This is a genomic window from Shewanella litoralis (genome assembly GCF_009828585.1).
GTDB lineage: Bacteria > Pseudomonadota > Gammaproteobacteria > Enterobacterales > Shewanellaceae > Shewanella > Shewanella litoralis.
Genome location: NZ_WSRZ01000002.1, coordinates 115,343 through 346,028, shown reverse-complemented (window position 1 = coordinate 346,028; position 230,686 = coordinate 115,343). Strand labels below are relative to the sequence as shown.

Here is a 230,686-nt window from a genome sequence, read left to right as displayed (position 1 = left end):
GCGCAATGGTATAAGTTCACCCCAGTGCACAAAAAAGCCGACAACATGTCGGCTTTTTTACAATAACTAAGCTAAATGGTGATTAAGCATTACCCTTCACTTTCATGTTTAACTCTTTGGCAAAATCAAGCATGCGTGTCAGTGGAATAAGCGCCTTAATGCGCAGCTCATCGTCGACAAAGATTTCATGATTGGTTTTATCACTATTGATCAATGACTGTTCAATGGCTTGTAAACCGTTCATGGCCATCCATGGGCAGTGGGCGCAGCTTTTACACGTTGCACCGTTACCGCCGGTAGGCGCTTCAAGCAATGTTTTACCAGGCGCCGCTTGTTGCATTTTGTAAAAAATGCCGCGGTCGGTGGCCACAATAAACTTATCGTTTGCCATGGTTTGCGCCGCTTTGATCAACTGGCTGGTCGAGCCTACGGCATCGGCAAGCTCAACCACACTGGCTGGTGATTCTGGGTGAACCAAAATGGCTGCCGTTGGATGCTGCTTTTTAAGCTCACGTAATGCTTTAGCTTGAAACTCATCATGCACGATACATTCGCCCTGCCACAACAACATGTCTGCGCCAGTTTGCTTATTGATGTATGAACCAAGGTGACGGTCTGGAGCCCAAATGATTTTTTTATCCTGGCTGTCTAGGTGTTCTACAATCTCTAAAGCAATACTTGAGGTTACCACCCAATCTGCACGGGCTTTTACCGCCGCTGAGGTGTTGGCATAAACCACCACTGTATGGTCTGGGTGAGCATCACAAAAGTCATTGAACTCTTCGATAGGACAACCTAAATCTAATGAGCAGGTTGCTTCAAGGGTTGGCATTAAAATGGTTTTTTCTGGACTTAAGATTTTGGCAGTTTCGCCCATAAACTTAACCCCAGCAACAATCAATTTTTTTGCTGGATGATCACGGCCAAAACGCGCCATTTCTAGCGAGTCAGAGACACAGCCGCCCGTCTCTTCTGCTAAAGCTTGAATTTCAGGATCGGTATAATAATGGGCAACTAACACCGCATTTTGATCAATTAATAATTGCTTAATTCGTGCTTTATATTGTGCTTTCTCAACGTCAGACAACACGGCAGGTTTTGGCGGAAACGGATATTCGATCGTTTCAATTTTAGGTGCCGACAGACTCATACAGGTTCCAATCTAATGACAATATTTGAGTATTATACGAAAAAGACCTTAAAAACAAAAGGACGCTTTAGCGTCCTTTTGGTTAAGTTAGTCTTTTTTAGCCTATCGCATAGCGATTAAAGTTTTAACGCATTGCTAAGAGCATTTCTTGCGGTTGCTCTAGGTAATGTTTCCACAGATTACAGAAACGAGCAATGGTTCCACCGTCAATCACACGGTGATCGCCAGACCAGCTCACTTGCATAATTTTACGCGCTTCAACTTCACCTTTGGCATTAAAGCGTGGCAATACCTGTAACTTACCTAATGCGACAATGGCCACTTCAGGTTTATTAATAATTGGCGTCGCGACTGTGCCACCTAATGCGCCAATATTAGAGATTGAAATCGTACCGTCTTTTAAATCTGCTGGTGATACTCGACCACTGCGAGCCGCAGTCGTTAATCGGGTAATATCAGCGGCAATGTCTAAAATCGATTTGCTTTGCACATCTTTAATATTGGGTACCAATAAACCCACTTTTGAATCAACAGCCATACCAATGTTATGTCGTGATTTGTAGGTCAGCTCAGTACAATCTGCATTCACTTGGCTATTGAGAATTGGGAACTCAATCATGGCAAGTGACATGGCCTTCATAAAGAACGGCATCATGGTAAGTTTGACTTCATCGGTTGAGTAACGTTGTTTCATGCTTTCGCGTAGGGCAACTAACTCTGTTAAATCAAATTCTTCACAGTAGGTAAAATGTGGAATAGTCGATACAGACTCAACCATCATCTTCGCCATCACCGCTTTAACGCCTTTGATAGGTTCAACGCGATCTGCGCCAGACTGACTCGTAGTTGCCAATTCTGTGCTGCTGACACAGGTTGATACACTAGAGGTGAGTGTAGATGCTGCAACAATAGGCTGGGCACCAGCTTGTTGATGGCGTTCAATATCTTCTTTATAAACTCGGCCGTGTTTACCACTGCCAGCAACAAGTGCGATGTTGATATCAAGTGAGCGAGCCATACGGCGCACCGCAGGGCTGGCTAACGCCTTACCTTGCACAACAGGCTCACCAGTAATCGGCGCACTTTGGCTTGCAGCATGTTGAACCATTGGCTGTGGCGCAGGAGTCATTGGTACGTCTTCACTTTCTACTTCGATAGCGAATAGAGGCGAATGCACTTTAGCAAGTTGGCCTTTACGGTAATGCAATTTAACAATTTTACCGGCTTTCATCGCGGGTATTTGCACTAACGCTTTGTCGGTCATCACATCAGCAATGGGTTGATCTTCAACTACCACATCACCTTCTTCAACAAGCCAATCAACTAACTCACACTCAACAATGCCTTCACCAATGTCGGGCAGTAAAAAATCTTCAATGTTTGAATGGTTCTCAGTTGCGACACTTGCCACTCCCGCTTCAACCACAGGGGTAACCTCTGCAGTAGGAGACTGAGCGTGTTCAGTATCATCACTATCCATTTCAACGGCATAGAGTGGTTGATGCACAATGGCAATATCGCCTTTGGCATAATACAACTTGGTAATTTTCCCGGCATGTGGTGCAGGAATTTGCACTAGCGCTTTATCGGTCATCACATCGGCAATCGGTTGGTCTTCAGTGACGATGTCACCTTCGCAGACTAACCAATCGACTAATTCACATTCCACCACACCTTCGCCGATGTCGGGTAAAATAAAATCTTTAATCATATCTTACTCCTAAAACGCCACTGTAGCCTTGATGGCTTCGAAGGTTTTCAATTCATCAGGCATGTATTCTTTTTCGTGTATTAATGGATATGGGGTATCTAATCCACACACACGGCTGATTGGCGATTCAAGCGATAAGAAACACTCTTGTTGTATGGTTGCGGCGATTTCACCGGCAAAACCACCGGTTAGCGGCGCTTCATGGTTAATCAATAAACGACCGGTTTTGGTCACAGATTTGGCAACCGTGTCAACATCCCAAGGCGCTAAGGTGCGTAAGTCGATAATTTCGCATGAGATACCTTCTTTTTCAGCACGCTCACAGGCTTTTTCAACAATTTCCATCTGCGCGCCCCAGGCAAGTACAGTAATATCACGACCTTGCTTCACCACTTGAGCTTTACCCAATTCAATTTGGTAGTCGCCCGCTGGCACTTCGCCTACAGATGCACGATATAAGCGTTTAGGCTCAAAGAAAATCACTGGGTTTGGATCGCGTATTGCAGCCAACAACAGGCCTTTGGCTTGTTCTGGATTACGCGGAATAACCACTTTTAAGCCAGGTGTTTGGGTAAAATAGGCTTCTGGTGATTGTGAATGGTAATGACCACCTGCTATGCCGCCACCATAAGGTGTGCGGAACGTTAAGCCGCCGACATCAAATTGATTACCACTGCGATAACGAAATTTTGCTGATTCATTAACGATTTGATCAAAAGCCGGAAAAATATAATCAGCAAACTGAATTTCAGCAACGGCAGTCATACCATACGATGCTAAGCCGTTAGCAAAACCAGCAATACCCTGCTCTGTTAGCGGAGTATTAAAACAACGGTCACGACCGAACTGTTCTTGTAAACCGGACGTTGCACGAAAAACACCACCAAAGTGGCCAACATCTTCACCAAAAATCACCATGCGCTCGTCGGCTTTCATGGCAATTGATAACGCCTCATTGATGGCGTGTAACATATTCATTTGAGCCACGATTAGAGTCTCCCTGCGCTTTTAGGATAGGCCTTTGGATACTTATTAATGTGCTCTTTTAACTCTTTAAGCTGCTTTTTAAGCGCAGGTGTTGGTTTATCAAGCACATCTTCGATGATTTCATCCAGTTTCGGGATAGGCAATTTCTCAGCCACTTTAACGGCAGCTAACACTTCTTCACGATAACGTTCAAATAATGTGGCTTCGTCGGCTTCGCTAGTCCAGCCTTTGTTGATCATCCACAATTTGAAACGCTTAACCGGATCATGTTGTTGCCATTTGGCTTCTTCTTCTTTTGAACGGTAACCCGATGGATCATCTGATGAAGAGTGCGCGCCTAAACGGTAAGTCATGGCTTCAATGAGCACAGGTGCATTATGCTCTAGTGCATGGGCGCGAGCCTGCTGCGTTGCCGCAAGTACCGCCAGCATGTCATTACCGTCTACACGAATAGTATGCATACCGTAACCTACGCCACGACTGGCAATACCGTTACCGGCAAACTGCTCTTCGGTAGGGGTTGAAATGGCATAACCATTGTTACGACAAAAGAATATAACCGGTGCTTTCAATACCGCAGCCATGTTTAAGCCTGCGTGAAAATCACCTTCTGATGCAGCGCCTTCACCAAAGTAACAAATGGCAACATTACGTTTACCTTGTAACTTCATGCCGTAAGCCACGCCTGTAGCTTGCGGGATTTGCGTTGCTAATGGTGAAGAAATAGTCTGGTAATTAAGCTCACGGCTGCCGTAATGGATTGGCATTTGTCGGCCTTTACCTAAATCTTTTTCGTTACTGAACATTTGGTTCATAAATTGTTCAGTACTAAAGCCGCGATAACGCAATGAGGCATGCTCACGGTATTGAGCCAAAATGACGTCGTCTTTATCAAGTGCTGCTGTGCTGCCTACAATAGAGGCTTCTTCACCGGTACAGGTCATATAAAAACTAATACGTCCTTGACGCTGCGCACCCAACATACGCTCGTCTAATACACGTGTAAAAACGCAGGTATCAAAGATTTTTTCGGCTAAAGTCTTGTCGATAACAGGCAATACCGCGTTTTCATACGTGGTGCCGTCGGCTTGCAAAATACGCAAAATGGGGATGTGCAATGACGCTTTGTCTAAGAAGCTGACACGGTGCACTGTTTCATTGGTCAGTGGTGCGTTGCTCATATTATGCTCTTGTTATTGTTGAGCCATGTTCACTATAAACAAGGCTCTATTTATACTATGCGAGTAGACATTACGTTAACGTAAACTACCTATCAATACCTACTCTCGCTGTAAACGCATTTTACTCACGATTAACATGTATATATTGCTTTACGACTACAAGATTGACTCGTTCGGTGCAGGCACTAAACAAAGCACTGTTCGTTGTCCAATCGGTACATTGGCATTCGGAAACACGATGGCTTCTTGCGGATGTTGTACCATAATTTGCTGTCCACCTTCTGTGGCTAATACCTCACCTTGACTAAAAGCACTGAAGTTTTCTGCATCACCAGCAAAGCTAAACGCAAAGTCATCAAAATGCTTATTAATCGAACGTGATACTTTGTACAAATTGACCTTGCTAGGGTCAAACTCAACAGGGGTTAACTGTGGTTCAGTAATCAACTTTTCAAGCATAGTATGAGTTTGAGCAAAGCGACTCATATCATTTTGACCAAATGGCATGACTTTACCTAATTCAACAGTAAAAGCATCTGCTTGAAATTGCTCAGACGAATAGTAACTAAATGTGGTGGTGGGTTCATGGTGAAACAAGATGGTGTTAACGCCGCAGTCTGCCAAAAACATGATTTGTTCACCGCTGAAAGCACGGCCTGGACGATACGGGTAAATGGCAAACTTTTCATGCTTTGAAGCACGAATAGCTGTGTGTAAATCATAATGGATCCGTTGGCGATCACGGTTAGCATTAAAGAAGTCTGCCACGTATTGTTCCAGCGCTTTGGCACGATGACGTTCTGGGTGGGTTAAGCCCTCACCTTTTGAATGAGCGCCGCTAAATAACCGGTTCATGTTCTCGTCTATAAAGCGGGTTTTGTTGAGAATGGCAGCGGGATTACCAATTAAAAACATCACTCGCTGTTTGGCAATAATGCGCTGGTTCAGCAAGTCTTTAATCAATTGATTGCAAATTTCAATCGGCGCGGTTTCATTGCCATGCACAGCGCAAGACAACACAATATCTTTACTGGCAGTGGACGGCGTAAACACAATCACTCCAGTGTCCAATACCTCTACGCGAGTGTGTTCACCGAGCATAAAATCATACGCTGCGGGTATTTGAGTGGGGTTGGCTAAGGTGTAAGCTAAAAAATCGTTATTGTTAGTTAGGTCAGATAACACTATCAACTCCTTGTATCATTATTATATGGCGTCGTTAACCTTAACGTTCGACGTTAACGATTACGGCCTATTGTGGCGGATTCTATCATAGCCAAACGTTATTTTACTGTGGGCATAAGTTAGATTTATTTATTAATGAAAGTTTGCTTGCAAAAACATAAAATATTAAACACAATTACGGCCATCTAGACTTCTATAATTGTTTTAAGGGTATGTCATGGCGTTAGCAACATTTGGTGCAGGTTGTTTTTGGGGTGTTGAGTATTTTTTCCGTGAAATCGACGGTGTAAGCAATGCAACTTGTGGCTACATGGGTGGCAAAGACAGTGCGACGACCTATAAAGAAGTGAAGACAGGTTCAACAGGTCATGCTGAAGTGGTTCAAGTCGAGTTTGATCCGGAAGTCGTCAGTTTCAATGATTTACTTGATGTATTTTGGAAAAATCACAACCCAACCATGCTCAATATGCAAGGTGGCGACATTGGAACGCAATATCGCAGCACGATTTTTTTCCACGATAAAGAGCAAAAAGCCCAAGCTGAAAGCTCAAAGTTGGCATTAGCACGCAGTGGTAAATGGGGGCAGCGTCATATTGTGACTGAAATAGTGCCACTGCAAACATTCCACATAGCAGAAGATTACCACCAGAATTATTTAGAAAAGAATAACTTACCAACCTGTCATTTGATTTATTAATCACGGTGACGTTACACTCCTTGCAAGACATATAACTGTTTCAGGCTGATTAATGAACCTCATTAATCAGCCTGAACAATAATATTTACACAATAGATTAGCGCAATCGATTTCCTATACTTAACTTCCCTTTACCCGCCGTTATAAATTCCATACAATCCCATGCAAATTGCTTAAGGCATGTTATCGGAGAACAAAATCATGAGTGAAGCTCGTCACGTTAACCTACTAATTTTAGGTTCTGGCCCTGCTGGCTATACCGCTGCTGTTTATGCTGCGCGTGCAAATTTAAACCCTGTAATGATCACAGGTATGCAGCAAGGTGGTCAATTAACCACAACGACTGAAGTAGAAAACTGGCCAGGCGATGCGGAAGACTTAACGGGTCCTGCATTAATGGAACGTATGCAAAAGCATGCTGAAAAGTTTGATACTGAAATTATTTTTGATCACATCAATGAAGTCACCTTAACTGAACGCCCTTTCCGTTTAAAAGGCGACAATGGCGAGTTTACCTGTGATGCGTTAATTATTGCGACTGGTGCATCTGCTAAGTATTTAGGTTTGCCATCTGAAGAAGCATTTATGGGTCGTGGTGTTTCTGCCTGTGCAACTTGTGACGGTTTTTTCTATCGTAACCAAAAAGTGGCTGTGATTGGCGGCGGTAACACTGCAGTTGAAGAAGCACTTTACTTAAGTAACATTGCCTCAGAAGTTCACTTAATTCACCGTCGTGACAGTTTCCGTTCAGAAAAAATCCTGATCAACCGTCTAATGGATAAAGTGGCTAACGGCAACATCATTTTACACCTTGACCAAACACTTGAAGAAGTGACAGGTAACGAAATGGGTGTAACGGGTCTTAAAAAGAAGAGCACTAAAGACGGTTCTATTACCGATTTAGAGGTTGCGGGTGTATTTGTGGCCATTGGTCACAGCCCAAATACCGGTATCTTCGCAGGCCAGTTAGAAATGAACCACGGTTACTTAAAAGTAAACAGTGGCCTTCAAGGCAATGCAACGCAAACCAGCATTGAAGGCGTTTATGCTTGTGGCGATGTAATGGACCAACATTATCGTCAAGCCATCACCTCTGCAGGTACAGGTTGTATGGCTGCTTTAGATGCTGAACGTTATTTAGACGCACAAAAGTAATATTTCGCCAACGAGCGAACATAAAAAAGAGCAGATTATCTGCTCTTTTTTATCTTTAAAGTAAAGCTAATCACTCAATCTAACAATAAAATCTACACAGCTTTTTGATAAAACACCGCTTCAGTATCACCTAGTGGATCGCGATGAAGTTGTTTGTATTGAAATTGCATGCCCAATTTTTTCATAATCGCAATTGACGCTAGATTATCTTCAACCGCTATCGCGCTAACGTGTGTGACCTCATCAACCGTACTCATCGCTTGCATAACAGCATTTGCCGCTTCGGTTGAGTAAAAAAATGCATCGGCCTGACTAAAATCCACCCTAGGTATTGACCACTTAGTTGATGTTTATCATTTTCGACACACTCTAACGCTTGGACTTTCCATAAACCCCAACCTTTTTGGGATTTAAATATTGCGCCAATCTTGGGATCATCACCGTATCAATCTGATGTTGAGTGGATTTAATGCCGCCATTTAAAAAATGCATGACGCGTTCGTCTTGGTCGAGTTCAAAAAGTAAGGCACTGTCATCAAGGGTCATTAATGACAGTTGTAATCTGGCGGTGTTGGCTATTTGCATTAGCAGTTCCTGTTATTACTGACACTTTAGTCAACGATTAACCTTAGACTGAAACACTAGTTTACACATTGATACAACAAACAAGAAACAATTCGATTAACATATAAGGTAGAAATAGATTAATTGCAGCCTATTGGGGATAACACTGCAAAAACAAATCATCTAAGGGAAGTATTGTGGCAACTAAAAAACAGATTATTTTACCCATTATCGTATTAGGGATAGGCATTGCCGGCTTAGTTGGGCTTTCTGCATTAAAAAAACCACCTGAAGAAAAGCCTGAGGTCGACACCACCCCGTTAGTGTCTGTCGAAGAGATCATCTATCAACCTATGACGTTTACCGTTGATTCTTATGGCGTAGTCAATGCTAAATACATGACTGAAATCATTGCCCAGGTCAGTGGTGAGATTACCTATTTAGACCCTAACTTTGTCAAAGGCGGCTTTGTTAAAAAAGGTGAAATTTTAGCAAAAGTTGACCCCAGCGATTATGAATCTAGCTTGCTTGACGCCCAGGCCAATATTGCCTCATCGAAAGCCTCATTAGTGCAAGAACGTGCTAATGCTGAAGTGGCTATCCGAGAATGGGCAGACATTACCAACAGAGAACCTACCGATCTTAGTTTACGTAAACCACAATTAGCCCAAGAGTTGGCTAAGTTAAAAAGTGCCGAAGCCAGTTTAAACCGAGCTAAACGCGATTTAGAGCGCACTGTTATTCGCGCCCCTTATGATGCCTTAATCGAGGCCCGTGAAATTGGTTTAGGGTCATTTGTCAGTAAAGGCACGCCTATTGGCAAGGTATTAAATACTGATAAAGCCGAAGTTCGTTTACCTATCGCCGACAAAGAAATGCAGTATTTAGCCGCTAAAGGTGTCAATGCAAAAGTTAACTTATCGGCTCAGTTTGCCGGAAGCAAGCAAGTCTGGTCAGGAAACATTGTCCGAAGCGAAGGTGTAGTCGACAGTAAAAGTCGCATGACTTATTTAGTTGCCGAAATCGACGATCCTTATGGCCTGAATACGGGTAAAAACGAATTACGATACGGCACGTATGTCACAGCACAAATCGAGGGCTTGCAAGCTGGTAACGTTACCGTTGTGCCCCGCCATCTCATTGTCAATGGCGCTGTCGCGATTATGGATGAAGACAAAACCTTACGTTATAAACCTGTCACGACAATCCGCCAAAATGGTGCCAATGTGGTGATCACTGATGGATTAACCTCTGGAATGCAATTGATTACCTCTGCACTTGATTACCCCGTCGATGGTATGAAGGTTGCGCTGCCAGAAGACCGCATTCTGCAAAAAGAACCCGTTGCAGAAAAAGACGATACTGAACTTGCGATGGAAGAAGGTGAACAATAATCATGGCTGATACTCACAAAGGGATCATCGCCTGGTTTGCGCGCAACAGCGTGGCAGCAAACTTGCTCATGATCATCATCTTACTGGGCGGATTATTAACCGCTAGCACAATTAGAAAACAGTTCTTTCCGGAAGTTGAAATCAACTGGATAGAATTTAGCGCCGTTTATCCTGGTACTGCGCCACAAGAAGTAGAAGAAGGCATTACCATTAAGATTGAACAAGCGCTTGAAAGCGTTCAAGGCTTAAAGCGGGTCATCACCTATTCTAACCGCAATATCGCTCAGGGCTATTTTCAGGTCGAAGAGTCTTACGATCCCTTAGTGGTGTTAGACGAAATTAAATCAGAAATTGATTCTATTTCAACCTTTCCTGCTGACATGGAACCACCAAAAGTTGAGCGGATTAAATTTCGCCAAGAAGTGATGTACTTAAGCTTGTATGGCGACATGTCTGAGCGTCAATTAAAAGATTTAGGCGATAAAGTCCATAACGAAATAATGCAACTGCCCAACGTCAATATCTCTGAATATTACGGCGGTTTAGGTTATGAAATTAGTATCGAGGTCAGTAAAGATAAACTGCGCGAGTTTGGATTATCTTTTAATGATGTCGCTCAAGCGGTACAGGGCTATTCGCGCAACATGTCTGCAGGCCAAATTAAAGCAGAAAACGGCTATATTAACCTGCGAGTTCAAAACCAAGCGTATGTCGGTTACGAGTTTGAAGAATTGCCATTATTAACCCTTGATGACGGCACTAAGCTGTCATTAGGCGACATTGCTGTAGTGAATGATGGTTTTGAAGAAGGTATTCAATACTCAAAATTCAATGGTAAAAACTCTGTTACTTTCTTTATCGGCGCGGCTAAAAACCAAAGTATTACTGACGTGGCTGACGTTATTCGCACCTATGTTGATAAAAAGCAAAAAGCGTTACCACATGGAGTAAAGCTTGAGCCTTGGGTCGACATGACATACTACCTTGATGGTCGTTTAGATCTCATGCTAGACAGTATGAAAAGTGGCGCTGTGTTGGTATTCCTAATGCTAGCGTTATTTTTACGCGTGCGTTTAGCCTTTTGGGTCATGATGGGCTTACCGGTATGTTTCTTAGGAACCCTACTGTTTATGCCAATGGCATTTATTGATGTCACCATCAACGTCATCAGTTTGTTCGCCTTTATCCTAGTGCTGGGTATTGTGGTCGATGATGCGATTGTCATGGGAGAAAGTGCTCACAGTGAATCAGAAGAACACGGCCAAAGTGTAGAAAGTGTGATCCGTGGGGTGCAAAAAGTGGCCATGCCTGCCACCTTTGGTGTACTGACAACCATTGCGGCATTTTTACCTATTACCATGGACGATGGCCCCTCTTCAGCCTTTGGCCAGGCCATTGGTTACGTAGTCATTTTATGTTTGCTCTTTTCTCTGGTTGAATCAAAATTGATTTTACCTGCGCATTTAGCTCATATGAAAAAACCTAAGGTAGTCAAGGCTGGCTCAAAGAACCCTCTTGACTGGCTTCGTAATGGCGTGAATTTTATTCAAGGCAAAGTCGATCGTAATTTAAGCAAATATATTGAAAATATTTATCGCCCCTCATTAGAGATAGCGATTAAATATCGTTATGCGGTCATCATGATATTTATCAGTTTAATTATGGTCTGTGCAGGTCTGTATGGTGGCGGGTTAGTGCGTTTTATTGGTCAGCCTAAAATTCCGCACGACTTCCCGCGCATTAAAATTGAAATGAATGTCGACGCCTCAGAAAAAGCCACATTGGCCGCGGCACTGGCCATTGAAGAAACGCTGTATAAAGTCGATAAACAGGTCGAAGAGCAATATGGTCAACGAATGATTTCTGATATGCAGGTTGATCTGCGCAATCAAACCAACGCTGAAGTGATGACCAAACTGGTTGATCCCGAATTGCGTCCAATGGACACCTTCGCGTTAGCGGAATTATGGCGTCAAGCCATGCCGCTTATTCCAGGGGTGAAGTCATTTACTATCCAAGACAGCCTAATGGGTGGTGGCCGTGAAGATGGTGACATTAGCTTTCGGCTAGAAGGTAATGATGAAACCCAATTGGTCGCGGCATCATTAGCCTTAAAGCAAAAGCTTAACGGCTTAAAAGGTGTGAGTGATGTCAACGACAGTCGTCAATCTAGTGCCAAAGAAGTGCAGTTCCAATTAAAACCCTTAGCTAATGTGCTTGGGTTAACCCTGGCTAACATTGCATCGCAAGTAGGTAACAGTTTTTACGGCCTAGAAGCACAGCGTATTATCCGTAATGGTGAAGAAATTAAAGTGATGCTGCGCTACCCTGAAGAGCAGCGTAACTCCATTGCACTCGTACAAGATGTATTAATCAAAACTCCACAAGGTGCTGAGTTACCTTTATCGGAAGTGGCAGACATTAAGGTGGTTCAAGGCGTTAACAGTATTCGCCGTGAAAACGGTAGCCGTACCATTAACGTATGGGCCTCAGTCGATGCCGAACAAGCTGAACCCTTTAAACTGGCAAAAGATATTCGTGACAACTTTATCCCCGAACTGTTGGTAAAGTACCCGCAAGTTCGCAGTGAAGTATCAGGCAATATCCAGGAGCAGCTTGATAGTGCAAACACCCAAATGCGCGACTTTATCTTATCGATGTTGGTGATTTACAGCTTATTGGCCATACCACTACGCTCGTATATTCAACCTGTGATGATCATGTCTGTGATCCCATTTGGAGTCATCGGTTCGGTAATGGGACACATCATTTTGGGGATTGATTTAAGTGCCCTATCGATGTTCGGGATTATTGCCGCCGCAGGGGTTGTGGTAAACGACTCATTAGTAATGGTCGATTATGTTAATAACTCACGCAAAGCGGGTGTGCCGATGCGTTTAGCTGTGCTCAATGCTGGTTGCAAGCGCTTTAGAGCGATTATGTTGACCTCATTAACGACCTTTATTGGGTTGGTGCCTATCATGGCAGAAACCAGCATGCAGGCGCAGATGGTTATCCCGATGGCGGTATCATTAGCATTTGGCGTATTATTTGCCACCATAGTGACTCTGTGTTTAATTCCTTGTTTATATATTGCCATTGAAGACTCTAAAGCGTTGATGGCGCGTATTATCGGAATTTATTCGCCGAGTTCAACTAACGCTTCACTTGAACAATCAAAGCAAAACTAAGTCTTACTGCTTGCCATTCATTAAGGGACCTTACTAGGGTCTGTTGATCTTTCAAGGTTGTTTTTGCAGCGAATTGTTGGCCATTTGTACAAGGCAGAGACTTAGAGGTGTAGTTATTCTACATAAAAAGTCGATAACGCAGTAAAAATGGCCATCAAACGCTGCCCGAAGGGTTCGGCTAAAAACGTTTTACTCTTTGTTGAATGGATTTTGCTTAGATGACTAGGCATCAATCCATTCGCCTCGATTAAAACGTTTTTAACTCGAACAAAATGCAAGCAGCAAAGATCAACAGCCCCTAAAAGGTCCCTTTTTTTTATCTCAACAGATAAACACGCCCTAGCAACTGCATCATTTTATTGAAAATATGCTAATCTGATTGTCATCGGTTATCACCAAAGGACACCAACATGAGCCAACGCAGCATTCACTCGTTATTTAAGCCTACTTCAGTTGCAGTGATTGGTGCATCCAACGGGAATAAACGCGCCGGCAAAGGGGTCATGAAAAACCTATTATCCAGTGGCTTCTCAGGACCAATCATGCCGGTCACCCCTAAGTACACAGCAGTAATGGGTGTATTAGCCTACCCCAACATTGAAGCCTTACCGATAAAACCGGACTTAGCCATTATCTGCACTAGCGCGCAAAAAGTACCCAGTATAGTTGAACGTTTAGCGCAATTTGGTTGTAAAGTCGCCATCATTATGGCTTCGGGTATGGCCTCACAAACAGATGAACACGGCAATAATTTATTAGCACTCACCAAGCAATATGCCAAGCGCTACGGTATGCGCTTACTCGGCCCCAACAGTTTGGGCATGATATTGCCATCAATTGGCTTAAATGCCAGTTTGGCCCATGTTGGCGCCTTACCGGGTAAAATTGCCTTTGTGTCGCAATCGGCGGCAATTTGCACCACGGTGTTAGATTGGGCTAACAATAAAGGCATTGGTTTTTCCTCGTTTATTTCGCTGGGCGATGCCACCGACATCGACTTTGATGAACTACTCGATTATTTGGGCCGTGACAGTAAAACCAGCGCCATTATGCTATATATCGACTCCATTAATGAAAAACGCCATTTCTTATCTGCCGCGCGCGCCGCGTCGCGTAATAAACCCATTTTTGTGATTAAGTCTGGCCGCAGCCATGAAGGCGTAAAAGCCGCTATGCTGCACACAGGCGGCATTGGCGGTAACGATGCCGTCTATGAAGCCGCATTTCGCCGTGCTGGTATGTTAAGAGTCAACGATTTAATTGAACTGTTTGCAGCTGTAGAAAGCCTTGCCCACTCAACCTCATTAAAAGGTGAACGTTTAGTCATTATGAGTAATGGCGGCGGCCCTGCGGTACTTGCAGCCGATGAGCTCATCATTAAAGGCGGTAAGTTAGCCCAATTATCAGATGACACCATAAACGAGCTCAATAAGGTTTTACCTAACACCTGGTCAAGACAAAACCCTATCGACATGATTGGCGATGCTGACCACCAGCGTTATGCCAAAACCTTAGATATTTTAATGAAGAGTAACGATGCTGACACAATTTTAGTGTTGCATTCGCCGTCAATATTGTCTGAAAGCGTCGAGATAGCCACCAGCCTAATCGATACCATTAGCCAACACCCGAATCGTCATAGACTAAATATTTTAACAAATTGGAGCGGAGAGGACTCCGCCTACCTTGGTCGTAAACGTTTTACCAAGGCTGGCATTCCAACCTATCGTACGCCAGAGGGCGCTGTGCGCGCCTTTATGCATATGGTTGAATACCGTCGCAATCAAAAGTTATTACAAGAAGTGCCAGTGTCAATTCCAGACAACATTCCGGCCGACCGCAACATTGCCAAAACCCTGTTACAACAGGCACTCGAACGCGGGCAAACCGTGGTCGAAACACATCAAGCCGTTGATATTTTAAAAGCCTATGGCTTAAACACTATCGATACCTGGTTTGTTAGTGATGTCGATGAAGCCGTCAGTGTGGCTAATAAAGCAGGTTATCCAGTGGCGTTAAAGGTCCAATCGCCTGACTTGCTGTATAAATCTGACGTACATGGTGTTGTGTTAAATTTAACCTCCGATGACGATGTCAGTCACGCGGCGCATTCGATTATCGACAGGGTTCATCAAATTAACCCTAATGCCAAAATAGATGGCTTAATCATTCAAAAAATGGCATTAACAGCAGGGGCACAAGAAATTCGGGTGTCAGTGATTAACGATCCCGTGTTTGGCCCTGCCATTTGTTTAGGTGAAGGCGGCTCTGAATGGGATCCAACACGTGATGCCGCCGTAGCATTACCGCCACTGAATATGGCTTTGGCACGTTATATGGTGATCCAAGCGCTAAAAACCAACAAACTGCGCGACAGGCATTTGCCATTGGGTCTGGACATGAACGCCTTGTGCCAAATGTTAACCCAAATCTCTCACTTAATAATCGATTGCCCAGAAATTGCCGAAATCGATATTAACCCAGTGTTAGCCGCCGGTGAGAAGATCACTTTGTTAGACGTCAACATGCGCCTGCATGATAGCCCGCAAGATAATATTGGCCGCCTAGCCATCATGCCTTATCCAAAAGAATTAGAACAAGTATCCACGCTTAAAAACGGCCTAAAGGTCATGTTAAGACCCATCTTGCCAGAAGATGAACCCAAACATTTAGAGTTTGATAACTCGCTGAGCGACGAAGACAGGTACAAACGTTATTTTGGTGTGCGCTCAAGAATGACCCATGAAGAGATGGCTGTACTCACTCAAATCGACTATGCGCGTGAAATGGCCTTTATTGCTACTACGACGACAGCAGAAGGTGAAGAACTCACTCTAGGCGCTGTGAGAGCTTCTATCGACCCTGATAATACCGAAGCCGAGTTTGCCATGGCGGTTCGCAGCGATTATCAAGGGATTGGCTTGGGCAAGTTATTGTTAGAGAAGCTCATCACTTACTATAAAAACAATAACACCTTGTATTTAACTGGTTTCACTATGTTTGAAAATCGTAATATGGCGAGCCTGGCAAAATCATTAGGCTTTACCGTGTCGTTTGATATGGAAGAGCACTTAATTAAAATGCACATGGATTTAGAAAACCAGGGCAAACAAGCGTTGTAATAAACAATGTGTCGAGCAAATAACTAAAACCTTTATCGCACATTACACAAATTTAACGCAATTACGTCCAGAGGCTTTCGCTTTATAGAGTTGTTCGTCTGCACGAGCTAACAAGGTATCGGCATCATCGCCCGTTTGCAGTGTGGCCACGCCTATCGACACCGTAATATGGCCGAGATTTTGTTTCTTTTCTTTACCAATCGATAACTGCTTGAGCGAAATACGCTCGCGGATTTTCTCGGCAACGTTGACCGCATCATGTAATTTGGCATTGGGTAACATCACTACAAACTCTTCGCCACCATAACGCGCCACTAAGTCATCACCTTTAACGGTGTGTTTCATTGCCAACGCCACATAAGCCAGCACTTTGTCACCTATAAGGTGGCCAAATGTATCGTTAAATAATTTGAAATGGTCAATGTCTATCATCAATAAACTGCACACGGTTTGCGTATCGGTAAACTTGGTCATTTGCTCTGCGGCAAACATCTCATACGCTCGGCGATTATTGAGCGATGTCAGTTCGTCGGTCATCGCCACCTTACTTAAATTATCCATCTCACTTTTAAGGTTAGCAATTTCATCTGACAACGACACCAAGCTACTCGACATATGACGATTACTGGCAATCACTTGCTCTACTTCTGCGGCAATGCTCAACACAATCATATTGAGTTCATCTGCGTCAGGCTTTGTTTGTAATTTAGCGCCAAATTCACTTAAGTTGCTCGAAAAAGATTCTGTTCCTTCACCAAGCTGCTGAATTTTATGCACCAAACTATTAATCAAAATTTGAGTTTCTATTTGAACATTTTCAATAATTTCAGGTGAGCGCTCTTCGATAAAGCGATTGTATAAGCCTAAATTAACCTCTGGCGTAAACTTAACATCATTGGCAATGAGGCCGTCGATAGCACGCTTTAAATTGAGGTTAGATTCGGTAAAATAATCAAACCAAATGGCATAGTTTTCCGGTGTCACAGGAATTGCCAACTCAGACATTTTAGGTAACGCCAAACGCAATATGTGCGAGGTTTGTTCTAGATTTTGATTATTGTGCATCGAAAGCGATACCTTATGATAAAAGCAATGTGTCAAAGGTTATCAGTATGTTATGTCATACTTATGAACTAAACTCAATTAGAGATGTTAATTTAAAGCAAACTTTACTCACAAAATAAATCCTTCAAAATAACCCTTTCGTCAGTCTCTGTCGTTTAACTCGTTATTCATAGTAATTAAGGAAAGACCAACAATGCACACAACCATACGATGTAAGCCGCTACTCATGGCCGCCAGTTTACTTTTAGCTAGCATGCCTTTGATAAGTCAGGCCACACCTAAAACCGATAATGACACACTGAACACAATTACAGTGCAAACCAGCGTGATGAGTGCAGAGAACTATCAGGCGCAAGGAGACACCAAAATGTACCCTGCTCCCCAAGACAACATGGTGCAGCACGTCTTAACCCTGCCTAAGCTTAACAACGAGTCAGAATACTTAATTGAAATCCAGATAGGTCAAAACAAGCTGGTTGATTGTAATCAAATGCGCCTAATGGGCGAGATACACACATTATCGCTAGAAGGCTGGGGATACCCTTACTATCAAGTTGACAGTATTATCGAGGGGCCAAGCACCAGAATGATGTGTACAGAAGCCAAAAAGGCGCAATTCATCAGCCTTAACGACGCCATAACTCAACAGTATGATAGCCGTTTAGCCAAGGTCTTTTACCTGCCTAAAGACGTGCAATTACGTTATCGTATTTGGCGCGCAGCCAGTGAATTTACATTTAGCGGCCAATAACCCCCTTATAGCCTGCAAAATGGCTATATTGGTCGTTATTGTTAAAGAGTATTACTTGAAATGGCTGTCGGGCCCTAAGCTGCCCGCAGCCAATATTGAAGATAAGCCAGTTCTTGTCTAATGATCAAAAATAACAGAGGGCTTGTCTGCGAAATTACCTTGGTTGAGGTCAAACAACTAGTACCGCCTGACTCGCACCACTTGCATTATTTCCATTTCAAAGCCGGCAACCACTTCTTTTGATGGATAATAAATTAAATTGACCTTCTGGCCTTGCAAGCTTTTAAAGCGTTTAGGACGTTTGTACTTGAACGGGACATCGCAATTTTCAATCATCAAGGTTTGCAACACCCAATCACCGGTTTCTCGTTGAGTGTGAGAAATGACAGTCACACCTTCAGTTTGCACTAAATTGGCGTGTTTCTTTAATAATGCTTCAGGAACGGGTTTCATGAATTCACCTTCTTAACAGCATCCAGAATGTCTTGGTATCGATAAGCACTAAAATGGCCAAAGCCGGCTAATTGTTTAACCTTCATACGGCTAAACCTTGGCATCACCATACCGGCTAAAAACTTTGCCTGTGTCGCGATGGTCACTGTGGGTAACGATTTTGCTTGAGCCACTTGGTGCAGAGGCGCTAGCAGCTGTGCAACACTGGCCGTATCTGGTAATGGAGCCAGTGTCTGTTTAGATAATACCGCAATTTCACCTCGACAAACACTGCAATGGCCACATGATTTAGGTGCGGCTTGATCGTCAAAATATTGAGCTAACGCAGCACTTAAGCAAGTGTCGAGCTCAAAAAAATCCACCAGTTTACCAATACGAACAATTTCTTTGTGCTCATTACCGCTAAAGTAATGCGCTAGTTGTTGCGTCAATTGCTGCCTTTGTGTGTCGCTACTCAAGGTATGCTGTTTAACACTGTACACCTGAGTGATCTTTTTGGTTTCCAGAATAATTAAATTGTGCTCGGCTAAATATTCTAGCGCGGCCACAACGCGTTGACGTTCACTCCCATATTGTTGATACAAGCTGTCAAAATCCAGTTGTCCCCAGATTTTTTTAAACTGTGTGTGCTCAAATACCTGGTTTAAAAATGCCTGACGTTCTGCATTAAAACGGTTGAGTATGACTTGCTTGTCTTCAACAAAGCGATATTTAAAATCTGCAAAATAAGCAAAGCTTGGCTTAATCACATCCATCAACTCTAATTGCACAAACAAGGTTTTAAGCGGCAATGTGCGAATATTGCAAGCGGTAGACAAAGATAGCTCTTGTACTTCCCAGCGACCTTGATCTGTCTCACTGGCAATAATGTCCAACAAATTAGCAATGCTTTCAGGCTCTGGCGTGTCGCCATATACAAAGTTTTCGACCGTATTTAAACCATCAAGATTGGCCAAAGTAATACAATACGACACATTACCGTCTCGCCCTGCTCGGCCAATTTCCTGGCTGTAATTCTCAATTGATTTCGGTAAGTCATAATGCATCACAAAGCGAATGTCTGATTTGTCGATGCCCATGCCAAATGCAATGGTGGCCACAATCACTTGTACGCGATTGCCCATAAATTGTTGCTGAATATCTTGTCGAGCATCTTGCTCCATACCCGCATGATAAGCACGCGCGTTGACGCCTTCACTCATTAAGTATTGCGCGACCTCTTCCGCCGTTTGCTGCAAGGTAACATACACAATACCGGCGCCAGTACTTCCACCAGCAGTAAAATGCTTAACATAGTGCGCTAAATGGTTATTTTTATCTTGCTGGCTTACTGCAACAACGGATAAATCAAGGTTGGGTCTATAAAACCCCGTTTGAATAATATGCTGCGGTGCAAGCCCAAAGCGCGAAGCCATATCGTGCTTAACTTGCTCTGTGGCAGTGGCGGTTAATAGTAAGGTTTGTGGAATGGAGAACGCCTCACAAAACTGCGGGATTTTTAAATAATCTGGACGAAAGTTATGTCCCCACTCTGAAATACAATGGGCTTCATCAACCACTAATAGTGAAATCGCTACAGAATGCAAAAATTGCCTAAAGCGCTCATTCTTAAAACGTTCAACCGACACCATTAAAATCCGGGTGCGATTGTCGCGAACATCCCGCATGACTTGTTGGGTTTGTTCATAGGTTAAGCTTGAATCAATACTGGCTGCGGCAATGCCTTTGCTGGCTAAAAATGCCAGCTGATCTTTCATTAACGCCAGTAAAGGTGAAATAACTAAGGTTAGATTGGGCAGCTGTTGTGCACAAAACTGATAACACAAAGACTTACCTGAACCTGTAGGAAAAATAGCTAACGCAGAGTGCCCCGATAAAATGGTTTCTATCGCCGCTTGCTGACCGGGTCTAAATTGATCAAAACCAAATTGTTGTTGCAGTAATTGGTGCAGGTTTGCATCGTTTGACGTTGATGTATCGCCAAGATGAATAGCGTCATTTGTAGACATAAAGAATCCCTATGAGAGATGATGAAACCCAAAACTGCATAGGGTTAACAATTAAAATGGTTCGCATAAATTGAGACGATATGGTTGCAACTACCGCATTTTTAATAACCCGCATCTCAGCTCGTTTACACTTGGTATCATTACGGGTCTTACTTCATGATACAGGTGTTAGTGCATGGTGCTGGTATTACATTGTGTGGCTGCACTTTTATTGCATTCTGATTGCATTCTGGTTGCATTAGCCACTTGATAGCGGTTTGCCGTTATCGCGCCTGTTTACGGGCGATGTATTGGTTAATCAACTGCGTGAGCTTGTCTTCAAAACGCTCTTCTAAGGTATCGAGGTTTTGTTCAAACGATTGCACATATTTAACCGCTTTGTCGCGAGGTAAGACTTTGCCGGCAAGACTATATTGGATCTCAACTAATGATTTATCAAAACGAGGTGAAATAAACCACTGACAAACATCGGCATTGAGGTGAGTTAACGTGCGCTCAGCTAGCTGGCAAAAAGTGTCGATATGATCAACGCCATCAGGCCCTAAACAACCAGGCTCAAGCCGAAATAATATAAGTAACTTTTGCGCGCTGTGTTGCTGAGTACTTTTAAGCAAGTCTTCCATAATATCGTGACATAATCCTTAAACAATTGATGAGACAATTTACCCTATCCAACTTTTATACCAATTCCATTAATTATCTGGTCATTCAGCGGGAGTTCTGTGTCTTCTATGCAAGTAATAGAATTGTAGACATAGTTGTTCTACGTCAAAATGCTATTAAGCAGCATAGAAGGCACAGAAACCCGCCTTGCAGGAGGCACTCAGACTGTCCATTTCTTTGTTGCATTGTCTTAGAAGGGAATAACCATTATTTCAACAATGCGCCTCAAACTGAACAATCTGAGTGACTCTGATTGGTCACATAATTAATGGAAATGGTATTACACTAAATCGCTAACATCATGACCTAAACAAATCGGCTTTTTTAATATGATGCGATTAATCCCTGACGAAAGCAAAGCATCAACGCTCGTAAGCCTGGTTAAGCGTTATTTAGCATCCCGTAAAAAGCAATAATATGCAAATACCATATGGTTTTATTGATCACAAAGCGTTGGAGTTTGGCTCGCGGCGAGTGCATCAGTAAACGCACTAATGTAATGAGCAATCGGCGTTAAGGTTTCTTTTGCACGGCGATTACGACCGAGCAATGATGATTCAACGAATAAATCAAACCAGGCAGACAGCGCCACACCATTTTGTGGCTCTTGCGCCGCAGTTAATGCCAATGATGCTACTTCCGCCGTCCCCAATTGAAAATCATGGCTGCCCTTACGCAATGCATAAGTCGCTAACGTTTCTGGCGCAAATGACAATACCGGCATTTGATGTAAATAAGGACTTTTACGATACATTTTAATCGCTTCACGCCAGCTACCATCTAGCATCACCAATAATGGGGTTTTAACCTTATCGCTTGGTTGTGTTAGCGCTTGCGGCATAATTTGATTCACCACAGGTTGTAGGTTTTCGATGTACTGTTGCGGAAACACTAAGTACGGCTGATAGCGCTCATCGGCTAACAGCGCCAACATTTGTTGGTCGGTATCCGTTCGAGTCCACAAAAAGGCGTGAGTGTCAGGGATCAGATCGGCTATTAAGCGGCCACTGTTCGTGGGCTTTAACACTTCATCGTTGTACATAATCAGCATAAAACTGACCTGGGTGGTCAAATATTGACGATGTTTGCAGGTACAAAATAATTCACCCAACAAACATAATTCACAGCGAATAAGCTTTTTACCCCGAGCACCAAACGGTTTAGTTGACAGCGACTTTCGGTATGCGTGCAGGCGATGAACTGCATGTATAGGTGCTTTAGGGCTTTGGCTAGCAACTTGGGTCATAACAAACTCTGAAGTGAAAAAAATTCATCACCCTAAGGTGATGAATGTAGAATATAGATTATACACTGAGGATTATAGAATACGGCGCAATAAAAAGTCAGCTTTTAAACGACGGATACGATTCATGACCTTTTTCACCGGCTTTGGGTATTTATGTAAGGTATCAATCTGGCTGTAGTGAAACAGTCGCTCCGTGTGCAACAAGATATGTTGTTGTTCAGCAATAAACGATGCTTTCCAACTGCCCGACTCATCGTGCAGTAACAGGCCATTTTCTAAATCTAATGCCCACGCTCTCGGATTAAGGTTAGAGCCTGTGATCAGGTGTTTACGATTGTCAGCACTGATCCCTTTGAGATGAAAACTGTTAATGCCATCTTTCCATAAATGGATATTGAGCTGACCGTTGTCAATCGCCCACTGCTGACGTTTGGCAAATTTGCGTAACGACTGCTCATACATGTAAGGCAGCGCGCCAATAGTAGAAAAGTCTTGCTCTGGCGGAATATAAAAATCATTCGCTGTTTTGTCGCCCACAACAATATCAATCTTTTTACCCGCTCGTAGGTGTTTAGCTAACGCTCGGCTTAATATCGCTGGTGGATTAAAATAAGGCGTGCAAATAAACAATTGTTGTTTAGCGCCTTCAACTAACTTAATCACAGTGTCGTTAAGCAAATTGTTTTTGCGACCTAAGCCTAACAATGGGGTAACACGATTTCCAACTGTGGTGGTTTTGTATTGATAATGTGCTTGAGACAGCCTGTGCTTAAAGCTTTTAATATCTTGCTTTTCTGGGTTGTCTTCGCTTTCTAATGGCTGGCTTAATACACTGACCGCAGAGTCGTTGACGATGTCTTGCTTGATCATATCTCGCATGCTGCGAGCTAACTCTGCGCACTCAATTAGGTGATAACGATCAAAACGGTATTTGTCTTTTTGTTGCAGATAAATGTTGTTGATGCTCGCGCCACTGTAAATCACCGCATCATCAATAATAAAGCCCTTAAGGTGTAACACCCCCATGAACTCGCGCGATTTTACAGGCACACCAATAATGTCAAAAGGATGAGATGCTTCGGCCATCAAATTGCGGTACATGATGTAGTTACCACTGTCACCTTTATGGCCAATTAAGCCACGACGAGCGCGATGGTAATCCACTAATACTTTGATGTCTAAATCGGGTTGACGCGCTTTAGCCGCTAACAATGCCTGTAACACTTCACGCCCTGCTTCATCGTCTTCTACGTATAACGCAGCGATGTAAATTGAAGATGTTGCCGACGCAATTCGCGCTAATAATGCTTGTTTAAAATCTTGGGGGTTAAGTAACCAAGATACCGCATCAGCTTTTAGCGCAATACCACCTAACTTATCCAGCAAGGCATCCTCCTTAAAATGAGTGCTTATCATAATATGATGAGCAAAATAACAAACTTCACAGCCTATCGTTATGATTATGTGGACTGCGTGATATCAATACGGTGTACTTTCGCTAAATTAAACTCGCCAACGACAAACAGTGCACCAAACTGCCACAATGATTGCAGTCTTAATGTTCCAGACAATGCGTTATCGCGTCTGCGAAAATGGGGCTAAGGTTGAGAACCAAAATGCTTAAACGGCAAGTTGGATAAATATATCATCAATTTGGTGCATAATTTAGCTGATAGAAATTACCGACTAACAAGGTGATGAGCAAGATGTTTCTTACTTTAGGGTGGTTTTAGTGGCTTTCTTTGAATAAAAATAATACAAGGCGGCTCATAATTTACCATTTTGCTGACTTACTGCGCAGCCAATGAACGTATATTTATCGCCTATTCCAATTTAATTTATCCAAATTGGTTTCAATTGATGTAACCATATACTCATCTAATGCGCTAAACACATTGCATCTTAAAATGGCTGAATAACAAGGATCCATAACAAAATAAATCCCCCATCATCACCATGGCAGTAAAATTGTCGTATCGGCGAATAACTTGTTACGCTAAAATACTGTTACAGAGAAAAGATTGCTAATAATCGCACGTTGAATAAGTTGTAGGCCAATATGTATTTACCGTTTTTAGCGGCGTTACCCCAAAATCCCCCACAATCTCGTGTGACACGTTTATGGACTGTATTTGCCAGTTTGAGTGTGATGGCGGCTTCTCTTGTTATGTCACCGGTTGCCTTAGCAGAAATATCCATACCGCCAAGCCTTAACGCTGAAGCATTGGAAACCGCCAATGATTCAACGGCTAAGCCCGCCGCACAATACCTTGATAATATGTTGCAGCTCCTAAAACCGGCCTATTCTCAACTCGGCATTAGTGTGTGGGATATGACCACGCAACAAGCAGTATTTACCTACAATCATCAATCGTTAATGCAACCTGCCAGTATTCAAAAATTACTCACGGCTTTAGCGGCAACAAAACAGTTAGGTAAAGGCTTTTATTATCAAACTCAATTAAGTACCTATGCCAACACTCCTATTAATAAACAACAGGTTAATAATGGAGTATATCAAGGTGACATTTACCTTGAGTTTAGTGGTGACCCAACCTTAACGTATCAAGATTTACAACAATTATTGAGCTCACTTAAACCTTTGGGCATTAATAAAATTGCTGGCCAAGTGGTGTTAGTCAGTGAGCAAGACAGCCAATTACAAGCGCCAGGATGGGTATGGGATGACTTAGGCATTTGTTATGCAGCCCCTATATCACCGTTTATTATTGACAAAAATTGTGTTTATGGCCGTTTATCTACCACAGGTTATAACAAAACAGCCAGCATTAGCATGATGGGCAAACGCCCAATTAACATCACAAACGATGCTTATTTTGTTAATCCGGTTGTGGCCAACTCACAATATAAAGCTGCGCCAGCGGGCTCTGTATACACACAAGCCAATAGTCAGCCCGCTTGTCAGCTCACACTCAGTCGATTTGATAATAATCGCTACCACCTCAGTGGTTGTCATGTCGGGGCTAAATCACTGCCGTTAGCGATCGCCATTACTGACCCTGCGCTTTATGCCCAGCACATTGTGGCCAAACAACTTACTGCATTAGGCATACAACACAATGCACCAATGGTACTGAGCCGTTCACAACTTAGCCCCACAGGGGGGCAGCGACAATTAATTGCAAGTCATCACTCGGCGCCGTTAACAGATTTGTTATCAACCATGCTGTTAAAATCGGACAACTTAATTGCCGACAGTCTATTAAAAAAAGTTGGTGAAGTGTATTTTCAGGCACCCAGCGACTTTGCTCGCAGTAGTCAGGCCATGAAAGCCATTTTGTATTCGCTAGGAATTGATTTAGCCGACGCCAACTTAGCCGACGGTTCAGGATTGTCACGTTATAACTTACTCAGTGCAGAGCAAGTGTTAAGTGTTTTAACCACGGTTTACCAGATGCCTGAATATCACTTTTTACTCGACACTTTGCCCGAATCGGGCGTCAGTGGCACCTTGCGTTATAAACGCTACTTTAATAAATCACCGTTAAAAAACCATGTGTTTGCCAAAACCGGCAGCATGTTAGGCGTGGCCAATTTAGCCGGCAGAGTCAAAGCCAGTAATGGCCATGATTATTTGTTTGTTCTCATCGAAAACGGCTTGAGCCCACAAATTAAAAAACAACAAAAAGCGCCTTTTTCGGCAGTATTTTTACAAACTATGTTGGATGTGCCAGTTAACTAATCGCTAAGAAGACTCAGGCGGCTGGCACAATAAAACCTCAATAATTTCAATCTAACACTGACAGACATAAACTGTTGCGCTAACATTGCCGACAGTATGTAAACGTTAGTCGTAAATCGTGTGGAGATAATATGGATAAGCAAGTCAGTTCACGTGGCACCAAAGAAAAAGCCCTTCGTCTTAATTTAGATGAAAAGAAATACGGCACCATCGTTGAAATTGGTGCAGGCCAGGAAGTGGCACGTAACTTTTTTGTGGCAGGTGCAGCAGCCGGAACGATAGCTAAAACCATGTCTGCATACGATATGAAATTCTCTGACGCCATTTATGGTGTGCAAGAAGACGGCCGCTATGTCAGCAAAGCCCGAGTTCTTGCCATGATGGAACAAGAATTCGATTTAGTGGTAGACCGTGTGGGTGGTGTGCGCTCTAAATCTTCACGTTATTTTACTTATGCTGCGACTGTTTCAGCGAAAAGCTTCAACCGCAAAAATGAATGCCACGCCTGGTGTGGTGTGCGCATTCAAATGTACCCTGGCGCAGAACCGTCTAACATTATTGTCCATGTGCGCATGTTTGACGATACTGCCGAAGCTCAACAACAAGCATTAGGCATATTAGGGGTAAACCTGATTTACGCCAGTTACTATTATTTTGAAGACCCAAAAATGATTATCGACTCGTTAACCGATAATATGAAAGCCAATCGAATTGAAATTGATTGCATCGACTTTCAAGGGCCTTACTTTGAAGATGTTGATAATCAAGCCAAAAATATTCACCTGATTCGCAGCTGGAAAACCCGCGCGATTATGTTTAAAGCCGATGGCAGCGTGGCCGTACCGGCTGACATGTTGTACAAAAAGAACGTATTAACCATTCGTGGCTCATTTAAACCTATCACTAAACTCAATGTTGATATGATTGAGCAAGGTTATAAAGCTTTTGCCACACAAGAAGGTGTTACCGATAAAAATACCGTATTAATTGCCGAAATATCCCTAAATGACCTACACGGTAAAGATGCCAATATGTCTGAAAAAGACATTATGGAGCGCGTTAAATTGCTTAATTTATTAGGCTATAACGTGATGATCTCGGATTACACTCGTTACTTCTCGTTACGGGCTTATTTCCGCCAATATACCCAATTGCAAATTGGTATTGTGGTGGGTATCGTCAATATTAAACAAATTTTCGACGAAGAATATTATCGTGGTATGGAAGGCGGTATTCTTGAAGCCTTTGGCAAGTTATTTCCTGATAACACCCGTTTATTTGTGTATCCTGAACGCGATGGCAAAGGTGAAATAAACGATTTAAATACCCTTAGTGTGCCTAACAATCTGCGTTACTTATTCCGCCATGTACTCGATAACGGTTATATCACCAGCATTGAGTCTAGTAACCCAGAATTGTTTAATATTTTTTCCAGAGAAATTTTACAACAAATTTGCCGTGGCCAAGGTGAATGGGTAGATGCCGTGCCCGAAGCAGTGGGTAAAGCCATTATGGAACAAAAATTATTCGGCTACAGAGGCTAAGTCACACTGTAGATTAGTCGCTAATAGTATAAAAAGCGGATATGTCATTGATGATATAGCCGCTTTTTTTATATTGTAAAAACGTCAAATAAAGCACAAACTCAAATATTACACTATGGTTATATCATCGCTTTGGCAGCGTTCGATTTAAAAATTATCACAATTGACCAGGCTGGAGTATCAAGTTACGTCGAATGGACTCAATACACTGTAAACTGATTTACTCCCGTCTTATGATTACAATACGCTTAACCCGAATAAGACGTTGTGCTTACTGTTGATTGCATACAGATCTCCCACCCAGTTAATTGACACAGGAAATGACGATTGCTACAGATTTAAGCTTTGTTAATGCTTGTATTAGGGATCGGATTATTAGTTTACAGCTTACGAGCGGTAACTGACATTTGTCACAAAGACACTAGCCTAGGATGGCGAATACTGCGCTCACTCATTGTCTTTTTTATAATGGGTTATCTCGGCGTATTTTATTATTTATGTGATCGCGATGATATTGCTACGGCTGATATCATTTTCTGCGTGATCATGCTTTTTGGTGGTGGCTTTGTAGTATTGGTGACACGCCTTAGTTTGCTCAGTTTACTTAAAGTCGAAAAACTCGTGATAAGTGAGCGTAATATCGCCTTGCATGACACGCTAACCGGCCTGCCTAATCGAAAATACCTTATTGACTCGTTATCCCACCAGGTCTCAAAAGGTCAACCATTTAGTCTATTACTCATTGATTTAAATCGCTTTAAACAAGTCAATGATGCTCTGGGGCATTATTACGGCGATTTATTATTAATTGAAGTGGGTAAAAGTATGCAAGACCACCTTCCCCGCACTGCGCAACTGTTCAGGTTAGGCGGTGATGAGTTTGCGGTCATTGACACTCAGGTAGATCCCTCATCGATTATCACCACCATAAACACCATTCACTTGGCACTGGAAAATGCGTTTTCCATTGAAACCTACGACTTACTTGTCGGAGCCAGCGTAGGGGTCAGTCATTATCCAAGCCAAGCCTCAGAAATTGGTCAGCTACTGCAGCAAGCTGACATTGCTATGTATTCAAGCAAACGTTTGTCTGCTCCTTTTTGTGTTTATGACCAAAGCCTTAATAGTAATGCAGCTGAAAAGGTCAACATCAGTGCTTTATTAAAACAAGCCATCGAATTACAAGAATTCGAATTGTGGTATCAACCGATTGTGACAATGAACAATCAACAATTTTATGGTGTAGAAGCGTTAATAAGATGGCCTCGGCCAGATGGCAGCTATTTTTGCCCGAGTCTGTTTATTCCAATTGCTGAACAAACCACGCTAATTAACCAGATTTCCACCTGGGTTATGCAGCAAGTGGCTAAGGACATGGTTTATTTTGATTCACTGGGTTTGGCGTTATGCATTCACATCAATTTGTCTGCCATGGATTTACATGACACTCAGCTCGTTAAAAAAGTGTCCTCGTTAATCAAAAACAATCACTCTTCACAAAAAGTAATGTTCGAAATAACTGAAAGCGCGATGATGATAGATGCTGAGCAAGCAAAACAAACCATGAACTATATAGCGCGTTTAGGTGGTAAATTCAGTATTGATGATTTTGGTACCGGCTTTTCATCCCTTGAAATGCTGCGTGATTTACCCATTCAACAAATTAAGATTGACCGCTCATTTATCAAGAATATCCACCATCAAGATGCTGATCTTGCTATTGTAAAATCGGTGATTTATTTAGCTAAACATTTAGCATGTAGCGTGGTTGCAGAGGGAATAGAACATCAAGATACTTCAAACTTAATACACTCGTTAGGATGTGATTTTGCTCAAGGTTACTTTTTTGGCAAACCGATGCCAAAATCTGAACTTGGCCAAATCTTACAACTGCCTCTTTCTTCTATCAGTTAACCCACTCCATTCGCCATATGGCTCAGCATTACAGCACATATTAAGTAAACGTGAAAAAACGGGTATTCACCATTGCTAATGTAAATGCATGTCATTTACAATCTCATCTCTGAATGTTGGCAACTCACCTTGACGCTTCAACACAATAATCTATTCAACCTGAGTTCGGGATAAGAGATGAACTTATGTTTTTTAAAATCAACATGTTACAACCTGTCTCTTTCAAGCTTGTCATTTGTTCAGCTAACAAGGCGAATTAACGCGTCAATAGCTAGCCTATTGTAAGTCGATTCAACGCAGTTAGCAGGGCAAAGGACTGTTTGAAAGGCGTTTATTATCCCGAGTTCAGGTTATTTATCAATGCGTTATTCTTAAAGTGTATGTAAGTCTTAGTCAATCATTGTTGTAGCCAATGTCGACAAATTGATATCATCCATCGCTATTCTGTCTTTTGACCAGTACTGGCGAACCATATAAAAAGTGAGTCTAACTTATGAGTGCTAATCAACCAATCAATGCACTAGACGGGGCTGTCAAAGCGAAACGAATATCGAGCATTGATATGATGCGCGGCGCGGTGATGTTGATAATGCTGCTTGATCATGTTCGTGAACGTTTTTACCTGCACATGCAAGTTAGCGACCCGATGGATTTAAGCACCACTTCATGGGAATTGTTTATTAGCCGATTTGCCGCCCACTTTTGTGCGCCAGTATTTGTGTTTTTAACTGGAGTATCAGCCTGGCTTTACGCCAATCGCAACCCGTTACAGCCCCGCTCAGCGCGGGGGTTTTTAATAAAACGTGGCCTGTTTTTAATCGGACTTGAAATACTGGTGATCAATATTTCATGGATGGGCAACTATCACACCTTATGGCTACAGGTAATATGGGTTATAGGCCTTAGCATGCTCACCTTGGCTGCGTTAATTAACTTACCGCGCCCCATCATGGCGCTATTAGGCTTTGCCATAGTATGTGGTCATAACCTATTAACCCCAATTCAGTTTATGCCCAATGAGTGGGGCTATAGTTTGTGGACAATTTTGCATGATCGCGGCTATTTAATTGCTGATGGCGTGTTAAAAGTGAAAATAAGCTACCCAGCGCTACCTTGGATGGGAGTGATTTTACTGGGTTATGCAGCAGGGCCAATATTTTCAAAATCCTCACTTGCCATTAAGCGTCAACGTCAATTACTTCAATTGGGTATTGGCTGCATAGTGCTATTTATTGTGTTACGAGGCGGCAATATTTATGGCGAAACACTACCCTGGCAAATGGGCAACAATTTAGGTGAGACGTTAATGTCGGTATTTAACTTAACCAAGTACCCTCCTTCGTTAAGCTTTTTATTGATAACCCTCGGGGTCATGTTTTTCGGTTTAGTCGGATTTGAGCGCTTAAACAATCAGTTTGGCCAGGTATTGATGACATTTGGCTCGGTGCCTATGTTTTTCTATATTCTGCATTTATATGTATTACTGCTACTTTATAGCATCAGTAAATACGTGTTTGGTGCCAATCATGGTGAGCTTTTAGGCGTTGATAATATGGCTTGGGTTTGGCTCATAGCCCTAGGTTTAATCGCTATTTTGTATTATCCCGTAAAACGATTTAGTGCCTATAAACAAGCCAGTCAGCAAGCGTGGATTAAATATTTATAATCCCTCAAATATTCCTCGTGTGGTGCTAGAAATAACCGGCACCACATGATTTATCTCTTCCCCCTGTTATCAACATTCATTGACAAACCTTTACCATACATCCATAAATTTAATGACCTAGATCATACTTTTAGAAGAAATAAACATTTAATCTAATTTGTTCATAACTGTACTATTATTAAGCCGTTTTCGTACTTTATTGCGTATTAGTAAAACCGATTAAACAGATAGATAAATGTCGCTTTAATTTGTAATCGTAGTCAGCTAGCCTAGAACAGTAATCCAATGATGCTTAACGTTTAAGCTATTTTAGTGATAAAGGAACATCTCATGGAAAAAGCACAACAATCGCTCGGTAAGTGCCCTGTCAATCATGGCGGTAATACCTCAGTGTCAAATGATGTGATGGAATGGTGGCCAAATGCACTTAACCTCGACATCCTTCATCAGCATGACAGCAAATCTGATCCGATGGATCCTAATTTCGATTATCGCGAAGCCTTTAAATCTTTAGACCTTGCTGCCGTTAAACAAGATCTCACCGCATTAATGACAGACAGCCAGGATTGGTGGCCAGCAGACTGGGGACATTATGGTGGATTGATGATCCGCATGGCTTGGCACTCAGCAGGTACATACCGTATTGCAGATGGTCGTGGCGGTGCTGGTACAGGTAATCAACGTTTTGCCCCTCTCAATAGCTGGCCAGATAACGGTAACCTTGATAAAGCACGTCGTCTTTTGTGGCCAATTAAAAAGAAATATGGCAACAAGCTGTCTTGGGCTGACTTAATTATTTTAGCCGGTACAGTTGCCTATGAATCAATGGGCTTAAAAACCTTTGGTTTTGCCGGTGGACGTGCCGATATTTGGCACCCAGAAAAAGACATTTACTGGGGCTCAGAAAAACAATGGCTCGCGCCAAGCGGCTCAGAAAACAGCCGTTACTCTGGTGAGCGAGACCTTGAAAACCCACTTGCAGCAGTAATGATGGGCTTGATTTACGTTAACCCTGAGGGGGTTGATGGTAACCCTGATCCGCTTAAAACAGCACACGATATTCGCATTACCTTTGCCCGTATGGCAATGAATGACGAAGAAACCGTGGCATTAACAGCTGGTGGACACACAGTAGGTAAGTCGCACGGTAATGGCCGTGCTGAAAACCTAGGCCCAGATCCAGAAGGTGCTGATATAGAAGAGCAAGGTTTAGGTTGGATAAACAAAACCAGCCGTGGAATTGGTCGTGACACAGTCACCAGTGGTATTGAAGGCGCATGGACCACAAACCCAACGCAATGGGATAACGGCTACTTTGAACTATTACTGAACTACGATTGGGAACTCACCAAAAGCCCTGCAGGTGCATGGCAATGGAAGGCTATCGATCTTAAAGAAGAGCACAAGCCTGCAGACGTTGAAGACCCGTCAATAAAAGTTGAACCCATGATGACTGACGCCGATATGGCGATGAAAATGGATCCTGAATACCGTAAGATTTCAGAACGTTTTTATAAAGACCCTGCTTACTTCTCTGACGTATTTGCCCGCGCCTGGTTTAAGTTAACTCACCGAGATCTAGGACCTAAAGCACGTTACTTAGGCCCAGATGTACCAGCAGAAGAGTTAATTTGGCAAGACCCTGTACCACAAGTGGATTACAGCTTAACTGAGCAAGAAGTTAGCGACTTAAAAGCTAAAATCTTAGCGACGGGTTTATCTGTTGCTGAGTTAGTGGCTACCGCTTGGGACAGCGCCCGTACTTTCCGAGGCTCTGATTTCCGTGGTGGTGCAAATGGTGCGCGTATTCGTTTAGCGCCACAAAAAGATTGGCAAGGTAATGAACCAGCAAGATTACAAAAAGTGCTTGCTGCACTCGCGAGCGTTCAAGCTGGTTTGAGTAAACCGGTGAGCATGGCAGACCTTATTGTTCTGGGCGGCACGGCGGCCGTTGAACAAGCAGCAAAAGCTGCGGGTGTTAACATTACTGTGCCATTTGCCGCAGGTCGTGGTGATGCTACGCAAGAGCAAACTGATGTTGAGTCATTTGACGTGTTAGAGCCATTACACGATGCTTATCGCAACTGGCAAAAGAAAGACTATGTCGTACAGCCAGAAGAGATGATGCTAGACCGTACACAACTGATGGGCTTAAGCGCACATGAAATGACCGTATTGGTTGGCGGTATGCGTGTACTAGGCACTAACTACGACAACACTCAACATGGGGTATTTACCGATAATGTTGGCGTGTTATCGAATGACTTCTTTGTTAATTTGACGGACATGTCGTATAGCTGGAAACCTGCCGGCACTAACCTGTACAACATTGTTGAACGTGGTACAAATAAAGTGAAGTGGACAGCAACCCGCGTTGATCTGGTCTTTGGTTCAAACTCTATTTTACGCTCGTACGCTGAAGTTTATGCGCAAGACGATGCTAAAGAGAAGTTTGTAAAAGACTTTGTTAAAGCATGGACTAAAGTGATGAATGCCGATCGATTTGATCTCGCATAACCCTCACTGTTAGACACAAAAAGCACTGATTATTCAGTGCTTTTTTATTTACGCTTTAAAAATTATTGCCGTAATCTTATCCTAACCAAACCTAACTAACTCAGCCTTAACCTTTTAAAGCCGAATCAATCATGGTTTGCGCCTGGGCGATAATATCATCAAGATGTTGCTGGCTAATAAAGCTTTCAGCGTAGATTTTAAATAGCGCTTCAGTACCAGACGGACGTGCTGCAAACCAGCCGTTTTCGGTAGTCACTTTAATCCCGCCAATTGCTGCATTGTTTCCTGGTGCATGGCTTAAAATCGCCGTAATGGCTTCGCCCGCAAGCTCAGTATCAGTAAAGCTTTCTGCATTGAGTAGTTCAAACTTAGCTTTTTTCTTAAGGCTTATTGGGCTGTCGATACGAGTATAAAAACTTTCGCCGAATTGATCGGTTAACTCTTTATAACGCTGCGCTGGGGTTTTACCGGTCACTGCCAAAATTTCAGCCGCCAGTAGCGCCAAAATAAAGCCATCTTTATCGGTACACCAGGTGCTGCCATCGCGTTTTAAAAACGCCGCGCCAGCACTTTCTTCACCGCCAAAGGCAATAGTGCTGTGGGCTAAACCATCCACAAACCATTTAAAGCCCACTGGTACTTCTAAACATGGGCGACCTAGCGCATGACAAACTCTATCGATCATCGCACTCGATACCAGCGTTTTACCCACCGATAATGAAGCCGACCATTGCGGGCGATGAGTCATTAAATAATCAATGGCCACCGCTAAATAATGGTTAGGATTCATTAATCCAAAACCTGGGCACACAATGCCATGGCGGTCATAATCAGGGTCGTTACCTACGCACAAATCATAGCTTTCGCTATGGGCTAACAACCCGGCCATCGCATAAGGTGATGAGCAATCCATGCGGATTTTGCCGTCTTTATCCAGCGGCATAAAACCAAAGGTTGGATCAACTTTGTCATTCACCAAGGTAATATCAAGGCCATATTGCGCTGCGATTTGCTCCCAGTAATAAATGCCCGAGCCACCAAGAGGATCGACGCCTAAACGAATGTTGGCTTTTTTAATCGCCTCCATGTCAATCACTTGTGCAAGTGATTCAACATACGGCGCAATAAAATCAACTTCATCAATCCAGCCAGATTTTACTGCCACGCCATAATTGACCTTTTTAACACCGCTTAATTGTTCGGCAAGATATTGGTTGGCTTTGGCTTCGATGATTTTAGTAATGTCACCTTCTGCTGGGCCGCCATGCGGCGGATTGTACTTAATACCACCATCTTGCGGCGGGTTATGCGACGGGGTAATAATCAATCCATCAACTAATGCTGCAGGCTTAGAAGCATTGGCACGCACAATGGCTTGCGACACCACAGGCGTAGGCGTAAAACCATCGTCTTTTTGGATAAGCATTTTGACTTGATTAGCCGTTAATACTTCAACCACCGACATAAAGGCAGCATAAGATAACGCATGGGTATCAAAACCGACAATCATCGGCCCTGTTATGCCTGCAGATTGACGATAATCCACAACGGCTTGGGCAATGGCCCAAATATGGTTTTGGTTGAAGCTGGCATTAAATGCACTGCCTCGATGGCCAGAGGTGCCAAATGTCACTTTTTGTTGTACATCTTCCACGTTGGGAATAATACGATAATAGTGACTCATCAATTTAGGAATATTCACTAAATCCGTTTGTAAAGCTTGCTGTCCTGCGCGTTGATGAATGGCCACGAGTGGTCTCCTATGAGTAAACGAAAATTGATGAAAAACTTAAAAAATTTAAATATAGCCTGCAATGGTGCGAGCATATTCACTGTCGCAACCTAAATGCTCCAATACCTCGATAAAAATGTTTTGTTTTTTGGCGGTATTATTATTGGTTGTGACCCAAAAACCACTGGCACCGATTTCTTTTGGGTTCGATGATTGGCTCGAATCCAGTAACGCTTGTTTTGAACGGGCAAAATACAGACGGCCTTTACCTTGTATGTCGAGCACTTTATTAAAGTCATTGCCGGTTGCGGCCTTTAAATTACCCAGCAACCACATAAAACGGCCTACAGCGCCTTTTTGTTGTGCTAATAAATGTTCATTAACAATCGATTTAAAGTCAATCGCAGTGACTTTGGCTTCAGTATGGCTAATATCAGGTTGAGCTTGTACGGCCATGACTTTTTCGACAGCGGCTTTGGCCTGATTAAATAACTCACTTCGTTGAGATTCTGCTTTTACAACTTCTGCCTCATCAGCTTCAAGGCTAGGCTCGCTGATTGCCTGCGGTAAATCAACAACCACGGTTTCTAAAGATAAATGCAATAAACGACGTAAAATATCAGAAGCGCTCTCGCCGATACGTTCAGTCTTACTGGCAATAAAGCGATAAAGTTCTTCATCAATTTCAATGTATTTCATCAGAGTCATCCTTATTCTTCTATCTGTCTTAGGCTTAACGTTGTGTTAGATGTCGTTAAACGTGCGATCGCCGATCAAATTATCGCGCAGCGATCAAAAATATGGCTTCAGTGTAAGCCAAGCTTAACCTACTAATAAAGTAGCAAAATCATTTAATGGCACATATTCACAAAAAATTCGTATCTCACGTTTAAATTTACAGCAAAATTGACACGACAAGCTGCAAAACTTGATTTGCATGAGCCATTAACGCAAAATTCGGCCTCATTGATTGTTGTTACGAGTTTATCGCACTATGCATTATGTTTCTCAAGGTCAAGGTGAAGCCGTCCTGCTTATTCATGGACTATTTGGCAACCTTGATAACTTAAAAAATCTCGGCAGTGTACTGGAAAAAAATCATCAGGTTATCCGAGTCGATGTGCCCAATCACGGTCTAAGTGAGCATTGGGACACGATGGACTACCCATCACTTGCCAATGCGATGGTGGAATTACTTGACCAACTCAACATTGCGAGTGCCCACATTGTCGGCCACTCAATGGGTGGAAAAATCGCCATGGCTATGGCTTTATTGTATCCGACTCGGGTAAAAAGCCTGGTGGTTGCCGATATTGCCCCGGTAGCTTATGAGCCGCGCCACCAAACAGTTTTTGCCGCGTTAACCAGTTTAGTCTTTGACGAACATACCAGTCGTAAATCAGCATTGGCTCATCTACTGGACAGTGGCATAGACGAAGGTACCGCGCAATTTTTGCTTAAGAACTTGCAACGCACCGACACAGGCTTTGAATGGAAGATGAATCTTGATGGTCTAATTCATTGTTACCCACGTATTATTGGCTGGGATTTGCCAATCGGTGTTGATGTGCACTTTGACAAGCCAACGCTGTTTATACGCGGCGGCGACTCGAACTATGTTACCGCTGACCACCGTGATGAAATTGTCCGTCAATTTCCTCAGGTCACAGCAAAAACCTTAAATGGCACAGGTCATTGGCTGCATGCTCAAAAGCCTGAGATATTCAATCGCATCGTGGCTGAGTTTATTGAGCAAAACCAAGGGTAAATTTTAATAATTTACTGTTTTGCACATACCCAATTCTGACACGATGTGATATATTCGCGCCCTCTTTTCGCCAGACATGATTAAGCGAAGGTAGAAATATGTTAAATCAGTACATGGATCAAATTGAAGCCGTTGGGTTGAACCTGTTTTTTGCTGCGATATTCTTTTTTATCGGTATGGCAATTCATGATGTGCTTAAACAAGGTGATGTGCCTAAATTTGGTCGATATATTGTTTGGGCAGTGTTATTCCTCGGCTGTGCCGGGTTTATTGCAAAAGGTATTATACAGATGACCTGGGAAGGCTCTGGGATCGGTTAAAAATACAATGGCAAAAGAAACAACAGATAGAACGACTATTGACCTTTTTGCCACTGAAACACGCCGCGGGCGTCCGAGAAGTAACCCACTTTCTCGGGAACAGCAATTAAAGATCAATAAGCGAAACCAAATTCAGCGTGATCGCGCTAACGGTTTAAAGCGAATAGAGTTAAAAGTGTCACAAGATTTATATGATGCCTTGAACCAACAAGCTTTGGACAGTAACATCAGTCGTAGCCAGTTAATCGAATTTATTCTGCAACAGCAACTCGACAACTGAGACGTTTTTCGAACATCGCACAACGCGAACTAGATATTTAAAGGATAGACAATGGCAACTGTAGGTCTTTTTTTCGGTAGCGACACAGGTAACACCGAAGCTGTAGCCAAAATGATCCAGAAAAAACTGGGTAAAAGCATGCTCGATGTTAAAGACATCGCTAAGAGCACCAAAGAGCAAATCGCTGAATACGACTTGCTTATGTTTGGCATTCCAACCTGGTATTACGGCGAAGCACAGTGCGATTGGGATGATTTTTTCCCAGAGCTTGAGCAAATCGACTTTACCGATAAGTTAGTGGCTATTTTTGGTTGTGGTGATCAAGAAGACTACGCAGAATACTTCCTTGACGCCATGGGCATGGTCCGTGACATCGTTGAAGCTCGCGGTGGTATTATCATTGGTCACTGGCCATCTGAAAGCTATGACTTTGAAGCTTCTAAAGGCATGGCAGACGACAAACACTTTGTCGGTTTAGGCATTGATGAAGACCGTCAACCTGAACTCACTGAAGAACGTGTTGATGCATGGGTTAAGCAAATTTATGAAGAAATGTGCTTAGCAGAATTAGCAGACTAATTCTGGCCTCACCCAACAAAAAAGCGGCAATAGCCGCTTTTTTACTATTTGAAATAAACATACATGACCACAGCCAATCTCATGCAAGCACCAAAACACTGGGACATATTTTGCACCGTTGTCGACAACTATGGCGACATAGGTGTCACCTGGCGTCTAGCCAAACAGCTTGCCGCTGAATACCAGATCCCAGTGCATTTATGGGTCGATGATTTACACAGTTTCTCACACATCTTACCGAGCCTTAATCCTGCACTACGCCAGCAAACATTTAATAGCGTGAATATATTTCAATGGAACAACCCTCTAGATATAAACTATGTAGCTGGAGAGGTGGTCATAGAGGCATTTGCCTGTGAATTACCTGAACAGGTAAAATCGGTCATTGATAACTTGCACAAGCAAGCGCAAAGCTCTGCGCCACACTGGTTAAACCTTGAATATTTAAGTGCCGAAGATTGGGTCGATGGGTGTCATGGTTTACCTTCAACACAACCTAGCGGGATAAAAAAGTGGTTTTATTTCCCAGGTTTTAACCGCAAAACTGGCGGCTTAATTTGCGAGAAAAATCTCTTTAATGAGCGCGACCAATGGCAAGCTAACCCCAATAATAAAATGCAACTTTTTGAAGCGCTAGGCTTAAGCGACATTCATGTTGATGACACTGTTATTAGTGTGTTTAGTTATGAAACCCCAGCACTAACGGCATTAATTGCCCAATGGCAAATTTCAGCTAAACCGATACACGCACTCATTCCTAAAGGTCGCAGTTTAACCAGTATTGCGCCCTTTTTGCCTGTCGATGTGGACAATCTGATACCCGGTCAACAATTTAAAATGGGTAATCTTACCCTGCATATATTACCCATGACCGACCAAATAGGATTTGATCGCTTGCTATGGAGCTGTGATTTTAATATTGTGCGCGGTGAAGATTCGTTTTTACGAGCACAATGGGCCGCAAAACCTTTTATTTGGCACATTTACCCGCAAGAAGATGATTATCATCTGGTAAAATTAGAAGCTTTTATGAAGATTTACTGCGATAATCTTGCGGCAGAAATATCGACCGCCTGGTGTGGGGTGAATTTGACCTTCAATCAAGGTAATCAACATGCCGTAGTTAACTACTGGCAACAATTACATTCTGTTATTTTGCCGTTACAGCAACATGCGCTGAATTGGCCAAATAACGCGTTAAATGATGCAGATCTTGCGAGTCGACTAGTTCAATTCGTTAAAAATAGCTAAGATACTGCTCTGTAAATATAAAAAGTCCATATATATAGGAAATAGTACAATGAAAACTGCTCATGAAATCCGTCCTGGCAACGTGATCATGTTAGATGGCAGCCCATGGGTTGTTCAGAAAACTGAAACAACTCGTTCTGGCCGTAATGCTGCAATCGTTAAGTTAAAACTAAAAAACTTATTGCTTGATTCTGGCACTGAACAAACCTTTAAAGGTGAAGACAAGTTAGACGATATCGTTTTAGAACGTCTAGATTGTACTTATTCTTACTTTGCTGATCCTATGTATGTATTTATGGATGAAGAATACAACCAATACGACGTTGAAGCTGACAACCTAGGTGATGCTGCTGCATACATCGTTGATGGTATGGAAGATCAGTGTCAAGTGACTTTCTATAACGAGAAAGCCATTTCTGTTGAATTACCAGTTCACATCGTACGTGAAGTCATCTACACAGAGCCTTCAGCTCGTGGCGATACTTCAGGTAAAGTAATGAAGCCAGCCACCATCACTGGTGGCGGTACTGTTACTGTTGCTGACTTCGTTAAAGTGGGTGACAAGATTGAAATTGACACTCGCACTGGCGAGTTCAAAAAGCGCGTTTAATCGCCAGTTAATTTGAGTTTCAGCAGAAATGGCCATAACTCAAGTAAACTAAAGGAAAGCCAGCATACGTGCTGGCTTTTTTGTATCTAAATACCACAAAAACACTAAAACCCAACACAAATACAGCACAAAACACTAAAGCAAAGGCTTAATTACCCTCAAGAATAGCATGAACGACTGATATTATTATTCAATTTGCTCGTTTGCCCCTTCCACATTATCAATAAATTCGTTATGGTTCGCTCACTTAGCCGTAATTAGTTATTGAGAGTAGTATGCGTCCCATTATCAAATCCAATAAGCTTGACTCTGTTTGCTACGACATTCGTGGACCAGTGCATAAAGAAGCCCGCCGTCTAGAAGACGAAGGTCACCGTATCTTAAAATTAAACATCGGTAACCCGGCCCCATTTGGATTTGAAGCCCCAGAAGAAATTGTACGTGACGTGATTTTAAACCTGCCCAGTGCGCAGGGTTATTGCGAATCGAAAGGTTTATTCTCGGCGCGTAAAGCCATTGTGCAACATTACCAGGCACAAGGCATTTTTGGTGTTGATATAGAAGATATCTATATCGGCAATGGGGTGTCTGAGCTCATTGTGATGGCCATGCAAGGGCTACTGAACACCGACGATGAAGTGCTAATCCCCTCGCCTGACTACCCATTGTGGACTGCTGCAGCAAACCTTGCTGGCGGAAAAGCGGTGCATTATCGCTGTGATGAAGAAGCCGATTGGTTTCCAGACTTAGATGACATTAAAAGTAAGATCAGCAGCCGCACTCGAGCCATCGTGTTAATTAACCCAAATAATCCAACTGGCGCAGTGTATAGCGAAGAGTTGCTGTTACAGGTTATCGAGTTATGCCGTCAGCACGACTTAATCTTATTTGCCGATGAAATTTACGACAAAATTTTATACGACGAAGCCAAACACATTCCTGCTGCGCGGTTATCTGATGACATTTTAACAGTAACCTTTAATGGTTTATCAAAAGCATATCGTGCTGCGGGTTTCCGAGTTGGCTGGATGATGCTATCGGGCAATTTAAAGGCGGCAAAGAGTTACATTGAAGGCCTAGAAATGCTCGCGTCTATGCGTTTGTGTGCCAATGTGCCTAATCAGCACGCAATCCAAACAGCACTTGGCGGTTATCAGTCTATTAATGAGTTGATACTGCCAAACGGGCGCTTAACCATTCAACGCGACGCGGTATATGAGTTACTCAATCAAATCCCTGGGGTAAGCTGTAAAAAACCTAAGGGCGCATTATATGCCTTCCCCAAATTGGACATGAAAAAGTTTAATATTCGTGATGATGAACGCCTAGTGCTCGATTTATTGAAGACCAAGAAAATCCTCTTAGTGCAAGGCACGGCATTTAATTGGCCCGAACCCGATCATTTACGTGTGGTGTTTTTACCGCATAAAGCCGATTTAACCAAAGCGTTAAATGAGTTCGGCAACTTTTTAGATGATTATCGCCAATAAACATTAAGCCTCAAACACTAAGCGACTGAACAGTCGCTTTTTTTTATCTCCATGCTCAGGTAAGCTGACACTGTACAGATTATTGTTGATTGAGCGCAGTAAGGAGTCTCATGAGTCATCTATTTGCCCATTTAGCCCGAATGAAGTTAATTCAACGCTGGCCATTAATGTATAACGTTCGCCGCGAAAACGTTCAGGAGCATTCATTACAAGTGGCCATGGTCGCGCACGCCTTAGTGATTATTAGTAATAAAAAATTCGACACCCAGTTAGATCCTAATCAGGCGGCAACCATTGCAATTTATCACGACGCCAGCGAGATCTTAACCGGCGACTTACCGACTCCGGTTAAGTACTTTAATAAAGAAATTGAAGCTGAATATAAAAAAATTGAAGCCATTGCCGAACAGCGCATGCTTGAAATGGTGCCTGACGAATTTAAAGACGATTATCGCAGTTTGTTTATTAGCGAAGAGGCAGATCCACAATATAAAGCCATTGTTAAAGCGGCTGACACCCTATGCGCCTATTTAAAATGCTTAGAAGAACACAAAGCCGGAAACAGTGAATTTAACAGTGCTCGCAAGCGTTTAGAGCACATGCTTGATGATAACCCTAACCCGGCAGTACGCTATTTTAGAGACTGTTTTATTCCAAGCTTTACCCTTAATTTAGATGAAATTAATCAAATGCTGTAAGGAACCTTATGTCCGATACCACAACACAGCAAGACAACATTTGGCATCAGCGCCTACTCGGTGAAGATAAGCAACGTCGTAATGATCACCGCAGTCCATTTCAGCGCGATCGCGCGCGCATATTACATTCTGCCGCTTTTAGACGCTTACAAGCTAAAACCCAGGTGTTGGGTGTCGGCATGAACGACTTTTATCGCACTCGGTTAACTCACTCGTTAGAAGTGTCGCAAATTGGTACCGGTATTACCGCCCAATTACGCCGTAAATATCCAGAGTTTAAGCCGTTACTTAACTCCATGAGTTTGATTGAATCGATTTGTTTAGCCCACGATATTGGCCATCCGCCTTTTGGCCACGGTGGCGAGGTGGCGCTCAATTATATGATGCGTCATCATGGTGGGTTTGAAGGCAATGGCCAAACCTTCAGAATTTTATCGCGCCTGGAGCCTTACACGCCATCATGGGGCATGAACCTCACGCGGCGCACCTTGCTTGGGATCATGAAATACCCGGCTATGCACTCGCAATTGTTTATCAATCTCAATAAACCCGATATTGCTAATCATAGGCAATTAAAACCCTCTGACTGGCCGCCGGTAAAAGGGTTATTTGACGATGACCAGCCGATTATTGACTGGGTATTATCGGCATTGAGTGACAATGATAGGCAATTGTTTATTAGCAGTGAACAAAGCCAGGTCAACGCTAACTACCCTCACCTTAAAACGCGTTTTAAATCGTTAGACTGCTCGATAATGGAGTTGGCTGACGACATCGCCTATGCCGTGCATGACCTAGAAGATGCCATCGTGATGGGCATTGTCAATCAACGCCAGTGGCAACATGATGTTGTCGAGCAACTGCACAGTATTAATGATCTATGGCTCAAATCCGAAATCGCCAACATTGGTGAAAAGCTGTTTTCCCACGAACATCATTTACGTAAAGACGCCATTGGCACCCTGGTCAATGGTTTTGTCACCGCCATTAGCATCAAGACAAATGACGACTTCGAAGCCGAATTACTCAAATACAATGCAAAATTGCAGGCCGATTTTGCCCTAACACTTCATGTTCTCAAGCAGCTGGTGTTTAAATACGTCATCCGTAAGCCTGAAATTCAAATGCTCGAATACAAAGGCCAGCAAATTATCATGGAGTTGTTTGAAGCTTTCGCATCGGATCCTGAACGTTTATTGCCACTGAACACCCGCGAGCGTTGGTTAGCGGCAAATGCAGAAAACAGTAACCCTATGCGCGTGATTGCCGATTACATTTCAGGGATGACCGATGGATTTGCTGGGCGATTACATCAACAGTTATTTGGTTCTAAAACTGCGGGGATTTTGGAATTGAGTAGCGAGCAATAATCATATTGCCTAGAAAAGAAATGAAAAAAGCGCTTGGTTATTTATAAGTATAAATAACCAAGCACTAGCGGGTTAAATAAAGGGGAACTAACCCAAACGACACACGACACTTCACTTTTACATACAACAACTTTTTACATACAACTGGTTACATACAACTTTTTATATCACCGCCAACATCACCATTTATGCGGGTTGCATAAACGTGTTAATTTGCTCAAGCGTCAACAATGGTGTGGCACCAGCAGATTGCGCCACCATAGCGCCGACAGCACAAGCAAAATCGATGGCATATTGCGGGTTATTGTCACTGCACAATTGATACAATAACGAGCCTAAAAACGAGTCACCGGCGCCCACGGTATCAACCACATTGACCAGGTAGCCAGAGTTATAAAACTTCTGCCCATTAACACTTAATAACGCGCCATGACTGCCTTTCGTTACACACAAATACTCAGTGTGCGTTTGCGCAGCAATGTAATCGACATTTTGCTCTAATGAATTAAACGGCGAGCCCATTGCTTTGGCAATTTCATACAATTCATCATCATTTAACTTAATAAAATCAGCTTGATTCATTAACTTAACAATGCTGTCGATATCGTAATGCGGCGCACGTAAATTTACGTCAAACACGGTGAAATTGGCACGGTTAACTAATTCCGTTAACGTCGCTAATGACACCGGGCTGCGGCCAATTAAGCTGCCAAATACCAATACATCAGCTTGCTTAACCTGGCTAATAATGGTGTCTGTTAATGCCACATTGTCCCAGGCGGTATCAGCCACAATTTCGTATGACGCAGAACCATTTTTGTCTAACGTTACCTGAACTGTACTGGTTCTTTTGTGCGGGTTAATTGCGATACAATCGCGATTAACGCCACGCTCATCGATAAATGCCAGTAATTCATGGCCTAATTGATCATCACCTACGGCACTGATCATTGAGCCCTTAATGCCTAACGCATTGAGTCTGACGCACACATTTAACGGTGCGCCGCCCACTCGTTTTCCGTCTGGGAAACAATCCCACAAGACTTCACCAAAACAGCTGATATTGATGTCAGCCTTGGCTTTATGATTAATTAATACACTGCTCATAACATTAACTCTTTGCTTGTAAACGGGCTTGCATTATCGCTTTAATATCACTGTTTGGAGCATACAGTTCAGCAATGGCTTTACGATACTCTTTGCAAAATGCGGCTTGATTATTTAAATCACCAAATAAATCGGTTAGCTGTAAAAATGCCAGTGGATCGTGTTCAGTTTTACTCGCAAATTGATGCAACTGCGCGGCCATTTGATCGTTAATCTCTAATGCTTCACCCTGTTGATTGACCTGCTTATCACTGTATAAGCACCAGGCTGCGATGACTAAACACGCTAGAGAGGTATCACGGTTTAAGGCAATATTTTCGTTAATCGATGCAATGATAAACTTAGGTAATTTTGCTGAGCTTTCTAAACAAATACGCGCCAAACTGTCTTTAATGTTTGGGTTAGCAAATCGCTCAATCAAGGTGTCTTTGTATTGGGTTAAATCGATACCCTCTAACTGATCAATTAATGGCGTGACTTCATCGTCCATAAACTTACGTAAATAGGTGGCAAATAATGGATCAGAAACAGCCTCATCAATCGTGGCAAAACCATGAATAGAACCCAACAAACCTAAAACCGAATGACCGGCATTGAGTAAACGGATTTTCATTTTCTCAAATGGGGTAACATCCGCAACAAACTGCGCGCCAGCCAAATCAAACGCTGGGCGGCCATCACTAAAGTTGTCTTCAATAACCCATTGAGTAAAGGCTTCGCAGGTGATTGGCCATTCATCATTTATGTGTAGAGTATTGGCCACGTATTCAATATCAGCTTTGGTCGTAACTGGGGTAATACGGTCAACCATTGCATTAGGAAACGCAACGTTAGCTTCTATCCATTGACCCAGCTCAGCATCAATTTTACTGACAAATGCTAATAACATTTTACGGGTCATATCACCGTTATGTTGAACGTTGTCGCAAGACTGAACGGTAAAAGGTTTCATGCCATTAGCTTTACGCTGCATTAACGCAGCCGTGATATAACCAAAGGCGGTGATTGGGTCGTGCAGATTAGCCATATCATGGATAATTTCAGGGTTAGCAAAATCAAACTCACCCGTTGCAGGGTTAAAGTTATAGCCACCTTCAGTAATGGTTAATGATACAATTTTGGTGTCTGCATTAACCAGTTTATCAATAACCTGTTGCTTGTTTTCTGGGGCAAATAAAAAGTCTATCATTGAGCCGATCACCTGATGGTCAATCTGCCCATTTGGGTGGCGCACCGTTAAACTGTACAAGTAATCTTGCTTAACCAGTACATCACGTAAACCGCGGTTGGCTTCTAATAAACCCACTCCACAAATGGCCCACGACTCTGAGCCAGGTGTTTTGAGTAATTCATTAACATACATAGCCTGGTGAGCACGGTGAAATCCGCCCACACCAATATGCACAATACCTGCTGTTAACTTACTGCGATCGTATTTCGGCACGTCGACATCAGCAGATAAAGAGGATAACGATTGTTGGTTTAGCGTGTTCAGTTTAACGTTTGATTGTTGAGTGTGCTGCATACTCATGCCTCGTAAAATATGATAATCGGTTCTGTGTTAGCTCAGTAACACACCAGACTCAAAGCAATCTTTGATCATTAATATGATCATTAGATTAATCATTGCTTTGAGTCACTTATTGGGTTTTATGAATTTAAATTCTTGTGACGTTTTAATGCAAAGTATGAACAACTAAAATAAATCACTGTACAAGCAAAACACACGGTTTCGAATAACGATTTATTCTCGTCATATATTTCCATTGTCGGGCTATAAAACATCACATTTACAGCAAGTGCAGAAATAATCACTAAAGAGATAAAAGCAAAAACATTTAATAACCGGGTAACTTTACTCACATCTTCGATTGTTTCTTTGTCATCTTTAGCCATTGCCTCTTGATATTCGGCAATTTGTTGTTGTTCTTTTTCATCAGCAATAATAGCGTCGGTATAATCTAAATCAGCGCCATATTTTTTAGCCAGTAAGGTATAAACAATAATGGTGAATATCCAGGTCGGGATAAATAAATAATAAAACGAAATAACATCTACACTATTTAATCCAAAGCCAAAGACTAAAGCTAACGCCCAGGTGGCAATGGCAGGAGTACTTTTAGATAAGTTTTGATATTTAGCCCAGTAGCGTGTTAAACCAATTTTAGGGAACAACACATGCTCAGCAAATACAATGCCACCAACAGGCACAACCAATAAGCCAGCATAGGTCAGTAATGGCAACATTTGGGTAAATACAAACGGGAAACAGGCAATCACTACCGTGACCATACCGACAATGGCAGTGGTGCGTTCACGTGATTGATTCACAAAGATAGATTGCGCTGCAAGCCCTGCACGATACAAGTTAGCGTTTGCCGTAGTCCAACCTGCAATGATAATAATCACAAAACCAGAAAACCCTAATGCATGGTACGCCACGTCACCCGGATCGAGCTGAGTAATGGTGGTTTTTAGCAATACCGCAGTACCTGCGCCCATGATGCCAGCTGAAATCCATGCGATATAATGGCCAAAGAACATCCCCACACCAGAAAACAAACCATAACTTTTACGTTTAGCAAATCGAAAAATAGCCATGTCGATTAAACCAAAGTGAGTAATGGAGTTTGCAGCCCAAGCAAAGCCTATCACTTCAAGTAAACCAATGCCCTTTTCGCCTTCAGCATTAAAACCAGTCCAGATTGAGCTGTCGCCAATGGTGATAAAGTCTTGCCAATTCGTTAACGTCGTACTGCCTATTACATGGTTAGACAGCGCTGGAAATAACGTAAACGAGCCCGCGATAAAGATAACAAACAACCAGGGCGCACAGATTTTAGAAAAGTCAGCCACGGTAGAGAAGCCATACATGGCAACCACTACAACAATTGACCCCACGGCTAATACAATCATCACAAACCATAAACTGCTGGGATACCAATTTAACTGGGCGGGAATATCAAACAAGAAGCGTACCGCGGTAGATGACACGGTAATCATCGCGGCAGAAATCACCGAGAAAATAACCACGTTAGCCCAGTTATAGAGCTTGGTCATTGAATCGCCAGCAATTTTATTTAAATAATTGTACAAACTTAAACGTGTTTCGACTGCAATAGGCGCAGTTAATAGCCACCAAGAACACATGGCTAATAGGTTACCAATAAGTAAGCCTAAAAGAATATCAATGGTCGATGCACCTAAAGCAACAAAGGTTGCACCAATAACAAATTCGGTTGCAGCAACATGCTCCCCAGCATATAAACCTGCAAAATGTTTCCAACCGTGCAGCTTATTCTTTGCGACGGGAAGCTGCTCTTCATTCATTTGATGATATGAAGAATCCTGGTGACTTGTTGTCATTATTTTTATATTCCTATTTTTTCAGGTAAATTAATCCCTCACCTAATATCGATGATAAAATTAAGCAATTTACCTTTTGACTATTTATTATTTCTGTTTAGCTGAAATAATAACCCCATTGACGTTCTATTTTTATTAACACTCATTAACGGTATAACTTTTTTTAATAGTAAAACTTGCTAACTAATAATTATTTTAGTGGTTTATATTGAGACAAACCTGCTAACGCTATGTTGAACCAGCGTTCTACTTTTATAATATATTTACGCTAAGTCACTTTCACATCCATAATTCCAGTGACTTAGCCTACTCTGTTTTTATAATTTATTTCACTTTTGCAAGTATTTGTTCGGCGGTGTATTCATTAGTAATTAATGAGTTAATTAACCCACCTTGTAATGCTGCAAATATCGCATTCACTTTACTTTTACCTGCAGCAATACCATAAACGGGTTTACTGGCATTAGGCGTTAGCGGCGCACTCATCACTAATTGATTAATAGGATGTGCTAATAACTGCCCTTGATGATCGTAAACCCAACTGGTGATCTCACCAGCAGCTTTGTCGTTAACTAATTCATTTAATTTATGTTGGTCTATAAAACCATCAAGCATGAGTGGCGACTGCTCGCCCATTTGCCCTATACCAACAAAGGTTGCATCTGCTTGCTCAACTAACGCCAAAATGCTTTTAACTGGTGCAAGCTCGTGCAAAATGTTTTTTTCGGCCACTGAGCTCGCAATGACCGGCAACGGCATAGGGTAATGCTTAGCTTGTACCCTATTGGCCATGCTCACCACAATGTCAAATGCCGAAGCTGAACCGTCTGACATCATATTGCCGAGCAAAGAAACAATTTTATGTTGCGGGCACTGCATTGACGGTAATTCATCAATACACGCCTTAAGTGCCCGACCGGTCCCAAATGCCAGCGTTTTTGGCGTATCTGATTTTAAATAACGCTCTAACACTGCTGCGCTGGTTTGCGCTAAGCCATGCACCGAGCTTATATCACTGGGATCGCTAGGAACAATTTCGCACTCAAGTAAATTAAAGGCTTGTTTTAATTGTTCAGCCAATTCCATGCATTTTGCAATGGGGTGGTCTAACCGCACTTTAATTAAGCCTTCACTCACTGCAAGCGCAACGAGTCGCTGTGCCGACTGCCTTGATACTTCTAATTTTTGCGCTATTTCATCCTGGGTATTCTTAGCCACGTAATAAAGCCACGCAGCTCTAGCTGCATCTTCTAAACGCGCTAATTCTGAATTTGATTTACTGTCCATGATAGTCCTCATTATTCAGTCTTAACGCATTATGCTGGGCATTAACTGGGCGAAATCTTGCCAATCTGTTAATGCCGTAACCTGTGGAAACGTTTTAGCAACCGGATGATTGTGGTAACTAATATGTCCACCACCCACATAATGAATAACAGGCATATTGGCTGCCACTGCGGCTGTTACGCCAAAAAAGCTGTCCTCTATCACTAAGCATTGTTCTGGTGCTACGCCCATACGCCTGGCTGCATGTAAAAATAAATCGGGTGCTGGTTTACCGTTTTCAACTTCGCTGCCGGTAAAAACATTCCCAGCAAACACATCACTTAATCCCACCACCGACAACGCTTTTGTTGTGCGCGGTAAACTGCTGCTTGTGGCAATGCAAAACGGTACAGTTAAGGCGGCGAGTACCTCTTTAATGCCTCGCGTTACGGTTAAATCACGCTCAAATGCCAATAACAACTGTTCTCGGTACTGCAATTCAAAAGCATGTGGCAACGTTATATTCAACAAACTGTTAATTTTGGCCGCGACAGTCGCAAATTGGCAGCCTAAAAAATGTTGCTGCACAAACGCCATATCAATCTGGGCACCCAACACGGCTAATTTGTCGATTAACACATTCGCACTAATGACTTCACTGTCGATCACGACGCCGTCGCAATCAAAAATGACTAACTTTGGCTTTGTATCCATAAACTAGCCTTAATGAATAAAGAAAATTAAGGTCCTATTTTACAATGGCTTTAAGCTAAAAATCCCACTTAACTGCTTATGTTAAGCATTATTCGATGCTTATTGCACTGCGTCATCATCTGTAATCAGGGGATGACCACCCTTACTTGAGCTTTTGCACTCAGCATGAGCATATGCCCTTTCATTGAGCATATTCCCTCTTCTCAATATTGATGTCAATCACATTTCTTGAATTAAATAAGCAAATCGAGCTTTAGCGGTTGCTTATGTACGTTTTGCGATAATAAAATGTTATTTAAATTCAATAGGCTAATATTTATTGCGCCCAATAGTACAAAAATAAAACGATTCGACTTGAGTGAAAATCATTCAATCTGTAATACAGAACAATCAAGATTGAAGCTTAAGATTGTCATTTGACGCCTTGTACATTGCACCAATTAAACGCATTTTGAAGATGCAATGCGCAAGCTCATTTGCACTCAAAGTGAATGGCTGAACTCTGATATTAGAGATTCGAGATTTGAAGGTTGAAGGCTGAAGGTTGAAGATTCAATTAGCACTTGATCATCAATTGCCATTCACTCAATAACATGTAATTGATATGCATATCTACAACACAAAAAAGTGCAAAAATCGTACACGCAAGTTGTAATAAAATTACATTTTTCGCTTTTTTGTGGTCAGTATCACAGCATGTTCACCCTATAAACTGTAATTTTATTTACAAAGAATATTTTACAAAAACGATTTGTTGAATATTTTTAGAGGAAACCATTATGACAGTCACCAATACTCAAGAGCTTGACCTACTGGTAGAACGCGTTGCCAAGGCACAGGCCGAATTTGCTAATTTTAGCCAAGAGCAAGTTGATAAAATTTTTAGGGCAGCGGCTTTCGCGGCTGCAGATGCGCGCATCTCTCTTGCCAAAATGGCGGCGACAGAAACTGGCATGGGTGTGCTTGAAGACAAAGTGATTAAAAACCACTTTGCCTCTGAATACATTTATAACAAGTATAAAGATGAAAAAACCTGTGGCATTTTGTCTGAGGACTTAACCTTTGGCACCATTACTATTGCAGAACCTGTCGGGATTATTTGCGGTATTGTGCCGACAACTAACCCAACCTCTACCGCCATTTTTAAAGCGCTTATTAGCTTAAAAACCCGTAATGGCATTATTTTTTCACCGCACCCAAGAGCGAAAAACTCAACCACAACAGCAGCAAGAATCGTACTCGATGCAGCTGTAGCGGCTGGCGCCCCCAAAGACATTATTGGCTGGATAGATCAACCCAGCGTAGCCTTGTCTAATCAATTAATGACTCATGAAAAAATCAACCTCATTTTAGCCACTGGTGGCCCAGGTATGGTGAAAGCCGCCTACTCTTCTGGCAAACCAGCCATTGGTGTTGGCGCCGGTAACACCCCAATCGTTATTGATGAAACCGCCGACATTAAACGCGCTGTGAGCTCAATCTTAATGTCTAAAACCTTCGACAACGGTGTGGTGTGTGCCTCTGAGCAAGCAGTCATTGTGGTAGAAAGTATCTATAAGCAAGTCAAAGAGCGTTTTGCTCACTACGGCGGCTATATATTATCTAAAGCCGAAACCGCTGCAATGCAGAGCGTCATTCTTAAAAATGGTGGCCTAAACGCCGACATCGTTGGTCAAAGCGCAGTCAATATCGCCCTTATGGCAGGTATTACCGTACCTGGCCACACCAAAGTCTTGATTGGTGAAGTGACAGACATTGATGATGCAGAAGCATTCGCCCACGAGAAGTTATCTCCGTTATTGGGTATGTATAAAGCCAAAGACTTTAATGAAGCCATGGATAAAGCTGAAGCCCTAGTCACCTTAGGCGGCATTGGCCACACCTCTGGTTTATATACCGATCAAGACACCCAGGAAGCACGCGTAAAAGCCTTTGGTTTTAGAATGAAAACCGCGCGTATTTTAATTAACACCCCAGCTTCGCAAGGCGGCATTGGTGACTTATATAACTTCAAATTAGCGCCATCGTTAACTTTAGGTTGTGGTTCATGGGGCGGTAATTCAATTTCTGAAAACGTTGGCCCAAGTCACTTAATCAACAAAAAAATGGTCGCCAAGAGGGCTGAAAACATGTTGTGGCACAAGCTTCCATCATCAATCTATTTCCGCCGTGGCAGTTTACCGATTGCCCTTGAAGAATTAAGCGACAAAAAACGTGCGTTAATCATTACCGACAAGTTCTTGTTCAATAATGGCTATTGCAACGAAACCTTAAAGATTTTGAAAGCACAAGGGTTAGAAACCGAAGTCTTTTACGAAGTCGAAGCCGACCCAACATTAGCCATTGTCCGTCAGGGCGCTAAAGTGGCTAACAGCTTCCAACCGGATGTTATTATTGCATTAGGTGGCGGTTCACCTATGGATGCAGCGAAAATCATTTGGGTGATGTATGAGCACCCAGATGTTGATTTTGCTGACTTAGCCTTACGCTTTATGGATATTCGTAAACGTATTTACAAGTTCCCTAAAATGGGCCGAAAAGCCAAAATGGTTGCCATTCCAACCACATCAGGCACAGGCTCAGAAGTCACACCATTTGCGGTAGTCACCGATGAAGTGACAGGTAAAAAGTACCCGATTGCAGACTATGAACTGACGCCTAGTATGGCCATTGTTGATCCAAACCTTGTGATGGACATGCCTAAGTCATTAACGGCCTTTGGCGGTATTGACGCGGTGACTCACGCATTAGAAGCCTATGTCAGTGTGATGGCAAACGAATACAGTGACGGCCAGGCATTACAAGCACTCGATTTACTGGTGAAATACTTACCAGACGCTTATGAGCTTGGAGCAAAAGCCCCTGTTGCCCGTGAGAAAGTCCATAATGGCGCCACCATTGCTGGTATTGCATTTGCCAACGCGTTCTTGGGTGTCTGTCACTCAATGGCGCACAAATTAGGTGCTGAGTTCCACTTAGCACATGGTTTGGCCAATGCGTTATTAATTTCTAACGTTATTCGTTTTAATGCCACAGACATGCCAACCAAGCAAGCGGCGTTCAGCCAATACGACCGCCCTAAAGCATTGTGTCGTTATGCCGCCATTAGTGAACACCTAAAGTTAGGTGGTAAAACAGATGAGCAAAAAGTTGAAAAGCTCATTGAGAAAATCGAAGAGCTTAAGCAGGTCATTGGCATCCCAGCCTCTATTCAAGAAGCCGGTGTCAACGAGGCAGACTTTATCGCCAAATTGGATGAAATTGCAGAAGATGCATTTGATGACCAATGTACTGGTGCTAACCCTCGCTACCCACTCATTAGCGAGATTAAACAAGTGTTATTAGACAGCTTCTATGGCCGCGCTTATAAAGACTAATGTTTATAGTTAAACGGTAATACACAACGCCTTAAGTGCCCCCGCACTTAAGGCGTTTTTATGTTAATGCCATCGATACTTCGCTGTTAGCATGGATTTGAGTGGTGTCATATAGCGGTACTTGAGTGTGTTGTTGCTGCACTAACAAGGCAATTTCAGTACAACCTAAAATCACCGCTTGCGCGCCTTGAGCAAACAACTTATCGATAATGCTCAAGTAAACTTGCCGAGATTGCGGGTTGATGTTGCCTAAACATAACTCTTGATATATCACATCATGAATTCGCGTTTGGTCATCGGCATTGGGCACTATCACTTCAATGGGATAATTGTCGCTTATCCTGTGTTTGTAAAAGTCTTGCTCCATAGTAAAGCGAGTGCCTAATAAGCCTACCTTAGTGATACCATCGGCCAGAAGTGCATTGGCGGTCGCATCGGCAATATGCAATATCGGTATCGAGATTTGCGCCTGTATCTCATCAGCCACTTTGTGCATGGTATTGGTACAAATAAGCACAAAATCAGCACCACCGGCTTCAACCGCCACAGCGGCATCTGCTAATATCTTGGCCGTATCATCCCATAACCCTTGATGTTGTAACGTTTCGATTTCAGCAAAATCAACACTGTACAAACAAATCTTAGCTGAATGCAATCCACCTAAGGCCGCCTTAACCCCCTGGTTAATCGCCTGATAATAGCTTTGCGTCGACTCCCAGCTCATACCGCCAATCATACCAATGGTTTTCATGCTTATTCCTGTGATGTAAGTTTGATAACGCTTGGACTGATTTTACCAATGCTTCTTTTTATAAACAGTCGCTTACTCAACTAATTTTTGGCCTAACTTAATTTTGGTCTGACTAATTGTGGCCCAACTCATTTTTAAAAAATTATTCATCTAAACCAAACTTTTTCCGAATGCGTTTAGCCCATGATGGCCTTTGTATTTTGTAGCTGTATATACTCTCTGGCACAATGATATTCGGGTTGGCTAATACAAGCGCATCAAAAAAAGCACGTCGATCAAATCCACGATAGTTTGAATACATTAGTTGCCTATGTTCTCCATTTTTGAGCACTATCAAGTTTGAAATAGATTCTTGCCCTGTATGGCTGACTTGCTTCAATTGCGTAATGTCAGAAACCTTGACCTGCCAGCTCACATCACCAAAGGTGGGATCAAAATAGGACAAAGTGGTTGGCGTGACACACACCCTAATTTGTTTATTTTCAAACCAGAACCATAATGCTAATCCAAGCAATATCGCTTCAACAACCCAAATGGCAATATCAACAACCTCAAACAGCTGTGCTAGCGCATAAGTATCGTTCGTTAACGTTGGCAGATATTTGTGCGCTGCTATGTATAAAAGGAATGCCACGCCAGCATTTAACATCAGTAACAATGCTGACGCACGTTGTTTCCTGGTATAAATGAAGTAAGTTGTCATGTTGACCCTTTATGAAAAGCTAGGTTTTACACTGACCCAACTAAATTCTAGTCAATTAAATTGAGGTGCTTCTAGCACCTCAATTTTTGCTTTATCAATGAAGAAATACAAATAAATCACAAGTCAAACTTATTAAGCCAATCCTGATACTTGGTTCGCTCTTCTTGTTGCCATTTCAAGCTCCAGCACCACTCATCTTCTCTAGGTGAGCAGTCAGAACAATGGTCACAGTATTTTTGCTTAAAGCCTAAAACGAACTCGGGACCATTCGGCTCGTCAAATGCTTTTATAAGCAAGTTACCAGTACCCATTACATGCTTGTGCTTTAGACATACAAGTAAGTGCATTCCACCAGCAGAGTGCATCCTCAATTGTTGAGCAACGATACCACCTGGTCGATAGTCAACAAGCATATGCTCGCAATGACCGATAACATCCGTTGGGTCATAGTTCTTTAAGCCTCTAGCTACTATTTGACCAAAAGTACATTCCTTGTTGTCAGGATCCATACCAAGGTTTTTAGCCATGTCTGCAAAGAAGTGTTTCTGCTCATCAATACTTGATTCAATTAGAGGCTTTGATTTTTCTTGACCAGCCATGACATTATCAAGAGCATCCAGCAGTTCTTGAGCATTTGGGCAATGCTCGAGAATTAGCTCTCTTACATCAAATTTAACTATCGCTTTGAGTTCTGACTGCAAGTTCGTAATTAGGTACAGCTGCTCAACTTTTCTCATGTCACCGACAATAGATGAGTACATCAATACCGTATGCAACATCTTTTCAAACCACTCATCTAAGAACGTGATAGCCTCATCAGATCCACGAGCTTTGTGGATTGTTTTAAACATTCCAATGGATAAGGCAAAATCGCACATTAAATCGGCCAAGATATTAAACTGACTGCGGTTAATGAGTCTGTGGCACATGTTGATGATCTTCTGCAACTGAACACAAGTATCATGGTATTGCTTATGTGTTTCTCGATTCATATACAAATACTCAAAGCTGTCTGAGCTGAAGTTTTCGTTTGTATGATGAAGAGAAAACAGTTGTTCAACCTTGAACTTGAACAATGAGCTTCTTGCTTTAGCTATAGCTGTAAGACGATAAACAGGCTCCCTCTGCTCTCGTGCTAGGCAAAGAAGATAATCACATAACTTCAACTGCTCTTCGATTTGCTCATTTTTTAGCTGTTTGTAAGGAGCTACTTTGAAGGCGTAGTCAAAGTATAGTGTTGCTAGAAACCTATCTTTAGTCGGTACAATTTTCGACTGAATGATGTCGCTAGCTTGCTGATATAGGTCATGAAACTGTCGGTCACAAAGTAGTTGTTCTAGCTTGATGTGATACGCCCTAAACAATGCATCACCAACCTGCTCGATACACTTATTCAAGGCTTCGGGTTGTAGTGTTGTACAGTTATTAACAGCGAGCTTTAGATCTCTGAGAGACAGAAAATCCCAACAATTCTGAACTGCCACCAGCAGCTTATCGAATGAGTCAGAGTCATTTCTTTCTAACATATTTTCTACTGGTAAGTGAACGGTTAGAGTGTCTGTTGAAGAGTTGTTGACCTTCTCCAAGATTTCTTGATTGTCTGTCACTGACACCCAGTAAATTTCTTCACTTGATACTTCAACAACCACCAATATCACAGGGATATTGAATTGAAGATAATACTGAATACGAGCACGCGAAACAGAGAATGATAGCTTCTGACCATCTTCAATAAATGAACAGTTTTCTTGACCCTTGAGCTGGATTTTAAAAACACTCTCTTGACCGAGGGCTTTACCATTCGTGTCTTTAAGCTCAATTTCACAGTCAATTCCGTGATCGTCCTGATCTTCCTGACTTCGGATTATCCAACTAAGCGGAGCTTTATAGTTAAAAATTCGTCCAGCTGCTGCGCCAATCTCACCTGCGTTCATTCTGTAACCTCAGTTCTTACATGGTCTTATTTTACACTTAAAATACAGTAATCTATATAAACACTGGATACGATCTTTATCTTTCAGTACACGTTGTAACGCAGGCGACAAATTACCACTTAACTTACAATACTTCTCACCCTTATCGCAAAAATTTACAGGGTCAAGTCTTGCCTCTTGCCTATACATTAATGGGAAAAGTAGCTATTAGTTCAGTCAGCTGTCACATCCCATAGCTCATAATGGGGCAACAATGAGTTACGAATATTGCTTGCAACAGTCCAAATTCAACTTTGAACTTGAGGCCGTTGAAGACTTTTTTACAAAAGAATACGTGAGCTGGCCATGGATGGCGAGCTAGCTTTAGAGGGGAAGGGACGCCCCATCTGAAGCGTTAGCATTTTCGAATAAGGCCGAAGAACACTCAGACGAAGTTAAAAGCTGGATTCAACCACGTCGCGAAATTATCGCTGCTATTGCTTAGTAAAGAATGATAATTTTGATGTGGCGGCTGGGCCAATTCTTTTATAGAAAATAAAGAGGGAACAGCCGTTGGTTTCCTCTTGGTCTGGTGTGGGCGAAGCGCCACGACGTTTAGTGGCCGCAGGCCATGAATACAAAGCGACCAAACAACAAAAACAAACACTTGGATCCCGGCTCAAAAGCATTACCGGGACGACGATTCCCCACTGCGTAAGTTGACAACTTACGACCTTGCTCTGGTGTGGCACGTAAGTGGCCGCAGGCAATATACTAGCGGCTATATGAAAACAAAAAGCCATAAAAAAACCAGCTAATTAGCTGGTTTTTAACGTGATATCATTACAAGATTAATTAAAGTGCGGCCAGCGCGTCTTTACATAACTGCGTAATACGATCCCATTCTTCATTGTCTACTGCATCTGTTGGGGCAATCCAGCTGCCGCCGATACAATCAACGTTTGGCAGAGCCAAGTAGTCTTTGTATGTCGCTGGACTGATGCCACCTGTTGGGCAAAAGCGAATATCAGCTAATGGGCCAGAGAATGACTTAAGTGCATTCACGCCGCCTGAAGCTTCAGCAGGGAAAAATTTGAAGTGAGTGTAACCTAACTCCATTCCCACCATGATTTCAGAAATACTGGCAATACCTGGGATTAAAGGCACAGTGCCCTTTTTAGCCGCTTTTAATAAATCAACCGTGGCACCAGGAGTGATAATAAACTGCGAACCTGCTGCAACCGCTTGATTAAGCTGAGCTTCATTTAAAATAGTACCTGCACCCACAAGGGCTTCAGGCACTTCTTTAGCGATTTTAGCGATGGCTTCAAGTGCACAAGGAGTACGTAATGTCACTTCTAATACACTGATCCCGCCAGCAACCAATGCTTTGGCTAAAGGCACCGCGTGTTCTAGTTTGTTTATCACCATAACCGGAACTACTGGGCTACGTTTAAACACTTCTTGTGGTTGAAGTAACCAGTTATTAGGCTCAATCATGTTACCGACTTCCTTTATTTTTAATATAATTCATCAATCGCGCTAGTGCTGCGAGCGCCTGTTTCTGGGCTGCTTAAGCTGCGACGTAACGCACCAAACAATTCACGGCCCATGCCGTACGCTGAATGGTGTAAGTCCACAATCCCTGCGGTGCGGTTAGCAAGCGTTTTCTCATCAACTAACAGTGTTAATTCACCTGTGGTCGCATCAATACGGATCACATCGCCATCTTGCACTTTAGCAATTAAGCCGCCGTCTAATGCTTCGGGTGTTAAATGAATGGCTGCTGGGACTTTACCTGATGCGCCAGACATACGGCCGTCGGTCACTAATGCCACTCTAAACCCTTTGTCTTGTAAGGTACCTAAGAATGGCGTGAGTTTGTGTAGCTCAGGCATGCCATTAGCTTTAGGGCCCTGGCCTTTTACAACCACAACGCAATCACGGTCTAACGAGCCAGACTTAAATAATTCGTCAATTTCATTTTGATCGTTAATCACAACCGCTGGCGCTTCAATAATACGGTTACCTGCAGGTACTGCAGACACCTTAATCACAGCACGTCCGAGGTTACCTTTAAGCAAGGTTAAACCACCGTTGCTTTGGAAAGGCGTGTCAAGGTGAGTTAATACTTCTTTGTCTAACGATTCAGTCACACCGTCAACCCACTTTAATTCGCCATCAATCATACGCGGCTCTTGGGTGTAACGGCGTAAACCGTAACCGGCTACAGTGTTAACGTCTTCATGAATTAAACCGCCATCAAGCAGTTCTTTAACCAATAACGCCATACCGCCAGCAGCGTGGAAGTGGTTAATATCAGCATGACCATTTGGATAAACACGGGCTAATAATGGCACAGCAGCAGACAGGTCTGAGAAATCATCCCAGTTGACGATAATGCCAGCAGCGCGGGCAATCGCCACGATATGCATGGTCAAGTTAGTTGAACCGCCGGTAGCGAGTAATGCAACGATGCCGTTAACCACAGACTTTTCGTTAACCACTTCACCAATTGGGGTGTATTGCGTGCCCATTGAGGTTAAACGGCACACTTGCTTAGCGGCCATTTTGCTTAACTCGTCACGTAATGGATCGTCTGGATTAACAAACGATGAACCCGGTAACTGTAAGCCCATCACTTCTAACATTAACTGGTTAGAGTTCGCGGTACCATAGAAAGTACAAGTACCCGCACTGTGGTAAGACTTTGACTCTGCTTCAAGTAATGCTGCGCGATCAACCTGCCCCTGGGCAAATTGTTGACGAATACGGGCTTTTTCTTTGTTTGGAATACCCGATTTCATTGGGCCTGCTGGCACAAATAACATCGGTAAGTGACCAAAGCTCAATGCACCAATCAATAAACCTGGAACGATTTTGTCACAAATGCCTAATAGTAACGCACCATCAAACATGTTGTGCGACAAGCCAACTGCCGTCGACATGGCAATCACTTCACGGCTCAGTAAGCTCAGCTCCATACCAGGCTGACCTTGAGTGACACCGTCACACATGGCTGGAACGCCAGCAGCAACCTGGGCCACACTGCCTACATCCATACAGGCTTGTTTTAGCATGTTCGGGTAGGTTTCATAAGGTTGGTGCGCAGATAACATGTCGTTAAATGCAGTCACAATACCAATATTGGCTTTGGTCAATTGGCGCAGTGAGTCTTTCTCTACTGGCTGACAGGCTGCAAAACCATGGGCTAAGTTGCCACAGCTTAATGCGCTACGGTGAACGCCTTGAGCTTTAGCATCGTTTAGGGCAGATAAATAGCTTGAACGCGACTGTTGGCTGCGTGCAATAATTCTATCGGTAACGGCTTGTACTACTGAATGCATGGTAAAACTCCTTACGCGCTATAGAACACATCAACGGGCGTTTTACGCTGCGCTAATACGGCTCTAATGGGCATTTGGGTAACATCATCGTTTTCAAGTGCTTGATGATATACAGTTAATTTTGGCTCTCCGACAAGATGCAGATAAATCTGACGACTATTCAAAATGGCATCTTTAGATAACGTAATTCGAGCATGTGGGGCTGTTGTAGGATTAACAGCAGCACATAAATCTTTAGAGGTCAGTGCATTGTCGAGCTCTGCGCTGCATGGAAACCATGAACAAGTGTGACCGTCTGTCCCCATACCAAGCACAACCACATCAAACGGACGTGGAAAGTTAGCCAATGATTCGCTGGTCATGTCACAACCCGCTTCAGGGGTAGCAAACATATTTTTAAGACCACGAAACTTAGCGCTTGCAGCACGGTTTTGTAATAGATGTTCGCGCACTAATCTTTCGTTTGAATCTTGTTCATCTGCATTAACCCAGCGCTCATCGGCCAAAGTAATGTACACATCACTCCAGTCAACTAACTTTTGGCTTAACAGCTTAAATAGCTTAAGTGGTGTTGAACCACCAGAGACCACTAAACTGGCTTTACCGCGTGTATCGACAGCATTTTGAAGTTGCTGAGCAATTTTGTCGGCTAATTTAGCTTCTAAGTCTGCTGGTGTATCAAACGATTTAAATACGGTTTCTTTAATCATATCTGCTCCCTACTCGTCCCAAGAACGGCCGTCTTTAGTGATTAATGCCACTGACGCCACTGGGCCCCAAGTACCTGCAGGATACGGTTTTGGCTTTTCGCCGCTTTGTTCCCAAGACTGAATGATGCCGTCAACCCACTTCCATGCCTGCTCAACTTCGTCACGACGTACGAACAAGGCTTGATTGCCTAACATGGCTTCGAGTAATAAACGCTCATAGGCATCGGCAATACGCTCATTTTTGAAGGTATCAGTGAAACTTAAGTCCAATTTGGTGGTTTGCAAACGCTGCTTTTGCTCAAGACCAGGCACCTTGTTCATCATTTGGATTTCAACCCCTTCATGAGGCTGCAAACGGATGGTTAACTTGTTAGGTGGCAGGTTGCGATAGCTTGCACGATATAAGTTGTGCGGTGGGTTCTTAAAATACACCACAATTTCGCTGCTCTTGAACGGCATACGCTTGCCGCTGCGTAAATAGAATGGCACACCAGCCCAACGCCAGTTATCAATATCAACACGTAATGCCACAAAGGTTTCGGTGTTTGAATTGGTGTTAGCGTCTTCTTCTTCAAGGTAACCAGGTACAGGCGAGCCTTTTAAAAAGCCGGCACTGTATTGACCACGCACGGTATTTTCGTACACGTTGTCCTGATTAATTGGGCGCAATGACTTAAGCACTTTTACTTTTTCATCACGAATGCTGTCAGCGTCTAGATTAACTGGTGGATCCATTGCCACAAGCGTTAACACTTGTAGTAAATGGTTTTGGATCATGTCGCGCATCTGGCCAGCGCCATCAAAGTAACCCCAACGGCCTTCAATACCCACTTCTTCAGCCACCGTGATTTGGACATGATCGATTGTCCGGTTGTCCCACTTAGATGCAAATAACGAGTTAGCAAAACGCAGTGCAATTAAGTTTTGTACCGTTTCTTTACCTAAGTAATGGTCAATACGGTAAACCTGGTTTTCGTTAAAGAATTCGGCGACTTGATCGTTGATCACGTGCGATGACGCTAAATCGGTTCCGATGGGTTTTTCTAATACAACGCGGGTGTCTGACTTAATTAAGTCTTGCTCATGCAAGCAACGGCAGATGGCACCAAAAATTGAAGGCGGCGTTGCGAAGTAGTTCACCATGACACGCTTACTTGGTTCAAGTAAATCGTGGAAAGCTTTGTAGCCTTCTGGCTCGGTAAAATTAGTGCCGATGTAATGACAACGACTGAGGAAGCGTTCTAGCGTGGTTGGGCAAATTTCATCTTTAACGAAAGTGTTTAATGCTTTTGTTACAAGGGCGATGAATTCTTCGTGGGTGAATGCATCTTTTGCAACACCAATGACCTTGGTTTCTTTATCGAGTAACTCTGCTTTGTCTAGCTGGTATAAAGAAGGTAATAATTTACGCCTAGCTAAATCGCCTTTAGTACCAAAAAGTACGAAGTCACAAGCCTTGGCTCCAATTGATTTGCCCATTGCTGAAAGCTCTCCTGATTATGTGTGTGCGCCATGTTCGAATTCGGTCGATGAATAAAAACACACTTTTGTTGTAATATAACAACAGAATTTGAATATTGCATCTTTAATTTGCAAATATTGCATTGTTGTTAACCTAGTCATCTGTACCTAATATCTGGTATGATTTTCCACCTATAACAAGGCTTAAGAACCATTTAACCGTGATCTGCGTCTTGAAAAATAACCACAGGATCGTGTAAAAGGTAAAAAAATAACTTAAATCACGAAATTCCTGTAAGTTATGGTATAAAACTACATTACCTACTTTTAGCTACTTTTTAGCGGATGCTTGCTTATGAATACCCTAGAAAAGGTTCAAAAAAGCCTTACCCAGTTTAGTAAATCGGAACGCAAGGTTGCCGAAGTCATATTAGCCTCGCCGCAAACAGCTATACATTCTAGTATCGCGACGTTAGCCAAGATGGCCGACGTGAGTGAACCTACCGTTAACCGCTTTTGCCGTCGCCTAGATACTAAAGGCTTCCCTGATTTTAAGTTACATTTGGCACAAAGTCTTGCTAACGGCACACCTTATGTTAGTCGACATGTTGAAGAAGACGACTCTCCAGACTCGTATACAACAAAAATCTTCGAATCTTCAATGGCATCGCTCGATACCGCCCGTCAAAGTCTTGATACAGCGGCCATCAATAAAGCGGTTGATGTACTGACACAAGCCAAGACTATTTCATTTTTTGGCCTAGGTGCGTCCTCTTCTGTGGCGCATGATGCCCAAAACAAGTTCTTTCGTTTTAACGTACCGGTGATTTGTTTCGACGATGTGCTAATGCAGCGCATGAGCTGTATTAACTGTAATGAAGGTGATGTTGTGGTGTTGATTTCGCATACTGGCCGCACCAAATCATTAATCGAAATCGCGCGTATTGCCCGTGAAAACGGCGCTGCAGTGATTGGTATTACCGCCCGTAACTCGCCATTATCATTAGAGTGTACGCTGCCTGTCACCATGGAAGTGCCTGAAGACACCGACATGTATTTACCCATGGCGTCTCGTTTAGCACAGTTAGTAACAATCGATGTGCTGGCTACAGGCTTTACCTTGCGCCGCGGGCCGCGTTTCCGTGACAACTTAAAGCGTGTAAAAGAAGTCTTAAAAGAGTCTCGTGTGAATAAAGATCTTACGATTTAATGGTTTTTGTTATCCGAACTGTTAAATAATTACACAATAATGAGAGTTTTGATCCCGACGTTGTAGTCAAACATCAGCGCGGCAATAACACCAAAGGCCAAACGGATAACTCCGATTGGCCTTTTTTATTGTAAAAATCACTTATCTGTCACATAAATTACACAGTAAAAACCGTCTTTTTGTTTGTAACTTTACTACATTAATTAAGAATGTCTGTTAATATAGTTACATCATTTAAGTACTAAGATAGCTTGTGTACTTTAAATAACCGAATTCTATTTAACACAAAATCTTTCTTATCATTAACGGAGTATCTCATGTTCCGCAGAACAAAAATCGTAACAACACTTGGGCCAGCAACTGACCGCGATGACAATTTACGTAAAATTATCGCAGCCGGTGCTAACGTGGTTAGACTTAACTTTTCACACGGTTCACCAGAAGACCATTTAAAGCGTGCTACTGATGCACGTAACATCGCGAAAGAATTAGGTAAGCATGTTGCCATATTAGGTGACTTACAAGGCCCTAAAATTCGTGTGTCTACATTCAAAGACAACCAAAAAATCAAACTTAACTTGGGCGATAAATTTATCCTTGATGCTGAATTAGGCAAAGGTGAAGGCGACGAGAAACAAGTAGGTATTGATTATAAGCAACTTCCTGATGATGTTGTGATTGGCGATATTTTGATGCTTGATGATGGCCGCGTGCAATTACGCGTTGACAGTGTTGAAGGCCGTAAAGTCTTCACAACTGTGACGGTTGCAGGTCCTTTGTCTAATAACAAAGGCATCAACAAAAAAGGCGGCGGGTTAACTGCTCCTGCATTGACTGAAAAAGACATGGCAGACATTAAAACGGCTGCAATGATCGATGTTGACTACCTAGCGGTGTCTTTCCCACGTACTGGTGCTGATTTAGACCTTGCACGTAAACTTGCTTTAGAAGCAGGTAGTAAAGCGTTAATCGTGGCAAAAGTTGAACGTGCTGAAGCCGTTGAAACTGACGAAGCTATGGATGATGTGATCAGAGCATCTGACGTTGTCATGGTTGCCCGTGGTGATTTGGGTGTTGAAATTGGTGATGCTGCGTTAGTTGCAGTGCAAAAACGTTTAATTCAACGTTCGCGCCAGTTAAACAAAGCCGTTATTACTGCAACGCAGATGATGGAATCGATGATCACTAGCCCAATGCCAACTCGTGCAGAAGTGATGGACGTAGCTAACGCGGTATTAGACGGTACTGACGCTGTTATGCTATCAGCTGAAACTGCCGCAGGTGACTTCCCAGAAGAAACCGTTATGGCAATGGCTAACGTTTGTTTAGGTGCAGAATCACACCCAAGTGTGAAAGTATCAAAACACCGTATGGATCAAAGTTTCTCATCAGTTGAAGAAACCATCGCATTATCGACCATGTATGCCGCTAACCACCTAGCTGGCGTGAAAGCGATTATCTCGTTAACAGAATCTGGTGCGACAGCTAAATTAATGTCACGTATCAGTTCTGGTTTACCGATTTTTGCTTTATCACGTCATCAGAAAACATTAGCTAGCATGGCGCTATACCGTGGGGTTCAGCCAATTGAGTTTGACTCAACGGCATACCCAGCTGACGAATTAGCGAAAGAAGCATTGAACTGCATGGTTAATGCGGGTTACTTATCAAGTGGTGACATGGTATTGATGACCAAGGGCGACGCGATGGAAACCATCGGTGGCACTAACACCTGTAAAGTACTTGTTGTCGCTTAATTAATAAGCCAACATCGGACCATTGAGCGTGTTTTATCTCGCACGCATCAATGCGTCGCTAAAACAAAGCCAACCTCGCGGTTGGCTTTTTTATTGTCCTTAATCAATGGACGTTAGTCTCTGTCGTTAGCTTGCATTGAGCAATAGCTGTCACTAATATCGCCCTCGCCTTATACCAACCCCCAATCTGTCGCACTTATTCACTACAGTGATTGAGATAAACTTATTCATGTCATTTTTAATGCGGCGTTTTACTGAGTCTGCGGATAGCGGCAATAAAAAAGCCCCGACTGAGTCGGGGCTTAATGTTTAGCACGCGATGTTTTCTCGTTTACAGCTTGTCAAAATCATTGACGTTGATTGCTGCTAAGCGAAGTACATCGGCTTCTACAAGCTGTTTGTGTTCAGCTTCTGTAATGATGTCTTTATCAAGGGCAACATCAAATAGCTCAAGCATCGGTAACTTAGACTTTAAGTGACCACTGCGTTGTGCTTTTTTAAGCTTCTTATACAAATCTTTGGCTGCATATTTGGCGAGGAATGCATTTTCCACTTCAGCAATGCCGCTGGTGTCACCGTCGAACTCACCACACAAGAAGGTAATACGATCACGTGCAGGTCCTGGTTTAAGCATGCCTTTACACACCTCAACCGCCACTTTGTCGCTTGGTGCGTTAAAGTGATTACCCAGTGGGAAAATCAACACTCGTAATAGTACTGCCGCAATTTTACTTGGGAAGTTACGTATCGCATCATCCAGTGCTTTAGCCGCTAAGTGTAAACGCTCAGTCATCGCGTAATGCACTGCAGGCAAATCATCTTGTTGACGGCCGTTGTCTTCAAACAATTTCAATGTCGCTGAAGCAAGATACAGTTGGCTTAATACATCGCCCATACGTGCAGAAATCATTTCTTTACGCTTAAGGTCGCCGCCCATGATCAACATTGATAAGTCAGTCATAATCGCAAGTGATGACGAAATACGTGTCATGTCGCGGTAATATTGCTGAGTGGGTCCACTTACTGGCGCACTGGCAAAACGACTGCCGGTTAACGCGCTACCCAATGAGCGTAATGCGTTACCGATGGCATAACCCATGTGACCAAGTAGTAACGAATCGAAACGATCTAATGCCGATGTTTCATCTTCCATACCTGCGGCTTCCATTTCAGCCAACACATATGGATGACAACGGGTTGCACCTTGACCAAAAATCATCAATGAACGGGTTAGAATGTTTGCACCCTCAACCGTAATCGAGATTGGGTTAGCCATAAATGCATGGCCTAAATAGTTTTTAGGGCCTAATTGAATGCCTTTACCAGATTGGATATCCATTGCATCTTCAAGCACATCACGACCCAGTTCAGTCATGTGATACTTAGCAATAGCAGTCACAACTGAAGGCTTCACTTTTAAATCAATACCTTGGGTGGTTAAACGACGTGCCGCTTCAAGTTGATAGGTATTGGCAATAATACGCGCCATAGCTTCTTGTACGCCTTCAAAGTTACCAATTGGCATACCAAATTGTTGACGAACATAACTGTAAGCTGTGGTAGTTTTAGTGGCCACGTGGCCAGATGCTGTTGCAAGTGCTGGTAATGAAATACCACGCCCAGCAGACAAACACTCAACCAGCATACGCCAGCCTTTACCAGCATATTGTGGGCCACCAATAATCCAATCTAACGGGATAAAGACATCTTCGCCGCTCGTGGTACCGTTCATAAATGCCATCATTAATGGATTATGACGACGACCAATTTCTACGCCTTTATGATCGGTTGGGATCAAGGCACAGGTAATGCCTAGGTTTTTAACATCGCCTAATAAACCATCAGGGTCGCGCATTTGGAACGCTAAACCTAATACCGTCGCAACAGGTGCAAGCGTAATATAACGCTTGTTCCAGGTTAAGCTTAAACCTAAGGTTTCTTCGCCTTCAAACTCACGACGACACACAATGCCCACATCAGGGATTGCGCCAGCATCACTGCCCGCTTCTGGGCCTGTTAACGCAAAACATGGAATGTCTTTACCCACAGCAAGAGACGGTAACCAATGATCTTTTTGCTCTTGAGTACCATAATGAGTCAATAACTCACCAGGGCCTAACGAGTTAGGTACCATTACCGTTACCGCGGCACTCACACTTCTTGTGGCAATTTTGGCCACAATAGTTGAGTTGGCATAAGCAGAAAACTCACGGCCGCCGTATTTTTTCGGGATTATTAACGCAAAGAAGCCTTCGTCTTTAAAGTATTGCCACAATTCTGGTGGCAAATCTTTACGGTTATGAACGATATCGAAATCGTCAATCATGGTGAGCGCTGTTTGAACTTGATTGTCGATAAAATCTTGTTCTTCTGCGGTTAATGTTGGCTTACCGTAACTGTGTAAGGTATTCCAGTTAGGTTTACCGCGGAATAATTCACCTTCCCACCATACGTCGCCCGCTTCCATGGCTTCTTTCTCGGTGCTCGACAAGGGTGGCAACACTTTCTTGAAGAACGAAAACACCGGACGCGTAATAAACTGCATGCGGATATTACGTACGCCAAAGAGGACAATGATCGCGATAAGTAGCAATATGACGATACTCATTTTATACCTTCTTAGTTTGTTAACACAGGGACAGCCACACCGGCCGCCATGTAGGGAATCACTTTACGAATAATTGCTTCAGTGTTGTTATGTTCACCATAATCGGCTGCGGCAATCTCATTTAATGCATCGGCTGATGCCATGGTAAACACAATGGTTCCCAGGGTAAAATGCAAGCGCCAAAACATTTCTGCTGGCGGTATATGCGGCGCACTTGCCGCAACCGCTTTAACAAATGTGGCTAAATGCTCACCATAATGGGTAGTAATAAACCAGCGTAAATGCCCCTGGCTTTCAATATAACCACGACCAAGCAACTGCAAAAAAATGATTGTTCCGCCGTTACGCACTTTATTTAATTCAAGTAACGGTTTAATTAAAGCAGAAAAAATCTCGTTTAGTGAAGCGTGCTCAGGCGCATGATGTAATCGATTTATCTCAATGGCTGCGCTTGGCATAAACACATCAAGGTATCGCGCTAAAACGGCACGAATTAATTCTTTTTTAGAACCGAAATGGTAATTGACCGACGCCAAATTGACTTCGGCTTTACTGGTGATCAGTCGTAACGAAGTTTCAGAAAAACCCCTCTCAGCAAACAACTTTTCAGCTGCATCGAGTATTCTTGTTTTTGTATCAGTACGGCTTGCCATTCCATGACCCAATTTAATTTAAACACCCGTTTAAATTAATCATTGAGCGCACAGATGTCAATTGAAATTATTTGCGTTATAGATAAAAACCAATCACAAAATCCTTAACAACTGCACCAGATTATTAACTTATATGCAAAGTTGGCTATTTTTCGGTACACTGACGCCGATAATAAAAACAAGGATGCCAATAGAATGAACTTCCCTTTAAAACAACCGTCTCAAATTGCACTCATTGTGTCACTCGCGTTAGGCCTTAGTGCCTGTAATGACACCCAGGAAACGGCTAGCGCACCTGCTGCAAAAGTACAAAAAATTGACAGCGCTGCAGCGATTGAATTTATTAATCAAGCCGAAGCCGACTTAGCAAGCCTAAATGTTGAAGCCAATCGTGCTGAATGGATTTACTCCAACTTTATTACCGATGATACCGCAGCATTGTCTGCCGCCATGGGTGAAAAAGTCACCTCAACGTCGGTACGTTATGCCACTGAAGCCGCCAAATATGCCAATGTTGAGCTCGATGCGGTGAATGCCAGAAAACTTAATAGCCTGCGCAGTAGCTTAGTGTTACCTGCGCCGTTAGATCCGGCTAAAAATGCTGAACTTGCCAGTATTGCCTCAGAGCTCAATGGCATGTACGGCAAGGGCAAGTATTGCTTTGCTGATGGTCGCTGCTTAACTCAACCAGAATTGTCTAATTTAATGGCCGAGTCAAAAGACCCTGCTGTCTTGCTAGAAGCCTGGCAAGGCTGGCGCGAAATAGCTAAGCCGATGCGCCCATTATTTGAACGCGAAGTTGAACTCGCCAACGAAGGCGCAAAAGATCTTGGCTATGCTGATTTATCTGAATTATGGCGTAGCCAATACGACATGAAGCCGGATGAGTTTTCAGCAGAACTTGACCGTTTATGGACCCAAATCAAACCGCTATATGACTCATTGCACTGTTATGTTCGTGGCGAGTTAAACGAGCAATACGGTGATGACGTTGCACCTAAAACCGGCCCTATTCCAGCACATTTACTGGGTAATATGTGGGCACAACAATGGGGCACTATCTATAACAGTGTCGCACCAGAAGATGCAGACCCAGGTTATAATGTAACGGAGTTATTGGCCAAAAATGGCTATGACGAAATCAAAATGGTTAAGCAAGCTGAAGGCTTCTTTACCTCTTTAGGGTTTGGTGCTTTGCCAGACAGCTTCTGGACACGTTCGATGTTTGTCCAGCCACAAGACCGTGATGTGGTGTGTCATGCATCGGCCTGGGATTTAGACAATCTGGACGACATTCGCATCAAAATGTGTATTCAGAAAAATGCCGAAGACTTTACGGTTATTCACCACGAGTTAGGCCATAATTTTTATCAACGCGCTTATAAAAATCAGCCATTTATCTTTAAAAACTCAGCTAACGATGGCTTCCATGAAGCCATTGGCGATACGATTGCGTTGTCGATTACCCCTAAGTATTTACAACAAATTGGCTTGTTAGACACAGTGCCTGATGCCTCGAAAGACATTGGCTTACTATTAAAACAAGCGTTAGATAAAATTGCATTTATGCCATTTGGTTTAATGATTGATCAATGGCGTTGGCAGGTATTTAACGGCACAATTAAGCCCGAACAGTACAACCAGGCCTGGTGGGATTTACGTGAAAAATACCAGGGCGTTAAAGCCCCTGTTGCACGCACTGAGGCCGACTTTGATCCGGGCGCTAAATATCATGTACCGGGCAACGTACCGTACACGCGTTACTTTTTAGCCCATGTATTGCAGTTCCAATTCCATAAAGCTTTATGTGATATTGCGGGCGATACCGGACCGGTTCATCGTTGCAGTATTTATGGTAACGAAGCCGCTGGTGCTAAATTGAATGAGATGCTTGAAATGGGTGCAAGTCAACCCTGGCCAGAAGCGTTAAATGTTGTCACTGGCACTAAGCGAATGGACGCAAAAGCAGTATTAGATTACTTTGTGCCATTACAAGTGTGGCTTGATGAGCAAAACAACGAGGCTAACCGCCAATGTGGTTGGTAATCATCAGATAAACCTGGATTACCCACTCGGCTCATACTTGAGTGTGGTGCACAGATAAATCAAAAAATGGCGCTGAAAAGCGCCATTTTTTTATCTAAAGCCGCGACCTTTTCGATTCAACTCACTATTTTCAATCTTCTTTTGTTGGGATTTTTTTAGCATCACAAATACCGCTCCTACCCCGCCTTGATTGCGTGTAGCAGAGTGATAAGCCGTCACAGGCTCTATTTGTTGTAGCCAGTGACACACGGCTGATTTCATCAGTGCCGGATAAGGTTTACTTTTATAGCCTTTGCCATGAATGATCAACACATTGCGCTCCCCACGCTCATAGGCACTCAATAGACAATTAATAATGCTGTCGCGCGCCTGATGAAGCCGATATTCATGAAGGTCTAGCACCATTTTTATTGGATATTTACCCAACCTTAATTGTTTAAACACTTCGTCTTGAATACCGTCAATTTTATAACTGACTATTTCATCTGGTTCTAGTGGCTGTATTAACTGTGGATCGGTCGGTAATAACTGTAACAATTCATGTTGTTGTGCTGCAGCTCGCTTTGCAAGTTGAGCATCTGTTACACTTAGTGGATTAAGCCATGTTTGCGCCGCAATGCTTTGGCGCTCGGGTTTTAAGGGGGTAACGTCGGCCATTTCTTGTAAAAATAAATCATCATCATTAAAAGACATGGTTAACCTCCTACATACTTTGTAAAGATTATGCCCTTTGGCAAAATCACGGGATAATTTATAGTTGTGCTTACGGTATAGCGAGATGGGTTTCCTTTCCTGTTAAAAAAGAATATCAAAAAGAGAATATGCATTGAAAAAAATATTGTTACGGTTTAACACATCAATTTTAGCTTACGTGACCTTTGCGATGTGTTTGTGTCTTTCTACGCTTAACGCCGTTGCGGCAGAGCCTATTCCTCATAAAGCCCTCAATGATAATTTTAGTCAATTAGTACAAGCATTTGAGCATTTAGACCTCAACAGCATTGAACAAATTTATACCGAAGATGCGGTTTACGTTTCAGAAACCCAAGACAAAGGCATTATTTTAGGTAAGCAGAACATCCTCAATTTATACACGCGCTTTTTCGACAAAATTAAGCGCAAGCAAGCAACTTTAGAAGTCGACTTCAGGGTATTAGTACGGCACAGCGACAAAAATAGCGCAACCGATATAGGGTATTATTTAGTGCGCTTTCATCCTGGGGCTGATTCTGGCGAACCAGTAAGTGAGTTTGCGGGTAAATTTGTTACTGTGTCAGCAAAAGACAGCAATGGGAAATGGCGCATTAGTGTCGACTCCAATACCCATGCCACTGCAAAGTTTTATTATGATGCTAAACCAGTGCCTAATTTGTATTATGGCCGTCAATTCAGTGAATCTGCGGTTGCACCGAGTAGCACAAAAAAATGACCATCAATATCACGCCAACAGATTTATGCCCTTGTGGTAGTCAAAATAGTTATCAGCAATGTTGTTTACCCTTGCATTTAGCAACCAGTGTAGCCCAGAGCCCACAACAACTGATGCGCTCACGCTATTGCGCTTTTGTTGTGGGTCAGTTTGATTATTTAATCTCGACACATCACCCCGACTTTCGCCACGGCTTAACGGTTGCACAGTTAGCGCAAGGTAATACTCATTGGTTAGGATTACAGGTACTGACCACCAAACAGGTCGGCTGTCATGGTGAAGTGACTTTTAAAGCCTGGTATTTAGATAATAAACACATTGATGCCATCTACGAAAAATCATCGTTTGTGTTAGTTGAGGGGCAATGGCTTTACACCGAAGGGACACAAATGAGTACGCGCGCGCCTGAACGCAATGAGCCGTGCATTTGCCACAGTGGCCGCAAATTTAAGCACTGTTGCGCCAAGCTAACGCATTAATTTACACGGGTACCCAAGTGCTGTGTTTATCGATAAATTGCGCAAAATCATTCACCCTAATGGCTGGGCTGTATAAATACCCTTGAGCATGGTGACAGGCGCTTAGGGATAAAAACTCCTCTTGCTCTTTTGTTTCGACCCCTTCTGCCGTTAATGAAATATTCAAGGCTTTCGCCATAGCAATTATCGCACTGACAATTTCACGGCTTTCTCGGCTCGATGAAATATCCATGATAAATGAACGATCAATTTTGAGCTTAGATATTGGGAACTGTTTCAAATATTTCATGGAACTGTAACCCGTACCAAAATCATCAATGGCCAGGCCTACGCCTAATTCTGCTAGTTCATGGCATAAATTAATCGCATAACGAACATCGCCCATTAGCTCGGTTTCAGTGATTTCTAAAATCAGGGTTTTGGGTTTGATGCGATAACGTGTGACTAATCGCCACACTTGTTCATACAAATTACCACTAAAAAACTGTCTCGCGGCAACATTGACGTGCATGGCGATATCGACGTTTTTATGTTGCCATAAGTTAAGCTGTTTACAGGCGGTTTCTAATACCCACTCACCGATAGGATTTATCATTCCGCTTTGCTCGGCAATATCGATGAACGCGCCTGGGTACAGCACGCCTTTTTTAGGGTGATGCCAGCGAATCAACGCTTCTGCGCCAATATATTGATTGGTTTGTAAATCCATTAATGGCTGATAATAAAGCTCAAACTCTCGGCCTTTAATTGCTTGCTGTAAATCCCGTTCGATTTCGGCATTGCTAGTAAATGCATCTAGCAGATCAGCGTTAAAAAACTGATAGTGCATCTCTGACTTACCCTTAGCGTATTGTAAGGTAATATCAGCACAAGATAATGGTGAAAACATGCCTGCGACGGACTTAATATCAACTACTGCTATGGCAGGTTTTGGGTTGACTTTTTCACGCGAAATAACGGCTGGAGCCGCGATACTTAAATAAAGGCGCTTAACCATTTGCTCGCGTTCAACAAGCTGATCGTCAGTATTTGAGCTAAGTGCAGGCAATAAAATGGCGTATTCGTCGCTGCCGACTCTGGCGACATCAATGGCATTCGCTGATAAGGAAAAGTGCTTTAAACGCCGAGCAATCTCAATCAGTAATGCATCACCTTGTTCATGCCCATGAGTATCGTTAAAACGCTTAAAGCCCATTAAATCGATAAGAATAAGTATGCCGTCGGTTGCATGCTCAAGTTGTGGGGTAAAGAAGCTTCGATTGTGTAACCCTGTCAAACTACAGTGCCAGGCAAGGCGTTCTAATTCCGCTTTATGCAAATATTCACTGGAATTGTCATAGCTTGAAACTAGCGCATAATGTTTACCTAACTCGGTAACAAAAGGCGTAATGTGATAATTAAGCCAATACTCGCTACCGTCAACACGATTGAGTTTGACATTTCCTTTAACAATCTCTTTATCATGCAGTTTTTTTACAATGACATCTAAGAGTTGATGGTTATTACGGAAAATATCAAGATTTAATGCACTCTGGTGTTCAATAGTTTCTCTTGCAAGGCCGGTCATTTTTTCATGAGCGCCGTTAACATATTCAACAATTTTACTGTCGGTATTGACCAACATCACCACATGTTCAGATTGCTCTGTTGCATTGCGCAGTAAATATATTTTTTCGTTACTGTCGTAGGTGTATCGCGTCGCTAACGTCAGTGCCAGTTGATCGGCACATTGCACCGCAAATTGAAGGTCGGCTTTTAACCATTTATGAGCATGACAATGCTCAATGGATAATACACCTTCAATGTGGCCATTAATGCGAATGGCAATATCAAGACTGGTGTGAATATTGTGATGGTCATAATACTGAGCAAACTGCTGGATAAGCTTTTGCTGATGTGAGTCACTAGACAATATATAACGATGTAAACGAAGCTCGGTAAAAAAGTCTGGGGAAATGGTTGAGGTTTGGCGTAAAGCTGAATTGTGGGTTAAGGCATCAACAATGTTGCTGGCCACTAAATTGTGGGCACACACATAAAAATCATCGGCGTTGGTTGCTCTATGTTCTTGGTTGTCGTCATTGATTGCGCTTAACAACCACACAGACACAAAAGAGGCGTCAAACTGCTCTCTTAAGAGTTGACAAACCAACTCAGAGGTTCCTGAAAAATCACCTTGCTGTTTAGCACTGGAATTTACAATTAATTCCAATAAGTGCTGTTGTTCATTTCGATTCATTGACATCCCGAAACATGGCTACATAACTCAAATCTGCTGGTGAATATCATTTAAAAATGATTTTATTATTACGCTGTAAAGCCTATGCAGTGAAACACTGCGCTGTACCACGCCAGTCATCAATATGAGTAAAACTTGGGAGCGATATCCGCTTAATAAAGTACACATGAGCAGTATACAAGTACTTGCTACTATACCTTTTTGTTAGATGGGCAAGATTACACTTTTTGCCCTGTTACAGCAATCCTTTCATCTGTGCTTATTGCGATAAACGTGACACGTTAATAAAAGTGCTAAGTTATTGATTTAATGTTCGACAACGTAAACTAAACATGCCACGACTTGTTAACTTATTTGTAATTTATGGCTTCTCTATAGTGAGTTTTCGAGTTGAAAAATCATTTTTTCAACACTAAAAGCAAAATTCATTGTCAATTGGCATTGATTGCCCTGCTGGCTCATTTCAGTTCTGGTCTCAGGAAAACGCTGTAAAGCGATTTGTTCGAGCGCATTGGCTTTGGTTGATGCATCTGCTCCACTGAAACTTAACTGCAATAACGTGTCATCAGCCTCTACTACAGCACCAATATCGACGAAACTGCCACAATCGGCACAACTGTCATTCACATTACTGGATTGTTGCTGTTTAATTTGCTTTATCATGTCATGACCTCTTAAACACTGGGATAGTGTTCAACATACTACCGTAAACATCTGTGCCTTTTATTTGCCAAGCTCACAAATAGCAAATTAGTGAGTGATATTTGCGTGTTTGCGGTACATATTTTAACGGCCACGTTAAGCATATTGTAATGCCATGGTTTGACTTATTTTACGCTGGGTTGCGAGCTGATCAACAAAATGCATATCTTCAATAAGATCTCGCTGCTGGTAAGCATTAATTGCTTTTTGTTTTGTGACAGCATCACAGTTGCTAAGCACTTCGACCATGGCATCGGGCTGCGGTCCACGAATAACAATGGCTTCTGGCGTTAATGCTTGTTGTAATTGAAATTGACGAGCGCCTTGCTGCTGAAACAGCGGTGCGTTATCGGTGACATGTATATCGCTAGAAACATCGGCAACTAGAGGTTGTGCTGCAGGCAGTGAAAATTGTTTGCGCAACTTTTGATCGACATTGAGATCCTTATCAAACTGAAATTGCGCCATATCACGAGCATCAGCCGACAACATAGCCAATAGTAAACCAAATTCTCCACGACGATTATGCTCAACCGCCCCGTTTAATCGGCTGCCTATTTGTAACTCATTGACTAATGTTGACTCAATTTGCATATAAAAACATCACTACTCTTGTGCATTGATATTTTATCGACCAAATAAATCAAAACTTTAGAATTTTTTTCAATTTTAGGCTTTACATACAAAGGGTTTGTGAATACTATGGCGGCCGCAATTGAGGAGGGGTTCCCGAGTGGCCAAAGGGATCAGACTGTAAATCTGACGGCTCAGCCTTCGAAGGTTCGAATCCTTCTCCCTCCACCATTTGCGATGTTGTTTGATGTACCGTTTTAGTGGTTTCTATTACTAAAGCAAAAAGCGTTAAAGTGTAAAAAGAAAGTAGTTATAAAGAAATCGTGTGGAGGGGTTCCCGAGTGGCCAAAGGGATCAGACTGTAAATCTGACGGCTCAGCCTTCGAAGGTTCGAATCCTTCTCCCTCCACCATCTTTTCTTTGTTATCTTCTTTCGCAGTGGAGGGGTTCCCGAGTGGCCAAAGGGATCAGACTGTAAATCTGACGGCTCAGCCTTCGAAGGTTCGAATCCTTCTCCCTCCACCATTTTACATCCTGCCTTTATTTGCTCTTATTCTCATTGATTTCAGTTTCTGCTGTTCGGCTTCTAATTAACACCATTTTCAATATCGTGTTTACTTAACTGCCATTCCCTATCTTGATCGATTTACTTGCCTTACCTTTTCCAATACTCCCTATTTAGCAAAAAGCCTACTTTTCACTTTTTATTTTAGTTATTATCTGTTCCCTTTTGGAATAAAGAGCTTGCCGTATGCCAACTACTTGGGTCAATCAGGCCATCGCTAAAATAGAAGCAGACTATCAACGTTCTGCCGATACGCATTTAATTAAGCTAGATTTGCCACAACTAGAGGGTGTAGACATCTATTTAAAAGATGAAAGCACTCACCCAACCGGCAGTTTAAAGCATCGTTTAGCCCGCTCATTGTTTTTATATGCACTGTGTAATGGGTGGATTAAACAGGGCACGCCGATTATTGAGTCATCATCTGGCAGTACGGCAGTCTCTGAAGCGTATTTTGCCCGTTTATTAGGCCTACCTTTTATTGCGGTAATGCCAAAAACCACGGCGAAAAAGAAGATCCAACAAATTGAGTTTTATGGTGGTCAGTGCCACTTTGTTGATAATGGTAGCCAAATGTATGCCGAGTCAGAACGTTTAGCACAAGAGTTAAATGGTCATTATCTGGACCAATTTACTTATGCTGAACGCGCCACTGACTGGCGTGGTAATAACAACATTGCCGATTCTATTTTTAATCAAATGGAAAAAGAGCCACATCCAATCCCTAGCTGGATTGTGATGAGCCCGGGTACTGGCGGCACCAGCGCCACCATTGGCCGTTATATTCGTTACCAACAGCAAGCGACTCAATTGTGTGTTGTCGACCCTGAAAACTCGGTGTTTTTTGATTACTTTATACATGGCGATGCCAGTATTGTCAGCGATAAAAACAGTAAAATTGAAGGCATTGGCAGACCAAGAGTTGAACCTTCATTTATTGCAGGCGTTGTCGACAGTATGCTGCAAATACCCGATGCTGCTTCTGTTGCCACTATTTTATGGCTAGAACAACTGATTGGCCGTAAAACTGGCGCGTCGACAGGAACTAACCTATATGGCGCACTATTATTAGCCACTCAAATGCGTCAGGCTGGTCAAACGGGGTCTATTGTGACCTTGATTTGTGATGCAGGAGAGCGTTACTTAGACACCTATTACAACCCACAATGGATTGACACCAACATAGGCTGCTTTGAGCATTATCGACAAAAGCTGCAAGATTTTGATGGCAGCGGGCTGTTACTTTAAAACTCGTAACCCCGTTTAAGGTTAAATACAACAATGCCGCAGATTATCTACGGCATTGCTTTATCAAATCATTATACAAACTTAATCAATATTCAAATATTTGTGGGTCTGAATAGACAAACGCCAATTACGAGCAATACACACTTTCATCGCTAATGCTGTGGCGCGTTCTTTTTGACTAATGGGCTGTAAACAGATGGTTTTACCGCTTAGATCGATGCCATTAAGCAGTGCATCTAATTCATCTACATGTTTTTCAGTGGCCACAGGGTGTTTAATTTCGTTGGCGCGCACTAAGGCTTGCTCAAGGACTTTATAACCACCTTTCATATTCACTTTAGGCGACACAGTCACCCAAACCGAGTCATGACATTTAACCTCAAAAGTACCACTGGTTTCTATTTGAACTTGATACCCCGCAGCAATAAAATCACTGGTCATTTCAGTTAAATCGTATAAACAAGGTTCGCCACCGGTTAGCACGATATGCTTTGCCGTAAAACCTTTGTCTTTAAAAGCTTGAATTAAGCTGGTACCGGTATGATCAGCCCAACGGCCAATAGTGCCATCCACTTGAATGACTTGTTCTGCAGTGACTTTATTTTCAGGTAATACATCCCAGGTTTGTTTAGTATCACACCAGGCGCATCCAACCGGACACCCTTGTAAACGAACAAAAAGTGCTGGTACGCCAGTAAAGCAGCCCTCACCTTGTATTGTTTCAAATACTTCGTTAACTGGATATTTCATGATTTACCTTACTTTCAACGCCCAGCAATACCACCAGACAAATAACAGGGCGGCATTTATAGAGGATTTTAACGCCAGCTGCAAGTATTTACCCCGCTTGCTTTGCACTTATGCTGACGTTAGGTAAAATATCATTTTAGTTTTCTGAATCGTTCTGACAAAAGGTCATTGCGATTTATCAGCGCGTTAAGAGTAAATTCATGTCAAATACAACACCTCACACCACCAAGGCGCTCGTTGTTTTTAGTGGCGGCCAGGATTCGACCACATGCTTAATTCAAGCTTTGTCGCAATATGATGAAGTTCATGGCATTACCTTTGATTATGGTCAACGTCATCGCCAGGAAATCGATGTGGCAAAAGCGTTAGCGGTTGAGTTGAAATTGGCCAGTCATAAGGTTATGGATACCACATTACTAAACGAGCTGGCGATATCTGCATTAACTCGCGATGCAATCCCAGTGTCGCATGAATTAATGAACAATGGTTTACCTAACACCTTTGTGCCAGGCCGCAACATTTTGTTTTTAACTTTAGCCGGTATTTATGCTTACCAGTTAGGCTGTAATGCCATTATTACTGGCGTGTGTGAGACTGATTTTTCGGGCTACCCAGATTGTCGTAATGAGTTTATTCAGTCGATGCAACAGTCTCTGGCTCTGGGAATGGATAAACCGCTTAAGATTATTACGCCGTTAATGTGGCTCAATAAAGCTGAAACCTGGGCGTTGGCAGATAAATATCAACAATTAGCCTTAGTGCAACAACAAACCTTAACTTGTTATAACGGTATTGTTGGTACAGGATGTGGCGACTGCCCTGCATGCCTATTACGCCAACGCGGTCTTGATGATTACTTACAAAACCAAGATTCAGTGATGGCTTCGCTAAATAGTAAGATGGCATAACACCTCTTATTGAAGGCATATCTATCGACGTGTTGTAAATCAATTACTGCTTTGAAGGGATGATCAACATCCCTTTGTCGCATCTATACCCAATCAACTTGAAGATCCGTGTTTCAGAGCTTCACCGTGTTTTCAATACTAGGCGCGTTAATGCGGTAATGTAGGTACCTTATAAATTAGCGCAACAACGTAGTGGGAACACGGTGAAACTCCCAAAGGGCAAGTTTTACACGCGTTTATGCTGTGTTATTGATTTTGGAAAGGGAATACCATTACCCGCAATCAATGCCTTGCATAAACGCGTGTAAATTCTTGCTGAAATAGAGTGTTTTCAGGTTGTTTGGGTATATGACTATAATTCATTATCGATGATCCGATGCTTACAATCGTCTTTCAGATAATATGTAGAGGTAATTTTGGCCAAACAATCACATTCAGTTGGACCTTATCATTTTTTAGTGGTGATCAGTGTCATCTGCATCCTGCTGTTTGCGGCTGATGTCCCGACCCCCGCTTTTTTTCCAATAGACCACTATTTCAGTTATCGCTATGACGATATTGCGCAAGGTCAAGTATGGCGTTTGTTTAGTGGTAATTTGCTGCATACCAACCTGTGGCATTTATTAATGAATTTGGCTGGTTTTTGGGTGATTGTGTTCTTACATGAAGTGCACTACAAACGACATCCAGAAAAGCTCGTGTTGCTCTTTGTGTGCTTGTGTTTACTTGAAGGTGTAGGGTTATATCTGTTTTACCCCAGCTTAAAAGCCTATGTTGGCCTAAGCGGGATGCTTCATGGCCTATTTGCGTTTGGCGCCATGATGGATATTCGCAAAGGTTACTACTCAGGATATTTGTTGCTGGTCGGGGTTATCGCCAAAGTGGCATACGAGCAATACTTTGGCGCAACAGAAAGCGTGACTGAGTTGATTGGCGCAAGAGTGGCGACCGAGTCCCATCTTATTGGTCTTATTTGTGGTTTACTGTGCGCATTATGCTGGTCTTTTGTCGCAAACCGCTTTAAATATAATAAATTGTCTTAAGGGCTATAGATTTCAGCGTTATCTTTTTCAAGTATTTGACGCTACGGGCTAATTAACACTCACCGCGATAAATAACGATGTTTGGCATCATCGTTATTTAACCTAATCTCAGGTTATTTAGCTTGCTTATCACTTGCCTCACCCATTGTTGATTCTTCTGTGGGTTCAGCTTGCTGGGCACGCTCAACTAACTTGTTGTATTCGGCTTCAGTAATTAAATAGCTTTTTAGAGGTGGCAGCGGTTTTTCGACCTTTTGCTCAAGTGGAATGTCGGCTAAACCACTAATGTCAGCCCTGCCGAAAATCAGTGCTAGCGCAATCACCAACCCATGCACCATTAATACAATAACCCAACTGTTGTTACCCGTTAATCGCGCCAATATTGTTTGCATACGATTACCGTGCGGTTCAGTGTCGTCATCATCTAATAATGGCTGATTATTGTCGCTTTTACTTGCTATGGCACCTGTTAACTGCAGTTGAATCCCATCGGCGACATGCTGTTGGTGCTGTTGCAGTTGCTTGTCATCTTTAACGTCATTTTCAGGGGGAATAAAAGGGGTGACATCGAGATTAAAGTCAATGTGTTCTTGGTCTGCATCTTGTTTAGGCATTGCAGTATTCATAGTGTTACCTTTAGCGCATGGCATCTCAGTATGGTCAATGTCGCGACTACCGGGCTCTATAATTGGGCGCTGATGCGAGGAAAAGTGTATGTCAGACATCGTGACTGATTGGCCAAGAAATATTAAATAAGTATAACGTGATTAGCGACTTTCAGCGCACTATATTTATCGTGTAAGACGGCTTTTTTGATAAATAATGTTTAACCTGACTATTTTAATTGATTGAATAAAATCATAAAAAAATAAGCCCTAACACTTAAGCTTACACGTGTACTCTTAAATATAGCTATTTAAGATCTAGGCTGCTAGACTAGCTTTGCTGAAAATCCATCCAGGTTTACAAACAGGCTATTATGAACTCTTTAACTGATACTTTATCAACAAATCAATCTGCAACATCCGTATCTATTTCTGACTACTGCCACAAGGAAGAACGGGCGAATGCCATATCGCATGGGTTTGGCGTAGTGGCAGGTGTTGTGGGTTTAGTACTGATGCTATTGAAAGCCCCTGCTGAATTAACATTTGCACAAATCAGCGGTGTGGTAGTGTACGGTTTGAGTATCATTGTGCTGTTTTTAGCTTCAACCTTATATCACTCCAGCCAAAGTGTTGTGTGGCGTAAACGCTTTAAAATGGCAGATCATTGCGCCATTTATACGTTAATCGCCGGCACTTATACCCCTATGATGCTAATAAGCCTTCAAAGCGCGCAAGCAACAACAGTGCTCATTGCCATTTGGACACTTGCCCTGGGCGGCATCATTTTTAAAACCTTATTTATTGGGCGCTTTAAAGTCTTTAGTGTACTGCTATATTTAATTATGGGCTGGCTATGTGTCACTGTTATGGGCGATTTAAAAACTCAAATGAGTGACCTAGGCATCAGTTTATTACTCGCTGGCGGTCTGTTTTATAGCCTTGGGGTCATCTTTTATGTTGGCAAACGTATTCCGTTTAATCATGCCATTTGGCATATGTTTGTCTTAGGCGGCGCGTTCAGCCACTTTTTGTGTATCTACCTCACTGTGCTATAAATTGATTAACCTACTGCAGTAACCCATTAAGTTACATTACTATTATTTAAAAATTTGCGGTTGTACATTCACCGCAGTTTTTCTATCATCTATTGCTAATACACACCGTAGTACAACCCAATGGAAGCCCATGTCAAAACTGACGCCTATGGAGCGAATATGGTTTATTGTTAATCTTATCCCTCACGGCTCTGTGTTACCTTATGGAATAGTCGCGGATTTAGCGGGACTTCCTGGTCGAGCTCGATATGTATCAAGAGCACTAAAACTCGCACCTGAACACTTATTGCTGCCCTGGCATCGTGTCATTAACAGCCAAGGTAAAATTTCATTTGCAAAAGACACTGAGCCATTTCGTACACAACAAGAACTACTGAGATTAGAAGGCATCACAGTGAACGCGGGCAAGATTTCGTTGTCTCAATATCAATGGAAACCCGATATTGCTACGCTAGTGATGACACTGCCTTTTTAATTTGACGCTATTAACTTTATTGACTGGTGAGGTACTGATACATTGATCAACAAATTAACTCGCTTAATCACGATGATGTTCTGTCTTAGCCCTGTGGTGTATGGTCATGCTGCTGAACAGCAAACACAACTCGTCACTGATGCAGAGTCGACAGCACAACTAAGCACCGAAGAAGCCTTAGCCATTGCCGAAAAAAGTGAACAACTCAATCCAGCCACTCAGGTGAGCGTGGACCTACAAGCGGCAATTTTAGCCCCCTTAACAGCCCATACCGCAAAATATACGGTCTATTATGGCAGCATCGAGTTGGGGGAAGCCAACTATCGGCTCCCTGCCACAGACAGCGGCTATTATGTTTATGAGTTTGACAGTGACGTCAGCTTATTAATGTTATCCGATGAGCGTCACCTTAAAAGCGAGTTCACGCTTGAAAATGGTAAACTGGTCCCTTTTCGCTATACCCATGAACGCACAGGTACCGGCAGTGATTACACTGAACAAACGGCATTTGCTAAAGCCCAGGCGTTTATTCACACCATTTATAAGCAAGAAGCATTAAAGCTGCCCTATGAAGAGAACATATTCGACCCATTGATGGTGCAACTGCAATTTAGAATGGACTTAGCCGCAAATACCAGACCATTAGATTATAAAATGGTTAAAGAAAAAGAAGTGGATGATTATCAATTTAGAGTATTAGGTAAAGAAACCCTCACACTTAACAGCGGCACCTATGACACAGTTAAAGTCGAAGTGATTCGCGAAGCGAAGAAAGCGAAAAAGCGCCAAACCTATTTTTGGATGGCGCCCGATTTAGCTTATTTACCAGTAAGATTGAGCCATTTTTCAAAAGGCAGTAAGCAACTAGACATTCAACTTGCCAGCTACCATTTCGAAAAGCCGTTGCCACCCATGACACCGATAGTGATTGATGGCCCGTTAACAGATGGCTCTGCAGTATTAGAGACACAGGCAAGCGAGAGTGACAGTCAAGCTGAGATCAGTGAATCTGAACTCGATGAAATCAAACAGCTAGCTGAGGACTAACTCACCTTTGCGAAACAGCTTCCATTGCCCTGGGGCTAAGACAACCCAATTTTCATTGTTGGTTAACGGCCGAGTTGCGATCACAGTAACCACGTCATTTGGCGTGGTTTCTTGACTAAAATCAATCACCACATCGGTATCAATGAGGGTGGCCTTACCAAACGGAGCACGGCGGGTGATATGGCACAAATTATTGGTGCAATAGGCCATTAAATCGATACCGTTACTGAGCAGCATATTAAACACACCTAGCGCACGTATTTCATCAGCGAGCGTGGCAATATAGTCAAACACCAGCTGCATATCCTGAGGTTCTTGCTCACCAAAGTGCTTAACGACCGATTCTAAAATCCAACAAAATGCCAATTCACTGTCAGTGTCACCCACAGGTTGAAAGCGTGTTACACCAGCAAATTTTTTCTCATACCCCGTTAATTGGCCATTATGAGCATAGGTCCAATAACGGCCCCATAACTCTCGGGTAAACGGGTGTGTGTTAACTAAAGATACACAACCTCGATTAGCCTGACGAATATGGCTCACCACAATTTCGCTTTTAATCGGGTAAGACTTAATTAACTCGGCAATATGAGATTTGCTGCTCGGGCAAGCATCTTTAAATGTACGATTACCTTTGCCTTCATAAAAGGTTATTCCCCAGCCATCAACATGCGGTCCTGTCACCCCGCCTCGTTCGGCTAAGCCTGTAAAACTGAACACAATATCTGTTGGCACATTGGCACTCATCGCCAGTAATTCGCACATTCACTTGCCTTTATGGTTGTAAAACTGAGCCATTTTGACCGATTTTAATAAGTCGAACGTATTGTATCTACTATGCTTATTGAGTGGAACATTTCAAACACACAAATTTTTAAACAATTGTTTGAAAAACACTTGTATTCAAGGCTACATCAGGTTAACTTTTATGTGACACAGGTCTGACCACAAGATTTCCTGTGAATGAGATCAATAATAAATAAGCTATTTCTTGTCTACATAAATAGCTTTAAGGAGAAGTACAGTGACCACCCTACTTTGGATCATCGCGATGATCTTTGTGCTCGGCGCTATGGCATACCTTCGTGTATCGCTATTATCGACCACAATTGCTGCGGCAGTTGTGTTAGTCGTTGGCAGCACAATGGACATTATTGGTGTAATTGCCTGGATAGTATTCCTGGTTATCGCACTACCACTAAATATCAAATCGTTTAGACAGAATTTTATCAGTCGTCCACTGTTAAAAGTTTATCGCGGCATTATGCCAGAGATGTCTTCTACCGAAAAAGAAGCTATCGAAGCGGGTACCACCTGGTGGGAAGCTGACTTGTTTGCCGGTAATCCTAACTGGAGCAAACTTCATAATTACCCTAAAGCGCGCTTAACCGCAGACGAACAGGCTTTCTTAGACGGCCCTGTTGAAGAAGTGTGTAAAATGCTCAATCAACACCAGGTGTCACATGTGTTGGGTGACTTGCCACAAGACGTATGGCAATACCTTAAAGACAATGGCTTCTTTGCCATGATCATTAAGAAAAAATACGGCGGCTTAGAATACTCAGCTTATGCGCAGTCTTGTGTATTACAGAAATTGGCTGGCGTGAGCAGTGAACTGGCTTCAACAGTCGGTGTACCTAACTCATTAGGCCCTGGTGAGCTATTACAGCACTATGGTACTAAAGAACAGCAAGATCACTATTTACCCCGTTTAGCTAAAGGCTTAGAAGTGCCATGTTTTGCACTAACCAGCCCAGAAGCAGGCAGTGACGCTGGCTCTATTCCAGATTTTGGAGTGGTATGTAAAGGTGAATTCCAGGGCGAAGAAGTGCTTGGTATGAAGCTAACGTGGAACAAGCGTTACATTACTCTCGCACCTGTAGCAACAGTATTAGGCCTTGCGTTTAAACTGCGCGATCCAGAGCATCTACTAGGCGATAAAGAAGAATTAGGCATCACTTGTGCCCTTATTCCTACCGATATCCCAGGTGTTGAAACTGGTCGTCGTCATTTCCCACTGAACTGTATGTTCCAAAATGGACCAACACGCGGTAACGAAGTGTTTGTACCATTAAGCTTCATCATTGGTGGACCAGAAATGGCCGGCCAGGGTTGGAGAATGTTGGTTGAATGTTTATCTGTTGGCCGTGGTATTACCCTGCCGTCAAACTCTGCCGGTGGCGTTAAAACTGCTGCAGTAGCAACAGGTGCCTATGCGCGTATTCGTCGTCAATTTAAATTACCTATCGGTAAGTTAGAAGGCATCGAAGAGCCAATGGCACGTATTGGCGGTAACGCTTATTTAATGGATGCTGTAGCAACATTAACCACGACAGCTATCGATTTAGGTGAAAAACCATCGGTAATTTCTGCCATCGTTAAATACCACTTAACTGACAGAATGCAAAAGTGCGTCATTGATGCAATGGACATTCACGGCGGTAAAGGCGTGTGTCTTGGCCCAAATAACTATTTAGGCCGTGGCTATCAAGCGGCGCCTATTGCCATTACGGTTGAAGGCGCAAACATTCTAACTCGTTCAATGATTATTTATGGACAAGGTGCCATCCGCTGTCATCCATATGTATTGGCCGAAATGGAATCTGCATTTGATACTGATGCTAGCCGTGGTTTAGATAACTTCGACTCAGCTATCTTTGGTCATATTGGTTTTGCAACGTCTAACTTTATTCGTAGCTTCTGGATGGGCTTAACCTCATCTTATTTCTCGAATAGCCCTTATTCAGATAAAACCAAGCGCTACTATCAGCAGATGAACCGTTTCAGTGCTAACTTAGCGTTATTGTCTGACTTAGCCATGGCAACGTTAGGTGGCAACCTTAAACGCAAAGAGCGTATTTCTGCACGTTTAGGTGATTTATTAAGCCAGTTGTATCTGACTTCTGCCACGCTAAAACGTTATGAAGACGATGGTCGTTTAACCGAAGATTTACCTTTAGTACAATGGGCTGTAGAAGATTCGTTATACAAGTTACAAGATTCATTAGACGACTTGCTTAACAACTTCCCAATGGGTCTAGGTATTGCACTACGTGCGGTAATCTTCCCATTCGGTCGCCCTATTAAGCGCCCAAGCGATGTATTGGATCACAAAGTGGCTAAGATCATGCAAACGCCATGTGCGAGCCGAGATCGTTTAGGTAAAGGCCAATTCTGGACCCCATCAGAGTTCAACGCCGTGGGTATTCAAGAACAAACCTTTAAAGATATTCTTGCTGCAGAACCACTGTATGACAAAGTCTGTAAGGCTGCGGGTAAACGTCTACCATTTATGTGGTTAGATAAAGTTGCTGCAGAAGGTAAAGCGCTAGGTGTGTTAAGCGACAGCGAAATCGCTTTACTAGAACGTGCTGAAATTGGTCGTCTTAAATCAATTAACGTTGATGATTTTGACACTGAAGAATTACGTGCTCAACTTGCCCCAAAAGCTAAGCAAGAAAAAGCAGCTTAATCACTAAGCTGATGTTAAAAAAGGTAAAGCATGCGCTTTGCCTTTTTTTATCGCTAAAAAATGTGAATGACATAAATCGTAAAGGATAATGATGAAAAATCTCACTGGATTACAACAAATGCAAGCCATATTAAATGGCGACATCCCTGCCCCTTCAATTAGCGAAGTGATTCCGATGAAGCCCATCGAGGTCAATGAAGGCAACGTGATGTTTGAAGCCTTTGCAAATGAACGCCATCTTAATCCCATGGGCGGTGTACACGGCGGCTTTGCGGCAACAGTATTAGACACAGTCACCGCGTGCGCCGTGCATTCGGCATTGCCAGCAGGCGTGAGTTACTCAACCATTGATTTAAACATTAAAATGGTGCGTCCAGTACCGAAAAATCAACGTTTAATTGCCAAGGGTAACTTAATGAATTTGTCTAAATCATTAGGTATTTCAGAAGGTACCTTAACCACCGAAGATGGTAAGTTACTCGCTACTGCTACCGCGACATGTTTGATTATTCGCCCTTAATTATGTGTTAACACATTTCAGGATGAGACAATACAAACAAAAAAGCCAGTCATTGACATGACTGGCTTTTTAGCGCTTGTGAGCCGCTATTAGTCTTCTTTTAATTCGATTTCTAACTGCTTAGCCACCGCTTCAGGCGAACTGCTGTTACGCGCAAATAAGCTGTAAGCTACAGGTATCACGATTAAGGTAAAGAAGGTTGCCAGTAAAATACCTGATAACACCACAACCCCAATCACGAAGCGCGTTTCGGCGCCAGCACCAGAAGCTATAACCAGTGGTATCGCACCGGCAGCCGTGGTAATCCCGGTCATTAAAATCGGACGTAAACGCTGAGTAGAAGCTTGTAAAACGGCTTGCTGGAATTCAACACCACGGTCGCGCAGTTGGTTAGAAAACTCAACAATTAAAATACCATTCTTTGCCGCTAAACCAACCAACATGATGATGCCAATTTGGCTATAAATATTGATACTTTGGCCTGTAACCCATAAACCAACTAATGCACCGAGTGTCGCCAATGGCACGGTAAGCATAATCACCATTGGGTGAATATAGCTTTCAAACTGCGCCGCTAGCACTAAAAATACAATGCCAAGGGCCAGTAAAAACACAAAGTTCATTGAGCTACCCGATTCCTGGTAATCCAATGATGGGCCTTTATAACTAATTACCGCTTCTGCAGGCAAATACGTTGCCGCAAGAGTGTTCATGTAATCTAATGCTTCGCCTAAGCTGTAATCAGCGCCAAGGTTAGCTTCTAGCGTGATTGAACGCATGCGGTTGTAACGATTGAGCGAACTTGCATCAGCAAACTCTTCAATCGACACTAAGTTAGATAATGGAATTAACTCTTGAGTGCGGTCAGAGCGCACATAAATGTTTTCCATGTCTGTCGCCGTGCTTTGATTCTCACGATTACCTTCCACGATCACATCGTACTCTTCACCATCACGCATAAAAGTGGTCACCAAACGCGAGCCTAGCATTGACTCTAACGTGCGGCCAATATGCGATACTGACACCCCTAGGTCGGCAGCTCGTTCGCGGTCAATCAGTACGCGTAACTGCGGCTTCGTTTCTTGGTAATCATGATCTAAACCGACGATATTATGATTATCTTTGGCTTTTTCCAGCATGATGTCGCGCCATTCGGCCAACTCCTCATAGCTAGGACCACCAATCACAAATTGCACAGGTTTACCTACGCCGCGGCCAAACGCCTGGCGCATTATCGGGAAGGCTCTAATGCCGGCTAAATCAGCTAGGCGCTCACGAATTTCAACAATGATTTCATTCGCACTGCGCCGTTCTGCCCAGTCTTCAAGTACGATAATTGCCATGCCGTTTGAGAAGTCTGATGCGGTACCAAAGCCACGCGGCGCACGAATAAGCAAACGTTTAATATCGCCACTTTCCACCATAGGCATTAAACGCCCTTCCACTTCATCCATATATTTCTCAATATATTCGAAGCTGGCACCTTGTGGGCCGTTGACCATTAAGAACATGGCACCACGGTCTTCTTGTGGAGCAAACTCTTGTGGCACTTTATTGAGTAAATAACCACTCAAACCAAAGGCAATTAACACCACAAGCGACACCATCACGGGACGTTTCATGCCAGTATTGAGTGTGATTAAGTACCAGTCAGATAATTTATCCATCATCTTGTCGACTTGCTTTACTAGCCATGGATCTTGATCGGCGGGTTTAAGCAATTTAGAACACATCATTGGTGTCAGTGTTAATGCAACAATACTTGAAAATATCACCGCGGCACTCATGGTCACCGCAAACTCTTTAAATAGCTTACCTAAATCGCCCTCTAGGAAGGTAATAGGCATAAATACCGCTACCAACACTAAAGTGGTTGCAACCACAGCAAAGGCAACTTCTCGTGCACCTAAGAAAGCGGCTTTTAAGGGTGAGTCACCCTCTTCAATGCGTCGGTGAATGTTTTCTAACATCACAATCGCGTCATCAACCACCATACCAATGGCTAAAATCATTGCCAGTAAGGTCAATAGGTTAATGGTGTAACCAAGTGCATAAAGCACAATAAATGTAGCCAATAACGACACGGGAACCGTAATGGCAGGAATTAACATCGCCCGCACTGAGCCTAAAAACAGATAAATCACCACAATGACTAATATCATGGCAATAAATAATGTTTGATAAACCTCATCAATAGACGCTTCAATAAACACGGAGCTATCATATGAGCGCTTAATCTCCATGCCTGCGGGTAACGTTGGGTTTAATTTGTCTACAAGCGCATTGGCAGCTCGTGCAACTTCTAAGGTGTTGGCCGTTGACTGTTTGCTAACCCCTAGACCAATCATCGACTCTTTATTACCTCTAAAGATAATTCGCTCTTCTTCTGAGCCAATTTCTACCTTAGCGACATCACCGAGTTTAACTAAGTAGCCATCATCGCCTTGGGTAATTACCAGATTAGAAAAGTCTTCAGCGGTTTTGAATACACGATCTAAACGTACTGTAAAATGACGTTCTTTCGATTCAATAGAACCTGCAGGTAGCTCAACGTTTTCCGAACGCAGCGCATCTTCAACATCAGACACTGTAAGGTTGCGTGAAGCTAGAGCTTGACGGTCAATCCATATGCGTAAGGCATAAACCTTACCACCGCCTAACCGCAGCGTTGATACACCGTCGATGACAGAAAAACGGTCAACGAGATAACGGTTGGCATAATCTGTAAGCTGAAGTGTGTCCATTTGATCAGACACAAGATTTAGCCACATGATCACTTCATCACTGCCATTGGCTTTGAAAATTGATGGCGAATCGGCCTCTTCTGGTAATTGCTCTAGTAAGCCAGAAATTCGGTCGCGCACGTCATTGGTTGCCGCTTCAATATCACGGTTAATATCAAACTCAATGGTTACACTCGAGCGGCCATCACTGCTTGATGAACTGATATGACGAATACCCTCTACGCCACTGATTTGGTCTTCAACCAACTGGGTAATCCGACTCTCGACCACTGAGGCACTAGCACCACGGTAGCTGGTTTCGACAGAAACAATCGGTGGATCAATATTGGGGTATTCGCGCAGCGGTAACTTATCAAACGACACTAACCCTAATACAATCAGCAAAATACTGATAACAGAGGCAAAAACCGGTCTTTTAACCGATAAGTCAGTTAATATCATGCCGACTTCTCCGTACCTTCGACTTGAGCAAACTTGAAGTTTTCAGCTTGTTGCACTTTGACTTCATCACCCGGACGTACTTTTAAAATACCGCGGATAATCACTTGCTTGCCCACTTCTAGGCCATTAGTGATTTCAACCCAACCACGGGTACGAATGCCCAGAGTCACTTTCACTTGCTCTACTTTGTTGTCAGCATTCACAACATAAACAAAATGATTATTTTGAATTGGAATAATCGCCGCTTCTGGTAATAACAAGGCCTCACGGCTTTGTTTAATTAGCTTCACTTTCATCAGCATGCCTGGCAATAAGCTGAAATCGCTATTTGGCATGACAGCGCGAACGATAACGGCACGTGTATCTGGGTTAACACGACTATCAATTGAAGTCACGACACCTTTAAATACGCGATCAGGATACGCAACCGCGCTCGCCTCAACCAACTTGCCTGGTTTTAACTCTTGTATAAATCGCTCTGGTACTGAAAAGTCTAATTTAATTTTACTGACATCATCTAAGGTACTTATTTGCTCACCTGGGGTCACTAAGCTGCCCACGCTCACCTGGCGCAGACCTAAGCGGCCTGAAAAAGGCGCTTTAATAATGCGGTCATGCAAAGCGGCGTTGGCTTGCTCAACTTCTGCACGAGTGGTATCAATTAAGCTTTGCAACCTGTCACGTTCCAATTCAGCAATAGTTTTGCTGGTAACAAGTGCTCTAATTCGGTCTAACTCACGTAAGTTTTCTGCCAGTTTGACTTCTGCAACCGCCACTTTAGCTTTTTGCTCGTCATTACGAAGCATCACTAACACAGCGCCTTTTTCAACAAGCTCACCATCATCAAAATTAATTTGATTGACGATTTCGGCCACTTTCGAGGTCACGATAATCGATTCATACGCTTTACCTGTGCCGAGTGCTTCCACTTCGTCACGAATAGGCATCACTTCCACTTTAGCAACCACCACATTGGGTATTGCACGGGCACGTTGTATTTGTGCTTTCTCAGGCAGGAAAGAAAAGTAACCGAACAGCGCGATTGACACTATGGCGATCAGTAATATTATTTTTTTCATTTTTTGTCCGTAACCATCCAGGGTAATGAATAATTATTTAGCTGATTGTTTAATTATGTGATTGTACTCAGCAACGCGCCTGCTTCAAGGCGTTTTACTTTCGCTTACACATTACGACATCAGGTAACAAATGGTTCAACTGGTTAACTTATGCAGAAACTATTAACTTTATCGCTATTTTATTGCATAAAATCCGTGTTTTAGCTGCATAAATTAATCGTTTTGATGGATAGTCACCCTCACTGTGTTTATAAATGCACCACTATAGACACAACTTGTGACAATTCGCTTTAAAAAAAAAGACGCTCAAATTGAGCGTCTCTTCTAAAGCGATAACGTAATAAGTGAATATTAACGCACTTTACGGTCTTCTTGCATCAGATCAGACAGGATTTGATACACTTCAGTAATCGATTCATTGTCTAATGCATTATCTTCTACATCGTGCAGTAAGATTTTGGTTTGATCTGGATTATCGGTTTCTTTAAGCAATAAACGGTAATTGCCCTTTTTCAGAGACAACTTTTCATCGCCCCATAATGAACTCCAGAAACCACTGCTTTCTTCTAGATTAATGTAGAATAAGCCTTTGCTGGTATCCATATCGACAACATCAAAGCCCATTTCAGGCAGCACTAAACGTAAACGATCCCACACAGACTGGTAAGTAGACTCTGCTAACCAGTAGGCTGCGTCAGACTCAGCACCTGTCACTAAGTTAACTTTGATACCTAGACTTTGTTGAATACGCGCGGCGCGAATAGCTCTGTCACGCTCAACACTCATATAGCCAATGGCGTTGTTAAGCATGTCGGTGGTATAACGACGCTTGTCGTCACCACTCAATAAGATTTTTTGATCTTCGCCGTTATAAAACTCTTCGTGTTCTAGCAAGTTAATCGCTACGCTACCAGAACGACCATGAGGTTTAACGTCGATGTTGTAGCTGTAACGCTGACGCAGCGTATACACTTTATCGCTGCCCCACCAACTAGATTCAATCACTTCCTGGTGTTCAATCCAATCAGTTTCAATCAAACCCGCGGCGTAATCTTCAGCACGAATGGCCATGTTATTCTTAGCTAAGTAACCTTTAACAACATCAAAGATTTCTTGTTTTAGATCTGAGGTACTTTCAATTGAATCAATGACAACACGAATATTGTCGCTGCTTTCTTCAATATGAGTCCCTTCTGCCATTGGCAATACTTGAAGAGGTGCACGAATATCGAGCTTTTTACCGATTAACGCTTTGTCTGACTTGGTACCAACAGCAGGAATATCATATTCTTTACTGTAAGTCGGGGTGTCTAGCCCTTCAGGAATAGTCAATAACGGTGAAGTTTCAGCATTAATAAAGTCGTCATTGCCATTGGCTTGACGACGATCTAATGGCGTACTGCAAGCTGAAACAGCTGCAACAAGAAGTAGCGGAGTAACTTTCTTTAACATGAATTTATTATACCTTTATCTGGGCTTGTTTCATTGTTTCTATTAACAGACCATGAAACTGCTCAGAAAGTTCAGTTAAAGGCAAACGAATATGTCCATGAGAGATTAATCCCATCTTGTGAACAGCCCATTTCACAGGGATTGGGTTAGCTTCACAAAATAAAGAACTGTATAAGCCCATTAGTGGCTCATCGATCGTTTTAGCTAATTGTGCATCTTTTGCTAATGCGGCATCACACATGGCTTTAAATGCACGTGGAACCACATTGTTTGCTACCGAAATTACACCATTACCGCCGAGTAATAAAAACTCGCGCGCGGTGGCATCATCGCCACTGTAAAGAATAAAGTCGTTACCACACAGTTCACGCAAACGTGCTACACGACTCACATCACCAGTGGCTTCTTTAACACCAATAATGTTACTCACGCCAACTAATTCAGCCACGGTTTCTGGCTTCATATCCACAGCAGTTCTGCCAGGAACGTTATACAAAATTTGTGGGATGTCTGTGCTAGCTGCAACTGCCTTGTAGTGTGCAATAAGTCCTTTTGGCGTTGGCTTATTGTAATACGGTGTCACCCCAAGCATGGCAACTACGCCAGTATCTTGCAGTGATTTAGTCAGTTCAACCGCTTCTGCTGTCGCGTTGGCGCCGTTGCCACCTATAACAGGAATACGACCTGAGGCAAACTTAACGGTTTGAGCCACAACAGCAGCATGCTCTTTCATTGGCAATGTCGCCGACTCACCGGTCGTACCGACAGCAACAATGGCATCTGTGCCCTGTTCAATATGAAACTCGACAAGCCTTTCAAGACTTGCATAATCTATTGTGCCATCACTATTCATTGGTGTGATTAAGGCTACGATGCTTCCGTTTATCATCTATCTTCCCCAAGGTTTCAGGATTCGCTATGTTACTGATGCCAACCACTAATGACAAGCACTACGGCAAGCATTATCTGAAATAAGTCATTTCTGTTCTCTATAACGGTATAATACCATTGCGCATTAATAAGTGAGCACTCAGAATGCATCCAGCGTTTTTTGATTAAGGCGTCGCTATGTAGTCATGGTTGTTCCCTTTCAAATAGCGAAAATGCAAAGCAAAAGCCGCTGGGGCATTCCTTTCAGGCGAGTTTTAAAAGGGCTTACACTGCGTTGCATGACTTCGAAAGAGAATAACTATTCATTCAGTCATTCGCCTTGTTTAAGCCCTTTTACATTCTCGCTGAGAGATCTCTTACTAACGCGCAATGGTATAAGCTAGCATTTTTCGACCTTAGCCACTAAAAAATAATCACATTAATGTGACCGATATGGGTTAGTATCTTGAGGTGTTTTGCAGATAAATGTTAGCATTAGCACCCGCACAAAAACGCACTGCATCGGCTTGCGTTTTCGCTCAAAGATATCGACAGTGAGGAAAATCCATGACCAACTACCTGGTCGTTACGGCAATGGGCGCAGATCGCCCTGGTTTAGTCAGTCGTTTAGCGCGTTTAGCAAGTGAATGCGATTGCGATATTGTCGACAGTCGAATGGCATTATTTGGTAATGAATTTACCTTAATTATGATGATATCGGGCTCGTGGACCGCCATTACCAAAATTGAAAGCTTATTACCGAGTTTAAGTGTCGAACTTGAATTAATGACGGTAATGAAGCGCACATCAAAACATACACCTAAAAACTTTATCTCGCGCATTGAAGTGTTATTTAACGGTGAAGATCAGCGTGGCACCATGAAAAGCATTACTCAGTTTCTGGCCGATAGAGGCTTAGATTTAGCCGCGGTACGCTCGCACGCTGACGATAATGACAATCTTAAAACCCAATCCATTTTATTGGCGATTAACATTCCCGATAAAGTCGACTTATTAAAGCTTGAGCAAGGTATTCACGAATTGGCAGAGTCGATGTCACTTGAATGTACTATCAAGCGTATGCAAGGCATTGCGGCTCCTTAATCATAGGTTTACGTTTAGGTTATCCCCTAGCAAGTTGAACCTTGCCCTAACAGGCTTCGTATTGTCTGCAACTCATCTGATAAGGATAAATCATGAACACATTAACCGTAGGTGACACTGCACCTAGTTTCAGTTTACAAAACCAGGCTGGCGAAACCGTTTCGTTACAGCAGGCACTCACTCATGGCCCAGTACTGGTATACTTTTACCCTAAAGCCTCTACCCCTGGCTGTACAGTACAAGCCCAAGGATTGCGTGATAGTAAAGCCCAACTCGATGGCCTAAACGTCACCGTGTTCGGTATCAGTCCAGATCCAGTGGCAAAGCTAGCCAAATTTGCTGACAAACAAGCACTCAACTTCACCTTACTTAGCGATGAAGACCATGCTGTTGCTGATGGCTTTGGTGTCTGGGGCCCAAAACAGTTTATGGGCAAGCACTATGATGGCATACATCGCCTAAGCTTTATCGTAGGCACTGATGGCAAAGTTAGCCATGTGCTCAATAAATTCAAAACCAAAGACCATCACGAAGTGGTACTGGCAACATTAGCTGAATAGTTATCACGTCTGTAGTCAATATCCACAACTGACAATAACTCTTCCCGCAAAATAAAAAGGCTTAGCAATGACTGCTAAGCCTTTTTTGTTACCTGCTAACGGTTAAACCGTTTTAGGGTCGTCCTGTTGTTCAGACTTATCTTCCTCAGTAGATGACTCTACCTGAGTAGATTCATCTGCGTTTTCAGCGGCAGCTTGTGCAGCGGCTTTTTTCTCAGCAGCTATCAACTTAGCTTTTTCTGCCGCTTCTTTTTTCGCTATAGCAGCCTCTTCCTCTGCAAGTAAACGCGCTTTTTCTTGCTCCTCAAACTGTGCCAGCTCTTCTTCTTTACGACGCGCTTTATCTATAGCACGTTGTTCAGCTTCTTCGGCTTCACGAATTGCTCGTGCTTCTGCCGCCGCTTTTGCTTCGGCTTCAGCCAGCGCTTTTGCTTGGCGGTCAGCTTCTTCATCTAATGCGCGCTGAATTACCGCTTGATCTTGTGCTTCTTGCGGTAGCAAGCTTATCAACTCAATCCCAACCGGATATTCAAAGGGACCTGCACCAGAAAGCACTTTCACTTTACCTTCTTTAGTTAAATAAACTAAAGGCATCGCCGTTTCACCGTAACGTTTTTTGAAATGCTCATAAGTAAAGTTTTCAGTAATGTTAGTGACTTTTAACACCGCGCCCTTGGCCATTAAGCTGGCAATTTTGGCATACGAGATGTTTTCACCAAACAAACACAAACGCTTTAAATACGACTCAGACAACTGGTGACGGGCACTGCCGCTGTCGGCGTTGTTTAAACCATACACCTTTTCAACCCCAAGTAAGTCCTGGAAATAGAAGGTCACTAATGGGTTTAACTGGCGATAAGGTGACATCACTAGCACGCGACCGACACCGCTTAAGTCCATGTAGGTTTCAGCGTGCTCAGAGGCTGGGTTACCAAAGTACACCGGAATGTTTTCCATACGAGCCTGGCGAATACTGTCCCAGTTATTGTCGGCCAACACCACTTTGATGTTTTTAGACATTAAGACTTTTGCCAGTTCACGTGAAAATTTAGATGCACCAAAAATTAATAACCCCTGGTTTGAGCCTTCTTTCACGCCCAAATATTTTGCCCAACGCCCGGCGGTTAAACTCTGAATAACAACGGTACCAATAATGATTAAAAACACCAATGGGACGATAGAGCTCGCGCCCTCAAGGCCAACCGCTTCAAGCTTTATGGCAAATAATGATGAAATCGCTGCCGCAACAATACCGCGTGGTGCAACCCAACTTAAAAACCACTTATCTTTTGACGATAAATTAGTCCCAAGCCCCGATATCCAAATGCTTAATGGTCTTGCCACAAACATCACCACTAATAAAACAGCAATACCGCCAAAACCAAGATCGAGCATGGCGCCAGAATCTAAACGCGCCGCCAGTAAAATAAACAATGCCGAGATCAGCAGTACGGTGAGGGTTTCTTTAAATTCTAAAATGTCGGCAATATCTACGCCGCGCATGTTAGCCAGTAAAATACCCATCACAGTTACGGTCAATAAACCTGACTCATGCTGTACTAAGTTAGAACCAACAAACACCCCTAGCATAATGGTTAATACTGCGGTATTGAGTAAGTAATGTGGGAATAAGTTTTTACGAATAGCCAAACCCGTTAAATACCCTGCAATAGCACCTAAACCAAAACCAATGACTAAGGTTAAGCCAAGGGCATGCAATACATGGGTCGTCGGATCGTTCGATACCGCAATATACTCAAACACCAGAACCGCCATTAGGGCGCCAATGGGGTCAATCACAATACCTTCCCAACGCAAAATGCTGGCAAGGTTAGATTTGGGTTGAACAGTACGTAGCATTGGCACAATTACGGTCGGGCCAGTGACCACCACTAGGGCGCCAAATAATGCGGCAATACTCCACTCAAAGCCCATTAAAAAGTGCGCAGCAGGGACAATCACGAGCCAGGTAACTAATGCACCAATACTGACCAGGTTGGTGACCATCCGGCCGTGATCTTTAATTTCTTTAAAGTTTAGGGTCAATGCGCCTTCAAAAAGAATGACCGCAACACCTAATGAAATAATTGGGAAGAGTAAGTCGCCAAAAATCTCGTCAGGATTTAAAATGCCTAGGCCTGGACCTAACAATAAACCGCAAAGTAGTAGCGGTAAAATAGCAGGTAAACGTAACTTCCAACCTACCCATTGACACAAAAGCGACAACACACCGATTAATGCCAGCATGCCTGTGATGTGTTCAACCATATTTGATTCCTTCTTTAATAACACTGCAATAAGTAGCAACACTTGCAATGTGCTTCACGATAATACGTGAACTGATATATGCTTCTGGTTTATTAGTTTTATAACCTAAACCGAAAAAGGTTAGTACGATGTTAATCAGTAATCGCGATCTCATTCCTTATGACTAACCGTAATGAAGCGCTAACTCAACTGAATAATATGTCGGTTATTTGGCGCAAATTCAGCATATAACATACTAATTTTACTACATGATCAAGCATTTTTTGATCGCTATCACATTTTGTATTAATCGCAAAATAGCTTACTAAGCTTATAATTTAATTGTTAAAAACTCATGTCATTTTATCATATCACCTTTATCTTACCGGCGATTAAACTGGCAAAAAAAAACCTTGTGATACCAAGGTTTTATTTTTTCATGCTAAATGATCAATTGAGGTTATTGCGGCACGCGCACCTGACCTTCCATCAATACCCTAGCACTGCGACTCATAATGGCTTTTTTCACCTGCCATTGGCCGTCAACCAGTTGCGCTTCAGCGCCCACACGTAATGTGCCCGACGGATGGCCAAAGCGCACAGCACTGCGCTCACCACCGCCTGCAGCTAAATTTACTAAGGTACCAGGAATAGCGGCCGCGGTACCAATAGCCACGGCTGCGGTGCCCATCATCGCATGATGTAATTTGCCCATCGACAATGCACGTACCACTAAGTCGATGTCTGCTGTAGTTACTGCTTTACCACTTGATGATACATACTCAGTAGCGGGGGCGACAAAAGCCACTTTTGGCGTATGTTGACGCGCGGCGGCTTCATCAATGTGCTTAATGAGTCCCATTTTAACCGCACCATAGGCACGAATGGTTTCAAACATGGTTAACGCTTTATCATCATTATTAATGTCATCTTGCAGCTCTGTGCCAACATAATTGATGTCTGCTGCATTAATAAAAATGGTCGGAATGCCTGCATTAATCATGGTGGCGTTAAAGCTACCTACACCGGGCACCTCAAGCACATCAACCACATTCCCCGTTGGGAACATTGCGCCTTCGCCGTCTGCAGGGTCTAAAAATTCCACTTGTACTTCAGCAGCGGGAAAGGTCACGCCATCCAGTTCAAAGTCGCCGGTTTCTTGCACTTCACCGTCAGTGATCGGCACATGGGCAATAATGGTTTTTTGGATATTGGCTTGCCAAATTCGTACCACTGCGGTGCCATTGTGCGGCACACGGTTTGGGTCAATTAAGCCGTTGCTGATGGCGAACGATCCCACTGCGGCGGTTAAATTACCGCAGTTACCGCTCCAATCAACAAAGGGTTTATCAATGGCAACCTGGCCAAACAGATAATCAACATCGTGATCGGCTTGAGTGCTTTTTGATAAAATTACGGTTTTGCTGGTACTCGAGGTTGCCCCGCCCATACCATCGGTGTGCTTGGCATAAGGGTCTGGGCTACCAATCACGCGCAATAACAAGGCATCACGCTCTGGGCCAGCAACCTGAGCGGCTGGAGGTAAATCAGTTAAACTGAAAAATACCCCTTTACTGGTGCCACCGCGCATATAAGTGGCGGGTATTCTAATTTGTGGTAAATGAGCCATGACAACATCCTACAATCAAATGAGAAAATCGGCAGCCTGATCACACACTGCCGATATAACGAAATGCTACGTTAACTAGCTAGCCGTTTCGTTGGCTAAAAAGTCTTGAGCAAAGCGTTGCAGTACGCCGCCCGCCTCATAGATAGAACACTCTTCAGCGGTATCTAAACGGCACTTAACCGGAATAGTCACTTGCTCACCATCAAGACGTGTCATCACAACAGACATCATGGCACCTGGCTTGGGCGTACCAACCACATCATAGGTTTCTGTGCCGTTAATCTCATAGGTATGACGGTTTTCACCTTTGATAAATTCAAGCGGTAACACGCCCATGCCCACTAAGTTTGTGCGGTGAATACGCTCAAAGCCTTCGGCGACAATCACTTCAACACCGGCAAGGCGTACGCCTTTTGCAGCCCAGTCGCGTGATGAACCCTGGCCGTAATCAGCACCCGCAATAATAATCAGTGGCTGTTTACGCTCCATGTAGGTTTCAATGGCTTCCCACATGCGGGTAACCTGGCCTTCTGGCTCAATACGGGCTAACGAGCCCTGACGTACATTGCCATCTTCCTGCACCATTTCGTTATACAGCTTAGGGTTAGCGAATGTCGCACGCTGCGCCGTTAAGTGGTCACCGCGGTGAGTGGCATACGAGTTAAAGTCTTCTTCTGGCAAGCCCATTTTATGCAAATAGGCACCTGCGGCGCTGTCGAGCATAATCGCGTTCGATGGCGATAAATGGTCGGTGGTAATGTTGTCGCCTAATACCGCTAACGGACGCATGCCTTTCATGGTGCGCTCGCCAGCTAATGCGCCCTCCCAATAAGGTGGGCGACGAATATAAGTGCTCTGTGGACGCCAGTCGTATTGCGGATTCACGTGGCTGCCATACTCGACTTTAATGTCGAACATCGGCTCGTACACTTTGCGGAACTGCTCTGGCTTAACGCTGGTTTTAATGACGGCATCGATTTCTTCATCGGTCGGCCAAATATCTTTTAAGGTAACTGCATTGCCGTCTTTATCGATACCCAGGATATCTTTTTCAATATCAAAACGAATGGTACCGGCAATGGCATAGGCAATGACTAATGGCGGTGAAGCTAAGAATGCTTGTTTCGCATACGGATGAATACGGCCGTCAAAGTTACGGTTACCCGACAATACTGCGGTGGCATATAAATCACGGTCTATCACTTCTTGTTGAATCACAGGATCCAGCGCGCCGCTCATGCCGTTACAGGTGGTACAGGCAAAACCAACAATACCAAAACCTAAGTTTTCAAGCTCGGGTAGCAATCCTGCTTCTTCTAAATACAATTGCACTGCTTTTGAGCCAGGCGCAAGAGATGATTTAACCCAGGGCTTACGCAATAAACCGCGGGCATTGGCATTACGGGCTAACAAACCGGCGGCAATCATGTTGCGCGGGTTACTGGTGTTGGTACAACTGGTGATAGCAGCAATAATCACCGCACCGTCTGGCATTTTACCTGGCTCGTTTTCAACCACGCCACTGATACCGCGAGCAGCAAGCTCTGATGTTGGTACGCGGTTGTGCGGATTTGATGGTCCGGCAATGTTACGCCCAACGGTAGAGAGGTCGAAATGCAACACACGCTCATAGTCAACTTCCGTTAAGGTATCAGCCCATAACCCTGCTTGCTTGGCATAGGTTTCAACCAATTTAACTTGTTCGTCGTCACGACCGGTCAGCGTTAAGTAATCGATAGTTTGTTGATCGATATAAAACATCGCGGCTGTGGCGCCGTATTCTGGCGTCATGTTGGTAATGGTTGCACGATCACCCAGGGTTAAATGCGGAGTCCCCTCACCAAAAAACTCTAAATATGACGACACGACTTTTTGCGCGCGCAAGTATTCTGTTAACGCGAGTACAATGTCGGTCGCGGTAATGCCCGGTTGCGGTTTGCCGGTAATTTCAACCCCTACAATGTCTGGCAAACGCATATACGATGCGCGGCCAAGCATAACGCTTTCGGCTTCTAACCCACCGACACCAATGGCGATAACACCTAATGCATCAACATGCGGAGTGTGGCTGTCGGTGCCGACTAAAGTGTCTGGAAATGCCACACCATCAAGGGCATGAACCACTGGCGACATTTTCTCTAGGTTAATTTGATGCATAATGCCGTTACCCGGCTGGATAACATCAACATTTTTAAACGCGGTTTTAGTCCAGTTAATAAAATGGAAACGGTCATCATTACGGCGGTCTTCAATGGCGCGGTTTTTCTCAAACGCGTCTTTTTCAAAACCGGCATGCTCAACAGCCAGTGAGTGATCGACAATTAATTGCGTTGGCACAACTGGGTTCACTTTTGACGGGTCACCGCCTTTTTCAGCAATGGCATCACGTAGGCCAGCTAAGTCAACCAACGCGGTTTGACCTAAAATATCGTGACACACCACACGAGCGGGAAACCACGGAAAATCTAAATCGCGCTTGCGCTCAATTAACTGCTTTAGCGAGTCAACGAGCATATCAGGTGAACAACGACGCACTAAGTTCTCGGCAAACACACGTGAACAATAAGGCAGTTTGGCATAAGCGCCAGGCTCAATGGCGTTAACCGCTTCTTGAGTATCAAAATAATCGAGCTTGGTGCCGGGTAAAGATTTACGGTATTGAGTATTCATAACTATATCCACAGTTAATGCAAATTGGGTGATCGACTATCAAAATCGAAAAAGCCGAGCCCAGAGGCTCGGCCAGTGGATTAACGTTGGCTAATTGGCACAACTTTACGTGGCTCACTACCGACATAATCAGCACTTGGGCGGATAATGCGGTTATTTGAGCGCTGCTCCATCACATGTGCAGCCCAACCGGTTAAGCGTGAACACACAAAGATTGGGGTGAACAGTTTTGTTGGAATGCCCATAAAGTGATAAGCCGAGGCATGGAAAAAGTCCGCGTTACAAAATAGCTTTTTGGTGTCCCACATAAACTCTTCACAGGCGACAGAGATGTCATATAAAGAAGTATCGCCGTTTTCGTGAGCCAGCTTTTCAGACCAGGCTTTAATAATCACATTACGTGGATCAGACACGCTGTAAATTGCATGGCCAAAGCCCATGATTTTTTCTTTACGCTCAAGCATTAACGCCATTTGCACTTTGGCATCGGCAGGTGAGCTGAACTTTTGGATCATATCCATGGCAGCTTCGTTAGCGCCGCCATGTAATGGACCGCGTAATGAACCAATGGCGCCAGTGACACATGAATACATATCAGACAAGGTTGATGCACACACACGAGCGGTAAAGGTTGAGGCGTTAAACTCATGCTCTGCATAAAGAATTAACGACACATCCATCACCTTACGGTGTTGTGCTGACGGGGTTTCGCCGCGTAGCAGTTTAAGAAAATGTCCACCCAGAGATTCTTCATCTGTGGTGCAATCAATTTCTACACCGTCATGGCTATAGCGATACCAGTAACACATAATGGCTGGAAAGGCGGCAAGCAAACGATTGGCAGCTTTGTGTTGCTGAGTAAAATCAACTTCTGGCTCAAGGTTACCTAAAAACGAGCAACCAGTACGCATCACATCCATTGGGTGAGCGTCAGCTGGGATCAGTTTTAGTACCGCTTTTAACGCATCGGGTAAGTCGCGCTGCGCGGTAAGTTCGGCTTTATATTCGCTTAATTGTGCTTGAGTCGGTAATTCGCCATTAAATAATAAGTAGGCGACTTCTTCAAAGGTGGCATTATCGGCTAAATCTGACACATCGTAACCACAATAAGTCAGGCCAGAACCTGATTTACCTACGGTACATAATTTTGTTTCGCCAGCACTTTGACCACGTAATCCTGCACCTGATAATTTCTTGTCTACCATGATATATCTTCCTTCTTATGCTTGCTGTGTGCCCCCATCAAGGACACACATATGTAGGGTTTTGAGTCTTGTTGTTTATCTTTATTTATACGCTTATTTGTTTTTGCCTTCGGCAAATAAGCTGTCTAATTTTTGCTCATAGTCGTGGTAACCCAGGTAATCATAAAGCTCCATGCGTGTTTGCATGCTGTCGACTACTGCTTTTTGATCGCCATCGGTTAATATGGCGCTGTAGACCATTTCTGCCGCTTTGTTCATGGCTCTAAATGCGCTTAATGGGTATAACACCATTGCTGCGCCCCACTCGCCTAACTGCTGTTTATTCCATAATTCGGTTTGACCAAACTCGGTAATGTTAGCCAAAATAGGCACATCTAATGCCTCAGCAAAAGCGCGATAGTGCTCTTCTGTTTTAATGGCTTCAGCAAAAATACCGTCTGCACCGGCTGCTACATAGGCTTTAGCTCGCTCAATGGCGGCTTCTAGGCCCTCTTGAGCAAAGGCGTCGGTACGCGCCATAATGAAAAAGTCTGGGTCGGTACGCGCATCTACCGCCGCTTTAATGCGGTCGACCATTTCTTCTACTGGCACTATTTCTTTATTAGGACGGTGACCACAACGCTTTTGAGCCACTTGATCTTCCATGTGCACTGCGGCTGCACCGGCTTTTTCCATATCGCGCACGGTTTTAGCAATGTTAAACGCCCCGCCCCAACCCGTATCAATATCGACCAATAAAGGTAAGTCACAGGCAGAGGTAATACGTTGTACATCCACCAGCACATCATTAAGTGATGTCATGCCTAAATCTGGTAAACCGTAAGATGCATTGGCCACACCGCCGCCTGACAAGTAAATGGCTTGATGACCAATTTGTTTAGCCATCATTGCTGAGTAGGCATTAATGGTGCCCACAATTTGCAATGGTTTGTTATTGACTAAGGCTTGACGAAATTTTTTCCCTGCGCTCATGCTATTCCCCTTTATACAATGTCGTGAGTGACGTTTTACGCCACATGTCAGCGATTACGATAATTTATGTTCGATACTGTTTTTAGAATATAAAATGTGGCGGCGCATCAACATTTCAGCTAATTCGGCGTCACGATTTAAAATGGCCTGAACAATGTGTTTGTGTTCATCATAAGCGGTGGTCACACGCGGCCCCGCCATGCCAAGTTGTACGCGATACATGCGCACTAAATGATAAATGCCATCAAACAACATTGAAATTAGGTGCTTGTTTTTGCTGCCTAAAATAATCCGATAATGAAAGTCCACATCACCGGCTTCTTGATAATATGACTCGCCGCCTTTAACCTCATCAAAATGAGATTGTAATAACGCGCCTAAGTCAGCTATTTCTTGATCTGTCATATTGGTTGCTGCTAACCGCGCGGCCATGCCTTCTAGCGATTCGCGCACTTGATACAGTTCAATTAACCCTTGCGGCGACAACGCCACCACCCGAGCGCCTACATTGGCTTTACGCTCAACAATGTGGCACGACTCTAAGCGATTAATGGCCTCACGGATCACCGCACGACTGACGGCAAACTTTGTCGACAATTCAGTCTCGCTTAACTTTGAACCGGCTTCAATACGACCTTCGACGATGTCGTCACGTAGTGCTATAAAGGTCTTATCTGCAGCGGTTATCGGTTGGTTCATAGTGATACCTTGAACATATAAATAGAATAATTAACACTAAGTTGTCGACAATATAGCAAGTTTAGAACATAAAACAACCATAAAAGCCTACTTATTGTCGACAAAGTGCATTTAATGATGAGATTGACGCTTAATAGGCGTTTAGCTCGCATCTCAGATTAACAATGCATGCTAAGATGACCGCCAATATCGTGCCGAACAAGATCAACCTAGCTAACGACAAGGAATGCGCATGACCCAGCCATCAGGCCCACAATTAGAGCTGATTCATTTATTCATTCATGTGGTTAATGCCGGTGGGTTTTCGCCTGCCGCAACAGCATTGCAATTACCTGTCGCAACGGTGAGTCGAAAAATCAGCAAATTAGAACGTAATCTGAATACTCAGCTGATCATGCGCAGCACACGCAAATTACGCTTAACAGAAGAAGGCGGCGCGCTGTTTGACCGTTACCATCAACTCGTTGCGCAATTTGACCAGTTATCTGCAACCCATATTAATGAGCAACAGTCGACTTTAAGGATCTGTACGCCAATCTCAATTACGTCGATGATTTTGATTGATGCGATAAATGATTTTTCTAAGTTACATCCACATATACAGCTGCATGTGACGCAAAATAACAGCACTATTGATTTGATTGATGAAGGTGTTGATGTTGCCATTGTCGGTGGTGCTCAACCCGACTCCTCCTGGGTGTCTACATCGCTAGGTGTGCTGGATTATGGCTTATACGCCTCTGCCAACTTTGCCGAACAGTTGACCGAGTTACGTCATCCACAGCAATTAATTCAGTTCCCTTTGATTAAAGTATGGCCACTGTTTAATTGGAGCCTTACACATAAAAATGGTCAAGAATTTTACTATGACGGCCCAGCGAAGCTGACCTTAGGCGATATCCATGCCGCGGTTAAAGCCACGGTTGCAGATGGTGGGATTTTGTATGGGCCCGCGTTGTTTGTTAAGCCGCAGCTTGAGCAAGGCGAACTGGTTAGAGTATTACCAGACTGGGCTGGAGAGCATCGCAGGATCAGTATTTTATATCATCAACGCCGCCAACAACCGTTAAAAGTAAAACTGTTTATTGAGTTTATTCAGCAGCGATGTGTCAGTATTTTTGATCTATTTTAACGCCCTGGCACAAACAGACATATGAGTGCAAAAGTGGTGCAAAGCACTTATCGTGAGTGGCTGATGTTAGTCACCCAACATCAGTCTGCCTTGCACCGATTTATTGACTCGGATAACACTAATACAAATACACCTGCAGGCTGCATGCGCCATGTGCGCCCACGACCAGTGCTTGTTCAATATCAGCCGTTTTAGATGGGCCAGCCACAAACACGCCGAGCGCCCCTTGCGCCAAAGACACCTGGTTAACCGCTTGATGCATATTGGCCACCAGAGCCTTTTCAGGCAGGGCTAAAATCAAATTCTCGCAAATAAAAGGGGTCACCCGGTGCTGCGTTTGGCTCACCCAAATTGCGCCGTTTTCAGCAACACCTAACTCCCCCGCTAAAATGGCATAATCAATATCAGCCAGTTCATGAGCAGTATTTGGCACTTGTCGATTACCGTTAACCCCCTCAACTAACGACAACACTTGTAATTTTTGTGCGATTAACTCGTCTACTTTGGCTTGTAATGCCGCCAAACCACCGTGTTGGTGTAACTCACCTGCTACCGTAGCCAGGCTTGCTGCAAAGGTTTCAACTAATGGCTGAGGTGTCACTTCCACCTCAATGTTGGGCATTGGATGAGCGGTTAATGCTGATTGTGATAACGCTGATAAAATACTGTTTTTACTCGACATATTAACGGCTCCGATTTTTAGCATACCAAGTGGCAAAGCTTGACTCTGGTGCAACAGGCAATTCACGATATTTACCCCAGGCACCACTGAATGGTTTAAGCAAGCTACCGGGTAACACACGCAAAGCCAGTCTTGCCGCAGACATTGATGTATTCATCATGGTGTCACTGGCCATAAAACGGCCCACCAAAGGCATGTAGCCACTTTTGCCATACGGTAAGGTTTTACTTTCGGCTTTAAGACGACGGTGATGGGCAATAATCTTATCTAACGGCACTTTGGTTGGGCACACATAAGTGCAACTGCCACATAAGGTGCAAGCCCACGGGATTGAATGGGTTGAATCCTCTTTTGCCCCCACCGCAATACCAATAGGCCCTGGGATGGTGTAGTTATAACTGTAACCACCAGAGCGGCGATAAACCGGACATGTATTTAAACAACCACCGCAGCGAATACATTTTAATGATTCGGCTAATATCTTATCCTTCATCATTTCTGTGCGACCATTATCAACAATAATCACGTGCATCTCGCCGTCTTGTTGCGGGCCACGGTAAAATGATGAATAGGTGGTAATCGGTTGCCCTGTCGCATTACGCGCTAAGGTACGCAACAATACTCCTGCGGCATCCATATTCGGCACCACTTTGTCGATACCCATTGAATGCAGTTGCAATTTAGGCAAGTTGGCACCCATATCGGCATTACCTTCGTTAGTGCACACCACAACCGCGCCTTGGTCTGCAATGGCCATATTCACGCCTGTCATCGCCGCATCGGCCGTTAAAAACTTCTCTCTTAAATGGGCTCGTGCAGCCCGGGTTAAATACAATGGGTCTGACTCACCCTTTTTAGTGCCCAATTGTTGATGAAACAACTCGCCCACTTCTTGTTTCTTCATGTGAATGGCAGGCACCACAATGTGCGATGGCGGCATCTTAGCTAACTGGATAATCCGTTCACCCAAATCGGTATCCACCACTTCAATACCGTGTTGTTCTAAAAACGGGTTCATGTGGCATTCTTCGGTGAGCATCGACTTGGATTTAACTAAACGCTTAACCTTATGTGTTGCTAAAATATCCAATACAATTTGGTTATGCTCTTGGCCATCTTTGGCCCAATGCACCACAATGCCATTGGCTTGGCATTGTTGTTCAAACTGCTGCAGGTAATCACTAAGGTGAGTTAAGGTATGCAGCTTAAGTTCTGAGCCGAGTTGTCTTAATTGCTCCCATTCAGGAATACTCGCCGCTGCACGGTCACGCTTTTCACGCAATAGCCATAAGGCTTTTGAGTGCCAATCGACGCGGGTTTCATCACGGCAAAATATATCCGCTTTATGTGCATGCACCTTTGAGCCAGATGCAGAATATAATTCAGTCATAGTGTCTCCTACAGGGCATCGTTAATGATTTGAGCAATATGGCGGGTTTCAATAGGCAGTAATTGGCGGCGGATCATGCCGTCTAAATGCAGTAAACATGAGGGATCAAAACCCACCGCATATTGGGCCCCGGTTGCGGCGTGAGCCTGAGCTTTATCTTTACCCATTTTGGCCGACACGGCGCCCTCATCAACTGCAAATGTTCCGCCAAAGCCGCAACATTCATCAATACGTGCCGGATAAACAATCTCGAGCCCTGCAATCTTGCCTAATACAGCCTCGACTTTATTAAATCGTTGTTTACCCATTTCTTCTGTTGGCGTGGCTAAGTTGAGCATACGGATGCCGTGACAGCTCATTTGCAGACTGATTTTTTTGGTTATTGGTCGTGCAAAATGGTCAATTGGCGCAACATCATGTAAAAACTCGGTTAACTCATAGAGTTTATTAATCACCTCTTGAGCCTCTTTACTGCTGTCAAACTCATGAAAGTTTTCTTTGGCTGCCACAAGGCAACTCGCAGCAGGACACACAATGGCGTCACACTCGACACCTTTAAAGGCATTAAGCAATTTAAGCGTGGTTTTTTTGGCTTCATCAAAACAACCTGAATTGGTCATTGGCTGGCCACAACAGGTTTGCCCTTGCGGAAAAATGACCTGGTGCCCCAGTTTTTCTAACAAGTTCAAAGTGGCTATCGCAACATCAGGCATCATCTGATTGACTAAGCACGGAATAAATAGAGCTATTTTCATAAGGTAGTATGTTCCCCAAACGCGTTATTACTCATTAACGAGGCAAATAGTTTTCACTCAAGTTAATGGCTAACGACTTATCATCGAGCCAACAATGTATGCTTATACCCTTATAAAATGTAGTGCTTATTTAGCAAATATCGCGACAGACTTTTTCATTTTTATGGTGAATAGATCGACAACAATGACATTTTTGGTACAATTTTCGACCTTTTTTAGACGACACCTGCGACACAATGTCGCAGATAGTGCTTTTATGATTGTGACTTTCTCATCGTTTTTGCAAAATCAACTTAAGGGTAACGTCAGTGACTTCCCCCCTTTTAACAATGTTGCTAAATGGACTTATTCACACTGATGTTGATCTTGTTTGGTACAACGCTTAGCTATTGTTTGCTTGTATTTATGGCTGAATTTAATCTTGATTAAAAATGACTTGATTGAAATTACATTAAGCTTAATTAAATATAATCAACTGTCTACACAATGCTTGGTGACTATACTCAGCGTCTATCTGTTATGGGAATGGGGATAAACGCTGATTATAGGTATCGCTTTTAATCTGCATAAGATTATCGGGCCTCTATAGATTTAGAGGCTTTTTTTTAGCTCTTTATTACTTAAGCTTAATTCCTAAGCCTAATGAAACTACTGCCCCGATAAGAGTGGTGATCACCACCGACAATAACGAACCAATCAATACATACTCTGTCATGCTGCGGTTGGCAGATTGATTTAACTCACCAAATCTGAATATCGACTTAGCGGCTAACACAAAACCCACTGCGGCATAACTGCCCACCAGCGTAAACGTCAGTATTAATAATCGTTCCAGGTAACCAATCAACTCGCCACCCGCAACCAAACCGCTGACATTTGTCGCCCCAGCGTTAACAGGGCTAGCTGTTGTTACTTTAGCAACCGCTGTAACCGGATCAACTGCAGCATCGTTAGCTTCCATGGTGTCGACATTTACTGAAGTATTTGCATTTACACCAGTATCTTCCGCTGAGTTAACGATGGGATATTTGCTCAATACAGCACCTATCACAATTGAGGTTGGCTTAAGGATAAGCAAGTAAGCAAACATCACTAACACCCCATCTGAAAAATGTTCATGCGTTAACACAGCCTCAATCGATGCACCATTTGCCACATGAAACGCAATCGCTACCAGTACCAACACATGCAAAGCCTGATCAATCACAAAGTAAGCTAATTTATCGCCTTTTGGGGTTATTACCTTCCATAAATCGATAACAAAATGCGTCACGGCAACAATCACAACTAAGCAAACCGTTGAACGCCAATCTATGCCCAGGGCTAATGCAGGCAGTATTAAGCCAATGCCATGTAAAAGTGAGTGATAGTAAAGCTCAGGTGAACGGTAAGTGTGTGCTTTTTTAGCCTCAACCCAGCGGTCGGGTTGAAGATAAAAGTCACAAATGATGTGAATAAATAAAAATGAAATGAGCACGCCGAAAAAATCAAACATACTTGAGCCCCGCAACTTTCTCCATAAACCGATGGTTTAGCTCGTAAATCAATGGCCAACCTGACGCTTTAAGTGACTTACTGGCAGTGGCCGTCGCCACATCAAGCTGTTCTGCTAATTCACTAATCGATAATCCTTGATTGGTGCGAAGCATGGGTAACATGACTTCGCATTGGCGCGCGGTTAACTCGCTCAGTTGTTTATCAAGGTATTTAAACAGTAAATCAAAGTACTCAGTGAGCGTGATCCTATCGGAGCTAAACAATAACTGGTCATTTTTAAGGCTACTGAGCCCTCGGCCAGAAAGCACAAATGCAGGCCCCATCGACTCAGACACCGACTCACGTAAATCGGCATTGGCGGCAATGGCAAAACTAATCCGGCTATCAAAGGCTTTACCCAGCGCTTTAATGCCAATGCGGTAGATAATGGTGTATCGCAAGGCATTTTCAATATCATGCACCACAGACTGAAACTCATCTCCGCGCTCAATACTGTGCGCATTGGCGCTATGCCCTTCGCTGATCCATGTCTGTATTATTTTAATGCGTTCAAGTAGTTGCTCAAATTGGGCTGATGTAAGCTTGGTTGAGTCAACAACATCGCCAACAATCACCGCTATCGGTTTATAAGTAGACTCCACACAAGGCTCCTTTGTTTGCAGACTGATACCAATTTAGCCACTTTCGGCTAATAATGCAAATTTAGCCAATTTTGGCTAATAGCGATTAAGTGCACAAGCCTTACCGATAGATTTAGCCGTTAATGGCTAAATATTAATATTTAGCCATTTTAAGCTAATAATTGTCAATTGTAGTTTTATTATGCTCAGAGCATTAGGTTTTAAGATTTGGGTCTTAGGTTATTTACATTGCCCACGAATCAATATAATACTGCTACATTCTTCGATAGTGAGAAAACTCGATGCTACGAATTGTAATGATTATCACGGTATTACTCACTGGTTGTAGTGCCCAACAGTCAATAGAACACATACCGGCTGAACAGTTCGTTTCAGCGCAAGAGCGTATTCTTAAGCAACTTTATTTGGGTAAATCGAAGCAAGATGTACTGAAACTGATAACTTACCCACGCATTCATACATTCGATGTTATAGAAGGTGCGAGTATTTACTCTTATATTGAAGCAATAAATGTCGACACCAACGTCAACATCGGCCTTTACTTTAAAGACGATACATTACAATCAGTCATGTTAGATGACGATGTTAGTGACTTATTATCCTGCCGAACACTGTTTAAAACCAATGGAAAACACTGGCTAAGTGCGGGGATAACGCCCTACCATGATTGGATAAAATCAAAAGACCAATTAATTACGGGGCTTAATTTTCGCATTAATCATCCAAAAAAAACCACAGAAAAAACGCCTGCACATACAGCGATAGCCAATACCTTAACGCTCATTATGTATTCACCAGCACTGCTCGTCGCTGCACCTTTCATGATCCATGATGAAGTGACAGGAAAGACTGAAGATGAACAGAAAACCATTACGACTCGCTACGAGCTAGCAAGCACCATTCAACTCGGCGAAACAGAAGAACATATACTCGGTCAGTTAGGTCAGCCAGAGCAAACTCATTATGTAATAGATGCCAACGTATTAACCTACAACGGCCCGTCTTATTCTTATGGCATTAAAGATGGAATCGTTGTTTGGATAGAACATTTTTCAATGTTTGAACTCTATACTAGGCAGTTTGACTATGGTGATGTCCTTTATGGAAAAACAGATTGTGGCAGTTTAGATGCATTTTAGAAGGCAACGCATTAAACCTTCCAATGCTCATCTATCAATAAACCAATTAATAAACCAATCAAGTGTGTTATCTATACATAGCAGTTAGCTCAACCTTATGATGAGCAGCTCAAGTGCGACAAACCACCGATAGCAAAATATTCAGATGCCTTAAGGCGATAAAACGTGTCCTCTACTTCTTGAGATTGCTCGGCGTAAGGATCGGTCATCACAGCCTGAAGTTCACGCAGCAAGGTATAATCACCCTGGCTTGCTTGTTGGTAAGCTGGCACCAATAACCATTCACGCAAGCTGTACTTAGGGTTAACCAGTTTCATCTGTTTAGCGATATCTTCACGGCTACGAGTCAATACGCTAATGTCATCGCTATTAGCCTCACTGGTTAGCAGCGAATGCCACTGTGCTAACCATGCCGACCAGCGTTGCTCTAACCCTTGCGCCCCTTGCGCCCCTTGCGATATATCTTGGTAAAAGCTTTTTGTCAGTGGCTCAATATCATCAGGCAACGATGAAAGTTCACGGAAAAACATTGTGTAATCAACAGAGGTTTGCTGCATCAGGGTGCTAAGCTCAGTAAATAGCGCCGCGTTAAAGCGGTTAAGCCCCAATTTAGCCGCCCACATCTGCTCCATTTTTGTTTGCATCTCGGTAGAAAAATCATTAACCAATTGCTGAAGCCCATCTATACCATCAGCTTCATTTGCCAGTAATGGGCTTAATGCGGTACAAAACATCAAGTAGTTACGCCCAGCGGCTGCGTCTTGATTTAAAAAGGCAAAGTGCTTGCCGCCGCCGGTCCATGGTTGATATTGTGGGTTAAACACATCGCAAAAACCAAATGGGCCGTAATCCAGGGTAAAACCACCGGCGGCGCAGTTATCGCTATTAAAGTTACCTTGGCAATAACCCACACGCACCCAGTTAGCCACCAATGACGTTAAACGGCTACGGAACTCACTTGCGAGCTTGAGCACTTTATCGCGCAAGGAGAGGTTAGGGTCGATAACATCGGCGTATTCACGGTCAATTAAGTGCAGCACCAACTGTTCAAGCTCTGCCATTGCTTGCGGATGTTCATGTTTGCGGGCGCGGCGACCAAAAAGCTCAAGCTGCCCTACCCGAATAAATGACGGCGCTACACGGGTCGAAATCGCCACGGCTTCGGTGATCATTCGGTCGGGGTCTTGCTCACGCGAACCTTCGGAGTACCACGGGCGTTGCACTGTTTCGGTTTTCGATACATATAAACTCAGCGAGCGAGACGTAGGCACACCCAGCGCATGCATGTGCTCTTGGGCTAAAAACTCACGCACACTTGAGCGCAATACCGCGCGGCCATCTGCACCGCGGCAATATGGCGTACGTCCGCCCCCTTTAAGTTGCATCTCCCAACGCTTGCCATTGATAACGGCTTCAAGCACAGACACCGCCCGGCCGTCACCATACCCGTTACCCGTTTGAAATGGACATTGTTGAATGTACTCGGTGCCATAAATCGATAACGCATAGCCACATGCCCAACCGACCTTGCTCATTGGCTCAGGGACATTAGACAGATCACCAGAGAACAAACTCATAAAATCAGCAGACTGCGCCATGCTGTCAGCAAAACCTAATTCATCAAAAAAAGTACTGCTGTGGGCGACATATTCAGGGGCTTCAATCGGTGTGGGATTAACGGGAACATAGTGGCCCGAAAATACTTGCCTAGGCCTATGATCAGCACCATGAGATGTGGCATCAGGGTCACATTTAAGTGTATTCATCAACGAGTAATTGGCCCATTTAGCAAGGTCTTTCACTGTCTCGACAGTGGCGTTTTTTTGCGGGGACAGTTGATTAGTCATAGGGATACCTGGTTAATTGAGTAGAAGGTTTGTTCACAACTTGATGGCTCATCGTATCGACGATGAGTCGATTTGTTCAAGTTCTGCAATGGAACTTTTCAGCATATATATCGAAGGCCTGCGCTGTGATATTTAAAAGAGCCAGAAAGAAATGGATGAAACTAAACCTATGGTAACGACAGCTTGTACTAATGAAAAGCAGACTTTGCTTCATCTGCAAAATTGAGATCATGTCATATGATGATCCATCATATCTGCTATGGCCTGCGGCCACTAACGTCGTGGCGCTTCACCCACACCAGAGCAAAAGGGTAAAGCGCATTCTTGTTCATAAATCAGCCTTTGCAAACCCTCAGCGTTCCGGCAACATTTTCTGATGAGCGAAAAAATTGCGACGGAAATGTAATCCATCTTCTGACCACGTTTGTAGTCTGCTTCGGCCACCTCTTTATGGTAAAGAATGAAAATGCTAACGCTTCAGATAGGAGTCTGATGTGAATGGATTCACGAATGTCGTGGTGGCATGGTCAATGATGTTCCCGACATCATAATGACATTCCCCATATCCATATGGGTCAGATGCCAAAGAACGACCCTTCCCCTCTAAAACTAGCTGGCTCTGATAGGCAGGATGCCTGAATGCCTTGAAGCACATGGTCAATGATGTTCCCTACATCATTGTGACATTTCCCATATCCATATGGGTCAGATGTGCGTGAAAGGCCATGGTTAGCTCACGTATTCTTTTGTAAAGAGTCTTCAACGGCCTCAATTTCGGAGTTGAATTTAGGCATTTTTAAAGAAATGAAAATTCATTTTCAAAAACAAGAAAAACCAATAAGCGATTGTTTATTAATCACTTTTATCTTATTCAACTAAGTTCTACTCGGGCCAAAAGACCTGTTGCAACCCGCTCGTCGTCCCGGCAATGCTTTTTAGCCGGGATCCAGGTGTTAGCTTTTGTTGTTTGGTCGTTTTGTATTCATGGCCTGCGGCCACTAACGTCGTGGCGCTTCGCGCTTCGCCCAGCGTCTAACGGCACATCTTAACTGACTTAAAAATATCGGATAAGTATCCTGTGTGAACCATAATCCCCACCTTTATGTTGTGTGTAATGTAAACAAAAACAGTTGTAATGGTTTTTAGTATTTTTTTAAGTTAAATCGGCTAAAAAGCAAACCAAAGTAGTACGATAAATAATTTGTTTACTTTTTAACACATTGAAATAAATGAATTTTTATTTATTGTTGAATCTTTGGTCCACTTTAAATGCGAAACCTCGTTTTTATTTGCCAGAGGAGTAAAGTAAAACTGCTTTACAACAATAAGTTAGCAAATGTAGGATGTTATTAATCAATAACTTGAACGGCCGACTTTAAATTTATTTGGCCGTTCAATAAGCTGTTAGGTCTACAGGAGAGTTTCGGTGAAATTTCATTATTTAGTACTTCTTTTAATTATTCTTGTTAGTGGATGTTCATCAGTTCCAAGTGTAAAACTCAAAAAAGAAAATTTCGATCAGTTACAAACTATAAAGCTTGAAGCCAGTCCAAACGATAACTCTATGCTCACAGCTATAAGTACAGTTGAAGTACAATGGACAGGTGTCAGTTATTATTATTCTGGAACTGCTAGTGACGGTCTAGGCGTAAGAGAGATTGCGCTAAAATTTATGGACGAACACGATATAAGCCTAAATGAGATTGTGCAGAATCAATTCATTGAAAAGGTAAAAACTGACAATCTAAATATTAATTTTGATAGCAATTCTCAAAATAAATTAGTTATTACACTTAATGTTGTCGTTTTAGGAATGGTTCATGGTTTTTCTGACGAGTTTAATTCTCGCTTTAATATTGCTGCACAACTATTCGATAGCTCAGGTAAAATTATGTGGTCTTATAATGCAATTCCAATTTCTCCTATTGCCCCAGGATACTCTATAAAACTAAAGGATTTATTTTCATCTAAGGAATCAATGGTTAAATTTTTAAATGCAGCTTCAGAGCCTATTGTTCAAAAGTTGTATGATGATTTTAAGAAGGATCTAGTGTAGACCTAATCGGGTAGCCGGAGGTATCTAGCCTCCAGCCCCCACACCACCCTGCATGCGGCTCCGCACAAGGCGGTTCATTTACTCTCTTTAAAGAAATGACCTAACTCACTTTTTGGTTAGCTATTTATTACAATAATGAACTGCGATCCATCCATCTCTTAGTGAATATAATCCTATTTTCTTAACTATTTACTCGATATTTTTCTGTGTCCCTGGTCATCACTGAAAACAAGAGTCGAGCTACGCCAAGGGCCTTAACTTGTGATACCCAAAACACTTCGTGAGGTAGGCCCTCCCACAAGCAACAGCTGCTTAAAAATGAGTGGCATATTTTTTTGTTGTTAATTTAATCGTCGACCCGGCAATGGTTTTTAGTTTTTTAAGTTAAATCGGCTAATAAGTAAACTAAAGTAGTACGATGAATAATTTGTTTATTTTGTAATCAACTGAAATAAATGGATTTTTATTTCTTGTAGAATCTTGGGGCCACTTTTAACGCGCAACCTCGCTCTTATTTGCCAGAGGAGTTAAATAAAACTGCTTTACAACAATAAGTTAGCAAATGTAGGATGTTATTAATCAATAACTTGAACGGCCGACTTTAAATTTACTTTGCCATTCAATGAGCTGTTATACACCTAAGGAAAGTTTGGCATGAAGCTAACCATTATTTCACTAATCACTTTGTTTTTGCTCGGCTGTGCTGCGGCAGGAGTTCCTTATACAAGTGATCCAATGACGAAATTAAATTACGCGTATCAACTCATGGGAACTCAAGGCAGAGGTTTAGCGGCAGAAAAACTTGGGCTAGAGGCACTCGCTGATCTGGAGAAGTCGAAAAATATTTATGGAATAGCGGAAGCTCATACGTTTCTGGGTTTATTTTATAAAAATAGAAGTTACCGTGAGCACAAAGAGTTTTATATCAAACATAATGAGTACGACCCTACAGCATCAAAATCAGTTAAACATTTTGAGTTGGCTGCTAAAGCCTTTGAAGAAGATGGTGATTATTGGGGGGTATCCAAGGCTTTATTTTCAATGGGTAATGCTTATGGAACTGATAATGATTATGTGAATGGCTGTATAAACTTTAAAGAATCACTTGCTGTTTATAAAAGCGATAAAAATGTATTCAAAGGGCGAACGCATCCACACAATCCTGCATTTAAATCATTCGACGCAATGATTGAGTCATTTATTTCAAAGTATTGTGAAAGCGGCATATAATCGGGTAGACGGAGGTATCTAGCCTCCAGCCCTACACCACCCTGCATGCGACTCCGCACACGACTGAATGCATCCAGGAGGTAGAGCAGCGCAGGAGCATGTTGCCGAGGGCGGTTCATTTACTCACATTAAAGAAATGGCCTAACTCACTTTTTGGTTAGCTATTTATTACAATAATGAACTGCGACCCATCCATCTCTTAGTGAATATAACCCTGCTTTCTTAACTATTTATTCGAGCTTGGCATTACTCAATATCTTTTCTGTGTCCTTGGTCATCACTTAAAACAAGAGTCGAGCTACGCCAAGGGCCTATACTTGTGATAACCAAAACACTTCGTGGGGTAAGCCCTCCCACAAGCAACAGCTGCTTAAAAACGGGTGGCATGTTTTTTGTTGTTTGTTTGTAATGCATTGAAATATAGTTGTTTTTATTTCCTCTTGAATATTGAGATCACTTTTAACGCGCATCCTCGCTTTTATTTGCCAAAGGAGTTAAATAAAACTGCTTTACAACAATAAGTTAGCAAATGTAGGATGTTATTAATCCATAATTTGAATGGCCGACTTTAATTTTACTTAGCCATTCAAAAAGCTGTTAGGTTTCTAGGGAGAGTGCGTGGGTAAATTGAAAGCTTACAAGTCCAGAGGCAAATACCAAGGCGAGCCTATATTTCCGCACAAACAAAAAGACGGAACTTATGTGGCTAGCCCATCGCGATTTGAAGTTGACTATATTTATGTAGATACGGAAGAAGAGCTTGAAGCTTTAGTACGATCTGGCCTAGGGGCAAGAATGTCCAGTCCTGATATCAAACAGCCAGCATCTCTTATTTCAGCCAATAACATCGAATTCACTGAATCTAGCTCGCCTCCAGTCGCAGCAAAAACTGTGCTTCCAAAATTGAGCGAGGAAGTGGATCTAGATTTTGACTCAACCACAAAATCAAGAAAGGAGCAAGCATTCCTTCGAGCGCACATTTCAGGCGGGCAACTGCAAGCAACGTGTGTACTTTGTGAAAACGAGTACCCCTTAGAGTTTCTGGTCGCTGCGCACATTAAGAAAAGAACGGAGTGTTCAAAATCAGAGAAACTCGATTTTGATAATATCGCTGCCTTAATGTGTAAGGCTGGTTGTGATGATATGTTCGAAAAAGGTTATGTTTTTGTCTCTGGCGGTGTAGTCAAGAAAAACGAAAAACGTTCCACTACTCCCGCATTGGATGTGCTCATCAGAAAAATCGAAGGTAATATTGTAGCAAATTGGCTAGGTAGTTCAGCATATTACGAGCACCATGAATCGAAATTTAACAAGTAGCTGCACTGGACTCGCTGTCGCTCGTGCGGTGAACTAGGCATTATGTATACAGAGGACGTAATGAGTAAATTTCCAATATTGGTTTTAGCAACCACAATTTTATCTGGCTGTGCGATGTTCCCGCAAACTGAAGTTGAGCTAATTACAAACGGTAATCCAAGTGAGCCTATGTGCTTTTCTGAAAGCAAAGAAGTCGCAGAGAACCGTATTAAAGGTTATCTTGCTCAGTGTTTTAAACCTGATTTTGTATTTACTTCTGGTACTACTGGTTATGGTCTAAACCATAGGGTTAAAGAATCCAAAACTGAGCAATCAACTACTTATAATGTTTACTCACCATCTGGCAGTGCCGCAGGGTATTTTCTAAATGTAAAAATAGATCAAGGTGCTGCTAACTGTAATACAACCGTTAATGTTGTTAGTCTCAATATGTTTTGGGAAAAAGAATTCGATAAAATTAAAGAGGCTGTGGCTGGCGGTACACCCAGCTGTTCAATGTAAGTTTACATAATCGGGTAGACGGAGGTATCTAGCCTCCAGCCCCCACACCACCCTGCATGCGGCTCCGCACAAGGCGGCTCCGCACAAGGCGGTTCATTTACTCTCTTTAAAGAAATGACCTAACTCACTTTTTGGTTAGCTATTTATTACAATAATGAACTGCGATCCATCCATCTCTTAGTGAATATAATCCTGCTTTCTTAACTATTTATTCGAGATTTATTCGAGATTTATTCGAGATTTATTCGAGCTTAGCATTACTCAATATTTGTTCTGCGTACCTAGCCATCACTTAAAACCAGAGTCGAGCTACGCCAAGGGCCTATACTCGTGATACCCAAAACACTTCGTGAGTGAGGTCGGCCCTCCCACAAGCAACAGCTGCTTAAAAATGGGTGGCATGTTTTTTTGTTGTTTGCTTTGTAATTCATTGAAATATATAAATTTTTATTTATTGTAGAATCTTGGGGCCACTTTTAATGTCAACCTCGCTTTTATTTGCCAGATGAGTAAAATAAAACTGCTTTACAACAATAAGTTAGCAAATGTAGGATGTTATTAATCCATAATTTGAATGGCCGACTTTAATTTTATTGCCCTTGAATAAGCTGTTAGCACTCATTCAATCACTAGCTTTGCTCAATTTCTATGATAAGTAACACAAGAGGGAATAATATGTCTGGTACAGAAAAAAAAGTTGCTATAGTAACTCCTGCTCATAAGAAGATAATTGTGCTCACAAAAATTGTAAAAGTTGTTAGCCCAATGGTTAATAGATTTTGGCTAATTCTATTTTCGATACTAATTTTTCTAGTCTCATACTTTTCAGCTTCTTTTGTCGTTGGTAGTGCCTTAGTTACAAAAGCAGGGGTGATTATTACTGTTTTTGGCTTATTACTTACTTTGAAGCATAATTTTCTGTCTAAAAATTCGGATGCAATTTTAGCGTTACAAGAAACTGAGGGCGCGAGCTTAAAGATGGTGTGGGAAGGCTATGCTGAATGTGATCATAATGTCCAAGAAACTGCTGAACGTTTATCAGATGAAGTATATGGGTTTGGCTTAATTATTTTGGGGTCATTAATTGGTGCTTATGGTGATTTATTGCCTTTTTATAAACTTATACCTATAGCAGTCTGCCCATAAATGCTAATCGGGTAGCCGGAGGTATCTAGCCTCCAGCCCCCACACCACCCTGCATGCGGCTCTGCACACGACAGAATGGCCAATGATGCTCCAGGCATCAACATGGCATTCCCTCCGTCCCTAGTCATCACTGAAAACAAGAGTCGAGGTACGCCAATGTCCTTTACTTGTGATACCCAAAACACTTCGCGGGGCAGCCCCTGCTAACTGCTCTCTAGTCTAAGCCTCATATGATATTCTTGTTCATCAGCTCGCATTCTTTATCATAAGGAGGCTAGCGGCCTCCTCCAGAGCAAACCTCGCGATTAAGCCCTTGCCATTCGCTAGTAGTTAACGTTTAATAACAGTATGTTATTCTCTAATTGATAAGAGTAACGGTGACCTTCCTACAGAGGAGTTTCACCTCATTAGTTCATGCCCATGCTGGGCGTACACAAGGACTAAAAACAGCGGGCTGTTCGCTTCGCTCCTTTTTAGCCTGTTATTTGGGCGTTGAGGCTGTAGAATTACTCTTTGTTAAGAAAAATACAGCCTATTTTATGAGTTCCAAATGCATTCCCTAGTGTCTTAAAAGCGCCTAGGATTGATTTCAGGAGCTCGTTTTTTAATTGAATTTGGCTGTTAGAGTTATTCTACAGTCTCGTTAACTTACTTTTATATTTGCAGGGAGTTTAATTTAATGGAATTTAACAACGTTAGAAAGGGGATTTCAAATGCCAAGTTTAATGAGGAAAACTCAAAGATCCTCTTTGGCGAAGTAGCTTTAATTTCACTATTTATTGGATTAGGCACTCAATCTTGGTGGTGGGGCGGAGGTGTTTTTATTTCTTTTTTAGTCGCTTTACAAATAAAGCCTATAGCTATTTTTTTAATGGTGGTATTAAGCTTAGCTTGGGGAGGGATTGGCTATGGTATTGGCACCCTATTTGAATCAACAGGCGCTATGGTTGTTCTAGCTGGACTTGGTTTTTTTATTGGTTTAGGTGTACATCTTTCTGGCTTAGAATGGTCACAAGATATTTCACAGTAAGCTAATCGGGTAGCCGAAGGTATCTAGCCTCCAGCCCCCACACATCACCCTGCATGCGGCTCCGCACACGACTAAATGACCAATGATGTTCCAGGCATCAACATATGGCATTCCCTCCGGGTAGAGCAACGCTGGAGCATGTTGCCGAGGGCGGTTCATTTACTCTCTTTATAGAAGTTACCTAACTCACTTTTGGGTTAGCTATTTATTACAATAATGAACTGCGATCCATCCATCTCTTAGTGAATATCCCCCTGCTTTCTTAACTGTTTATTCGAGCTTGTTTATTCGAGCTTGGCATTACTCAATATTATTTCTGTGTCCCTAATAATCACTGAAAAAAAATCGAACTACGCCAGAGCCTTAACTTGTGATACCCAAAACACTTTGTGGAGTATCACAAGCGCTACGACGTTAGTGCCCTCAGGCCATAAAGAACAAAATACCTGGATCCCGGCTCAAAACCATTGCCGGGACGACAAGAAAGTAGCTAACAAGCTTCTATACAAAAATGAGTTAGATGTCTCAGCTTGAAGTGCCCAAATTCAACTCTGAACTTGAGGCCGTTGAAGACTTTTTACAAAAGAATACGTGAGCTGGCCATGGCTTTTCACGCACATCCATGTGCTTCAAGGCATTCAGGCATCCTGCCTATCAGAGCCAGCTAGCTTTAGAGGGGAAGGGACGCCCCATCTGAAGCGTTAGCATTTTCATTCTTTACCATAAAGAGGTGGCCGAAGCAGGCTACAAACGCGGCCCAAAGCTGGATTAAATTTCCGTCGCAACGTTTTCGCTCATCAGAAAATGTTGCCGGAACGCTGAGGGTTTGCAAAGGCTGATTTATGAACAAGAATGCGCTTTACCCTTTTGTTCTGGTGTGGGCGAAGCGCCACGACGTTAGTGGCCGCAGGCCATAAAGAACAAACACCCGGATCCCGGCTCAAAACCATTGCCGGGAGGACGAAAAAGTCGCTAACAACCAATGTTAACTTCAGGCGACTGCCTATGCTAATCACACTGTTTACTGATGATGAATTGCGCTCACGTTGCAGGTGAAATAAACCCGTTTTTGTTCATGTTCCAAACCACGTATAAATAACTCAACGCTTAGCAAGCAAGCTTATTTAGAGTTGATATTAAGCTGTTAATTAAGCCGTCAGTTTGAAAAAGCACTGCAATCTACAGGCTAGATGAGCAGAGTCTTAACGAGTCAAGCAACGGCTCGGGTTGGAATTTGACAAATGGGAACCACAACATCATGAATAAACAATTTACCTTTACCGTTAATAGCATTTGTCTTGATGAAAACTATCATCCCTCAGACACAACGCGGATCACCACCAACTTTGCCAATTTAGCCCGTGGAAGCTATCGTCAGGCCAACTTACGCAACGCGTTAAAAATGATAGACAATAGTTTTAATGCCTTAGCGCATTGGGATAACCCTAGAGGCGATCGTTATACAGTCGAACTTGAAATCATTTCGGTCAATATCGATATAGCAGCCAGTGGCCAAGCCTTCCCTTCGATTGAAATCTTGAAAACCACCATTGTGGATAGCAAAACCAACAAACGTATTGACGGTATTGTTGGTAATAATTTTTCATCTTATTTACGCGATTACGACTTTAGCGTCTTACTGCCAGAACATAATAAAGACCAAGCGCAATTTAGTATTCCAACTGACTTTGGCGAACTGCATGGCAAGCTATTTAAGTCTTTTGTGAATTCAGATGTTTACAAACAGCACTTTGCTAAGCCACCGGTTATCTGCCTCAGTGTTTCCGATAACAAGACCTACAAGCGCACAGAGAATCAGCATCCGGTATTAGGGGTTGAATACCTGCCCAATGAGTCGTCGTTAACTGAGCAATATTTCCAAAAAATGGGCTTACAGGTGCGCTACTTTATGCCGCCCAATACTGTGGCGCCGCTCGCGTTTTATTTTGTGGGCGATTTACTCAATGACTACAGCCACTTTGAGCTGATAAGCACCATTAGCACAATGGGCACCTTTCAAAAAATCTACCGCCCTGAGATTTATAATGCCAATGCCGTGGCAGGCAAATGCTATCAACCGAACTTAAATAACCTCGATCATTCACTCACTCAGATTGTTTACGATCGCGCCGAACGTAGCCAACTGGCTAGTGAGCAAGGCAAATTTGCAGCGGAGCACTTTATTAAACCCTACCAAGCAGTGCTTGAACAATGGTCTGCTCATTATGCTTAATTGCTACGTTAACCGTTAACCCCAATTGATGGCATTACTACTATGAAAACATCGCTTAAAAACACACTATTACCGACTTCAACGGCTGGCAGTTTGCCTAAACCTTTATGGCTGGCCGAACCTGAAACACTGTGGTCACCCTGGAAATTACAAGGTGACGAGTTAGTTGTTGGCAAACAAGATGCGCTGCGTTTGTCATTACACGACCAACAGCAAGCAGGCATAAATATTGTTAGTGATGGCGAGCAAACACGGCAACACTTTGTCACCACCTTTATTGAACACCTCAACGGCGTTGATTTTAAGCAACGTAAAACGGTTAAAATTCGTGATCGCTATGATGCCAGCGTCCCTACCGTTGTGGGGCCTGTGAGTCGGCAAAAGTCAGTCTTTGTTGAAGACGCCAAGTTTTTACGCCAACAAACCACACAATCGATTAAATGGGCGCTACCTGGCCCTATGACCATGATAGATACGCTATTTGATGACCATTATAAAAGTCGCGAAAAACTCGCCTGGGAATTTGCCATCATACTCAATCAAGAAGCCAGAGAGTTAGAGGCGGCGGGAGTGGATATTATCCAATTTGATGAGCCAGCATTTAACGTGTTTTTTGATGAGGTGAATGATTGGGGCATCGCATGTTTAGAAAGAGCCATAGAAGGCCTTAAATGCGAAACAGCGGTACATATATGTTATGGCTATGGCATTAAAGCTAATACCGACTGGAAAAAATCCTTAGGGTCAGAGTGGCGTCAATATGAACAAGCGTTTCCTAAGCTGCAACAATCAAATATCGATATCATCTCACTCGAATGCCACAACTCTCATGTACCAATAGAACTGCTTGAACTCATCCGCGGTAAAAAAGTCATGGTTGGCGCGATTGATGTGGCAAGCAATACCATAGAAACACCAGAGGAAGTGGCAGACACGTTACGCAAAGCCCTGCAGTTTGTTGATGCCGACAAGCTCTACCCTTGCACCAACTGCGGCATGGCGCCGTTATCGCATCAAGTAGCCAGAGACAAACTTAAAGCCTTAACTGCCGGTGCTGAAATTGTCAGAAACGAGCTTTTGGCCTTGAAGAATAAGCTTCAAGGTTGATTATAAACAGTTTACATAGTTGGATAGATAGGTCATTTACGGCCAATGTTGATTAAAACGTAGACCTATCTATACCCACCCAACAAAAAATTAAACACTATCGATTATCTGCCGTGGGCTTTTTCAATAACTTGCGCTGCAAAGTACGGCGATGCATACCAAGTTGGCGGGCGGTTTCTGATACGTTGCCATTATTATTGGCAAGCACTTGTTGAATGTGCTCCCACTCTAAGCGTTTGGGGTTGAGGGGCTGTTCAGTAATGGCTTCAAATTCATCGGGTTCTGCACTAAAAGTGGTGCTGGATGAATGCAGCGCATTGAGCAGGGTTTGAGTGTCGACAGGTTTGGCAAGGTAGTTATCTGCGCCTAAACGTATCGCTTCTACAGCCGTGGCAATGCTGGCAAAGCCGGTAAGCAGTACCATATACACATGCGGTAATTGTTGCCTTAATGGTTTGATTAACGACAACCCATTACTTTGTGCCAACTTCATGTCGAGTACAATGTGCGTTGGCGTAAATTGCCTGGCCATTAGTAAGCTGTCGCTGGCATTATCACAGGTTTTACATTCAAAACCATGGCGTGCTAAACGCCGAGATAAAATCGCGGCTAACGCGGTATCATCTTCAATTATGAGTAATTTATTCATCTACGTCTCAATGTACCTTAACGATAACCGTTAAACCTCTGTGTGATCCGCTTTGGCTGCTAATGGTAAAGTCACGATGGCTTCAGTGCCACCCTCTGGATGCGCTTTAAGGTATAACTTACCACCTAAGCGCTCAAAACTGGTGTGGCTTAATAATACCGCAATCCCTAAGCCTTTAGGGCTGCTAACCATATTACTGCCTAATGTGGATAATAAATGTGTTGCAATACCCACGCCATAGTCGCGAATAATAATGCTGATCTCTTGAGGCATTATCTGAGTAGATGGTGAACGAGATGACGATTGCGATACGCTGATACTAATGTCGACCTTGGCACCTTGTTGATTGTCTTCACTAGCTTGAGCGCCATTTTGAATGATTGCCAATAACGCTGGCAGTAAACTCATGTCGGTATGCAAAATGGTGGTTTCTGCTTCAGGGGAAATATGCAGGCTTAATTGTGTTTCGGGCATTAATAAACTGACCTGCTCTGACAACAAGGCCACCAGCTTAGCAACCGATTGTTGCAACAATTTTTGCTCACGAATGGACTCAGTCGCTAAGCGTAAGTCGCTTAAGGTCACTTCACAGCGGTTGAGTGCTTGCTGCATATCAGCCAGTAATTCAGTTTGCTCGGCATCATGGGCTGTGTCTGATATTTCATCCACTAATAAGCGTAACGTTGCCAATGGCGTGGCGAGTTGGTGCGCCATTTGCGCTGATGCGGTACCTAACGCAAGGATCTTTTCTTGCCTTAATTGCGCTTCACGTAAATAGCGTAACTCAACATTTTTTTGCCGAATACGTTTAGCAATAAAGCCCACGGTAATGGTTAACACTAACGCTGAAATAACAAAATTGAACCACATGCCTAAATAATGTGAACCCATGTCCATGCTCATATTCATGCTGTGATTCATATTGGGATTGGCAGGCATGTCCATAGCCATTTGGCTCATATCATGGCCCGCATGCATATCCGCTGCAGTGTTAGCGGTATCATCAACGCTATGCTCAGGAATATTGATAATCATCAAACTATAAACCACAGTCGACAACGCCGTTAACGACCAGGGCGCCCAACGAGGTAAGGTAATTGCTGAAATGGCTATCGGCAACAGTAATAATGAAACAAACGCATTGGTGGCACCGCCGGTGAAATACAACCAGGTGGCCCAAAATAAGGTATCCAGCAGTAAGGTTAAAAACAATAAACCGTGATTATCGATACTCAGGCGATGAAATCGATAACTAAACCCCACATAACACGCTTCTATAATCAATACATAACTTAAGGTTGTTGGCGGTGTGGTTAAGCCAAATAAATCAGCCGCAAACACAATAAGGCCTATTTTTAGGCCCCAGTTAACCAATCGTAACAGTGCTAATTGTTGTTGATTTGCACTAAAAGGCAGATTCAGATTTGCCATATTTATCATCCTAACTTATTCACGCAACCCTATAATCTCACAGCAAACAATAATCAACCTAACGACACTTATCAATTGCGTAAATATCAGCCGAAAAAACCAATCGATATTGTCGCCGCCCCACAAGCCTACCGTGAAATGAACCGCTAGGTGACTTTTTATCGATTTGGAAAGAGAACGACCATTACCCGCAATCAATGCCTTGCCTAAACGCGTGTAAATTCTTGCTGAAATCGAGCATCTTCAGGTTGATTGGCTATATATGTTGTTACGCCGCTTCAAATCCAAAGACTTTAGTGTTATTAATGTATTTTAATTGCATAATAATTCTATCGAACTGTTTAGCTTAATTCTATTTCAGTCTATTTATTAAGCGGTTACCGATTAAAAAATACTTATTCACTTTTAAGATAATGGACTGACGATATAAACGTCAGGCTGCTTAATACGGCTAATGAAAAGCTCAAAAAATGAGATAAACCAAGGGATTTGTTCAATGATTAATGAAATTGTGTCATTCGCTAATAATGTTTTATGGGGCGAATACCAAGTACTGATCTACATATTAGTATTTGCAGGTGTATGGTTTTCATTGAGGTTACGCTTTATTCAACTGCGCCACTTTGCTTACATGTTTAAAGTGATGAAAGGCAGTACCCAGGGCGATAAATCAGGGATCAGTTCTTATCAAGCTTTGTGTACCGGGTTATCAGCGCGGGTGGGTACCGGTAACTTAGCTGGCGTCGCCATGGCGATATCCCTTGGCGGCAGTGGCGCCGTGTTTTGGATGTGGATGATTGCACTGCTCGGTATGGCCACTGGGTTTGCCGAAAGTATTTTAGGCCAGCTGTATAAAGTCAGAGACGATCATAAAGAATACCGCGGCGGACCAGCCTACTACATTCGCGCGGGGCTAAATAAATCCTGGCTGGCCGTGTTGTTCGCCCTGTGTTTATTTTTAGGTTACGGCATTAGTTTTAGCGCCATGCAAGCTAACACCATCACCGATGCCCTTAATCACACCTTCGAGATCTCCAGCGTGTATTCAGGTGCTGTTATCACCTTTATTGCCGGTATTATTGTGATGGGCGGCCTGCGCAGTATCGCCCGCTTTGCTGAATTAATTGTGCCGTTTATGGGCCTTGCCTTTATTTTGGCAGCCGTGGCGGTAACCTTAATCAATATTCAGCAAGTGCCTGCAGTATTAATGGATATCTTTAACTCGGCCTTTGGTTTAACCGAAGCCGGCGCTGGCGCATTAGGCGCGGCAATTAAAAACGGTATTCAGCGTGGTTTATATTCAAACGAAGCCGGTGCCGGTAGTGTACCGCATGCAGCGGCAGGGGCAACGCCTGTGCCTAACCATCCGGTTGCGCAGGGTTACGTACAAATGCTTGGGGTGTTTATCGACACTATGGTGTTGTGTAGCTGTACCGCGATTGTGATTTTACTGGCGCAAGGTAATATCGGCAGTGAAATGGAGGGCATTCGTATTACTCAAAATGCCATGACTCATCACATGGGCATGAGCGGCGATATGTTTGTGGCCATTATTATCACCCTATTCTCTTTTACCTCGGTGGTGGCCAATTACGCTTATGCCGAGAGTAATTTACACCTGTTTAAGCTGGATAATATTTATGGCCGTACCGGTTACACCTTGTTGTATTTAGGCATGGTGTATTGGGGCGCAAATGCCAGCTTAAAAGAAGTGTGGAACATGGCCGACATGGCACTGGGCTTAATGACGGTGGTGAATATCAGTGCATTGATGCTGTTAACCCCAACCATTGTTAATTTAACCCGCGACTATCAAGTTAAGCTTAAGGCCACCAATAAACCTGAATTCAAACTGGCTGATGTGAAAATTCAAGGTAAAACTGAAGACGGTGTATGGTCGTAATCCTATATAGCTAACTCTCCCTTGTTAATAACGCACAGTAGAGCAAAAGCACTACTTTGCGTTTTTTTAGCGTTATGTAGAGTCAAATAGACATGGGCTATAACCATTCGTGATTAAAAATTAATGCAATAAACTGGCCTTACCTCCTTGGTATATCGTAAAATGACGGTAACTAAAGAGGGGCACATGGCTAATATTTCAAAATTTGATCGCGAAGACGTACTAGAAAAAGCAAAAAATCTATTTTGGCAAAAAGGTTTTTTGGCCACCTCTACGCGTGAAATTCAAACTACCATGGACATGCGACCTGGTAGTATTTATGCCGCATTCGGTAGCAAAGCCGATTTGTTTCAGCAAACGTTAATTCATTATGCTCAAACATCAACAGATGTACTTAATGAGCAATTAGCCCAGCATGACCACGCCTGGGATGGATTAAAGCAGTATCTTCGCGGTTTAATCGTGCCTTGTTGTAAACAGGTACCCAGTGAATTATGCATGGTGATGCGCACGCTTGCAGAGCTTGATGAATCGCATCAAGAAACGCTAGATATCGCAAAAAACCTACTCACTCAGGTTGAAAACCGTTTTGCCAGTATTGTTGAACAAGCTCAACAACAAGGTGATTTGCCCGCACAGTTTGATAAAAATAAAATTGCTAAAAAAATCCAGGTACACATAATTGGCTTACGTTCGTATTTAAAAGCCACAGGCGATACCGACACGGTTAACCAACAGCTTGAAGAGTTTTTTACTCAACTAGAAACACAATAAAAAAAGCGCCTCAGGCGCTTTTTTTGTCTAAATCCGCAGCAGATTTACGCTAATGCATCAACAAAGCTGACGCTAAATTGACCAATGTCTTTATATTCGATACTAACTTCTGTCGCCATCGGCACTTTGACCACTCCGCAATAGGAACCGGTAATAATCGCCTGCCCTGCACTGAGTTTTATGCCCTTTTGTGCTAAGTAGTTAATCATCCAATACACAGGTAATTGCGGCAGTTCACACGGATGCTTACCGTTAAAAGACTGCTGTTGATTATTTGCAGTTACCACAACATCAACATGGCTTGCTTGATAAGCGACCGACTTAGGTATTTGTGGGCCAATATACACACCCTGGTTACTTAAACCGTCAGCCAATTTTTGCAAATAGCTTGGTTGACTGTCGCGGCTAAAACGATTTTGAATTAATTCTAATGCCATATGTGTCGCGCTAATAGCACTGTCAATCTCATCATCAGTGTAGTGTTGATAAGGCTCAATATCTTTGCCTAATATAAAGGCTATTTCTGGCTCAATAAGTGCTAAAGCCGTCTCATCTTTTATTGTTGGGATAATGCCACACTGCTGGCCATGTTCAGCCGCGTGTAAAATCGGCGCCACAATAAGTTGATCGTTTGCTTGCGGAACAAGGCATTTCCAACCGGCAATATGACCATTTAATGCAGCCATTTTTTGTTGCACTATGATGGCCTGATCAATATTTTGTGCAGTAAAAGCGTCAAAATCGGCGTTAGGATTGACGTGATTTCGTTGCGCAAATAAGTGTTTAGCGAGTTCAGTAAGGTGTGTGTTGTCGGTCACGGCTGCATCATCATAAAAATAAAAAACATACATTAACGGGTTTGATTGGCTTTTTCTAGCAGCAAATAAAAACCGTTGGCGGTAAGCCAACGGTTCCAAAATCATTTTAATATTATTAATCTGAATTGAGGTTAAGTTACTTACGGGTCGCGCGTAACATCCATGCGGTTTTTTCATGTATACGCATACGGTCAGACACTAACGCTGACGTTGACTCATCATCAGCTGCCTGGGCTAACTTAAGCACTGCGCGTGATGTTTTAACCACTTGCTCATGGCCTTTAGTCAGTAAATCAACCATATCTGCTGAAGACGGTACACCTTCAACCTCTTTAATTGAACTTAAACGAGCAAATTCTTTATAAGTCCCAGGTGCGGCAACATCAAGGGTACGAATGCGTTCTGCGATATCATCGACGGCGACAGCAAGCTCTGTGTAATGCTCTTCAAACATTAAATGTAACTCACGGAAATGAATTCCGGTGACATTCCAATGGAAGTTATGAGTCTGCAAGTAAAGTGTATATGAATCAGCTAATAAGCTCTTTAAACCCTCAGCAATTTTAAGGCGGTCATCTTTGTTGATACCAATATCGATGTCTGTCATGTTAACTCCTTATGTTGATGAATGAATCACTATAACAATACAACGTCTATTACTTTGGTAATATTGATCTTGCTCTGCTTTGACGCAATATTGTTGAAATCTGAGTTTATTTATACTCTATGCAATTGATATTAGATCATTTTAAATCATAAAAACTATTAGATTTACAATTTTTAATCTGTTTAACCTCAGCACAACATTTCAGACCAATACGTAAAATCATCGCTATGACACTCTAGGAAACAATACCCGAAACATATACAGCACTATCGCAAGATTAATGAGCAATACAATGACACTGAGTAAACTAAAGTGATGAACCATTTCGTACAGCTCAAAAGGAAGGTAAATGGCCCCACTGACTAATGCAAACCATTGGGTCCAGCGCAAGTTATGCCACAAACCGTAGGCTTCGATAAACCGCACTAAAGTATAAGCTGCAGCCCCTAACGCCATTAATGTTAAGCTCGTTTGTGAGATAGAACCGATAGCGGCAATAAAAATACTGGGGTAATGACTGGCAGGATTTAAATGTAAATGGGTCACCAGATCAATGGCGAGTAACGATAGATTTTGCCCCGCATAGGCATGTAAGCCAATGGCGACGAGCAATGCTAATAAACCTTTACTGGCCTCAAGTACTGCGACCGCTCTTACACCGCTATCTGTATGTGCCATGGGATATCTTGTTAATCAAACAATTTCTGCGATGTTATCAAACATGACGACCAATAAGCACGTCAAATCACATGCTTATTGGCTAATCTCTAATACTTAATCTTTAACCCAAACAAGAGGCCTAACACGCTTCAAGGGAACGAGTATCGCACTATACGCTTAACCACTTGGCTATATTGACGTAAAAAAGGCCCGGTGTGATACGCAATACCGTGACGAGAAAGTATCGCCTGCACTTGGGGCGCAACTTGCTGGTAACGTGACGACGGTAAATCGGGAAACAAATGATGTTCAATTTGAAAGCTTAAGTGACCCGTTAAAATATGAAACAGCTTACCACCTTTAATGTTTGACGAACCTAACGCCTGACGATAATACCATTGGCCTTGCGTTTCATTTTCACACTCAGCCTGGCTAAAGGTGTGAACATCTGAAGTGAAATGGCCGCAAAAAATAATGGTAGAGGTCCACAGGTTACGCAGTAAGTTAGCAATTAAATTTCCCACCAACACCCACAAAAACAGTGGCCCAGCAAGCAATGGAAATACCACATAGTCTTTCACTAGTTGCTTACCGCCTTTGCTAAAGAAACGACGTTTGAGCTCATTCGCATCAACGTTAGATGCCCTACCTTGCTTCTTTTTACCCATAAACACGCGCTCAGCGGCAAGCTCGTGATATGACACCCCCCATTGAAATAACACACTTAAATAAATGTAAGTGATAAATTGCCACAGATTTTTAAGTCGCCACGAAAAGTCATTCGACAAGCGCAGTAAGCCATAACCAAAATCACGATCTTTACCAATCACATTAGTATAAGTGTGATGTTCATAATTATGGATACGTTGCCAACTTTTACCGTCGCAGGCAATATCCCAGTCAAACTGTCGCGAGTTAATATGAGGATCGTTCATCCAATCATATTGACCGTGTAACACGTTATGGCCAATTTCCATGTTATCGAGAATTTTAGCGCTGGCTAAACTCAATACACCAATAATCCACCATACAGGATGCAGAAAACCCAGCATTAACAATACACGACCGCCCCACTCTAACGACCGTTGCCATACAATAACCTTGCGGATATAAGCAGCGTCGCTTGCGCCAACTTGAGCGAGTGTTTGACGCTTTAACTCATCAAGCTCAGTGGCTAACTGCTCAAAATTAATATTTTTATTCATCGAACTACAGCTCCAGCTCAAGCGGCGTTACCGCCTGAGAAATACATAATTGAATTAATTGCTCGCCCGGCTGCGATAATTCGCCCGTACGCAGATTTCTGACTACGCCCGATTTTTTAACACACTGGCATTGATGACATACACCGATGCGGCAGCCAAAGTTGGCGCTAATGCCTTGTTGCTCTAAGCCACTGAGCAAGTTGTCTTTTGCTGCTAACACAAGCTGAGATGTTTGCCCACGTTGGCTTAAATGGACGTGTTGCTCACCAGCTGCGGTTTGCGCAAACGTTGGCGCCTGGAAAAACTCTGCCTGGCGCTGCGCTTTGGGGTGTTTCATTACATCTAATTGCTGATCAACATCATCCTTAAACTGGCTTGGACCGCATATCAACACCTGGCTTTGCACGTTGCAGGTACTCAGTGCGTCAGTTAAGTTGTGACCATTTTTACGAATAAGTAATTGCACTTGAAACTGGCTTAATTGCTGCTGCAATGCCATGAGTTCATCGACATACAAATGCTCACCGGCCTTGGCAAAGTAAACCAATTGAATGGGATGTTGTGGTTGGTGTGGCAGTAACGCCAGTTGGTTGAGCATTGCCATAAAGGGCGTAATGCCACTGCCTGCCGCCACAAACCACAATGGTGTTGACGGTTGAGTAAGGACACTCTCACTTAATATAAACTCACCTTGTGGTGCGCTTAAATTGACATATCCACCCGTGGCAATGTTCGCCAACAATTTTGCCGTGAAAGCTCCTTCAACATGAGTCTTAATGGTTAATCGAATCACATGCTTTTTAGGATATTGGCTACAGGATTGCTCAGGCGCTGACGATATTGAAAAAGGTCGAGTCATTAAACGGCCATTAATTTCTACCGTCAGTAACACATGTTGGCCTGCAATGGCTTGCGGCCAGGCTTTTTCTGGAGACAAGTCTAACTGCAAAACATCGGCACCAAGCAACTCATGCCCCAACACTTTTGCCCTAAACCAATGGGTGCGCCAAGCAGGTTTAATGCGTTGCATAATAGGCTCAAAATAACTGCCTATCGAATCTGTGTGAAATAAGGTTTTTGCAGTGATATTGTTCAGTCGAGATAATACATTCATTTTAGCGTACAGATGTTAGCTTAATTTCAGCGCACGATTGTACGCCGAATATCATTGACAGTGCAAGTCATGGTGATAAACAAATGCACCAACTTAGTCATTGATTACGTATGAGTTGATGAGCAAAATTAATCACTACACAAAAAAATCATATATAATCAGCATTTTAATTTTAATACAAAACAAAATTTGCTATTACTTTGCAAAAAAAGCTGCTGAATGATGGGGTTACCATCCATTATACAGTATGTGTAAATCACCAGAACAATCGAGCAAAAGATGTTCACGCGTAAGCTTAATAAAATGTTATCGATTAAATAAACGCCTATAACTTGGAAACTTAGCTTGGATGGTATCGTTAAAGATGTTACTCGATGTGCTGTTATGAGTGTTGTTAAAAGCTCAGTTGATCTATGTCATGTGTTGACAGATAAGCGTGTTCTTTGATGTGAGCTGATGCAACTGAAACGGCTAATAACACATCGACAAGTGTCTATACTCACGATGTAAAGTTCGTCGTTGGGGTGTTATATATACCCAAACAACCTGAAGATGCTCGATTTCAGCAAGAATTTACACGCGTTTAGGCAAGGCATTGATTGCGGGTAATGGTCGTTCCCTTTCCAAAATCAATAACGCAGCATAAACGCGTGTAAAACTTGCCCTTTGGGAGTTTCACCGTGTTCCCACTACGTTGTTGCGCTAATTTATAAGGTACCTACATTACCGCATTAACGCGCCTAGTATTGAAAACACGGTGAAGCTCTGAAACACGGATCTTCAAGTTGATTGGGTATAGATTAACTGATAGCTTTGAGTGTATAGCTTTGAGCTTAATGTGATGAAATTGACGTTAACATAACTGAGTTTATTGTGGCTCCACTATCGGAGTAGTCAACAACTCAACTTGCTGTTTCTCATCTGTCGTTAATGCGCCGTAATCCCTTGGATACGGCCAGCCATAACCCCAACGAAATTGTGTCGGTAAGTAAGGCGAACCACCCACTCGAACGCCAGCTAACATCAATAACGCAATCTGCGGTTGGCCAACATTGGCGACGCAAACACGTAACGCTTTATCTGATGCTAGGCGGTCATCAAAAGTGCCACCTTTCCAATATTCAAAGTCGTGTTTTTGACAGCATGCCAACCATAATTCACTTTGCTCGAAGGTCCCATTAGGGAACGAGCTGCAACCATCACTGGTAAAGGGCACCAATGTATCTGCACAGACTGGATGAGCAAATAGAGATATGCAGGCAAATACCAAACCTGCCCGAAACTGATGGCAATATCGACTGGCTAATCCTAGCGACATGACGGCGCAATAATGACCAGTAATGATGCCACAGTCATCGTAACAGTGATAGAACCGAACCTGTCATAAACACTCAATCAAAGCGTGACTGTCGACAAAATCTTAGCAATAATCAAACACCTTAACGATTTGGCGCTGTCAGTTTACGACGGAAAGACATTTTACCAAACCAGCGCTGGTAAGGTTGATAAATATCGTAGGCCCAATTGAACACACCAGTATAAACAAAGAAAAACAATAAAACGCCACCTTCCAGCATCAAGGTATCGATAAGGTTTAAACTTAAATACCAGGATACTAATGGCAGGGTTACCACTAACAAGCCGCCTTCAAAACACATTGCATGGACAATACGAGTGGATAAATTACGCTTCACTCTGTCACTGCCTAATAATTTATCGAACCAAATGTTGTAGATGTAGTTCCACATCACAGCAAGAAGTGACAAACCAATACTGACCACCAACATATCTGTAGTGCTTTTATCCATTAATACTGCACTCACAGGGACTATGATGGCAGCAGCCAATACCTCAAAAGACACGGCGTGGAATATTCTCTCTTTTGTTTGCATACTGAATTCAATTATTGGTGACGTTTGATCTATTCTCATCCAATATAAGGATACTTAATAGTTAGATACTATCTGGAAAAACGATATGTATAGCATTGATCAACTTGAAGCGTTTGTTGCAACGGCTAAAATGGGTTCTTTTTCATCAGCGGCGCGTTCACTCAATAAAGCGCAATCTGTGGTGAGCCAACATGTCATCAACCTTGAAATAGACTGCAATGCTGCGTTATTTGACCGCAGCGGCCGTTACCCGCAACTTACCCAGGCGGGACATACGTTGTTATCACATGCGCAAGTGTTATTAGCGCAGCATCAACGCTTACGTTCTTGCGCTCAACATCTCGATAAACCGTTTATTTCTGAGCTCACCATTGGTTTAGATGAAGGTATACCCTTTCAAAAACTCTCCAGTATGGTTAATCAACTAGAGAGCGACTTCCCCAATACAAGACTGGAATTTTTTACAGCATCGAGCATCGATATTGTCGATCTGATTGACACAGATAGAGCGGTCACCGGGATTATTTTTAGTGAGTTGTCACTGCCTTCTCACATTGATTATGAATCCATTGGCGCAATTAAATTTGATACCTATGTTGCAAGCTCTCACCCGCTAGCTCAACAACAAATCAATAATCTGGCCTACCTTAAGCTGCATAGGCAATTGCTGATGCGATCACGCAATAACAAATCCAGTAATTTCCAGCTCGCCATAAGCCCAGACATTTGGTATGCCGATAACTATTATGTGCTGCTGGAACTGACATTGCAGGGTAATGGCTGGTGTTTATTGCCCAATCATATCGCCAATGAATATGTTAATAATGGCCAATTGGTATTATTGCCCAGCGAGTTTAACGATATGGGCTGGCATGCCAATGTTGATGTCATTCAGCATCATCGCTATAGCCTTGAGCCAATGTTTAAGCAGTTTAGGCATTCGTTAAGGCAATTACTGACGCCATAAACAAAGTGCATAAAACAACACAGGCCGCGATAAGCGGCCAGTGTTTTATAAAATGTAGTACACAACTCATTGGCGATTAAAAACCAAATTTACCGTTACTGTTTTTCCAGTCAGTTTTAGCAGGAATGGTTTCAATGGTGTCCCAATGTTCCACAATCATGTTATTTTTAACACGGAACAAGTCATAAAATGCCACATGTTGCTGCATGAATGTGCCTTCGCTAATCGACAACACAAAGTTACCTTCGCCAAGCACTTTATGATTGGTTTTTACCACCATTGGCATGTCCATTTTAGCGAGCTCACCTAAAGCTTTGCCTAGGCCACTTAAGCCGTCGCCAATATTCGGGTTATGCTGAATATAATCGGTATCTTCGCTACCAATAAATTGACCTATTTTGGCCATATCACCTTTGATCAAAATGGTGTTTACAAAATCGGCCACTAAGGTTTTATTTTGCTCGGTTTTGTCTAAATCCGTCACTGTAGTTGCACCGTCAAACTGGCTGTGACCACTTGGGTTTGCAGCGGCGATGGTTTGCAGGTTATCCCAATGTTCCACAATTTTACCGTCTTCAAAGCGGAAAATATCAAAGCCCGCTTTAGGACCAAAGAAGTTATATTCGGTGTGCGTAACCACATAGTTACCGTCTTGGAATGCACGCTTAACCTGCGCTTTTGCGCTGCCTTTAGGTAACTGCTGCATTACCGCACCAAAACCGGCTAAACCGTCGGCAACGGCTAAGTTATGTTGAATGTATTTGCTAGGGTTGATATAGCCAATAGGCGCTGGGTTGCCAGTTTCAATGCTGCTGACTAACTCAACAACTTGTTGCTTATAGCTCATTTCAGCTTGTGATTTTTCGGTTGCGGCAACGCTGTTGCCAGACACTAAAGCTCCACCCAATAGTGCACTCGTAACAAGTGCACTGACGATTGATTTACGCGCTGCTGAAATGCTGTTAACTGCGATGATTTTGTTAGTAATGGTATTCATGGGTAAGTCCTCTGGTTTCAATGAGGACAGTTTATAAGGCTTAGCCGTTTGTCAGTAGAGTGTAAATGAGCCTTAAAATGGTCAAAGTCGAACCTTTTAAGACAAATGGTGTTTTATAAATTGGCTTGGAGTCAGTTCGGTATGATTTTTAAAGTATTTAACAAAGTTACTGCTGTCTTCAAAGCCAAAATCATTGGCTAATTGTTGAGTCGTGGTTTTGCTCACCACAAGGCGACGCTTTATTTCAACAATGGTGTAGGCATCTATCATCTGTTTGGCGGTTAAGCCTGTTGCCAGTTTGCAGATTTGATTGAGGGTTTTATAGGTTGTATGGATTTTGCCTGCATACCAATTAGCATCGCGCACTTGTTGTACATGCTGCTGCATTAAACTGAAAAAACGTGCTAGCTTGCTGCTCTGCTCAACTGATAAATTGTCGTGGCTTAATGCTGGACGTAAACGGTGCAATAACAAGGCTAACGCTGAAAATAAATACATGACAATAAGCGGTTCTGAGGCCGGCGTGTTTATTTCAGTTTGAATTTGATCAATTAAAATATGACTGCGCGCATGATGAGTGCTGTCTAGCTGCAATATTGGGTTATGTTGCTGATTTAAATGTGTAGGCGTGTAATTAGGTAAGCGCATATTAGCATGCACATTATCTAAAAAAGCCTGGGTAAACAGTATTACCTTACCTTGAGGTTGCCCCGAAAAGTCAAAGCTATGCACTTGTTCGCGCTGCACAAAAATCAATGACCCTGGCCCAAAGCGATAATGGTTAAAATCGACCATATGTTCGCCCTCACCTAGTTCAATATAAATCAGTATAAAAAATGACACGCGATGTGGTGCTTGAGGATCATGCTCTATCATAGAGCGAGTATACAAATTTGACAGTTCAATGATCTCAAGTTCTGCCTGATTAGTTTTATCGTGATTAAAACCAATATTAGGAATGGTCATACAACAACGCCTCCTTGGCAAACGATCCCTGTTGTACAACATCAACAAATAACCCAAGCTGATTAGTCAAAGACATAATAAATTCCTAAAAAATAAAAGCTGTTAACCTCGGTTTTACACTTGGTCCCAGGATGGCGGCGTTGAGTAATATTGGCTAACAAACTCAATAAAACAGGCCACTTTAGGCGCTAAATATTGCCGATTTGCATACACCATATACAAACCGACAGGCTTAGGTTCATAACCTTGTAAAATACGCACTAACTTACCCTCGGCGAGAGCCTTACCCGCAATAAACGTAGGTTGAATGACAATACCGCCGCCTAATATTGCCGTATTGACCAGCAACTCACCATTATTGGCAATTAAGTTATCATTAAAATCAATAGTATGACGCATGTTATCAAACCCAGAAAACAGCATTGCATCATCAGAATATACATACTTCAAATAGTGATGATGCTGTAACTCAGCCGGCGTTTTAGGTAAGCCGCGTGCAGCAAGATAATCTGGTGAAGCCATAATCGCGATATTGATTGGTGCCACTTTTTTACAAATGTATGACGAGTCAGCCAGTTGTCCAATACGCATCGCCACATCCACCCCCTCATCAACAATATCAACTTTGATGTCTGTTAAGGTGATTTTCAATTTGATTTGCGGATAACGCTGTTGAAAATCCATCAATAGATGAGGTAAATGCAAGGTACCAAACGACATAGGCGCACTAATGGTTAAGGTTCCCGAGACAACTTGAGCATGCTCGGTTAAACGACTCTCCATTTCATCAATATCAGCAATCACTTGCAAGCAGCGTTGATAATAGTCACTGCCCGCTTGAGTCAAGCTTAAGCGGCGCGTGGTGCGATGCAATAATCGGGTTTGTAAGCTTTTCTCTAAAGCCGAAATGTATTTACTTACCAATTGTGGCGAAACGGCTAATTTATCGGCCGCTTTAGTAAATGCCCCTTGTTGCACTACGGTCAGAAAGGCCCGCATGGTGTCGAGTTTATCCATTGATTAACAACATACTGTTGATTGTTTATCTCTTTTTAGCATATTTATCTTTATATAGGTTAACAATATAGTGATTAGCACAGGTGTAAAGTCGCCCTTTCGACACAACCAACATGAGACTCATGATATGACACAGCAAAAACCACTTTTTATATCGCACGGCTCGCCAATGATGGCAGTAGAAAAAAGCCAAACGTCACGGTTTTTACAACAATTAGGCCAAGCGATTCCGACACCGAGTGCCATTGTGGTTTTTTCTGCCCATTTTGATGTTAAACACGATGTGATCATTACTGCTGGGCAGCAGCCTGAGACTATTCACGATTTTTATCATTTTCCAGATGAGCTTTACCAAATCCGTTACCCTGCACCCGGGGCACCAAAACTTGCCCAACGTATTGCCACACTGTTTGCCGACGCCAATATCAATGCCAAGTTAGACAAGCAACAAGGCTGGGATCATGGTGTGTGGATCCCACTCAGGTTAATGTACCCACAGGCCAATATTCCCATCGTACAGATTTCAATTAACACGAGACTTGGGGCTGCACAAAACTATCGATATGGGCAATTATTAGCCTCACTAAAGCATGACAATATTCTTATTATAGGTTCGGGCGGGATAAGCCATAATTTAGCCGAGGTATTTAAGCGCACTAAAACCGTTGATGGGGTCGACATGATGAACCAGTTTAGGCATTGGGTTGAAGACAAGCTGGTAAATAATGATATTGAGTCTTTACTGAACTACCAACAACTTGCTCCGCATGCCAAGTTTAACCACCCAACTCAGGAGCATTTTTTACCGTTAATGTCGGTGCTTGGTGCAAGTCATGGTGCACAGGCTCAAAAAATACACCAAGACGTTGAGTATGGATTGTTAGCACTTGATGCTTATTCCTTCAATTAAAGCCAAGAGGTTTGCACCAGGGTCGATTGAAGGTGACAGCGATCTATGACTGCTGTTTCATCATCATTTAATGACTTGAACTGACGGTATATATTGACTAGATCGTGCAAAAATAATACAAAAAAATATTCATCTCTCAAAGCTGTTGGACCTTAAATAAAATTCAGCATAAACTGCAATTTATGAACGGTAATAGATCATTGATTAACAACACGAAAGAAATAGACATAACGATTACAGCAAAGCTTGAATTCGGTAACGTTATTGCACTTATATTGCCGACATAAATAAGCTATCTTGTAACACGACGTACACATTAAGTGCGCTGTGGTTGACAACAATAATGTGGTAAATAGCCCCAAGGAATCGATTTATGCTGATTGAACATGACATTACTGACGTACGAGTTGGAATGTATGTGGTCGAGATCACCGAGCCTAAAGACACGTTTTCGCTGACTAAACCGGGCGTGCTTAAAAGTGAACGTGTTATTGAGGCATTAAAACGTAAATCCGTGACTAAGCTACTCATTGATACCAGTAAAGCCGAAAACATTGTTGAACAAAGTGCGCCACAAACCAAAGCACCGCTGCAACCACCTCGTCAAGTAGCCCCCGCACGACCAATAACCAAACCGAATTTCTTTAATCAAGAAATTGTTAGGGCGCGCCAGGTATTTAACGAATCAAAAGATATTCAAAAAAAGCTGTTTCATAATGCCCAGCATGGTTTGCCATTAGACATGGATCCGGTGCAAAAAATTACCACTGAGTCTACCGACCTTATTTTTAATAATCCTAATGCCCTGTCTTGCGTGATTAACATCCGTAATAAAGACGAATATTTATTGGAGCATTCGGTTTCGGTATCGGTATTGATGACCATGTTTGCGGTGTATAAAAAAATCGACAAAGACATTGTGAATCAATTAGCGGTTGGCGCATTTTTGCATGATGTCGGCAAAATTATGATCCCCGACCGGATTTTGAACAAACCCGACAGATTAACCGATGAAGAGTTTCATATTATGAAAACTCACGCCAGTTATTCGATTGAGATCATGAAGAACACACCAGGCATCAGCCCGTTAAGTTTAGAGGTTGCCAGCTTACACCATGAAAAACTCAACGGTGAAGGCTACCCTTTTGGTGTACCTGCTGAAAAAATTACCTTATATGGCCGCATGATCAGCATTTGCGATATTTTCGATGCCTTGACATCAAACCGCTGTTATAAAGAAGGTTATGCTCAAGTTAAAGCCTTCAGCATATTGCGGGCACTGGCAGATAAGAATGAACTCGACAAAGATTTAGTCGATCAATTTATTCGCTGTATGGGAGTTTACCCTGTCGGCTCTGTGGTGCAGTTAGAATCCAACAGATTGGCCATTGTGCAAGGCCATAATCCAAAAGATCCTATCCGCCCACTAGTGAAACCGTTTTATCATTTAAAGCCGGATCACTTTGAAGTAGGCCATAAGATCGATCTGGCCACCGTCACCGACGATTTAATTGTCAAATGCGTTCGGGCTGACGATTACAATCTCAATATGGAACAAATAATCGAGTTTCTGGCCCACGAGGGTTAAGTTTTTATTGGATATAAAGAATCAATGACTGACCTTTTTTAGGCCAAATAAATAGCGCATCAGGTTAAAGGGTTTTATGACCCAATAACACAGCGCTGTACAAATAATAAAGGCGCTAACAAGTAAACTGAGCGATTTAACCATTATTCCCGCCTGCCACTGCACGATATAAAACGCCAACATCACAATGACGGTTTGATGCAAAATATAAAATGGGTAAATGAGTTCATTGGTTTGCATTAACCACCTTGGGGTTTTAGGAATGTACGCACTGGCAAACCCTACCATGGTTAATAACCCCGACCACGACACCATGGTGCACACCCACCACCAACTTTGCCACCGAGTTGTTAATGACAAATACGGGCTTAAATCTGGCGAATAATAATATCCATAAAAGAGTAACGTGCTAATGAGTAGACTGATTAAATAGGTGCGACGATGCAAAGCCAATGTTTGCCAAATCTGCCGACTGTGTATAAAGCTCATGCCTGCTAAAAAGAAAAACAGATAAAACAAACTCAATGACAGGTTTTCAATATGATGGCTGTCATCAGGCATTAAGTATTTTGCCAACCCTCTCACTATGACCAACACCAGCCCTAACGATAATACTCCAAATGGCGACTGACTCAGACGTTCAAGCCATTTAAGCCACACTGTCCCCATTGCGCCATCTAAAAAGCGTTTAAACGGTATAGCCAGTAACATAAATATCAGCAGAAACTCGATAAACCATAAGTGATTGTTATCAAACGACCACATAAGTTGGCCATAAGCCGATAACAATGACTCATAATCGGCGATATTTTCGACATAGTTTTGCGGCGGTACAATTAATATCATCCCCACCAGTAATGGTATAAATAACCGATGGAATTTACTTAGCATGAACGACTTTGCAGATTTCTTTTGCAGTAACAACAAACTACCCGCGCCTGCAATAAAAAATAACGTTTGCAGCCTAAGCTGTTCAAAGTAAACCATAATATCGTCAAGCACTTTGCTCGAGTCATTATTCATAACATGCCAGCCATCACCATTGAATGGCATAAAGACATGATGCAAAAAAACAGCAAAAATTAATATCACCCGTAACCAATCAAGCTCAGAATAACGTCTACTTTGGGGTAAAACCTTGTACATAATCAATGCCTTACTCTGGCTTATTCATGTAATTATTGCCGTGATAGTATGCCGATAACCATCGGCAATAAGGCTATTTTAGGGCATAAGTAGCATACAGCAACATAACCCCAGTTTTTATTAGGCCATACTTTTTGCAATGCTTGGTTGATTAGCGATGACAAGCGCCACAAAGGCATCGACCGTGGCACTGTGATTAGTTGACTTGACATGCAACTGCGTCGCAATGGATTTGTGCGCATCAGTAAGCGTTAAAAAGTGGCAGCCTTGACTGTATAATTTACTAATACAATATGGCGCAATGGCGACGCCTAAGCCCGCTGCCACCTCGGTTAATAAGGTTTGCATATGCCGAGGCTGACTCACGATATTGGCTGAAAACCCTGCTTGTTTACACATCATGATAGTGTCATCAAACAAGCCGACGGCTTCATCTCGATGGAATACAATTAATTTTTGTTGCTGTAACTGGCTCAATGCGATTTGAGTGTATTGTGCTAAAGGGTGGTGTGCTCCCACAACGGCCACAAGCTTGTCGATATAGATATCTTTACTGCTAAATTCATCTTGAATACCTGTGGGTAATGGCCGAGAAAAACCCACATCAATACTATTTTGCTTAAATGCTTCTATTTGTTCTGTCGCGGTCATCTCAAATAAGCTGACATGCACATCTGGGTATAACTGCGAGTAACGGCGAATTAGGTCGGCCATAAAACTTAAGCAGGCAGAACTTAAATAGGCAATTTTTAACTCGCCCACCTGCCCTTGCTCTGCTCGCTTTACCTGGCTTTTTGCTTTTTCTGCCAAAGCTATAATCTGTTTGGCATCATGCAGTAATTGCTCACCTGCTGTCGTGATCATCACTTCACGCGAGTTACGAATAAACAACAATACTCCAAGTTCATCTTCCAGCATCGCAATATGCCGACTAATGGCAGGTTGCACAGTATTTAGCTCGCGCGCCGCGCCAGAAAAACTTTGATGTACTGCCACGCTGATAAAGCTATTAAGCAATTTAATATCCACACCACACCCCTATGCGTTTTTGCTATAGATTCCATCAAATAATAACATTTTTGTTATGGCTTGTTTGTGTTTATTCTACAACCAATAAGATTACAGGCTGTAAAACAGCGTTAACCGATAGGAAAACACGATGCAAAGCTTACAAAAGCAAACAGAAGCAAAAGTCGCAGAAGGAAGACAAAAAAATCCTGCCTTTATGCAAAAGGTTGACGAGATAATTGCCCAGTCAAAATCGTTTCAACAAGGTAACGACGCCTTAACACTTGGGCAAAACGCACCTACGTTTTCACTTCCCAATGCAAATGGCCAAGCCGTTTCACTGGCCAATTTATTGCAAAAAGGCCCGGTTGTAGTGACATTTTATCGAGGCAGTTGGTGCCCTTATTGCAATTTACAACTGCGCGCATTGCAAGCACGCTTAAGTGATATTAACGCCCTAGGTGCACAGCTTGTTGCTATTAGCCCTCAAATCCCAGACGGGTCAATGACCCAAGATGAAATCAGCAATATGGATTTTGAGGTGTTGTCAGATCAAGACGCAAAAATCGCGGCGCAATTTGGCGTAGCGTGGCAAGTCCCGGCGTTTCTGAGTGAGCATATGCGCGTGGATCGTAACCTCGATTTAGACGCGATTAACAATGGCAACGGCGCAATATTACCTATCCCGGCAACATTTGTAGTTGACCGTGCGGGCAAGGTTGCTTGGCGTTTTGTTGATGTAGATTATCGCACCCGCTCAGAGCCAGACGACATTATCGACACACTAAAAGCATTAACTTAACGCCCAGTCTTAATCAAACGACCTGGCACAAGACATTCATTCGCAAGGTCGTTTCTATCTAACCATTGATTGAATGGACCATTGATTGAATGGACCATTGTTCGACTATTTCACAGGTAATACCCATGACTCATTTATCTAAATTGGGCAGTTATACGCTGCTGTGTATCGCTAGCCTCACCATTATGGTTGGCGCCCTTGTTGCGCCCGGGTTAATCAGTATATCCAATGCCTTGGGCATTAATGAATATGCGGTATGGTTGGTGACATTTCCGGCATTAGGCGCGGTAATATTTGCCCCACTCGCAGGTAAATCAATTGATAAATTTGGCGCTTATCGCTCACTTATCTTCGGTTTGATACTGTATGGCGCCTTAGGATTTGCCGTATATTGGCTACAAGGCCCCTGGTTTGTCTTGTCTAACCGTATTTTATTAGGCGGCATTACGGCCGTGGTGATGGCAAGCAGTACGGTATTGATTTCGCAGTGGTATGTGGGTAATGAACGCTTGAGCATGATTGCCAAACAAGGCATGGCGATTGAACTTGGCGGAGTATTATTTTTATTTTTGGGCGGCAAACTGGCCAGCTTACATTGGGCCTATCCGTTAAGTTTATATTTGGTTGCTTGGTTATGTTTACTGATGCTGTTGCTGTTTGTGCCACGTAAATCGCCCTCTCTCAGCGATGAAACACAAGGTAATGCCCCGCAGGCTCAACAAGGCTTGTCACTCAAGCAAGTGTATCTATTTGCCACATTGGCAATGGTGGTGTTTTTTACCGCCATTGTTCAATTGCCAAATAGCATGGCACAGCAAGGGTTTAACGAGGCAGTTGTAGGCAATGTATTAGCGTTTATCTCATTGGTTGCCGTTGTTGCAGCGCATTTTATGCCAAAAGTGGTCAAATACATGAGCACAACGTATTTACTCGCGGTTGCATTTGCAGCCTATGCCCTTGGCCATATTGTTTTTGCTAACGCCGATGGCCTGCCATTGTTAATGGTTGGTTCAGTGTTTGCTGGAGTAGGCTTTGGTTTTAGTATTCCTTTACTTAACCATATGACAGTAGAGAAAAGTGCAGCCAACGTCAGAGGTAAAAATTTATCGTATTTTACCATGGCAGTGTTTGGCGGGCAGTTTATTACCTCTTTTGTTGAGTTTATTCCTGGTGGAGTCGCGGCGAGTTTTTATAGCAGCATGATATTAGCCTGCCTAGTCACGCTGGCATTAGTTATCATGCAATACAGCAACAATAAACGCATTAATCAGTTCACAACGGGCAATACATAAACAATGTGCGGCGGCCGTTGTGCTTGTAATCATCTTAAATTAGCGCTTTGACTCGTGCCAGTTGCGACTGAAACAACACGCTATCTTGATGCGACACGATATCGCTTTGGGTTATCCCTAAAGCGACTAATCGACAGGCTTCATCGGCTTCAAAGTGATAACCCAACGAATGGCGATTATCGGCATATGAGTCAACTAAATCATCGAGATGATATAAATGACACTCTGATGCTCTAAATGCATCTGGAATAACGATGTAGCCTTTATCGCCAATCAAATAGGCATTATTACTTAATCGACATTGAAATGAACTTGCGAGACTTACCGCAACCTGTTCACATTTAGCGATAATAATCACATCATCTTCAACACCCGTTTCACATAGCTGGGCTTGCACATATAAATCATCGATATCGGCGGCTAAAAAGTAGTCAGCAATAGCTAACGGGTAAATGCCCATATCAAGTAAACAGCCACCAGCCAATTGTGGATTATATTCACGGCCATTTGGGCTGAAGGGAATGGGATAACCAAAGTCGACTTTGACATGCTTAAGTTGGCCGATTTTACCGTCATCGAGCCACTGTTTGGCCTGCTTCATTGCCGGTAAAAAATAGGTCCATAAGGCTTCCATTAACAGTAACCCCTTTTGTTGTGCCAATTGGCACAACTGTTGGCACTCTTCAACTGACACTGTCATTGGTTTTTCGCACAATACATGCTTACCCGCCATTAAGGCATCATAAGCTTGTTGAAAGTGAAAGTTATGTGGGGTGGCGATATACACAATATCAACATTAGGATCGTCAAATAACGCTTGATAACCCTGGTATGATTTATCGGCCCTATATTGTTTCGCAAACGTATCGGCATCCGCTTGCTGACGAGCGGCAACGGCATATAAATGGCTTTGTGGTGAGAAAGCCAGATCCTGACAAAATAACGCAGCTATTCGCCCTGTACTCACAATGCCCCAGTTTATTTTTTTCATGAACACTCCATTTCAATGTCGGTTAATCCGCGTTACGTTAATGTCGAAATAAGCTTCATATTAGCATGTCGCAAAATAGATAATATGCCAAGCTCACACCTTAAACACATGATTCACTTTGACGCGCACCTGCACTGTTTTGGTGAGAGTGTAGCTAAGAGCAAACGCAATATCGCCCAATTTTAGTCAGCTAACGCCGTAAAATGCCTACTGACATCTTGGCACAGTTCTGGCTTTAGTCTGGATGCTTTTAATGGTTTTCGGTTGGAATACTCTGTTGACAAGGGCTTGAATACTCAAGTCAAAAACCATTTATATCTGTCAATTAAATGGAGTATTTATGTCTAAAAACACCGCCTCTGCGGCGCTTGTGAGTGCTGCACTTTTATCATCAACGGCTATGGCTGATACCACCGTCATTCGCTCAAGCTTTCTTCATTTCCTACAAGACCCTAGTCAAGTAAACAATATTTTTGATGCTTATCAATACCTTGAAGATGGCTTATTAGTGATTGAAAATGGTCACATTAAAACATTAACAGCGTTTGACGCTCAAACAGCGCAGCAATACTCATCGATTATCGACAAACGAGGTAAATTAATTATTCCGGGGTTTATCGACACTCACACCCATTACGCTCAAACTCAAATGATTGCCGCATACGGCGAACAATTATTAACCTGGCTGAATAGCTATACCTTTCCTACTGAAGAGCAATTTAGTGACATTGACCATGCGCGTAAAATTTCGCAGTTTTTTATTCATCAATTACTCAAAAATGGCACCACTTCGGCATTAGTGTTTGGCACGGTTCATCCGCAATCTGTCGATGCGTTATTTGAAACGGCATTAGCAAAAAACATGCGCCTTATTGCCGGTAAAGTCATGATGGATCGCAATGCTCCAGCGGAGTTACTCGACACGCCAGAGTCAAGCTACCAGGACTCAAAGAACCTCATTGAAAAATGGCACAATAAAGGCCGTTTGCAATACGCCATCACCCCGCGTTTTGCACCTACATCTACGCCTGCACAATTACAACTCGCAGGTAAGTTAAAAGCCCAATACCCAGATGTGTATGTGCATACTCATTTATCTGAAAACAAAGACGAAATAGCCTGGGTAAAATCATTATTTCCTGAACGAGAAGGCTACTTTGATGTATATGATCATTATGGCTTAACCGGTAAAAAATCCATTTTTGCCCATGCGATTCATTTAACCGACAAAGAATGGGACAGCTTTCAACAAACTGATTCAGTGATTGCTTTTTGCCCGACCTCTAACTTGTTTTTAGGCAGTGGCTTATTTGATTTAACCACCGCAGACAGTAAAAAGGTACGTGTTGGTTTAGGTACCGATGTGGGTGCCGGCACCAGTTTTTCACCGCTGCAAACCTTAAACGAAGCTTACAAAGTCATGCAGTTACAAGGTCAAAAACTGTCGCCATTTAAAGGTTTGTACATGGCCACCTTAGGCGGAGCTACATCACTAAGCATCGACGACAAAGTGGGTAACTTTATCCCCGGTAAAGAAGCCGATTTTGTGGTGTTAGACTGGGCCGCTACCGATTTACAACAGCTGCGTTTTAGCTACTCAAATGGCATTGAAGACAAACTGTTTGCGCTTATCATGCTGGGTGATGACCGTAACATCTTTGAAACTTTTGTTGCAGGTAAGTCGGTGTATCAACGCGATACGCTTAACCTTAGATAAAGCTAATATGCATAAATGACAACAGCTTACCCTGTTGTCATTATATGCGTTAGCGCACAAAAATTAACCACACTTATGTTATGGTTACTATCAGATGTTAATTTTAGGGGTGCTAATATGCAAACTCTCACCAAAGAATACATCACCTCACTGTTACCTGAGCGCCCTGATAATTGCCATAAAGCAACCTTTGGCCATGTACTGAATATTGCAGGCTCAATGCATTATCGCGGCGCAGCGTATTTATCGAGTTTATCTGCACTAAGAGCTGGCGCAGGTTATGTGACACTGGCCAGCAGTCCTGGTGTTTGTCAGAGCGTAAGCGCATTAACGCCCAACATAGTCATGCGGCCATTACCGACTCGGCCCGTTATTTACGCCGAATTTTGTCCGCAAATGACTGATTCTGTGTCTATCGAATTACAATCAATCGACACTGAATCTATTGATGAAAAAGCCGTAGCACAGTTAGATGATTTATTAGAGAAAGCCGCGGTTATTACGGTGGGCAGTGGTCTCGCTATTAGCCAAAGTAAAGATGAGTTTAACGCCTCTACAGCACCGTTAAGCGCCATGGCGATTGCTGAGGGCAATCATGGTTTTTTCTTTGCCTTGCTCAGCGAACTGCAAACTCGCAGCCAAAGCATGGTATTTGACGCTGATGCACTCAATTTTATCAGCCATTTCTTACATCACTCACAGCGCAGCTCGCAAACACCGTTACGTTTACCTGAAAACAGTATTATTACCCCGCATCCTAAAGAGCTGGCACGCTTACTGAATATTGACGTAGCAGTAATTCAGGCCGATCGTACTCATTACGCCACATTAGCTGCAAAACAGTTACACGCTATAGTGGTATTAAAAGGTCATAATAGCGTGATAAGCAACGGTGAATATGCCTTTATTAACCCTACAGGTAATAGTGCTCTGGCCAAAGCTGGCACGGGTGATGTGTTAACCGGAATGATTGGCGGGTTTTGCGCTCAAGGCCTTAGCCCATTAAATGCAGCTTGTCTTGGAGTATATTTGCACGGACTAACTGGTGATTTAGCCGCACAAGAATTAAGTGAATATTCAGTGCTTGCAAGTGACTTACTTGAGTATATCCCGCAAGCCATTAAGCAACTGTTACGATAATGCCTAAGTGTTCGGCTTGAGATATCAATCAAGCCGGCTTAAAGCACATCAATATTGACCTGGATACGTGCTGAGCATCAAGAAGATGGTAAAGCGTTTGGTTATGGCAATGCGTTTTCGTTCAGAGCGCAATACAGCTTTTAGTCCACCGTAAGTCACTCAAATTTAGTCAAAAAGACACATCAACAATAATGTGCCTTTCGTGATTGATACCTAATCAACTTAGCAACTTAGCAACTTAGCAACTTAGCAACTTAGGGCAGCTTATTAAGCAAGGTTTCTAGGCATTGTTCTTTAATGCCATAAAACGCTTTAATGTCAGCAATTTGTTGTAAAATAGCGCTATTATCACGTGGTTGCTTACGTTTTTGCGCTAAAATCATTTTGTTTTTGCTGGTGTGCTCAAGTGAAATAAACTCAAATACCTGGGTGTCGTAACCGTGTGCTTCTAATAATAATGCGCGTAAGCCATCGGTGACCATTTCGGCTTCTTGACCTAAATGAATACCATGTTGCAATAATGGTGCAAGCAGCTGTGGGCTTTGCATTTGTGGGCGAATTTGTTTGTGACAACATGGCGAACACATAATAATTTCAGCCCCGGTGCGGATCCCCATATGCAGCGCATAATCAGTCGCAATATCACACGCATGCAAGGCAATCATGATGTTAATGCCTTGAGCTTTAAAGTGCTGTACATCGCCTTGTTCAAACTTAATCCCAGTTAACGCTAGCTTTGCCGCAGTTTGATTGCATAAATCAACTAACCCCTGGCGTAACTCGACTCCAGTTACCTGGGTGTTCACCTGCAACTTATCAATAAAATAGTCATGCACGGCAAAGGTTAAATAGGCCTTACCCGAACCAAAATCAGCAATATGCACTTCATTTTTATCGGCTAAGCCGGTGTTATCAATGGCACGTGATAATACTTCAATAAATTTATTAATTTGTTTCCACTTACGCGACATTGACGGAATAATCTCGCCTTTGGCATCGGTAATACCTAGCTCGCGTAAGTAAGGACGGTCTTGTTCAACAAAGCGATTTTTGGCCCGATTGTGTGACAATGTGTCATCGGTGCTAATTTGCTTGTCGTTGGTTTTTGGCGCATTTTTATTGCGGTATTTATTGATTAGCACTTTGCCTTTTTTACTGATGCTCAACTGCACTTCCCACTCATGAGTGATTAAATGTGCACTTTGAAAGTCCCCCCCTAACCATTGTAGGAAAAGGCTGCTAGCATCTGTTTGCTCAACATTTTTGGTAATGTGATTGGTGCAATATTCATATAAACAAGATGCAAGACGTTGGCCCTTTAGCTCTACGCTACGTACAGCAATACGATTAAGCTCTTTATCGTCGCCACGGTATTTGGAAAACACTAAACGTTGTAATGTGTTGTCTGTTAACGCGTTAGCGCATTCTTGTACAAAGCCATTTAGCTCGAGGGAAGTTACGTTTGACATTAAAATCTCGTTTACATTAAAAATTTAAAGCGGCATGCCACAAATGCTCCTAGAGCATTACTTGCGGCTTATTCTGATGGCCTATTCTACACCATATCGCGGAGACAACGCCCCTATTGATAACAATTGTCTGTGCAAAAACAGGATTAAACCTCATTGCTAATATCAAACAACATGGTTCTGCAAGCTTACACTGTATGTGAAATAGCCGATTTAGCTTGAAATGAGCATTCATTTAAAGGTGTTATACCCAAACAACCTGAAGATGCTCGATTTCAGCAAGAATTTACACGCGTTTAGGCAAGGCATTGATTGCGGGTAATGGTGTTCCCTTTCCAAAATCAGCTAAATTAACATAAGCCGCAGCATAAACACGTGTAAAACTTGCCCTTTGGGAGTTTCACCGTGTTCCCCTGATTATTAAATCAAGAGCGTTGTTGCGTTAATTTATAAGGTACCTACATTACCGCATTAACGCGCCTAGTATTGAAAACACGGTGAAGCTCTGAAACACGTATCTTCAAGTTGATTGGGTATAAATGAAGCTCTTGAATATGAAGAGCAATGAGAAATGTATCAGTGCCAAACTCGCGGGATGACAGAGTTTGTGACAAATATTGAGCCATTGCAGCCATACAATGCCCCGTATTTATTCGTCACACTCTCAGCCAAGAAGATTGACTTATATGAACAAGGCTAACCACTGATTAATTGCGCCGTGATGAACATCCCTAGGCCAAATACAGTATGACCTACTGTACTTTTAAATCTGACCACTGCAGGTTTTGGGGTGTTGGCTCCTGCAATACCCGCGCCCATACCCGGCATCATAATAAAGAACGGCGCAGCAAGCCCAATCCAGGACACTAATAATGGTGCTAACAATGTGGGCGTGTTTAACCACTGCGACCCAAAACACACCATCAATATCAAACCGTAAGCAATACCGATAACATAGTGAACCAACCAACCCAGGGCGAGCTCGCCCGGTATACTGTCAGCTTTAGCCAATGCCGGTTGTATAAATTGCCCCTTTTTCATGTGTCCTACCCAGCGGCCCACCAACCTCCAGTTTGTTGCGGGTACATCAAAAATCGTTTTACTGGCGCGGTATGTCGCTAAACGGACTTAACTAACTTTGTGATTGAGATTGTGTTTGAGAAGGCGATTTTAAAAAATATGACTCAGCTAATGCGTTATGAATTGCCGCTAACTTTATTTGTATTTCATCAACGTAATTATGCAAAAAGCCATTTTTAAGATCTCTAACGTTCTTTTCCTTCAAGTCATGTCTTGCATTATCAATAATCGCAATAATAGAGACCGAATTTACCAATGGATCTATCAGTGATTTCATTTCATTGAGGCAAAATAAGATTGAACGCGGAAACACTTCGTTGCGCATCACAAATTCAATTACATCAGCACGTTGCACTCTTACTCCCATTTCTTGACGATACATTTGATACGCACTTAAAGAACGCAATAAACTGATCCATTGAATATTTTCATAAGGTTTTGCTTCTTCATTAGTAATCAGTGTTTCTGAGCGAATATCTAAAATACGTGATGACATATCCGCTCGTTCAATCATTGAGCCGAATCGAATGAAAATGTAGCCATTATCATGATTAATCGTCGCGTTTAACGTACCAAAAATAAGGTGTGCTGACTCAATGACCTTTTTTAAATAAGCAAAGCGACCGCGCTTACTCAGGCCTTCGCTTTGATTATTTTTAACATAATAATATAACGAATTAATCTCTTCCCAGACATCCCTTGGTATGACATCTCTGATGGTTCGAGCGCTTTCTCGCGCTGATATAATAGAGTTTAAGATTGAAGAAGGATTATCTTTGCCAACTAATAAGTATTTAAGGGCTTTTGACTCTGAAAAATCGGCATTGTTTTCTAAATAAGCTTGTCGTGCACCAATAATATCAATTAAAGGCCCCCAGCCAGTACAAACACCTTTTGGCAAATCCAGCAACAGCATATTGTTTACATTAATCACCCGCGCGACATTTTCAGCACGTTCAATATAACGAGACACCCAATATAAGGTTTCACCTACTCTTGATAGCATATTATTCCGCCTCTTCGTCAACAATCCATGTGTCTTTACTGCCGCCACCTTGAGATGAGTTAACCACTAACGATCCTTTATTCATGGCGACACGAGTTAACCCACCAGTAGTGACTTGAACATCTTTACCTGATGATAAAATAAAGGGTCGTAAATCAACATGGCGTCCATCGGGTTCTGGGCCGTCGAAAGTTGGAACAGTAGATAAACTTAACGTCGGTTGGGCAACCCAATTACGTGGGTCGGCTTTAATTTGTTCAATACAAAGTTGTTGTTCTTTTTTGGTGGATTTAGGCCCAATTAATAAACCATATCCACCTGACTCATTTGCTGGCTTCACGACTAATTTATCAATATTTTTGATAACATAATCGCATTCTTTTTCATCAAGGCACTTGTAGGTTGGCACGTTCTCGAGCTTAGGCTCTTCATTGAGGTAATATTTAATAATTTCTGGCACATAGGCGTATACCACCTTATCGTCTGCCACTCCTGCACCAGGCGCATTCACCAAAGCGACATTCCCTTTAGACCATGCGCGCATTAATCCCGGTACGCCTAATTGAGAATCAGGTAAAAACACTTCAGGGTCTAAAAATAGGTCATCAATACGACGATAAATCACATCCACACGTTGCAAACCAGTAATGGTTCTCATATAGACGCAATCATCTTTTTCAACCACCAAATCCCGACCTTCTACTAATTCGCAGCCCATTTCTTGAGCAAGATAACAATGTTCAAAATAGGCAGAATTAAACACCCCTGGGGTTAATACAACCACTTCGGGTTTGTCCTGTGGACGAGGCGACATGGCGGCTAACATATCAAACAATTGCGAGGGGTAATCATCGATAGGCAAAATAGACATTTGCTCAAATAACTCAGGAAAAACCCGCTTCATAACTGAGCGGTTTTCAAGCATATATGAGACACCAGAAGGAACGCGTAAGTTATCTTCTAATACATACACAGTGCCCTTACCGTCACGAACTAAATCTGAACCACAAATATGCGCCCAAATTTTATTTGGCGGAGTAATCCCGACACACTGTTGTCGAAAATTAACCGACTTTTCGAGTAAGTCCCTTGGAAATACACCGTCTTTAATGATCTTTTGATCATGATATAAATCATTAATAAACAGATTTAACGCTTCAACACGTTGCTTTAAACCCAGCTCGATTTTTTGCCATTCATTTTTGCCAATCGTACGAGGGATAATATCAAAAGGCCAGGCCCTATCAATCATGCTACCTTCATTATAAACCGTGAAGGTAATGCCCATTTCTTTAATGGCTAAATCGGCTACTGATCTCGCTTTTTTTAATTCATCTGCTGAGAGATTTTCAAAAAAATGAGCTAATTTTTGTCCGTGTAATCTGACGTTTCCTTGTCCGTCAACTAATTCATCAAAAAAACCTTTGGTGTTGTACGTTTTCCAATCAATTCTCATACACTTCCGCCTATAAACCAATAAGTCATATCGAATATTGAAATGATTAGATTCATGCAAATTAATCTAATCTGATCATATCCACTGCGACACCAAGTAGCTGATTACCACCACCAAATACCACTCCTTTAAGAGGGGTGACATCAGAAAAATCACGGCCGAACGCTAAAGTAATATGTTGTTCTTTAGGTAATACATTGTTTGTTGGGTCAAAATCAACCCAACCAAAATGAGGAACAAACACCGCAAACCAGGCATGGGTGGCATCCGCGCCTTCTAATTTTTCTTCACCTTCTGGAGGTAATGTTTCGATATAGCCACTTACATACCTTCCTGCTAACCCCATACTACGCAAACACGCTAACGCAAAGTGGGCAAAATCCTGACAAACGCCCTTTTTTTGTGCAAATACAACACTTAAAGGTGTGCTTATGGTTGTAAAACCAGGATCATATAAAAACTCATGAAAAATTCGTGCCATTAAATCTTTACATGCAGAAATTAAACTGACACCTGGCTTAAATGACACTAATGCATAGGCTTTAACCATTTCATCGATTGGCGTATGTTGAGAGGGCATCGTAAATTCGGATGCTTTTAATAGTTGATGTGTTGTCGGTTTATTTAATAAGTCACGAGCCTTAGTCCAAGTCATATCCACTTTATTTAAATTTTCATTGGCACTGACTAATAACTCGACTTCACTCACCATGGTGACAGTGAGCATTTTATGTTGCTGAGTGATTTCAAACACGGTAACGGTGTTATCAAAATAATCGATAAATTGCTGTAAGTAACTCGTCGGTGGGGTAATTTCAATCTGGCTGCTATGGCATATTTGGCCACGATTTGTTTTAGGTGTTAATCGGGCATGATTCTGACATAAACTAACAAAATCAGCATATTGATATGTTGTTGAGTGTTTAATTTTATATTTCACGACTGAATTTGCTCAATATTAGACCAGTTTAATTTACTGGCCGTTTGGGTATGAGAAAAATATTGAACTAGCAATACATCGCAAAATGTATTCAAATTGGTTCGAATATTATGACTAAACTCAAGTAACTGTTTACGTTGGCCATCGACACTGTGTTGTAAATAATCTTTCTCGGTTAAATAACACGTGGTTTTAGAAAGTAAAATGGCTTTTTCGTGTGCCGATATCACCCCAGGGCGCCGTTTAATTGGCAGGTTTTGGCAAAGTAAATCGATTTGTTCTAACTGAAATAATAATGAACGTGGGTACTCTGCATCTAACATCATTAATTCAATGCCAGTTCCAATGCTTTGGTACATGCGATAGCGGCGTTTGTGAGTGACTAAACTCACCTGGCAACTCAATACCGCTTCTAATACTCCGAGTTCTTCTGTCTCGACAGCTTCTTCAGACAATAACGATGCACTAAGTGAGGTTATTTGAATACTGCGTTCAACTCTGCGGCCAATTTCTAACATAAACCAACCATTACTATTAGGCATACAGTCGGTAATCGAACCGTTAAACGCCATAATAGAGCCGATAATTTGGTCCAGACTACTTTGTATCCCTCGTGCGGATATGTTAACAGCCACCCGCTTAAGCCTCTGAATTTGCTCGTTAATATCTTCTATAATCCGACGACTATCATTAGATAATAACTCCTGTATTTGCAACGTGGCATTAAACAAATACGTTAGGGTATTAATAATACTCCCAGCGCATTGTTCATCGGCAAGGAGTTGAAATGCCATTTGCTTGGCCTGCTCAGTGTCACACTCATCTAAAACGTCTATCGGTTCAATATAAGGATATACAATATGCTGAGATTTAATGGCACTTAACAATCGCATCACAATATTTCGGCGCATGGTACTTGGGTAAATCGCTAACTCAGTGTATCTGTCTATAAAAATACGCAATATACGAACGGTGTTTTCACTGCGCTCTAAATACCGGCCTAACCAAAACAAATGTTCAGCAGTGCGACTCGACACAACACCTTCTAGCAGAGTCACATCCATTCTTTTTCTGATTGGAACGGGCATATTTTGAACATCTGCCACAAGATTGTCTGCAGTATTAATCCAGGTGTCTTTGAGCCAACCCGATACACTCGGATCTTTATCGTTTTCGTTAGAAAAACATAAAGCAGAAGGCAATACTTCCACGCCATTTTCAGTGGTCAATGCATAGCACCTAAATACCACAGGCTTAGAAACGAGTTTGCCGTCGCTCCAAAAAGGTGCACTGCTAAATATGGGCTTTTCTTGAAAAAAATAGTCGCCAGGGTGCTTAGAGATGACGGCACGAATTTTATCTGCTTCACTCTTTCCATCGAGTTTAAATTGCTTATCGCTGTAGCTGACTAATTCAAGCAAACTCCAATCAAGTGTTTTGGCTTGTTCAAGGTCATAATGACTCGGCTCGCCAATCAGCAATGGTTCGTTTAAAAGATGAAGTGACAACTCATCGAGGCGGCATTGAATCGCAGGTGATGACAATACGCCGCTGCCAAATGGGTTAAGCACTTTAACTGTACCTTCTCGTACAGCTTGAAGTAGCCCAGGGATGCCATGAAGTGAATATTCTGTTTGTTCTAACGAATCAATACTGCGATCGGGTATCCACCTAAGAATCACGTTTATTTTGCCTAAACCTGGCAACGACTTTAGGCAAACTTCACCATGTCGTACGGTTAAGTCAGCACTTTGTACTAAGGTATAGCCAAAGTAAGTTGATAGAAAAGCATGTTCATTATAGTTAGGATCATCAACACCTTGAGTGAGGATCACAATCCTTGGGTCATCCATGTAGCGAGTATATTCGTTAATAGTGTCGGTAAATCGTTCCAAAAAGCCTTTAATTTGTTGCACATTACATTCGGCAAATTCTTCAGCCATCACACGCCGCGCGATAATACGGCTTTCAAGCAATAACCCTAAACCTAAAGGACACTGACAATGATCAACAAGGACCTTAAATTCGCCCGAAGGCGCCCGGTAAATATCCAGCGCGGTAAAAAACAGGTTTAACTCATTTTGAGGCAGGTTAAAGCCTTCTCGCAGGTAGTTATTATCTTGAAATAATTGCTGGGCAGGAATATGTCCATCGAGCAGTAATGTTTGCTCGCCATAAATATCATGCTGGATCTTATTAAGTAATACAGTCCTTTGTTTTATGCCAGCTTCCAATAAAGCCCAATCAGTTTTAGAAAACATAAAGGGTAAAGGATCAAAATGCCATTTTTGATTTCGGGCGAGTTGAATATTGCCATTTTGGAATAATTGGCTGATTTCGATAGCGCGCTCGCTGACATCTTCTGAGGTTAAACTTGATAATCGATTAAACAAGGCATCCCAATGATCTGGACTCTTACCGCTGTGATTAGCGAGTTCGTCATGAGCATGTGATGTATTTAGGTACTTAAAAAGCCAAGTCGGCAATTCAGCCATAGTGCTATACTTAATATACAAATTGAACGCGCTCCGTTTTAACATCAATAATCACACTCATCTAAGTACACAGTGATAAATGCATAAGGTCATGAGGGGCTGTTGCGTCGGTGAATTGCTGCCCAAAAGTAAGGCAATAACCATCTTACATAGAGTCACAAATGCAGGGTCAAAAACCAATGTTATTTGGCCCTGCAACTATGACAAATCGACCGCCCCTGTATCATTCCACTTTAAGATTATTTACGGTGGAATGATACAAATATCGCTATGATTACTTAAACTTAGGTTGTCGGCGTAAATCCAGGGTATTAGGGTAATCAGGATTGATACTTTCGGCCTCTGGTACAACAAATTCACTGACCTTTTCAGCGGCTACAAACCTATGGGTCACAGCCGATGGCAACCAACTTGGCAGATCAGATGGTAATATCGACGGTGTATGCCCATGTTCCCAAAACCTTGCCACTCTGCGCCCTTCTGCTTCAAAGGCGTTAACAGGCAATGTTTCAGGGTTTCGTCCTCCAGCATGGCTAACATGATAAACAAAACCGCCTAACGACCGACCTTCCCAGGTATCTATGAGATCAAACACCAGCGGAGCATGTACGCCAATGGTTGGATGTAATGCTGATGGTGGCTGCCAGGCTCGATATCGAATGCCGGCAAATTGTTCATCTCTAGCATTTCCTTTAACCGGTTTGAGTGGCACATGACGGCCATTACAGGTCACCACATAACGATCACCCATACTGCCTTTGACTTTTAACTGCACTCTTTCTAACGATGAATCAACATACCTTGCCGTGCCAGAAGCACTCGCCTCTTCACCGAGCACGTGCCAGGGTTCAATTGCGGTTCTTAATTCTAGCGTCACGTTATCAAGCTCACGCGTACCACAAACAGGAAATCTAAATTCAAAGAACGGATTTAACCAGTTAAATTGGAACTGAAAACCATCTTGTTGTAATTCTCGACAAACTTGCGCTAAATCGTTTTCGACATATTGCGGTAATAAGTATTTGTCGTGTAATTCTGTTCCCCAGCGGATCAATGGTTTGTGATAAGGTTTTTTCCAAAACCAGGCCAACAAGGTGCGCAGCAAAAGCATTTGCACTAGGCTCATTTGCTCATGAGGCGGCATTTCAAAGCCTCTAAACTCTACGATGCCTAAACGACCAGTAGATGAGTCTGGTGAATATAACTTATCGATACAAAATTCGGCTCTGTGTGTATTCCCGGTTAAATCAACGAGCAAATGGCGTAATAAGCGGTCAACTAGCCAAGGTTGGGGCACCTCACCTTCTGGCATATGTGAAAATGCAATCTCAAGTTCGTACAACACTTCATCACGCGCCTCATCAACACGAGGCGCCTGGCTGGTTGGTCCAATGAATAAGCCCGAAAACAAGTACGACAAGCCAGGATGATGCTGCCAGTAGGTAATAAAGCTGCGTAAAATATCTGGGCGACGCAAAAATGGACTTTGGTCAGGGGTTTCGCCGCCTAACGTCACATGATTTCCGCCGCCGGTACCTGTATGACGGCCATCGGCCATAAACTTATCTGTGCCTAAACGACATGCTTTAGCTAACCCATATAGCGTGGTGGTTCTTTCAACTAGTTGCGGCCAAGAATTCGAAGGGTGAATATTCACTTCAATCACACCAGGGTCAGGGGTTACAGCGTACTTTTCGATGCGACTGTCTTTAGGCGGGCTATAACCTTCAATTACCACCGGAATGCTAAGTGCTTTTGCTGTCACTTCAATGGCATTTAACAAGCCCATATAGTGTTCAAAATGACTAGTTGGTGGCATAAAGATATATAAACGCCCCTCTCGTACCTCGAAGGCCAGCGCGGTTTTAATCATCTCTTTGCCAATAAAGCCTTTTTTAACTTTTTTTGCCTTTGTAAACGAATCAGGAATATCATAAGGATCGCGGTCAATAATATTACCTGACCACTCAAGACTGTCTAACGGTAAGCGATAACCTAATGGCGACTCGCCGGGTAATAAAAAACAATGGCCACGTTTAAATTCCCAGGTGCAAGATTGCCAGCAATGACGGCTATCATTCCAATGCAGTGGCACCACATAACCTACCGGCTTTTCAATGCCGCGCTCCATTTTTTCGAGTAAGCCTTTACGGCTCATGGCATGCAGCAACTCTGGTTGCTTGGGGCCTATTTCAACTGGCAATGAGGCTTCTTGCCATAAATGGTAGAGAATGTCTTCGTACACTGTGGTTAAGGCTTTATTATCAATGCCGATCTGTTCGCAAAATGTCTCTGCAAACTTTTTTGTGTCGGTATGATCTAATTTATAATCTTTGTTTGGGTCGGCAAGTAAACTCGTATCATGCCATAACGCCACACCGTCTTTGCGCCAATAGCAAGCATACTGCCAACGCGGTAAAGGCTCGCCGGGATACCACTTGCCTTGACCATAATGGGTAAAGCCCCCCTGGGTAAACACTTTATTCATTTCGACAAATAGATTTTGAGCTAATGCCCTCTTTTCTTTTCCGTCGGCTTCAGTATTCCATTGCGGATGTTCCATATCATCAATAGAAATAAACGTCGGCTCACCGCCCATGGTCAAATGTATGCCGTGCTCGTCAAAGGCCTTATCAACTTGTAAACCGAGGCGATTAATTGAAGTCCATTGTGTTTCAGAATAAGGTTTGGTTACCCGCGGGTCTTCATGTACTCGAGTCACTTTATTATAAAAACTAAATTCAGATTCACAGTCATCTATCCCGCCCGTCACCGGTGCAGCGGCGCTAGGTTCAGGGGTACATGCTAGCGGAATGTGACCTTCTCCGGCAAACAATCCTGAAGTAGGGTCAAGTCCAATCCAGCCTGCTCCTGGGATATACACTTCAGTCCAGGCATGTAAATCGGTGAAGTCTTGCTCGGGACCACTTGGGCCATCTAATGATTTTTGATCCGAGGTTAATTGCACTAAATAGCCAGAAACGAAGCGCGAGGCTAACCCTAAATGACGAAACAGTTGCACTAATAACCAGGCTGAATCACGACATGATCCTGATTGTTTAGTAATGGTATCGTTAGGCGTTTGCACACCGGGTTCCAGGCGAATGCCATAATCCACTAAATCATATATAGCCCGGTTAACGGCAACCAAAAAATCAACACTTCGCAGCGGCTTTTTAGGTTGTAATGAATCGATGAGTTCTTGGAACTTTTTGCTGGGTTTGCGTTTTTTTAAATAGAGGCTAAGTTCGGCTTTTGTGACCGCATCATAAACAAATGGAAATTCTTCGGCGTAGTCTTCTAAGAAAAAATCGAAAGGGTTAATCACCGTCATTTCAGCAACTAAATCAACGGTAAAACTAAACTCTTTAGTGGGTTGATTAAACACTACCCTTGCCTGATAGTTACCAAAAGGATCTTGCTGCCAATTAATGTAATGATCTTCAGGAATGATTTTTAAAGAGTAACTTTTAATCTTAGTACGGCTATGCGGTGCTGGGCGTAAGCGGAATATATGCGGCCCCATATTCACTAACCGATCGTACTTGTACTGAGTATGGTGCGCTATACCAACTGTAATTGTCATCAATAAATCCCTCTTTAATAATGTGCAACCATATAAAAACCCTAAAACACGTCGTATTCTATTGTTGTTCTAGCAATATTTATTCCAATTAAATAATGACAATTACGTTGTTTAATCGTGTAAATAGGTCTTTAGGGCGGGTATTAGCTTTACAAAAATGTTAAAAATAAATGCACAGTTCTAACATAGTGCAGCAAGCGCACCAAATAAGTACTATTTCCTGTAAATCAAACAGTAACCGAACATTACGTTTAAAGAAAGCCTATATGAAAACCGCTCACATAAAGAGATGAAATTTACGAAGTTGAGCATGTTATCACTATAGCGTTAACTCAATTTATATTGTACGGATAAAAAAACACTGTAACGCTTGCGGTAATCCAGTTAACAATAAAGGCAAATTAAGCCTCAAACTTGTTCAATATTAAAAGCTGTTCTACTGCAAAATATTCAATAGACGATAGTTCCCCATGTTGCGTCGTTTACTCGTATAATATCGACATAATGATAAAGCGCTATCCATCGCATATTTACAGGTCTATTTATGTCAGCCGAAGTACTCGAAATCCAGAGCTTTATTGCTCAACACGCTCCCTTTGATAAGCTTCCAGAACAGGTCTTGATTGACGTTGCCAAAAGTGTTGAGATTTCTTATTACCGTACCGACAGTATGATTGTTAACTTTAATGACAGGATCACCGAACTTTATATGATCCGCAGTGGTGTCGTAGAGTTATATCGCCGTAAAGGTGAGCTCTATAATCGTCTTGATCAAGGGCAATTATTTGGCCAAATGGGTTTACTGACCAATAATAAAGTGCGTTTTCCGGCCAAAGCAGTAAAAGATACCCTCGTATATTGTATTCCAGAATCGGTGTTCAATGACTTATGCGAAAATTATGACGATTTTGCAGATTTCGTTGAGGCTGAGGATACCACTCGGCTAAAACAAGCAGTAAAGGGTAAAACCGTTGAAGCTAATGCGCTCACGACCTCTAAAGTGAAAACCTTACTGACGAGAGAACCTGTTATTCTCCCTTGTAACAGCACGATACAAGCCGTAGCCCACATTATGGCTGAACAAAATATTTCTGCGGTATTAATTAATGACCCCAATATAGATGATCAACAAGATAGCAGTTTTGTCGGTATTATTACTGAACATGATCTTTGCGCTAAAGTGATTGCAGTGGGTGTCAATGTTGATAGCCCTATTTCACAAGTCATGTCGACCGATTTAATTTCACTGGATCATAACGCATATATATTTGAAGCGATGCTACTGATGCTTCGTAATAATATTGACCATCTGCCGATCCTTAAAAATAAAATCCCCATAGGCTTAATTGAAGTTGCCGATATTATTCGTTACGAGTCGCAAAATAGTTTGTTATTTGTCAGTAGTATCTTCCAACAGAAAAGTTGCGAGGACTTAATATCGTTATCTTCGCAGTTAAAAAGTTGTTTTGTGCGCATGGTTAATGAAGATGCTAACTCGCATATGGTCGGGCGGGCAATGTCTGAAATCGGCCGTAACTTTAAGCAGCGTTTACTAGAACTTGCTGAAGAGAAATTTGGCCCACCACCAGTTCCTTACTGCTTTTTAGCGCTGGGTTCAATGGCTCGTGATGAGCAACTGATGGTAACCGATCAAGACAATGCCATTATTTTAGATAATAGCTATAAAGCCGCGGTGCATGGTGAATATTTTGCAAAGTTAGCAGATTTTGTGTGTGATGGTTTAGCGGCTTGTGGTTACAGTTATTGTACTGGCGATATTATGGCCAGTAATCCTGAACACCGTAAAACTCGCTCAGAGTGGGAAGCATGTTTTGCTGACTGGATAGAAAACCCAAACCCAAAAGCTTTATTAAACAGCTCTATATTTTTCGATCTTACCGGGGTTTATGGTCAGGTTAAATGGGCAGAACAATTAAATACATTTATCTTGAGTAAAACCAAGGATAACAACCGTTTTTTAGCTTGCCTGGCGCACAACGCTCTTAACCGCACCCCGCCGCTGGTTTTTTTTAAAGATTTTGTGATGGAAAAAGATGGACGTCATAATAATTCCATTAATTTAAAACGTCGTGGTACTGCGCCATTGGCAGACTTAATCCGAGTACATGCACTAGCCATCGGCTCATTATCGCAAAATTCATTTGAACGCCTGGCAGATATTATCGACGCGGGCATTTTACCCAACTCAAAGGGTGAAGACTTACAGCATGCGATGGAACTTATCTCGTTGGTACGCCTGCGCCACCAATCATCAGATATTGAATCTGGGGTAGAACCTGATAACAATATTGAACCAGAAAGTATGTCTGATTTTGAACGTCGTAATCTTAAAGATGCTTTTTTAGTGTTAAGCAATGCGCAGAACTTTTTGAAATTTCGCTACAGTTCCAACAAAATTTAAAGGCTGAGTCATGACAAATTTCAGTAAACAGGAGATGGTAAACTGGCAAGCCTTTCTCGAATTAAAAATGCAAAAAAGTAAAGATAGACGCTTGTTTGATTTTTACCACGCTGGAACGTACCAAAATGAAACCCCATTAAGTGAAATTGATTTTGTGGCGCTTGACTTTGAAACGACAGGCTTGGACTCAGAGCAAAATAGCATCATTAGCATTGGTTTAGTGCCATTTAATTTGCAACGTATATTCTGCCGTAAAGCAAAACAGTGGTATCTCAACCCACAAGATAAACTCCAAGAAAACTCTATTATTATTCACGGTATCACCCATTCAGATTTACAAGGTGCACCCGATCTTTTGTTGATTTTAGAGCAGCTTTTAAATGAATTAGCAGGAAAAGTTGTCGTGGTACATTATCGGCATATTGAACGCGATTTTCTCGATCACACATTACGCATGTTGATTAACGAAGGCATTGTTTTTCCGGTAATCGATACCATGCAAATTGAAGCCAATTTGCATCGGGCGAAATCTCAGGGGTTATTTAATTTCTTTAAGCGAAAGCGTCCGCATTCCATTCGGCTTGCTAATAGTCGTGAACGTTATCACTTGCCTGCTTATGCTCCTCATGACGCATTAACTGATGCGATAGCCACTGCTGAATTATTGCAGGCTCAAATTAAATATCATTTTAGCCCCGATACAGAGATTAAAAATTTATGGGTATAACTGAACCGCTATATGAATAAAAAAGCCGATGAATGAATCATCGGCATCGGTTGCAATACTCTACTGTAACCTGTGGCTGGGTTGAGAAATGAACTTATACTATTTAAAATCAACATGTTACCCCTTCTCTCTTTCAAGCTTGTCATTTGTTCTGCTAACAAGGCGAATTGACGCGTCAATAGCTAGCCTATTGTAAGTCGATTCAACGCAGTTAGCAGGGAAAAGGATTGTTTGAAAGGCGTTTATTACCCCGAGCTCAGGTTACCGTAGCCATACGCATCATCTATATTTTAAAGCGACTTAGCTGTTGTTTAAGCCTATGCACTTCATGTTCTAGTTGATCTCTTTCATCGAGTAATTGCAAAATTAAACCAATTCCACTCCAGTCGAGCGCCAAATCACGTTGAATGCGCGTGGCTTTTTTAACTTGATGTAAATTTTCAACACTAAATTGCCATTGCTCTATTACCTCGCCTTGCAGCGGAATCGCAATACTATGCTCTACAAGCTCAAGTAATAATGCCGAGCTAATGTCGCTGCATTCACACAGTTCATCACTACTTAACCAACAATCTTGTTCGCTTATATTAATCTGCAGCATCGTTATTTACTCCAACTGGCACGAGGGTCGAATGTATTTTTTTCTGCTAATTCAGTCCACAAAGGTTTGCTTGCCTCATCCGCTACTGCCGGCACCACGATTTTAAGCAACGCAAATAAATCACCCTGCTCTTTTTTACTCAACAACCCTTTACCTTTTATGCGCAACCGCTGCCCTGATTGACTATTGGCTGGAATACTCAATTGAATATGCCCGGTTAAGGTCGGCAGTTTAACTTTGGTACCTAACACGGCTTCCCAGGGTGACACTGGCACGACTATAGTCAAATTTCGTCCATCAACGTCGAATAAAGGATGAGGCGCATAACGAATTTTTAAATATAAATCGCCATTATCTGCTTTGGTTTGCCCTGGTCCGCCCTGGCCTTTTAGGCGAATGCGCTCGCCATTACTCACACCGGCTGGAATGTTCACTTTTAAGGATTTAGGGTGTTCAACAACCTGACCATGGGCATCGCGTTGTTGTAGGGTAAACGAGACAGGCTTAAGGGTATCGGTCAATGTTTCTTCAAGAAACATCGGAAACTCCATTTCGATATCCTGGCCTTTATCGTGTTGAGATTGACGACCATGATGTTGTTGGTTAGGGTCAAAGCCTGAATGACGAGAATCAAAACCTGAATGGCGAGCCCCAAAAATTGAATTAAAGAAATCAGCAAATTCTTGATCGCTTTGAGGGTCGCTTTGCTGTTGTCCCCAATGTTGACCAGCACTGGCGCCAGCTTGACCTGCGTAGTTGTGTTGTGACCTATTGAGATGATGATGACGTACTTCATCATATTCAGCACGCTTTTTAGCATTACTCAATATTGCATAAGCTTCACCAATTTCTTTAAATTTTTCCTCGGCATCATCATGTTTACTGACATCGGGATGATATTTTACCGCCAGCTTTTTATATGCGGCTTTTACCGCTTTAACATCCGCTTGCGGTTCAATGCCCAATACCGTGTAATAGTCTTTAAAATTCATGTTATCCCCTAACAAAAACAGGTTTGCAACGGAGGGTCAGACTGCTTAAATCTTAATTCTTAATTCTTAATTCTTAATTCTTAATTCTTAATTCTTAATTCTTAATTCTTAATTCTTATGAGTTTAGGCCCACAGAGAAGCAACACGCTTGATCTTGATCAACTGTATTACTGTACGTCTCGATTAATTAATCACCATTAATTAATCACAATCACTCATTAAGAATTACCATGAATCAATAAGGCATAATCGCTTACTGAGATAACATCTTGAATATAATTAACCATTGCCGCTATCGATGCTTATGGTGCCTCACCAGGCGTTGGCACATCATGCTTATTCACTTTTTGCTCCGCTGTGATCTCTTTGGCCCACTCATGCTCAGACACTCCTGCGTCAATACCTTGTTGTTGGGTACTTTGCACCGGAGTAAAAGACAACCTAGTCAATAAAGGAAAATGATCCGAACCAATCGAAGGTAAACGTTGAATGTGCCGCAAGGTAAAATGTTGGCTGTGAAATAAGTGATCTAATGGCCAGCGCATAAATAAGTAATCGGTATGAAAAGTGTTAAATGCTCCACGGCCAACACGCGGATCAAGCAATCCACTCATTTTACGAAAAAGTCGAGTGGTGGCAGACCAGGCGACATCATTAAGATCGCCGGTAACAATCACGGGCAGATCGCTGTCTGCGACACTTCGAGCCACAATGATTAATTCAGCATCTCGCTCTGCCGACTCAACATTTTCGGTTGGGCTTGGCGGGGCGGGATGAAGAAAATGCATCCGAATATAGTCTGTAGTGCGTAAGGTTAATGTGGCGTGTATTGATGGTACATCCTTCTCAACCAAATAACATATTTGTTGCTCGCCTAGAGGCAATCGTGAATAAACGTGCATGCCGTAGAGGTTATCAAGCGGACATTTAATGCTGTAAGGCATGTCGGTTTCTAATACCTTGAGCTTGTCTTGCCACCATTGGTCTGATTCAAGTGTGACTAGTACATCTGGCTTATGCTCGTTTACCAATTTAATCAGTGCGTTGGCATTACGATTGGGCGTGAGTACATTAGCAGTGATAATACTAAGTTGCTTATCGGCATCACATTCAGTGGACGTTTTAACCTCTTTGGGAAATAAAAAGGTATAAGGGAATATCCAGCTGAGCTGCCATATTAAGCATAACGTGGTGGCCACAACCAATAGCTGCGTACTTAGCAGGTGAATGTCGAGAAAAACAATATTCGCGATTAATAGTATTGTGGCGAATATCGACAATTGGAATCGGGGAAAATCCATACTCCTGACAAGCCAATGCGGATGCCGTGAAAGAGGCAATAAAGTCGCCAGTAACATTAACACAGTAAAAAATGTCAGTATCGTAAACATAGAAAACCTAGTTTTGTATGGTGAATCTTAATATCACTCTCACTGCCACATTATTTAACATTCAAGACTAAAAAAAGGGCTTATCAATAATCTATCTTGATAAGCCCTTCATCGTCGTTAAGCGGATTGATTACTGCTTAACTGCGGCGTTTTACCTCAGTAAACATACCGAGCACTAAGCTAATACATGCGAGTATTAAAATAATAGCAAACGGAAGTGCTGCGATAATAGTCACCGACTGAAGTGCTTTAATAGAGTCAGTACCGCCAATCCACAACATCACCATAGCGATTAACGCAGAGATAACGGCCCACACTATCTTTTGCTTCATCGGTAATTCTAATTTACCGCCTGCTGTCATGCTATCAACCACAATGGAGCCTGAATCTAAGGTCGTCACAAAGAACACAATAATCAGTATAACCGCAATAATGGACAAAATATCACTCATTGGATACGCATCAAGCATGTAGAACAAACTCAATGAAACGTCGGTAATACCTTGCTCTGTCCCTAGCTGGCCAACTTTATCAATGATTTGTTGAATCGCGATACCGCCAAAAAACGACATCCAAGCAGTCGTCACTAAAGTAGGGATAATCAACACACATGCCAAAAACTCGCGTACGGTGCGGCCACGCGAAATTCGCGCGACAAACATACCAAAGAAAGGCGCATACGCTATCCACCAGGCCCAGTAGAATACCGTCCAACCGTGTAACCAGGTGGTATCTTCACGGCCAGAATTCTGGCTCAGTGGAATGATGTTTTTAACATAACCGACAACGCCTGTTACCAATGAATCAAGCACCGTTGTGAAATTAAGAATGCTGATAAAGCCAAGGAATATAAAGGCAATAATCATGTTGATGTTACTCAACAGTTTAACGCCGCCATCCATGCCTCGTACCACTGAGAAAATAGCAAGCCCCATAATGAGCAGAATAATCGTCAGTTGCAGAAAAATACTATTGTCAAAACCAAACACATGGCTTATTCCGCTGGCCGCTTGAGAACCACCTAAACCCAATGACGTTGCAAGACCAAACAAAATAACCAATACCGCCATAATGTCGATGACATCACCGGTTTTCCCCCAGACTCTATCACCGAGTATGGGATAGAAAACCGAGCGCATAGACAGAGGTAAGCCCTTGTTATAAACAAAATACGCCAATGAGAGTGCGGTCATGCCGTAGATAGCCCAGGCATGAAAACCCCAGTGAAATAACGAGGCGCCGAGCGCTAATTCACGACCTTCAGGTGTAAATGGTGCCACGCCGAGCGGGGTGCCAAACCAATCGGTGTAAAACGCTGTTGGCTCTGCCACGCCCCAGAAAATAAGGCCAATACCCATACCTGCGGCAAATAGCATGGATATCCAAGATATTGTCGAGTAATCAGTGGTGGCGCTATCACCGCCCAAGCGAATTTTGCCTAATGGGGAAAAGGCTATCACAAGTGCAAAAATGAGCATAATGTTCGCAGTCCACATGAACACGAAGTCAAAGTGAGATAGCGCGGCAGCCTTGACTGAATCAATGGCCGCTTTGGCATCTGCGGGAGGGAAAACCAGCAGGGCTACAATAAATAAAATGGATAAACCGACAGAAACGGTGAATACGGTGTTGTGGACATCCATGCCCCACTTTAAAATATTATCTTGACCAACTTGATAATCAGTTGAGTCGATACTGTATTTTTTTGATTTAAATTTCATAATTAAAAGGTTTACCTATTCGCAATCACGAATATGAAGACCAACTCCATTTTTGAGTGGTACTAATTAAACTGTAATAAAATACAAGGGGATTTGTACTTCATCATTTGCGCAGCGGTTTGATTTACATAAAAGGAGACGTTCTTAAAGTGTAAATATTTAGCTGACAAAATACGGGTAAAGTATACGTTATTAACAGCCTAACTTATATAAAAATAGGGACATTGTCCCTGTAATAAATTCAGAATCAATTTTTATTAACCTGTCCGTCTAATTCTGCCACAACAATTGAGATTAGGTTTTATGCAATACCATTCCGCGTTAATAAGGGATGACTCAGCGAAAGTGTAAAAAGGCTTAAACAAGGCGCATGGCTGAATGGTCAAGCGCAAAATGTGAGTCATTCAGAAAAAATAATGACCATCGTCTGCGATGTGACTATCACTCCCTTGAAATGAACACTGCCTAAGCCGATTTGCTTTTCGGTTTGAGTAAACCAATGCCAACAGCGGCCATTGCCACTGCAATAATAGCATTGAGGTAATTGAAAAATACATAAGGTGCGTAATCAAGCACGTCCACCCCTAACGTCGCGGTATAAAAGGCACCGGCCGTGGTCCACGGAATAAGGGCTGTGGTCATCGTGGTCCCTTCTTCCACTGAGCGCGAAAGAATGGCAGGCTCTAAATTTTGTTGTTCATATTTAGGCTTAAACAATTGGCAACTTAGAATAATCGAAATATAGGCTTCACCCATAGCAATGTTACCTAAAAAGCCCGACATAATCGTCGTTGCAATAAGGGTAGCGGTGCGTTGCACTCTTTTTATGATGCCTGCTAATAGCGCAGTGAGAAATCCCGCCCCGTGCAAAATACCGCCTAGCGCGATAGCCATTAACGCCAGCAATAAAGTCCAGCTCATGCTGCTAATTCCACCACGACCAAGCAAGGCATCCACATTGGCGATACCCGTTGATTCGGGGGTATTTTCCCACAGCGCATTAAGCACGGAAATAGCACTCTCTCCTTGATAAACAATGGCGATGAGCACGGCAAGTATAATGCTGCATGACATTGTCACTTCTGCTGGCACTTTTCTAATGCTCAATACAGCAAGTAAAATCAGGGGTAATAATGTAATCAGTGGCGTAAGGTTATATGTACTAGTGAGTGCCGTTTGAATTAAGGTCACTTCTGTTAAATCTAAATTTTGCTCTCCATAACCAAATCCAATCACTAAAAATATGATAAAAGTAAGGATAAAAGCAGGCGTTGTAGTGAACAGCATGGCGTAAATATGTCGATAAATATCAGTGCCAGCACTCATCGCGGCGAGGTTTGTAGTATCTGAAATCGGTGACATTTTATCACCGAACGTTGCACCGCAAACAATCATACCGGCAACTAACGGCAGCGGAATATTCATCGCTGAGCCGATGCCAATAAAAACCACGCCTAACGTGCCAACGGTACCCCAGGAGGTTCCGGTTGCGACCGACATCAAGGCGCACAGTAATAAACCAACAGCCAAAAACACACTCGGACTCAACCAGCTAAGGCCATAATAAATCAACGTCGCGATGGTGCCACTGTGCATAAAACTGGCAATCACCATGCCGATCAATATAAAGATATAGATGGCAGGCATCGCTTTGCTTAGCGCGTTAGTCATTAACTCACGTATGTGTATATAACCATAGCCAAGACTAAAAGCGTTAAGCCCTACCCATAAAAGACACAAAAACATCAGTATATGCAGGCTGATCCCTAGACCAAAAAGCCCTCCTGCAATGGTGATGATAATCACACTAAAACAGATAAGAGACTGCAAAAAGCTAGGGCTACGGGGTAAATTAGGAGTAATGACAGACATTCGCACACATTATGGTAACAATTGAGATGAAACTGAGTATATCAGTACAAATAATTGGGTAAACTATTAACCCGCAGGTTATCAAAATTTATACTGCTCATCTTTTATAAGCGTTGGTTTAGCGACCTGTAAGCACTTATAAATAAGCCCTTGTAAATAAGCCCTCTATATCATTTCGAGGGTATGCCCATAAAAACATCCAGATTGGTATCAATTACGTATTCAATATGACCATATACGTTTATAACCCATAATCTTATCGTAAAAATTATCCATTCGTTATCGAACCACAAGCAATTGTTCACAGATTAATATCAGGAGTCTATGCTTCAGAATCAATTGTTATAGGTCTATTGTTACTGAATCGATTGCTGCTGAGTCTGTATTTGTAGAGTCAAATGCTGATACGAATTATTTTTACCATGTGAGCGAGGCTTACCATGAATATCCCCCCTTCCCAGAAACTTCGCGTAACCTGGGCACTAAAAACAAGTTTTATTGCTGATGCTTTAGCCATGCCAGTGCATTGGTATTATCAACCAATGGAAATAGAGCGAGCTTTTACTGGTGGTATTCAACGTTTTGAAGCTGCACCTGAATTTCACCCGTCATCGATTATGTCTCTGCACTCAAAACAAAAAGGGGGACGACAATCGGCTAAGGGGGGGTTAGATCAGGCACCGCAAGTGGTAGGCGATATTATTTTAAAAGGTAAAGCACAGCTTTGGGACACACCGAACGTGCATTATCATCAAGGCATGCAGGCAGGTGAAAACACTCTCAATGCCCATTGCGCTCGAGTCTTAATGCGCACCCTCGCGAGCTCGTCACAACCCTATGACCGACAGGCATTTGTTAATGCCTACATTGACTTTATGACGAAGTCCCCCGCCGCTCATCCTGATACTTATGCAGAATCTTACCATCGAGGATTTTTTGCTAATTTGGCGCAAGGTCGCGAGCCTGAAAACTGTGCCATGATAACGCACGACACCGCATCTATTGGTGCATTAGTAACCATAGCGCCTTTGGTTTTTTCAGAACGGCTTAAGGGCATAAGCGAAGCTGATATAAAGATTGCCTGCCGAGCGCATTTAGCCTTAACCCATCCAGATGAATCCTTAATGCGGGTGTGTGATAGCTATGTGCAACTGTTGTGTGCTCTGATGGAAGGACCTGATGAAGTCAGCACTAAAGCACTTTTACTTGAAGCAAGCATAGGCTTAACGAGTACTCATTTAGCCGGTCTGTTAAAACGTAATGTGCCCGACAGTCAGGTTATCGGCCAGGTGTTTTCAAGGGCGTGTTATATTTCAGATTCCTGGCCTATCGTCTTGTATCTGGCTTATAAATACCAAGGTGATCCTTGGCAAGCACTGCGAGTGAATACCAATTTAGGCGGTGACAATGTACATCGCGGCATCGTGCTGGGAACCTTGCTTGGACTGCAAAGCGATACTGTGGCCACCAGCTGGTTTGAACAACTGGTAGACCACAAAGAGATTGCTGTAGAAATTGAGGCGCTTATCAGCGTGGCAAACGCTGCCAAATCGTAAGTTCTGACAAGGTATGCTGAAACTTATGCTGAGTTTCACGGATCACAAACGGGACTTTTTGCGGTTCACCCACTAACGTAAAGTGGCTTGATAGGTGTTCTTTCAAGCCATCTAATGTGCTGTAGTTTTCGCCATCTTTTTTGAAACCCCCTATCCACTCTTCCTTAGGTGTATGTTCTTCTAACCACGTATAAGGCGATGCAATAATAAGCAAGCCGCCATCATTGATTCGCTGCGCGATATCCGCTAAAAAACGGCTCGGCTGGTAAAGCCTATCAATCAAATTAGCGGCGAGAACTAAATCATAAGCCGTAAACTGAGGTTTAAGGTTACAGGCATCACCTTGATGAAATGCAACACGGTTTGCATATGCGTCCAACCCAAGTTCTTGCAGGGTACGAGTATGATAACTCACCAACTCACCTTCCTCTGCCCGGGCGTAACGCACTGCGCCTTGTTGCGCCATTTTAGCCGCCAGGTTAGTAAAGTTTGCTGAAAAATCAACACCGTCTACCTCATCAAACTGACGCGCTAACTCAAAACTAGCTCGACCACACGCACAGCCTAAATCAAGGGCTTTAGCGGTGGGTTTACCCTTCATTGCTTCAAGAGCAATATCGGCTAAAGCTTTAGGAAAGTTCTCTACGCCATACCAGGTGTCACCAAAGTGAAACTCTGCATATTCTGACAATAACTGATCACTTTCGTAGTAAGCCTTAGGCGACTTCGCCTCAACACTCGAGGCAATATAGCGAAATCCAGCGTGCTGAAAGAAGTGACGCCTAAACGCATAACGTGCACTAAGGCGTGTTTCGTTACCACTTGAAATCCATGAACCGCCTTTGATCAAATTGTGTTTACCATCAAACGTCGGCGTGGTGAAATCATCATAAAGTGGGTGTACTTTAAAATCATCAAAAGGATATATCGGCGTTTCGGTCCATTGCCACACGTTACCAACCACATCAAACCAATCGCCGTGTTGATGGCGCGTTACCGGGCAACATGATGCAAAATGGTCAAGATGCAAGTTAGCATCGGCCTTGCTATCACCTAATTCTTCAACGCCGGCTTGTGAACACAGACGATGCCATTCATCTTCAGTTGGCATGCGGATCTGTTGTCCTGTCGCTACGGTTTTCCATTCGCAAAACGCTTTTGCTTCATGATAGTTAACTTCAGCAGGCCAATCCCAAGCCATATCAATTTCTTCGGTCATCAGGCGTAAACGCCAGCCATTGTGCCAACGCCAAAAAGTCGGGTGTTGCGCCTCAGTAAACTTCCGCCAAGCAAGGCCATCATCACTCCAAAAACTATTTTGCTCATAACCCCCGGCCTCAACAAACTCGAGGAACTCTAGGTTACTGACTAAATATTGGCTGGCTTTAAATTCGGCGACCTCAGCCTGATGTTGGCCATACTCGTTGTCCCAGCCATAAACGTCACTGTCAAAGGATTTGCCGAGATTAACCGAGCCAGCAGCCACGCTTATCAGTGTGTTTTTGGGTGCCTGGCCAGTCTCTTTGCAAGCAGGCCATTGAGATAATGACTGAACTTTAGCCAGTTCATGTTGGCGAATGAGTACCGACGATGTTTCAAGATGAATACGCTCGTGCTCAATTCCCATCACGATAGGCCACCAGGTATTTTCCCAATCAATGGGTAGCACTAGGTCTAAGCTATCAATTAATCTTAATACTGTGGTGCGCACTTTGGCGCGGTATTCTTTTACGGCAGCAACACTGGGCCAGTCATAACTGTCGTCCGACAAATCATCCCAACTCATTTCATCAACACCCACCGCAAAAATTGATTCCATGTAAGGATTAATCCGTTCAGGTATCAGTTTTGCCAATATCAGTTTGTTAATGAAAAACGTTGCCGTATGCCCAAGATAGAAAATAAGCGGGTGGCGCAAAGGGATAGGTTTTTGATAAAAGCCGCTATCGTCGCGCAAACAATCAAACAATTGTGAATAGGTGTCAAAGGTGTTGGTAAAGTAAAGCGCGATTTCCTGACGCTTATCTTCCACGGTGCTGCTGGTAAGTGAAGGAGTTCGACGTAATGCTACAGAATCAACAAATGTTGCAGAGCATTTAGCTATTTCTTGAGCGTTTTGTATTGGTATTGTCATCGTGAAACACGTTCCTTTAATGCTTATTCTATAGTCATACGATTGAACACTGGATAAAGCCTCAACTTTTTACTTTATATTGAATTTTTTGCCCAGAAACTCAGATTTAATGGCTGATTAAACGGCTAAACCTTGGAGCTTTTCAATCGCTTCGACTAAATAATCTCGTGAGCAACCAAAATTCAAGCGAAAGCAGTCTTTATCACCAAAGTCTCTGCCTGCTGATGGGCCAACACCTTTGGCCTCGCACCAGGCTTGTGTATCGTCGACTTGCAAACCGCTGGCATTAACCCACAGTAAAAAGGTCGCTGCGGGTGAAATAGCAGTTAACCCTTCAATTTTATTGATTTCAGCCACCAAATAATCGCGGTTTTCAATTAAATACGCCACTTGTTGCTGATGCCAGTCATCACAATGTCTAAAGGCTGCATTTGTGGCGGTAAGACCAGTAACGGTTACCGAGGGCAATCTGCCACGGGCGGCATGGTTAAAAGCGTCTCTTAATTGTTGGTTTGGAATAATCGCGAAAGAGGTACCTAATCCAGCAATATTAAAGGTTTTACTCGCAGCCATTAATGTGACTGAATGCTCAGCTAACTCAGGGTGGGCACTGGCGGGTAAATGCGGCACGTCATCTAAAATGAGATCGCAATGTATTTCATCCGAGCACACCATGACGCCATGTTTTCTGCATATTGTTGCAATGGTATCTAACTCGTCCTGGTTTAAAACTGAGCCAAGCGGATTCATTGGATTACACATAATAAATAAGCTGGCTTTAGGATCTGCGGCCGCCGCTTCTAAAGCATTAAAATCGAGGGTCCAGCGCCCTTCTACTTCTATTGAGCCGATGCACGTTCGATTAAGATTATTGATTGCCGGTGCCGCCAATATCGGAGGATAATTGGGTGTTTGCACAATAATCGTATCACCTGCTTGGCAATATGCTGCAATAGCCACATTAAATGCGGGCACCACGCCTGGAGTCCAAACTAGCCAACTAGGCTCAATCTTCCAGTTATAGCGACGTTGACACCATTCAACTACGGCCTCACTGGCATCGGTATCGTGTGCCGGTAACGTATAACCAAAGAGGCCGTCATCAATACGTTTGTGTAAAGCAGATAAAATAGGCTCTGCACAGCGAAACTCAGTATCCGCAATCCACATAGGCAATATATCTGTGCCTTTGTATTTTTCCCATTTATGGGCTTTGGACGATGTGCGATCGGGTTTATCACTGAAATTCATTGCGGGTCCTTCGATTATTAATGTAGCCGTTTGCATAAAACAGCCAATGTAGTTTGTTACTGGCTTTAGATTAAAACACAAGTCAGCATAACCCAAGAACTTGTCTGGAATATTACCGGCGTTGTTTGTCTGAAGAAGACGATAAAAGAGCATTATTGGTGGGCATATCTTTGTGTAAATAACAAAATCGGTATAAGGAACAAAATGAAAAACCTGGCAATGTAGCCTATTGAAAGCTTGCTGGTCACACAGAAAACCATCGATTCGACATCCTCTATTACCGAGATAACTTACAACGTTAACAGCGCTGCAGGCGTTACAGTTGTTAAAAATCCGCCTAAAGGTTTTCACACCAAAACAGACTAAAGATTAACTCACAAACCCTATTTACAAATCCAAGGAGGAGACGCCTGCCATAAATTAATCCACTCTGGGATAGCGCTTGCTGGCATTGGCCTTGCGATACCAAAACCTTGTGCTAAATGACATCCCATCTTGAGTAATTGCCGACCATGCTCCTGGGTTTCAACCCCTTCTGCTATCACCGAACGACCAAATGCCTTAGATAATTCAATGACACCTTTAACAATGGCCTGATCATCCATATCATCTAACATGTCGATGACAAAGGATTGATCGATTTTAATAACATCGGTCGAGAGCTTCCTTAAATAACTTAAAGATGAAAACCCCGTACCAAAATCATCTAGCGAAAAACGTATCCCTAACTGTTTACATTGGCTAATAACCTCAGCGATGTGCTGAGTATCTTTAATAATACTGGATTCTAGAATTTCAAATTCAAGCTGGCCCGCTTGAAAACTATTGTTGAGAAATAACACTTCATTTAATTGATTAATAAAATCTTCATGCTGAAGTTGTAATGGACTGACATTCACACTGATGGGTATGGCTATACCAAGGCGTCGCCATTCACTATGCTGCTTGATGGCCTGGTCAATGACCCATTTACCAAGCTCTATCCCTAATGGTTCTTCTTCAATGTAAGGCAAAAAACGAAATGGCGATAACAGGCCTTCTGTCGGGTGTTGCCAACGGATAAGGGCCTCTAAACCTATAATTTCATTAGTTTCCATATTAATTTTTGGTTGATAAAATAACAAAAATTCATTGTTACTAAATCCGTTGCTTATATGTTCTAACTCTCGATACTGGAGTTTTAGCGCGACATCATTTTCAAAATCAAATTCATGAATGCAATTCTTTCCAAGCTCTTTAGCCCTATACATGGCTTGATCAGCATGACGAATAAGTATGTCTGAGTAACTATTGTCCTGCGGGAAAAATGTCACACCAATGCTCACAGTGACAAAAAGACGCTTATTTTCAATAATAAATTCCTCTGCGATAGAAGAAAGTATTCGCTGTAAAATCTCTCTTGCTTGATGATGACTGTCTAAATCATCCAGAATCAAAACAAACTCATCGCCACCAAATCGGGCAAGTGTATCCCCATCACGTATTACCGTTTTAAATCTGTTTGCAACAAGGCAAAGAAACTCATCGCCTATATCGTGACCGTAAACATCATTGACCTCTTTAAAACCATCCAAGTCTAAGAAGGCTATCGCTATTTGATTGTTGTTACGCTGCGCTTTGATAAGCGCTTGCTGCATTCGGTCCGCTAACAAATTCCTGTTTGGCAAGTGTGTGAGAGGGTCATAATTTGCGGCAAACTTTAACTTATCGTTTAATTCTTTTAATACCTGATTACTTTTTTCAAGTTTGCGTTGATCATTTATTGCATCAGTAATATCTTGAAATATACCACTTAACTTTTCAGCGACGCCCTCGACATACGTGACATGACAGGTCGTTCTAACGTCAATTTTTCTTCCTTTAATCGTATAAGTTTCAAGCTCTAAGTCATACTCTTCACCATGTTGAATAGCAGCATCAAGCGCTGCTAAGAATATTTCTTTTGAGTCGGGTAATAAATAACTAGCGCCAAGATCAACGGTGGGATTAAATTCTTGCGGGGTTGTTTCATAAATGCGGTACGTTTCATCTGTCCAAATCAAATTATTGTCATGCAAGTTGAGTTGCCAGCCACCTAGTTTGCCTATCTCTTGAGACTCTCTCAATAACTCGGTGGTGGTAGCCAGCAGCTCCTCTTGTCTCTTTCGGAAAGTAATTTCTTGGTGCATACCAATCATTCGTGTCGGTTTGCCTTCTGCATCCCATGTAATCGCTTTTCCTGTAGACAATACCCACACATAATGACCGTTTTTGTGTTTTAAACGAACTTCTAATTCACAAAGTTCACTTTGGCCTTGGCAGTGGTAATCATAATTTTTAATCGCCTTGGGCAAATCATCTGGGTGTAATACATCTAGCCAGGTTTGGTAATTAACAGGCATTAACTCCGATAAGCTATACCCTATCATCTCAGCCCAACGTTCATTACAAACAAGACCATCATTTTCAACATGCCAATCCCAGACGCCAACTTTAGTCGCATCGATAACTAACTCATTAACCTCTTGGCTTATCGTATTCTTGTGCATGGCCTTTATACTGTTTGGGATAAAAATGATGGATTTAATCCGCTTATGTAAATAAGCACTATTTGTTTTAAATTAGTCACAAAAGTCTATTTATTGCTGCATTTTGCTTCAACTCTAAACCGTCTTAACGAACGTCAATTCTTTAATACAAGGTAGGCTTGATTGAGCATCAAAGCAAATAGCTTAGTTAATGAACAAATTACAAATATATGAATAAAATAACCAACAGGATGAGATTAGCGATTAAATTTCATTAGGCGATCCCTGACACAACAAGAGTACAGGCAACCAAATGAGAGTGCGTTTTTTGCTCACAATGCATGATTGCAATGATGAACTACATCCAATTAATCAAGAAGCTATAAGTTACTGAACTAGCGCAGTTGTAACAATATACTAAAGGTATTCGAAAAACGATCACGTTCTAGCCATGGGCAAGGATAGCTTGTAGTGAGTAACCTGAGCTCGGGTTAAGTCGCAATCTGGGGTTAAAACCTCAATCTTTCGCCAAAATAAAAAGGCCTTAGGCTCTCGACTGAAAAGTTAAAAAATTCATTTAAATTCAACTTTTTGTATATACTTTTGCATTCTAAGTCTGCAATCGCTAACTGAGATTGACCTTATTCCTGAAGTTAAAAAAATCAATAATTATGAATTGATTTCATTAGGTGTGCAGAGAAATATCTTGACTCACCGGAGGGGTACATACGGCCATGTTAAGTTACTTTATTTAATGCGATACTTTCCTACAACCTCGGTTAATATGACCTTCAGTTTTTCAAATTGGGCAACTCCCATGTCAGTCATTTTAAAATCTCCTACTTCAGAATAAGTTAACTTTGATTGCTGTTCATTTTCCCTGAACATAACTTCAACATATTGCCCTATTAATCCATTACTAACACGCTTCATATCAATGTAATAACTGCCCACCATCCAACATTTATTCGCACTTTCGTCTTCTTGTTCATAATTATCACTAACAAAGCCCAATGCTTTAAGATTAGCGCATAGGGCCATGTATTGTTGTTCAACATTTAACCTGTCAGTATTGAAGCTAATTTCAACATCGGCCGTTGGCAGACATCCACTTAATGCCATTAAGATAGTTGAAAGCATCAAAATCCTTAACATCCACTTATCCTCAAATCACTATAAGATATGGCGATATAAAACAAAAACGGAGCCATTTTTTAACAAATAACATAACTCGTTTTCATGGCTTTGGCGAGGGTTACGATCGATGTGAACAACTCATCAATTTTTATCGATATGGCTAAAATATTAGTTTTAAATTAGTAGTTTACTAACTATTTTCGAAGTTAGGAGCAGCAGAAAAGCTTGATAATCATTAAGTATAAGAAGAATTGTAATTTGATTTGGGATGATGACTTAAGCGCACAGCCAGCGCTGACAATTTGCCGCGCCTTATCGTCGTTTTCGCTCTAAATGCTCACAATACTCTGTTAACGCAGGTAATGCACCGACAGCACCTTTGAATAATGCGCCAAACTCTGTAGTGATTTTAAGCCAATTTTCTGCGGGGATGTTGAGTCTATTCAGTATATCCTGGCTGTTTAAGCTAATGACACCACGTTTATCAACTCGAATAATCCGACCGGTATTTTCAACCAATATTATGTAGTCTTTCACGCTGAACATGAGCCCGTTAGGCATATTGAGCCTTTAATTTCCCACAAACGGTAATAGCTCTGGAGGTTGCTCGCCTTTCATTGCTGAATTGATATGGCGCTGAATACTGGTGTAATCTGAGGTTTCAGGGGTTGCAGCCATTTGGGCGCTGACAGTGTATATACCCAATCAACCTGAAGATACGTGTTTCAGAGCTTCACCTTCCAACCTTTTTACCTATTTTCTCCATCACGAATCTAAACCAGTAGATTAATCATTTGGTCTAACTGTCATTTTCAGCCCCTTAATAAGATTTCTCCCCTGTTTATAGATTATGGATTTCTTCTGCGCAGACAGCACGATACTTTAATTTCACAGCAAGCGGTTCGTAGCGTTGTTAAAAATTATAAATAGCTTAAGAGGAAACACCATGACTACTCATCAACACGTTGCTTTAGCAAAACAATTTAAAACTCAAAAACTAATTAACACCATTCTAGCCATTAGTCTCTTATCGTTAGGAAGTTATGTTTTTCTTGAACAATTAGACAACAGCCCTAGTAATATGATTTTTGAAGAAATTTCTGTTGAACGTATTAATATTATAGAGAAAAATGGACTAAACCGAATGGTGTTATCTAATGCTGACAAAGCACCTGGGGTTGATAAGTTTGGTAAAGAAGTGTTTCGCTCTAATGAGCCTAGACCAGGTATGATTTTTTATAATGATGAGGGCACAGAAAATGGCGGTTTTATTTTCCGGGGAAAAAAAGATAATGGTGAGGTTAATCATGGACTACACATGTCTTTTGACCGCTATAACCAAGACCAGACTATGATGATGCAGCATATTGAGCAAAAAGATTTTATGATCACCGGTTTAACCGTTATGGACAGACCCGATACCGATATGGATTTTGAACTGACTAAGGCATTCCTTAAAGCTCAGTCAGAAGGAGATGCTAATAAGTTAGCTATTCTTGAGCAACAGTATATGGAAGACAATAAAGGTGCGGTGCGTCGTGCTTTTTACGGTACGCTAAATGGCAGCTCGCAATTACGATTAAATGATGCACAGGGTAATAAGCGAATTCAACTGGTAGTAACAGAATCGGGTGAAGCAAAACTAGAGTTTTTAGACGACAAAGGGCAAGTGATTATGCGGTTGCCAGAAAACAAGTAAACGCCAGTGAATTTTAATAGAGTCAACATCATGAATAAACTTATTAATATTATTATTATCAGCCTTTTTTCGATATTTATGGTGTTGTACTCTGCACTTTTACAGGCCAAACCCGGTGAAGCAATTCAATGGCATTTTGATGCTCCAGTGTGGATGGCTATTCAATGTTTTATTGCTCAGTGGCTCACTTTACGTTGGTTTAGCTTCTATCAAAATAGCAAACACACACTAGGTAATACACAATGTTATATACGGGTATTTGTATTCAGTAATGTCAGTTTTACCTTTGCTGTTGCGGGGTTAATTGTCGGGCTTGAGTTTGCGATAGGTATTCAAACAATTAATGTGGCTCATATTATATCGCTTTTAAGTATGCAGTTTATTTTGCATACCATAGTCGGTGGTTTTACCTTAGCATTTAAAATATTTGAAGATATAAAGCAACAACATAGTGCGCTAGAACAAAGTGAAAAAGCGTTACTGCAAAGCCAGGTCAAAACCTTGCAGCAGCATATTGACCCACATTTTTTATTCAATAACCTCAATGTATTGTCTGCATTAATACAACAAGATCCCGATGAAGCGGATGAATACCTAAATACCTTTAGCGATATTTACCGTTATATTTTACAACATAAAGATCACTCTTTAGTCCCGCTTGAGGATGAACTGATTTTTGCAAAAAATTACATGTTATTAATATCGACAAGGTTTGAAGGCGCTTATGTGCTTGAGATTATGAACAAGACTGGGGGGGATTTATGCAGTTATATTTTACCCTGTGCTTTGCAACTCGCGATTGAAAATGTGATTAAGCATAATCAAGGCGATAAGCTTGTCCCTACCAAGATTGAAATAACAATTGATACAGATAAAATCAGTATTGGTAATCAGATAAATAAGAAAAATTTTAAACCTGAGTCTACTCAATTAGGTCTACAAAACTTGCGCACACGTTGCGTGGCTATTTTTAACCAGCCTTTAGAGGTTGAGCATACTGAACAATATTTCAGGCTCACTTTACCTTTATCTGTTCAAAAGGAGCTTGCATGAGAGTGTTAGTGATTGAGGATGAGCCGTTGGCTGCCCAAAAACTGATTGGTTTTATTCATCGTTATAATCCCAATGCTGAAATTGTTGCACAAATTGACAAAGTAGCCGATGTCATTCGTTTTTTTGATAATGAGCCACAGCTAGACCTTATTTTCTCAGACATCGAATTATTAGATGGCCAAGTATTTAACGCCCTAAATGCCCTTGATTTACCCTGCCCTGTTATATACACCACTTCTTATGATCAACATTGGGGAGACGCTTTTCAAAATCAGGGGATTGAATATCTACTAAAGCCTTTTTCATACAAACGCTTTTCTGGAGCTATGTTGAGCTATGAACAGTTAAAACTCAATTTAGCTAAAGTGCAGGTAAACCTGTCCAGTGCTGAACAGCCTAGCTATAAAAGCCGCTTTTTATTGCGTAAATCACAAGTGGTAGAAATACTTAAAACTGATGACGTAGTGTGTTTGCGCGCAGCGGCAGGGGTTATTTCTGCTTACGATAAAGCTGGGCAGCATCATATGTTAACCGGTAACTCGATTACTGAACTTGAACAACAACTCGACCCTAAGCAGTTTTTTAGACTCAACCGCAGTGAGTTAGTTAATTTGAATTATATTCAAAAATTTGAGAATTACGGCAAAGATACCGTAGCAGTTACCACGACAGTGTTAAAAGAGCCGCTGATCACGAGCAAAACACGCACTGCACAATTTAAAAAATGGCTAGATGGTTGAGCAGTACAGCACGAAATTGTAATAGAATTTTTAGTCCCCAAAACTCAGTGGGGGTTGCTGGTGCAGTAATTCATTAAGTGGCACCACTTAAAGAACTGGAATACGGCAGCTAAGTACTCTTTATTGCTTTTGTAGCTTCGGACTTGAGTCAGTAAAGCATCGCGATAGGTCATCGCATCAGCACTGGTGATGTCATGCACACATTTATCATCAGTTTTAAGCTTGGTTTTAAGAGTGGATTTTGATGATACGGTATCAATAAAATGCCGTGTTAGCTGCGCAAACTGCTTGATAGACAGAGGCCTAATGGCTGATTTTTGTTTTGAGATAATAAATGCGCTTAATGCTTCGTTTAACCCAATAAAAGGCTTTTCTTGCGCCAAAGCGGTAGTTTCACGATGTTGAGACAATTTAGTCTCTCTAATGGGGATAGCATGAGGTTTTTGCGTGATGTTGAATGTAATATCAGGATCAGCTGCATCAAACTGAGCTCTAAGATTGTTAATGACCTCATCAACGTAGCGAATAAAGTCATTAATACGGGTTTGATGGTCAATAGACTTGATGATTTTTTTGAGTGCTCCGGCAACATCAATGTTACGGATGACTGCTTCTGCTCTGTCACGAGTCAGTAAGGAGACTTTTACGTCAAAGGGAAAGCCCTTGTCGCGTAAATATTTGGCTAAACAGATACGTGTAAAGTATACGTTGTTGGGTGCTTTGCTCATGTAAAAGTCAGATACATTGTCTGAGTCAATCCTTATGGAGAGCCCCTCTAACGCCAAAAACAAAAAAAGCCGTTGATAATCAACGGCTTTTCTCGTATTTAATGTGGCGGAGGGATAGGGATTTGAACCCTAGAACGGGATAAACCGTTGCCGGTTTTCAAGACCGGTGCATTCGACCACTCTGCCATCCCTCCGAGCGGCCGAATAATATGACAATGGAGGTTTGGTGTAAAGGGTAAATTGAAAATAATCAGTTAAGTGACGATAAAACACTCAGAAGATGAATAAATAGCGTGTGAATGCTGATTTATCGGCACTGTAAGGTCGATTTAGTGACCCACATGGCTGTCATTTTGGGGGTATTGGTAAATAGCCTGCATTCTTTAAACAGGTTATTTGGTCTTTTGCTAAGCAAATTATGTGATTAAACAGCTGATAACCGCGACTTTGCTTGATTTGATTGGGGTTAATGTTTACCTTTACAGCAAGTAATGTTGCCGATGCCAAGGATAGCGAGATGCTTTCAGAACAAGCATTCGAAATGATAGATATAGTTGCCCGAGTGGGCAGTTTTACCGCCGCTGCGAATAAATTAAATAAAGTCCCCTCGGCGGTGAGTTATGCGATTAAACAAATTGAAGATGACCTTGGCGTCATCTTGTTTGAACGTCATCATCGTAGCGTGAGTCTGACGCCTGCGGGTGAGCATTTTGTGGCTCAGTCACGTGAGATCATGACTAAATTGAATAACATTAAGCGTGATACTCAAAAAGTGGCTAACGGTTGGCGCCCTTCGCTGTCGATTGCGATTGATAATATGGTGCGCGCCGACAAGATAAGCGGGTTGATTGCCGATTTTTATCGCCACTTTACCGACATTGAATTAATCATCCGCCTTGAAGTGTATAACGGTGTGTGGGAAGCGTTATCGACAGGTAAGAGTGATGTTGCCATTGGCGCAACCTCGAGTATTCCTGTTGGTGGGGTATTTAAGTCTCGCGATATGGGGATGATTCAGTGGTCGTTTTTGGTCGGTAAAAATCACCCATTGGCTAAAGCTGAACATGCATTAACTGACGAGGAGTTATTACAATATCCGTCAATTTGTTTACAAGATACCGCGCATAATATCGCGCACAGACCTAATTGGTTATTGAATAACCAGCGACGTATTGTGGTGCCAGATTGGATCCGCGCATTAAACTGTTTTCGTGAAGGCTTAGGTGTAGGTTATATGCCTAACCATCTAGCAGATATATTCATCAAAGCCGGTGCGTTGATAGAAAAACAATTAGACAAACCCAAACAAGATACCGCCTGCTGTTTGGCCTGGAACAATGCCAATATGACCCCTGCAATGCAGTGGGTTCTCGATTATTTAGGCGATACACCTAAGCTTAAAAAAGAATGGCTAAGCTAAACGGAAGCTATTGAAGATTATAAGGTTATATTACCCTAAGCTTTATGGTAACGTAGCGACATGAATCGATGTCATAAATTAATTTATATTTAATGTACATTGCTTACGCTAATAACAAAGATTTACTGTCAACGTGAAAACAATAGGTTTTCGCGTTGAACAAATCATTGAGTTAATCTCTGGAGACGATAATGAGTCAACAATCAGTTTTATCCCCTAGTCTATCGACTACTGAAGTCAATAAACTGTTAAAAAACACCTATATGCTGTTATCAATGACATTGGCTTTTGCTGCGGTAGCCGCAGGTTTAAGCATGATGATTGAAATTGGTCGCTGGCCATCACTGGGCTTATCATTAGGTAGCCTAGTGTTATTGTTTGTCACATTGAAAAAAGCTGATACTGCTGCTGGCATTTTTTGGGTGTTCGCCTTTACCGGTATGCAAGGTGCTTCATTAGGCTATATTCTTAACCATTATGCTGGTATGGCAAATGGCCCAGGCCTTATTATGCAAGCACTTGGCTTAACATCCGTTATCTTTGTTGCGTTATCAGCTTATGCACTGACCACTAAAAAAGACTTCTCGTTTATGGGCGGGTTCTTATTTGCGGGTATGCTCGTGATGATTGGCGCACTAGTGATTAACTTATTTGTGCAAAGTTCGATTATGTTTATGGCAATGAACGCGGGTATTGCATTACTGATGACCGGTTTTATTTTATACGACACTAGCCGTATCGTGAATGGCGGCGAAACCAACTACATCCGTGCAACCGTTTCATTATTTTTAGATTTCTTAAACTTATTTATGAGTCTTTTACATTTAATGGGTATGGGCAACGACGATTAATCGCCGATAGAGTTCAGCGTTAAATTACGATAAAATGGCCCTACTTTAGGGTCATTTTTTTTATCATGAGCAAATTCATTATCCAAGTAAACGGCAGTGTTTATGGCTCCAGCGCCAGTTTTCGGGCGTTAGCCTTTTGCCAAAGTGTACTGGCCAATGGCCATGACATCATCACGGTCTTTTTCTACCAAGATGGCGTGACTAACAGCAATGCCCTTACCTGCCCAGCCTCAGACGAAATAGACATGCATGCTAAGTGGCAAACCTTTGCACAGCAACATAATGTGCCGCTCACTAATTGCGTGTCTGCTGCGCTTCGTCGCGGGGTGCTATCACAGCAAGAAGCGGAAGAAAACGGTAAAAGCCATTGGAATAGTAGTGATCATTTTTCCATGGGCGGCTTAGGCGAATTAGTGGTTGGCATAGAAAAAGCCGACCGTTTAGTCAGCTTTTAAAATCGATAGGATTAATCATGAAATCTGTGGCCATTGTATTTCGCCATGCTCCTTTTGGGTCCACCAGTGGCCGTGAAGGTTTAGATGTGGCGATGCTCAGTGCCAGCTTTGAGCAGCAAGTGAGTCTTATTTTTACTGACGAAGCGGTATTACATCTTCTGGGCGGCCAAACCCCAGAGCAAGCAGGCGCAAAGGATTACTTATCAGCTCTAAAAGCACTGCCGTTATACGACATAGATACCGTTTTAGTGTGCAGCGAATCAATGCAAAAAATAGGGCTTAACGCCAGCGAATTGAGTATTGATGCCGAGGTTGCTAGTGCCGATATGATAACCCAAACACTGCAAGCGGTTGATGAGGTATTAGTATTTTGATTTTACATCATATTCAAACTTCAGTATCAACCGATAATGCGCTAAGTACGTGTTTACGTTATTTGCACCCAAACGACAGCATATTATTGGCGGGCGATGCCGTTAACTGCTTATTGCAAACTCAGTGGCAACAGCGCCTCGCCCAGGTTAATTTATTTGTGCTGCAAGATGATATTCAAGCGCGGGGGTTACAGCAGCGGATTGATATAATTGCAGAACATATGTCAGCCGAACTTTTTCATATTATCGATTATTCAAATTTTGTTGAGCAATCACTAAAACATAACAAGGTCATCACTTGGTAAACTCTTTTGAATTTAAGGGTCAACAGATTGAAGTTGATCATCAAGGTTACTTGAAAAATGTCGCCGATTGGCAAGAGGCAATGGCGCCAGTTATTGCAGCGACTGAAAACATTGAACTAACAGAGCAACACTGGGAAGTGATTCGGTTTGTGCGCAATTTTTACCTAGAATACAAAACCAGCCCAGCGATCAGAGTGTTAGTTAAAGCCATTGGCCAAAGCTTAGGTGCAGATAAAGGTAATTCTAAATACCTTTATACCCTATTCCCAATTGGCCCTGCCAAGCAAGCCACTAAAATTGCCGGATTACCAAAACCGGCTAAATGCTTGTAGATATACACCAAACAAAAAGCCCAGTTAAGCATGCTTAACTGGGCTTTTTACTGTCGCTGTTATTACTGCGGTAAAATGTTATCTAATACGATAATCGCCACTTGGCCAAGCAACACGAATACCAACAAGATAAAAAACATTCCAATTGAAGACGACACAAATTTACTGTTGTTACGCTGACCAGTAGCCACCGCTTATTATCCTTTGCAAGTATCAACAACAAGGTGGCTTTGTCTTACTCATTGAGCAAGACAAACCACTAATTATATTAACCAATAACGCTTAAACCGCCCATGTACGGACGTAAGACTTCCGGCACGGTAATGGTGCCGTCTTGGTTTTGATAGTTTTCAAGAACGGCAACAAGTGTACGACCTACAGCCAAACCAGAACCGTTTAGAGTGTGTAAAAGCGCAGGCTTATTGTCGACTTTGCTGCGGTATCTGGCTTGCATTCTACGCGCCTGGAAATCTTTCATGTTTGAACATGATGAAATTTCACGGTAAGTATTTTGCGCAGGAAGCCACACTTCAATATCAAATGTTTTGCTTGCACCAAAGCCCATATCACCGGTACACAACACCATAGTACGGTGCGGTAAACCCAATAATTGCAATACTTTTTCAGCATGAGCGGTAATTTCGTCTAATGCTGCCATTGAGTGATCTGGGTGTGCAATTTGCACTAGCTCAACTTTATCAAACTGGTGCTGACGAATTAATCCACGAGTGTCACGACCGTATGAGCCCGCTTCGCTTCTGAAACATGACGTTAATGCGGTCATCTTCATTGGCAATTCGCTTTCGTCCACTATCATGTCACGCACGTAGTTGGTTAATGGCACTTCAGCGGTAGGAATAAGTGATAACCCCTGGCCTTCTTCTGTGGCCGGTTTGGTGTGGAATAAGTCTTCACCAAATTTAGGTAATTGGCCTGTACCCATTAAGCTGTCTTCGTTAACGAGTAACGGCACGTATGCTTCGGTGTAGCCGTGCTCAGTGGTGTGTAGGTCTAGCATAAACTGACCTAATGCACGGTTTAAACGGGCTATTTGGCCACGCATAATAATAAAGCGCGAACCGGTGATTTTAACGGCGCTTTTAAAGTCTAATCCGCCAAGTGCTTCACCTAAATCTAAGTGATCCTTAACTTCAAAGTCGAATACTTTTGGGGTGCCCCACTGACGCACTTCAACGTTTTCGCTTTCGTCTTTACCTACTGGCACTGACTCGTCTGGCAAGTTCGGTACGCTCATAGCGATTAGGTTGATTTGTTGTAATAGCTCAGCAAGCTCAGCCTTTTTCGCATCTAACTGCGACCCTAAATCACCCACTTGCGCCATAATGGAACTCGTGTCTTCGCCGCGTGCTTTAGCTTGACCAATCGACTTAGAAATCGCGTTACGCGATGCTTGTAAGTCTTCAGTTTCAACTTGAAGCGATTTACGCTTTTCTTCAAGTTTAGTCAATTGTTCGACATCAAGAGTAAAACCACGGGTGGCTAAACGCTCGGCGGTGACTTCGAGTTCGTTACGCAAAAATTTTGGATCTAGCATGTTGTCAGTTCTTTTTAGTTAAACGCGAGAAAATACAAGTTGTTGACCTATATACACCATCAATAAACACAAGGTGACATTCAACAACACATTTAAAATAGCCTTATGCCAAAGGCCGTCCTGCATTAGCAATAAGGTTTCATTTGAGAAAGTCGAAAACGTGGTAAGCGCGCCTAATAAACCCACACCCACCAGGGCTTTAATTTCAGGGCTAACATGACTCAGTTGCCCGAGCGCATAAACAACGCCCATTAAAAACGATCCGACTATATTGACCAACAGTGTACCAAAAGGAAAACTGCTTCCAAATAGCTGGATCATAAATATTGACAGAAGATAGCGCAAAACAGCACCAATTGACCCGCCAAGCGCCACAAGCAACACATTAGTCATAGCGTTTGACCTCACTTTGTCGGTCAAGCTCGTTGAGCTGAGCGAGTTTATCTTGAATGCGCTTCTCAAACCCACGGTTAGTCGGCTGATAAAATTGGCTGTGCTTGAGTGATTCGGGAAAGTAATTTTCGCCAGGGGCAAATGCACCTGGTTCGTTATGGGCATAGCGGTATTCTTTACCAAAGCCGATTTCTTTCATCAGTTTGGTTGGCGCATTACGCAAATGATTAGGTACGGGCTCATGGCCTGTTTGTTTAGCTAACTCTCGTGCGGCGCCAAATGCACTGTAAACGGCATTACTTTTAGGCGCACTGGCTAAATAAAGCACAGCTTGTGCGATAGCGCGCTCACCTTCTGCAGGGCCAATGCGGTGATAGCAATCCCAGGCATTGAGCGCTACGGTCATGGCAACAGGGTCTGCGTTGCCGATGTCTTCTGAGGCAATGGCCAATAAACGTCTGGCAACATAGAGTGCATCGCCGCCGCCTTCTAAAATCCGGCAAAACCAGTAAAGTGCAGCATCGGGGGCGGAGCCTCTAACGGATTTATGTACCGCAGAGATTAAATCGTAAAATTGATCGCCATTTTTGTCGTAACCAGCCGCTTGATGGCCTGCCACTTGAGTGAGCATCTCTGTTGTAAACTCACCTCCATCGCTAACTAAATCACTCATAAGCTCAAGCAAGTTGAGGGCTTTGCGGGCATCGCCTTCACTGATGTCAGCAAGTTGCTTAGCAACATCTGTCGGTAGCCTTAATTGGCGTTTGCCATAACCACGCTCAACATCCGTTAAAGCTTGATTAACAATTAAGCCTATTTCATCTGGCGTTAAGCGGTTTATCAGGTAAACCCGCGCCCGTGACAATAGCGCGTTATTGATTTCAAATGAGGGGTTTTCGGTTGTCGCACCAATAAAGATAACCGTGCCGTCTTCAATAAACGGTAAAAAAGCATCTTGCTGGCTTTTATTAAAGCGATGCACTTCATCGACAAATAATAGAGTGCGTTGACCGCGACTTTGGGCAATGGCTTTGGCCTGCTCAATAGCGGCGCGAATGTCTTTCACACCAGAAGTTACCGCTGAGATGCGCTCGACATGGGCGTTAGCATAATGCGCAATCAGTTCTGCTAAGGTGGTTTTACCGGTACCAGGTGGACCCCACAATAACATTGAGTGAGCCCGATTTGCCTCTAGTGCTCTACGCAGCGGCTGACCTTCACCCAACAAGTGAGCCTGGCCGATATATTCGCTTATCTCCCTTGGCCGCATACGCGCAGCCAAAGGACGAAAATCGGGTGCAAAATCAAACCCTAAATTAGCCATGAAACGACTTAGTTAACTTGCTTTAAACGCTGATCATTAATATCAACGTTGTCTGGTATAGCAAACTTAAACAAACTGTTTTCGGCTGGCAATACTGCGCGCTGGGCAGACAATTGGAATTGACTTAAATTGCCTTGCTCGTCCGTTAAGTTAAATTGAGTGAGTTTGTTGTCGTTAAAGCACACGCTCACGGCAACGACACTGCTGTTTAACTTTTTAGGTTGGATATCAAAACAATTTGATTTCGCTTTGTTTTGACGCTTTATTACTGTGTATTTGTTCCATGTCTCATCATCGCGATGCACTAATAATGCCATTGGCGAAGCGTCTACGGCTTGTGATACATCCATTACGGTCACTTCTTCGGCAAAGGGGTTAAACACCCACAAATTGGTGCCGTCGGCCACAATCAATGACTCGTCTGGCTCGGTTAAGTGCCAGTAAAATTGATTAGGATAAGCCAGTGCAAATACGCCGTTGCCACTTTGAATAGGCTTATTATTAATGTCGGTCACTTGCTGAGAAAAGGTCGCATGCATGTTGTCTATTGTCGCCAACTTGGTGCGTAATTCTGTGGCATCATCAGCCTGCGCAACGGCCGATAGCATGCTCGTCGCGACAAATAGGCCTAATACTGTAATACGTTTATTCATCATTAATCCTATTGGCTTCTTGGTGGTGGCGGTGCCAACACCTCGCGGTTACCATTGTGGCCTTGCGAACTCACAATACCCTGGCCTTCCATCATTTCAATGATGCGAGCGGCACGGTTGTAACCAATCTTAAATTTACGTTGCACGCTTGAAATAGAGCCTCGGCGCGTTTCGGTTACAAACGCCACGGCATCATCATAAAGCGCATCATATTCTTCTTCAGTATCTGAAGTTTCGCCCGGCAGCAATACTTGCTCACCTTCTGACACCCCATTTAAAATTTCATCAATATATTGTGGCTGACCACGTTCACACCAATCGGCTACTACTTTGTGGACTTCATGGTCGTCAATAAATGCGCCGTGGACCCGGTTAGGAACACTCGTGCCGGGCGGTAAATACAGCATGTCACCCATGCCTAATAAGGTTTCAGCGCCTTGTTGATCTAAAATAGTGCGCGAGTCGATACGTGACGACACCTGGAACGCAATACGGGTTGGGATGTTGGCTTTAATCAAACCGGTGATCACATCAACCGATGGGCGCTGTGTCGCTAATATTAAGTGAATGCCTGCCGCACGCGCTTTTTGAGCAATACGGGCAATAAGCTCTTCGACTTTTTTACCCACAATCATAATCATGTCGGCAAATTCATCGACAATCACCACAATTGACGGCAGCTTTTCTAATGGCGGCGCTTCATCTAGCATGCTCTCAGATGATTTCCATAATGGATCGGGTATGTATTCACCTTTGGCGGCCGCTTCTTTAATTTTGTAGTTGTAACCTTTTAAGTTACGTACGCCTAATGCCGACATTAATTTGTAACGACGTTCCATTTCGCCGACACACCATCGCAGTGCATTTGCGGCTTCTTTCATGTCGGTAACCACTTCGCACAATAAGTGTGGGATCCCTTCATACACCGACAGTTCAAGCATTTTAGGGTCAATCATAATAAAGCGCACATCATCAGGGCCAGACTTATACAACAAGCTGGTGATCATCGCGTTAACCCCAACAGACTTACCTGAGCCTGTCGTACCAGCTACTAATAAATGCGGCATTTTACCTAAATCAACCACAACGGGCTCACCGGCGATGTCTTGGCCAAGTACCATCGATAAGGTTGATTTACTGTCGTTGAACGCTGCGCTGTCTAACACATCGCGCATAAATACGGTCTCACGGAACTTGTTTGGTATCTCGATACCGACATACGCTTTACCCGGAATAACCTCTACAACCCGCACGTTTTCAGCTAATAAAGAACGCGCTAAGTCTTTAGCAAGGTTAGAGATTTTTGAGGCTTTTACCCCGGGTGCTAACTCAAGTTCAAAACGAGTAATCACAGGGCCTGGGTAGACACCAACCACATTGGCGATAATATTAAAATCAGCCAGTTTGGTTTCAACCAGCCTTGCAACCTGATCTAATTCTTCTTCGCTAATCGGGTTTTTCTTACGATCGGGTATATCAAGCAAAGTAATGCTCGGTAACGGATCCATTTTGCGTTTTTCTTGTGGCGCTTGACCATCAATCACCACTAAACCATCAACAATTTTGGCTTCTTTTTTGGGTTGCTTTTGAGCCACCAATGCACCGGTTGAATGCGGCTTTTCAAAGGCGCCGTCAAATGGGTCTGGTGTGACGTCATCGTCAAGATCACGGTCAATATCGCTGTCATCATGCGCACTAAAGCTGACTTCATCGTCATCATCTTTAGTGGCAACCCAGGGTGCAAATGTTGGCTCATCGTCTTCAAGTTTAATCGATGGCTCTTGGCGATCATCGATATCTAATTCGTCATCATCGTGCTCGCGAGGTTCAAATACATCGACCTCTTTAGGTTTACGGCTAAAGAAACTGCGCTTTTTCTTGGCTATTGGCTCAACATCAGCGTTATCATTATGGGTGTCGTGATTAATGACAGGCGCATCTGACCTGGGTTTAGCAAATTTACTGCTCGCCTCGTCTTTAGTGACGGTGTCTTGTTCTTCCATTTCATCACGGCGTTGCTTGAATTTATCAACCAATGACATAAAGCCTTTGGTGTCTTCAGTTTCGCGTTCACGCTTAAATAAAATGGGTAGCGTCCATACTCTTTTGGCACACCAAATAGCCCCAAAGCCAGTCAACTCAATAATCGTTAACCAACTTACGCCAGTGGCTAAGGTAAAACCGGCGCAAATAAAACACATTAATAAGAGTGTGGTACCTAAAGTACTAAAATAAGGCAGCATCGCCTGCCCTATTACATCGCCCGCTACACCACCGGCAGAAAACACAAACATGTTGTCGGCATTCATGCTCACAAGTGCGGCTAGCGCCAACAACATCAGCATAAAACCTATAATGCGTAAGCCGACTGAAAAATAGTCAATTTCAAATACCCGATGAGCACGATTAAAGATGAACCACCCGGTTGTGGCAATAATGACTGGGATTAAAAAGGCAATAAAGCCAAAAAAATAAAACAGCACATCTGCTGTCCAGGCACCTACAGCGCCAGTCCAATTATGAATTTCACCTTGAAAATGCGACTGACTCCAGCCCGGATCATTCGGGTTAAAACTGGATAGCGCCAATAGAATGTAGGTTGCAACCATGCAACAAAGAATTAAACCACCTTCAAGCAAGCGTTGTAAGCCGCTAAGTGTTTTTAGACTATTTTCCTGAGTCAAACGAAAACATCCATAAAAGAGTGAAAAATAAGGGTTAAGATAACAGAATATCACTGTATTTGCAGTGATTATGCACCTTGATTTCGTCAAGCTCAATGGATTGTTATAGGGAATTAATCCAACCAATCAAAAGTGCGATTGAGATGCATAGAATTGAATGATTTATCAACCAAAACAATCAATGATGAACCTATACCCAATCAACTTGAAGATACGTGTTTCAGAGCATCACCGTGTTTTCAATACTAGGCGCGTTAATGCGGTAATGTAGGTACCTTATAAATTAACGCAACAACGCTCTTGATTTAATAATCAGGGAAACACGGTGAAACTCCCAAAGGGCAAGTTTTACACGTGTTTATGCTGTGTTATTGATTTTGGAAAGGGAATAACCATTACCCGCAATCAATGCCTTGCCTAAACGCGTGTAAATTCTTGCTGAAATCGAACATCTTCAGGTTGTTTGGGTATATACGTTGCAGCGCTACGGCCCATCACGATTGAATAAATTGCAGGCTAACAGGTAAAACCACTTACTGATAAAGATAAGGTTATCCTAGATTGTATAAAGCGACTTTATTGGTTTGCTTTACTTCTTCCATCACTACATAAGTACGAGTGTCTGACACAGACGGTAATTTCAGTAAGGTTTCACCTAATAATCGACGATATGCAGACATATCTGATACTCGAGTCTTTAATAAGTAGTCGAAATCACCAGAGACCAAATGACACTCTTGAATATCATCTAGGAGCTGAACGGCGCGATTAAAGCGGTCAAATATGTCTGGCGTGTCTCTGTTTAAGGTTATCTCAACAAACACTAACAGTGATGCCCCTAAAAAATGTGGATTAACCAATGCGGTGTAACCATTGATAAACCCCTGTTTTTCTAGTCGTTTAACTCTTTCTAGGCAAGGTGTAGGGCTTAAGCCAACTCTTTTAGACAACTCTACATTAGAGATGCGTCCGTCAATTTGGAGTTCATGGAGGATGTTGCGATCGATGCGGTCTAAATCTTTAACAGAATAGTTTTTATTACTTGCCATATATTTAACCTTGTTTTGTCCTTAAAACAATATATAAACCTTTTTAAGGGGAATCTTCAGCAGCATAATCTGCTTGACCAGCACTATACTAGAGTTCCCTGAAATAAGCACGTTCAGGTCACAATTAATAACAACTATACCCACTTAAAGTGGGTTTTATGCAAATTGAGGCTCAAAAATGATTATTGGTGTACCAACAGAAATCAAAAACCACGAATACCGTGTTGGCATGGTTCCATCAAGCGTGCGCGAATTGACCATTAAAGGTCATGACGTATTTGTTCAATCAGATGCGGGTGTGGGTATCGGTTTTACTGATCAAGATTATATTGATGCTGGTGCTTCAATTTTAGCAACTGCTGCAGAAGTCTTTGCTAAAGCTGAAATGATTGTAAAAGTGAAAGAGCCGTTAGCAGTTGAACGTGCGATGTTACGTAACGATCAGATTTTATTTACTTATTTACACCTTGCGCCAGATTTAGCGCAAACCAATGATCTTATCGCCAGCGGTGCGGTATGTATCGCTTACGAAACCGTCACAGATGACCGTGGTGGTTTACCGCTACTTGCACCTATGTCAGAAGTGGCTGGCCGTATGTCGATTCAGGCGGGTGCGCGTGCACTTGAAAAATCGCTAGGTGGCCGCGGTATGTTATTAGGTGGCGTACCAGGTGTTGAGCCAGCTAAAGTGGTGATCATCGGTGGCGGCATGGTAGGAACAAACGCAGCGCAAATGGCTGTTGGCATGGGTGCAGACGTGGTTGTACTTGACCGTAGCATTGATGCATTACGTCGTTTAAACGTGCAATTTGGTTCTGCTGTTAAAGCTATTTACTCAACGGCCGATGCCATTGAGCGTCATGTGCTTGAAGCGGATCTTGTGATTGGTGGCGTATTAGTACCCGGTGCTGCTGCACCAAAGCTTATCACTAAAGACATGGTTAAGCGTATGAAGCCAGGCAGTGCAATTGTTGATGTTGCAATCGATCAAGGTGGTTGTGTTGAAACCTCACACGCTACCACTCACCAGGATCCAACTTACATCGTTGATGACGTAGTTCATTACTGTGTTGCTAACATGCCTGGTGCTGTTGCACGTACCTCTACTTTTGCATTAAACAATGCCACGCTTCCTTACATCATCAAGTTAGCTAACCAGGGTTACAAACAAGCTTTATTAAATGACAAACATTTATTAAATGGCTTAAACGTTATCCATGGCAAACTCGTCTGTAAAGAAGTAGCTGAAGCATTAAGTCTTGAGTTTACTGAGCCAAAGAGCATGCTTAACTAATAACCTTTTTGAGGTTAACTCAATTTGGGTTAACTTGGTTTATCTGAAGCAGGTTCAATAAAAATGCCGCATATGATTATGCGGCATTTTTTATTTAGTACTGTCAAACATAAACTTACACTTGAATTCACTGCCAAAATAACCTTGAAACCTCAGCAGACGCTAACATAATAGCGGTTACTTGGTTTGGGCCTGTTTGGCTAATAACTCAAAGAATGCGTGTTCTGGCATCGGTTTGTAGAAAAAATACCCCTGCACGGCTTCAATATTTTGTTGTTTAATAAAATCTAGCTCAGTTTGAGTTTCAACGCCTTCAGCGACAATCGATAAATCTAAAGCACGGCTCATACTGACAATGGCTTCAATGAGTGCTTCATGTCGAGTACCCATTGATATTTTTTGGATGAATGACTTATCAATTTTCACCTGATCAACGGGGAAATTCGCCAGGTATGATAACGATGAATAGCCAGTACCAAAATCATCAACCGATATTTGCATACCACGATGCCTTAATTCGATAAGAAGTTGGTTAATGGTATCAAGCTGCTTCATCATCAGCGACTCGGTGATTTCTAAGGTAATCAATGAGTACGGAAACCCCTGAGCACCGAACTCGGCTTCTTTGGCATCAAAGTACGCTAAAAATCGTTGCTGCAATTCGCTAGTCCAAAACTCGATAGTCGACACATTAATCGATAGTGGGATCGCTAAACCACGTTTTTGTAAGGTAGTAATAGTATCAATAGCCTGGTTTCTTACCCACTCGCCTATTTGCACGATAAAACCAGACTCTTCAGCTATTGGAATAAACTCATCAGGCGAGACAAAACTGCCATCGTATTGCCAACGTAATAACACCTCAGCCTTAACAATTAAACCGGTATTTGGGTTTACTATTGGTTGGTAATAAAGTGCAAATTGTTGCTCATTAATGGCCGTTTTTAGCCGCAGGTGAAGTTCGGCATTACGTTCTGCATCTTTTTGAATTTGCTGGTTAAAAAATTTAAAACAATTACGTCCATGTGACTTAGCGTTATACATCGCTTGCGTGGCACAATTTAAAATTTGCTCAACTTTGTCGGCATCGTCTGGGTATCTCGCTAGGCCCGTGCTGATCGTCAATTTAAGGTGTTGCCCGCCCACTGAAAAGGGATTGTCTAATACCGCCGATACATCATGAACCATACTGATGAGCGAATCTGTCGACATTTCGCCTGGGAATACTAAGGCAAACTCATCAGCGGCAATCCGAGACAGCAACACATTTTCAGGGATAACACTCGACAAACGTTTAGCCATCAAGGTCAGTACTAAGTCACCTTTATCATGGCCTAATGTATCGTTAATTTGTTTAAAATGGTCAATGTCTATCAACATCAAGCTAAACTGTTTTTCGTTTTTTTTATGTAAATCATCAGGTTCAATGATGCTTTGTAAGCTGTCGAACAAATATTTACGATTTGCTAAACCGGTTAATTGATCATAATTTGTTTGGAAATGAATGGTTTGCTCGGCATTTTTTCTGGCTGAAATATCATTAATTAACCAGGCAAAACAATTTTGCTGAGTAAACGAGTCACGTATCACCGCTACGGTTAACGATATATCAATAATGTCGTTATCGGTTCTTAAGCCTTTTAACTCTCCCTGCCAGGCATGGCCTCTCGATAAATGATCGAATAAATCGGCAATTTGCTCGGCGGGTGAATGGCTTAAAAATCGCTGTACATCAAATAATTTGAGATTGGCGTAATAAGTTGAGGTTAACGATTTAAAAATCGGGTTCGCCGACAGTACTGAATTGTCTTCAGAGGTGATCACCAGGGCGATGGGTAGGCTGTTAAAAATTTTACTGCTCAAGCGTTGAACATGCATACCACGGCTGCGCTCAATGGCCAGGCTTGCTAGACGAGCCGCTTCTTGAATTAAAATTAAATCCTGATCAGTAGGTGATTTTATGGTGTCGTAATACATGGCAAATGTGCCGAGCACTTTGCCATCACTGTCTTTAATCGGCTCCGACCAACAGGCTTTTAAGCCACAATCGATAGGGATTTCTTTGTATTGTTGCCAATTAGGATGTGTATCAATATCTTCAACAATCACTCGCTGACTTAAAAAAGCTGCAGCACCACATGAGCCAACTTGAGGACCAATTTCAACGCCATTAATCGCCTGGTTATAAGCATCGGGTAAATTAGGGGCAGCGCCCGATATTAAGCGTTTACCGTCATCGCTGATTAATAATACTGATGCGCGAGTGCCTATCTTTTGCGCTTCAATAAGCAACACTAATGCGTTCAGCATTTCGCCGAGTGGCAGACCTTGCAACACCATATTCAAGATAGTGCTATAGCGTTCTAATCTTGACTCATGATAACCCTCTTGTTGAGGTTGTTGGGCGGTATTGTCGGTATTCGGTCCTATATCCATATGGCTCCGTAATGGTATGAGTTAACTCATATTACAGCTCAATAATATGTTAATAAGATTATGCATTTATAGAACGTTTATCAATGTAAAATTCAGCTTTTATTCGATAAAGTGCTATGAAATCTATTCTTTATTGTACAAATAAAAAAACGGTGCCTAAAAAAGCACCGTTAAGTAATTGTTAACTATCAGTTACAGCAAACACTAATTAATTAAGTTGATACAACCTTGCTCAAATATTATTCTGCAATGCGTTCCATCTTAGCAAGATAGAAGCCGTCAAAACCGCGCTCAGACACTAAAATATTTTCATCACCTAATAAAGTAAACTGCGGGTTTTGTGCTAAAAACGCATCCACTTGCTGACGGTTTTCTTCTGGCATAATTGAACACGTTGCGTAAATGAGCATTCCGCCCACTTTGACCATGCGGCTGTAGCTTTGCAAAATATGCTTTTGCAGTTCAATTAGCACTGGCAAACGCTCTGGCGTATCACGCCATTTTGAATCTGGGTTACGCTTTAGTACACCTAAGCCTGAACATGGCACATCTAACAAAACGCGATCGGCTGTAAGCTTTAAACGTTTGATGGTTTTAGAGCTGGCAATAATGCGGGTTTCAACATTATGCGCGCCGGCACGTTTGGCACGGGTTTTAAGATTGTCGAGTTTCCATTGCTCAACATCCATCGCTAATAAGCGGCCTTTACCTTGCATTTGGGCAGCAATATGCAGCGTTTTACCACCCGCACCAGCGCAGGCATCCACCACACGCATGCCAGGTTTTGCACCGACTGCATCGGCCACTAATTGCGAGCCGGCATCTTGTTGCTCAAACCAGCCATCTTTAAAAGCATCGGTACGAAACAGTGCAGAATCTGAGGTCACTTCAACGGCAGAGGTAACATCGGGCAATGTAACGGCTGTTACGCCCTCTTTTTGTAAGCGAGCAATTAGTTTTTCACGGTCGCACTTAAGCTCGTTAACACGTAAGTAACGCTTAGGTTGTTCAGCTAATGCGGCGCGCTCGGCAGGCCATTTGTCGCCTAATTGAGTTTGCCCGAGCTCGTTTAGCCATTCTGGGCATCCATCCCACAACACAGGATCGGCTTTGGCTTTTTCAAGGTTGGCATCAAATGATGCTTGTTCGATTTGCAACGAGTACTGCATTTTAGGCAAATCAAGGCCATGAAATACATGCCAGCCATTTAGCAGTTTTGAACCCTGACGGTCAAACTCATCTGGGGTGATATCCACTAAAAAACAATACAGATTAAGTCGACGTAAAATATCGCCAGTAACTTGGGTGATCCGCGCTTGCTCTGATGGATTAAGCGATAAACCAGAAAAGTGCTCTGAATAAGCTCGGTCTAATGGTTTTCCTCGGGTTAACACCATCGTCAGTACGTTTAATACTAATTCAGATGAACTGCCAGACAGCGGGTAAGTTAACATGGGCTCTCTCATAAAATAACAATCAGTGTAAAAACGTGCCGATCATAGGGATTTAGGCCACTGATAGCAAGAAAAAGCGACCCGAAGGTCGCTTAGTGTGTATGGCAATGAAAGTGATATCACCATTTACATTTTTGACCCTTTCGCGCCATAGAACAAAATAAAGCCATAACACACAACCGGTAAAATAAAGGCTAATTGCAAACCCATAGCATCAGCCATTACACCTTGTAATAGTGGTACTATCGCACCACCGACAATGGCTAAACATAAAATACCGCTGCCCTGTGATGTATGAGGACCTAAGCCACGTAATGCCAGACTAAAAATCGTTGGGAACATAATAGAGTTAAATAATCCCACGGCTAAAATTGACCACATCGCTACTGCGCCGCTGCTAGTCATTGCCACTAATATTAATCCCGCTGCCACTAACGCATTAAACGCTAATAAGGTGCCCGCCGGGATTTTTTGCATTACTGCAGAACCAATGAAGCGACCTACCATTGCTCCGCCCCAGTAATAGGTAATGTATTTTGCCGCATCAGCTTCTTTCAATCCGGCGATATGTTCTTCACCTAAGAAGTTAACTAAAAAGCTACCAATTGACACTTCTGCGCCAACATAAACAAAGATACCTACCGCGCCCAACACCAAGTGAGTGCTTTGCCATGCACTGGTTTTTCCGTTATGGGTAACAACGCCATTATTGTCTGACACTTCATTGTGTTCAGCAATGGTCGGTAAATTTAGTTTAGAAAAGATCAATGCTAGCAAACCCAGCATACCTGCCAAAATTAGGTATGGCAGTTTAACGACTTCAGCTTCGGCTTGTGCATGGCTTAGGCCTTCAACTGCGCCACTTGCCACAGATAAAATCAAAACAGCACCAAAATAAGGAGCGACCGTAGTACCTAGCGCATTAAATGCCTGAGTTAGGTTTAAGCGACTCGATGCAGTTTCAACGCTACCTAAGGCATTGACATAAGGGTTAGCGGCAACTTGTAATATAGTAATACCCGATGCCAATACAAATAGCGCGCCTAAAAATAGACCATATGTGGCCAGCGCGGCGGCAGGATAAAACAATAAACAGCCTACACAGGCGATTAATAATCCGCATACTATGCCTTTTTGATATCCCATCTTTTTGACTAACTTACCGGCCGGCAATGACACTAAAAAGTAAGCACCAAAAAAGCAGAATTGGATCAGCATGGCTTCGGTATAGTTAAGCGAGAACACCGCTTTTAAATGCGGAATTAAAATGTCGTTTAAGCAGGTGATAAACCCCCACATAAAAAACAACGATGTTAATGACACCAGAGCAAAACGGTAATTACCATTACCTCCGTCTGTTGTGGTGTGTTGTGTACTTTGCATTGTTGAAGCCATAATTGGTCTCTTCTTGTTAGTTATGTAGATTGCGTTATGTTGATTTTAATTTAGGTATTTTGGATATCTGCTGTGATATCACTGTGATGACATACCAAGGAAAATTCAATTCGATATACCGCGTTTAGATCAAAAAAGCCGAAGTACTCTGAGTATTTCGGCTTAATTAAATTAGTCTATAAAGGCATAAAAGCTGCTAAAGCTTGGCAACACAATGGTGTTTGCTTGCTGCTTATCTTGATGCCCTGTGGCTAGCCCATGTCCATCAAGCACACTGTTAACCTTAATGTCAGCTAACTCAAACTGTGATTGCTGAATCGATAAGTTAAATAATACCAACATCCGCTGCGAACCCAATGTTCTAACAAACGCCAACACATTTGGGTGTGCATCGACAAATTGGATATCACCGTCAATTAACACATTCTGTTGTTTACGCCATGCTAAAAAGTGACGATAACTGTTTAAAATAGAGTCGCTATCGACTTCTTGTACATCCACTGCACTATCGATGTGCTCTGCTGAGATGGGTAACCAGGGTTGTGTATGGCTAAAGCCGGCATTGTCGGCAGACTTAACCCAGGGCATTGGCGTACGACAACCATCACGACCTTTAAACATTGGCCAAAAGGTAATGCCAAACGGGTCTTGTAACTGGTTAAATTCGATTGGCGCCTCGGTTAACCCTAACTCTTCGCCTTGATAGCTGCAGACACTACCGCGTAACGAAAACAACATGGCATTGAGCATTTTAACCATGGTCGGGTTAGCTTGCTCTTTACCCCAACGCGTGGCAACACGTTGAACATCGTGGTTGCCAATTGCCCAACATGGCCAACCGTCACCAATACTGGCTTCTAATTCTTCTACTGTTTGGCGAATATAGGCCGCACTAAAATCATCGGTTAATAACTCAAAACTGTAGGCCATATGTAAACGATCATCGCCCTGAGTGTATTCGGCCATAGTAGCGAGTGAATCTTCTGACGAGACTTCACCTAATGTCACCGCGCCAGGATAGCGGTTAATCAATGCACGTAACTCTTCAATAAAGCCCACCGTTTGCGGACGGGTATTATTGTAATAATGATATTGGTACGCATAAGGATTGTCTTCGCTGAACCCGCGGCCTTGGCGTTGGTCTTTCGGTTTAGCAGGGTTGTCGCGTAATTGCTCATCATGATAACAAAACGTGATTGCATCAAGACGGAAACCATCGACACCCTTTTTAAGCCAAAACTCGACGTTGTTTAACACCGCCTGACGCACCTGTGGGCAATGGAAATTTAAATCTGGTTGGCTTTTAAGGAAGTTATGTAAGTAATACTGCTGACGACGAGGCTCCCATTCCCATGCACAACCACCAAAAATAGCTAACCAGTTGTTTGGCGCGCTACCATCATCTTTAGGATCCGCCCACACGTACCAATCAGCTTTATCGTTATCACGACTTTGGCGACTTTGCTCAAACCACGCATGTTGATCAGAGGTATGACTTAATACCTGGTCAATAACCACTTTAATATTGCGTAGATGTGCCTGTTCAATAAGTTGATCAAAATCAGCCATGGTGCCAAATAACGGGTCAATTTCAAGATAGTCACTGATGTCGTAACCAAAATCTTTCATTGGTGATTTAAAGAAAGGAGAAATCCATATCGCATCAACATTGAGGCTAGCAATATAATCAAGCTTGGCAATAATGCCCTGCAAGTCACCGACGCCATCGCCATTCGAATCCATCAAACTGCGAGGATAGACTTGATAAATCACTCCTCCGCGCCACCAGGTTACCTGACCCATTGTTTCCCCTTAAAGTAAGTTAACCCGTCCCAAGACCCGAAAGTTAACTTTATGTTGCGAACGAGTAACGGTCCGCTGTTGTTTTATTGTTATCCCTGAGGATACGTGAATAAGGAAATCAGGTTCAATACACCTGCATACGTATGCAAAGAAATAAATAGCTTAATTACGTCACACATAACGATTTATATTATTTATAAACAGCAACTTAGACATTATTTAAATGCTAACCACAATGGCTTTTAAATATACAATTGCCGCTCTAAACCTCTGCAGAGAGCTTTGAATACGTATGCATAATATTGTCGGCAAAAGTGTACTGGGAGTAGTATCGTCACTGTTGTGCAACAATTTGGTCATAACTCCAGCACTTATGCAGTCACTTATAATAATTATTTATCATAGATATTTATCATAGTTATTAAGCATGCTGGGGCATAAACACAATAAAGACTGTAACCAAAATTCAAAAGAACACTAACACTCGACCTAAATCCAGCTGTTAAGTGTTCACTAAAGGGGAAAGATGAATGTTGCTATTTAAACCGAGCCTACTTACGTTAGCATTAGCTGCCGCGGGTGCCAGTATCAGCGCTTACGCTGCAGATGATGTACAAACAACAGAAACCGCTGAAGAAAATATTGAAGTGATCCAGGTCACTGGTATTCGTCGCAGTTTACAAGAATCACAATCATTAAAAATGTCTTCATCTTCAATCGTTGAAGCCATTTCTGCAGAAGACATTGGTAAATTACCAGACGTCAGTATCGCGGAATCTCTAGCACGTTTACCCGGCATTGCCGCACAGCGTCTTGATGGCCGTGCAAACGTTATTTCTATTCGTGGCTTAGGCCCAGACTTTACTACCGCCACCTTAAACGGTCGCGAACAAGCGTCAGTCAACGACAACCGTGGCGTTGAATTTGACCAATACCCTTCTGAATTACTTAACCGTGTTGTGGTGTATAAAACCCCTGATGCCTCGGTCATGGCACAAGCCATCGGCGGCACAGTAGACATGCAAACCATTAGCCCATTAACCCATGGCGAGCAAACCTTTGCCATGTCATTACGTGGCGAAATGAACGATTTAGGTTCATTAAACAGTGGTTCAGAAGACACTGGCTACCGCGGCAGCATTTCATACATTGACCAGTTTGCTGACGACACTATCGGTATTGCATTAGGCTATGCTCGTATGATGTCGCCAAACCAAGAAGAGCGCTGGCAGGCTTGGGGTTACCCAGAAAATGCTGAAGGCGATAGCGTATTAGGTGGAGCAAAACCATTTGTTCGTTCAAGCGAATTAGAGCGCGATGGTGTGTTAGCGGTATTTGAATATGCACCTAACGAGCAATTTACCTCTGTGGTTGATATTTACTACACCAAATTTACCGATGACCAACGTTTACGTGGTATTGAAATCCCAGCAGCTTGGGGTAGCAACGGTGGTGTTTCTGCATTAACGACAGAAAATGGTTTAGTGACTCAAGGCACCATTAATGGCGCTGAAGTTGTGGTACGTAACGATGTCAACAAACGTGATGCTGACTCGTTATCAATTGGCTGGAACAACAAATACACCATCAATGATAACTGGCGCGTTGAAGCTGACATTGCAATGTCAAAAGCCGATCGTACCGACATTGGTATGGAAAGTTACAGCGGCACAGGTCGTGGTACTGGTGTTGGCGCGGTTGATGACTTAGGTTTTGCCTATAATGGCGATGGCGGTTATGACTTTACTCACAACTTAGATTACGCCGATCCAAATGTGATTAAATTAGGCGACCCACTCGGCTGGGGCAGCCCATTAGGGCCTAACACCCAAGACGGTTTTATCAATAAACCAGAAATTGAAGATGAGCTAAACTCGTTCCGTTTAAGTGCTGAGTACATCTTTGATGAAGGCGCTGTTCGTAGCGTTGAATTTGGTGTTAATCGCACAAATCGCGACAAGAGTAAGCTTGATAAAGGCTATTACTTAACACTTGCCGGCTACGATGGGTCAGATAACTACCTAGAAACCGTGCCAGATCAATTCTTACTATCACCAACTTCACTCGACTTTTTCGGTATGGGTGATGTACTTAGCTACGACTCATTAGCATTTTATAATGCCGGCGGTTACACCGAAACTGACGTAGCAGATGTCGATTTATCTCGTGCAACTAACTCTTGGGCCATTTCAGAAGAAGTCTCTACCGTGTTTGTTAAAGCAAACCTTGAATCTGAATTAATGGGTTTCCCACTAACGGGTAACGTCGGTTTACAAGCGGTACATACTGACCAAAGTTCAGACGGCACGGTTGCAACCGTAGAAGATGGTAACGTGGTATTAACGCCTCGCACCGCGGGTGACTCTTACGTTGAATGGTTACCGAGCATGAATTTAGGCTTTGAAGTTGCCGACGGTCAAATGGTTCGCTTTGCTGCAGCACGTACCCTAACCCGTGCGCGTATGGACAAAATGAATGCTAACGTTAACTTTAGCTACAATGAAAATCCAAACGACGGTGTTAACTGGTCAGGTGGTGCAGGTAATCCTGAATTACGTCCTTGGTTAGCGCGTCAATATGACATTAGCTACGAAAACTACTTTAGCGATCAAGGTTACTTCTCGTTAGCTGTTTTCTATAAAGACCTAGAAAACTACGTCTATGACCAACAATCAGCCTTTGATTTTAGTACTATTTTACCTCAAGGTCCTGACGACAACCCAATCGGGCTTGTGTCTCAACCACAAAATGGTCAAGGCGGTTATGTACAAGGTATTGAAGCCTCTTTATCGCTAGATTTTGGCTTGTTTGCTGATCAACTTGAAGGTTTTGGTACCATCTTAAGTGGTTCTTATAACGACAGTGAAGTGAAAGAAACCTCAGATAGCGCGGCGACAACATTACCAGGCTTATCAGAAAAAACCTTTAACGCAACGGTTTATTATGAGAACGCCGGCTTTGAAGCACGTATTAGTTCTCGCTACCGTAGTGATTTCCTAGGTGAAGTGACCGCAATCAGCTTAACGCGCGTTAACGTTAACGTGAAAGCTGAAACCGTAGTCGATGCGCAAATTGGTTATGACTTTACCGAAAGCGGCATCGATGCACTATACGGTCTATCGGTTCAGTTCCAGGTCAACAACCTAACCAATGAGCCCTTTACCTCGTACACAGGTGAAGATGCACGCCACGTTCGTGATTATCAAAACTATGGCCGTAACTTTATGTTAGGTGCTAACTACAAGTTCTAAACGGCTTGTAATATAAAACCTCCCTCAAAAGCCTCTGTACCTTTTACAGGGGCTTTTTTAATTTATTGCACTCATCACACAATAAACAAAGGCGATAACAATGAAACAAACAACAATAAAAAACATTGTCATTGTGGGCGGCGGCACCTCAGGGTGGATGACAGCGGCCATGCTAGCGAGGTTGTTCAACACCCAACTCCATATTACTCTCATCGAGTCTGACGCCATTGGCACTATTGGTGTGGGCGAAGCGACAATCCCACCGCTACAAATTTTTAATAGTGTGCTGGGCATTAAAGAAAGCGACTTTATTAACGCAACCCAAGCCACTTATAAATTGGGCATCGAATTTGAAAACTGGTATCAGCAAGGTGATGCTTACATGCACGCCTTTGGCAATGTAGGCCGCGACCTAGGTTTTACATCATTCCACCATTATTGGCTTTGCGCCCAGGCAGCTCACAACGCTGACTCAAACTCGCAATACAATCCGGCAGACTTTTGGCGTTATTCCATTAATTACCAGGCCGCTAAACACAATAAATTTCAGCCTATTGCCACTATTCCCAATGCACAAATGTCGGGCATTACTCATGCCTACCATTTTGATGCCAGCTTATATGCCACCATGCTGCAACAATATTGCTCGCAACGCAGTGTTAAGCGCCTTGAAGGTAAAATAGATAACACCATACTTGATAGCAGCGGCAATATTGCCAGTGTGATCTTGCAAAGCGGCCAAACCATCGCCGGTGATTTATTTATCGACTGCTCGGGCTTTTCTGCCCTATTAATAGAGCAAGCGCTCGGTGTCGATTATGAAAACTGGCAACATTGGCTACCTTGTGACAGTGCCTACGCCGTGCCGTGTGAAAGTACCCATCCACTGCTGCCCTACACTAAAGCCACCGCACATGATGCAGGTTGGCAATGGCGGATCCCGCTGCAACATCGCACCGGCAATGGCATTGTTTATAGCAGCCAATACATGAGTGATGCACAAGCAAAACAACTATTACTCGCCAACCTTGATGGCACACCATTAGCTGAGCCCCGTAAAATCAATTTCACCACGGGCAGACGGGTAACGCAGTGGCATAAAAACTGTATCGCGATTGGTTTATCGAGCGGATTTTTAGAGCCGCTAGAATCCACCAGCTTACATTTAGTGCAATCGGCGATAATTCGTCTAACTAAATTGTTTCCGCATCACGGCATTCAATCTCAACAAGTGGATGAGTTTAATCGTCAATCACAAACTGAGTTTGAACAAATTCGCGACTTTATTATTTTGCACTACCACCTCAACGCCAAACAAACAGAGCCAGATAACCGCGGTTTATGGCAGCATTGCCGCGACATGAGTATTCCCGACAGCCTGCAGCAAAAAATCGATTTATTTAGCCAAACAGCCTGCGTATTTAGGCATCAAGACGAACTGTTTACCGAAGCCGCCTGGATCCAGGTGATGCTCGGCCAGGGCATTAAACCGGCAGACTTTCACCCGCTCGCGGCAGCGGTTGAGCCAGCAGCATTACAAGATTATTTAGGCAACATAAGCAAAGTGATTAACACCACAGTTGCCAACATGCCTGAACATAGCGCGTTTATTAAGGCGCTTTAACCTGTTTACGTTAACCAATAAGACTCATTAACGTTATAAATAACAAGATAAAAACCACATAGGACACAATATGACTTTATCAACTAGCCATATACACACACCAAAGCCAGCAAAAAACCGTTTGTTTGCCGGCTCAGCTTTTTTAGGATTGGCGATGTGTTGCTGTGCATTGTCTGTTAATGCACAGATTAACGTTGAGCCCCTTTCATGGTGGGCAGGGATGCACAATCCACAACTGCAATTATTGGTTGCTGGCGACAATATTCGTGGCCACCAGGTTAAACTGCTCAACGCCCAGGGTGTAAAGCTGGTCAACGTTGAGCAAACCGCAAGCCCCAATCATTTGTTTATCAATTTAGATTTACAAGATGCCAAAGCACAACAACTAAAAATTGGCCTTTATGATAATGATCAGCTAGTCGAACAATTTGATTATGCCATTCAAGCACGGGAGCCTGGAGCGCGCGAACGCCAGGGGTTTAGCAATAAAGATGTGATTTACTTAATCACCCCAGACCGCTTTGTTAACGGCAATCCAGATAACGATAATCACCCAAGCATGCTCGAAAAGAGCGATCGTAGCTTTGATGGTGGTCGTCACGGTGGCGACATTTTGGGGATCCGCAAAGCGCTGCCCTACCTGCACGATTTAGGTGTGACTCAGCTATGGATTAACCCGCTGCTTGAAAACAACCAAGATAAGTATTCTTATCACGGTTATTCAACCACCCATTTTTATCAAATAGACCCACGTTTTGGAACCAACGAAGAGTACCAGGCACTAGTGCAAGAGGCGCGTAGCTTTGGCATTGGGGTGATTAAAGATGTCATTGTGAATCACATGGGCTCAGGTCATCAATGGATGGCCGATTTTCCGAGCGAAACCTGGGTTAACGGCCAACAAGCCTGGCAGCAAAATCCGCAAGACATTCTCTACACCAGCCACCGCCGCACCACAGTACAAGACCCATACGCTGTGACCAGTGACACCGCTGATTTTGACCAAGGCTGGTTTACCGACACCATGCCCGACATGAACCAAACTGATCCACACATGGCAACTTACTTAATTCAAAACAGCATTTGGTGGGTTGAATATGCAGGCTTGAGTGGTATACGCGAAGACACCTACTCTTATGCAGACAAAGCATTTTTAACCCATTGGTCTAAAGCCATTATGGACGAATACCCAAACTTTAATATTGTTGGCGAAGAGTGGACAAGCAACCCGATTACCGTGAGTTATTGGCAGGCAGGTAAACAAAATAACGATGGTTACACCTCATACACCCCAAGTATGATGGACTTTCCACTGTACGACACTTTGATTGCCAGTTTAACCGAGCCAGAAGGCTGGGACACTGGCTTAATTAATTTGTACCAACGCTTAGCCGACGATGTGGTGTATGCCAAGCCGACAGACTTAGTGTTATTTGAGGGCAATCACGACACCAACCGTTTATACAGCTTAATGAAAAACGATTTAGGCTTGTTTAATATCGCAATGGCCTACGTGCTCACCAGTAACCGCATTCCACAGATTTTTTATGGCACTGAAGTGCTAATGCAAAGCCCAAGTGAAGGCAGAAACGATGGCGCGGTGCGCGGTGATTTCCCGGGAGGGTGGCCACAAGATAAGGTCAACGCTTTTACCGGTGAAGGCTTAGATATCCAGCAACAAGCGACATTGTCGTTTATGCGTAGCCTGCTCAATTACCGTAAAAATTCTGCGGCAATACAACACGGCAATTTACGTCATTTTGTGCCTAAAGATGGCGTATACGTGCAAAGCCGCCATGCAGATAATGAAACCTTGTTGATTATTTACAATAAAAATGAGCAAAGCGTAGCGCTCGACTTACAACGCTTTAGCAGCGTATTTAATGGTAATACTCAAGGCGTTGATATTATCAATCAACAATCTTATCAATTAGATACCCCGCTTAAGCTTGAGCAAAAAGGCGTGACTATTTTGTCGCTCAAACGATAAGCTTATACCATTCCGCGTTAGTAAATGATCTCTCAGCGAGAATTTAAAAGGGTTTAAACAAGGCGTATGACTGAATGAATAGTTGTTCTCTTTCGAAGTCATGCAACGCAGTGTAAGCCCTTTTAAAACTCGCCAGAAAGGAATGCCCCAGCGGCTTTTGCTTTGCGTTCTCGCTATTTGAAAGGGAATAACCATTACTACATAGCGACGCCTTAATCAAAAACCGCTGGATGCATTCTGAGTGGTCACTTATTAATGCGGAATGGTATTACACATTGCTAAGGCTAGGCTGAACCACTGTGGATTAGCCTAGCCGTGATAAACACACACACTTATGCACCACAGCAAGTGGATACCAAGATAAAAGAGTCTCTATGTTATTACCTTCAGTATCAATTAACGTTAGCATGCGTCCCCTCACCTACATAGCCGTGATAGGCTTAAGCTTAAGCATCAGCGGCTGTAAGCCCACCAATACCGACATTCAAAAGACTGAAAATGTGAGAGGATCGGCATTATCAATGACACAAGTTAAGTCATCGCCAACAACCGGTAAACCCGTGGTGTACCAGGTCTTCACTCGCTTATACGGCAATACTAATACCACCAATAAACCTTGGGGCACCATTGCCGACAATGGTGTGGGTAAATTTGGCGACTTTACCGATACCGCTTTACAAGACATCAAATCACTCGGCACCACTCACGTGTGGTATACCGGTGTGCCGCATCATGCCGTCATTAACGATTACACCAGTATTGGGATCAGTAATGACGACCCCGATGTCGTTAAAGGCCGTGCAGGCTCACCTTATGCAGTAAAAGATTATTACAACGTCAACCCAGATTTAGCGGCCAATCCAGCTAATCGCCTGGCTGAATTTGAAGCCTTAATCGAGCGTACTCACGCCAATGGCATGCAAGTGATTATCGACATAGTGCCCAATCATATTGCCCGTAACTATCACTCTCTGTCAGCCCCAAAAGGCGAACTAGACTTTGGTGCCAATGACGATACCTCACAGGTTTATAGCAAACATAACAACTTTTATTATGTGATCGGTGAAGACTTTGCTGTGCCCGATGCTCCTCATGGTTACGCCCCGTTAGGCGGCGAAACTCATCCTCTGAGTGACGGCAAATTTGCTGAATCTCCAGCAAAATGGACTGGTAATGGCTCACGTTTAGCCAAACCTGACGCCAACGACTGGTATGAAACCGTTAAAATAAATTATGGTGTTAAGCCCGATGGCAGCCACGACTTCCCGGTACTACCTGCTGACTATGCAAGTAAAACGGCCGCGGAGCATTTGGCTTTTTGGCAAGTACAGGCCGCAGATGATATTCCAGATTCATGGCGTAAGTTTGAGCGCATTGCCCAATACTGGTTAGCCAAAGGGGTTGATGGATTTCGATATGACATGGCCGAAATGGTGCCGGTTGAATTTTGGAGCTACCTCAACAGCCACATTAAGCATACAAACCCTAATGCGTTTATTCTGGCAGAGGTATATAACCCTGATTTATATCGTGATTATATTCATTTAGGTAAAATGGATTACCTGTACGACAAAGTGGATTTATACGACAGCTTAAAAGCCGTTATTCAAGGTAAAGCCAGCACAGCGGTTATCGCCACTGTACAAGCAAAAGTGAGCGACATTGAACAGCATATGCTGCACTTTTTAGAAAACCATGACGAGCAACGTATTAACACCGCCGATTTTGCTAGTAATGCATTTAATGCTCTGCCGGCAATGGTAGTGTCGACCACATTAAGCCGCTCACCCACACTGTTGTATTTTGGCCAGGATGTCGGCGAGCAAGGCGCTGAAATGGCCGGTTTTGGCCAGCCTACTCGTACCAGTATTTTTGATTATGTTGGCGTGCCTGCACACCAACGCTGGATGAACAACGGCAAGTTTGATGGCGGGCAATCCACTGAAGATGAAAAGGCATTGCGCGCTTATTATCAAACCTTGCTAAACCTAAGTCATAGTGCGCCAGCGTTAACCGGCGAATACCTTGCATTAGACCCCTTACAGCGTCAGCTTAATACCGAGGGCTATGATGATCAGGTGTTTGCCTTTAGCCGGTATAATGCTGAGCAGCAATTGATCATTGCCAGTAACTTTAGCCAAACCGAGCCTAAAACATTTACGCTTACACTACCCAAAACACTCATTGAGCAATGGCAACTTGTTGAAAATGTAACGCTGATGGATTTACTCACTCAGCAGCCATATGAGCACGCTTTGATATTGAATAACCACGACAGCGCCAGTGTGCAAATACAATTACAACCATTGCAATCAGTGGTACTTGAGTTAACTCAAAAAAACTAAACTCAGAATGAGTTGGTTAAAACAAAATGAGTTGGTTATTCCATTGCGCGTTAGTAAATGCTCTCTCAGCGAGAATTTAAAAGGGCTTAAACAAGGCGAATGACTGAATGAATAGTTATTCTCTTTCGAAGTCATGCAACGCAGTGTAAGCCCTTTTAAAACTCGCCTGAAAGGAATGCCCAGCGGCTTTTTCTTTGCGTTCTCGCTATTTGAAAGGGAACAACCATGACTACATAGCGACGCCTTAATCAAAAACCGCTGGATGTATTCTGAGTGGTCACTTATTAATGCGCAATGGTATTAATACAAAAGCGCCGCAGATAAGCCATCTGCGGCGCTTTGTTAATATCTAGCTGTATCAATCGATTAGTTCAATCTTTGTTTCGCAGCGGTATCGCATCGCCATTGACGGACTCTCAACCGTAAAACCAGCAAAAACTTGATATGAACTAGTGATTACAAATCTTATCTGCAGCAGTAGTGATCCCGCTGTCACTATCAATAAACTTGCCTTTATTTTCTAAAAACGTAATCAACATATCCGCATCCATCTCAGTAGCAGAACAAGTGTGATAACGCGTATCGACGCCGAATGTTATGTGCATCATATTTTTAAGTTGCTGTTTAGTGAGTGCTGCGCCATGTTCTAGCATCATTTGCATCACTTGATGCCCATGGATTGATTCAGACATTGTAACTCCGATTAAGATGTAAATTATTTATACTTTATATCTTATTATTGTCAGAGAAACCCTGATCTCGCACACAAATTCATTAACATGTTGCTCATTTAGGGTAAACATCAAAGTAATTTAAATCAGTGATTCACCTTAAATCGAGCTCAAATAGAGATAACGCAATTGCGCAATCTAGCAGGGTAAATCTACCTTACTCGTAAAGTTACTCTCTGTTTAATTTTGATTTTGTATCAAAAAATCAGTTACAGAGATTAATCGCATTACAGCAGACACTAAAACTGTGATAATAAGCAATAAACTTTGCCATTAATCAGTTTGTACATACAAATTAGACTGTTGCTTATTGATTAGCGGTGAAGAGAATCGATGTTAGCTTAATATTTTCCAATAGGATTTACGATGCGCGCTTTTGTAGTTCGAGCCAGAGCGGCTCCAGTTGATAGCCAGCAGTTTTTGGCGGGTATAGGTCAATCTGCTCACACTGAAATTTTAGCCCACACTTTAATGAATACCCTCTTTGTTGCTCAATCACATCGTGATGATGTCGTGGTGTATTTAGTATTAGAAAGCACAAGCGATTTTTCACGCACAATATGCTTTCGTTCAAGTGAGTTAGGTCATATCGGTGGCTTTCATGAGCAAAACCTCACCAATAAAATAGCCAAGGCATTAACGGTATCCAAAGGTATGGATAAAGAACAGTTACGTGACGTAGAAGCAGGCATTACCGTTCGCACTGTGAGCTTTGAAAAATTAGTGCAAGAATTAGCCGAAGATTATCAGCTGTATATGTTAGAGAAAAAAGGCACCCCGGTTCGCGATGTTGAGTTTGCCTCAAAACCATGCTTTTTATTAACCGACCATATCCCTATGCCTAAGAAGAGTTTTAACAGCCTTAAACGTCTTGGTACTCAACACATTAACTTAGGCCCTAAAATGCTGTTTGCATCGCAATGCGTGGTGTTAATTCACAATGAATTAGACATGAGATTGTAACACTGGGCAGCGTTAAGCAGACTTTATTGATTTGAGTGCACAATTCTTACTGTAGAATTCAGACTACAAAATACATACTGCACTCAAGTCTTTAGACATTAACTATTAACGCCATTTTTCATCCACGTTATATCCAGATCATTTCTTTTCTCGCTCTGAATACGTATGCAGATCTTTGCGGTAAAATCTAAAAGCGTCATATATTACTTGTTGATAACAATATAATAATAAACAACAAGGATACCGTATGACGCCCTCATACCCACAGACTGCGGCTTTGTCTCGTAGCGCTGAGACTCAATCTCGATTTAATAAATCCATCATTAGTGTAACCTGCGCTTTAGTACTATCTGGCTTAGCATTTTCTAGCATCGTAAATGCTAAAACTGTGCATGTGACCTCGCCAGACACCCACATCAATATCAGCTTAACTGACGATAATGGCCGTCCCGAATATCAAATAGCCTTTAACGGTAAACCCGTCATTAACCCGAGTAAACTTGGCCTGGTATTTCAGCAACTAGGTGAGTTTGGCAGTGAATTTACCATTAAAAATGTCAGCCGCAGCAGTGTTGACCAAACCTGGCAGCAACCCTGGGGGGAGCGTGAAAATGTGCGCGATCATTACAATCGCATCAAAGCCACCTTGTCTAACGGTCAACTCGATTTTGATATTGAATTTAAAGCCTTTAACGACGGCATTGGCTTTCGTTATCTTGTGCCAAAACAAGCGGGCCTAGCGAACACACCCAAACTGGATATTACCGACGAGCTCACCGAGTTTGTTATTCCTAATCCACAGCTTACAACAGCCTGGTGGATCCCCGGACGTGGCTGGAACCGCTACGAGTATTTATACCGCACCACCACGCTGGATAAAATCGACCGCGCCCATACTCCAATGACGTTTAGAACAAATGATGGTGTGCACATGAGCATCCATGAAGCGGCCCTAACCGATTATGCTGCCATGGTGTTAAATCAAGGCCGTGACGGTACATTACGCGCAGATTTAACCCCATGGTCAGACGGTATTCGGGTGAAAACCCAACCAGGATTCACCACACCGTGGCGCACCATTCAAATTGCCAATAATGCCACAGGTTTACTCAATTCGGACTTAATTTTAAACCTCAATGAGCCTAACAAACTGGGCGATGTCTCCTGGGTTCAACCGGGCAAATACGTCGGTATTTGGTGGGGCATGCACCTAAACGAAAACACCTGGGGTAGCGGTCCAAAACATGGCGCCACCACCAGCGAAACCAAACGCTATATGGACTTTGCAGCGCAATATGGCTTTGATGGTGTATTAGTTGAAGGTTGGAATGACGGTTGGGATGGCAGTTGGTTCCATAATGGCGATGTGTTTAGTTTTACTAAAGCCTACCCTGACTTTGATATCGATGCGATTAGCCAATACGGTAACAGTAAAAATGTTCGCTTAATTGGTCATCATGAAACCTCAGGCTCTGTGACAAACTACCGCAATCAAATGAGCGATGCCTATGATTTATATAAAAAACATGGCGTCACTCAAGTTAAAACCGGTTATGTAGCCGATGGTGGCGACATTAAGCGCATTGACGAAAACGGCATAGTAAGACACGAATGGCACGACGGTCAGTTTATGGTTAATGAGTATTTGCACAGCGTCACTGAAGCGGCAAAACGCGGCATTAGCATTAATACTCACGAGCCAATTAAAGACACAGGCTTGCGCCGCACCTACCCTAACTGGATTGCCCGCGAAGGCGCGAGAGGCCAGGAGTTTAATGCCTGGGGTAGCCCACCTAATAACCCTGAACACACAGCGATATTGCCATACACCCGAATGCTGGCAGGACCTATGGACTTTACCCCTGGTATTTTCAACTTAGCCCCACAAGGATTAGATGCCGAAAACCGCGTACAAACCACGCTAACCAAACAACTGGCGCTGTACGTTGTGTTATACAGCCCCATCCAAATGGCGGCAGATTTACCGCGTAATTACGTGCAACGACTCGATGCATTTCAATTTATTCAAGATGTGCCAACAGATTGGAGCGAGAGTATAGCCCTTGCCGGTGACATTGGTGATTACGTGGCGTTTGCGCGCAAACAACGCGGCGCAGAAGATTGGTATCTAGGAGCTTTAACTGACGAAAACCCGCGTAAACTCACGGTTAAACTCGACTTTTTAACGGCTGGTCAACGTTACGAAGCCCAAATATACCGTGATGGTCATAACGCAGATTGGCTGACAAATCCGTATGATTACGTCATTGAAACCAAGATTGTGAGTGCCACAGACACTCTTGCCCTGTCACTCGCGTCAAGTGGCGGCAGCGCAATTCGTTTTAAAGCACTGTAATATGTTGCGTAAGTGTTTGTGTTAGGTTGCTCAAATGGCATGAATACGTATGTAGCAAGTTGAACCAACAACAGGCTCAAGGCTACTATAAAACCTGCTATTTCGTTCTCAGATTGCAGGATGAGATGGACTAGGTCGTTTCTGGTAAGCCACTTGTTGAGGCCACCAGCTTTAAAGTACCTTAATTGCCTTTATTGATGGTTTATTAGGAAAATAAGCCATCGATAGAGCTTAGGTCTTGGCGAATACTTGTCTTAAGGAGATGCGTATTCGCCATTTTTTTATGTATACCATTATCTCAAGTTTGTATCTGGCAAACCTGAGAGTCACGTAGCATCATTAAAAGTAATAATAAAAAATCAGCATAGCGACTGATAAAAAGGGATATAACATGTCTGCGGAAAATCATCATAAAGTGACTCAACAGCCACAGCTCAGCTTTTGGCAAATCTTTAATATGTGCTTTGGTTTTTTGGGGATTCAATTTGGTTTTGCCCTACAAAATGCCAACGTCAGTCGTATTTTTCAAACCTTAGGTGCTGCCATCGACGACATTCCTATTTTATGGATTGCCGCGCCGCTTACAGGCTTAATTGTGCAGCCCATTATTGGTTACATGAGTGATAACACCTGGAATGCCCTTGGACGTCGTCGTCCTTACTTTTTAATTGGCGCAGTGTTAACCACATTGTCACTGTTTATTATGCCTCACTCACCTACCCTGTGGATTGCAGCGGGGATGTTGTGGATTATGGACGCATCAATCAATATCGCTATGGAGCCATTTCGCGCTTTTGTTGGCGACAATTTACCTAAAAGTCAGCGTACCCAAGGGTACGCAATGCAAAGCTTTTTTATTGGCATTGGCGCCGTTGTCGCCTCAGCAATGCCTTATATGTTGACCAATGTATTTGACGTAGCCAATACCGCAGCAGCAGGTGAAATTGCAGATTCAGTGCGTTATTCATTCTACTTTGGTGGCGCGGTATTATTTGTCGCGGTGGGCTGGACGATTATTTCAAGCAAAGAGTATTCACCTGAAGAATTAGCCTCGTTTGAGCAACATGCCAATCATGTCGACGCCGCAGAAAATACCAACAGCCGTACCAGTAAACAATATCAAACAGGTGGCATCATTTGGATGCTCATTGGCGCCCTCTTTACTGCGGCAATAATAACCCAAGACCTTGATAAACAGCTTTATATTCTCAGTATTGGTATTTTTGCTTTTGGGCCTCTGCAACTGTTTTGTGCCCGTAAACTTACTCAAGCAAACAATACAAGCGTGCAACGCGAAAACTTTGGCATGCTGTTTAACGTGGTCGATGATTTGTTTCATATGCCCAAAGCCATGCAGCAATTAGCCGTGGTGCAGTTTTTTGCCTGGTTTGCCCTCTTTGCCATGTGGATTTATACCACTGCGGCCGTGACCTCACACCATTACGCTACCAGCGACGTGCTTAGCCAGGCGTATAACGACGGCGCCGATTGGGTCGGGATGTTATTTGCTTCATACAATGGTTTTGCCGCAATTGCTGCCATCATTATTCCCTTTTTAGCCAAAGCGGTCGGCATTAAATTCACTCACACCATTAATATGTTTTTAGGCGGCATGGGGCTAATAAGCTTTATGTTTATTGAAGACCCAAATCAATTATGGATCCCCATGATAGGTGTTGGTTTTGCCTGGGCCTCTATTTTATCAGTGCCTTACGCCATGTTGTCGTCTGCGTTACCGGCTAAAAAAATGGGGGTGTATTTAGGGATTTTTAACTTTTTCATTGTTATCCCTCAGTTACTTGCAGCCAGTATTTTAGGCTTGCTGTTAAAAGTCTTTTTTGATGGCCAGCCAATTTACGCCCTGGTATTGGGCGGTGTATTTATGATGGTGTCGGGCATTGCCGTACTGTTTGTCAAACAAGATAACTAAATCAATTAATCGTTTATTAAAAACAATAACAGTGATCTGTCATAGTCACAGACAATATTTTGGGGAAGTTTATGTTAAAGCCACACTCACATCGTAGTGCAATTTCGAGTGCCATAACGGCAAGCTTATTCGGCCTGGTATTAACGGGTTGCTCACCTGCTGACACATCATCAAAGGTTGAAGTATTACCAACAACAGCACCTTTAAGTGTTGTCGCGCCTGGCGCACCGGGCGCTGAGCCAACGTGGGCGTTTTCTGGCAAAACCGGCATAGGTACATCATACGAGCCTTATATCAATGGTCAGTATCAAGACCAGGCCACTAATCCTGTCAGCAAAGTATGGTTTTCTGTTGCCCAGGGCATACTCACCGAAACCATGTTTGGGCTTATTCATAATGCCCAATTAAAAGAGCTGCAATTTATCATCAGCGGCAATGGCTTTGTTGATACTGAAAAAGATAACACCATTAGCACCATTGAATACCTCGACACTGACGAACAAGGCCGACCATTGTCGCTGGCGTATAAGATTATTAATAAAGACGTGGAAGGCAAATACCAAATCGAAAAGCATATTTTTACCGACCCAGATAGAAATAGCTTAATGATGAACGTAACCTTTACCGCCTTTGAAGCCGGAATTACCCCGCACCTTTATGTTAATCCGCACATCGATAACAGCGGTGCAAATGATATTGCCTTCGTTGATGGTCAAGCACTGGTAGCGCACACCAGTGACGCGAGTTCAACCGTTATGACCATTAAAACCGACGTTGATTTTGTCCACGCAAGTGCAGGATTTGTGGGCACATCAGACGGGATGATTGATTTACAAGACGATGGAAAACTCAATAACCGCTACCAAACCACCAGCGATAATAACCAAGGCGGCAACGTTGCACTTACCGCGCAATACCCAACATTAACCAAAGCAAACGACACTTTACGCTTTAATCTTGCCATCGGCTTTGCCCAAGACAAAACCAGCAGCTTAGCCACAGCACAGGCCACATTAGATGCCGGTTACGATGCCGTTAAGCAGGCTTACTTAGGCGATGACAGCCACACAGGTTGGAAAGACTATATTGCCTCTTTAGCGCCGTTAAATGCCATGAGCGCGAATACCACAGATAACGGCAAACTGCTGTATGCCAGTGCACTCGTGCTCAAAGCGCAAGAGGATAAAACCCACGCTGGCGCGCTAATCGCATCCTTATCAAACCCCTGGGGCGACACTGTATCGGCAAAAGTAGGCAGCACGGGTTATAAAGCCGTATGGCCGCGCGATTTTTACCAATGCGCCATGGCATTTTTGGCCATGGGCGATACTCAAACGCCTAAAGTGGCGTTTGAGTATTTAAAGAAAGTTCAGGTTAATCAACAAACCTCTGGCTTTGCCGGCACACCAGGTTGGTTTTTACAGAAAACCCACGTTGATGGTGAAATTGAGTGGGTTGGGGTACAACTCGACCAAACTGCCATGCCAATTATGCTCGGTTGGAAACTGTGGCAAGCTGGCGTGTTAACAGACGCAGAGATCACCACCTGGTATCAAGATATGCTTAAACCTGCCGCTGACTTTTTGGTAAGCGGTGGCAAAGTAAAACTGGATTGGAATGAGCTCGACATCACCCCGCCAAACACCCAACAAGAGCGCTGGGAAGAACAAGCAGGCTATTCGCCTTCGACCACTGCGGCCATCATAGCCGGTTTAGTCGCCGCGAGCGATTTGGCTAAATTGGCAAAAGATCCACAAGCCACTGTGTATCATGAGCTTGCGGCTAAACTGCAAAGCCAACTTGAAACAACCATGGTCACCACTAACGGCTTGCTTAATCCGGCAGACGTCGCACAAGACAACACCGCACCTTATTACGTGCGCATTAGCCCTAATGGCACCCCCAATACCGCTGATAAGCTTTTAGATAACAACGGTAAGCCAGGTTTAGATCAACGGCTGATTTTAGACGGCGGCTTTTTAGAGTTAGTGCGCTATGGTGTGGTTGATGCAAAGGACCCTGTCATTAAAAACAGCGTGATGCTTATTGATAATCAACAGCTTGAAGATAACTTACGAGTTAAGTATGAGTTTACCGCTAAAGATGGCAGTAAAGTACCGGGTTATCGCCGTTACGGTAACGACGGCTACGGCGAGGATACTGCCACCGGCCTAAGCTATGCCGAAAAAGGCAATACAGAAAATCAACGCGGCCGTGTATGGCCCTTCTTTACCGGCGAGCGCGGCCATTATGAGTTAGCACTTGCTAAATCTGAAGGAAGCTTAACCACTGACAGTAAAAAAGCTTTGATTAGCACCTACGTGCAAGGCATGGAAACCTTTGCAAACCAAGGGTTAATGTTACCAGAGCAAGCGTGGGACGGTGTCGGTAACCCAACACGTTATGATTATAAAATGGGTGACGGGACCAACTCAGCAACGCCTTTGGCCTGGACTCATGCAGAATACGTTAAATTGGTGCGTTCAATGACCGATGAGCAAGTATGGGACTTTTACCCTGTGGTGAAACAACTGGCTCAATAATGTTTTGAGACAATGAATAATAGGTAAACGCTTATTTTAAAATGATTAGTATGCGTCTCCCTACTAAAAAGCTGTTGCTAAATGCAATGGCTTTTTTTTAACCAAATCAAAATATAATATTGATAATTAAACACTATTTTGTAAAAATGATTCAGATTAATAAAAATTAACGTTAAGGACTAACGAATGGATTGGTATTTAAAGGTTTTAAAACAATATTTTGATTTTAAAGGTCGCGCGCGTCGTAAAGAATATTGGATGTTTGTATTAATTAACACCATTTTCAGTGTGTTACTGACATTAGTTGATATGGGTACTGGCCTGTACAGTGACACCTCCGGCGCAGGTTTATTGAGCTCGCTTTATTCATTAGCTGTATTAATTCCAAGTATTGCGGTCAGTGTGCGCCGCTTACACGATACTGATCATTCGGGGTGGTGGTTATTTTTATTGCTTATCCCGCTGATCGGCGCGCTGATTATTTTGGTTGTGTTGTGTTTTAACAGTAAAGATGACAACGAATATGGCCCAAACCCAAAAGCCCAGCCAAGCTTTACCGATAACGACAATTTAGCGCTTTAATTAATGCGTTAAAATAAAAAGAGCAAGGTCGATAACCCTGCTCTTTTTTTATATCATTCGCTTACGGCGTTAATTTATATCATGATTTACCGAGCGCTTTAATGCAGTTACGTTAGCTTTTTGATGGTATTAATTTCATCACGCCATTCATTAATAACACAGCTAAACCACCCGCAACCACACCAAATAGTGCATTAAGTACACTTGGAGTTAACAGCCCTAAAACCCCGCCCACAACATTAATTTGCTCAACAATCACGGCAGCATGCTCTATCCATTCAAACACCACATGAATACCGTGAGTTAAAATGCCGCCGCCCACCATAAACATGGCGATGGTGCCGACAACGGTGAGTATTTTCATTAAATAGGGCGCAGCAGACACCAGCATTAAACCAATATTGTGGCCTAAGCCTTCGGCTTTACGTTTGGCAAGGTATAAACCTAAATCGTCAATTTTGACAATGCCAGCGACTAAACCATACACGCCAACGGTCATGATAATAGCAATAACCGATAAGGTTAAAAATTGGCCCATTAAATCCATGTGAGCAGCAACACCTAAGCTGATGGCAATAATTTCAGCTGACAACACAAAATCGGTGCGAATAGCGCCTTTGATTTTGTCTTTTTCAAATGCGGCCAAATCATCAATGTCAGCTTTACCTTTAGCGACAATGGTTTCATCGTCAACTGGTGCGGCCTTTTTATGCGTCATCGAGTGATAAACTTTCTCAAAGCCTTCATAACATAAAAACAAGCCACCAAACATCAACAGCGGCGTAATGGCCCAGGGAATAAAAGCACTGATTAATAAGGCAAGCGGCACCAAAATCAATTTATTACGAAACGAACCTTTGGCAACCGCATATACCACAGGTAATTCACGTTCAGACGCTACGCCAGACACTTGCTGGGCATTTAAGGCTAAATCATCGCCCAGCACGCCTGCTGTTTTGCGCGCCGCCACTTTACTCATTGCTGCTACGTCATCCAAAATCGTCGCAATGTCATCTAACAAGGTTAATAAACTGGCGCCTGCCATAATTGCTTGTGTCCTTTATCAATCAAAAATAGAGTGTGTGATGTTGTATTAATTATTGTGTTTTTTAGCCATTATCAATCGTCAACGACGGCTCGCTTATTCGTCTACCTTAGCACCGCATGAGCTGCGAACCACTAAACTGGTTTTAATTAATCGTTGGCTCACTTCTTGGCCGCGGATTAATTTCAGCACGCTTTCAACTAAAATCTCACCGGCAAACTGTGTATCTTGTTTTACTGTGGTGAGCGCAGGGTTGGCAAAACTCGCTACTGGAATATCGTCATACCCCACTACAGCAACCTGCTCTGGCACTAACACACCACGCTTTTTTAACGCACGTATTGCACCAATAGCAATGAGATCGCTTGCGGTAAAAATGGCTTCAAACTGGGCGCCACTGTCAAGCAAGGCAATGGCAGCCTCATACCCTGATGCCTCGGTATTAATCGCATGATATTGTAATTGCTTGTCGGCTTGAACCCCTGCCGCACTTAGCGCATCAACATGGCCTAAGTATCGGTCACGAAATTCAGGGCTGTGTCCTGAGGCATCACCCAAAAAAGCGATATGGCGGTGACCAAGACTTAATAAATGTTCAGTGGCAATCACCCCGCCCTGATGATTATCACAACCAATCGATAATACGGCTTTATTGTTGTGCTCTGCCCCCCAAATGACAAAGTGGGTGTTTTTTTCAATCAAGGTTTCCAGCTTATGGGCATAGTCCATGTAATCGCCATAACCGAGTAAAATGATGCCATCGGCTTTGTTGCTGTCTTCATAATCGGCGTGCCAGTCTGACGACAATTGTTGAAACGACACCAATAAATCATAGCCTTGGCGCGCTGTTGCGCGGGTAATTGACCCAAGCATGGATAAAAAGAACGGATTGATCATAGAGTCGTCGTTTGTGGGGTCTTCACAAATCAACAAGGCTAAGGTTAGGCTATTTTGAGTGCGTAAATTACTGGCGTTTTTATCGACTTTATAATTCAACTCTTTGGCAATGGCTTGAATACGTTGGCGAGTTTCTAGGTTCACCAACGGGCTATTTCTTAACGCTCTAGACACTGTCGATTGCGACACGCCGGCCTTATATGCGATATCAATAGAGGTCGCTTTTGAGGTCATTGTTATCCATCACCTTTTGTTATTGTTATTATTGTCGTTGCCTTACATTGACTATAAACCAAGCTCACTGAGTAAATCATCCGCATCGTCAACCACAAGCCCTTTTACATTGGGATCGTTTAGCATGTCTTTCGATTTTGCAGGCTTTGTGGTCAATGTCTTACGGTGTGCTTCAATTAGCGAGTCAGGGTCAAACTCTTCGTCCATTTCAAAATCGGCCGAACGAATAAATTCGGTTTGGTCCATGGCAAACTCAAGGTAGAAAATATGGTTATTTTCAGTTTTAAATGACACGCGTCTTGCGACGGCATTATCAAGATTAGTATCTACCGATATCGTTAATTCTTTATTAATGGTTAGCATTTTAGGCTGGCTTTGACTGATCGATGTTTGTAATTCTTTTGAGATTTTACCGATAAAATCGCCCAAAATTTGGTTCATCAACTCGCCCATCACATTGCTCACATCATCTGATGTGTGTGAAAACGCCAACTCAGACTCAGGCATCCCCATGTGGATCATATAACGACGATAAATTTCAATGGCGGCATCGGCCGAAAAGTTGATAACAACTAGACCAGAAAACCCGCCATCAAATATCGAAAAACAACCCAGATCAGGCTTTAAGCGAGTACGAGAAATACTTTGCACCATACCGGCATGGCTAACTCTGCTGGCGCTAGTGCTCGACAACACATGAGAAACTGAATGGCACAGCTTTAAAAGAATGTCGTCGTTATTAACAGTGTGAGAAGAATTCATGGCTTTAATACCTTTTTCGTTATTTAGACTAATCTTGCGGGTAAAACGTAAAAAAATCAAAATTAAAACAATTGATTAGCATGTTTAATAATCAAACACATCATAAATGTGATTAACCGCATGATATACAGGTGTTTTTAAAAGGTTCTTTACTCACGCTACACAATTGTAAATAAGCGTTGTTTGCTCACAAAAATACACATTAACAGTTAAATTTTAGCGTATTACCATTATAATTCGAACACTCTATATGGATATGTACTTTAGGAATATAAATGATTGAATTATTGAGACGTTTAACCATTTTGAAACGGCTTTTCATTATGCTCATACTGGCGGCGATTGGCACTGTTGTGTTTGGCACTTTTTCCGTTAAAGAACAATACAATCATTTAGTTGAACAAAAACAAAAGCAACTGACAGCGCAAGTGTCATTGCTCAGCAGTAGTCTTGACGCAATACAACAGCATCAATCGCTCTCTGATACGGAGTTATTAACGGTCATTGCCGAGATTAAGTTAAATGATCATGTAGGCTTATGGGTTGTTGATGAGCAGCAAAAGGTGCTAATTGACAGTGTCACCCCAGCGACGGTAGGTCAGCCGGTCAGTGCATTAGCTCACGGCGCCAGTAGCAGTATGCTGACTCAACTGCTAAATGATGCCAAGCAAAGCATAACTCAAACGCAATTGACGATTAACGCTGCAGACAATAGTGCTCAAACAGTGTTAGCAACAGCCCTTTATTTCCCGAGTCATCGTTGGACACTCATCACCCAGGCCAGTTTACAGGATGTAAATCAAAGTATGACCGGCATCATTATTGATTATTTAATTATCATGATGATTATTTCGGTACCGATTTTTGCCTTCTTTTTATTATTGAATCACTCGATCACCCAACCCTTAAAAGCGGCAATTCACGCAATGGAGCAAATAGCTAAAGGTGAAGGCGATCTCACTCAACGCTTATCGACACAGGGCAATGATGAAGTGGCCCAAATGGCCCATGAATTTAATCAGTTTGTGATAAAAATAGCTGACATGGTCGCCCATTTACAGCCTCTGGGGGTTAACTTGCAAGATGAGGCGCTTCATCTGTTAGGTACGGTTACCGAATCCAACCAGAGTGCGGCTCAGGTGAACAATGAAACCCAAAGTGTCGCCACTGCGATTAATCAAATGTTGTCCACTAGCCAAGAAATGGCACGTAATACTCAAGATGCCGCACAAGGTGCAAATAATGTTAAACATCAGGCTTTGCAAAATCAGCAATTAATGCGTCAAACCGTTGAACATACAGACAGCTTAGTGAGCGAGCTAAAACAGTCTGAAAAAGTCACCTTAAGTTTAAGCCAGTCATCTGCTGAAATTGGCAGTATTTTAGATGTCATTGGCAGTATTGCCGACCAAACGAATCTGTTGGCATTAAACGCGGCAATTGAAGCCGCACGAGCCGGTGAACATGGGCGTGGGTTTGCCGTAGTTGCCGATGAAGTGCGCGCATTAGCTAACCGCACTCAATCATCCACCAATGAAATCAATAAAATTGTCAATCAAATCCAACAAGGCATTCAATCGGTTATTGACAGTAATACCCATACCCAACAACAGTCAGCGCAATTACAAACTAAAGCGATTCAATCGAGTGACGCCATCGCTGAGATTTTAACGCTTATCGACAATATCAGTAATATGACAGCACAACTTGCCAGTGCAACGGAAGAGCAAGCGTTGGTGACTGAAGATATTAACCGTAATGTCACCACTATTTCAGAATTGACTGAATTGTCACTGAGCGCCAATGAAACCCATGCACACGCAGCGCAGTCCCTTCAACGTGTTAGTAAAGACATGAGCCATACCTTAGGCCAATTTAAGATCTAATCCTGTAAATCGTTATGCCAGATATTGACCTTGCTGGCATAACGATTAATCATCCCAACTGCCCAGCAACAGACTTTGCGCCGAGCATCACTTTTAGCCCTGCACACTTTAGGGTATATTAAGCGCTTCAGATTGAATACCTTGGTTTTTCTGGCTTATTCTACACACGACTCACAAAAAAGTGATTATGTAAGCATTTGAAAGATAGCGTTAAATGAGTATTTAGTTGTCATTCATTAATGAGTATTTTCTCTATGTATCAAAAAACGGTTACGATTGTCGCACCTCATGGCATTCACACGCGCCCTGCAGCATTACTCGTAAAAGAAGCGAAAACGTTTGCCTGTGATGTAATAGTAGAGTGCAATGGCAAGCAGGCCAGTGCAAAAAGTTTATTTAAATTGCAGACACTCGGTTTATATCAAGGTGTGTCTGTAACGGTATTTGCCACTGGAGAACAAGCGCAGGCGGCAGTCGATAAAATAGCTTCCTTGCTGGAAGTACTCAGTTAACAGGAAAGTTTATGTCATTCAATGGAATTGTGGTTTCTGCTGGCATTGCATTTGGTAAGGCATTAACCATGACCTCACAGATGCCGCCATTGGACTTTAAACTTCTTAATGCAGAACAAATAAGCCAACAACAACTGCAATTAACCCATGCCATTGACCTGCTCATCCACCATTTACAACATTGCCAACGTCATTTATGCCAAGAATGTGACAATTTTCAGCTTATCGATGCTGATATCATGCTGCTCGAAGATGAAGAGTTACAACAACAATTACAACAACATATTGTGCAGTTTAAAGTGTGCGCGTCGGTAGCAATCGATAGAATATTCAATCAACAAGCCGCTGAATTAGCTGAGTTAGATGACCCATACCTGGCTAACCGCAGCAACGATATTCTGTGCTTAGCCAAACGGTTAACAAGTGCACTACATGGCCATTTACAGTGGGACTTATCAACTCTCACCGAAGACACCATTTTATTAGCAGACGATTTAACCCCTGCAGAATTTGCCATTTTGCCACTTAAACACATTACCGGCATCGTACTAGAAGCGGGCGGATTAACTAGTCACACTGCTATTTTAGCTCGCGCCGCGGGTATTCCAGCGCTGCTCAATTATCAGTTTTCTCAACGTCCTGTAAAAATTAAAGATGGTGAACAGCTGGTATTAGATGGCATGTCTGGCGAGCTGCATATTGCGCCTAGTATTGCGGTATTTGAACAATTACAGCAAAAACAACAGCAAGAACAACTTCGTCGCCAGGCACTGACTGCATATAAAGATAAACCCAGCGCCACCCTAGATGGCCACGCAATTACCTTGCTCGCAAACGTCGGTAATTTAAGTGAAATATCCCATGTGACTGATGTCGGCGCTCAAGGAATTGGGTTATTTAGAACCGAGTTTTTGTTGATGAACGCCAAGGCATTACCGGATGAACAACAGCAGTACAAACTGTATTGTGATGCCTTACACAGCTTGCAAGGACAAGTCTTGTCTATTCGCACTTTTGATATTGGTGCAGACAAAGAGATCCCCTATTTACAACAATCCCCCGAAGATAACCCAGCACTGGGCATTCGTGGGATCCGTTATAGCCTGACACATCCAGACACCTTTATTACCCAAGTTAAAGCAGTACTTCGCGCCGCCAATCACGGTCAAATCAGATTAATGTTCCCAATGGTGAGTCAAATTGAAGAACTTGAAGGCGCCTTAGCATTAATTGAACGCGCTAAAGCACAATTAATTGAACAAGAAAAAGGCTTTGGTGAACTGAGTTTAGGCATTGTGGTTGAAACGCCTGCCGCAGTGTTGAACCTGTCCAGTATGTTACCCTTACTTGATTTTGTTAGTATTGGCACTAACGATTTAACCCAATACACTCTGGCCGCAGATCGGACTAATCCACATTTAGCCAAGCAGTATCCGGCGTTATCACCGGCAGTCATTCAGTTAATTTCAATGACCATCACGTTATGTAAACACGCCAAGGTTAAGGTGTCTTTATGTGGTGAACTTGGCAGCGATCCACAAGTCTTACCCCTATTAGTTGGACTAGGGTTAGATGAAATCAGTATTAACCCAACAAACTTACTCGAAGTGAAAGCCGTGCTGGTCAAAGGCCGTTATCACGATTTTGTTAAACATGC

The 230,686-nt window shown here is 42.7% G+C and carries 179 protein-coding genes, 4 tRNA genes and 1 pseudogene (1 of these 184 only partly in view); 83 read left to right on the top strand and 101 right to left on the bottom strand.

Translation table 11 applies throughout. The annotated features are described in order from the left end of the window. Window positions 1-82 precede the first annotated feature (82 nt). The 5 genes from nadA to astE all read right to left on the bottom strand — a co-directional run bounded on the left by nadA (window position 83) and on the right by astE (window position 6,214). A complete protein-coding gene (gene nadA / locus GQA99_RS03510; protein WP_160052472.1) occupies window positions 83-1,150 on the bottom strand; it encodes a quinolinate synthase NadA in 1,068 nt (355 codons plus the stop codon). Window positions 1,151-1,274: 124 nt separating this feature from the next. Beyond that, window positions 1,275-2,861: a dihydrolipoyllysine-residue acetyltransferase gene (locus GQA99_RS03505; RefSeq protein WP_160052471.1), complete on the bottom strand. Its 1,587-nt coding sequence runs from the start codon at window positions 2,859-2,861 to the stop codon at window positions 1,275-1,277. Window positions 2,862-2,870: 9 nt separating this feature from the next. Further along, entirely contained in the window at window positions 2,871-3,848 is a 978-nt protein-coding gene (locus tag GQA99_RS03500; RefSeq protein WP_160052470.1) for an alpha-ketoacid dehydrogenase subunit beta, read from the bottom strand. 2 nt (window positions 3,849-3,850) lie between these two features. Continuing rightward, complete coding sequence (locus GQA99_RS03495) at window positions 3,851-5,029, bottom strand: thiamine pyrophosphate-dependent dehydrogenase E1 component subunit alpha (RefSeq protein WP_160052469.1); 1,179 nt, start codon at window positions 5,027-5,029, stop codon at window positions 3,851-3,853. Between the two features lie 156 nt (window positions 5,030-5,185). Next, complete coding sequence (astE, locus tag GQA99_RS03490) at window positions 5,186-6,214, bottom strand: succinylglutamate desuccinylase (RefSeq protein WP_160052468.1); 1,029 nt, start codon at window positions 6,212-6,214, stop codon at window positions 5,186-5,188. 217 nt (window positions 6,215-6,431) lie between these two features. Between astE and msrA the strand changes: the two genes are divergently transcribed. Together msrA and trxB are read left to right on the top strand one after the other, a co-directional pair. Further along, complete coding sequence (msrA, locus tag GQA99_RS03485) at window positions 6,432-6,911, top strand: peptide-methionine (S)-S-oxide reductase MsrA (protein WP_160052467.1); 480 nt, start codon at window positions 6,432-6,434, stop codon at window positions 6,909-6,911. Between the two features lie 201 nt (window positions 6,912-7,112). Next, a complete protein-coding gene (gene trxB / locus GQA99_RS03480) occupies window positions 7,113-8,066 on the top strand; it encodes a thioredoxin-disulfide reductase (protein ID WP_160052466.1) in 954 nt (317 codons plus the stop codon). 92 nt (window positions 8,067-8,158) lie between these two features. On the opposite strand, the gene GQA99_RS20925 is transcribed toward trxB, so the two are convergent. Beyond that, window positions 8,159-8,389, bottom strand: coding sequence for a GNAT family N-acetyltransferase (locus GQA99_RS20925; RefSeq protein WP_308426333.1), 231 nt, complete (start codon window positions 8,387-8,389; stop codon window positions 8,159-8,161). Window positions 8,390-8,435: 46 nt separating this feature from the next. Continuing rightward, window positions 8,436-8,651, bottom strand: coding sequence for a GNAT family protein (locus GQA99_RS20920; RefSeq protein WP_308426332.1), 216 nt, complete (start codon window positions 8,649-8,651; stop codon window positions 8,436-8,438). A 176-nt stretch (window positions 8,652-8,827) separates the two neighbouring features. On the opposite strand from GQA99_RS20920, the gene GQA99_RS03470 reads away from it, so the two are divergent. The 3 genes from GQA99_RS03470 (at window position 8,828) to GQA99_RS03460 (ending at window position 16,337) form a co-directional block, all read left to right on the top strand. Further along, window positions 8,828-10,024 carry an efflux RND transporter periplasmic adaptor subunit gene (locus tag GQA99_RS03470; RefSeq protein WP_160052465.1) on the top strand — a complete coding sequence of 399 codons (1,197 nt, stop codon included), beginning with the start codon at window positions 8,828-8,830 and terminating at the stop codon, window positions 10,022-10,024. Between the two features lie 2 nt (window positions 10,025-10,026). Beyond that, on the top strand, window positions 10,027-13,215 hold the full coding sequence (locus GQA99_RS03465) for an efflux RND transporter permease subunit (protein WP_160052464.1): 3,189 nt from the start codon (window positions 10,027-10,029) through the stop codon (window positions 13,213-13,215). 410 nt (window positions 13,216-13,625) lie between these two features. Beyond that, window positions 13,626-16,337 carry a bifunctional acetate--CoA ligase family protein/GNAT family N-acetyltransferase gene (locus GQA99_RS03460; RefSeq protein ID WP_160052463.1) on the top strand — a complete coding sequence of 904 codons (2,712 nt, stop codon included), beginning with the start codon at window positions 13,626-13,628 and terminating at the stop codon, window positions 16,335-16,337. A 42-nt stretch (window positions 16,338-16,379) separates the two neighbouring features. Here the strand turns inward: GQA99_RS03460 and GQA99_RS03455 are convergent, their stop codons facing one another. Further along, a complete protein-coding gene (locus GQA99_RS03455) occupies window positions 16,380-17,402 on the bottom strand; it encodes a GGDEF domain-containing protein (RefSeq protein WP_160052462.1) in 1,023 nt (340 codons plus the stop codon). A 193-nt stretch (window positions 17,403-17,595) separates the two neighbouring features. On the opposite strand from GQA99_RS03455, the gene eco reads away from it, so the two are divergent. Continuing rightward, window positions 17,596-18,153, top strand: a complete 558-nt coding sequence (gene eco / locus GQA99_RS03450) for a serine protease inhibitor ecotin (RefSeq protein ID WP_160052461.1) — start codon at window positions 17,596-17,598, stop codon at window positions 18,151-18,153. A 177-nt stretch (window positions 18,154-18,330) separates the two neighbouring features. On the opposite strand, the gene GQA99_RS03445 is transcribed toward eco, so the two are convergent. The 5 genes from GQA99_RS03445 to pssA all read right to left on the bottom strand — a co-directional run bounded on the left by GQA99_RS03445 (window position 18,331) and on the right by pssA (window position 23,940). Further along, window positions 18,331-18,606, bottom strand: coding sequence for a hypothetical protein (locus GQA99_RS03445; protein WP_160052460.1), 276 nt, complete (start codon window positions 18,604-18,606; stop codon window positions 18,331-18,333). Then, window positions 18,603-20,615, bottom strand: a complete 2,013-nt coding sequence (locus tag GQA99_RS03440; RefSeq protein ID WP_160052459.1) for a RecQ family ATP-dependent DNA helicase — start codon at window positions 20,613-20,615, stop codon at window positions 18,603-18,605. Before GQA99_RS03440 ends, GQA99_RS03445 begins: the two co-directional genes overlap by 4 nt. Before the next feature lie 263 nt (window positions 20,616-20,878). Further along, the gene (locus GQA99_RS03435; RefSeq protein ID WP_160052458.1) at window positions 20,879-21,238 is read right to left on the bottom strand and encodes a hypothetical protein; all 360 of its coding nucleotides are present in this window, start codon (window positions 21,236-21,238) and stop codon (window positions 20,879-20,881) included. Between the two features lie 476 nt (window positions 21,239-21,714). Further along, on the bottom strand, window positions 21,715-22,524 hold the full coding sequence (locus GQA99_RS03430) for a tRNA-uridine aminocarboxypropyltransferase (RefSeq protein ID WP_160052457.1): 810 nt from the start codon (window positions 22,522-22,524) through the stop codon (window positions 21,715-21,717). Window positions 22,525-22,596: 72 nt separating this feature from the next. Next, on the bottom strand, window positions 22,597-23,940 hold the full coding sequence (gene pssA / locus GQA99_RS03425) for a CDP-diacylglycerol--serine O-phosphatidyltransferase (protein WP_268244216.1): 1,344 nt from the start codon (window positions 23,938-23,940) through the stop codon (window positions 22,597-22,599). Between the two features lie 643 nt (window positions 23,941-24,583). Between pssA and dacB the strand changes: the two genes are divergently transcribed. From dacB to katG, 5 genes are all read left to right on the top strand, one after another. Further along, the gene (gene dacB / locus GQA99_RS03420) at window positions 24,584-26,227 is read left to right on the top strand and encodes a D-alanyl-D-alanine carboxypeptidase/D-alanyl-D-alanine endopeptidase (protein ID WP_160052455.1); all 1,644 of its coding nucleotides are present in this window, start codon (window positions 24,584-24,586) and stop codon (window positions 26,225-26,227) included. Window positions 26,228-26,358: 131 nt separating this feature from the next. Further along, a complete protein-coding gene (locus GQA99_RS03415; RefSeq protein ID WP_160052454.1) occupies window positions 26,359-27,771 on the top strand; it encodes a TonB-dependent receptor in 1,413 nt (470 codons plus the stop codon). Between the two features lie 351 nt (window positions 27,772-28,122). Beyond that, window positions 28,123-29,685, top strand: coding sequence for a putative bifunctional diguanylate cyclase/phosphodiesterase (locus tag GQA99_RS03410; RefSeq protein ID WP_160052453.1), 1,563 nt, complete (start codon window positions 28,123-28,125; stop codon window positions 29,683-29,685). Window positions 29,686-30,178: 493 nt separating this feature from the next. Continuing rightward, window positions 30,179-31,351, top strand: coding sequence for an acetyltransferase domain-containing protein (locus GQA99_RS03405; RefSeq protein WP_160052452.1), 1,173 nt, complete (start codon window positions 30,179-30,181; stop codon window positions 31,349-31,351). Window positions 31,352-31,681: 330 nt separating this feature from the next. Beyond that, complete coding sequence (gene katG / locus GQA99_RS03400) at window positions 31,682-33,868, top strand: catalase/peroxidase HPI (RefSeq protein WP_160052451.1); 2,187 nt, start codon at window positions 31,682-31,684, stop codon at window positions 33,866-33,868. A gap of 106 nt (window positions 33,869-33,974) precedes the next feature. On the opposite strand, the gene pgm is transcribed toward katG, so the two are convergent. Both pgm and seqA read right to left on the bottom strand, forming a co-directional pair. Next, window positions 33,975-35,618: a phosphoglucomutase (alpha-D-glucose-1,6-bisphosphate-dependent) gene (gene pgm / locus GQA99_RS03395; RefSeq protein WP_160052450.1), complete on the bottom strand. Its 1,644-nt coding sequence runs from the start codon at window positions 35,616-35,618 to the stop codon at window positions 33,975-33,977. Between the two features lie 48 nt (window positions 35,619-35,666). Then, entirely contained in the window at window positions 35,667-36,299 is a 633-nt protein-coding gene (gene seqA / locus GQA99_RS03390) for a replication initiation negative regulator SeqA (RefSeq protein ID WP_160052449.1), read from the bottom strand. Window positions 36,300-36,594: 295 nt separating this feature from the next. Here seqA and GQA99_RS03385 point away from each other — a divergent pair, with 295 nt between their 5' ends. The 9 genes from GQA99_RS03385 to GQA99_RS03345 all read left to right on the top strand — a co-directional run bounded on the left by GQA99_RS03385 (window position 36,595) and on the right by GQA99_RS03345 (window position 43,966). Beyond that, window positions 36,595-37,368: an alpha/beta fold hydrolase gene (locus GQA99_RS03385; protein ID WP_160052448.1), complete on the top strand. Its 774-nt coding sequence runs from the start codon at window positions 36,595-36,597 to the stop codon at window positions 37,366-37,368. Window positions 37,369-37,466: 98 nt separating this feature from the next. Further along, a complete protein-coding gene (locus tag GQA99_RS03380; protein WP_160052447.1) occupies window positions 37,467-37,688 on the top strand; it encodes a DUF2788 domain-containing protein in 222 nt (73 codons plus the stop codon). Between the two features lie 7 nt (window positions 37,689-37,695). Continuing rightward, a complete protein-coding gene (gene ybfE / locus GQA99_RS03375; protein ID WP_160052446.1) occupies window positions 37,696-37,968 on the top strand; it encodes a LexA regulated protein in 273 nt (90 codons plus the stop codon). 51 nt (window positions 37,969-38,019) lie between these two features. Beyond that, window positions 38,020-38,547 carry a flavodoxin FldA gene (gene fldA, locus GQA99_RS03370; protein ID WP_160052445.1) on the top strand — a complete coding sequence of 176 codons (528 nt, stop codon included), beginning with the start codon at window positions 38,020-38,022 and terminating at the stop codon, window positions 38,545-38,547. A gap of 63 nt (window positions 38,548-38,610) precedes the next feature. Beyond that, complete coding sequence (gene earP, locus GQA99_RS03365; RefSeq protein ID WP_160052444.1) at window positions 38,611-39,798, top strand: elongation factor P maturation arginine rhamnosyltransferase EarP; 1,188 nt, start codon at window positions 38,611-38,613, stop codon at window positions 39,796-39,798. A 49-nt stretch (window positions 39,799-39,847) separates the two neighbouring features. Next, window positions 39,848-40,408: an elongation factor P gene (gene efp / locus GQA99_RS03360; RefSeq protein WP_160052443.1), complete on the top strand. Its 561-nt coding sequence runs from the start codon at window positions 39,848-39,850 to the stop codon at window positions 40,406-40,408. 275 nt (window positions 40,409-40,683) lie between these two features. Next, window positions 40,684-41,898, top strand: coding sequence for a pyridoxal phosphate-dependent aminotransferase (locus GQA99_RS03355; protein WP_160052442.1), 1,215 nt, complete (start codon window positions 40,684-40,686; stop codon window positions 41,896-41,898). A 110-nt stretch (window positions 41,899-42,008) separates the two neighbouring features. Further along, a complete protein-coding gene (yfbR, locus tag GQA99_RS03350; protein ID WP_160052441.1) occupies window positions 42,009-42,596 on the top strand; it encodes a 5'-deoxynucleotidase in 588 nt (195 codons plus the stop codon). An 8-nt stretch (window positions 42,597-42,604) separates the two neighbouring features. Beyond that, window positions 42,605-43,966, top strand: a complete 1,362-nt coding sequence (locus GQA99_RS03345) for an anti-phage deoxyguanosine triphosphatase (RefSeq protein WP_160052440.1) — start codon at window positions 42,605-42,607, stop codon at window positions 43,964-43,966. Window positions 43,967-44,152: 186 nt separating this feature from the next. Here GQA99_RS03345 and GQA99_RS03340 read toward each other — a convergent pair whose 3' ends face one another. From GQA99_RS03340 to GQA99_RS03320, 5 genes are all read right to left on the bottom strand, one after another. After that, window positions 44,153-45,073: a carbohydrate kinase family protein gene (locus GQA99_RS03340; protein WP_160052439.1), complete on the bottom strand. Its 921-nt coding sequence runs from the start codon at window positions 45,071-45,073 to the stop codon at window positions 44,153-44,155. A 4-nt stretch (window positions 45,074-45,077) separates the two neighbouring features. Then, complete coding sequence (locus GQA99_RS03335; RefSeq protein WP_373291406.1) at window positions 45,078-46,604, bottom strand: mannitol dehydrogenase family protein; 1,527 nt, start codon at window positions 46,602-46,604, stop codon at window positions 45,078-45,080. Window positions 46,605-46,723: 119 nt separating this feature from the next. Continuing rightward, complete coding sequence (locus GQA99_RS03330; protein WP_160052437.1) at window positions 46,724-48,439, bottom strand: purine-cytosine permease family protein; 1,716 nt, start codon at window positions 48,437-48,439, stop codon at window positions 46,724-46,726. 324 nt (window positions 48,440-48,763) lie between these two features. Then, a complete protein-coding gene (locus GQA99_RS03325; protein WP_160052436.1) occupies window positions 48,764-49,726 on the bottom strand; it encodes a sugar-binding transcriptional regulator in 963 nt (320 codons plus the stop codon). Window positions 49,727-49,747: 21 nt separating this feature from the next. Continuing rightward, on the bottom strand, window positions 49,748-50,419 hold the full coding sequence (locus GQA99_RS03320) for an HAD family hydrolase (protein WP_160052435.1): 672 nt from the start codon (window positions 50,417-50,419) through the stop codon (window positions 49,748-49,750). A gap of 779 nt (window positions 50,420-51,198) precedes the next feature. On the opposite strand from GQA99_RS03320, the gene adhE reads away from it, so the two are divergent. Next, entirely contained in the window at window positions 51,199-53,796 is a 2,598-nt protein-coding gene (adhE, locus tag GQA99_RS03315; RefSeq protein WP_160052434.1) for a bifunctional acetaldehyde-CoA/alcohol dehydrogenase, read from the top strand. Between the two features lie 58 nt (window positions 53,797-53,854). Here adhE and GQA99_RS03310 read toward each other — a convergent pair whose 3' ends face one another. From GQA99_RS03310 to zwf, 7 genes are all read right to left on the bottom strand, one after another. Further along, window positions 53,855-54,547 (bottom strand): aspartate/glutamate racemase family protein, encoded by a 693-nt coding sequence (locus tag GQA99_RS03310; protein WP_160052433.1) that lies wholly within the window; start codon window positions 54,545-54,547, stop codon window positions 53,855-53,857. Between the two features lie 142 nt (window positions 54,548-54,689). Continuing rightward, the gene (locus GQA99_RS03305) at window positions 54,690-55,196 is read right to left on the bottom strand and encodes a hypothetical protein (RefSeq protein WP_160052432.1); all 507 of its coding nucleotides are present in this window, start codon (window positions 55,194-55,196) and stop codon (window positions 54,690-54,692) included. Between the two features lie 170 nt (window positions 55,197-55,366). Next, window positions 55,367-57,184, bottom strand: a complete 1,818-nt coding sequence (locus GQA99_RS03300) for a DUF4365 domain-containing protein (RefSeq protein WP_160052431.1) — start codon at window positions 57,182-57,184, stop codon at window positions 55,367-55,369. A gap of 834 nt (window positions 57,185-58,018) precedes the next feature. Then, window positions 58,019-58,663, bottom strand: a complete 645-nt coding sequence (locus GQA99_RS03295) for a bifunctional 4-hydroxy-2-oxoglutarate aldolase/2-dehydro-3-deoxy-phosphogluconate aldolase (protein ID WP_160052430.1) — start codon at window positions 58,661-58,663, stop codon at window positions 58,019-58,021. 20 nt (window positions 58,664-58,683) lie between these two features. Next, window positions 58,684-60,510, bottom strand: coding sequence for a phosphogluconate dehydratase (edd, locus tag GQA99_RS03290; protein ID WP_160052429.1), 1,827 nt, complete (start codon window positions 60,508-60,510; stop codon window positions 58,684-58,686). An 11-nt stretch (window positions 60,511-60,521) separates the two neighbouring features. Further along, complete coding sequence (gene pgl / locus GQA99_RS03285; RefSeq protein ID WP_160052428.1) at window positions 60,522-61,220, bottom strand: 6-phosphogluconolactonase; 699 nt, start codon at window positions 61,218-61,220, stop codon at window positions 60,522-60,524. A 9-nt stretch (window positions 61,221-61,229) separates the two neighbouring features. Further along, window positions 61,230-62,699, bottom strand: a complete 1,470-nt coding sequence (zwf, locus tag GQA99_RS03280; RefSeq protein ID WP_160052427.1) for a glucose-6-phosphate dehydrogenase — start codon at window positions 62,697-62,699, stop codon at window positions 61,230-61,232. A 337-nt stretch (window positions 62,700-63,036) separates the two neighbouring features. On the opposite strand from zwf, the gene GQA99_RS03275 reads away from it, so the two are divergent. Both GQA99_RS03275 and pyk read left to right on the top strand, forming a co-directional pair. Then, window positions 63,037-63,891: a MurR/RpiR family transcriptional regulator gene (locus tag GQA99_RS03275; protein ID WP_160052426.1), complete on the top strand. Its 855-nt coding sequence runs from the start codon at window positions 63,037-63,039 to the stop codon at window positions 63,889-63,891. A 317-nt stretch (window positions 63,892-64,208) separates the two neighbouring features. Continuing rightward, on the top strand, window positions 64,209-65,648 hold the full coding sequence (gene pyk / locus GQA99_RS03270; protein ID WP_160052425.1) for a pyruvate kinase: 1,440 nt from the start codon (window positions 64,209-64,211) through the stop codon (window positions 65,646-65,648). 331 nt (window positions 65,649-65,979) lie between these two features. On the opposite strand, the gene GQA99_RS03265 is transcribed toward pyk, so the two are convergent. Continuing rightward, a complete protein-coding gene (locus tag GQA99_RS03265) occupies window positions 65,980-68,256 on the bottom strand; it encodes an acyl-CoA dehydrogenase (RefSeq protein ID WP_160052424.1) in 2,277 nt (758 codons plus the stop codon). A gap of 11 nt (window positions 68,257-68,267) precedes the next feature. Then, window positions 68,268-68,909: a TetR family transcriptional repressor PsrA gene (gene psrA, locus GQA99_RS03260; RefSeq protein ID WP_160052423.1), complete on the bottom strand. Its 642-nt coding sequence runs from the start codon at window positions 68,907-68,909 to the stop codon at window positions 68,268-68,270. A gap of 195 nt (window positions 68,910-69,104) precedes the next feature. Here psrA and GQA99_RS03255 point away from each other — a divergent pair, with 195 nt between their 5' ends. Continuing rightward, on the top strand, window positions 69,105-70,955 hold the full coding sequence (locus tag GQA99_RS03255; protein WP_160052422.1) for a M2 family metallopeptidase: 1,851 nt from the start codon (window positions 69,105-69,107) through the stop codon (window positions 70,953-70,955). 90 nt (window positions 70,956-71,045) lie between these two features. Here the strand turns inward: GQA99_RS03255 and smrA are convergent, their stop codons facing one another. Beyond that, window positions 71,046-71,648, bottom strand: a complete 603-nt coding sequence (gene smrA / locus GQA99_RS03250) for a DNA endonuclease SmrA (protein WP_160052421.1) — start codon at window positions 71,646-71,648, stop codon at window positions 71,046-71,048. 133 nt (window positions 71,649-71,781) lie between these two features. Here smrA and GQA99_RS03245 point away from each other — a divergent pair, with 133 nt between their 5' ends. After that, window positions 71,782-72,384, top strand: coding sequence for a YybH family protein (locus GQA99_RS03245; protein WP_229785823.1), 603 nt, complete (start codon window positions 71,782-71,784; stop codon window positions 72,382-72,384). Continuing rightward, window positions 72,381-72,863: a YchJ family protein gene (locus GQA99_RS03240; protein ID WP_160052420.1), complete on the top strand. Its 483-nt coding sequence runs from the start codon at window positions 72,381-72,383 to the stop codon at window positions 72,861-72,863. The genes GQA99_RS03245 and GQA99_RS03240 overlap by 4 nt, the downstream gene beginning before the upstream one ends. 1 nt (window position 72,864) lies before the next feature. On the opposite strand, the gene GQA99_RS03235 is transcribed toward GQA99_RS03240, so the two are convergent. The 3 genes from GQA99_RS03235 to GQA99_RS03225 form a co-directional block, all read right to left on the bottom strand. Further along, complete coding sequence (locus tag GQA99_RS03235; RefSeq protein WP_160052419.1) at window positions 72,865-75,102, bottom strand: sensor domain-containing phosphodiesterase; 2,238 nt, start codon at window positions 75,100-75,102, stop codon at window positions 72,865-72,867. A 372-nt stretch (window positions 75,103-75,474) separates the two neighbouring features. Then, a complete protein-coding gene (locus GQA99_RS03230; RefSeq protein ID WP_160052418.1) occupies window positions 75,475-75,765 on the bottom strand; it encodes a DUF406 family protein in 291 nt (96 codons plus the stop codon). 135 nt (window positions 75,766-75,900) lie between these two features. Next, entirely contained in the window at window positions 75,901-76,398 is a 498-nt protein-coding gene (locus tag GQA99_RS03225; RefSeq protein WP_160052417.1) for a VC2046/SO_2500 family protein, read from the bottom strand. Window positions 76,399-76,523: 125 nt separating this feature from the next. Between GQA99_RS03225 and GQA99_RS03220 the strand changes: the two genes are divergently transcribed. The 4 genes from GQA99_RS03220 (at window position 76,524) to GQA99_RS03205 (ending at window position 78,190) form a co-directional block, all read left to right on the top strand. After that, window positions 76,524-76,608, top strand: a tRNA-Tyr gene (locus tag GQA99_RS03220). 96 nt (window positions 76,609-76,704) lie between these two features. Continuing rightward, window positions 76,705-76,789 (top strand) — tRNA-Tyr (locus GQA99_RS03215). A 28-nt stretch (window positions 76,790-76,817) separates the two neighbouring features. After that, window positions 76,818-76,902, top strand: a tRNA-Tyr gene (locus GQA99_RS03210). A gap of 226 nt (window positions 76,903-77,128) precedes the next feature. Then, on the top strand, window positions 77,129-78,190 hold the full coding sequence (locus GQA99_RS03205) for a PLP-dependent cysteine synthase family protein (protein WP_160052416.1): 1,062 nt from the start codon (window positions 77,129-77,131) through the stop codon (window positions 78,188-78,190). A gap of 81 nt (window positions 78,191-78,271) precedes the next feature. Here GQA99_RS03205 and queE read toward each other — a convergent pair whose 3' ends face one another. Continuing rightward, window positions 78,272-78,940 carry a 7-carboxy-7-deazaguanine synthase QueE gene (queE, locus tag GQA99_RS03200; RefSeq protein ID WP_160052415.1) on the bottom strand — a complete coding sequence of 223 codons (669 nt, stop codon included), beginning with the start codon at window positions 78,938-78,940 and terminating at the stop codon, window positions 78,272-78,274. 200 nt (window positions 78,941-79,140) lie between these two features. Here queE and queC point away from each other — a divergent pair, with 200 nt between their 5' ends. Next, the gene (queC, locus tag GQA99_RS03195; RefSeq protein ID WP_160052414.1) at window positions 79,141-79,848 is read left to right on the top strand and encodes a 7-cyano-7-deazaguanine synthase QueC; all 708 of its coding nucleotides are present in this window, start codon (window positions 79,141-79,143) and stop codon (window positions 79,846-79,848) included. Window positions 79,849-80,264: 416 nt separating this feature from the next. Continuing rightward, a complete protein-coding gene (rrtA, locus tag GQA99_RS03190; RefSeq protein WP_373291405.1) occupies window positions 80,265-80,891 on the top strand; it encodes a rhombosortase in 627 nt (208 codons plus the stop codon). A 113-nt stretch (window positions 80,892-81,004) separates the two neighbouring features. Here the strand turns inward: rrtA and GQA99_RS03185 are convergent, their stop codons facing one another. Then, a complete protein-coding gene (locus GQA99_RS03185; protein WP_160052413.1) occupies window positions 81,005-81,517 on the bottom strand; it encodes a hypothetical protein in 513 nt (170 codons plus the stop codon). Window positions 81,518-81,870: 353 nt separating this feature from the next. Between GQA99_RS03185 and trhA the strand changes: the two genes are divergently transcribed. The 3 genes from trhA (at window position 81,871) to GQA99_RS03170 (ending at window position 84,076) form a co-directional block, all read left to right on the top strand. Next, window positions 81,871-82,554 (top strand): PAQR family membrane homeostasis protein TrhA, encoded by a 684-nt coding sequence (trhA, locus tag GQA99_RS03180; protein ID WP_160052412.1) that lies wholly within the window; start codon window positions 81,871-81,873, stop codon window positions 82,552-82,554. Window positions 82,555-82,684: 130 nt separating this feature from the next. Beyond that, on the top strand, window positions 82,685-83,029 hold the full coding sequence (locus GQA99_RS03175) for an MGMT family protein (RefSeq protein WP_160052411.1): 345 nt from the start codon (window positions 82,685-82,687) through the stop codon (window positions 83,027-83,029). 42 nt (window positions 83,030-83,071) lie between these two features. Further along, window positions 83,072-84,076, top strand: coding sequence for a DUF3108 domain-containing protein (locus tag GQA99_RS03170; RefSeq protein ID WP_229785822.1), 1,005 nt, complete (start codon window positions 83,072-83,074; stop codon window positions 84,074-84,076). Here the strand turns inward: GQA99_RS03170 and GQA99_RS03165 are convergent. Further along, window positions 84,062-84,841, bottom strand: a complete 780-nt coding sequence (locus GQA99_RS03165; RefSeq protein WP_160052410.1) for a class II glutamine amidotransferase — start codon at window positions 84,839-84,841, stop codon at window positions 84,062-84,064. The genes GQA99_RS03170 and GQA99_RS03165 overlap by 15 nt on opposite strands. A 259-nt stretch (window positions 84,842-85,100) precedes the next feature. Between GQA99_RS03165 and fadE the strand changes: the two genes are divergently transcribed. Beyond that, window positions 85,101-87,548: an acyl-CoA dehydrogenase FadE gene (gene fadE / locus GQA99_RS03160; RefSeq protein ID WP_160052409.1), complete on the top strand. Its 2,448-nt coding sequence runs from the start codon at window positions 85,101-85,103 to the stop codon at window positions 87,546-87,548. Window positions 87,549-87,633: 85 nt separating this feature from the next. Beyond that, complete coding sequence (locus tag GQA99_RS03155) at window positions 87,634-88,068, top strand: PaaI family thioesterase (RefSeq protein WP_206194564.1); 435 nt, start codon at window positions 87,634-87,636, stop codon at window positions 88,066-88,068. An 89-nt stretch (window positions 88,069-88,157) separates the two neighbouring features. Here GQA99_RS03155 and GQA99_RS03150 read toward each other — a convergent pair whose 3' ends face one another. The 4 genes from GQA99_RS03150 to dapA all read right to left on the bottom strand — a co-directional run bounded on the left by GQA99_RS03150 (window position 88,158) and on the right by dapA (window position 94,673). Next, window positions 88,158-91,253, bottom strand: a complete 3,096-nt coding sequence (locus GQA99_RS03150) for an efflux RND transporter permease subunit (protein WP_160052408.1) — start codon at window positions 91,251-91,253, stop codon at window positions 88,158-88,160. After that, window positions 91,250-92,332 (bottom strand): efflux RND transporter periplasmic adaptor subunit, encoded by a 1,083-nt coding sequence (locus GQA99_RS03145; protein WP_160052407.1) that lies wholly within the window; start codon window positions 92,330-92,332, stop codon window positions 91,250-91,252. Before GQA99_RS03145 ends, GQA99_RS03150 begins: the two co-directional genes overlap by 4 nt. Before the next feature lie 351 nt (window positions 92,333-92,683). Beyond that, complete coding sequence (gene bamC, locus GQA99_RS03140) at window positions 92,684-93,784, bottom strand: NlpB/DapX family lipoprotein (protein ID WP_160052406.1); 1,101 nt, start codon at window positions 93,782-93,784, stop codon at window positions 92,684-92,686. Window positions 93,785-93,791: 7 nt separating this feature from the next. Continuing rightward, window positions 93,792-94,673, bottom strand: a complete 882-nt coding sequence (gene dapA / locus GQA99_RS03135) for a 4-hydroxy-tetrahydrodipicolinate synthase (protein WP_160052405.1) — start codon at window positions 94,671-94,673, stop codon at window positions 93,792-93,794. Window positions 94,674-95,221: 548 nt separating this feature from the next. On the opposite strand from dapA, the gene GQA99_RS03130 reads away from it, so the two are divergent. After that, window positions 95,222-95,758 (top strand): glycine cleavage system transcriptional repressor, encoded by a 537-nt coding sequence (locus tag GQA99_RS03130; RefSeq protein ID WP_160052404.1) that lies wholly within the window; start codon window positions 95,222-95,224, stop codon window positions 95,756-95,758. Between the two features lie 92 nt (window positions 95,759-95,850). Next, a complete protein-coding gene (gene bcp, locus GQA99_RS03125) occupies window positions 95,851-96,318 on the top strand; it encodes a thioredoxin-dependent thiol peroxidase (protein WP_160052403.1) in 468 nt (155 codons plus the stop codon). Window positions 96,319-96,420: 102 nt separating this feature from the next. On the opposite strand, the gene GQA99_RS03120 is transcribed toward bcp, so the two are convergent. From GQA99_RS03120 to GQA99_RS03095, 6 genes are all read right to left on the bottom strand, one after another. Then, entirely contained in the window at window positions 96,421-98,586 is a 2,166-nt protein-coding gene (locus tag GQA99_RS03120) for a cation:proton antiporter (RefSeq protein WP_160052402.1), read from the bottom strand. 439 nt (window positions 98,587-99,025) lie between these two features. Then, the gene (prpF, locus tag GQA99_RS03115) at window positions 99,026-100,195 is read right to left on the bottom strand and encodes a 2-methylaconitate cis-trans isomerase PrpF (RefSeq protein ID WP_160052401.1); all 1,170 of its coding nucleotides are present in this window, start codon (window positions 100,193-100,195) and stop codon (window positions 99,026-99,028) included. Between the two features lie 75 nt (window positions 100,196-100,270). Further along, a complete protein-coding gene (gene acnD, locus GQA99_RS03110) occupies window positions 100,271-102,865 on the bottom strand; it encodes a Fe/S-dependent 2-methylisocitrate dehydratase AcnD (RefSeq protein WP_160052400.1) in 2,595 nt (864 codons plus the stop codon). 80 nt (window positions 102,866-102,945) lie between these two features. Continuing rightward, window positions 102,946-104,070: a bifunctional 2-methylcitrate synthase/citrate synthase gene (gene prpC, locus GQA99_RS03105; protein ID WP_160052399.1), complete on the bottom strand. Its 1,125-nt coding sequence runs from the start codon at window positions 104,068-104,070 to the stop codon at window positions 102,946-102,948. 93 nt (window positions 104,071-104,163) lie between these two features. After that, on the bottom strand, window positions 104,164-105,042 hold the full coding sequence (gene prpB / locus GQA99_RS03100) for a methylisocitrate lyase (protein ID WP_160052398.1): 879 nt from the start codon (window positions 105,040-105,042) through the stop codon (window positions 104,164-104,166). 54 nt (window positions 105,043-105,096) lie between these two features. After that, entirely contained in the window at window positions 105,097-105,741 is a 645-nt protein-coding gene (locus GQA99_RS03095; RefSeq protein WP_160052397.1) for a GntR family transcriptional regulator, read from the bottom strand. A gap of 232 nt (window positions 105,742-105,973) precedes the next feature. Here GQA99_RS03095 and GQA99_RS03090 point away from each other — a divergent pair, with 232 nt between their 5' ends. After that, a complete protein-coding gene (locus GQA99_RS03090) occupies window positions 105,974-106,873 on the top strand; it encodes a LysR family transcriptional regulator (RefSeq protein WP_160052396.1) in 900 nt (299 codons plus the stop codon). A 118-nt stretch (window positions 106,874-106,991) separates the two neighbouring features. Here GQA99_RS03090 and GQA99_RS03085 read toward each other — a convergent pair whose 3' ends face one another. The 5 genes from GQA99_RS03085 to GQA99_RS03065 form a co-directional block, all read right to left on the bottom strand. Then, window positions 106,992-107,555 (bottom strand): LutC/YkgG family protein, encoded by a 564-nt coding sequence (locus tag GQA99_RS03085; protein ID WP_160052395.1) that lies wholly within the window; start codon window positions 107,553-107,555, stop codon window positions 106,992-106,994. Between the two features lies 1 nt (window position 107,556). Then, complete coding sequence (locus GQA99_RS03080; RefSeq protein WP_160052394.1) at window positions 107,557-108,945, bottom strand: lactate utilization protein B; 1,389 nt, start codon at window positions 108,943-108,945, stop codon at window positions 107,557-107,559. A gap of 8 nt (window positions 108,946-108,953) precedes the next feature. Continuing rightward, window positions 108,954-109,700 carry a (Fe-S)-binding protein gene (locus tag GQA99_RS03075; RefSeq protein ID WP_160052393.1) on the bottom strand — a complete coding sequence of 249 codons (747 nt, stop codon included), beginning with the start codon at window positions 109,698-109,700 and terminating at the stop codon, window positions 108,954-108,956. A gap of 616 nt (window positions 109,701-110,316) precedes the next feature. Beyond that, the gene (locus GQA99_RS03070) at window positions 110,317-111,195 is read right to left on the bottom strand and encodes a DUF3307 domain-containing protein (RefSeq protein ID WP_160052392.1); all 879 of its coding nucleotides are present in this window, start codon (window positions 111,193-111,195) and stop codon (window positions 110,317-110,319) included. Continuing rightward, window positions 111,188-111,838 carry a hypothetical protein gene (locus GQA99_RS03065; protein WP_160052391.1) on the bottom strand — a complete coding sequence of 217 codons (651 nt, stop codon included), beginning with the start codon at window positions 111,836-111,838 and terminating at the stop codon, window positions 111,188-111,190. Before GQA99_RS03065 ends, GQA99_RS03070 begins: the two co-directional genes overlap by 8 nt. 281 nt (window positions 111,839-112,119) lie before the next feature. Between GQA99_RS03065 and GQA99_RS03060 the strand changes: the two genes are divergently transcribed. Continuing rightward, window positions 112,120-112,977: a hypothetical protein gene (locus GQA99_RS03060; protein ID WP_160052390.1), complete on the top strand. Its 858-nt coding sequence runs from the start codon at window positions 112,120-112,122 to the stop codon at window positions 112,975-112,977. 95 nt (window positions 112,978-113,072) lie between these two features. Here GQA99_RS03060 and GQA99_RS03055 read toward each other — a convergent pair whose 3' ends face one another. Then, on the bottom strand, window positions 113,073-114,824 hold the full coding sequence (locus GQA99_RS03055; protein ID WP_160052389.1) for a protein adenylyltransferase SelO: 1,752 nt from the start codon (window positions 114,822-114,824) through the stop codon (window positions 113,073-113,075). 1,426 nt (window positions 114,825-116,250) lie between these two features. Here GQA99_RS03055 and GQA99_RS03050 point away from each other — a divergent pair. The 8 genes from GQA99_RS03050 to GQA99_RS03015 all read left to right on the top strand — a co-directional run bounded on the left by GQA99_RS03050 (window position 116,251) and on the right by GQA99_RS03015 (window position 125,444). Then, complete coding sequence (locus GQA99_RS03050; protein ID WP_160052388.1) at window positions 116,251-116,880, top strand: hypothetical protein; 630 nt, start codon at window positions 116,251-116,253, stop codon at window positions 116,878-116,880. Between the two features lie 654 nt (window positions 116,881-117,534). Continuing rightward, window positions 117,535-118,110: a hypothetical protein gene (locus tag GQA99_RS03045; RefSeq protein ID WP_160052387.1), complete on the top strand. Its 576-nt coding sequence runs from the start codon at window positions 117,535-117,537 to the stop codon at window positions 118,108-118,110. Window positions 118,111-118,728: 618 nt separating this feature from the next. Next, complete coding sequence (locus tag GQA99_RS03040) at window positions 118,729-119,427, top strand: hypothetical protein (RefSeq protein WP_160052386.1); 699 nt, start codon at window positions 118,729-118,731, stop codon at window positions 119,425-119,427. Window positions 119,428-119,487: 60 nt separating this feature from the next. Next, a complete protein-coding gene (locus tag GQA99_RS03035; protein WP_160052385.1) occupies window positions 119,488-119,928 on the top strand; it encodes a hypothetical protein in 441 nt (146 codons plus the stop codon). Between the two features lie 675 nt (window positions 119,929-120,603). After that, window positions 120,604-121,074 (top strand): hypothetical protein, encoded by a 471-nt coding sequence (locus GQA99_RS03030; protein WP_160052384.1) that lies wholly within the window; start codon window positions 120,604-120,606, stop codon window positions 121,072-121,074. A gap of 679 nt (window positions 121,075-121,753) precedes the next feature. Beyond that, entirely contained in the window at window positions 121,754-122,104 is a 351-nt protein-coding gene (locus GQA99_RS03025; protein ID WP_160052383.1) for a hypothetical protein, read from the top strand. Between the two features lie 1,258 nt (window positions 122,105-123,362). Continuing rightward, a complete protein-coding gene (locus GQA99_RS03020) occupies window positions 123,363-124,337 on the top strand; it encodes a DUF1852 domain-containing protein (protein WP_160052382.1) in 975 nt (324 codons plus the stop codon). Window positions 124,338-124,379: 42 nt separating this feature from the next. After that, window positions 124,380-125,444: a methionine synthase gene (locus GQA99_RS03015; protein WP_160052381.1), complete on the top strand. Its 1,065-nt coding sequence runs from the start codon at window positions 124,380-124,382 to the stop codon at window positions 125,442-125,444. A gap of 97 nt (window positions 125,445-125,541) precedes the next feature. On the opposite strand, the gene GQA99_RS03010 is transcribed toward GQA99_RS03015, so the two are convergent. Both GQA99_RS03010 and GQA99_RS03005 read right to left on the bottom strand, forming a co-directional pair. Next, window positions 125,542-126,093 (bottom strand): response regulator transcription factor, encoded by a 552-nt coding sequence (locus GQA99_RS03010; protein WP_160052380.1) that lies wholly within the window; start codon window positions 126,091-126,093, stop codon window positions 125,542-125,544. Window positions 126,094-126,123: 30 nt separating this feature from the next. After that, window positions 126,124-127,524: a sensor histidine kinase gene (locus tag GQA99_RS03005; protein ID WP_160052379.1), complete on the bottom strand. Its 1,401-nt coding sequence runs from the start codon at window positions 127,522-127,524 to the stop codon at window positions 126,124-126,126. A 496-nt stretch (window positions 127,525-128,020) separates the two neighbouring features. Between GQA99_RS03005 and GQA99_RS03000 the strand changes: the two genes are divergently transcribed. Both GQA99_RS03000 and GQA99_RS02995 read left to right on the top strand, forming a co-directional pair. After that, on the top strand, window positions 128,021-129,427 hold the full coding sequence (locus GQA99_RS03000) for an alanine/glycine:cation symporter family protein (RefSeq protein ID WP_160052378.1): 1,407 nt from the start codon (window positions 128,021-128,023) through the stop codon (window positions 129,425-129,427). A 186-nt stretch (window positions 129,428-129,613) separates the two neighbouring features. Next, window positions 129,614-130,201, top strand: coding sequence for a TetR/AcrR family transcriptional regulator (locus tag GQA99_RS02995; protein WP_160052377.1), 588 nt, complete (start codon window positions 129,614-129,616; stop codon window positions 130,199-130,201). 44 nt (window positions 130,202-130,245) lie between these two features. On the opposite strand, the gene GQA99_RS02990 is transcribed toward GQA99_RS02995, so the two are convergent. From GQA99_RS02990 to GQA99_RS02960, 7 genes are all read right to left on the bottom strand, one after another. After that, entirely contained in the window at window positions 130,246-131,124 is an 879-nt protein-coding gene (locus GQA99_RS02990) for a fumarylacetoacetate hydrolase family protein (protein WP_160052376.1), read from the bottom strand. A 31-nt stretch (window positions 131,125-131,155) separates the two neighbouring features. Continuing rightward, the gene (locus tag GQA99_RS02985; RefSeq protein ID WP_160052375.1) at window positions 131,156-131,626 is read right to left on the bottom strand and encodes a Dps family protein; all 471 of its coding nucleotides are present in this window, start codon (window positions 131,624-131,626) and stop codon (window positions 131,156-131,158) included. A 225-nt stretch (window positions 131,627-131,851) separates the two neighbouring features. After that, window positions 131,852-132,304, bottom strand: coding sequence for a DUF2127 domain-containing protein (locus GQA99_RS02980; protein WP_160052374.1), 453 nt, complete (start codon window positions 132,302-132,304; stop codon window positions 131,852-131,854). 131 nt (window positions 132,305-132,435) lie between these two features. Beyond that, window positions 132,436-133,491 (bottom strand): fatty acid desaturase family protein, encoded by a 1,056-nt coding sequence (locus tag GQA99_RS02975; RefSeq protein ID WP_160052373.1) that lies wholly within the window; start codon window positions 133,489-133,491, stop codon window positions 132,436-132,438. A 4-nt stretch (window positions 133,492-133,495) separates the two neighbouring features. After that, a complete protein-coding gene (locus GQA99_RS02970; RefSeq protein ID WP_160052372.1) occupies window positions 133,496-134,521 on the bottom strand; it encodes a flavin reductase family protein in 1,026 nt (341 codons plus the stop codon). 952 nt (window positions 134,522-135,473) lie between these two features. After that, complete coding sequence (locus GQA99_RS02965) at window positions 135,474-135,923, bottom strand: hypothetical protein (RefSeq protein WP_160052371.1); 450 nt, start codon at window positions 135,921-135,923, stop codon at window positions 135,474-135,476. A 121-nt stretch (window positions 135,924-136,044) separates the two neighbouring features. Further along, on the bottom strand, window positions 136,045-136,497 hold the full coding sequence (locus GQA99_RS02960; RefSeq protein WP_160052370.1) for a PACE efflux transporter: 453 nt from the start codon (window positions 136,495-136,497) through the stop codon (window positions 136,045-136,047). Between the two features lie 85 nt (window positions 136,498-136,582). On the opposite strand from GQA99_RS02960, the gene GQA99_RS02955 reads away from it, so the two are divergent. Further along, window positions 136,583-137,464 carry a LysR family transcriptional regulator gene (locus tag GQA99_RS02955; protein ID WP_160052369.1) on the top strand — a complete coding sequence of 294 codons (882 nt, stop codon included), beginning with the start codon at window positions 136,583-136,585 and terminating at the stop codon, window positions 137,462-137,464. 76 nt (window positions 137,465-137,540) lie between these two features. On the opposite strand, the gene GQA99_RS02950 is transcribed toward GQA99_RS02955, so the two are convergent. From GQA99_RS02950 to GQA99_RS02940, 3 genes are all read right to left on the bottom strand, one after another. Then, window positions 137,541-138,461: a nuclear transport factor 2 family protein gene (locus GQA99_RS02950; protein WP_160052368.1), complete on the bottom strand. Its 921-nt coding sequence runs from the start codon at window positions 138,459-138,461 to the stop codon at window positions 137,541-137,543. A 96-nt stretch (window positions 138,462-138,557) separates the two neighbouring features. Beyond that, window positions 138,558-139,427 (bottom strand): AraC family transcriptional regulator, encoded by an 870-nt coding sequence (locus GQA99_RS02945; RefSeq protein ID WP_160052367.1) that lies wholly within the window; start codon window positions 139,425-139,427, stop codon window positions 138,558-138,560. 114 nt (window positions 139,428-139,541) lie between these two features. Continuing rightward, window positions 139,542-140,444 carry a LysR family transcriptional regulator gene (locus GQA99_RS02940; protein WP_160052366.1) on the bottom strand — a complete coding sequence of 301 codons (903 nt, stop codon included), beginning with the start codon at window positions 140,442-140,444 and terminating at the stop codon, window positions 139,542-139,544. Window positions 140,445-140,571: 127 nt separating this feature from the next. On the opposite strand from GQA99_RS02940, the gene GQA99_RS02935 reads away from it, so the two are divergent. Then, on the top strand, window positions 140,572-141,354 hold the full coding sequence (locus GQA99_RS02935; RefSeq protein WP_160052365.1) for a DODA-type extradiol aromatic ring-opening family dioxygenase: 783 nt from the start codon (window positions 140,572-140,574) through the stop codon (window positions 141,352-141,354). Window positions 141,355-141,727: 373 nt separating this feature from the next. Continuing rightward, entirely contained in the window at window positions 141,728-142,942 is a 1,215-nt protein-coding gene (locus GQA99_RS02930) for a cyclic di-GMP phosphodiesterase (protein ID WP_160052364.1), read from the top strand. A gap of 21 nt (window positions 142,943-142,963) precedes the next feature. Here GQA99_RS02930 and GQA99_RS02925 read toward each other — a convergent pair whose 3' ends face one another. Together GQA99_RS02925 and GQA99_RS02920 are read right to left on the bottom strand one after the other, a co-directional pair. After that, window positions 142,964-144,088 (bottom strand): acyltransferase family protein, encoded by a 1,125-nt coding sequence (locus tag GQA99_RS02925; protein WP_160052363.1) that lies wholly within the window; start codon window positions 144,086-144,088, stop codon window positions 142,964-142,966. 120 nt (window positions 144,089-144,208) lie between these two features. Beyond that, window positions 144,209-145,117 (bottom strand): LysR family transcriptional regulator, encoded by a 909-nt coding sequence (locus tag GQA99_RS02920; RefSeq protein ID WP_160052362.1) that lies wholly within the window; start codon window positions 145,115-145,117, stop codon window positions 144,209-144,211. A gap of 130 nt (window positions 145,118-145,247) precedes the next feature. Between GQA99_RS02920 and GQA99_RS02915 the strand changes: the two genes are divergently transcribed. Both GQA99_RS02915 and GQA99_RS02910 read left to right on the top strand, forming a co-directional pair. Then, complete coding sequence (locus GQA99_RS02915; protein ID WP_160052361.1) at window positions 145,248-145,898, top strand: peroxiredoxin-like family protein; 651 nt, start codon at window positions 145,248-145,250, stop codon at window positions 145,896-145,898. 125 nt (window positions 145,899-146,023) lie between these two features. Next, window positions 146,024-147,190, top strand: coding sequence for an MFS transporter (locus tag GQA99_RS02910; protein ID WP_160052360.1), 1,167 nt, complete (start codon window positions 146,024-146,026; stop codon window positions 147,188-147,190). Window positions 147,191-147,224: 34 nt separating this feature from the next. Here the strand turns inward: GQA99_RS02910 and GQA99_RS02905 are convergent, their stop codons facing one another. Then, entirely contained in the window at window positions 147,225-148,181 is a 957-nt protein-coding gene (locus GQA99_RS02905; protein WP_160052359.1) for a Gfo/Idh/MocA family protein, read from the bottom strand. A 400-nt stretch (window positions 148,182-148,581) separates the two neighbouring features. Here GQA99_RS02905 and guaD point away from each other — a divergent pair, with 400 nt between their 5' ends. After that, complete coding sequence (gene guaD / locus GQA99_RS02900) at window positions 148,582-149,898, top strand: guanine deaminase (RefSeq protein WP_229785827.1); 1,317 nt, start codon at window positions 148,582-148,584, stop codon at window positions 149,896-149,898. 117 nt (window positions 149,899-150,015) lie between these two features. After that, the gene (locus tag GQA99_RS02895; RefSeq protein WP_160052357.1) at window positions 150,016-151,038 is read left to right on the top strand and encodes an NAD(P)H-hydrate dehydratase; all 1,023 of its coding nucleotides are present in this window, start codon (window positions 150,016-150,018) and stop codon (window positions 151,036-151,038) included. Window positions 151,039-151,292: 254 nt separating this feature from the next. Here the strand turns inward: GQA99_RS02895 and GQA99_RS02890 are convergent, their stop codons facing one another. From GQA99_RS02890 to GQA99_RS02860, 7 genes are all read right to left on the bottom strand, one after another. Continuing rightward, window positions 151,293-152,507: a class I SAM-dependent methyltransferase gene (locus GQA99_RS02890; protein WP_160052356.1), complete on the bottom strand. Its 1,215-nt coding sequence runs from the start codon at window positions 152,505-152,507 to the stop codon at window positions 151,293-151,295. Window positions 152,508-153,203: 696 nt separating this feature from the next. Further along, window positions 153,204-153,602, bottom strand: a complete 399-nt coding sequence (locus GQA99_RS02885; protein ID WP_268244217.1) for a DUF2938 family protein — start codon at window positions 153,600-153,602, stop codon at window positions 153,204-153,206. A gap of 37 nt (window positions 153,603-153,639) precedes the next feature. Next, a complete protein-coding gene (locus tag GQA99_RS02880; RefSeq protein WP_160052547.1) occupies window positions 153,640-154,593 on the bottom strand; it encodes an alpha-E domain-containing protein in 954 nt (317 codons plus the stop codon). 1 nt (window position 154,594) lies between these two features. Then, window positions 154,595-156,049, bottom strand: coding sequence for a circularly permuted type 2 ATP-grasp protein (locus tag GQA99_RS02875; RefSeq protein WP_160052354.1), 1,455 nt, complete (start codon window positions 156,047-156,049; stop codon window positions 154,595-154,597). A gap of 61 nt (window positions 156,050-156,110) precedes the next feature. After that, on the bottom strand, window positions 156,111-156,989 hold the full coding sequence (locus GQA99_RS02870) for a transglutaminase family protein (protein WP_160052353.1): 879 nt from the start codon (window positions 156,987-156,989) through the stop codon (window positions 156,111-156,113). Continuing rightward, window positions 156,986-159,484, bottom strand: a complete 2,499-nt coding sequence (locus GQA99_RS02865) for a circularly permuted type 2 ATP-grasp protein (RefSeq protein ID WP_229785820.1) — start codon at window positions 159,482-159,484, stop codon at window positions 156,986-156,988. Before GQA99_RS02865 ends, GQA99_RS02870 begins: the two co-directional genes overlap by 4 nt. A gap of 274 nt (window positions 159,485-159,758) precedes the next feature. Further along, entirely contained in the window at window positions 159,759-163,070 is a 3,312-nt protein-coding gene (locus GQA99_RS02860) for a transglutaminase family protein (protein ID WP_160052351.1), read from the bottom strand. A gap of 544 nt (window positions 163,071-163,614) precedes the next feature. On the opposite strand from GQA99_RS02860, the gene GQA99_RS02855 reads away from it, so the two are divergent. Continuing rightward, on the top strand, window positions 163,615-165,492 hold the full coding sequence (locus tag GQA99_RS02855) for a DUF294 nucleotidyltransferase-like domain-containing protein (protein ID WP_160052350.1): 1,878 nt from the start codon (window positions 163,615-163,617) through the stop codon (window positions 165,490-165,492). Between the two features lie 10 nt (window positions 165,493-165,502). Further along, a complete protein-coding gene (locus tag GQA99_RS02850) occupies window positions 165,503-166,219 on the top strand; it encodes a 3'-5' exonuclease (protein WP_160052349.1) in 717 nt (238 codons plus the stop codon). 283 nt (window positions 166,220-166,502) lie between these two features. Here GQA99_RS02850 and GQA99_RS02845 read toward each other — a convergent pair whose 3' ends face one another. The 5 genes from GQA99_RS02845 to nhaC form a co-directional block, all read right to left on the bottom strand. Further along, complete coding sequence (locus GQA99_RS02845) at window positions 166,503-166,820, bottom strand: chaperone modulator CbpM (protein ID WP_160052348.1); 318 nt, start codon at window positions 166,818-166,820, stop codon at window positions 166,503-166,505. A gap of 2 nt (window positions 166,821-166,822) precedes the next feature. Next, window positions 166,823-167,812: a DnaJ C-terminal domain-containing protein gene (locus tag GQA99_RS02840; protein WP_160052347.1), complete on the bottom strand. Its 990-nt coding sequence runs from the start codon at window positions 167,810-167,812 to the stop codon at window positions 166,823-166,825. A 302-nt stretch (window positions 167,813-168,114) separates the two neighbouring features. Continuing rightward, window positions 168,115-169,113, bottom strand: a complete 999-nt coding sequence (locus GQA99_RS02835; RefSeq protein ID WP_229785819.1) for an endonuclease/exonuclease/phosphatase family protein — start codon at window positions 169,111-169,113, stop codon at window positions 168,115-168,117. A 227-nt stretch (window positions 169,114-169,340) separates the two neighbouring features. Beyond that, a complete protein-coding gene (locus tag GQA99_RS02830) occupies window positions 169,341-170,924 on the bottom strand; it encodes a BCCT family transporter (RefSeq protein ID WP_160052345.1) in 1,584 nt (527 codons plus the stop codon). Window positions 170,925-171,389: 465 nt separating this feature from the next. Then, window positions 171,390-172,796, bottom strand: coding sequence for a Na+/H+ antiporter NhaC (nhaC, locus tag GQA99_RS02825; protein WP_189386206.1), 1,407 nt, complete (start codon window positions 172,794-172,796; stop codon window positions 171,390-171,392). Between the two features lie 440 nt (window positions 172,797-173,236). On the opposite strand from nhaC, the gene GQA99_RS02820 reads away from it, so the two are divergent. Beyond that, window positions 173,237-174,352, top strand: a complete 1,116-nt coding sequence (locus tag GQA99_RS02820; protein WP_160052344.1) for an ADP-ribosylglycohydrolase family protein — start codon at window positions 173,237-173,239, stop codon at window positions 174,350-174,352. On the opposite strand, the gene ovoA is transcribed toward GQA99_RS02820, so the two are convergent. The 5 genes and pseudogenes from ovoA to GQA99_RS02795 form a co-directional block, all read right to left on the bottom strand. Next, window positions 174,324-176,486: a 5-histidylcysteine sulfoxide synthase gene (ovoA, locus tag GQA99_RS02815; protein ID WP_160052343.1), complete on the bottom strand. Its 2,163-nt coding sequence runs from the start codon at window positions 176,484-176,486 to the stop codon at window positions 174,324-174,326. The genes GQA99_RS02820 and ovoA overlap by 29 nt on opposite strands. Before the next feature lie 117 nt (window positions 176,487-176,603). Next, entirely contained in the window at window positions 176,604-177,737 is a 1,134-nt protein-coding gene (locus GQA99_RS02810; RefSeq protein WP_160052342.1) for a MalY/PatB family protein, read from the bottom strand. Window positions 177,738-178,120: 383 nt separating this feature from the next. Next, window positions 178,121-180,265, bottom strand: a complete 2,145-nt coding sequence (locus tag GQA99_RS02805; protein WP_160052341.1) for a bifunctional diguanylate cyclase/phosphodiesterase — start codon at window positions 180,263-180,265, stop codon at window positions 178,121-178,123. A gap of 726 nt (window positions 180,266-180,991) precedes the next feature. Next, window positions 180,992-181,399 (bottom strand): hypothetical protein, encoded by a 408-nt coding sequence (locus GQA99_RS02800; RefSeq protein ID WP_160052340.1) that lies wholly within the window; start codon window positions 181,397-181,399, stop codon window positions 180,992-180,994. A 294-nt stretch (window positions 181,400-181,693) separates the two neighbouring features. Continuing rightward, window positions 181,694-182,071: pseudogene (locus tag GQA99_RS02795) on the bottom strand (transposase); the annotation flags it as partial. Between the two features lie 256 nt (window positions 182,072-182,327). Between GQA99_RS02795 and GQA99_RS02790 the strand changes: the two are divergent. Genes GQA99_RS02790 through GQA99_RS02780 form a run of 3 tightly spaced genes read left to right on the top strand, consistent with a single transcriptional unit; the run spans window position 182,328 to window position 184,873 of the window. Beyond that, window positions 182,328-183,080 carry a hypothetical protein gene (locus tag GQA99_RS02790; protein WP_160052339.1) on the top strand — a complete coding sequence of 251 codons (753 nt, stop codon included), beginning with the start codon at window positions 182,328-182,330 and terminating at the stop codon, window positions 183,078-183,080. A 30-nt stretch (window positions 183,081-183,110) separates the two neighbouring features. Beyond that, entirely contained in the window at window positions 183,111-184,133 is a 1,023-nt protein-coding gene (locus tag GQA99_RS02785; protein ID WP_160052338.1) for a sensor histidine kinase, read from the top strand. Then, on the top strand, window positions 184,130-184,873 hold the full coding sequence (locus GQA99_RS02780) for a LytR/AlgR family response regulator transcription factor (protein WP_160052337.1): 744 nt from the start codon (window positions 184,130-184,132) through the stop codon (window positions 184,871-184,873). Before GQA99_RS02785 ends, GQA99_RS02780 begins: the two co-directional genes overlap by 4 nt. Before the next feature lie 44 nt (window positions 184,874-184,917). Here the strand turns inward: GQA99_RS02780 and GQA99_RS02775 are convergent, their stop codons facing one another. Next, complete coding sequence (locus GQA99_RS02775; protein WP_160052336.1) at window positions 184,918-185,601, bottom strand: hypothetical protein; 684 nt, start codon at window positions 185,599-185,601, stop codon at window positions 184,918-184,920. A 104-nt stretch (window positions 185,602-185,705) separates the two neighbouring features. Beyond that, window positions 185,706-185,795, bottom strand: a tRNA-Ser gene (locus GQA99_RS02770). Window positions 185,796-186,118: 323 nt separating this feature from the next. Here GQA99_RS02770 and punR point away from each other — a divergent pair. The 6 genes from punR (at window position 186,119) to GQA99_RS02740 (ending at window position 189,338) form a co-directional block, all read left to right on the top strand. After that, window positions 186,119-187,021: a DNA-binding transcriptional activator PunR gene (gene punR / locus GQA99_RS02765; protein ID WP_160052335.1), complete on the top strand. Its 903-nt coding sequence runs from the start codon at window positions 186,119-186,121 to the stop codon at window positions 187,019-187,021. Between the two features lie 191 nt (window positions 187,022-187,212). Next, window positions 187,213-187,872, top strand: a complete 660-nt coding sequence (locus GQA99_RS02760) for a Bax inhibitor-1/YccA family protein (RefSeq protein WP_160052334.1) — start codon at window positions 187,213-187,215, stop codon at window positions 187,870-187,872. 65 nt (window positions 187,873-187,937) lie between these two features. Continuing rightward, window positions 187,938-188,327, top strand: a complete 390-nt coding sequence (gene tusD, locus GQA99_RS02755) for a sulfurtransferase complex subunit TusD (protein ID WP_160052333.1) — start codon at window positions 187,938-187,940, stop codon at window positions 188,325-188,327. Between the two features lie 17 nt (window positions 188,328-188,344). After that, window positions 188,345-188,701, top strand: coding sequence for a sulfurtransferase complex subunit TusC (tusC, locus tag GQA99_RS02750; RefSeq protein WP_160052332.1), 357 nt, complete (start codon window positions 188,345-188,347; stop codon window positions 188,699-188,701). Further along, complete coding sequence (gene tusB / locus GQA99_RS02745) at window positions 188,698-189,006, top strand: sulfurtransferase complex subunit TusB (RefSeq protein ID WP_160052331.1); 309 nt, start codon at window positions 188,698-188,700, stop codon at window positions 189,004-189,006. The genes tusC and tusB overlap by 4 nt, the downstream gene beginning before the upstream one ends. After that, window positions 189,000-189,338, top strand: a complete 339-nt coding sequence (locus tag GQA99_RS02740) for a TusE/DsrC/DsvC family sulfur relay protein (RefSeq protein WP_160052330.1) — start codon at window positions 189,000-189,002, stop codon at window positions 189,336-189,338. Before tusB ends, GQA99_RS02740 begins: the two co-directional genes overlap by 7 nt. Window positions 189,339-189,400: 62 nt before the next feature. On the opposite strand, the gene GQA99_RS20870 is transcribed toward GQA99_RS02740, so the two are convergent. From GQA99_RS20870 to lrp, 7 genes are all read right to left on the bottom strand, one after another. Next, complete coding sequence (locus GQA99_RS20870; protein WP_261732697.1) at window positions 189,401-189,529, bottom strand: hypothetical protein; 129 nt, start codon at window positions 189,527-189,529, stop codon at window positions 189,401-189,403. A 77-nt stretch (window positions 189,530-189,606) separates the two neighbouring features. Continuing rightward, entirely contained in the window at window positions 189,607-190,893 is a 1,287-nt protein-coding gene (gene serS / locus GQA99_RS02735) for a serine--tRNA ligase (RefSeq protein ID WP_160052329.1), read from the bottom strand. Between the two features lie 18 nt (window positions 190,894-190,911). Then, the gene (crcB, locus tag GQA99_RS02730) at window positions 190,912-191,286 is read right to left on the bottom strand and encodes a fluoride efflux transporter CrcB (RefSeq protein WP_160052328.1); all 375 of its coding nucleotides are present in this window, start codon (window positions 191,284-191,286) and stop codon (window positions 190,912-190,914) included. Continuing rightward, the gene (locus GQA99_RS02725) at window positions 191,279-192,610 is read right to left on the bottom strand and encodes a replication-associated recombination protein A (protein ID WP_160052327.1); all 1,332 of its coding nucleotides are present in this window, start codon (window positions 192,608-192,610) and stop codon (window positions 191,279-191,281) included. Before GQA99_RS02725 ends, crcB begins: the two co-directional genes overlap by 8 nt. 8 nt (window positions 192,611-192,618) lie before the next feature. Continuing rightward, window positions 192,619-193,263 (bottom strand): outer membrane lipoprotein periplasmic chaperone LolA, encoded by a 645-nt coding sequence (gene lolA / locus GQA99_RS02720; protein WP_160052326.1) that lies wholly within the window; start codon window positions 193,261-193,263, stop codon window positions 192,619-192,621. A gap of 8 nt (window positions 193,264-193,271) precedes the next feature. Continuing rightward, entirely contained in the window at window positions 193,272-195,947 is a 2,676-nt protein-coding gene (locus GQA99_RS02715) for a DNA translocase FtsK (RefSeq protein WP_160052325.1), read from the bottom strand. A gap of 551 nt (window positions 195,948-196,498) precedes the next feature. After that, window positions 196,499-196,996, bottom strand: a complete 498-nt coding sequence (lrp, locus tag GQA99_RS02710) for a leucine-responsive transcriptional regulator Lrp (RefSeq protein ID WP_160052324.1) — start codon at window positions 196,994-196,996, stop codon at window positions 196,499-196,501. Window positions 196,997-197,174: 178 nt separating this feature from the next. On the opposite strand from lrp, the gene ald reads away from it, so the two are divergent. Then, window positions 197,175-198,290, top strand: a complete 1,116-nt coding sequence (gene ald, locus GQA99_RS02705) for an alanine dehydrogenase (protein WP_160052323.1) — start codon at window positions 197,175-197,177, stop codon at window positions 198,288-198,290. A 177-nt stretch (window positions 198,291-198,467) separates the two neighbouring features. Here ald and GQA99_RS02700 read toward each other — a convergent pair whose 3' ends face one another. The 4 genes from GQA99_RS02700 to GQA99_RS02685 all read right to left on the bottom strand — a co-directional run bounded on the left by GQA99_RS02700 (window position 198,468) and on the right by GQA99_RS02685 (window position 205,378). After that, window positions 198,468-200,726: a sensor domain-containing phosphodiesterase gene (locus tag GQA99_RS02700; protein WP_160052322.1), complete on the bottom strand. Its 2,259-nt coding sequence runs from the start codon at window positions 200,724-200,726 to the stop codon at window positions 198,468-198,470. A gap of 239 nt (window positions 200,727-200,965) precedes the next feature. Beyond that, complete coding sequence (locus tag GQA99_RS02695; RefSeq protein WP_160052321.1) at window positions 200,966-202,180, bottom strand: RsmB/NOP family class I SAM-dependent RNA methyltransferase; 1,215 nt, start codon at window positions 202,178-202,180, stop codon at window positions 200,966-200,968. 126 nt (window positions 202,181-202,306) lie between these two features. Next, window positions 202,307-203,575: a sugar MFS transporter gene (locus GQA99_RS02690; RefSeq protein WP_160052320.1), complete on the bottom strand. Its 1,269-nt coding sequence runs from the start codon at window positions 203,573-203,575 to the stop codon at window positions 202,307-202,309. A gap of 171 nt (window positions 203,576-203,746) precedes the next feature. After that, on the bottom strand, window positions 203,747-205,378 hold the full coding sequence (locus GQA99_RS02685; RefSeq protein WP_160052319.1) for an alpha-glucosidase family protein: 1,632 nt from the start codon (window positions 205,376-205,378) through the stop codon (window positions 203,747-203,749). A 530-nt stretch (window positions 205,379-205,908) separates the two neighbouring features. Between GQA99_RS02685 and GQA99_RS02680 the strand changes: the two genes are divergently transcribed. The 4 genes from GQA99_RS02680 to GQA99_RS02665 all read left to right on the top strand — a co-directional run bounded on the left by GQA99_RS02680 (window position 205,909) and on the right by GQA99_RS02665 (window position 214,588). After that, window positions 205,909-208,629, top strand: coding sequence for a TonB-dependent receptor (locus GQA99_RS02680; protein WP_160052318.1), 2,721 nt, complete (start codon window positions 205,909-205,911; stop codon window positions 208,627-208,629). Window positions 208,630-208,729: 100 nt separating this feature from the next. After that, the gene (locus GQA99_RS02675) at window positions 208,730-210,253 is read left to right on the top strand and encodes a tryptophan halogenase family protein (protein ID WP_160052317.1); all 1,524 of its coding nucleotides are present in this window, start codon (window positions 208,730-208,732) and stop codon (window positions 210,251-210,253) included. A 70-nt stretch (window positions 210,254-210,323) separates the two neighbouring features. Beyond that, window positions 210,324-212,243: a glycoside hydrolase family 13 protein gene (locus GQA99_RS02670; RefSeq protein WP_160052316.1), complete on the top strand. Its 1,920-nt coding sequence runs from the start codon at window positions 210,324-210,326 to the stop codon at window positions 212,241-212,243. Between the two features lie 374 nt (window positions 212,244-212,617). Continuing rightward, window positions 212,618-214,588: an alpha-amylase family glycosyl hydrolase gene (locus tag GQA99_RS02665; protein ID WP_229785847.1), complete on the top strand. Its 1,971-nt coding sequence runs from the start codon at window positions 212,618-212,620 to the stop codon at window positions 214,586-214,588. 449 nt (window positions 214,589-215,037) lie between these two features. On the opposite strand, the gene GQA99_RS02660 is transcribed toward GQA99_RS02665, so the two are convergent. Then, the gene (locus GQA99_RS02660) at window positions 215,038-215,280 is read right to left on the bottom strand and encodes a YecH family metal-binding protein (RefSeq protein WP_160052315.1); all 243 of its coding nucleotides are present in this window, start codon (window positions 215,278-215,280) and stop codon (window positions 215,038-215,040) included. Between the two features lie 405 nt (window positions 215,281-215,685). Here GQA99_RS02660 and trmY point away from each other — a divergent pair, with 405 nt between their 5' ends. The 5 genes from trmY to GQA99_RS02635 all read left to right on the top strand — a co-directional run bounded on the left by trmY (window position 215,686) and on the right by GQA99_RS02635 (window position 223,693). Continuing rightward, window positions 215,686-216,282 (top strand): tRNA (pseudouridine(54)-N(1))-methyltransferase TrmY, encoded by a 597-nt coding sequence (trmY, locus tag GQA99_RS02655; RefSeq protein WP_160052314.1) that lies wholly within the window; start codon window positions 215,686-215,688, stop codon window positions 216,280-216,282. 247 nt (window positions 216,283-216,529) lie between these two features. Beyond that, window positions 216,530-218,638 (top strand): glycoside hydrolase family 97 protein, encoded by a 2,109-nt coding sequence (locus tag GQA99_RS02650; RefSeq protein ID WP_160052313.1) that lies wholly within the window; start codon window positions 216,530-216,532, stop codon window positions 218,636-218,638. 391 nt (window positions 218,639-219,029) lie between these two features. Then, window positions 219,030-220,568: an MFS transporter gene (locus tag GQA99_RS02645; RefSeq protein ID WP_160052312.1), complete on the top strand. Its 1,539-nt coding sequence runs from the start codon at window positions 219,030-219,032 to the stop codon at window positions 220,566-220,568. A 71-nt stretch (window positions 220,569-220,639) separates the two neighbouring features. Further along, window positions 220,640-223,111 carry a glucan 1,4-alpha-glucosidase gene (locus tag GQA99_RS02640; protein WP_160052311.1) on the top strand — a complete coding sequence of 824 codons (2,472 nt, stop codon included), beginning with the start codon at window positions 220,640-220,642 and terminating at the stop codon, window positions 223,109-223,111. Between the two features lie 186 nt (window positions 223,112-223,297). Then, the gene (locus GQA99_RS02635) at window positions 223,298-223,693 is read left to right on the top strand and encodes a DUF805 domain-containing protein (protein ID WP_160052310.1); all 396 of its coding nucleotides are present in this window, start codon (window positions 223,298-223,300) and stop codon (window positions 223,691-223,693) included. Between the two features lie 112 nt (window positions 223,694-223,805). Here the strand turns inward: GQA99_RS02635 and GQA99_RS02630 are convergent, their stop codons facing one another. From GQA99_RS02630 to GQA99_RS02620, 3 genes are all read right to left on the bottom strand, one after another. Continuing rightward, complete coding sequence (locus tag GQA99_RS02630) at window positions 223,806-224,738, bottom strand: DUF808 domain-containing protein (protein ID WP_160052309.1); 933 nt, start codon at window positions 224,736-224,738, stop codon at window positions 223,806-223,808. 96 nt (window positions 224,739-224,834) lie between these two features. Next, a complete protein-coding gene (locus GQA99_RS02625) occupies window positions 224,835-225,869 on the bottom strand; it encodes a LacI family DNA-binding transcriptional regulator (protein WP_160052308.1) in 1,035 nt (344 codons plus the stop codon). Window positions 225,870-225,920: 51 nt separating this feature from the next. Continuing rightward, on the bottom strand, window positions 225,921-226,631 hold the full coding sequence (locus GQA99_RS02620) for a DUF3334 family protein (RefSeq protein WP_160052307.1): 711 nt from the start codon (window positions 226,629-226,631) through the stop codon (window positions 225,921-225,923). Between the two features lie 275 nt (window positions 226,632-226,906). Here GQA99_RS02620 and GQA99_RS02615 point away from each other — a divergent pair, with 275 nt between their 5' ends. From GQA99_RS02615 to ptsP, 3 genes are all read left to right on the top strand, one after another. Then, window positions 226,907-228,517 (top strand): methyl-accepting chemotaxis protein, encoded by a 1,611-nt coding sequence (locus tag GQA99_RS02615; protein ID WP_160052306.1) that lies wholly within the window; start codon window positions 226,907-226,909, stop codon window positions 228,515-228,517. A 254-nt stretch (window positions 228,518-228,771) separates the two neighbouring features. After that, entirely contained in the window at window positions 228,772-229,029 is a 258-nt protein-coding gene (locus GQA99_RS02610; RefSeq protein ID WP_160052305.1) for an HPr family phosphocarrier protein, read from the top strand. Window positions 229,030-229,040: 11 nt separating this feature from the next. After that, window positions 229,041-230,686 carry the 5' portion of a phosphoenolpyruvate--protein phosphotransferase gene (gene ptsP, locus GQA99_RS02605; RefSeq protein WP_160052304.1) on the top strand. 70 nt of this gene lie beyond the right edge of the window, so the window shows 1,646 of its 1,716 coding nt (coding positions 1-1,646); the start codon lies at window positions 229,041-229,043; its stop codon lies beyond the right edge, outside the window.

What these genes read in the sequence shown, in the direction of transcription:
- GQA99_RS02925 (WP_160052363.1), bottom strand. Translation starts at nt 144,088, where the DNA reads ATGTACAAGGTTTTACCCCAAAGTAGACGTTATTCTGAGCTTGATTGG.
- GQA99_RS03345 (WP_160052440.1), top strand. Translation starts at nt 42,605, where the DNA reads ATGTCCGATACCACAACACAGCAAGACAACATTTGGCATCAGCGCCTA.
- GQA99_RS03320 (WP_160052435.1), bottom strand. Translation starts at nt 50,419, where the DNA reads ATGGATACAAAGCCAAAGTTAGTCATTTTTGATTGCGACGGCGTCGTG.
- GQA99_RS02635 (WP_160052310.1), top strand. Translation starts at nt 223,298, where the DNA reads ATGGATTGGTATTTAAAGGTTTTAAAACAATATTTTGATTTTAAAGGT.
- GQA99_RS03435 (WP_160052458.1), bottom strand. Translation starts at nt 21,238, where the DNA reads ATGGAAGACTTGCTTAAAAGTACTCAGCAACACAGCGCGCAAAAGTTA.
- GQA99_RS02810 (WP_160052342.1), bottom strand. Translation starts at nt 177,737, where the DNA reads ATGAATTTCAGTGATAAACCCGATCGCACATCGTCCAAAGCCCATAAA.
- GQA99_RS02835 (WP_229785819.1), bottom strand. Translation starts at nt 169,113, where the DNA reads ATGGATTTTCCCCGATTCCAATTGTCGATATTCGCCACAATACTATTA.
- GQA99_RS03045 (WP_160052387.1), top strand. Translation starts at nt 117,535, where the DNA reads ATGAAGCTAACCATTATTTCACTAATCACTTTGTTTTTGCTCGGCTGT.
- GQA99_RS02850 (WP_160052349.1), top strand. Translation starts at nt 165,503, where the DNA reads ATGACAAATTTCAGTAAACAGGAGATGGTAAACTGGCAAGCCTTTCTC.
- GQA99_RS02620 (WP_160052307.1), bottom strand. Translation starts at nt 226,631, where the DNA reads ATGAATTCTTCTCACACTGTTAATAACGACGACATTCTTTTAAAGCTG.
- queE (WP_160052415.1), bottom strand. Translation starts at nt 78,940, where the DNA reads ATGAAATATCCAGTTAACGAAGTATTTGAAACAATACAAGGTGAGGGC.
- prpB (WP_160052398.1), bottom strand. Translation starts at nt 105,042, where the DNA reads ATGAGCGCAGGGAAAAAATTTCGTCAAGCCTTAGTCAATAACAAACCA.
- ald (WP_160052323.1), top strand. Translation starts at nt 197,175, where the DNA reads ATGATTATTGGTGTACCAACAGAAATCAAAAACCACGAATACCGTGTT.
- pyk (WP_160052425.1), top strand. Translation starts at nt 64,209, where the DNA reads ATGTTCCGCAGAACAAAAATCGTAACAACACTTGGGCCAGCAACTGAC.
- GQA99_RS20920 (WP_308426332.1), bottom strand. Translation starts at nt 8,651, where the DNA reads ATGCAAATAGCCAACACCGCCAGATTACAACTGTCATTAATGACCCTT.
- GQA99_RS03445 (WP_160052460.1), bottom strand. Translation starts at nt 18,606, where the DNA reads ATGAAACCCGTTCCTGAAGCATTATTAAAGAAACACGCCAATTTAGTG.
- GQA99_RS03000 (WP_160052378.1), top strand. Translation starts at nt 128,021, where the DNA reads ATGATTAATGAAATTGTGTCATTCGCTAATAATGTTTTATGGGGCGAA.
- GQA99_RS03020 (WP_160052382.1), top strand. Translation starts at nt 123,363, where the DNA reads ATGAATAAACAATTTACCTTTACCGTTAATAGCATTTGTCTTGATGAA.
- prpF (WP_160052401.1), bottom strand. Translation starts at nt 100,195, where the DNA reads ATGGCTCATTTACCACAAATTAGAATACCCGCCACTTATATGCGCGGT.
- GQA99_RS02990 (WP_160052376.1), bottom strand. Translation starts at nt 131,124, where the DNA reads ATGATTTTGGAACCGTTGGCTTACCGCCAACGGTTTTTATTTGCTGCT.
- earP (WP_160052444.1), top strand. Translation starts at nt 38,611, where the DNA reads ATGACCACAGCCAATCTCATGCAAGCACCAAAACACTGGGACATATTT.
- GQA99_RS02875 (WP_160052354.1), bottom strand. Translation starts at nt 156,049, where the DNA reads ATGAGAATTGATTGGAAAACGTACAACACCAAAGGTTTTTTTGATGAA.
- pssA (WP_268244216.1), bottom strand. Translation starts at nt 23,940, where the DNA reads ATGATAAGCACTCATTTTAAGGAGGATGCCTTGCTGGATAAGTTAGGT.
- GQA99_RS02725 (WP_160052327.1), bottom strand. Translation starts at nt 192,610, where the DNA reads ATGGCTAATTTAGGGTTTGATTTTGCACCCGATTTTCGTCCTTTGGCT.
- GQA99_RS03265 (WP_160052424.1), bottom strand. Translation starts at nt 68,256, where the DNA reads ATGAGTATCGTCATATTGCTACTTATCGCGATCATTGTCCTCTTTGGC.
- GQA99_RS02685 (WP_160052319.1), bottom strand. Translation starts at nt 205,378, where the DNA reads ATGGGTCAGGTAACCTGGTGGCGCGGAGGAGTGATTTATCAAGTCTAT.
- GQA99_RS03255 (WP_160052422.1), top strand. Translation starts at nt 69,105, where the DNA reads ATGAACTTCCCTTTAAAACAACCGTCTCAAATTGCACTCATTGTGTCA.
- GQA99_RS03230 (WP_160052418.1), bottom strand. Translation starts at nt 75,765, where the DNA reads ATGATAAAGCAAATTAAACAGCAACAATCCAGTAATGTGAATGACAGT.
- bamC (WP_160052406.1), bottom strand. Translation starts at nt 93,784, where the DNA reads ATGTTAAAGAAAGTTACTCCGCTACTTCTTGTTGCAGCTGTTTCAGCT.
- zwf (WP_160052427.1), bottom strand. Translation starts at nt 62,699, where the DNA reads ATGGGCAAATCAATTGGAGCCAAGGCTTGTGACTTCGTACTTTTTGGT.
- GQA99_RS03300 (WP_160052431.1), bottom strand. Translation starts at nt 57,184, where the DNA reads ATGAACGCAGGTGAGATTGGCGCAGCAGCTGGACGAATTTTTAACTAT.
- GQA99_RS02675 (WP_160052317.1), top strand. Translation starts at nt 208,730, where the DNA reads ATGAAACAAACAACAATAAAAAACATTGTCATTGTGGGCGGCGGCACC.
- GQA99_RS02860 (WP_160052351.1), bottom strand. Translation starts at nt 163,070, where the DNA reads ATGACAATTACAGTTGGTATAGCGCACCATACTCAGTACAAGTACGAT.
- GQA99_RS03385 (WP_160052448.1), top strand. Translation starts at nt 36,595, where the DNA reads ATGCATTATGTTTCTCAAGGTCAAGGTGAAGCCGTCCTGCTTATTCAT.
- GQA99_RS03080 (WP_160052394.1), bottom strand. Translation starts at nt 108,945, where the DNA reads ATGACTGAATTATATTCTGCATCTGGCTCAAAGGTGCATGCACATAAA.
- katG (WP_160052451.1), top strand. Translation starts at nt 31,682, where the DNA reads ATGGAAAAAGCACAACAATCGCTCGGTAAGTGCCCTGTCAATCATGGC.
- GQA99_RS03095 (WP_160052397.1), bottom strand. Translation starts at nt 105,741, where the DNA reads ATGAACCAACCGATAACCGCTGCAGATAAGACCTTTATAGCACTACGT.
- GQA99_RS03025 (WP_160052383.1), top strand. Translation starts at nt 121,754, where the DNA reads ATGGAATTTAACAACGTTAGAAAGGGGATTTCAAATGCCAAGTTTAAT.
- psrA (WP_160052423.1), bottom strand. Translation starts at nt 68,909, where the DNA reads ATGGCAAGCCGTACTGATACAAAAACAAGAATACTCGATGCAGCTGAA.
- GQA99_RS02940 (WP_160052366.1), bottom strand. Translation starts at nt 140,444, where the DNA reads ATGGATAAACTCGACACCATGCGGGCCTTTCTGACCGTAGTGCAACAA.
- GQA99_RS03055 (WP_160052389.1), bottom strand. Translation starts at nt 114,824, where the DNA reads ATGACTAATCAACTGTCCCCGCAAAAAAACGCCACTGTCGAGACAGTG.
- GQA99_RS03305 (WP_160052432.1), bottom strand. Translation starts at nt 55,196, where the DNA reads ATGTTAAATGCTGGCGTGGCATTCCTTTTATACATAGCAGCGCACAAA.
- bcp (WP_160052403.1), top strand. Translation starts at nt 95,851, where the DNA reads ATGAACACATTAACCGTAGGTGACACTGCACCTAGTTTCAGTTTACAA.
- msrA (WP_160052467.1), top strand. Translation starts at nt 6,432, where the DNA reads ATGGCGTTAGCAACATTTGGTGCAGGTTGTTTTTGGGGTGTTGAGTAT.
- GQA99_RS03060 (WP_160052390.1), top strand. Translation starts at nt 112,120, where the DNA reads ATGCTACGAATTGTAATGATTATCACGGTATTACTCACTGGTTGTAGT.
- guaD (WP_229785827.1), top strand. Translation starts at nt 148,582, where the DNA reads ATGGCTGATACCACCGTCATTCGCTCAAGCTTTCTTCATTTCCTACAA.
- GQA99_RS03495 (WP_160052469.1), bottom strand. Translation starts at nt 5,029, where the DNA reads ATGAGCAACGCACCACTGACCAATGAAACAGTGCACCGTGTCAGCTTC.
- GQA99_RS02630 (WP_160052309.1), bottom strand. Translation starts at nt 224,738, where the DNA reads ATGGCAGGCGCCAGTTTATTAACCTTGTTAGATGACATTGCGACGATT.
- GQA99_RS03310 (WP_160052433.1), bottom strand. Translation starts at nt 54,547, where the DNA reads ATGAAAACCATTGGTATGATTGGCGGTATGAGCTGGGAGTCGACGCAA.
- GQA99_RS03325 (WP_160052436.1), bottom strand. Translation starts at nt 49,726, where the DNA reads ATGGACAGTAAATCAAATTCAGAATTAGCGCGTTTAGAAGATGCAGCT.
- GQA99_RS03075 (WP_160052393.1), bottom strand. Translation starts at nt 109,700, where the DNA reads ATGAAAATAGCTCTATTTATTCCGTGCTTAGTCAATCAGATGATGCCT.
- edd (WP_160052429.1), bottom strand. Translation starts at nt 60,510, where the DNA reads ATGCATTCAGTAGTACAAGCCGTTACCGATAGAATTATTGCACGCAGC.
- GQA99_RS03130 (WP_160052404.1), top strand. Translation starts at nt 95,222, where the DNA reads ATGACCAACTACCTGGTCGTTACGGCAATGGGCGCAGATCGCCCTGGT.
- GQA99_RS03030 (WP_160052384.1), top strand. Translation starts at nt 120,604, where the DNA reads ATGTCTGGTACAGAAAAAAAAGTTGCTATAGTAACTCCTGCTCATAAG.
- GQA99_RS02880 (WP_160052547.1), bottom strand. Translation starts at nt 154,593, where the DNA reads ATGCTATCAAGAGTAGGTGAAACCTTATATTGGGTGTCTCGTTATATT.
- GQA99_RS02980 (WP_160052374.1), bottom strand. Translation starts at nt 132,304, where the DNA reads ATGGCACATACAGATAGCGGTGTAAGAGCGGTCGCAGTACTTGAGGCC.
- GQA99_RS03070 (WP_160052392.1), bottom strand. Translation starts at nt 111,195, where the DNA reads ATGTTTGATTTTTTCGGCGTGCTCATTTCATTTTTATTTATTCACATC.
- GQA99_RS03340 (WP_160052439.1), bottom strand. Translation starts at nt 45,073, where the DNA reads ATGAGCAGTGTATTAATTAATCATAAAGCCAAGGCTGACATCAATATC.
- GQA99_RS02845 (WP_160052348.1), bottom strand. Translation starts at nt 166,820, where the DNA reads ATGCTGCAGATTAATATAAGCGAACAAGATTGTTGGTTAAGTAGTGAT.
- GQA99_RS03235 (WP_160052419.1), bottom strand. Translation starts at nt 75,102, where the DNA reads ATGAATCGAAATGAACAACAGCACTTATTGGAATTAATTGTAAATTCC.
- GQA99_RS02945 (WP_160052367.1), bottom strand. Translation starts at nt 139,427, where the DNA reads ATGACCATTCCTAATATTGGTTTTAATCACGATAAAACTAATCAGGCA.
- GQA99_RS03240 (WP_160052420.1), top strand. Translation starts at nt 72,381, where the DNA reads ATGACCATCAATATCACGCCAACAGATTTATGCCCTTGTGGTAGTCAA.
- GQA99_RS03205 (WP_160052416.1), top strand. Translation starts at nt 77,129, where the DNA reads ATGCCAACTACTTGGGTCAATCAGGCCATCGCTAAAATAGAAGCAGAC.
- GQA99_RS02965 (WP_160052371.1), bottom strand. Translation starts at nt 135,923, where the DNA reads ATGTCGCTAGGATTAGCCAGTCGATATTGCCATCAGTTTCGGGCAGGT.
- trxB (WP_160052466.1), top strand. Translation starts at nt 7,113, where the DNA reads ATGAGTGAAGCTCGTCACGTTAACCTACTAATTTTAGGTTCTGGCCCT.
- serS (WP_160052329.1), bottom strand. Translation starts at nt 190,893, where the DNA reads ATGCTAGATCCAAAATTTTTGCGTAACGAACTCGAAGTCACCGCCGAG.
- GQA99_RS02790 (WP_160052339.1), top strand. Translation starts at nt 182,328, where the DNA reads ATGACTACTCATCAACACGTTGCTTTAGCAAAACAATTTAAAACTCAA.
- GQA99_RS02910 (WP_160052360.1), top strand. Translation starts at nt 146,024, where the DNA reads ATGACTCATTTATCTAAATTGGGCAGTTATACGCTGCTGTGTATCGCT.
- GQA99_RS03275 (WP_160052426.1), top strand. Translation starts at nt 63,037, where the DNA reads ATGAATACCCTAGAAAAGGTTCAAAAAAGCCTTACCCAGTTTAGTAAA.
- pgl (WP_160052428.1), bottom strand. Translation starts at nt 61,220, where the DNA reads ATGATTAAAGAAACCGTATTTAAATCGTTTGATACACCAGCAGACTTA.
- GQA99_RS02610 (WP_160052305.1), top strand. Translation starts at nt 228,772, where the DNA reads ATGTATCAAAAAACGGTTACGATTGTCGCACCTCATGGCATTCACACG.
- trmY (WP_160052314.1), top strand. Translation starts at nt 215,686, where the DNA reads ATGCGCGCTTTTGTAGTTCGAGCCAGAGCGGCTCCAGTTGATAGCCAG.
- GQA99_RS03145 (WP_160052407.1), bottom strand. Translation starts at nt 92,332, where the DNA reads ATGAAAAAAATAATATTACTGATCGCCATAGTGTCAATCGCGCTGTTC.
- GQA99_RS02840 (WP_160052347.1), bottom strand. Translation starts at nt 167,812, where the DNA reads ATGAATTTTAAAGACTATTACACGGTATTGGGCATTGAACCGCAAGCG.
- GQA99_RS03330 (WP_160052437.1), bottom strand. Translation starts at nt 48,439, where the DNA reads ATGACAACAAGTCACCAGGATTCTTCATATCATCAAATGAATGAAGAG.
- GQA99_RS03465 (WP_160052464.1), top strand. Translation starts at nt 10,027, where the DNA reads ATGGCTGATACTCACAAAGGGATCATCGCCTGGTTTGCGCGCAACAGC.
- GQA99_RS02970 (WP_160052372.1), bottom strand. Translation starts at nt 134,521, where the DNA reads ATGCAACGCATTAAACCTGCTTGGCGCACCCATTGGTTTAGGGCAAAA.
- GQA99_RS02930 (WP_160052364.1), top strand. Translation starts at nt 141,728, where the DNA reads ATGCTGATTGAACATGACATTACTGACGTACGAGTTGGAATGTATGTG.
- GQA99_RS02960 (WP_160052370.1), bottom strand. Translation starts at nt 136,497, where the DNA reads ATGCAAACAAAAGAGAGAATATTCCACGCCGTGTCTTTTGAGGTATTG.
- queC (WP_160052414.1), top strand. Translation starts at nt 79,141, where the DNA reads ATGTCAAATACAACACCTCACACCACCAAGGCGCTCGTTGTTTTTAGT.
- dapA (WP_160052405.1), bottom strand. Translation starts at nt 94,673, where the DNA reads ATGATAAACGGAAGCATCGTAGCCTTAATCACACCAATGAATAGTGAT.
- GQA99_RS03015 (WP_160052381.1), top strand. Translation starts at nt 124,380, where the DNA reads ATGAAAACATCGCTTAAAAACACACTATTACCGACTTCAACGGCTGGC.
- lrp (WP_160052324.1), bottom strand. Translation starts at nt 196,996, where the DNA reads ATGGCAAGTAATAAAAACTATTCTGTTAAAGATTTAGACCGCATCGAT.
- smrA (WP_160052421.1), bottom strand. Translation starts at nt 71,648, where the DNA reads ATGTCTTTTAATGATGATGATTTATTTTTACAAGAAATGGCCGACGTT.
- adhE (WP_160052434.1), top strand. Translation starts at nt 51,199, where the DNA reads ATGACAGTCACCAATACTCAAGAGCTTGACCTACTGGTAGAACGCGTT.
- GQA99_RS02895 (WP_160052357.1), top strand. Translation starts at nt 150,016, where the DNA reads ATGCAAACTCTCACCAAAGAATACATCACCTCACTGTTACCTGAGCGC.
- tusC (WP_160052332.1), top strand. Translation starts at nt 188,345, where the DNA reads ATGAAATCTGTGGCCATTGTATTTCGCCATGCTCCTTTTGGGTCCACC.
- GQA99_RS03410 (WP_160052453.1), top strand. Translation starts at nt 28,123, where the DNA reads ATGCTTGTATTAGGGATCGGATTATTAGTTTACAGCTTACGAGCGGTA.
- GQA99_RS02650 (WP_160052313.1), top strand. Translation starts at nt 216,530, where the DNA reads ATGACGCCCTCATACCCACAGACTGCGGCTTTGTCTCGTAGCGCTGAG.
- crcB (WP_160052328.1), bottom strand. Translation starts at nt 191,286, where the DNA reads ATGACTAATGTGTTGCTTGTGGCGCTTGGCGGGTCAATTGGTGCTGTT.
- GQA99_RS02625 (WP_160052308.1), bottom strand. Translation starts at nt 225,869, where the DNA reads ATGACCTCAAAAGCGACCTCTATTGATATCGCATATAAGGCCGGCGTG.
- GQA99_RS02855 (WP_160052350.1), top strand. Translation starts at nt 163,615, where the DNA reads ATGTCAGCCGAAGTACTCGAAATCCAGAGCTTTATTGCTCAACACGCT.
- GQA99_RS03335 (WP_373291406.1), bottom strand. Translation starts at nt 46,604, where the DNA reads ATGAGTATGCAGCACACTCAACAATCAAACGTTAAACTGAACACGCTA.
- ovoA (WP_160052343.1), bottom strand. Translation starts at nt 176,486, where the DNA reads ATGACAATACCAATACAAAACGCTCAAGAAATAGCTAAATGCTCTGCA.
- GQA99_RS02830 (WP_160052345.1), bottom strand. Translation starts at nt 170,924, where the DNA reads ATGAAATTTAAATCAAAAAAATACAGTATCGACTCAACTGATTATCAA.
- GQA99_RS02995 (WP_160052377.1), top strand. Translation starts at nt 129,614, where the DNA reads ATGGCTAATATTTCAAAATTTGATCGCGAAGACGTACTAGAAAAAGCA.
- GQA99_RS02785 (WP_160052338.1), top strand. Translation starts at nt 183,111, where the DNA reads ATGAATAAACTTATTAATATTATTATTATCAGCCTTTTTTCGATATTT.
- GQA99_RS02985 (WP_160052375.1), bottom strand. Translation starts at nt 131,626, where the DNA reads ATGACAGACATCGATATTGGTATCAACAAAGATGACCGCCTTAAAATT.
- GQA99_RS03505 (WP_160052471.1), bottom strand. Translation starts at nt 2,861, where the DNA reads ATGATTAAAGATTTTATTTTACCCGACATCGGCGAAGGTGTGGTGGAA.
- GQA99_RS02820 (WP_160052344.1), top strand. Translation starts at nt 173,237, where the DNA reads ATGAATATCCCCCCTTCCCAGAAACTTCGCGTAACCTGGGCACTAAAA.
- GQA99_RS02695 (WP_160052321.1), bottom strand. Translation starts at nt 202,180, where the DNA reads ATGTTAACTTACCCGCTGTCTGGCAGTTCATCTGAATTAGTATTAAAC.
- GQA99_RS02890 (WP_160052356.1), bottom strand. Translation starts at nt 152,507, where the DNA reads ATGTCAAACGTAACTTCCCTCGAGCTAAATGGCTTTGTACAAGAATGC.
- GQA99_RS02645 (WP_160052312.1), top strand. Translation starts at nt 219,030, where the DNA reads ATGTCTGCGGAAAATCATCATAAAGTGACTCAACAGCCACAGCTCAGC.
- trhA (WP_160052412.1), top strand. Translation starts at nt 81,871, where the DNA reads ATGAACTCTTTAACTGATACTTTATCAACAAATCAATCTGCAACATCC.
- prpC (WP_160052399.1), bottom strand. Translation starts at nt 104,070, where the DNA reads ATGGTAGACAAGAAATTATCAGGTGCAGGATTACGTGGTCAAAGTGCT.
- tusD (WP_160052333.1), top strand. Translation starts at nt 187,938, where the DNA reads ATGAGCAAATTCATTATCCAAGTAAACGGCAGTGTTTATGGCTCCAGC.
- efp (WP_160052443.1), top strand. Translation starts at nt 39,848, where the DNA reads ATGAAAACTGCTCATGAAATCCGTCCTGGCAACGTGATCATGTTAGAT.
- GQA99_RS03295 (WP_160052430.1), bottom strand. Translation starts at nt 58,663, where the DNA reads ATGATTGAGCCTAATAACTGGTTACTTCAACCACAAGAAGTGTTTAAA.
- GQA99_RS03460 (WP_160052463.1), top strand. Translation starts at nt 13,626, where the DNA reads ATGAGCCAACGCAGCATTCACTCGTTATTTAAGCCTACTTCAGTTGCA.
- GQA99_RS03185 (WP_160052413.1), bottom strand. Translation starts at nt 81,517, where the DNA reads ATGAATACTGCAATGCCTAAACAAGATGCAGACCAAGAACACATTGAC.
- GQA99_RS02905 (WP_160052359.1), bottom strand. Translation starts at nt 148,181, where the DNA reads ATGAAAAAAATAAACTGGGGCATTGTGAGTACAGGGCGAATAGCTGCG.
- GQA99_RS02640 (WP_160052311.1), top strand. Translation starts at nt 220,640, where the DNA reads ATGTTAAAGCCACACTCACATCGTAGTGCAATTTCGAGTGCCATAACG.
- GQA99_RS02780 (WP_160052337.1), top strand. Translation starts at nt 184,130, where the DNA reads ATGAGAGTGTTAGTGATTGAGGATGAGCCGTTGGCTGCCCAAAAACTG.
- GQA99_RS03225 (WP_160052417.1), bottom strand. Translation starts at nt 76,398, where the DNA reads ATGCAAATTGAGTCAACATTAGTCAATGAGTTACAAATAGGCAGCCGA.
- GQA99_RS03005 (WP_160052379.1), bottom strand. Translation starts at nt 127,524, where the DNA reads ATGGCAAATCTGAATCTGCCTTTTAGTGCAAATCAACAACAATTAGCA.
- GQA99_RS03120 (WP_160052402.1), bottom strand. Translation starts at nt 98,586, where the DNA reads ATGGTTGAACACATCACAGGCATGCTGGCATTAATCGGTGTGTTGTCG.
- GQA99_RS03090 (WP_160052396.1), top strand. Translation starts at nt 105,974, where the DNA reads ATGACCCAGCCATCAGGCCCACAATTAGAGCTGATTCATTTATTCATT.
- GQA99_RS03455 (WP_160052462.1), bottom strand. Translation starts at nt 17,402, where the DNA reads ATGCACAATAATCAAAATCTAGAACAAACCTCGCACATATTGCGTTTG.
- GQA99_RS03085 (WP_160052395.1), bottom strand. Translation starts at nt 107,555, where the DNA reads ATGTCGAGTAAAAACAGTATTTTATCAGCGTTATCACAATCAGCATTA.
- GQA99_RS02690 (WP_160052320.1), bottom strand. Translation starts at nt 203,575, where the DNA reads ATGGCTTCAACAATGCAAAGTACACAACACACCACAACAGACGGAGGT.
- GQA99_RS02950 (WP_160052368.1), bottom strand. Translation starts at nt 138,461, where the DNA reads ATGAATACCATTACTAACAAAATCATCGCAGTTAACAGCATTTCAGCA.
- punR (WP_160052335.1), top strand. Translation starts at nt 186,119, where the DNA reads ATGCTTTCAGAACAAGCATTCGAAATGATAGATATAGTTGCCCGAGTG.
- GQA99_RS03035 (WP_160052385.1), top strand. Translation starts at nt 119,488, where the DNA reads ATGAGTAAATTTCCAATATTGGTTTTAGCAACCACAATTTTATCTGGC.
- GQA99_RS02680 (WP_160052318.1), top strand. Translation starts at nt 205,909, where the DNA reads ATGTTGCTATTTAAACCGAGCCTACTTACGTTAGCATTAGCTGCCGCG.
- GQA99_RS02760 (WP_160052334.1), top strand. Translation starts at nt 187,213, where the DNA reads ATGAGTCAACAATCAGTTTTATCCCCTAGTCTATCGACTACTGAAGTC.
- GQA99_RS02670 (WP_160052316.1), top strand. Translation starts at nt 210,324, where the DNA reads ATGACTTTATCAACTAGCCATATACACACACCAAAGCCAGCAAAAAAC.
- GQA99_RS02805 (WP_160052341.1), bottom strand. Translation starts at nt 180,265, where the DNA reads ATGCACAAGAATACGATAAGCCAAGAGGTTAATGAGTTAGTTATCGAT.
- GQA99_RS02935 (WP_160052365.1), top strand. Translation starts at nt 140,572, where the DNA reads ATGACACAGCAAAAACCACTTTTTATATCGCACGGCTCGCCAATGATG.
- GQA99_RS02700 (WP_160052322.1), bottom strand. Translation starts at nt 200,726, where the DNA reads ATGGATATAGGACCGAATACCGACAATACCGCCCAACAACCTCAACAA.
- GQA99_RS03175 (WP_160052411.1), top strand. Translation starts at nt 82,685, where the DNA reads ATGTCAAAACTGACGCCTATGGAGCGAATATGGTTTATTGTTAATCTT.
- fldA (WP_160052445.1), top strand. Translation starts at nt 38,020, where the DNA reads ATGGCAACTGTAGGTCTTTTTTTCGGTAGCGACACAGGTAACACCGAA.
- GQA99_RS03010 (WP_160052380.1), bottom strand. Translation starts at nt 126,093, where the DNA reads ATGAATAAATTACTCATAATTGAAGATGATACCGCGTTAGCCGCGATT.
- eco (WP_160052461.1), top strand. Translation starts at nt 17,596, where the DNA reads ATGCACACAACCATACGATGTAAGCCGCTACTCATGGCCGCCAGTTTA.
- lolA (WP_160052326.1), bottom strand. Translation starts at nt 193,263, where the DNA reads ATGAATAAACGTATTACAGTATTAGGCCTATTTGTCGCGACGAGCATG.
- dacB (WP_160052455.1), top strand. Translation starts at nt 24,584, where the DNA reads ATGTATTTACCGTTTTTAGCGGCGTTACCCCAAAATCCCCCACAATCT.
- GQA99_RS02660 (WP_160052315.1), bottom strand. Translation starts at nt 215,280, where the DNA reads ATGTCTGAATCAATCCATGGGCATCAAGTGATGCAAATGATGCTAGAA.
- seqA (WP_160052449.1), bottom strand. Translation starts at nt 36,299, where the DNA reads ATGAAATACATTGAAATTGATGAAGAACTTTATCGCTTTATTGCCAGT.
- GQA99_RS03380 (WP_160052447.1), top strand. Translation starts at nt 37,467, where the DNA reads ATGTTAAATCAGTACATGGATCAAATTGAAGCCGTTGGGTTGAACCTG.
- GQA99_RS03355 (WP_160052442.1), top strand. Translation starts at nt 40,684, where the DNA reads ATGCGTCCCATTATCAAATCCAATAAGCTTGACTCTGTTTGCTACGAC.
- GQA99_RS02615 (WP_160052306.1), top strand. Translation starts at nt 226,907, where the DNA reads ATGATTGAATTATTGAGACGTTTAACCATTTTGAAACGGCTTTTCATT.
- ybfE (WP_160052446.1), top strand. Translation starts at nt 37,696, where the DNA reads ATGGCAAAAGAAACAACAGATAGAACGACTATTGACCTTTTTGCCACT.
- GQA99_RS02865 (WP_229785820.1), bottom strand. Translation starts at nt 159,484, where the DNA reads ATGGCTGAATTGCCGACTTGGCTTTTTAAGTACCTAAATACATCACAT.
- GQA99_RS03430 (WP_160052457.1), bottom strand. Translation starts at nt 22,524, where the DNA reads ATGACCCAAGTTGCTAGCCAAAGCCCTAAAGCACCTATACATGCAGTT.
- GQA99_RS02955 (WP_160052369.1), top strand. Translation starts at nt 136,583, where the DNA reads ATGTATAGCATTGATCAACTTGAAGCGTTTGTTGCAACGGCTAAAATG.
- GQA99_RS02665 (WP_229785847.1), top strand. Translation starts at nt 212,618, where the DNA reads ATGTTATTACCTTCAGTATCAATTAACGTTAGCATGCGTCCCCTCACC.
- GQA99_RS02775 (WP_160052336.1), bottom strand. Translation starts at nt 185,601, where the DNA reads ATGAGCAAAGCACCCAACAACGTATACTTTACACGTATCTGTTTAGCC.
- GQA99_RS02975 (WP_160052373.1), bottom strand. Translation starts at nt 133,491, where the DNA reads ATGAATAAAAATATTAATTTTGAGCAGTTAGCCACTGAGCTTGATGAG.
- yfbR (WP_160052441.1), top strand. Translation starts at nt 42,009, where the DNA reads ATGAGTCATCTATTTGCCCATTTAGCCCGAATGAAGTTAATTCAACGC.
- nhaC (WP_189386206.1), bottom strand. Translation starts at nt 172,796, where the DNA reads ATGTCTGTCATTACTCCTAATTTACCCCGTAGCCCTAGCTTTTTGCAG.
- nadA (WP_160052472.1), bottom strand. Translation starts at nt 1,150, where the DNA reads ATGAGTCTGTCGGCACCTAAAATTGAAACGATCGAATATCCGTTTCCG.
- GQA99_RS03415 (WP_160052454.1), top strand. Translation starts at nt 26,359, where the DNA reads ATGGATAAGCAAGTCAGTTCACGTGGCACCAAAGAAAAAGCCCTTCGT.
- GQA99_RS03405 (WP_160052452.1), top strand. Translation starts at nt 30,179, where the DNA reads ATGAGTGCTAATCAACCAATCAATGCACTAGACGGGGCTGTCAAAGCG.
- acnD (WP_160052400.1), bottom strand. Translation starts at nt 102,865, where the DNA reads ATGAATACTCAATACCGTAAATCTTTACCCGGCACCAAGCTCGATTAT.
- GQA99_RS03165 (WP_160052410.1), bottom strand. Translation starts at nt 84,841, where the DNA reads ATGTGCGAATTACTGGCGATGAGTGCCAATGTGCCAACAGATATTGTG.
- GQA99_RS03440 (WP_160052459.1), bottom strand. Translation starts at nt 20,615, where the DNA reads ATGTCTACAAATGACGCTATTCATCTTGGCGATACATCAACGTCAAAC.
- GQA99_RS02800 (WP_160052340.1), bottom strand. Translation starts at nt 181,399, where the DNA reads ATGTTAAGGATTTTGATGCTTTCAACTATCTTAATGGCATTAAGTGGA.
- GQA99_RS02915 (WP_160052361.1), top strand. Translation starts at nt 145,248, where the DNA reads ATGCAAAGCTTACAAAAGCAAACAGAAGCAAAAGTCGCAGAAGGAAGA.
- GQA99_RS03150 (WP_160052408.1), bottom strand. Translation starts at nt 91,253, where the DNA reads ATGATATTAACTGACTTATCGGTTAAAAGACCGGTTTTTGCCTCTGTT.